The organism is Enterobacter cloacae complex sp. 397G4 (assembly GCF_050031515.1).
Taxonomy (GTDB): Bacteria; Pseudomonadota; Gammaproteobacteria; order Enterobacterales; family Enterobacteriaceae; genus Enterobacter; species Enterobacter hormaechei_C.
The window spans coordinates 3,650,545-3,879,050 of record NZ_JBLGWE010000001.1 but is presented as its reverse complement, the minus strand read 5'-3'; the positions used below and the strand labels follow the sequence as shown (position 1 = coordinate 3,879,050).

The window sequence follows — 228,506 nt, the reverse complement described above, 5'->3', positions numbered from 1 at the left end:
TGTTAAAAGGGGCCGGGGCGATGTGGTTGCTTAGCGTCAGCCAGGTGGGTCTTGCCGCCACAAGCCAGGTAGTCGCGGTGCGCGTCTGGCCGTCGTCGACCTATACGCGCGTGACGGTCGAGTCCAATCGCGTGCTGAAATACAAGCAATTTGCCCTCAGCAATCCTGAACGTGTGGTGGTTGATCTCGAAGGTGTGAACCTCAACTCCGTGCTTAAAGGCATGGCAGCTCAGATCCGTGGCGACGATCCGTTTATCAAATCGGCGCGCGTCGGGCAGTTCGATCCGCAAACCGTGCGCATGGTGTTTGAGCTGAAGCAGAACGTGAAACCTCAGCTCTTTGCCCTTGCGCCTGTAGCCGCCTTTAAGGAGCGTCTGGTGATGGATCTCTATCCGGCGAATGCGACGGATATTCAGGATCCGCTTCTGGCATTACTTGAGGATTACAACAAAGGCGATCTCGACAGCCAGGTTCCGCCAGCGCAAAGTGGCCCACAGCCGGGCAAGGCGGGGCGCGATCGCCCGATTGTGATCATGCTCGATCCTGGCCACGGCGGAGAAGATTCCGGCGCCGTCGGGAAATATCGCACCCGCGAAAAAGATGTGGTGCTGCAAATTGCCCGTCGTCTGAAGGCCTTGATCGACAAAGAGGGCAATATGCGCGCCTACATGACGCGTAACGAAGATGTCTTTATCCCGCTGAAGGTCCGCGTGGCAAAAGCGCAAAAGCAGCGCGCGGATCTGTTTGTCTCTATTCACGCGGATGCCTTCACCAGCCGCCAGCCGAGTGGATCTTCAGTGTTTGCCCTGTCAACGAAAGGGGCGACCAGTACCGCCGCGAGATACCTGGCGGACACGCAGAACGCCTCGGATTTAATTGGTGGCGTGAGCAAAAGTGGCGACCGTTACGTCGACCATACGATGTTTGATATGGTGCAGTCGCTGACCATTACCGACAGCCTGAAGTTTGGTAAAGCGGTGCTGGGCAAGCTGGGCCGGGTCAACAAGCTGCACAAAAACAGCGTCGAGCAGGCCGGATTTGCGGTACTGAAAGCGCCAGATATTCCATCCATTCTGGTCGAAACCGCGTTTATCAGTAACGTGGAAGAGGAACGTAAGCTCAAGACGGCTAAATTCCAGCAGGAAGTGGCGGAGTCGATTCTGGCGGGGATCCGGGCCTACTTCTCAGACGGGGAAACGCTGGCGCGGCGGGGGTAGGGCATTAAGCCGGGTATCACGCCCGGCATTTTCACAAACGCCAGATACAAAAAAACACCCTTCAGGGTGTTTATTGTTTTAAGAAGTGTTGGTTGCGGGGGCCGGATTTGAACCGACGACCTTCGGGTTATGAGCCCGACGAGCTACCAGGCTGCTCCACCCCGCGTCCGTCTTTCTACACTTGTAGAAACTTACTTCTTCAAATTTGATTGGTTGCGGGGGCCGGATTTGAACCGACGACCTTCGGGTTATGAGCCCGACGAGCTACCAGGCTGCTCCACCCCGCGTCCGTGGAAGCGCACTATACTCGGATAGGTTTGTGATGCAACCCCTTTTTCACATAATTCATTATTTTGTATGCAAAATGAACGGCAAAAGCCACTTTGGACTATTTTTTGTGCAGAATTTGCCAAAGGGAAGGCGATTGCATTTCATTAACACGGTGGGTTTGTTATCTTCATCTCGCGGAATTGGGCAACTAAAAGACGAGATATAATGAAAGGACGTTGGGCGAAGTATCTGATGACAGGCGCAATGGTGGCGATTCTTGCGGCCTGCTCTTCCAAACCGACCGATCGCGGTCAACAGTATAAAGACGGGAAGTTATCCCAGCCTTTCTCTTTAGTTAACCAGCCAGACGCCGTGGGCGCTCCGATCAATGCCGGAGACTTCTCCGAGCAGGTCTACCAGATCCGCACTGCTTCTCCGCGTTTATACGGTTCGCAGAACAACGTCTATAGCGCCGTGCAGGACTGGCTGCGTGCAGGCGGTGATACCCGCAATATGCGCCAGTTTGGTATCGATGCCTGGCAGATGGAGGGGGCGGATAACTACGGTAACGTCCAGTTTACCGGTTACTACACCCCGGTTGTCCAGGCGCGACACACACGCCAGGGCGAGTTCCAGTATCCCATTTACCGTATGCCGCCGAAACGCGGTCGTCTGCCGTCCCGCGCCGAGATCTACGCTGGCGCGCTGAGCGAAAATTACGTGCTGGCCTACAGCAACTCCCTGATGGACAACTTCATTATGGACGTGCAGGGCAGCGGCTATATTGATTTTGGCGACGGCTCGCCGCTGAACTTCTTTAGCTACGCCGGGAAAAATGGCCATGCCTATCGCAGCATCGGTAAGGTGCTCATCGACCGTGGCGAAGTGAAACGAGAAGATATGTCGATGCAGGCGATCCGCGAGTGGGGCGAAAAACACAGCGAAGCGGAAGTGCGTGAGCTGCTTGAGCAGAACCCATCGTTTGTCTTCTTCAAACCGCAGAACTTTGCGCCGGTGAAAGGGGCGAGCGCCGTCCCGCTGATTGGCCGCGCTTCTGTGGCATCGGATCGTTCGATTATCCCGGCAGGTACTACGCTGCTGGCGGAAGTTCCACTCCTCGACAACAACGGCAAATTCAACGGCAAGTATGAATTACGCCTGATGGTGGCGCTGGACGTGGGTGGGGCGATCAAAGGCCAGCACTTCGACATTTATCAGGGCATCGGCCCGGATGCCGGCCATCGTGCAGGCTGGTATAACCACTACGGACGCGTGTGGGTGCTGAAGGCAGCGCCGGGTACCGGAAACGTATTCAGCGGCTGATTGTGTTATTCTGAGGGCAAGACGGATTACGGTTCAGGGTGAGGAATACCTCACCCTTTTTACATCTGAGGTTTTATGTCTGTGGTAATCAGCGATGCCTGGCGCCAGCGTTTCGGCGGCACGGCACGGTTATATGGTGAAAAAGCCCTGCAACTGTTCGCGGATGCGCATGTCTGCGTGGTGGGCATTGGTGGTGTGGGTTCGTGGGCGGCAGAAGCGCTGGCGAGAACCGGCATTGGCGCAATTACGTTGATTGATATGGATGACGTCTGCGTCACTAACACTAACCGTCAGATCCACGCCCTGCGTGATAACGTCGGTCTGGCGAAGTCCGAGGTGATGGCGGAGCGTATTCGTCTCATCAACCCGGAGTGTAGGGTGACGGTGATCGACGACTTTGTGACGGCAGATAACGTCGCGGAGTACATGAGCAAAGGCTACAGCTATGTGATTGATGCCATCGACAGCGTGCGGCCAAAAGCGGCGCTGATCGCTTACTGTCGTCGTTACAAGGTGCCGCTGGTGACAACGGGCGGCGCGGGTGGACAAATTGATCCGACGCAGATCCAGGTGGCGGATCTGGCGAAGACCATTCAGGATCCGCTGGCCGCTAAGCTGCGCGAGCGCTTAAAAAGCGACTTCAACGTGGTGAAAAATAGCAAAGGCAAGCTGGGCGTGGACTGTGTGTTCTCGACAGAAGCGCTGGTTTATCCGCAGGCGGATGGTTCGGTCTGTGCAATGAAAAGCACGGCGGAAGGGCCAAAGCGGATGGATTGTGCCTCAGGGTTTGGAGCGGCCACCATGGTGACCGCCTCCTTCGGCTTTGTGGCGGTCTCTCACGCCCTGAAGAAGATGATGGCGAAGGCGGAACGTCAGGCCTGAGCCTGACGGGCGGCATCCAGTACCGCGTCGTTTAGCGCAATCAGTCCCTGACCGCGCGAGGCGCTAAGCTGCGCGCGAAGTCCCAGCTCATCAAACAGCGCCAGCGGAGAATGCGCCAGCAGCTCTGCGGCGCTTTTCCCTTCGATTGCGGTCAACAGCACCGCCAGCAGACCGCGAACAATGCGTCCCTCGCTGTCGCCGAAGAAATGCAGTTTCTCACCGGATACGCTAAACCCAAGCCAGACGCGGTTCTCGCAGCCTGCGATCTCCTTCGCCTGTAATTTCAGCTCGTCTGACAGCGTGGGCAACTGTTTACCCAGCAGGATCAGCTGACGATATTTATCTTCCCACTGCGTGAGCGGGACGAAGGTCTGTTTTAACGTCTCTTCAGTAATAACGGTGCCGAACGGGTGTCCGGCTAAAGCTGAACTTGTCATTAATCCACCAGTAATTCCAGGGCGCGGTCGACTGCGGAAACCAGCGCATCGACGTCGCTTTTTGTATTGTACGGTGCAAACGAGGCGCGCAGGGTACCGCTTACGCCAATGGCCGCCAGCAGCGGCTGGGCGCAGTGCTGTCCGGCACGCAGGGCAATGCCATATCCGGCAAGCAACGTCACCATGTCGCTATGGTGCACGCCCGCGAAATCAAAGGCGAGCAGGCTGGAGTCCTGGACGCGGAACGAGCGAAAACCCGGACGTTTTTTCAGTTCTTCTTCCGCCAGCGTCGCCAGACCCCGGCTCCAGCTTTCAGCCTGAACCACGTCCGTTTCTGCCAGCCATTCGAGCGCTGCGCTCAGACCGATAACCCCGGCCACGTTTGGGGTACCGGCTTCCAGGCGGTAGGGTACATCCTGCGTTTTAAAACCGTCGAAGGTGACTTCGGTAATCATCTTGCCGCCGCCGAGCCACGGCGTCATCCGGGCCAGCAGTTCAGCTTTGCCGTACAGCGCGCCGATACCGGTTGGCCCGTACAATTTGTGTCCTGAGAAGGCATAGAAGTCGATATCCAGCGCCTGAACGTCAGCCGGAAAATGCACCACACCCTGCGCACCGTCGACCATCACCACCACGCCGCTGGCATGAGCAATCTCAATGGCACGCGCCAGATCCGGGCAGCCGCCGGTGACGTTGGACATCTGCCCCAGCGCCAGAATACGGCTGCGCGGCGTAATCAGCTCAGGCAGACGCGCCACGTCAGGCAGGAAGTCCGCACCCAACGGGAGCTTTACAACCCGTGCCCCGGTTTGTTCGGCCACCATCAGCCAGGGTACCAGGTTGGCGTGGTGTTCCGCCTCGCTGACGATGATCTCATCCCCGGGCTGCAACAGCGGACGCGCGTAACATTGCGCCACCATGTTAATGGCCTCGGTGGTGCCCCGCGTCCAGACGATGTTCTTACCGCTGTCAGCATTGATCAGGCGCGCGACCTGATCCCGTGCGGCTTCGTATTGCGCCGTTAAGCGCTGCGCGTCGGCATACTGGCTGCGGTGCACGTTCCCGGCGCTCAGGCTGTAAAACTGGCGGGTTGCCTCAATCACCGCCTGCGGTTTAAGGGCCGTGGCGGCGCTATCAAGATAAATGCCGGCATCGGCCAGCGCAGGAAACTGTGCGCGAAACTGCGCAGGACTGAAAGCGTTCATGGAATTCCTCATATCGATTCTACGATCGTCGCGCAAATTCATCGGCAGGGCAAGGAAGTTGATATCTATCAGATTTGTCTGCTTATCCTGGCGAGTCTGAAAAAGCAGGTTATGCTAAATAGTGTTAGGCGGATGTTTTAGCCTGTTATAAATCGAGGTTTGAATAGCATTAATTGCTAAAGGAGATAATCATGAAAAAGACAGCTGCAATCATTTCTGCCTGTGCGTTGACCTTTGCCCTGAGCGCCTGTTCTGGTAATAACTACGTAATGCATACCAACGATGGTCGATCTATCGTCTCTGAAGGGAAACCGACAACCGATAATGATACCGGGATGATTTCATACAAAGATGCTAACGGGAACAAACAGCAGATCAACCGCAGTGACGTGAAAGAGATGAAGGAAATCGAGCATTAACAGTTAGATAAGCGAAAAAAAAGCACCGCAAGTTGGCGGTGCTACATTAATCACTATGGACAGACAGGGTAAATGTACAGGAAGTGAAAAATTGGTAGCGTTGCTACCGTGGTCTGAATCGCAGACCAATTGCAAACACAACAACACAACATCACAACCGTAAGCCAAAAGCCCTTCAGAACACGCATTCCAAAAAAAGCTTTTCGTTCCGGCTCAGGAAGTGCCGCCACTATAGGTATTTGCTGGTAGTTCCTCAACGGACAAATTATAATGGCTCAGATAAAAAAAACTAATAGGTTAAACGTTGTTTCCTATATGTTAAATCTCGTTAACATCTAAGCCAGATAACCATGTCCAAGCGATTGCCACCTCTAAATGCATTACGTGTTTTTGATGCAGCAGCACGCCACCTCAGCTTCACCCGCGCAGCCGATGAGCTTTTTGTGACACAGGCCGCAGTAAGTCATCAAATCAAGTCTCTGGAGGATTTTCTGGGGCTTAAGCTGTTCCGTCGACGCAACCGTTCGTTGCTGTTGACCGAAGAGGGGCAGAGCTATTTTCAGGATATTAAAGAAATTTTTTCCCAGCTGACGGAAGCCACTCGCAAGCTTCAGGCCCGGAGCGCAAAAGGCGCTCTGACTGTGAGTTTATTGCCCAGTTTTGCCATTCAGTGGCTGGTGCCGCGACTCTCAAGCTTTAACTCAACTTATCCGGGAATCGATGTCCGAATCCAGGCGGTGGACCGTCAGGAAGACAAGCTGGCAGATGATGTGGACGTGGCGATTTTTTACGGTCGCGGTAACTGGCCGGGCTTGCGTGTGGAAAAATTATACGCAGAATATCTGTTGCCGGTCTGTTCACCGCTGCTGCTGACGGGGGATAAAGCGCTCAAAACGCCCGCCGATCTGGCGCAACATACGCTTTTGCACGATGCTTCGCGTCGCGACTGGCAAACTTATACCCGCCAGTTAGGTCTTAATCATATAAACGTGCAGCAGGGGCCCATTTTTAGCCACAGCGCGATGGTGCTACAGGCTGCCATTCACGGGCAGGGCGTGGCGTTGGCAAACAACGTTATGGCGCAGTCCGAAATTGAGGCAGGCCGTCTGGTTTGCCCATTTAACGATGTACTGGTCAGCAAGAATGCATTTTATCTGGTTTGTCATGACAGTCAGGCAGAACTGGGTAAAATAGCCGCTTTCCGGCAGTGGATACTGGCGAAAGCGGCAAGCGAGCAAGAAAAATTCCGCTTCAGGTATGAACAATAACGTTTGTGTGCCGGGCACGCATCAATTCAGGACTTAAACATGACCAGCCGATTCATGCTGATTTTCGCCGCGGTGAGTGGCTTTATTTTTGTAGCTCTGGGCGCGTTTGGCGCGCATGTCTTAAGCAAATCTCTGGGCGTTGTGGAGATGGGTTGGATCCAGACCGGCCTTGAATATCAGGCGTTCCACACGCTGGCAATTTTTGGGCTGGCGGTGGCGATGCAGCGCCGCATCAGCATCTGGTTTTACTGGAGCAGCGTCTTTCTGGCGCTGGGTACCGTACTGTTCAGCGGCAGTCTTTACTGTCTGGCGCTGTCGCATTTACGCCTGTGGGCGTTTGTTACACCTGTCGGCGGCGTCAGCTTCCTGGCGGGTTGGGTGTTAATGTTTATCGGAGCTATCCGTCTGAAACGCAAGGGCGTTGTTCATGAATAAGGTTGTTTTATATTGTCGCCCGGGGTTTGAGAAAGAGTGCGCCGCGGAAATCACCGATAAAGCGGCGAAGCGTGAAGTCTTCGGATTCGCTCGCGTCAAAGAGAACGCGGGCTATGTGGTATTTGAATGCTATCAGCCTGATGATGCCGACAAGCTGGCGCGCGAACTGCCGTTCAGCTCATTGATTTTCGCCCGTCAGATGTTTGTCGCGGGCGAACTGCTGAAAGATCTTCCGCCGGAAGATCGCATCACGCCGATTATTGGCCTGTTGCAGGGTGTGGTGGAGAAGGGCGGCGATTTGCGCGTGGAAGTGGCCGACACCAACGAAAGCAAAGAGCTGATGAAGTTCTGCCGTAAGTTCACCGTGCCGCTGCGCGCGGCGCTGCGTGATGCGGGTGTGCTGACAAACTACGAAACGCCAAAGCGCCCGGTTGTGCATATCTTCTTTATTGCGCCAGGATGTTGCTACGCCGGCTACTCGTATACCACCAATAATTCGCCGTTCTTTATGGGGATCCCGCGTCTGCGCTTCCCGGCAGATGCGCCGAGCCGTTCAACCCTGAAGCTGGAAGAGGCGTTTCACGTCTTTATCCCGGCGGACGAGTGGGACGAACGTCTGGCAAACGGCATGTATGCCGTCGACCTTGGCGCGTGCCCGGGCGGCTGGACCTATCAGCTGGTGAAACGCAATATGTGGGTTTCGTCTGTGGATAACGGCCCTATGGCGCAAAGCCTGATGGATACCGGGCAGGTCACCTGGCTGCGTGAGGACGGCTTCCGCTATCGCCCGAACCGCAACAACATCTCCTGGATGGTGTGCGACATGGTAGAAAAACCGGCGAAAGTCGCGGCGCTGATGGCCTCCTGGCTGGTGAACGGCTGGTGTCGTGAGACGATTTTCAACCTCAAGCTGCCGATGAAAAAGCGCTACGAAGAGGTGTCGCAGAACCTGGCCTATATTCAGCAGCAGCTGGACGAACACGGGATTAACGCGGAAATCCAGGCGCGTCAGCTTTATCACGACCGCGAAGAAGTGACGGTGCATATCCGTCGCTGGTGGGCGGCAGTGGGTGGGCGTCGCGACGAGCGATAACGTTTGTAACGCCCGGTGGCGCTGCGCTTACCGGGCCTACAAAATCGTGTAGTTGTTTTAACGTTCTAACCTTAACTGCTGTAAATTCCCGTCCAGCTGTAAATCCGTCTGTAGCGTCGCCACCTCCCGGCAGATAAACGCCATCTCTTTATGCGCCTCCAGCTTTTTGCGCCATTTTTCCGGCACTTCATCAAGCCTGGCGTAAATTCTTTCCAGACTCTGAAACTCAGTCAGCAGCTGTGCGGCGCTTTTGGGTCCAATACCGGCGACACCCGGCACTTTAGAGCTGCTGATCCCCGCCAGCCCCCAGTAATCCGGCAGTTGCTCAGGCGATACGCCAAACTCGCTGGCAATGAATGGCGCGTCCAGCCAGCGTTTTTGAAAGTAGTCCCGGATGCGGATCGTTGGAGAGAGCAGCTGGCAGTAGCCTTTGTCGGTTGAAACGATAGTCGCCTGATGCCCGGCGCTCGCGACTTTAACCGCCAGCGTTGCGGCTAAATCGTCAGCCTCATTACCGTGGGCGCCCCAGCACGGAACGCCGCGCTGCTCAAAGGCCGCGCGGATAGCGGGCATTTCTGCGTGCAGATCGTCCGGCATCGGCGCACGTCCGGCTTTGTAGTCCGGCAGGCGCTGGTGCCGCCAGCCGGTATTGCGTGCTTCATCGTCGAATACGGCAACAGCGTGGGTGGGTTCGCTATGGCGAATGAGCTGCTCCAGCGCGTGTAAACAGGTGTCCTTGCAGGGGGTGCCCTGTACCGCATGAATACGGCGAATCAGGTTAAGTGCATCGACGATAAGCAAATGAACGGCCACAGATAATCTCCCTTCTGTCTGATAGGTGAAGGGTAACACTGAGCGCAGCATGAAACTATGAATGGTGGCGAAAACAGGAAGAAGCCTCGCAAAACGAGGCTTCCTGAGAGGCTTAATCGCAGGTGACGATCTTCATCGCCAGGCCACCGCGGGAGGTTTCGCGGTATTTGGCGTTCATATCTTTACCGGTTTCGTACATGGTTTCGATAACCTTGTCGAGGCAGACGCGCGGTTCGCTGGTACGACGCAGCGCCATACGGGCCGCGTTCACCGCTTTCACAGAGGCGATGGCGTTACGCTCGATGCATGGCACCTGGACCTGTCCGCCGACCGGATCGCAGGTCAGCCCCAGGTTATGTTCCATGCCGATTTCCGCCGCAATACAAACCTGCGCAGGACTTGCGCCCAGTAATTCGGCCAGACCCGCCGCCGCCATAGAGCAGGCGACGCCCACTTCACCCTGACAGCCCACTTCCGCGCCGGAAATCGAGGCGTTCATCTTGTACAGTGAGCCAATCGCACTGGCGACCAGCATATACCGCGCGAGTGAGTTTGCATTCACTTCACGGATAAACTTGTCGTAATACGCCAGAACCGCCGGAACAATTCCGCACGCCCCGTTGGTTGGCGCGGTGACGACGCGGCCACCCGCGGCGTTCTCTTCGTTCACCGCCAGCGCGAACATGTTGATCCAGTCGACGACGGCCATCGGGTCGGTGGTGGTTTTGTCGGTGCTGACCAGCATGCGGCGCAGCGCAGCCGCACGACGCGGAACACGCAGTTTACCCGGCAGCACGCCTTCGGTGGTGATCCCGCGCTCAATGCCGCTGCGCATCACTTCCCAGACGTTAGCGAAGTGCTGTTCCAGCTCCTCTTTGCTGTGCAGGGCCAGCTCGTTTTTCATCATCAGGCCGGAGAGAGAAAGCCCTGTCTCCTGGCAGTGACGCTGTAAGTCGGCCGCGTTTTTGTAAGGGTACGGCACATCAACGGCAGAATTGGTGCTTTGACCAAAATGGTCCTCGTCGACGATAAACCCGCCGCCGATGGAGTAATACGTCTGGCTGTAAACCGCTTTGTCGCCGGCCAGCGCGGTAATGCGCATGCCGTTTTCGTGAAGCGACAGGTTATCCGCATGGAAATTCATGCAGTGATCAACCGGGAATTCAACCTCATGCTCGCCGTTCGCCAGCAGCAAACGACCGTGGGTGTTCACGTCCTGGATAAAGCCAGGTATTGCATCAATATCAACGGTATCCGGCAGATTACCCGCCAGCCCCATGATAATGGCAATATCGGTATGGTGGCCTTTACCGGTCAGGGAAAGGGAACCATATACATCGACAACCACGCGGGTGATGTCGTGCAAAATGCCGCGTGCAATCAAGTCATCCGTGAATTGTTTACCGGCTTTCATTGGTCCGACGGTGTGAGAGCTGGAAGGACCAATACCGATTTTGAAGATATCGAATACGCTAATCATGATGCGTCCATTGCTTCAGTCAGAGGGGAGAAGTGCGCCGTCCGCAGACGGCGCAGGAGGTATTAGCTGAACAGCGAGTAGAAAATAGCGGAGATGGCAATCAGGCCCATCACAACAACGAACACGTTGCTGATATGGCCGCTGTATTTACGCATCGCAGGCACTTTCTGAATCGCGTACATCGGCATCAGGAACAGGATCATCGCGATAATCGGGCCGCCCAGGGTTTCAATCATGCCCAGAATGCTTGGGTTCAGGGTGGCTACCGCCCAGGTGGTCACCAGCATGAACAGCGCAGTGATTTTGTTCAGACGGTTGATTTCAATGGTCTTGCCTTTACCACGCAGAGATTTAATCACCATGCCGTTGAAGCCTTCACGTGCGCCCAGGTAGTGGCCCAGGAAGGATTTGGTGATGGCGATAATCGCGATGATCGGAGCCATCCACGCAATCAGCGGTGCGTTAAAGTGGTTTGCCAGGTAAGACAGAATAGAGATGTTCTGCTCTTTCGCCGCCGCCAGATCCGCCGGGGAGAGGCTCAGCACGCAGCTGAACACGAAGAACATTACGGTCAGTACCATCATGATGTGCGCGCGAGCCAGGATGCTGGAGCACTTCTTCTCTGCGCCATTGCCGTACTCTTCACGCTTCGCTACTGCGAAGGAAGAGATGATTGGCGAGTGGTTGAAGGAGAACACCATCACCGGGATCGCCAGCCACAGGGTCAGCAGCAGACCGTTGCCGGTCGTGGATGCGCTGCTCAGAGACAGGGTTTCCAGCGCAGCGCCGTTCCACTGTGGGATCAGGTACAGAGCCAGCACCATCAGAGCCGCAACAAACGGGAACACCAGCACGCTCATCGCTTTCACAATCATCTGCTCGCCGAAGCGCACGATGGTCATCATACCAACGATCAGGATCAGGGACAGAATCGCACGCGGCGGCGGGGTCATCTGAAGCTGGTGCATCATAAAGCTTTCTACGGTGTTGGTGATAGCAACGCTGTACACCAGCAGAATCGGGTAAATCGCGAAGAAGTAGAGCAGGGTAATCAGCTTACCTGCGCCGACGCCGAAGTGTTCTTCGACGACTTCAGTGATGTCTTCGCCCGGGTTTTTACCGGACAGCACGAAGCGGGTCAGGCCTCGGTGCGCAAAGAAGGTCATCGGGAAGGCGATGAGGGCCATGATGATCAGCGGGATCATACCGCCGACACCTGCGTTGATAGGAAGGAACAGTACACCAGCGCCGATTGCTGTGCCGTACAGGCCAAGCATCCACATGGTATCCGTTTTGCGCCAACCGCTTCGGGATTCAATCGAAGCAACGGTGCTGGTTTGAGTGGTTTCCATCTGTATCTCCTGGAGGAAGCAAATTGTCAGGTTTTTAGTCAAATCCGATGAAAAAGCGCCTGACGGTAATATGAAATTCGTTCAGTGACGGTTTTTTAATAATTTTTGCCCGTAACTATTGGCGGGCGGAAAGATACATTCTAGTTATGAATCTATCAGTGATCGCGATCCCAAATGCAATAATCCACTTGTGATGTGGGTATCTTTAGACCATTTATCTGTTAAAAAAACATCAAAGAGAATTTACGGGCGCGAAGGCTACCATTAACGACATGTTTTCGAAAAGGTCGACCCGCGAGATAGGTGTCTTTCGCTGTAAAGAAATGGGATTTTAGGATTTTCTGGCGGGTAATTTCGATTAAGACTGATTATTTACGGTTTCAAAAACGAGGTAATCGTTTGCGCAGGCGTCAGATTTGTTAATAACATTGAAGATCGCTATGAATTGCAACACGAATAAAAAAGCCGGATGACGATCCGGCTTGAGAGGAGAGGAATGTCGCTTTACTTGATGATTTCGTAACACGGAATATAGGCAGAGCCTGGAAGCTTCATGCGGTGCTGAGCGACAAAGCCCTGCAACATATCATCCATGCGGCGCATCATCTCCGGATCACCGTGGATCTTATACGGGCCAAACTCTTCAATTGCGCGTATCCCCACCTCTTTCACGTTCCCCGCCACGATGCCAGAGAAGGCGCGACGCAGGTCGGCAGCCAGCACTTCCACCGGCTGATCCGGATAGAGTTTGAGGTTCGCCATGTTCTCATGCGACGGCTCGAAGGGGATCTGAAGATCCGGTGCGATACGGATGGACCAGTTAAAGCTGTAGGCATCACCGGTATCACGACGATTCTCTTTCACCAGCGGCATTGCTTTTTTCATCTGACGGGCCACTTCTGCGGCATCGTCAATAATAATGCGGTAGTGACGGCGCGCGTCTTCGCCCAGCGTATGCACGATAAACTCGTCCAGCACGCGGAAGTAGTCGGCGCTCTCTTTCGGGCCGGTCAGGATCAGCGGCAGAACCTGATCTTTGTTGGCCGGGTTCATCAAGATCCCGAGCAGATAAAGCAGCTCTTCCGCCGTACCTACGCCGCCCGGGAAGATAATAATGCCGTGCGCGATACGGACAAACGCCTCAAGACGTTTTTCGATATCCGGCATAATAATCAGTTCGTTAACCAGCGGGTTAGGCGGCTCAGCGGCGATGATCGACGGCTCGGTCATGCCGATAAAACGGCCTTCTTTATAGCGTTGCTGCGCGTGACCTACTGCCGCGCCTTTCATTGGTGCTTCCATCGCGCCAGGACCGCAACCGGTACAGATATTCAGTTCGCGCAGGCCGAGCTGCGTCCCCACGCGGCGGGCATACAGGTATTCGGTTTCGTTAATAGAGTGACCACCCCAGCAGACGACCATGTTCGGCGCTTCGCCCACGTGCAGGGCGCGGGCGTTACGCAGAATGGAGAAGACCAGGTTGGTGATATGAACGGAACTTTCCAGGTCAAGATGCTGGAAACGTCCGGCGTTGCTGATCTGTCCGTTAACAAACAGAATGTCGCGCAGCACGGCAAACAGGTTGGCCTGAAGTGAGCGAATAATACGCCCGTCGACAAAAGCGTCTTCCGGCGGGTTGATCACTTCCAGCTTCACCCCGCGCTCGCGGCGCAGCACGTTGATATCAAAACTTTCGAAGCGGGACAGCAGCTCTTTACTGTTGTCGGTCAGGCTTCCGGAGTTCAGTACGGCAAGTGAACAGTTACGAAACAGTTGATAAAGGTCGCTACTGGCGGTGCGTTTAAGCATGTCCACTTCCAGCTGCGACAACATATCCATAGAGCCAAGCGGGCTAATATGTGTAATCAAGTGAGCTCCTTATGGGACGATTATCGTCTTTCCCTGTTGATTACAATAGCCCTGGCTTATGACGTTTCACAACACTTCGGGCGGAATACCGCCCGCATATTGTGAAAATATTTATCTTACTGGCGCACCAGCCGTCCGGTGGCAGGCACAAAATCGGTATTGGTGCGCCACGGATTGATATCCAGACCGCCGCGACGGGTGTAGCGGGCGTAAACGCTCAGCTTTTCGGGCTGGCAGAAACGCTGGATGTCGTTGAAGATGCGCTCCACGCACTGCTCGTGGAATTCGTTGTGATGACGGAATGATACCAGGTAACGCAACAGCTTTTCACGGTCAATCTGTGGGCCGCGGTACTGGATCTGTACCGAGCCCCAGTCCGGCTGATGGGTGATAAGGCAGTTGGATTTCAGCAGATGGCTGACCAGCGTCTCGTTGACCACTTTTCCGCCCGCCGCGTTTTCCAGGTAGTCGGTGCTAAATTCATAGCTTTCCACCTCAATGTCCTGATCGTCGATGCAGGTGCCGTGGAAATGGGCAATGGGCTGTCCTTCCAGCTCATGCAGACGGTATAACGAGACGGTTACGTTGCCCTGCGCGCACGCGCTTAAATCACGTTCAAGCGTCTGTTGTACCTCGTCCCAGCTGTTGAATTTGGTCTGGTTAAAGCTGTTGAGATAGAGCTTAAAGCTCTTGGATTCGACCAGGTTTACGCTGGCGTAATCCAGCTCGACGTGGCCCACGGCCACCTGCGGCAGACCGCGCGCATTCAGCCAGGAGAGTTCGTACAGCGTCCAGATGTCGCCGCCGACAAACGGCAGCGCGTCAGCGTGCAGCCCGAGCGGATCGCGGTTCAGACTGCGCGGCACGCCCTGCAACAGGCTTGCATCGTAGGTGTCGCGGTAATCGGTCGATTTACCCAGCGTTAAGCCCGTTAACGCCTGATGATTTTCGTAAGACATGTTTCATAGCCACTTTACAGGTACACTTATGGGCTGAGTTTATCCTGTCTTACAAGAAGAGAGAAATCGGTGGATATCGAAACTGCAAATGCCCTGACGTCCTTCACGACCCGCTATTGCGATGCCTGGCATGAAAAGCGGGGGACGTGGCCGCAAAGTACTGACTTATATGGCGTGCCGTCACCGTGCATTATCGCTTCGCAGGATGATTACGTTATCTGGCAACCGAAACCGTTCACGGGCGAGCAGAATGTAAATGCGGTTGAACGCGCGATGGACATTGTGATACAACCTGCGCTTCATGCATTTTATACCACGCAGTTTGCCGGGGATATGACTGCATGTTTTGCAGGACAGCCGTTGACGCTGCTGCAAACCTGGAGCGAAGACGATCTGCAACGCGTTCAGGAAAACCTCATTGGTCACCTGGTCACGCAAAAACGCCTTAAGCTCTCTCCGACTCTTTTTATTGCGACGCTCGACAGTGAAATGGACGTCATTTCTGTCTGCAACCTGTCTGGCGAGGTCATCAAAGAGACGCTCGGCACCCGCAATCGCGACGTTCTCGCGCCTTCACTTGCGGATTTTCTTACCCAAATTGAGCCGCTTCTGTAATCCATGATGCTACTGGACGTGTGAGAGATCTCTTACACGCTCTGTGAGACATCGCCGAAACAGTTAGCGTTGCCTTAGGAATTTCAGATTAATATTAACTTATCGTTCAACAGGTTAGTGTTTTTCTGAAAGGAAATCCCCCGTTTCGCCTGGCTTACATTGCTTACAAGGTGGGTTGTAAGACGAAGCAGAATAGCGGATTCTATCTGTGTCGACAGGATGCCGACACGAGAAACGAACATCAGGATGATGGCGTTTCTTACCAGGGACACGTCAGGATGACGCCGCAGGAAGGCTTCAGGATGAAGCAAAGTGGATCACGCAGGATGCGTAAGGGACACCTCCAGGAAGGAGAACGAGAGCCGGTCAGGATGGTCGGTGGGTCAGGATGGCCAGGACGTTTCAGGATGAAACCTACACATCAGGACGATGTGAGCAGGAAGCAAAAGGTAAATGGATGACCAGGCCTTCGGGCATCAGGAAAAGTTGTCACGGATGAGCAGGGAGCACGTATTGTAGCTGGAATGCTGCGAAACGAACCGGGAGCACTGTTTTTACAGTGCTCCCTTTTTTTATTTCTGTCTTCCGCAATGCTATGCTTCGCGCCATTCCGTTTTTCAGTTGAGGTATATATGTCGCATCATGACAACGTTCGTGCGCAGTTGCACGCCATCGAAGCCCTTATGCGCCAGCATCAGCTGTGGCAGGATAACGCGCCGCAGCCAGACGCGTTCGCCAGCACCCAACCGTTTTGTCTGGATACGCTGGCCCCGTTCGAGTGGCTCCAGTGGGTCTTAATTCCGCGTATGCACGCGCTGCTGGAAGGTGGTCACGCGTTGCCCGCGTCTTTTGCCGTCTCTCCCTATTACGAAATGGCGCTGGAAGCGACCCACCCGGCGCGTGCCATGATGCTGGTGGAGCTGGAAAAGCTCGATGCGCTTTTCGCCGGTGACGATGCATGACGCTTGAGATCCTTTATCAGGATGAGTGGTTAGTGGCGGTGAATAAACCGTCCGGCTGGCTGGTGCACCGTAGCTGGCTCGATCGCGATGAGAAAGTCGTGGTCATGCAAACCGTGCGCGATCAGATCGGTCAGCACGTCTTTACTGCTCATCGTCTGGATCGGCCAACCTCTGGCGTTCTGCTGATGGGGCTTTCCAGTGAGGCGGGTCGACTGCTTTCGCAGCAGTTTGAGCAGCACCAGATGCAAAAGCGCTACCACGCCATCGTGCGTGGCTGGCTGACGGATTCCGCCACGCTTGATTATCCGCTGGTGGAGGAACTGGATAAAATTGCCGATAAATTTGCCCGCGAAGATAAAGGCCCGCAGCCTGCGGTGACCGACTATCGCGGTATGGCGACCACAGAACTGCCGGTGGCGACCAGCAAATTTCCGACCACGCGATACAGTCTGGTTGAGCTTTTGCCCAAAACCGGGCGCAAGCACCAGCTTCGCCGCCACCTTGCACATCTGCGCCACCCGATTATCGGCGACAGCAAGCACGGCGATCTGCGCCAGAACCGCAGCGCGGCCGAGCACTTTGGCTGTAACCGGCTGATGCTGCACGCCAGCGAGCTACGCCTGACGCACCCGTTTACCGGCGAACCGCTGACTATTCGCGCAGGGCTGGACGAGGTCTGGATGCAGGCGCTGTCACAGTTTGGCTGGCTGGGACAACTCCCCGAAAATGAAAGGGTTGAGTTTGCCGCAGGCAACGTTCAGGATGAGCAGCAAGCGCAATAATTACGGGAGCAAAGCATGGCTGAAGTAGGCATTTTTGTCGGCACGATGTACGGCAACTCGCTGCTGGTGGCGGAGGAAGCGGAAGCAATCCTCGTAAACCAGGGCCATAAAGCAACGGTCTATGAAGATCCGGAGCTGGCGGACTGGGAAAAGTATAAAGATAAATACATCCTGGTGGTGACCTCCACCACCGGGCAGGGCGATCTGCCGGACAGCATCGTCCCGCTTTTCCAGGGCATTAAAGACCAGCTTGGCTATCAGCCAGATGTTCACTATGGCATCATCGCCCTCGGCGATAGCTCTTACGCTAATTTCTGCGGCGGCGGTAAGCAGTTCGACGCGCTGTTGCAGGAACAGAGCGCTCAGCGCGTCGGAGAGATGTTGCTGATTGATGCGGGTGAACACCCTGAGCCAGAAAGCGAGTCAAATCCCTGGGTTGAACACTGGGCAACGCTCCTGAACTAACCCTGTACTATACAAACGCCAGGCCGGGTCAGGCGTAGCCGCCACCCGGCATTACACCCCGCCCCAAACGCCATTTCCGTGAACCACCTTCCACTCCTCTGGGCTTATGCCCTAAACAACCTCCCTCACGCCCTTCAATACTGTGTTTTTGCACGGTGAGGTGAAGAGGCACTCCTTCATATACTTTTCCCGTCACTATAAAACGGCTTCTGGCCGTACCAAAACCAAACACAAATCTCTCATTCTGATTACCCTACAGGTGCTGTACAGAATGAACCAGGCGAAAGCTATGTTTCAGGAGTGCAACAATGAGTACATTAAGCCACGCGGCGAGCAGCGCTGAGAAGCGCACCAACGCCCGCTACTGGATAGTGGTGATGCTGTTTATCGTCACCTCTTTCAACTACGGCGACCGTGCCACGTTATCCATTGCCGGCTCTGAGATGGCAAAGGACATCGGACTTGATCCGGTAGGTATGGGTTATGTTTTCTCCGCATTTTCATGGGCCTACGTAATCGGCCAAATCCCTGGCGGCTGGCTGCTGGACCGCTTTGGTTCAAAACGGGTCTATTTCTGGTCCATTTTCATCTGGTCGATGTTTACCCTGTTACAGGGCTTCGTGGATATCTTCAGCGGCTTCGGCATTATCATTGCGCTCTTTACCCTCCGCTTCCTGGTGGGCTTAGCGGAAGCGCCATCATTCCCTGGCAACAGCCGTATTGTGGCCGCCTGGTTCCCGGCGCAGGAGAGGGGAACGGCGGTAGCCATCTTTAACTCGGCGCAATACTTTGCGACGGTTATTTTCGCGCCAATCATGGGCTGGCTGACGCACGAAGTGGGCTGGTCGCACGTCTTCTTCTTCATGGGCGGGCTGGGGATCGTCATCAGCTTCATCTGGCTGAAAGTGATCCACGAACCAAACCAGCATCCGGGCGTGAACAAGAAAGAGCTGGACTACATTGCTGAAGGTGGGGCGCTGATCAACATGGATCAGAAAACCCAGAAAGCTAAAGTTCCGTTCAGCCAGAAATGGGGGCAGATCAAACAGCTCGTCGGCTCACGAATGATGATCGGTATCTATCTCGGCCAGTACTGCATTAACGCCTTAACCTACTTCTTTATCACCTGGTTCCCGGTTTACCTGGTGCAGGCGCGCGGGATGTCGATTCTGAAGGCGGGGTTTGTCGCCTCCGTGCCGGCCATCTGTGGCTTCGTGGGCGGGGTGCTTGGCGGGGTCATCTCCGACTGGCTGATGCGTCGTACCGGTTCGCTGAATATTGCGCGTAAAACGCCAATCGTACTCGGCATGCTGCTCTCCATGACCATGGTGTTCTGTAACTACGTCAGCGCGGAGTGGATGATTATCGGCTTTATGGCGATGGCCTTCTTCGGTAAAGGCATTGGCGCACTGGGCTGGGCGGTGATGGCAGATACCGCGCCGAAAGAGATCAGCGGCCTGAGCGGCGGTCTGTTCAACATGTTTGGCAACATTTCCGGCATTGTCACCCCAATCGCTATCGGTTACATCGTCGGCACCACTGGCTCCTTCAACGGCGCGCTGATTTATGTAGGCGTCCATGCGCTGGTGGCGGTACTCAGTTATCTGGTGCTGGTGGGTGACATCAAACGAATCGAACTGAAACCTGTTGGGGAGCGCGGATGATGACAACGCAATCAAGCCCGATCGTGACGGAGATGAAGGTCATTCCGGTGGCGGGGCAGGACAGCATGCTGCTCAACATTGGTGGCGCGCATAACGCCTGGTTCACCCGCAACATTGTGGTGCTGACCGACAGCGCAGGGAATACCGGCGTCGGGGAAGCGCCTGGCGGAGAGGTGATTTACCAGACGCTGGTCGACGCCATCCCGCAGGTGGTTGGGCAGGAGGTCGCCCGCCTGAACAAGGTGGTTCAGCGGGTGCATAAGGGTAACCAGTCGGCGGATTTTGATACCTTCGGCAAAGGCGCCTGGACGTTTGAACTGCGCGTTAACGCGGTGGCGGCGCTGGAGGCGGCCCTCCTCGATTTACTGGGCAAGGCGCTGAACGTGCCGGTCTGCGAACTGCTGGGGCCAGGCAAACAGCGTAATGCGGTAACGGTGCTGGGCTATCTGTTCTACGTTGGCGACCGGACGAAAACCGATCTGCCGTATCTGGAACGCTCGCCGGGCAGCCACGAGTGGTATCACCTGCGTCATCAGGAGGCGCTCTCTGGCGAGGCGGTGGTACGCCTTGCAGAGGCGGCGCAGGATCGCTACGGCTTCAAAGACTTCAAGCTGAAAGGCGGCGTTCTGCCCGGCGAGCAGGAGATTGACAGCGTGCGCGCGTTGAAAAAACGCTTCCCGGAGGCACGCATCACCGTCGATCCGAACGGCGCCTGGCTGCTGGATGAAGCTATCACGCTGTGCAAAGGGCTGGGCGACGTGCTGACCTACGCGGAAGATCCGTGCGGCGCTGAGCAGGGATTTTCTGGCCGCGAGGTGATGGCCGAATTCCGCCGCGCTACCGGGCTGCCGGTTGCGACCAACATGATCGCCACCAACTGGCGCGAAATGGGCCATGCGGTGATGCTGAATGCGGTGGACATACCGCTGGCGGACCCGCACTTCTGGACCCTTTCCGGCGCGGTGCGCGTGGCGCAGCTGTGCGATGACTGGGGGCTCACCTGGGGCTGCCACTCCAATAACCATTTCGACATTTCGCTGGCGATGTTTACCCACGTTGGCGCGGCGGCGCCGGGCAACCCGACCGCCATCGATACGCACTGGATCTGGCAGGAAGGCGAAGCGCGCCTGACCAAAAATCCACTTGAAATCAAAAACGGCACAATTGCCGTACCGGATGCGCCGGGGCTGGGCGTGGAGCTTGACTGGGATCAGATCCACAAGGCGCATGAAGCGTATAAAAAACTGCCGGGCGGCGCGCGCAACGACGCAGGCCCGATGCAGTACCTTATCCCCGGCTGGACATTTGACCGTAAGCGCCCTGTATTTGGACGTCACTGATAAAAGGATCGAACGATGAGCACATTTTCTACCCCTGTAGTCACCTCCATGCAGATCATTCCTGTCGCGGGACATGACAGCATGCTGATGAACCTGAGCGGCGCCCATGCGCCGTTCTTCACCCGTAATATTGTGGTGATCAAGGACAACTCAGGGCATACCGGTGTCGGTGAAATCCCGGGCGGGGAGAAGATCCGTAAAACGCTGGAGGACGCCATTCCGCTGGTGGTGGGTAAAACGCTGGGCGAGTACAAAAATGTGCTGACTCGCGTGCGTACGACCTTTGCCGATCGTGATGCGGGTGGCCGTGGTCTGCAAACGTTTGATCTGCGCACCACTATCCATGTGGTCACGGGCATTGAAGCCGCGATGCTGGATCTGCTGGGCCAGCATCTTGGCGTCAATGTCGCCTCCCTGCTGGGCGACGGCCAACAGCGCAGCGAAGTGGAAATGCTCGGCTACCTGTTCTTTATCGGCAACCGCAAACTCACCCCGCTGCCGTACCAGAGCCAGCCGGACGAAAAATGCGACTGGTATCGTGTGCGTCACGATGAAGCGATGACCCCGGATGCGGTAGTGCGCCTGGCGGAAGCCGCGTATGAAAAATATGGCTTTAATGACTTCAAGCTGAAAGGCGGTGTACTGGCGGGTGAAGAAGAAGCAGAGGCGATCGCCGCGCTGGCGAAGCGCTTCCCGCAGGCGCGCGTCACGCTGGATCCGAACGGTGCCTGGTCGCTTGATGAGGCGATAAAAATCGGTAAGCAGCTTAAAGGCGTGCTGGCCTATGCGGAAGATCCGTGCGGTGCAGAGCAGGGGTTCTCCGGACGTGAAGTGATGGCGGAGTTCCGTCGCGCCACCGGGCTGCCAACCGCCACCAACATGATCGCGACCGACTGGCGTCAGATGGGGCACACGCTCTCGCTGCAATCGGTGGACATTCCGCTGGCAGACCCGCACTTCTGGACGATGCAGGGCTCGGTTCGCGTGGCGCAGATGTGCCATGAGTTCGGCCTGACCTGGGGCTCGCACTCCAACAACCACTTCGACATCTCGCTGGCGATGTTCACCCACGTGGCGGCTGCCGCGCCGGGCAACATTACCGCCATCGACACCCACTGGATCTGGCAGGAGGGCAACCAGCGCCTGACCAAACAGCCGTTTGAAATCAAAGGCGGTATGGTACAGGTTCCTGCTACGCCGGGTCTGGGCGTAGAACTGGATATGGACCAGGTCATGAAAGCGCATGAGCTGTACCAGAAACACGGCCTGGGGGCGCGTGATGACGCGCTGGCGATGCAATACCTGATCCCAGAGTGGACATTCGACAATAAACGTCCGTGCATGGTACGATAAGCGCATTGGGACCGCTCCCATGAGTGGTCCCTTACGTGGTGTATGCTTAACGTAACTAACATGCGTAAGGATGGCTTATGAAAATTGTTATCGCTCCGGACTCGTATAAGGAAAGCTTGAGCGCGCTGGAGGTGGCGACAGCGATAGAGGTCGGTTTTCGCGACATTTTCCCGTCAGCGGACTATGTCAAATTACCGGTTGCCGATGGTGGCGAAGGGACGGTGGAAGCGATGGTGGCAGCCACGCATGGGCGTCTTGTCCATGTTCCCGTTACCGGGCCTTTGGGTGAACGCGTGGAAGGGTTTTTCGGGTTATCCGGAGACGGGAAAAGCGCCTTTATCGAGATGGCGGCAGCGAGCGGTCTGGAGCTTGTTGCTCCCGCAAAGCGTAACCCGTTAATCACCACCTCCTGGGGAACCGGGGAACTGATCCGTCATGCGCTGGATGCGGGCGTAAAGCATATCATTATTGGCATTGGAGGCAGCGCGACCAATGACGGTGGCGCAGGCATGGTGCAGGCGCTGGGCGTAAAACTGCTGGATGCGAAAGCGCAGCCCGTAGGGCCGGGCGGCGGCGAACTGGCAAGCCTTGCACATATCGATCTTAGCGGGCTGGATAAGCGGCTGGCAGACTGTCGAATTGAAGTGGCCTGCGATGTAACCAACCCTCTGATCGGCGAGACAGGCGCTTCTGCGGTATTTGGTCCGCAGAAAGGGGCGACGCCGGAGATGATCAGGACGCTGGACAACGCGCTGGCGCATTACGCAAAAATTATCGCCCGGGATCTGGATATTGACGTCTTAAACCTGGCGGGCGGCGGTGCGGCTGGCGGAATGGGGGCGGCGCTGTATGCATTTTGCGGCGCACAGCTCCGTCAGGGGATTGAGATTGTCACCGATGCCCTGCATCTTGATGAACAGGTCGCGGACGCCGATCTGGTGATCACGGGCGAAGGGCGTATCGACAGCCAGACGATCCACGGCAAAGTGCCCGTTGGCGTGGCGAGAGTCGCGAAACGCTATAACAAGCCGGTTATCGGCATTGCCGGCAGCCTGACGGCGGATGTTGGCGTGGTGCATGAGCATGGACTGGATGCCGTATTCAGCGTGATCTACACCATCTGCTCGCTGGAGGATGCGCTGGAAAATGCGCAACAGAATGTACAGATGGCCGCAAGGAATATTGCAGCGGTGATAAAGATGGGGCGGGGGATGTCGCGTTAACGTTCGTGCTCCTGTAGGCCCGGTAAGCGAAGCGCCACCGGGCTTTGGTCTTAGCTCCCCAACACCTTCATTGCTTCCCGCGTCACGTTGTCCATCTCGTCCAGCAGCTCCAGGAACTCCGGTTCGAGATCGGATTCTGGCGTACCCGCGCGGAGCTGCTGTTCAAGCAACTGGCAGAGATTTTTCAACCGCGGTACGCCGCTGTAGCCGCAGCTGCCATGCAGTTTATGAATGGCTTCCAGCAGTCCTTCGGGGTTTTCACCCACCAGCTGTTCTTCAACCTTGTTACGGATCTCAGGCAGGAAGTCCACCAGCATTTGCAGCATATCGCGGGCCAGATCCGGTTTACCCGCCGCCTGGCGCAGCGCCAGTTGCCAGTCAAACGTGGCATTCTGGTTAATGCTGATCTCCGGCGATTCAGCTGTAATGGTGTATGTCCCGCCAATGTGCCCCGGCTTGTAGCGCAGCAGCAGGCTGTGCAGCTTCTCTTCGTCGATCGGTTTCGCCAGATAATCGTTCATGCCCGCACCCAGCAGTTTCTCCTTTTGCCCCGCCATCGCGTGCGCCGTCACGGCAATCACCGGCGTCTGCTGCTGGTGCGGAAGCTGGCGAATCAACTCGCAGGCGCGGATGCCATCCATGCCCGGCATCTGAATATCCATCAGGATCAGGTCGAACTGCATCTGTTTGGCTTGTTCCACGGCTTCGGCGCCGCTGGTACACAGCTCAACATGCTGAACCTGATCCTCAAGCAGCACGCCAATCAGCTTCAGGTTCGCCGGGTTGTCGTCCACGGCCATCACCGTCATCGGCAGCTTATGTTCGTCGTTTTCCAGCGGCAGGGACTGATGCGTCAGACGGCAATATTCGGTCAACGCAGGTAACAGCCGTGTGGCGGTGAGGGGTTTCAGCAGACACGCCGCCGCTCCGTCGTTTTTCAGCTCTTCGGCGTTGATTTGGGCGTGGCACGGCAGCGCCAGCAGCAGGTAGTCCGTCATTGAGGCCGCCTTCGCCAGGCGTTCCTGCTGCATGGTCAGTTCTCCGGTAAACGTCACCGGAATCCCCAACAACAGGATATCGTAATGATCGTTCGCCAGCGCGGAGAAGGTCGGGCTGTAGATGACCTCCAGCGGCGTGCTGCTTAATACATCCAGCGTACACTGCGCCGCCGCGGCGTTCGGTTCCACATAGGCCAGACGCATCCCCTTCAGGCACCCGGTGACCGGGCCGTCGGTCTGCACGTTCGGGTTAAGATCAAGGTTGATATGGAACCAGAAGGTTGAGCCCCGGTTAGGCTGGCTGTGGAAGGAGATATCGCCTCCCATCTCTTTCACCAGCTTTTGGGTGATCACCAGCCCCAGGCCCGTTCCGCCGTGACGACGGGAAATGCTCGCATCGGCCTGGCGGAAAGCCTGGAACAGACGCGTCTGATCGCGCTCCGGAATACCAATGCCGGTATCCCGGATCTGCACTTCAATCTGGACTTTGTTATTACTGAGCGCCCTTTTTTCGACCAGAATATCGATGTTGCCGCTCTCGGTGAACTTAATCGCGTTGCCCACCAGATTGGTAATGACCTGTTGCAGGCGCAGCGGGTCGCCAATGACGTTATCCGGCACATCATTTTTAATATTGAGCGTCAGTTCCAGACCCTTATCATGCGATGAGTGGGCAAGAAGCGTGACCACGTCATCCAGCGTGCTGCGCAGCGGGAAGGGAATACTCTCCAGAATCAGCTTGCCCGCTTCCAGCTTCGAGAAGTCCAGTACGTCGTTAATAATGGTCAGCAGGTTGTTGGCTGAGCGTTCAATGGTATGCAGATGGTCACGCTGGGTCGGGTTCAACTCGCTTTTGAGCGTCAGACGGGTGAAGCCAATCACCCCGTTCAGCGGCGTGCGCAGCTCGTGCGACATGTTCGCCAGGAACTCAGACTTAATTCGTGCCGCCTCCTGCGCACGTTTTTTCGCCAGATCCAGCTCCACGTTCTGGATCTCCATCTGCTCCAGCGTTTCGCGCAGGTCAGAGGTGGCCTGGTCAACGTTGTGCTGCATCTCTTCGTGATAAGCCGCCAGCGACATCGCCATTGAGTTGATGCCATTTTTCAGCATATCCAGCTCGCCGAGCATAAAGCCTTCCACGCGGCTGTCGAGCTGACCCCGGCGGATCCGGTCAACGGTATTCACCATGTTGCGGATAGGCCCCGTGACGTCGCGCATCAGTCGCCAGCCGAAGATCAGCGCGATGCCGATGCAGAACAGCATCATCACGCCGGAGATGAATATTTCTTTGTACTGCTGGAGCCGTACCGACTTAAGATCCAGCTCCAGCGCCACATATCCCAGCATATTATTGCTGGACTTCGCATCGGACTGGGCGGATTCATCGGGTGAATAGCTTTCGGAGATAATCGGCGTGCGCAGGATCATGATATCGCCGCGCCGCAACACCGTAAGGTGACGCGGGAAGGGGGTACCATCCGGGATTTTCAGCGACGTGGGATCCAGATGGAAATTCGAGGTGACGAACAGACGGTTATGCTCATCGTAAACGGAAATGGCGCGCACAATCTCTGAATGACGGCGGTGCAGCACGCTGATTAACTGACCAATGGATTCACGGTTTTGCAGGTTCATACCGTACTCGCTGGAGACGGCCAGCGGTTCGATAATGCTGGCCCCGGCATCTTCAAGCTGTCTCTGCAAATCGTTATAGCGATGCACCACAAAGAAAATGCTCAGCAGCAAACCGATGAGAACGGTAGGAGCGAGGATCAAAATCATCATGCGCGCGCGCAGGCTGTAGTTGGTCATGGAGTTCCGTTATGGGACAATCAGGCTAATTATGTTTATTTGAGAACAATCTCGGCGATGGCGCAATTCTACTCTGCAAAACGACGCGTGACGACGCGTCAGATCATAACTGTTGAAGCCACGGACCTCGATCCTTTTGGACAGGGGGTGGCGCGTCACAAGGGTAAGACACTGTTTATCACAGGTTTGCTGCCAGGAGAACGCGCAGATATTACGCTGACGGAAGAAAAACGTCAGTATGCGCGCGGTCAGGTCAAGCGCCGTCTTAATGATAGCCCGGAGCGCGTGATGCCTCGCTGCCCCCATTTTGGCGTCTGCGGTGGCTGCCAGCAACAGCATGCCAGCACAGAATTACAGCAAAAAAGTAAAAGCAGCGCGCTGGCCCGCCTGGTCGGACACGACGTGAATGACATCATTGCCGATCGGCCCTGGGGCTACCGTCGCCGCGCTCGCCTGAGCCTCAGCTACCAGTCCAAAACCGAGCGGCTGGAGATGGGTTTTCGCAAAGCCGGCTCCAGCGATATCGTCTCTGTCACGCAGTGCCCTGTTTTGGTGCCCCATCTTGAGGCGTTGCTCCCGGACGTGCACCACTGTCTTGCATCGCTGGATGGCGTGCGTTCGCTGGGCCATGTCGAACTGGTGCTGGCCAACAGTGGCCCGCTGATGGTACTGCGCCACACCGCGCCGCTGTCAAAGGCGGATCGCGAAAAACTGGAACGCTTTTCGCATTCTCATGAGCTTGCGCTTTTCCTCGCGCCGCAAAGCGAGATACTTGAGCAGGTCAGCGGAGAAGCGCCCTGGTATGCGTCAGACGGGCTACGCTTAACGTTCAGCCCGCGGGATTTTATCCAGGTCAACGACGGCGTGAACCAGCAGATGGTGGCGAACGCGCTGGCGTGGCTGGACGTACAACCCACCGATCGGGTGCTCGATCTGTTCTGCGGTATGGGGAACTTTACCCTGCCGCTGGCCCGCAAAGCAGCAAGCGTGGTCGGGGTGGAAGGCGTTGAGGCGCTGGTGGTGAAAGGCCAGGAAAACGCCCAACAGAACGGCTTGCAAAATGTGACATTCTTTCATCAAAATCTTGAGGATGATGTTACTCAGCAACCGTGGGCTAAGCAGGGCTTTGATAAGATCCTGCTCGACCCGGCGCGCGCAGGTGCGCCGGGCGTGATGCAGCATATAATTAAACTCGCGCCTGAACGCGTGGTCTATGTTTCCTGTAACCCGGCGACGCTTGCCCGTGACAGCGAAGCATTATTGAGCGGGGGTTACCAGATTCGACGTCTGGCAATGCTGGACATGTTCCCGCACACTGGTCATCTGGAATCGATGGTGTTGTTCGAGCACATCTAATGAGTTTGGCTTGTCGACTTCGACAGGCCCTTGTCCCTAAAGGAGAGGACGATGGTTGCGGTAAGAAGTGCACATTTAAATAAAGCTGGTGAGTTTGACCCTCAAAAATGGATCGCAAGTCTGGGGATTTCCAGCCAGCAGTCGTGTGAACGCTTAACCGAAACCTGGGCCTATTGTTTACGCACAACGCAGGGGCATCCGGACGCTGAACTGCTGTTGTGGCGCGGCGTGGAGATGGTTGAAATTCTCTCCATGCTGAACATGGATATCGAAACGCTACAGGCCGCACTGCTGTTCCCCCTGGCGGACGCCGACGTGGTGACGGAAGACGTCCTGCGTGAAAGCGTCGGCCAGTCCGTCGTGGCGCTTATCCACGGCGTGCGTGACATGGCAGCCATTCGTCAGCTTAAAGCCGCGCAAACGGACTCTGTCTCTTCCGAGCAGGTGGATAACGTCCGCCGCATGCTGCTGGCGATGGTAGATGATTTCCGCTGCGTGGTGATCAAGCTGGCCGAACGGGTTGCCCATCTGCGTGAAGTGAAGGATGCGCCGGAAGACGAGCGCGTCCTGGCCGCTAAAGAGTGTACGAATATCTATGCGCCGCTGGCGAACCGTCTCGGTATCGGGCAACTGAAGTGGGAGCTGGAAGATTACTGCTTCCGCTATCTGCATCCGGCGGAATACAAACGCATTGCTAAATTGCTGCACGAACGCCGCATTGACCGCGAGCACTATATCGAGGAATTTGTCAGCGGGCTGCGCCAGTCGATGAAAGAGGAGAATGTGCGCGCCGAGGTCTACGGGCGTCCGAAGCACATCTACAGCATCTGGCGCAAAATGCAGAAGAAACATCTCGCCTTTGACGAGCTGTTTGACGTGCGCGCCGTACGTATCGTGGCGGAGCGTCTCCAGGACTGCTATGCCGCGCTGGGGATAGTGCATACTCACTTCCGCCATCTGCCGGATGAGTTTGATGACTACGTCGCCAACCCCAAACCAAACGGCTATCAGTCTATTCATACCGTGGTGCTCGGCCCTGGCGGCAAAACGGTGGAAATTCAGATCCGTACCAAACAGATGCACGAAGACGCCGAGCTGGGCGTGGCGGCGCACTGGAAATACAAAGAGGGTACCTCCGGCGGCGGTCGCTCCGGTCACGAGGACCGTATCGCCTGGCTGCGTAAGCTGATTGCGTGGCAGGAAGAGATGGCCGACTCCGGCGAAATGCTCGACGAAGTGCGCAGTCAGGTCTTCGACGATCGCGTCTACGTCTTTACCCCGAAAGGGGATGTTGTTGATTTGCCGGCAGGCTCCACGCCGCTCGATTTCGCCTACCACATCCACAGCGATGTGGGGCACCGTTGCATCGGGGCGAAGATCGGCGGACGTATCGTACCGTTTACCTACCAGCTCCAGATGGGCGATCAGATTGAAATCATCACCCAGAAGCAGCCAAACCCAAGCCGCGACTGGCTGAATCCGAACCTCGGTTACGTTACCACCAGCCGTGGGCGCTCTAAAATCCACGCCTGGTTCCGCAAGCAGGATCGTGACAAGAACATCCTTGCCGGTCGTCAGATCCTGGACGACGAGCTGGAACATATCGGGATAAGCCTGAAAGAGGCGGAGAAGTTCCTGCTGCCGCGCTACAACTTCAACGAGCTCGACGAACTGTTAGCGGCGATTGGTGGCGGCGATATCCGCCTGAACCAGATGGTGAACTTCCTGCAAGCGCAGTTCAACAAGCCAAGCGCAGCGGAGCAGGATGCGGCGGCGCTGAAACAGCTCCAGCAGAAAACCTACGCTCCGCAGCAGCGCAGCAAGGACAATGGCCGCGTGGTGGTTGAAGGGGTGGGTAACCTCATGCACCATATTGCCCGCTGCTGCCAGCCGATCCCGGGAGACGATATTGTCGGCTTTATCACCCAGGGGCGTGGGATCTCGATTCACCGCTCCGACTGCGATCAGCTTGCAGAGCTGCAATCGCATGCGCCGGAACGTATCGTGGAAGCCGTCTGGGGGGAGAGCTACTCGGCGGGTTACTCGCTGGTGGTGCGCGTCACTGCCAACGACCGCAGCGGCCTGCTGCGCGACATCACCACCATTCTCGCCAACGAGAAGGTCAACGTGCTGGGCGTTGCCAGCCGCAGCGATACCCGCGAGCAGCTTGCCACCATCGATATGACTATCGAAATCTATAACCTTCAGGTGCTGGGCCGCGTACTCGGCAAACTGAATCAGGTGCCGGATGTGATTGACGCGCGTCGTCTGCACGGCGGCTAAACATCCTCTTCTGTAGGCCGGGTAAGGCAACGCCGCCACCCGGCTCAGGCATTTAATGGAATCTGTTATGACTCAAATCGACCGCCTGCTTGGCATCATGAAACGCCTGCGCGACCCGGAAAACGGCTGCCCGTGGGATAAAGAGCAGACTTTCGCCACCATTGCGCCTTACACGCTGGAAGAGACCTACGAAGTGCTGGACGCGATTTCGCGCGAAGATTTCGACGACCTGCGCGGTGAGCTGGGCGACCTGCTGTTCCAGGTTGTGTTCTACGCGCAGATGGCGCAGGAAGAGGGGCGCTTTAACTTTGACGATATCTGCGCCGCTATCAGCGACAAGCTGGAGCGTCGTCATCCGCATATTTTTGGCGATGCCTCCGCAGGCAACAGTGCGGAAGTGCTGGCGCGCTGGGAGCAGATAAAAAGCGCCGAACGCGCTGAAAAATCCCAGCACTCGGCGCTGGACGACATTCCCCTGAACCTTCCCGCGCTGATGCGCGCGCACAAAATTCAAAAGCGCTGCTCGGCGGTAGGGTTTGACTGGAACTCTCTCGGCCCGGTGCTGGAAAAAGTGCACGAAGAGATCGACGAAGTGATGCATGAAGCGCAGCAGGCCGTTGTGGATGAAGCAAAGCTGGAAGAGGAGATGGGCGATCTGCTGTTTGCGACCGTCAACCTTTCGCGCCACCTCGGTGTAAAAGCGGAAACCGCCCTGCAAAAAGCGAACATTAAATTCGAGCGACGCTTTCGCGAAGTTGAGCGGATTGTGGCCTCGCGCGGCCTGGAAATGAGCGGGATTGACCTCGACGCGATGGAAGAAGTCTGGCAGGAAGTAAAACGCCAGGAACATGATCTCTAACGAGATTTTGCGATCAAGCGCAATTTGTGTGATTTTTTAAATGACAAGCGCTTGATTTGCGTCAAAAACATTTACCCAAAAGGGGCTATTTTCTCACTCCTTATGTTTGTCATGGCCTGGAGTGGAGACGGAGAATGAAAGTTTGTGGCGCTCGTCGTGTTCGGGTATACTACTTTCCCGTCCTGGTTATTCCATCGTTTCACCCTAACTTCTCAGGTTCAGCATGACAACGAACTATATTTTTGTGACCGGCGGGGTCGTATCCTCTCTGGGTAAAGGCATTGCCGCAGCCTCCCTCGCAGCCATTCTTGAAGCCCGTGGCCTCAATGTGACCATGATGAAACTGGATCCGTACATCAACGTCGATCCTGGCACCATGAGCCCAACCCAACACGGGGAAGTGTTCGTTACTGAAGACGGCGCTGAAACCGATCTGGATCTTGGCCACTACGAGCGTTTCATCCGTACCAAAATGACCCGTCGTAACAACTTTACGACTGGCCGTATCTACTCTGACGTTCTGCGTAAAGAGCGCCGTGGTGACTACCTGGGCGCGACCGTGCAGGTCATCCCACACATCACTAACGCCATCAAAGAACGTGTCCTTGCCGGTGGCGAAGGGCATGACGTTGTGCTGGTTGAAATCGGCGGTACCGTAGGGGATATCGAATCCCTGCCGTTCCTCGAAGCGATTCGTCAGCTGGCGGTAGATATTGGTCGTGAGCACGCGCTGTTCATGCACCTGACGCTGGTGCCTTACATGGCAGCAGCAGGTGAAGTGAAAACCAAACCGACTCAGCACTCTGTTAAAGAGCTGCTCTCCATCGGTATTCAGCCTGACATCCTGGTTTGCCGTTCCGATCGCGCGATTCCGGCGAACGAACGCGCGAAAATTGCATTGTTCTGTAACGTGCCTGAAAAAGCCGTTATTTCAATGAAAGATGTCGATTCCATTTATAAAATCCCGGGCCTGTTGAAATCACAGGGTCTGGACGATTATATTTGTAAACGATTCAGCTTGAACTGTCCGGAAGCTAACCTGTCTGAATGGGAGCAGGTGATTTACGAAGAAGCCAATCCGGGCGGCGAAGTGACTATCGGTATGGTCGGCAAGTACATCGAACTGCCGGATGCCTACAAGTCAGTTATCGAAGCGCTGAAACACGGTGGTCTGAAGAACCGCGTCTCTGTGAACATCAAGCTGATTGATTCACAGGATGTGGAGACGCGCGGCGTTGAAATTCTTAAAGATCTGGATGCTATCCTCATCCCTGGCGGCTTCGGCTACCGTGGTGTTGAAGGCAAGATCGCCACTGCACGCTATGCGCGTGAAAACAATATTCCATACCTCGGTATCTGCCTGGGTATGCAGGTTGCGCTGATTGAATTTGCGCGCAACGTAGCGGGAATGGAAAACGCGAACTCTACGGAATTTGTGCCAGACTGTAAGTACCCTGTTGTGGCGCTGATTACGGAATGGCGCGACGAAGACGGTAACGTCGAAGTCCGTACCGAGAAGAGCGATCTGGGTGGCACCATGCGTCTTGGCGCACAGGCCTGCCAGCTGTCCGACGATAGCGTGGTACGCAAGCTGTACGGCGAGCCGGTCATCACCGAGCGCCATCGTCACCGCTATGAAGTCAACAACATGTTGTTGAAACAAATTGAAGCTGCGGGTCTGCGTGTTGCGGGCCGTTCCGGGGATGATCAGTTAGTCGAGATCATCGAAGTGCCTAACCATCCGTGGTTCGTGGCCTGCCAATTCCACCCGGAATTTACTTCAACGCCGCGTGACGGGCATCCGCTGTTTGCAGGCTTCGTGAAAGCCGCCAGCGAGTACCAGAAGCGTCAGGCGAAGTAAAAAAAGTTAGAACGGCAACGCGTACCTTTGGTACGCGTTGTTTGTCTGGAGTTTTAGTTTAACTTGTACTGAGGAAAATCTAATGTCCAAAATCGTTAAAGTCATCGGTCGTGAAATCATCGACTCCCGTGGTAACCCGACCGTTGAAGCTGAAGTTCATCTGGAAGGTGGTTTCGTCGGTATGGCAGCGGCTCCATCAGGTGCTTCTACAGGTTCCCGCGAAGCGCTGGAACTGCGTGATGGCGACAAATCCCGTTTCATGGGCAAAGGCGTACTGAAAGCGGTTGGCGCTGTTAACGGTCCTATTGCTCAGGCTATCGTTGGCAAAGATGCTAAAGATCAGGCTGGCATCGACAAGATCATGATCGATCTGGACGGTACTGAAAACAAATCTAACTTCGGTGCGAACGCAATCCTGGCCGTTTCCCTGGCGAACGCCAAAGCGGCAGCGGCAGCTAAAGGCATGCCACTGTTCGAGCACATCGCTGAACTGAACGGCACCCCAGGCAAATACTCCATGCCTGTACCAATGATGAACATCATCAACGGTGGTGAGCACGCAGACAACAACGTTGATATTCAGGAATTCATGATTCAGCCAGTTGGCGCGAAAACCCTGAAAGAAGCGGTACGTATGGGTTCTGAAGTGTTCCACAACCTGGCTAAAGTTCTGAAAGCTAAAGGCATGAACACGGCTGTTGGTGATGAAGGCGGCTACGCGCCAAACCTGGGTTCTAACGCAGAAGCTCTGGCTGTTATCGCTGAAGCGGTTAAAGCAGCAGGCTACGAGCTGGGCAAAGACATCACCCTGGCGATGGACTGCGCAGCATCTGAATTCTACAAAGACGGTAAATACGTTCTGGCTGGCGAAGGCAACAAAGCGTTCACCTCTGAAGAGTTCACCCACTTCCTGGAAGACCTGACCAAACAGTACCCAATCGTTTCTATCGAAGACGGTCTGGACGAGTCTGACTGGGATGGTTTCGCATACCAGACCAAAGTACTGGGCGACAAAATCCAGCTGGTTGGTGACGATCTGTTCGTAACCAACACCAAGATCCTGAAAGAAGGCATCGAGAAAGGCATCGTTAACTCCATCCTGATCAAATTCAACCAGATCGGTTCTCTGACCGAAACGCTGGCTGCGATCAAAATGGCGAAAGACGCTGGCTACACCGCGGTTATCTCTCACCGTTCTGGCGAAACTGAAGATGCTACCATCGCTGACCTGGCTGTTGGTACCGCTGCTGGCCAGATCAAAACCGGTTCTATGAGCCGTTCTGACCGTGTTGCTAAATACAACCAGCTGATTCGTATCGAAGAAGCGCTGGGCGAAAAAGCACCTTACAACGGTCGTAAAGAGATCAAAGGCCAGGCATAAGCCTGAACCTTCGTTCTTATGAAAAAACCCGCTTCGGCGGGTTTTTTGTTTTCTATAGCAGAAGCGGCAACGTGGCGCTTGCCGTTTGCTGGCTAACGTCACCGTAATGGCTGTCTACTGCAATAAGGGAAGTGGTTAGCAGTTCAACCAGCAGCATCACGCCAACCTTGGCATTGAGCGCACCCGCGCTCAGCGGTCCCTCTGGCTTGGCTGCAACCAGCTGTAAATCGCTCAGGGAGGCCAGCGGGCTGCGGGGCGTATTGCTGAGCGCCAGTACCTTAACGCCGCGCTTGCGGGCGAGTTTCACCACGTGAAGCAGATCCCGTGTAGAGCCGGAACTTGAGATGGCCACCACCAGCGTCTCTTTCGAGAGCGTCGTCGCATTCATGGCGGCGCGATGCATATCGCTAAACAGCTGTGCAGGTTTGCCGAGTCGCAGCAGCTTGTAATGCAAATACTCCCCCAGAATTGCGCTGGCCGCCACCCCGTAAATTTGCACTGACTGCGCCTGATGCAGGGCCAGTGTCGCCTGTTCAAGCTGGGCCCGGTCGAGGAGTTTTGCGGTATCTTGCAGCGCCTGGACAGACTCATCCACCACGTTATCTATTGCATCTCCTGCCTGACGCTCCGGCAAACCCTGCTGAATATCCAGCGCAAGCGCCATTTTAAATTCGTTATATCCCTTACAGCCCAGCGTGCGGCAAAGGCGTGTGACGCTGGCCTCGCTGGTGCCGCTTTCACGCGCCAGCTCGGTGATCGTCAGGTAGAGCACCCTGGCAGGATCGTTGAGGACAAACTCCCCCAGTTTTTGTTGCGTTGGGCTGTACCCGGAAGCCTCCTGGCGTAGCTTCAGCAGCAGGTTTTCATGGTCCGACATGCTAGATCCTTAATGCGTTTCTCTGCCAACTAGTGTGGCGGAAAGCGGGGGAGAGATGCCAGTCATTTCGAAAAAGTATGATCGGTGTCCTGGTTTTTGGTGGTAATTTTCACAATTAAAAATATATATGGTAAAAATTTTCATCAATAACCAGGGGGATAAAAAAATGATGCAAATGTTCAGCGGAGCGTCTTCCGGCGGATGGTTTGAAAAAGCGCAGCGCTTCGGCAAATCCTTTATGTTACCCATCGCCATACTGCCCGCAGCAGGTCTGTTGCTGGGGATCGGCGGGGCGCTATCGAATCCAAATACGCTTACTGCGTATCCATTTTTAGACGTTGGCTGGCTACAGGCCATCTTTACCATCATGAGCAGCGCAGGCTCGATTGTGTTTGCAAACCTGTCGGTACTGTTTGCTGTTGGGGTCGCCGTTGGGCTGGCGAAAAATGATAAAGGCACGGCAGGGCTGGCGGCGTTGCTCGCTTATCTGGTGATGAATGCCACTATCAATGCGCTGCTGATCCTGACCGGAAAACTGGCGCATGAGAACCCGGGCGCCGTAGGGCAGGGCATGACGCTGGGTATTCAGACGCTTGAAACGGGCGTGTTTGGTGGGGTAGTTATTGGGCTGGTGACCTGCGCACTGCATCATCGGTTTAATAAAATCGCGCTTCCGCAATTCCTGGGCTTTTTTGGCGGCTCACGCTTCGTTCCCATTATCAGCTCACTGGCGGCGATACTCGTCGGCGCGCTGATGACCGTGGTCTGGCCGCATTTTCAGAAGCTGATCTTTGGCCTCGGCGGGCTGGTGGATGCCACCGGCTATCTGGGGACTTTGCTGTACGGCTTCATCCTGCGCATGCTTGGCCCGTTTGGTTTGCACCACATCTTCTATCTTCCGTTCTGGACCACCGCGCTTGGCGGCAGTGAAATTGTTAACGGTCACCTGGTTGAGGGCACGCAGCGGATCTTCTTCGCCCAGCTCGCCGACCCGAACACGCAGCATTTCTATGAGGGCACGTCGCGCTTCATGTCCGGGCGCTTTATTACCATGATGTTTGGTCTGCTCGGCGCCTGCCTTGCGATGTACCACACGGCCAGGCCGGAGAACAAAAAGCGGGTTGCCGGGCTGCTGCTCTCTGCGGCGTTAACCTCATTCCTGACGGGAATTACCGAGCCCATAGAGTTCTCATTCCTGTTTATTGCCCCGGTGCTGTACGTCATTCATGCGCTGTTTGACGGGCTGGCGTTTATGCTCGCGCACATGCTGCACATCACCATCGGACAAACATTCTCCGGCGGGTTTATTGATTTCGTGCTGTTCGGCATTTTGCAGGGTGAAGCGAAAACTAACTGGATGTTCGTCCCGCTGGTGGGCGTACCGTGGTTCTTCCTTTACTACTGTACCTTCCGCTATCTGATCAAACGTTTTGATTTTGCCACGCCGGGCCGTGAAAAGGAGGCGTTGGCTGACGAGGCTACCCTGCCGCAAAGCGAGCGCGCCGCGGCGGTGATCGCCGGGCTGGGAGGAAAAGACAATCTGGATGAGGTTGACTGCTGCGCCACGCGCCTTCGCGTCACGGTGAAAGACGGTAGCAAAGTCAATGAATCTGCACTGAAAGCGACCGGCGCCCGCGGCGTAATCGTCCGCGGCAACGGTGTCCAGGTCATCTATGGCCCGCACGTCACCATTATCAAAAACGAAGTAGAAGAGATCTTATCGTAATGAAAACTGTACTGGATAACCTGCAAGGAAAACTGGTCGTCTCCTGCCAGGCGCTGGAAAACGAACCGCTGCACAGCCCGTTTATTATGTCGCGAATGGCGCTGGCGGCGGCCCAGGGCGGTGCCGCTGCGATCCGCGCCAATAGCGTGGTGGATATCGAGGCTATCAAAGGGCTGGTCTCACTGCCGGTAATTGGCATCATCAAACGAGACTATCCGGACAGCGAGGTGTTCATCACCGCAACGCTCAAAGAAGTGGATGAGTTGATGGCGGTCGGCCCGGAGATCGTTGCGCTGGATGCGACCGCCCGGAAACGGCCCGGTGGCGGATCGCTGGACATGCTGATCGCGCAGATCCGCACCCGTTACCCTTCGCTGCTGCTGATGGCGGATATTGCCACCGTGCAGGAGGCCGTGGCCGCGCAGGCGCTGGGGTTTGATTGCGTCGGAACCACCCTTTACGGTTATACGGCGGAGACTGCGGGCCATTCGCTACCGGAAAATGACTGCGCGTTTTTGAAAGAGGTGCTGTCTGCCGTCACGATCCCCGTGATTGCTGAAGGTAACGTGGATACGCCTGAACGCGCGGCCAGGTGTCTGGCGCTGGGGGCGCACACGGTTGTCGTCGGCGGGGCGATCACCCGACCACAGCAAATTACGGAACGGTTTATGGCGGCAATTGGCGCGCAAAGCACCGATGGAGCATGATCATCTGACGGGGATCTGCGATACTTATCGTTTATCCCCTTAACAGAGTTGACTATGCAGTACCCGATTAACGAGATGTTCCAGACCCTGCAAGGCGAGGGTTACTTTACCGGCGTTCCCGCTATCTTTATTCGTTTACAGGGATGCCCGGTTGGCTGCGCCTGGTGTGATACCAAACATACGTGGGATAAGCTCGCAGATCGGGAAGTGTCGCTGTTCAGCATTCTGGCGAAAACCAAAGAGAGCGATAAATGGGGCGCGGGCAGCGCGGAAGATCTGCTTGCCATTATTGGTCGTCAGGGCTGGACGGCGCGGCATGTGGTGATCACCGGCGGGGAACCCTGCATTCACGATCTGATGCCGCTCACCGAACTGCTCGAGAAGAACGGCTATAGCTGTCAGATCGAAACCAGCGGCACCCATGAAGTGCGCTGCTCCCATTCAACGTGGGTCACGGTTTCACCAAAAGTGAATATGCGCGGCGGGTATGACGTACTTTCGCAGGCGCTTGAGCGTGCTGATGAGATCAAACATCCGGTGGGGCGCGTGCGTGACATCGAAGCGCTGGATGAACTGCTGGCGACGCTGACGGACGAAAAGCAGCGCGTGATCGCGCTACAGCCTATCAGCCAGAAAGACGATGCGACCCGTCTGTGCATTGAAACCTGTATCGCCCGCAACTGGCGGCTGTCGATGCAGACGCACAAATATCTGAACATTGCCTGATACTTTTGTGGCCCCGCTTAACGCGGGGCTTTTGTTGTTGGCAGTAAAGCCCAGGTCACGACTGCCGACCCAAGGCAAATCGCACTGTTGAAAAGCAAGGCATACTGCGCGGCACTGGCCGTTCCCATCGGCAGCCATAGCGCGTACAGCGATGCGGTGACCGCGATACCCATTGCGCCGCCCAGGGAACTGCCCATCTTATAGATCCCAGAAGCCACCCCCACTTTGTTTTCAGGGGCATTCATTACCGCCGTGTCCGTTGAGGGCGTAGCGTAACATCCGAGCCCCAGCCCGAATAAAATATTGCTCAGAAAAACGGTAACAATGTAGACCTCTTTGCTTAAGAAGGTGCATGAAATCAGCGAAATACCTGTTGCGGTCAGCAGCGGGCCGGTCATCATCGGCAGCCTGGCGCCATAGCGCTGAAGCAGTTTTTCACCCACCCGGATCATCGCCAGTACGGTAACCAGATACCCCAGCGTCATCATGCCGGTCTGTAGCGGTGACAGATGATGGCCCTGCTGCAACCAGATGCTGGCGATCATCATGGTGCCAATGCAGCCGTTGAGCAGGAAATTTGAGAATACCGAGGCGCTATAGGCCCGGTTTTTAAACAGGGCGAAATCGATCAGCGCCGCATCGCCTTTCCGCCGCCCGGTAACGATAAAGCACATCAGTGCAATCACGGCTCCACACAATACAAGAAGCGATAAACTGCTGCTCCAGCCCCAGCTGTGTCCTTTGCTGATAAACAGATTGAACAGCACCAGCATAAGGACAAAACTCACCAGGCCGCTGATATCCAGTTTGTGTCGACACGCATCAGGGCTGCGGCTTTCCGGCGTGGCGCGGATAAGCAATAGCGCGACCAGAGCCACCACCATCGACAGAATAAAAATCCAGCGCCAGCCCAGCGTGGTGGCGATGGCGCCTCCCACAAACGAGCTCAGGCCACTCCCGCCCCATGAACCGATAACCCAGAAACTGATTGCGCGCTGGCGTGCTTTACCTTCATACCAGGTTTTAATCAGCGCCAGCGTGGCGGGCATGATGCAGGCCGCTGATAGCCCCTGTATCGCTCTTCCCAACAAAAACAGGACGGGCTCCCATGAAATGAACAGCAGACCACTCCCGATCATGCTCAGGATCAGGCCAATCATGGTCAGGCGCATGCGCCCATACTTATCGGCAAACCCACCGCAGGCGACGACAAAACAGCCGCTGAACAACGCGCTCAGGCTGACGGCCAGCGTAAGGGTTTCGAGGGCAATATCGAGGCTATTCTGCATGGCCGGAACCACGTTGATAACCGACTGGGCAAACAGCCAGAATGTCAGAACGCTCATGACGATACCCGCCAGCAGCCGATCGTTACCGGCGTAGGCGGATGCGTCTGTCAGGGAAACGGTACTCATAGTGCAGCCCTCCCGGGAAGGTGCGAATCAGCGCAGATAGTGTTCGGTCAGTGCGGCCCACAGCGCCGCGCCGGTGAGGAGAATGTTGTCGTTAAAGTCGTAGCCCGGGTTATGTACCATGCAGCGGTCAGGCTCATCCCCGGCGCCAAGCGTGAAATAGCATCCATTGGGATTTTTCTCGAGCATGAAAGCAAAGTCCTCGCTGCCCATAAACGCATTGACCTCCGCGACGGCATCCTGACCGAACAGATCGGTGGCGACGCTGCGCACCATCTCGTTGGCTTGCGGATTGTTTTTCAGCACCGGGCTGCCGTTAATGTGTCGAATGGTGGCCGTCGCATTGAAACTTTCCGCCTGTGCAACGGCGATATCATGGATACGCTGTAGCACGGTTTGCCGCACGCGTTCATCCAGCGTGCGTACGGTAAGTTTCATCAACACTTTGTCGTTGATAATGTTAGGGGCGTGCCCGGCCTGAATGCTGCCTACGGTAACGACGGCTGGCTGGAAGGGGGTAATGTTGCGCGAAACAATCGACTGCAACGCGATAGTGATATGACAGGCAACCAGGGTGGCGTCAACGGTATGTTCTGGCACCGCGCCGTGACCACCCACGCCGTTAACCTCAATATGAAGGGTGTCGGAAGAGGCCATCATGGCGCCATCGCGCAGACCAATTTTTCCGAGGGGCTGTGACGGCATATTGTGTAGACCAAAGATGTGGTCGCAGGGGAACAGGTCAAACAAACCGTCCTCTACCATAACGCGTCCGCCATACAGAAGTTCTTCCGCGGGCTGAAAAATAAGGTGCAGCGTGCCGTTAAAATTACGGGTGCGTGCCAGGTACTCCGCTGCATACAGGAGCGTTGTGGTGTGGCCGTCATGACCGCAGCCGTGGAATTTACCCTCAACGGTACTGCTCCACGCCTTGCCGTTGTTTTCCTGCATTGGCAGCGCATCCATATCGGCGCGCAGGCCCAGGCGCTTATGCCCGTTACCCACCTTCAGTGTGCCGACCACACCGGTTTTCGCCAGGCCGCGATGAACCTCATATCCCCATTCCTGAAGCAGAGCTGCAACGCGATCGCTCGTGTTGTGCTCCTCAAAACCAATTTCAGGATGCTGATGAAAATAGTGACGTAATTCAGTGAACCGGGCTTCGTTGCCACGCAGAGCTTCGATAATTGGATGTGTCATTTTTGTTATCCTTTTTCTGCCAAACGATGATAATTTCGAGTCTATGACGATCGTCCCGCCTGAAAATGCATTTTTTTGTTGTAAAGCGACGGCTTTATTTTGATTGTTTTTCATACAATTCAGTTATGACAAAAAAGATCAGGTCATTTTTTGTCTTTGGTGAGGGGTAAGATGGCGCAACGGGGAGATGAGTTTTGGATAGAGATTCAGGACATTCGCCACTGCGTGGAGGATGAAGGCGATACGCTAACGTTGCTCTGGGTGCTGGAAGGGCGGGCAGAGCTGAACACCGATGTGGGACGTGACATCCTGGAGGCCAATACCCTTGCTATCATCAACCGTCATCGGCGCTGGCAGTTCACGAGCGAAACGGCAAATGTCACCCTGCGCGTAACCCTTTCCGGGCGCTGGGTCGTCCAGCTCTGCAATGATTTTTTTGCCCATGATTATGCTGTACCGGCAGAAGCCGGAGGCGTCTGGCCCCAATGCGATGCGCTTCGCGATCTGCTGCGCCAGCTTCTTGTGGTCACCCTCATCAACGACCCGCACCGCTACCGGCTGGAGGCGTACCGCTGGCTGAGCGAGATATTGCTGTTGCTGACCAGCCGCTTTCAACAGCCCGCCCGTATGCTGTCCCGGGAACTTTCCTCAGCGCACAGCAAACGCATCGCCCGGGTGATAGAGCGGATCAATGCCAGTTATTCCCGCCGTATTACGCTTGCGGAAATCGCCGCGAGTGAATATGTCTCTGAAGCCTGGCTCTCTCGTCTCTTTCGCAAGGAGGTGGGGATCAGTTTCATGCAGTACATCACCCACCTGCGGCTGGAAAAGGCGGCCGACGCTCTCCGGCTGACGAACCGACCGCTGCACCAGATTGCGCTTGAGCAGGGTTTCGCCAGCACGCGTATGATGAGCGATCGGTTCAGGCGTGTTCACAATATGTCTCCGGGTGAGTTTCGTAAGGCCCGGCGCCAGCACCCGGAGGCGGCACGTATTCGGACGGACAGGCGTGAGCAGCGCTATCCGGTCGCCGTGGACAAGCTGTTTAGCCTGCTCAATGAACCGGTGGCGCGCGGTTGGGGAGCCTCGCCGCTCATCGTTCATCCGCAGCAGGAGCAGAGCCTGGATCTTGAGCAGCTCAATCCTCTTTCTGCCTCGCTGCGCCGTATGCGGGTGGTCATTACCCTGCGTGAGCTCGACGATTTGCTGCGTGAGGACGTCCGACAAAATCTGGAGGCGATAAATGAGGCCATTCCCATTGAGGGAATTGATATCGCCGAACCTTTTCTCAGCAGTCGTCTGTTTGCCACCGGGTGGGATGACCCCCAGATGGCGGGCTACGCCTGCTGGTACAATCTGCATCAGCTCTTCACCTGGCTGGCAAAAAAGCAGTGGACGGTGCTACTGCACACCGGCGTAACGACCCGTCGCGATCTTCTTACCCGTTTTTTACAACAGTCGGTTAATCATTTTTCGCCAGAGATCACCGCGGGCTGGCACTTCGTCATGCACTGGTCAACACAGGCAAGTGAGGAGACCCGGGAGCAGGTCTGGCTGGCCCAGCAAAAGGCAATACGAACTTATCTTCCGCAGGCAAAGTTTGGTTTATGGCACCGATTTGCCCCCGTCAGCGCGGGCGTAAGCGACGATACCCTGTTCAGTTCAGCCATCCTGATGCAGGCCGATTTTCTTGCCTGTTCTGCCGATGCCAATGAGCTTCTCGATCCCGCGCAGCTGGAGCCAGCCCATCTCTCCTCAACGGAAAATTATCCGATACTGAAGGTCCGCCAGATCCTCGCCGCCCTTCGCCTGCGTAAATGTTCGCTTCCCGTCTGGCTTCTCTCCTGGAATACCCTCACCGGCAACACGCGGGCGACAAACGGCTGGTTTTTTCGTGGGGCGCTGCTGATGCAGAACCTGCTCGGGCTTTCGGAGCAGGTCTGGCTGGCGGGATTCTGGCTTAATTCGGGCCTTCAGGGAGAAGCCCGTGCGAACAACACCATCGATACCTCAAGCCTGGCGCTACAGTATAACCATGGTCTGCCGCGTCCGGTTTATTGGGTACTCTGGCTCTGGCAACGTCTGCGGGGCGAGGTGCTGGTCAATGATAAGCGTGTCCTGCTTACGCGCCATCGCAATGGTTATCAGCTGTTGCTGCGTAATGTGGTGGTTTTTAATCCGCTCCTTTCCAGTGAAGAAGCCTTCATCCAGCGTTTTCGCCAGCAGTATCATTTACACCTGAAGGGAATGCGCGGTAAATGGCGAATTAAATGCCATCTGTTTGATCAGCACAACGGCGCGCTCTATCCGTTGCTTGAAGGGGTTGGCAGCGAAAGCGGCCCTGATGAAGAGATGTGGCGCTGGATAGCGCATAAAGCGCGTCCAACGCTTTCCGTACGCGATGAACGCCTTTATGACGGCTGGCAACTGAGTGAATCACTGGAGAGTAATGCGCTGGTGCTCTACGAGTTTACGCCGCTCGTGCCTCGTGAGACCGCAACGGAGGAGATTCACTCCCCGCGGTAGACGCAGCCTGCCGTGCAGGTCTCTTTGATCATCACCGCGCTCAGCAGCGGAACCAGCGGTTTCATCTGATCCCAAATCCATTTCGCCAGCACTTCGCTGGTCGGGTTTTCAAGGCCCGGAATATCATTCAGATAGTAGTGATCGAGACGATCGTAGGTCGGCTTAAACGCAGCCTTCAGTTCGGCAAAGTCCATGATCCAGCCCGTATGGGGATCGACTTCACCGGTGATTTCAAGACGCACCATAAACGAGTGTCCATGCAGGCGGCCACATTTGTGTCCGGCAGGAACGTGTGGAAGGTGGTGTGCGGCTTCGAAGGTGAAATCTTTAAACAGTTTGGTGGACATCATAGCTCTCAGGAATGCGGAAAAAACCGCCGCATAGTACCGGAAAGCACAATTTTTATCATTAACTAAAACGGCTCTGAACGGTCACCGCCTCGTATTCATGGTGTTTATCGGCCTTTATTGTTTTATTTCAAATAGTTATTTAATCGCTTTTATCGTTAAGAACGATAACTAAAACAGGTTAGTCCATTTGGTTATTTATTATTTCCATCCCTTCTTTAATTGTTATTATCCCCGCCGTTAACCTTATCTTCAGTTTGGATTTATTCGCTTAAAGTCCGCTTTGCTACTGGAACATAACGACGCATGACAACACAGGCCCCACCTTCAAATTTGCTTCCCCTTAACCCGGAGCAACTGGCGCGCCTCCAGGCCGCGACTTCCGATTTTTCACCCACCCAGCTCGCCTGGGTCTCCGGCTATTTCTGGGGAATGCTCAATCAGCAGCCGGGTGCTGTGGCTGGCGTCCCGCCAACGGCCGTTGAAATTCCTGCCATCACGCTTATCTCCGCTTCGCAAACGGGTAATGCCCGTCGTGTGGCCGAAGCGCTGCGTGATGACCTGCTCGCCGCGAAGCTGAACGTTAACCTGGTCAACGCCGGGGATTATAAATTCAAACAGATCGCGTCAGAAAAACTGCTGGTGGTGGTGGCGTCAACGCAGGGGGAAGGTGAGCCTGCGGAAGAAGCCGTCGCGCTGCATAAGTTCCTGTTCTCGAAAAAAGCGCCCAGGCTGGAGGGCACCGCCTTTGCCGTCTTCGGCCTCGGTGATACGTCCTATGAATTTTTCTGCCAGTCCGGTAAAGACTTCGACAGCAAGCTGGCGGAGCTGGGTGCAGAGCGCCTGCTGGATCGCGTAGACGCTGATGTCGAATACCAGGCCGCCGCCGCCGAATGGCGGACGCGCATCGTTGAGGTGCTGAAGGCCCGCGTCCCGAAAGAGACGCCAGCGCAAGCCGCCGTTACCGCAGCGGGCACCGTCAACGAAATCCACACCAGCCCTTACACGAAAGAGGCGCCGCTGACGGCGAGCCTGTCGGTAAACCAGAAAATCACGGGCCGTGATTCGGAAAAAGACGTGCGCCATATCGAAATCGATCTCGGTGACTCCGGCCTGCGTTATCAGCCTGGCGATGCGCTGGGCGTCTGGTATCAGAACGATCCGGCGCTGGTGAAAGAGCTGGTCGAGCTGCTGTGGCTGAAAGGCACGGAGCCGGTCCAGGTGGAAGGTAAAACCTTACCGCTCTCTGAGGCGCTTCAGTGGCATTTCGAGCTGACGGTGAACACCGCCAATATCGTTGAAAACTACGCCACCTTAACGCGCAGCGAGTCCCTTCTGCCGCTGGTGGGGGACAAAGTGAAGTTACAGCATTACGCCGCGACGACGCCGATTGTCGACATGGTGCGTTTCTCCCCGGCACAGCTGGATGCCGACGCGCTGATCGGCCTGCTGCGTCCGCTGACGCCGCGTCTTTACTCCATCGCCTCTTCACAGGCGGAAGTGGAAAACGAAGTCCACATCACCGTTGGCGTGGTGCGTTACGACATCGAAGGCCGCGCGCGGGCGGGCGGGGCGTCGGGCTTCCTGGCCGACCGCGTGGAAGAAGAGGGCGAGGTGCGCGTCTTTATCGAACACAACGACAACTTCCGCCTGCCGGCAAACCCGGAAACACCGGTGATCATGATTGGCCCGGGCACCGGCATCGCACCGTTCCGCGCCTTTATGCAGCAGCGTGCAGCGGACGAGGCGCCGGGTAAAAACTGGCTGTTCTTCGGCAACCCGCATTTTACTGAAGATTTCCTCTACCAGGTTGAATGGCAGCGCTACGTCAAAGAGGGCGTGCTGACCCGCATCGATCTGGCCTGGTCCCGCGATCAGAAAGAAAAAGTATACGTACAAGACAAACTGCGCGAACAGGGCGCAGAGCTGTGGCGCTGGATCAATGACGGCGCCCACATTTATGTCTGCGGCGACGCCAATCGCATGGCGAAAGACGTTGAGCAGGCACTGCTGGAAGTGATTGCCGAATTCGGCGGTATGGATGCCGAAACGGCGGATGAATTTTTAAGTGAGCTGCGCGTAGAGCGCCGTTATCAGCGAGATGTCTACTAATGAGCGAAAAACATCCTGGCCCACTGGTGGTCGAAGGCAAACTGTCTGATGCCGAGCGCATGAAGGTAGAGAGCAACTACCTGCGCGGTACCATTGCCGAAGATTTAAATGACGGCCTGACCGGCGGTTTCAAAGGCGACAACTTCCTGCTGATCCGTTTCCACGGTATGTACCAGCAGGACGACCGCGATATCCGCGCCGAACGTGCCGAACAGAAGCTGGAGCCGCGTCATGCGATGTTGCTGCGCTGCCGCCTGCCGGGTGGCATCATCACCACCAAACAGTGGCAGGCGATCGACAAGTTTGCCGGTGAAAACACGATTTACGGCAGCATCCGTCTGACTAACCGTCAGACCTTCCAGTTCCACGGCATTCTGAAGAAGAACGTCAAGCCGGTGCACCAGATGCTGCACTCCGTGGGGCTGGACGCGCTGGCGACCGCCAACGACATGAACCGTAACGTGCTTTGCACCTCGAACCCGTATGAGTCCGAGCTGCACGCCGAAGCGTACGAGTGGGCGAAGAAGATCTCCGAGCACCTGCTGCCACGCACGCGTGCCTATGCGGAGATCTGGCTCGATCAGGAGAAAGTCGCGACCACGGACGAAGAGCCGATCCTCGGTCAGACCTACCTGCCGCGCAAATTCAAGACCACGGTGGTTATCCCGCCGCAGAACGATATCGACCTGCACGCCAACGACATGAACTTCGTGGCGATTGCCGAAAATGGCAAGCTGGTCGGCTTTAACCTGCTGGTGGGCGGCGGTTTGTCCATCGAGCATGGGAACAAGAAAACCTATGCCCGCACCGCGAGCGAGTTCGGCTTCCTGCCGCTGGAGCACACGCTGGCCGTGGCTGAGGCGGTGGTTACTACCCAGCGCGACTGGGGCAACCGTACCGACCGTAAAAACGCGAAAACCAAATACACCCTGGAGCGCGTGGGCGTCGAGACGTTCAAAGAAGAAGTGGAGCGTCGCGCGGGGATCAAGTTTGAGCCGATCCGCCCTTACGAATTCACCGGTCGCGGCGATCGCATTGGCTGGGTGAAAGGTATCGATAATAAATGGCACCTGACGCTGTTTATTGAAAACGGTCGTATTCTGGATTATCCGGGCCGCCCGCTGAAAACCGGTCTGCTGGAAATTGCTAAGATCCATAAAGGCGAGTTCCGCATTACCGCCAACCAGAACCTGATTATTGCCGGCGTGCCGGAAAGCCAGAAGGCGAAGATCGAGAAGCTGGCGCGCGATCATGGGTTGATGAATGCGGTTAAACCGCAGCGTGAAAACTCGATGGCCTGCGTGTCGTTCCCGACCTGCCCGCTGGCGATGGCCGAAGCCGAGCGTTTCCTGCCGTCCTTCACTGATAAAGTGGAAGCGATTCTGGAAAAACACGGTATTCCGGACGAGCATATTGTTATGCGCGTCACCGGCTGCCCGAACGGCTGCGGTCGCGCGATGCTGGCCGAGCTGGGTCTGGTGGGCAAAGCGCCGGGTCGTTACAACGTGCACCTTGGCGGCAACCGTATGGGGACGCGCATTCCGCGTATGTACCGTGAAAATATTACGGAACCGGAAATTCTTGATTCCATCGACGAGCTTGTCGGGCGCTGGGCGAAAGAGCGTGAAGCGGGTGAAGGCTTCGGCGACTTTACGGTGCGTGCGGGCATCATTCGCCCGGTGCTCGATCCCGCCAGGGATTTCTGGGAGTAACGCATCCTTTGCCCGGTGGCGCTTCGCTTACCGGGCCTACGGGTTTTGTAGGCCGGGCAAACGCAGTGCCGCCCGGCAAAACAGCCAAACGAGGTTCTTATGTCCGTACTCGATCTAAACGCCCTAAATGACCTGCCAAAAGTCGAACGCATTCTGGCCCTGGCAGAAACCAACGCCCAGCTGGAAAAACTCGACGCCGAAGGGCGCGTGGCGTGGGCGCTGGAAAACCTGCCGGGTGACTATGTGCTGTCGTCAAGCTTTGGCATCCAGGCGGCGGTCAGCCTGCACCTGGTGAATCGGATCCGCCCGGACATTCCGGTGATCCTCACCGATACCGGCTATCTGTTCCCGGAGACCTACCAGTTTATTGACGAGCTGACGGACAAGCTCAAGCTGAACCTCAAAGTTTACCGCGCGACGGAAAGCGCGGCCTGGCAGGAGGCGCGCTACGGCAAGCTGTGGGAACAGGGCGTTGAGGGCATTGAGAAATACAATGAGATCAACAAGGTCGAGCCGATGAACCGGGCGCTGAAAGAGCTGAACGCTCAGACCTGGTTCGCGGGCCTGCGCCGCGAGCAGTCCGGGAGCCGGGCAACGCTGCCGGTGCTGGCGGTGCAGCGCGGCGTGTTCAAAGTGCTGCCGATCATCGACTGGGATAACCGCACGGTGTACCAGTATCTGCAAAAGCACGGGCTGAAGTACCATCCGCTGTGGGATCAAGGCTACCTGTCGGTAGGCGACACCCACACCACGCGTAAATGGGAACCGGGAATGGCGGAAGAAGAGACGCGATTCTTTGGGCTGAAGCGCGAGTGCGGGCTGCACGAAGGGTAATGTTTTTTCGCCCGGTGGCGCTGCGCTTACCGGGCCTACAACGGCACAAAACGTAGGCCCGGTAAGGCGTAGCCGCCACCGGGCTTAACGACATCAGGCTTTCCCCGCTTTCGCCAGCTCCTTCACCAGCGGCAGCATCACTTTCACGACATCCCGGCTGCGGTGCTCAATCCGCTGCGGCAGCGCTTTATCAATGTGCTGCTGATTATCCAGCCGCACATCATGCCAGCTGGTCCCGTCCGGAAAGGCTTTCGATTTGCTGCGCTGCTGATAGCCATCTTTTTTGCCCAGCGCCCAGTTCGTCGCCTCGACGTACAGCACCGGAATGCCCGCCTTATCAAACACTTCACCGTCATTACAGCAGCCTGTGCCTTTAGGATACTGCGGGTTACCGCCCGGATTTGTCGCGGCATAGACGCCATGCGTGCGGGCAAGCGCCAGCGCGCGGTCGCGGGTGAGTTTACGTACGCTGCTCGGCGTGCTCTGTCCGCTATTAAAATAGAGCTTATCCCCCACGATCAGATTATCGAGGTTAATCACCAGCAACGTATTTTTCTTCTCCTCAGCGCTCATGCGCTTAAGGAGATTCTCAGCGCCGAGTTTTCCTTCTTCTTCGCCGCTGGTCGCAACAAAGCGAATGCTGTATTTCGTCGGAATATTCTTCAGGCGTTCGGCCAGCTCAAGCATCACGCCCAGACCCGCCGCATTGTCATCCAGTCCCTGAAGCGTCAGCCCGCCGAGGTTATTATCGACATCGGCGTCGCTCAACGGCGTGTAGGTATCAAGGTGCGCCATAATAATAATCTGCTCAGCCGCCTTTCCTTCGTGCGCCGCAATGACCGTGCTGCCGGTTACGTTATGCCAGTTTTGCGTTTTATTGCGTGTGGTATAGATGTAGCGGCTGTGGAAAGCGCGAATGTCGCTCTCATAGCCCATATCCGCAAATTGCTGACGGATATAGTCTGCTGAGAGCATCTCGGCTGGGGTTCCGGTCATACGGCCCGGAAAGACCGTCGCAATATGCCGCGCCTGCATACTGGCTATTTCACCGTAAGATTGATTTTTTGCCTGAGCCGGAAGGATAAAGCAAACGCCGAGCGCCAGGGCAACGAATCGGTGGCGCATTGCGGAAAACATAGTGAGTCCTTAAAAACAGAGCAAAATTTTAACCCGCATAGTATGAAACTGTGATCGGGTAGACACAATTTGAATTGCTCCTAAATGCCCGAAATTTCGCGTGTTAAGCACTTTTTGATATTTGCTTTTCCACGGCGTTATTCCATTGAGTAACTACTCATTCCAATTCGTAATTTCATTCGATCTAAGCCGCCCCCTATAGTCCCTTTATTCGTGGTTGTTAGTGAGTTGTTGCCTGTGGACTACCTCCCCCTTTTTGCTGCCTTAAAAGACCGACCGGTACTGGTTGTCGGGACGGGTGAAATTGCCGATCGCAAAATCGCCTTCCTGCAACGCGCCGGGGCGCAGGTGCAGATCGTTGCAGAGGCGGATTTTGAAGAGTCTCAGATCGACAGCGTGGTGCTGGTGATTGCGGCAACCGAAGATCGGGCGCTCAACCGCCGCATCTCCGACGCAGCTCAGGCCCGTCACCGTCTGGTGAACGTGGTAGACGACCAGCCGTTATGTTCATTTATCTTCCCGTCGATTGTCGACCGCTCGCCGCTGCTGGTGGCGATCTCCTCCGGCGGCACCGCCCCGGTGCTGGCGCGCGTGCTGAGAGAAAAAATCGAAGCGCTGCTGCCGACCAGCCTCGGACGCATGGCGGAGAAGGCCAGCTACTGGCGCAACCATTTGAAAACGCGTCTGACCAGCGTGACGGAACGCCGTCGCTTCTGGGAGCGTGTGTTTCGCGGCCGCTTTGCCAGCCTGATGCAGGCCGGTAACGAGACGGCAGCGCAACAAATTCTCGAAGACGAACTGGATAACCCCGGCAGTACGGGTGGGGAGATCATTCTGGTGGGCGCCGGGCCGGGCGATGCCGGGCTGCTCACGCTGCGTGGCCTCCAGGTTCTTCAGGATGCGGATGTCGTGTTCTATGACCACCTGGTCACCGACGGTATTCGCGAGCTGATCCGCCGTGACGCGGAGCAAATTTGCGTCGGCAAACGTGCCGGCGAGCACTCCGTGCCCCAGCACGACACCAACCAAATGCTGATTGCCGCCGCGAAAGCGGGCAAGACCGTGGTGCGCCTGAAAGGGGGCGACCCGTTTATCTTCGGTCGTGGTGGCGAGGAGTTGCAGGCGGCAGCCGAAGCGGGCGTCCCGTTCCAGGTGGTTCCCGGCATTACGGCGGCGTCTGCCGTCACGGCCTACGCCGGTATTCCGCTGACCCATCGCGATTACGCCCAGAGCGTGACCTTTGTGACCGGGCACTATAAAGCCGACAGCACGCCGTTTGACTGGTCGCATCTCGCCCAGAGCCGACAAACGCTGGCGATTTATATGGGCACGATGAAAGCGGCTGACATCAGCGAACAGCTTATTCAGCACGGTCGCGATGCGACGACGCCGGTAGCGGTGATCTCCCGCGGGACACGCGTCGATCAGCATGTCGCCATCGGCACCTTACAAGACCTTGCAACCCTGGCGAAAGACGCCCCAATGCCCGCCCTGATCGTGGTGGGAGAAGTGGTGCAGCTGCACAGCACGCTCGCCTGGTTCCAACACACAACCGACACAGAAGGCTTTGGCGCTTCTGTTATAAATTTGGCTTAAGGAACGGTTATGGACCAAAAACGACTTACTCACCTGCGGCAGCTCGAAGCGGAAAGTATCCACATTATCCGCGAAGTGGCCGCCGAGTTTTCTAACCCGGTGATGATGTACTCCATCGGTAAAGATTCCAGCGTCATGCTGCACCTGGCGCGTAAAGCGTTTTATCCGGGTACGCTGCCGTTCCCGCTGTTACACGTGGATACCGGCTGGAAATTCCGCGAGATGTACGAGTTTCGTGACCGTACCGCCAAAGCCTACGGCTGCGAGCTGCTGGTGCACAAAAACCCGGAAGGGGTGGCGATGGGCATCAACCCGTTCGTGCACGGCAGCGCCAAGCATACCGACATCATGAAAACCGAAGGGCTGAAGCAGGCGCTGAATAAATACGGTTTTGATGCGGCCTTCGGCGGCGCGCGACGTGACGAAGAGAAATCCCGCGCCAAAGAGCGTATCTACTCTTTCCGCGACCGCTTCCACCGCTGGGACCCGAAAAACCAGCGTCCGGAGCTGTGGCACAACTACAACGGCCAGATCAACAAGGGCGAAAGCATTCGCGTCTTCCCGCTCTCCAACTGGACCGAGCTGGATATCTGGCAGTACATCTATCTGGAAAATATTGAGATCGTTCCGCTGTATCTGGCGGCCGAGCGCCCGGTGCTGGAGCGCGACGGCATGCTGATGATGATCGACGACGATCGCATTGATTTACAGCCGGGCGAAGTGATCAAAAAACAGATGGTCCGTTTCCGTACTCTCGGCTGCTGGCCGTTGACCGGCGCGGTGGAATCCAGTGCGCAGACGCTGCCCGAGATCATCGAGGAGATGCTGGTGTCGACCACCAGTGAGCGACAGGGCCGCGTGATTGACCGCGACCAGGCAGGCTCCATGGAGCTGAAGAAACGTCAGGGTTATTTCTAAGGAGCCGCCATGAATACGACTATTGCCCAACAAATTGCCGATGAAGGCGGCGTAGAAGCTTATCTGCACGCCCAACAGTACAAAAGCCTGCTGCGTTTCCTGACCTGCGGCAGCGTGGATGACGGGAAAAGTACCCTGATTGGTCGTCTGCTGCACGACACGCGCCAGATCTACGAAGATCAGCTCTCTTCCCTGCACAACGACAGTAAACGCCACGGCACCCAGGGCGAAAAACTCGACCTGGCGCTGCTGGTGGACGGCTTGCAGGCGGAGCGCGAGCAGGGCATTACCATTGATGTCGCCTATCGCTACTTCTCTACCGAAAAGCGCAAATTTATTATCGCCGACACCCCGGGGCACGAGCAGTACACCCGTAACATGGCGACCGGCGCGTCCACCTGTGACCTGGCGATCCTGCTGATCGACGCCCGTAAAGGTGTGCTGGATCAGACTCGTCGTCACAGCTTTATCTCTACGCTGCTGGGGATCAAGCATCTGGTGGTGGCGGTGAACAAAATGGATCTGGTGGGCTACAGCGAAGCGCGTTTCGACGAGATCCGCCAGAGCTACCTGACCTTTGCTGAACAGCTGCCGGGCAACCTCGATATTCGCTTTGTGCCGCTGTCGGCGCTGGAAGGGGATAACGTCGCCTCTCAGAGCGCGAACATGCCGTGGTACAGCGGCCCGACGCTGCTGGAAGTGCTGGAAACCGTTGAAATTCAGCGCGTGGTCGATACCCAGCCGATGCGCTTCCCGGTGCAGTACGTGAACCGTCCGAACCTCGATTTCCGCGGCTTCTCCGGTACTCTCGCTTCAGGCTCCGTGAAGGTGGGTCAGCGCGTCAAGGTGCTGCCATCCGGCGTGGAATCGACCATCGCCCGTATCGTCACCTTTGATGGCGATCTGGACGAAGCCGGGGCAGGTGAAGCGGTAACCCTGGTACTGAAAGACGAAATTGATATCAGCCGCGGCGACCTGCTGGTCGACGCGCAGGAAACGCTGGCGGCGGTGCAGGGCGCATCCGTGGATGTAGTGTGGATGGCCGAACAGCCGCTGACCGCAGGCCAGAGCTATGACATTAAAATCGCCGGCAAGAAAACCCGCGCCCGCGTGGACGGCATTCAGTTCCAGGTGGACATCAACAACCTGACCCACCGTGACGTGAGCGAGCTGCCGCTGAACGGCATCGGTCTGGTGGATATGACCTTCGACGAGCCGCTGGTGCTGGATCCGTATCAGCAGAATCCGGTGACGGGCGGGCTGATCTTCATTGACCGCCTGACCAACGTCACCGTCGGTGCCGGCATGGTCCGCGAGCCTGACGCACAGGCGAGCGTGACGTCTGAGTTCAGCGCCTTCGAGCTGGAACTGAACGCGCTGGTGCGTAAGCACTTCCCGCACTGGGGCGCACGCGATCTGCTGGGAGGCAAGTGATGGCCGCCCATGATGAGAACGTCGTCTGGCATCCTCATCCGGTCACCGTCGCCCAGCGCGAACAGCTCCACGGTCACCGTGGGGTTGTGCTGTGGTTTACCGGGCTGTCTGGCTCCGGTAAATCCACGGTGGCAGGCGCACTGGAAGAGGCGCTGCATCAGCAGGGGGTGAGCACCTACCTGCTGGACGGCGACAACGTGCGTCACGGCCTGTGCAGCGATTTAGGGTTCAGCGATGAAGACCGTAAAGAGAACATTCGTCGGGTAGGGGAAGTCGCCAGCCTGATGGCGGATGCCGGGCTGGTGGTGCTAACGGCGTTTATCTCACCGCACCGCGCCGAACGTCAGATGGTGCGTGAGCGCGTTGGGCAGAATCGCTTTATTGAAGTGTTTGTGGATACCCCGCTGGCAATCTGCGAAGCGCGCGATCCAAAAGGGCTGTACAAAAAAGCCCGCGCGGGAGAGCTGCGAAACTTCACCGGCATTGACTCGGTTTACGAAGCGCCTGAATCCCCTGAGATTCATCTGGAAGGCCAACAATTGGTAACAAATTTAGTAAGCCAATTATTAGACCTGCTCAGACGGGACGATATTATCAGATCCTGAGACGGTATCGTTCGGGAGCTGTCTTCCCGAGCGATGAGTCACGGTCACAGGATTAGCTATGCGCAACAGTGAAAACTACATGATTACCACCGGGTCGGAACCGTTAACGACCGACGACGAGACGACCTGGTCCTTCCCTGGGGCGATAGTCGGCTTCGTGTCGTGGCTACTGGCGCTGGGTATCCCGTTTTTGATCTACGGTGGTAACACCCTCTTTTTTTTCCTCTATACCTGGCCTTTCTTTCTGGCGCTGTTGCCCGTTGCGGTGGTTGTGGGCGTGGCGCTGCACTCCCTTTTCAACGGCAAGCTCCTGTATAGTACGTTCATCACTATCGCCACCGTTGTGGTCATCTTTGGCCTGCTGTTTTTATGGCTGATGGGCTAACTTACGGCATAATTAAAACCCCGCAGTAGAGTCCAGCGGAAAGTTATGGGATGATGATGCCGTTTTTTCAGGGGGCAGGATGGGTAAACTAACGCTGCTGTTGCTGGCTTTGCTGGTCTGGCTGCAATATTCGCTGTGGTTCGGCAAAAACGGACTGCACGACTACAGCCGGGTGAGCGATGACGTCGCGGCACAGCAGGCTACAAACGCCAAACTTAAAGCGCGTAACGATCAACTTTTTGCTGAAATTGATGACCTCAATGGCGGCCAGGAGGCGATTGAGGAGCGCGCACGCAATGAACTCAGTATGACTAAGCCGGGCGAAACGTTTTATCGCCTGGTTCCGGATGCGTCTAAACGCAATCAGGGCTCCGCACAAAACAATCGATAATCAGGCCCAGGATTACGACATGGCAGCAACTTTTTCGGACGTCTGTGCCGTGGTGCCGGCCGCAGGTTTTGGCCGGCGCATGCAGACAGAGTGTCCCAAGCAGTACCTCTCAATTGGTGATAAAACGATCCTCGAGCACGCCGTGGCAGCGCTGCTGGCGCATGCCCGGGTGAAACGCGTGGTTATTGCCATCAGCCCCGGCGATGCGCGTTTTGCACAGCTCCCGCTGGCACATCATCCCCAGATTACCGTTGTTGACGGCGGCGCCGAGCGGGCCGACTCTGTTCTGGCGGGCATTCAGGCTGCCGGGAACGCTCAGTGGGTGCTGGTGCACGATGCCGCGCGTCCCTGTCTGCATCACGACGATCTGTCACGTCTGCTGGCCCTGAGTGAAACCAGTAACGTGGGCGGCATTCTGGCCGCCCCGGTGCGTGACACCATGAAGCGTGCCGAACCGGGTAAACCGGCGATTGCCCACACCGTCGAGCGCGTGGATTTATGGCACGCGCTGACGCCACAATTTTTTCCCCGCCAATTACTCCACGACTGCTTAACTCGTGCGCTTAAAGAAGGTGCGACCATTACGGACGAAGCCTCGGCGCTGGAGTATTGCGGTTTCCACCCAACGCTTGTTGAAGGGCGCGCTGATAATATAAAAGTGACGCGCCCGGAAGACTTACAGCTCGCGGAATTTTATCTTACCCGTACGACCCCTCAGGAGAAGGCATAATGCGTATTGGACACGGTTTTGATGTACACGCCTTTGGCGGCGTTGGCCCAATTATCATTGGCGGCGTGCGCATTCCATACGAAAAAGGTTTGCTGGCGCATTCTGATGGCGACGTGGCGCTGCATGCGCTGACCGACGCGCTGCTGGGTGCCGCCGCGTTGGGCGACATTGGTAAACTGTTCCCGGACACCGATCCTGCTTTTAAAGGCGCAGACAGCCGCGAACTGCTGCGCGAAGCCTGGCGTCGTATTCAGGCCAAAGGCTACACCCTCGGCAACGTTGATGTGACGATCATTGCTCAGGCACCGAAGATGCTGCCGCACATCCCTCAGATGCGCGTGTTTATCGCTGAAGATCTGGGCTGCCATATGGACGACGTCAACGTCAAAGCGACCACCACGGAGAAGCTGGGCTTTACCGGTCGTGGCGAAGGCATTGCCTGTGAAGCCGTGGCGCTGCTGGTGAAGGCGGTCAAATGACGGATTTCGACAACCTGACGTATCTGCACGGTAAACCGCAGGGCAAGGGTCTGCTGAAAGCCAACCCTGAAGATTTCGTGGTAGTGGAAGATCTGGGTTTTGAGCCGGATGGCGAAGGCGAGCATATCCTGGTGCGCATTCTGAAAAACGGCTGCAACACCCGCTTCGTGGCGGACGCGCTGGCAAAATTCCTCAACATTCACGCCCGCGAGGTGAGCTTTGCCGGTCAAAAGGATAAGCATGCCGTGACCGAACAGTGGCTTTGCGCCCGCGTGCCCGGCAATGCCATGCCCGATTTAAGCAAATTTGAGCTTGAGGGCTGTAAGGTACTGGAGTATGCCCGCCACAAACGCAAATTGCGTCCGGGAGCGTTGAAAGGCAACGATTTCACGCTAGTGCTGCGTGAAGTGGCCGACCGCGATGACGTTGAAAAACGCCTGAAGGCCATTACCGAACGCGGCGTGCCAAACTATTTTGGCGCACAGCGCTTTGGCATTGGTGGCAGCAACCTGCTGGGCGCGCTGCGCTGGGCGCAAAGCAGCGCGCCGGTGCGCGACAGGAATAAACGCAGTTTTTGGTTGTCGGCAGCCCGCAGTGCGTTGTTTAATCAGATTGTGAGCGAACGGCTGAAAAAACCGGACGCGAATCAAGTTGTTGTCGGCGATGCGCTACAATTAGCGGGACGCGGAAGCTGGTTTGTGGCAACGGCCGATGAGATGGCCGATGCCCAGTCGCGCGTGGACGCTAAAGCGCTGATGATTACCGCCGCCTTGCCGGGCTCAGGCGACTGGGGAACTCAGGGCGAGGCGCTGGCCGCTGAGCAGTCAGCGGTGGCGGATGCGCCAGAATTACAATCATTGCTGGTGCGGGAAAAAGTCGAGGCGGCGCGCCGTGCGATGCTCCTCTACCCGCAACAGCTGAGCTGGAACTGGTGGGATGACGTAACCGTCGAGTTACGCTTCTGGCTGCCGGCAGGTAGCTTTGCCACCAGTGTTGTCAGGGAACTTATCAACACGTCGGGTGATTATGCGAATATTGCTGAGTAACGATGACGGGATCCATGCGCCAGGTATTCAGACGCTGGCGAAACACCTCCGCGAATTTGCGGATGTGCAGGTCGTGGCTCCCGATCGTAACCGCAGTGGCGCGTCTAACTCATTGACGCTGGAGTCTTCACTTCGCACCTTTACCTTTGAGAATGGCGATATTGCCGTCCAGATGGGGACGCCGACCGACTGCGTGTTTCTGGGCGTAAATGCGCTGATGCGCCCGCGGCCGGATGTTGTGGTCTCCGGCATCAATGCCGGGCCGAATCTTGGCGATGATGTGATTTACTCCGGCACCGTGGCCGCGGCGATGGAGGGGCGTCACCTGGGGTTCCCGGCGCTGGCGGTCTCGTTAAACGGCAACACCCACTATGACACTGCCGCCGCGGTAACCTGCTCTATTCTCCGTGCGCTTGGCCGCGAGCCGCTGCGTACCGGACGTATCCTCAATATTAACGTGCCGGATCTCCCGCTGGACGAGATCAAAGGGATCCGCGTGACGCGCTGCGGCAGTCGCCATCCGGCCGATCAGGTTATTCCCCAGCAGGATCCGCGCGGCAATACCCTGTACTGGATCGGCCCGCCGGGAGATAAATGCGATGCCGGGCCAGACACCGACTTCGCTGCGGTGGATGAGGGTTACGTTTCCGTTACGCCGTTGCACGTAGATTTAACCGCTTATAGCGCGCATGATGTGGTGTCGGACTGGTTAGATCGGGTCGGAGTGAACGCGCAATGGTAAGTAAACGTGTACAAACTCTTCTGGAACAATTACGCGCACAGGGGATCGCCAACGAGCAGGTGCTGGATGCGCTTGCCCAGGTTCCCCGTGAGAAGTTTGTAGATGAGGCGTTTGAACACAAAGCGTGGGAAAACGTGGCGCTGCCCATCGGGCAAGGCCAGACGATTTCGCAGCCTTACATGGTGGCGCGTATGACGGAGCTTCTGGAGTTAACGCCAGACTCTCGGGTGCTGGAAATTGGCACCGGTTCAGGGTATCAGACCGCGATCCTGGCCCACCTTGTGCACCATGTCTGTTCCGTGGAACGGATTAAAGGCTTGCAGTGGCAGGCGCGCCGTCGCCTGAAACAGCTTGATTTACATAATGTATCGACACGCCACGGCGATGGATGGCAGGGTTGGCAGGCTCGCGCCCCGTTTGACGCCATAATAGTCACGGCCGCGCCACCTGAAATTCCCGCTGCACTTCTCTCGCAGCTGGACGAGGGCGGCATTCTAGTTTTGCCCGTCGGCGATGAGCAGCAGCTTTTAAAGCGCGTTCGTCGACGCGGCGGCGAGTTTATTATCGATACCGTGGAAGCCGTGCGCTTTGTGCCCCTGGTTAAGGGCGAGCTGGCCTGAGACTCGGATTTTTCCAGGGTTATTGAGGCAAATTCAGCGTATGGTGTGGCGCGATAGGTTCGTGCCATCACGGTTATTTTTAAGTCACTGGTAGTTAACACATTCCTGAGGGATAAATGAGCGCGGGAAGCCCAAAATTCACCATCAGCCGTGTTGCGGCATTATCACTGGTTTCGCTCTGGCTGGCAGGCTGTACAAGTTCTGACAATGCACCTGCGCCCGTCAGTTCCGTCAATGGAACCAGCGGCTCGGGTAACACGTCCAGCGGAATGTTGATTACCCCTCCGCCTAAAATGGGCACGTCCACGGCGCAGCAAACTCCGCAGATCCAGCCGGTTCAGCGTCCAGTTACGCAGCCTTCGCAGATTCAGCCAGTAGATCAGCCTGTTCAGACCGAAAATGGCCGCATAGTGTATAACCGTAAGTATGGGAACATTCCGAAAGGTAGCTATACCGGCGGCAGCACCTATACCGTGAAGCGCGGCGATACGCTGTTCTATATTGCCTGGATCACCGGGAACGATTTCCGCGATCTGGCACAGCGAAACAACGTCCAGGCCCCGTATGGTCTGGAAGTCGGGCAAACGCTCCAGGTAGGCAATGCAACGGGTACCCCACTGACGCCTGGCAACACGGTTTCAGCGGCCGATGTGACGGCTCAAAATAACAGCGTTAAGCCTGCACAAAAATCCACCACGGTGGTTGCTTCACAACCTGTAATTACGTATTCTGAGGATTCAGGTGATCAGAGTGCTAACAAAATGTTGCCGAATAATAAAGGTACTGCGACTGTTGTCACAGCACCGACTACGGCACCTGTGGTTAGCTCTACTGTACCGACTGCAAGCAGTCAGAATGCCAGCTCGTCAATCACCACCTGGCGCTGGCCAACTGACGGCAAGATTATCGAGAACTTTGCTACCTCTGAGGGGGGCAACAAAGGGATCGATATCGCAGGCAGTAAAGGACAGGCAATCATCGCGACCGCAGACGGGCGCGTTGTCTATGCCGGTAACGCACTGCGCGGTTACGGTAATCTTATTATCATCAAACATAATGATGATTACCTGAGTGCCTACGCCCATAACGACACTATGCTGGTCCGGGAACAACAAGAAGTTAAGGCGGGGCAAAAAATCGCTACCATGGGTAGCACCGGAACCAGTTCTACACGCTTGCATTTTGAAATTCGTTACAAGGGGAAATCCGTAAACCCGCTGCAATATTTACCGCAGCGATAAATTGATGGGACATGCCAGCTAGGGTGTCTCGTCCAGGGATCACGGGTAGGAGCCACCTTATGAGTCAGAATACGCTGAAAGTTCATGATTTAAATGAAGACGCGGAATTTGATGAGAACGGAGCAGAGGCTTTTGACGAAAAAGCCTTAGTAGAAGAGGAACCCAGTGATAACGATTTGGCTGAAGAAGAGCTGTTATCGCAGGGTGCCACACAGCGTGTGCTGGACGCGACTCAGCTTTACCTTGGGGAGATTGGTTACTCCCCACTGCTAACGGCCGAAGAAGAAGTCTATTTCGCACGTCGTGCTTTGCGTGGTGATGTTGCCTCGCGTCGTCGCATGATCGAAAGTAACCTGCGACTGGTCGTGAAAATTGCCCGCCGTTACGGCAATCGTGGTCTGGCTCTGCTGGATCTGATTGAAGAGGGCAACTTAGGTCTCATCCGCGCAGTTGAGAAGTTTGACCCGGAACGCGGGTTCCGTTTCTCAACCTACGCGACCTGGTGGATTCGTCAGACCATCGAACGGGCTATTATGAACCAGACCCGTACGATTCGACTGCCGATCCACATCGTCAAAGAGTTGAATGTTTATCTGCGTACCGCGCGCGAGTTGTCCCATAAACTGGACCACGAGCCAAGTGCGGAAGAGATTGCAGAGCAACTTGACAAACCGGTTGATGACGTAAGCCGTATGCTGCGTCTCAACGAGCGCATTACCTCGGTTGACACCCCGCTGGGTGGCGACTCCGAAAAAGCGCTGCTGGACATCCTGGCCGATGAAAAAGACAACGGCCCGGAAGACACCACGCAGGACGATGACATGAAACAGAGCATCGTCAAATGGCTGTTCGAACTGAACGCCAAACAGCGTGAAGTGCTGGCACGTCGTTTCGGTTTACTGGGGTATGAAGCTGCGACACTGGAAGACGTCGGTCGTGAGATTGGCCTGACCCGTGAACGTGTTCGTCAGATTCAGGTTGAAGGACTACGTCGCCTGCGTGAAATCCTGCAAGGGCAAGGTCTGAATATCGAAGCGCTGTTCCGCGAGTAAGCAACCATTCGTCAGAAAAGGCCCGTCGTGAGACGGGCCTTTTTTATGCCTTACGGCTGCGCCGTTTCGTGCAGCAAACGCCAGGTGATGTTATCCCCTTCCTGATTAAGCACTGCGGTTGACCAGCGCACGTTGACGGGCTGGCCTGGCCGGGTTTGCGTCTCCCGGTAATGGAGCACTGCGCCGTTGTCCCATGTCTGAAGCGTTGTTAACGCATCAATGTCGATCCTGAGCCCCGGTCGGGTTCCCCGCTGCGCATATAAAAATTGGGCAAGCGCGTGATGATCTAAAGGGTTGCCACTCGGTGGAACCATCAGAAAATCCGGACGGAAACGGGCGAGCAGGGCGTCCCGATCGCCTTCGCCTGCACCTAACCAGTTTTCAAGGGCGACGTGAATGTCGAGGATCTCTTGTTCGAAATGGGTCATGGTTGCTCCTGTTGCAGTTGCGCAAGTAACTGCGTGTTGTTAAGACGGTAGACGTACAGTACGGGCAGTAGGGTGATGACTGCGGCAAAAACAAACATCCCGTGCCAGGCGGCCAGCGGCGCGACATAATCCTGCATGAAGCTCAGCGCCTGCGCCAGCAGCAGAGCGCCCGCAAAAAAGCTCAACTGACGATTCAGATTCCATAGCGCGCTGGCATCGGGCATATCTTCCGGTCGCATCGTCAAAAACGCGCTGCTCTGAGCCGTACTGCTGCAAAGGCTTCCCCCCGCGCCCATCAGCGCAAACGCAACGGCAGGTAGCAGCATTGCCGGGCCGACGTTAACTAAAAGCAGAATGCCCGTCGCCTGCAACAGGCAACCGATGACCACCAGCGGCCGGGGGCCGATACGGTTGAAATAGCGTCCTGTCGCGGTGATAGCCACAAACGAAGCCACAGACCACGGCAGCATAAGCATGCCCGTTGCGGCGGGTGTCATATTGGCCTCGCTCTGGAGGTAATACATGCCCGTTACGTTCACGCCGATAAAAATGCCGGGTACGCACACATAGATAAGCATGGATAAGCGCAACAGCGGATCCGTCAGCAAAGACAGGTTTACTGTCCTGGTGGTGTTTATCGGCGACGGTTCTGTTTTAAGCCACGCGCAGGCCAAAGCAAAGGTGACAATGGCGACGGGCAGGGTGGCAAAAAATATCCAGCGCCAGCTGAATGTCTGAACCAGCATACCGCCCACAGCCGGTGAGCACGCGGGGGCAAGCAGTGCGACCAGCATCACCGCCGAGGAGAGTCTGGCCCGCTCATGAGGCTTAAACTGTTGCCAGGTCAGCGCCTGACCAACCGGGATCAGTAAACCCCCTCCGGCGCCCTGTACGACTCGCCAGGCAATCAGACTTTCCAGCGAAGATGAGAGACCCGCCGCAACGGAGGCCGCGCTAAAGAGAAGCAGTGAGAGCAGGATAACGCGCTTCGGCCCGACGCGGCGCGTCAGGATACTGCTGAAAGGGATGACTAGCGTCAGCCCGGCAATGTATCCGTTACTTACCCAGGCAAGCGCGGAAGGTGTGGTATTGAAAGCACGAGCCATCGCCGGAAAGGCGATACTGGCAATAAACATGTTTATCAAATCAAGGAAAAAGCCGAGCAGAAAGACGACGGCGATTTTGCTGCGATACGTCATGGAAGTTCCTCCGGTGAGGTGGCGTATCGTATCGGCCCGCGCGTTACGGATAAACGCGACAAAGCACGATATACTGTCAACATTATTTTGACAGTTAACCAGGCAAGCGATGCTTAATTTACAGCGTACGGCGATGTTTATCGCCGTAGCGGACACCGGCAGTTTCACCGCCGCAGCGGAGGCGATGGGGCTGACAAAAGCGGTGGTCAGCTTTCATATTCGTCAGCTTGAAGAGGAGCTGGGCGTCACCCTGTTGCTGCGAACCACCCGACGCCTGACGCTGACCGAGGCGGGGAAGCTCTTTCATCAACGAAGCGTGATGCTGTTACGGGATGCAGAGCGATTGCAGGATGATGTTCGCGCCAACCACGCCGGGCTGACGGGAGAACTGCGGATCACCACCACGCCCGAATATGGCTCGCAGGTGGTGGTGCCTTTGCTGGCTGAATTTAGCCAGCTGCACCCGGATCTCCGCGTGCGGCATGTCTCGTCCTCTTTGCATGCCGATCTTATCGCCGAGCGCTTCGATGTCGCTATCCGGCTCGGCACGCTTGCAGATTCGCGCTACCACGCCGCGTTGATGACCTCCTTCACCATCCTTCCCGTGGCAACGCCAGGCTGGCTGGCAAACCATCCGGTTAACTCGCTGGAGCAGCTGGCGGAAGCGGACTGGATCATTCACGAGCGTTTAACCTCTCCGCTGCGCTGGCAGGTGAGAGGCGTTGATGGGCAGTCGGTTTCCTTTGAGATCAAGAGAGCGCCGCGCCTGTATGCAGACAGCGCCCAGACGCTGATGGCTTTTGCCCTCGCGGGATGTGGAGTGGCGCTGCTGCCGGAGTGGCTGGTGCGAAACGCACTGGATGCAGGGGAACTGGTCTCGCTGTTACCGGCGTACACGTTCGCTCAGCAGGGCATCTATGCCGTTTATCCTGATGCCCGGCATGTGCCCGCGAAAGTGCGAACATTTATTGATTTTATGCGCGTCAGGGTTACTTAATCCTGCATCATCTTTTTAATGAGCGCTGAAAATTGCTCTCGTTCCGCGCCGTTAAGGCGCCCTAAAAACGCCTCATCCACCTCATTTCCAATCGGTTTACTGCTCTCAAGCAGGGCCTCACCTTCGGCCGTCAGAAAGACAAACCGACGGCGCTTGTCCGCCGGATCGTGCTCGCGCCTGACCAGGCCGCGTGCTTCCATGCGGCTCAGCATTTCTGCCAGCGTCGCTTTGGTGCTCACCGCGACTTCAGTCAGGGCAACCTGCTCAATGCCAGGATTTTCAGCAATTGACCGCATCACCGCATATTGTGGCTTGGTCAGTTCCGGCAATGCGTGCTGCCACTGGGCTGTATGCTGTTGAAAAAGCTGACGTAGCAGGTGGAAAGCTTCTTGTCTTAACTCCATGGACACTCCGACGGAAAAATACTCCCTCTATGATAGCCGCTCTCGGGCTGAATTTTAACGCGAGAGTTTTTTAGCGATTAGTGTGATCGTATACGAACGATCTTGTCAGCAGCAGGATCAAGGCGTAGTTTAATTAATATGTTCGTATACGAACAAACTAATTGAGGTGCTGAATGAGATTGATTGTGGGAATGACGGGCGCAACGGGTGCGCCATTAGGCGTGGCGTTGTTGCAGGCGCTGCGGGAAATGCCGGAGGTGGAAACGCATCTGGTGATGTCGAAGTGGGCAAAAACCACGATTGAGCTGGAAACGCCCTTCACTGCGCATGACGTTGCTGCCCTGGCGGATGTCGTCCATAGCCCGGCCGATCAGGCTGCCACCATCTCCTCCGGCTCGTTTCGCACCGACGGCATGATCGTCATCCCGTGCAGCATGAAAACGCTTGCGGGTATCCGCGCGGGCTACGCCGAAGGGCTGGTAGGGCGTGCGGCAGACGTGGTGCTGAAAGAGGGACGCAAGCTGGTGCTGGTTCCCCGTGAGACGCCGCTCAGCACCATCCATCTCGAGAACATGCTTGCCCTTTCCCGCATGGGCGTGGCGATGGTGCCGCCTATGCCTGCGTACTACAACCACCCGCAAACCGCCGATGACATTACCCAGCATATCGTGACCCGCGTTCTCGACCAGTTTGGTCTGGAGCATAAAAAAGCCCGGCGCTGGGAAGGTTTGCAGGCAGCGAAACATTTTTCACAGGAGAATAAAGATGGCATTTGATGATTTGAGAAGCTTCTTGCAGGCGCTCGATGAGCAAGGGCAGCTGCTGAAAATTGAGGAAGAGGTAAACGCTGAGCCGGATTTAGCGGCGGCCGCCAACGCTACCGGGCGCATTGGCGATGGCGCGCCTGCGCTGTGGTTCGATAATATTCGCGGTTTCACCGATGCCCGTGTGGTGATGAACACTATCGGCTCGTGGCAAAACCACGCTATTTCGATGGGGCTGCCGGCGAATACCCCGGTGAAAAAACAGATCGACGAGTTTATTCGTCGCTGGGACAAATTTCCCGTCGCGCCAGAGCGTCGTGCAAACCCGGCCTGGGCGCAGAACACGGTGGACGGGGAAGACATTAACCTGTTCGACATTCTGCCGCTGTTCCGCCTGAACGACGGTGACGGGGGCTTTTATCTCGATAAAGCATGCGTTGTCTCCCGCGATCCGCTCGACCCCGATCACTTCGGCAAGCAGAACGTCGGGATCTATCGTATGGAAGTGAAGGGCAAGCGTAAGCTCGGCCTGCAACCGGTGCCGATGCACGATATTGCGTTGCATCTGCATAAGGCAGAAGAGCGCGGCGAAGACCTGCCAATTGCCATTACGCTGGGTAACGATCCGATCATCACTCTGATGGGCGCCACGCCGCTGAAATACGATCAATCCGAGTATGAGATGGCCGGTGCGCTACGTGAAAGCCCGTATCCGATTGCGACGGCTCCGCTGACCGGTTTCGATGTGCCGTGGGGGTCGGAAGTGATCCTGGAAGGGGTGATTGAAGGCCGGAAACGTGAAATTGAAGGGCCCTTCGGTGAGTTTACCGGTCACTACTCCGGCGGGCGCAACATGACGGTTGTGCGTATCGACAAAGTTTCTTACCGCACTAAACCGATTTTCGAATCTCTCTACCTGGGCATGCCGTGGACCGAGATTGATTATCTGATGGGGCCCGCCACCTGCGTACCGCTCTATCAGCAGCTGAAGGCTGAATTCCCGGAAGTGCAGGCGGTAAACGCCATGTACACCCACGGTCTGCTGGCGATTATCTCCACTAAAAAGCGTTACGGCGGTTTTGCCCGTGCGGTCGGGCTCCGCGCCATGACCACGCCACACGGTCTGGGTTACGTGAAGATGGTGATTATGGTGGATGAAGATGTCGATCCGTTTAACCTGCCGCAGGTGATGTGGGCGCTGTCATCGAAGGTCAATCCGGCAGGCGATCTGGTGCAGCTACCGAATATGTCTGTGCTCGAGCTTGACCCTGGCTCCAGCCCGGCGGGGATCACTGACAAGCTGATCATTGATGCCACCACCCCTGTTGCCCCGGACAACCGTGGTCACTACAGCCAGCCGGTACAGGATCTCCCTGAAACCAAAGCCTGGGCCGAAAAACTGACCGCGATGCTGGCGGCACGTCAATAAGGAGGAAAAAATGATTTGTCCACGTTGTGCCGATGAACATATTGAAGTGATGGCAACATCACCGGTGAAAGGTGTCTGGACGGTATACCAGTGTCAGCACTGTCTGTATACCTGGCGCGATACCGAACCGCTGCGCCGTACCAGCCGCGAGCATTACCCGGAAGCGTTCCGCATGACGCAGAAGGATATTGATGAGGCGCCGCAGGTGCCGACGATCCCGCCGCTGCTGTAAAAAAAGCCCGGTGGCGGCTGCGCTTACCGGGCGATAATATTGTGCGGTCCTTTGCCCGGTGGCGCTACGCTTACCGGGCCTACGGGTTTTGTAGGCCGGGTAAGGCGAAGCCGTCACCCGGCAAAAAAGACCGCAGAGAACTAAACCAGACTCTTCAACCGATAAATCCACTCCAGCGCCTGTCGCGGCGTCAGGGAATCCGGGTCGAGATTTTCCAGCGCTTCCACGGCCGGAGAGGTCTCTTCCGGGACCGCCAGCAGTGACATCTGCGTACCATCTATCTGCGTCGCCGCCGCATTCGGTGACAAACTTTCCAGCTCACGCAGTTTCTGACGCGCGCGCTTGATCACCTCTTTCGGCACGCCCGCCAGCGCCGCGACGGCCAGGCCATAACTCTTGCTTGCCGCGCCGTCCTGCACCGTGTGCATAAAGGCGATGGTGTCGCCGTGCTCAAGCGCATCAAGGTGGACGTTAGCCACGCCTTCCATTTTCTCTGGCAGCTGTGTCAGTTCGAAATAGTGCGTTGCGAACAGCGTCAGCGCCTTGATTTTATTTGCCAGACTTTCCGCGCACGCCCAGGCCAGGGACAGGCCGTCATAGGTGGAGGTACCGCGTCCTACTTCGTCCATCAACACCAGACTGTTCTCTGTCGCGTTATGCAGAATGTTGGCGGTTTCGGTCATCTCGACCATAAAGGTAGAGCGACCGCTCGCCAGATCGTCCGCCGCACCCACACGGGTGAAGATACGGTCGATAGGGCCAATCTCAACTTTCTGCGCCGGAACGTAGCTGCCGATGTAGGCGAGCAGCGCGATAAGGGCTGTCTGGCGCATATAGGTGCTTTTACCGCCCATGTTGGGGCCGGTAATGATCAGCATTCTTCGCTGCGGTGACAGGTTCAACGGGTTGGCAATAAACGGTTCGTTCAGCACCTGCTCAACCACCGGGTGGCGGCCTTCGGTAATGCGAATGCCGGGTTTGTCAGTAAAGGTCGGACAGGTGTAGTTCAGCGTATCGGCGCGCTCGGCCAGGTTTACCAGGACATCCAGCTCGGCCAGCGCAGCGGCGCTCAGTTGCAGGTCAGCCAGGTGCGGCATCAGGATGTCGAACAGCTCGTCATACAGCTGTTTCTCCAGCGCCAGCGCTTTACCTTTCGACGTGAGCACTTTGTCTTCGTACTCTTTCAGCTCGGGAATAATATAGCGCTCGGCATTTTTCAGCGTCTGGCGGCGAACGTAGTGAATAGGTGCCAGGTGGCTCTGCCCACGGCTGATCTGGATATAGTAACCGTGTACCGCGTTGTAGCCGACTTTCAGGGTGTCGAGCCCCAGACGTTCACGCTCGCGGATTTCCAGCTTATCCAGATAATCCGTCGCGCCATCGGCCAGCGCACGCCATTCGTCCAGCTCTTTGTTATAACCTGGAGCAATAACCCCGCCATCCCGCACCAGAACAGGCGGCGCATCAATGATGGCGCGTTCCAGCAGTTCGCGAAGCTCGGTAAATTCGCCCATGGTTTCGCGCAGCTTCTGCACTGGCGCGCTGTCGATCTCTCCCAGCTGGGCGCGCAGTTCCGGCAACTGCTGGAACGCGTGGCGCATACGGGCGAGATCGCGTGGACGCGCGGTGCGCAGTGCCAGGCGCGCCAGGATACGCTCAAGATCACCCACCTGACGCAGCACCGGCTGCAAGTCGGTGTAACGATCCTGCAATGCGGCAATGGTTTGCTGGCGACCGATCAGCGTGTCGGTATTGCGGATCGGCATATGCAGCCAGCGTTTGAGCATACGGCTGCCCATGGGGGTAACCGTGCTGTCGAGAACCGACGCCAGCGTATTTTCCATGCCGCCAGCGAGGTTCTGAGTGATCTCCAGGTTGCGGCGCGTGGCGGCATCCATGATGATGCTGTCCTGCTGACGCTCCATGGTAATGGAACGGATATGGGGCAGGGCGGTACGCTGCGTATCCTTAACGTACTGCAACAGGCAGCCTGCGGCACACAGCCCGCGCGGGGCGTTTTCTACGCCAAAGCCAATCAAATCTCGCGTGCCAAATTGCAGGTTCAGCTGCTGGCGCGCGGTATCAATTTCGAACTCCCACAGTGGACGACGACGCAGGCCGCGGCGACCTTCAATCAGCGCCGTCTCGGCGAAATCCTCTGCATAAAGCAGTTCTGCCGGATTGGTGCGCTGTAGTTCAGCCGCCATGGTTTCACGGTCAGCCGGTTCACTCAGGCGAAAACGACCGGAGCTGATATCCAGCGTGGCGTAGCCAAACCCTTTACCGTCCTGCCAGATCGCCGCCAGCAGGTTATCCTGGCGCTCCTGAAGCAGGGCCTCATCGCTGATGGTTCCCGGCGTCACGATGCGTACGACCTTGCGCTCAACGGGGCCTTTCGACGTGGCCGGGTCGCCAATTTGTTCGCAGATAGCGACAGACTCACCCTGGTTCACCAGCTTCGCCAGATAGTTTTCAACCGCGTGATGCGGGATACCTGCCATCGGGATGGGCTCGCCTGCCGACGCGCCACGTTTCGTCAGGGAAATGTCGAGCAGCTGAGACGCACGTTTCGCATCGTCATAAAAAAGCTCGTAAAAATCGCCCATACGGTAAAACAGCAAAATTTCCGGATGCTGTGCTTTCAGCTTCAGGTACTGCTGCATCATTGGCGTATGCGCGTCGAAATTGTCGATTGTGCTCATGGAGTTATGATATCCATTTCTTTGAAAATATTACGCTTTGAGCGGCTCAATGGCCGATTGTTCCTTCTATTGTCGCATGAAAAAAAGGTGCGGCGCAGAAAAAAGTCACGACTTTACGAGGCATCTTCCACCATTAATTCAATGATGATTTTCCCGTGCTCGACGCCCACCCGAACCTGCGAGTTGGTGGTAAATCCCGCTTGCTCAAGCCAGTCGCCTTTCAGGCTCAGCGCTGCGTGTACGCTGTAGCGTTTTGGAATTTTCGTTTTACGGTCTTCATGACGTTTTCTGAAGTAACCCACTTTCAAGTGACGATAGGGTTTGGCGATCGCGATCTCTTGCATAAGCTCTCCGGTGAATGCGGTCAAAGGTGGTTATTTATGCCTGTATAAAATACCAGTAAAACGCAGCGGGGGGCGGGGTAATTCTGGAAGGGCGCTTCAGAAAATGGAATGCAATGACTGAAAATGTGCGGATAAAAGGGTATTATAAATGCACTTTATTGTTGAGGACGACGTTATGTCCGGTAAACGTATTTCACGAGAAAAAAAGACGATCGCCAGAATGATCGCCCTGTACGAAAACAGGTGTCCGCACGCCATAAAAGAAGAGGGGCACTATTCAGCGCTCAAGGCTTATGCCGATAAGCGGCTGGATAAATGCGTGTTTGGTGAGGAAAAACCTGCCTGCAAACAGTGCCCTGTGCACTGTTATCAGCCCGCCCGACGGGAAGAGATGAAGCAGGTGATGCGCTGGGCAGGGCCACGTATGTTATGGCGCCATCCGATTCTGACCATCCGTCATCTGATCGACGATCGCCGTCCGGTTCCGGAATTACCCGAAAAGTATCGGCCCAAAAAATAACCGGCTCCGCGCCGCAGTGGGCGACAAATTACGCGCAGGGCGACGTCGCCGGAATGACGGGTTAATTCAGGCTCTCTTTATCGATTCCCAGACGCTTCATGCGCGAGAGCAGGGTGGTACGCTTCAGCCCCAGCCGTTGCGCCGCACCTTTCGGTCCGGCTACCACGCCGTTGGTCTCCTTCAGCACTCGCATAATGAGCTGATATTCATCTTCTCCCTCTTTCGCAAGCTCGGTTGCGGTCACGGTCGTTTCAGAGAGAGTAACCTCTGGCAGGGAGAGCTGGAGCACGTTCCCGCGGGTCAGCAGGACCGCGCGCTCAATGACGTTTTCCAGCTCGCGCACGTTCCCCGGCCACTCCATCGCCGAGAGTGTGCGTAGCGTTTCGGCAGGAATACTGTCGATATTTCGCCCCATCCGGCGGGCAATCTTCGCGGTAAAGGCTTTTACCAGCAGCGGAATATCTTCCGGGCGCTCGCGCAGCGGCGGCAGGCAGATCGGGAAGACGTTCAGGCGATAGTAAAGATCGCTGCGAAACTCGCGGTCGGCGACCATTTTTTTCAGATCGCGATTGGTGGCGGCAATCAGACGCACGTCGGTCTGGATCAGCTTGTTGCTGCCGAGGCGCTCGAACTCCTGCTCCTGCAAAACGCGCAGCAGCTTGGGCTGAAGCTCCAGCGGCATATCGCCCACTTCGTCGAGGAACAACGAGCTTTTATCCGCCAGTTCAAAACGGCCCAGCCGCTGGCTGCTGGCGCCGGTAAAGGCGCCACGCTCGTGGCCGAACAGGTCGCTTTCCAGTAAGCCCGCAGGCATCGCCGCGCAGTTCATCTTCACCATCCGGCGGCTATTGCGGTTGCTCAGGTTGTGGATCGCCCGGGCAATCAGCTCTTTCCCGGTACCGGTTTCACCGAGGATCAGCACCGTGCTGTCGCTCTGCGCCACCATTTCCACCTGCTTAAGGACGCTGTACATGGCATCGCTGCGTCCGATGATTTCGCCAAACTCGCTGTCCACGTTGTTGAGCTGCTCGGTCAGCGCCAGGTTTTCGTCCACCAGCCTCTCCTTCAGGCGGTGGATCTCCTGATAGGCGAGGGCGTTATCCAGCGCAATGGAGATACGCTCGGCGATCTGGCGCAGCAGCTTCAGGTTGGCGGTGGTAAATACGGCCTCATCGCACTGCGCCAGTTTAAGCACGCCGAGCATGGTGTTGCCGGACATCAGCGGCAGCAGGCACAGGGTCTGGATCTTGTTGCCCCAGGTGTTGAACAACATCCGCTCGTAGGGGGCTACCGGATCCTGTTCATTGAGATTGAGCAGCAGGATCTCTTTGCTTTTAAATACCCGCTCGGACAGCGTTCCCGCTTCGTCCACTTCGCTCTGCTCGTGCGCCGGGTTGGCTTCATCAAGGTAGTGGGTGGAGTAGATGTTCAGCTTGCCTTTCCGGTTGCCGCGTAGCGCAATGCTGATGGCATCGATTTTAAAATAGTGATGGATCTCTTTTGACACTTCGCTGACCAGCTCATCCATGTCCAGGCGGGAGAGCACGGCGTTGGTGATGGCAACCAGAATGCGGAAGTTATCGCGCTCGCGGCTCAGCAGGTCGTAGTCCACGTTATTGGTGACGCGGCTTTGGATCTGCTCCGCGACAACGGCCACAATCTGGGTAAAGGTGTGCAGGCGTTCGTACTCCGCCTCGCTCCAGGGCTGGTCGGTATCGCGGATAAACTCGCAGCCGCCAAAAATTTGCCCTTCCACCGCCAGCGGCAGCATGCTGTAGTGGCCGAACGGGTGGTAAAGATTGCTCTCTGCCAGCTTCGGCCAGGCCTGGCGAAACTGGTCAAAATTGCAGTGCAGCGCTTCCGGGCGGGAGAGAATACGCCGCACCGGACCGTGGGCCAGAAACGTTTCATCTTCATATTCGAAGATTTTGCCGTTATCACGCGTTGAGAAATAGCTCGCGCGGTGGGTTGCGCTATGCCAGAGCACAATGGCGGCGCTGTCCGCCAGCGCTGATTGCCTGACCAGCCGCGTCAGGGCATCGCTCAGCGCGCCGAGATCGGGCTGTTGTAAAAGTGTGCGCGTGATGTCAAACAGGCCCTGCTGTCCAAGATCGCTCATCGGTGTATACGGCATTGTTGCTTTCCAATAGAAACTGGCAAAAAGAGAAATTCAGCGCTGACCGCTTTTGGCGCGGTCTAGCAAATTCGGGGTAACGGTTCAGCGTGCGGCAGATCCAGCGTGCGCTTCACGCCGTAAAGCCCGGTCAGGCGCACCCCTTTGCGCTCAACCACGTCGCCGATGATGGCCGCGTCTTTCCCTAAAGGATGTGCGCGCAGCTGTGCAAGTACGGCTTCCGCCGCCGCGCGTTCCACGCCGATCACCAGCTTGCCCTCATTGGCAAAGTTAAGCGGGTCTAGCCCTAATAGCTCGCACAGCCCGCGCACGGCGGGCTTAACGGGCAGGCCGCGCTCGGTCAGCTCAATCCCGCAGCCGCAGCTTGCCGCGAACTCGTGCACGACGGCATTCACGCCGCCCCGCGTGGCGTCGCGCAGGGCTTTTACGCCCGACATGTCGCGCAGCGTCTGGATCAGCGGCGTGAGTACCGCGCAGTCACTGCGCAGCTCGCCATCCAGCCCCAGGCCTTCGCGCAGGTTCAGGATGGTTGCCCCGTGGCAGCCCAGCGTGCCGCTGACAATCAGCACGTCGCCTGCGCAAAGCTGCTGCGCGCTCCAGTGAATGTCGGCAGGGATCGCCCCCATCCCGGCGGTGTTGATGAAGAGCTTATCCGCCGCGCCGCGCTGTACCACCTTGGTATCCCCGGTGACGATGGCGATCCCCGCCTCGCGGGCGGTGTGCGCCATGCTGTTGACCACCGCCGTGAGCGTCTCCATCGGTAACCCTTCTTCGAGGATAAACCCGCAGGAGAGGTAGCGGGGGATCGCGCCGCTGACGGCGACGTCGTTTGCCGTGCCGCAGACGGCGAGCTTGCCGATATCGCCTCCCGGGAAGAACAGCGGGTCAATCACGTAGCTGTCGGTAGAGAACGCCAGCCTGTCACCGTGGGCGGTCAGGGCCGCGAGGTCAATACGCGCCTGATCTTCCTGCTCGGCGAGCCAGGGGTTATTAAAGGCTTCCATAAACAGCCGGTTAATCAGCTGCTGCATCGCCTGTCCACCGCTTCCGTGCGCCATTTCCACCGTGTTCATGCTTCACACTCCTGGTTGCGATAGTGATACCACGCGGCGCATGCCCCTTCGGAAGAGACCATCAGCGCGCCAAACGCGGTTTGCGGGTTACAGGCGTTGCCAAATAACGGGCAGTGATGAGGTTTGCATTTGCCGGTGAGTACGTCGCCACAGCGGGCGCGGGGATCGTCGCACACCTGCTGCGGCTGCGGGCGGAAATGCGCTTCGGCGTCGAAGGCGCGATACGTGGGCGTCAGGTGCACGCCGGATTCGGCAATCAGCCCCAGTCCGCGCCACTCGCTGTCGCCTTCGACGCTAAACACGTCGGCTATGGCCTGCTGTGCCCGTCTGTTACCTGCATCGGGCACCACGCGACGATACTGATTTTCCACCGCACTCAGGGCCGCTATTTTCTGCTCAACCAGCATGGTCACGCCTTGCAGTAGATCAAGTGGCTCGAAACCAGCCACCACTAACGGACGATTGTACTGTTCAGCGATAAAACCGTAGGCTTCTGTGCCGATCACCATGCTGACGTGGCCCGGCGCCAGAAACGCGTCGATACCGTTATCCGGCGCTTCAAGCAGGCTGCGCAGCGTGGGAATAAGCGTGATGTGCTGGCAGAAAAAGTAAAAGTTAGTGACGTTGCGGGCTTTCGCCTGCTGGAGGGTAATGGCGGTGGCGGGCATGGTGGTTTCAAAACCCAGCCCGAAAAAGACGACCTTACGCTCAGGATTAGCCATCGCCAGCGTCAGGGCATCCATCGGTGAGTAGACGATCCGCACGTCTGCGCCGCGCGCCTTCGCCTGGAGCAGCGAGCCATTTTTTCCCGGTACACGCATGGCGTCGCCAAAGGTGCAAAAAATCACACCGGGGCGGCTGGCGATGTCGATACAGCTGTCGATGCGCCCCATCGGCAGCACGCACACCGGGCAGCCGGGGCCGTGGATAAACTCGATGTTCTCCGGCAGCAGCTGGTCGAGGCCAAATTTAAAGATGGCGTGGGTGTGTCCGCCGCACACCTCCATGATCCGCAGCGGTTTTTCTTTCGTGTAGTCCAGCAGCGAGGCGCGGGTTTTCAGGCGATCGATAAGCTGCAACACCTGCTCCGGCGCGCGATATTCATCAACGTAACGCATGTGTTATCGCTCCTCGCCATACAGCAGGGCGCCCACGTCCGGCTCGACGTCAAACATATTCTGTAGCGCATCCAGCGTGTCGCGGGCTTCTTCCTCATTAATCACGCTCATGGCAAAACCCACGTGGACCAGCACCCACTGGCCGAGACGCGTTGCGCCGGTCTCATCGTGGCTGCCTACCAGCGTCAGGTCGACATCGCGCAGGATGCCGCAGACCTCCACTTTGGCCTGATTGCCGTCGAGGGAATGAATTTGTCCGGGGACGCCTATGCACATCGTTCGTTCTCCAGCCAGTTCAGCCAGGCGTCCATCCCGTCGCCGCGCGTGGCGGAAACCAGCAGGATCTCAATGTCCGGGTTCACTTCCCGGGCGTAAGCCAGGCACTTATCCACGTCGAAATTCAGGTACGGCAGCAGGTCGACCTTGTTCAGCAGCATGAGGGAGGCGGCGGCAAACATATGCGGATATTTAAGCGGCTTGTCTTCCCCTTCGGTCACCGAGAGCACCGCCACTTTATGCCGCTCGCCGAGGTCGAAGCTTGCCGGGCAGACCAGGTTGCCGACGTTTTCAATAAACAGGATACCGTTATCCGCCAGCGGCAGGCGCGGGGCGGCGTCGGCAATCATCTGCGCGTCCAGGTGGCACCCTTTCCCGGTGTTGACCTGAATCGCAGGCGTACCGGTTTCGCGGATGCGCGCCGCGTCGTTTACCGTTTGCTGGTCACCTTCGATCACGGCGCAGGAGACGCGTTTATTCAGCCGTTTGAGGGTTTCGGTCAGCAGCGTGGTTTTACCGGAGCCGGGGCTGGAGACCAGGTTCAGCACCAGCTGTTCGCGCGCGGCAAAGCGGGCGCGATTGCGGGCGGCGAGCTGGTTATTCTTGTCCAGCACGTTGATCTCCACCTCCAGCATCTGGCGCTGGCTGATGCCCGGCGCGTGCGTACCCGCTTCGCCGTGGCCGTAATGGAGGTCGCCCGCGTCGGAACGCTGCGGGGCAAAGGTGATGCCGGTCAGGGCCGCCGCGGGACGCGGGGCAGGAGAAAAGGGCGCGGAGCGAAACGCGGAGTGGGGACGGTGTTCATCCCCTTCTATATACAGGTTGCCTTCAGCGCAACCGCAGGTACTACACATACATTACTCCTTCTCGATTTCGAGGCGTTGGATCTGCATACCGTCATCCGCCACGATGCGCAGCCCGCTGCTCTGGCACTGCGGACAGCGCTGTACCTTCGATGACAGCAGCGTGACGTACTGCTGACACTGCTCGCACCAGCACTCCGCCTGCTGCTCGTCGATATGCAGCTCGCACCCTTCCGCCAGCGTGCCGCGGCACACCAGCTCAAAACAGAAGGTGAGGGCGCTGGTCTCGACGCAGGAAAACGCCCCGACCTTCAGCCAGACGCCGGTGACGCGTTTCGCGTGGTTTTGCAATGCCTGCTGTTCGATAAGTTCCAGTGCCCGCTGGCAGAGGGTGATTTCGTGCATGACGCCTCCTTAATGAATTGCCCCTTCAATGCAATAACGGTGCCAGCTTGATTTGCGTTACGGCGTGACGATGTCAACGCTGTCGAAATGACACGTCGACACCGCGGCGGTGACAGTGCGCATCTCTTTAAAAACCATTTAAATCAACAAATTAAAAACTGGCACGAAATCTGCTTAACAGCCGCTAACTCCATTAACCGGATACCTTTTATGACTATTTGGGAAATTAGCGAAAAAGCGGATTACATCGCGCAACGTCATCAGCAGCTCCAGGAGCAATGGCACCTGTACTGCAATTCACTGATCCAGGGGATCACGCTGTCGAAGGCCCATCTGCATCACGCCATGAGCTGTGCGGCGCAGGGGGATATGCGTTTTGTCCTGTTCGGCCACTTTACGATTTACGTCACCCTGGCGGAGACCTTCAACAGCCACACGATTGAGTACTACGTCGAGACGAAAGAGGGCGACAGACACTGCATCGCCCGGGCGCAGCTGATGGCGGACGGCATGGTGGACGGTCACGTCAGCAACCGCGATCGCCAGCAGGTGCTGGAGCACTATCTGGAGAAAATCGCGCCGGTTTATAACGGCCTCTACGCCGCCGTTGAGCATGACAGGCCAGTCAACCTGAAACAGCTGATCGACGGAAAATCCTCCGCGAACGTGGCCTGAAAAGCGAGTGTCGAGAAGTGTCGATAAGACAGTTTTTTTCGTCAAAAATGACCATCACCAGAGGATGACCCGGTGAACCGTTTTGTAATTGCTGACTCGACGGTCTGTATTGGCTGTCGGACCTGTGAGGCGGCGTGCTCAGAAACGCACCGCCTGCACGGGCTACAGTCCATGCCGCGCCTGCGCGTCATGCGTAATGAGAAAGAGTCTGCCCCGCAGCTCTGTCACCACTGTGAAGACGCCCCGTGCGCGGGCGTCTGTCCTGTCAATGCCATCACCCGCGTTGACGGCGCGGTACAGCTGAACGAAAGCCTGTGCGTGAGCTGCAAGCTGTGCGGCATCGCCTGTCCGTTCGGCGCTATTGAGTTTTCCGGCAGCCGTCCGCTGCATATTCCGGCGAATGCCAATACCCCAAAAGCGCCGCCTGCGCCACCAGCTCCGGCACGCGTGAGTACGCTGCTGGACTGGGTGCCGGGCATTCGCGCCGTTGCGGTGAAGTGCGATCTGTGCAGCTTCGATGAGCAGGGTCCGGCCTGCGTGCGGACCTGCCCGACCCGGGCGCTGGTCCTGGTCAACATCCGCGACATCGCTCGCACCAGCAAACGCAAGCGCGAGCTGACCATCAATACCGACGTCGGCGATCTTTCGCTGCTGCGGGCGCTTAACGAGGGGGCGAAATGAACGCGATAGTTATGATGACCAGCGGTGTGGCCTGGTTTGCCGCCGCCGCTGTCCTGGCGCTGCTCCTCTCCTTCCATAAAACGCTGAGCGGCGTGATCGCCGGTATCGGCGGGGCGGTCGGCAGCCTGATGACGCTGGCGGCGGGCGGGGTTGTCCTGATCGACGGCCAGTCCGTCGACACCCTCATCCCGCTGATTCACCACGCCGTTGAGCTTACGCCGCTGAACGCCATCTGGCTGATAACCTTTGGCCTGTGCGGACTGTTTATCAGCCTGTTTAATATCGACTGGCACCGACATCAGCACACCAAATCCAACGGCCTGCTGGTTAACCTGTTGATGGCCGCCGCGGTCTGTACCGTTATCGCCAGCAACCTCGGCGCGCTGGTGGTGATGGCAGAAATCATGGCCCTGTGCGGCGTGTTCCTGACCGGATGCAGCGCCTCCGGCAAGCTGTGGTTTGCGCTCGGACGTCTCGGTACGCTGCTGCTGGCGCTGGCCTGCTGGCTGGTGTGGCAGCGTTTCGGCACGCTGGATTTTGCCGTGCTTAACGGCCAGCCGCTGGGCAACGACGTCTGGCTGTTGGGCGTAGTCGGTTTTGGCCTGCTGGCCGGGATAATCCCGCTGCACGGCTGGGTGCCGCAGGCGCATGCCAATGCCTCAGCCCCGGCCGCTGCGCTGTTCTCCACCGTGGTGATGAAGGTCGGTCTGTTCGGCATCCTGATGATAACCCTGTCGGGCGGTCAGCCGCCGCTGTGGTGGGGCGTGGCGCTGCTGATTGCGGGGATGATCACCGCGTTCGTCGGTGGCCTCTACGCGCTGATGGAGCACAACATCCAGCGTCTGCTGGCGTACCACACCCTGGAGAACATCGGGATTATCCTGCTCGGCATGGGCGCGGGCGTCACCGGGCTGGCGCTCAACCAGCCGGCGCTGATTGCCGCCGGGTTTATTGGCGGTCTGTATCACCTTATCAACCACAGTCTGTTTAAAAGCACCCTGTTCCTCGGTGCGGGCAGCGTCTGGTTCCGCACCGGGCACCGCGATATTGAAAAGCTCGGCGGGATTGGCAAAAAAATGCCCGTCATTTCGCTGGCGATGCTGGTCGGGCTGATGGCGATGGCTGCGCTGCCGCCGCTGAACGGCTTTGCCGGCGAGTGGGTGATTTATCAGTCCTTCTTCGCCCTCGGCCAGAGCGAGGCGTTTATCGGGCGTTTACTCGGCCCGCTGCTGGCGGTGGGCCTGGCGATCACCGGCGCGCTGGCGGTGATGTGTATGGCGAAGGTTTACGGCGTCACCTTCCTGGGCGCACCGCGTACGCGTGAGGCTGAGAACGCCTGCTGCGCACCGCTACTGATGGGCGTAAGCGTGGTCGCACTGGCGCTGTGCTGCATCGCGGGCGGCGTCGCCGCGCCGTGGTTGCTGCCGCAGCTGGGCCACGCCATTCCGCTGCCGCTGGTCACGGCGCATACCGTCGTTTCCCAGCCGATGATGGCGCTGCTGCTGATTGCCGCGCCGCTCCTGCCGTTCGTGCTGATGCTGTTCTTCAGACGCGACCGTCTCGCCTCCCGCTCGCGCGGCGCGGCGTGGGCCTGCGGCTACGAACATGAGCAGTCGATGGTCATCACCGCCCACGGTTTCGCTATGCCGGTGAAGGAGAACTTCGCCGCCGTGCTGAAGCTGCGCCACTGGCTGAACCCGGTGGGCTGGGTGCCGGGCTGGCAGGGTGCCGCTGTGCCCGTGCTGTTCCGCCGCCTGGCGCTGATCGAACTGGCGGTGCTGGTGGTGATTGTCATTTCACGAGGAGCCTGACATGAGTCTGTTACTGGCAATTCTTCAGGCGCTGGTGCTGTTCGCCGCCGCGCCGCTGCTGTCGGGCATCACGCGCGTGGCGCGCGCCCGGCTGCACAACCGTCGCGGACCTGGCGTGCTCCAGGAGTACCGCGATCTCTTCAAACTGCTTTCCCGTCAGAGCGTCGCGCCGGACGCCGCAGGCTGGGTGTTCCGCCTGACGCCGTTTGTGATGGTGGGCGTGATGCTGACCATCGCCACCGCGCTGCCGGTGGTGACGGTGGGCTCGCCGCTGCCGGTGCTGGGCGATCTGATTACGCTGATCTACCTCTTCGCCATCGCGCGTTTCTTCTTTGCGATTGCGGGTCTGGATACCGGCAGCCCGTTTACGGGTATCGGCGCCAGCCGCGAAGCGATGCTCGGCGTGCTGGTTGAGCCAATTCTGCTGCTGGGGCTGTGGGTTGCCGCACAGGTTGCAGGCTCGACCCATATCAGTTTTATCACCGACACCGTTTACCACTGGCCGGTTTCACGTTCTCTCCCGCTGGTGCTGGCGCTCTGCGCCTGCGCGTTCGCCACCTTTATCGAGATGGGCAAGCTGCCGTTCGATCTCGCGGAAGCGGAGCAGGAATTACAGGAGGGGCCGCTCACCGAATACAGCGGCTACGGCTTTGCGGTGCTGAAGTGGGGCATCAGCCTCAAGCAGCTGGTGGTGTTGCAGATGTTCGTCGGCGTTTTCTTCCCGTGGGGGCAGATGACGCACTTCTCTGCGGGCGGCCTGCTGCTGGCCGTGGTGGTGGCTGCGCTCAAGCTGATTTTCGGCGTGCTGGTGATTGCCCTGTTTGAAAACAGCATGGCGCGCCTGCGTTTTGTCGAAACGTCACGCATCACCTGGGCCGGTTTTGGTTTTGCATTTTTAGCGTTCGTCTCCTTGCTGGTGGCGTGATTAAAGAGAGTGTTTATGTCTGAAGAAAAGAAAGGTCAGCAGTATCTCGCCGCGTTGCATCAGGCTTTCCCGGGCGTGGTGCTGGAGGAGTCCTGGCAAACCAAAGACCAGATCACCGTCACCATTAAGGTGAACTATCTGCCGGAAGTGGTGGAGTTTCTCTATTACCAGCAGGGCGGCTGGCTATCAGTGCTGTTCGGCAATGACGAGCGCCAGCTGTGCGGCAGTTACGCCGTGTATTACGTGATGTCAATGGAGCAGGTCGAGAAGTGCTGGATCACCGTGCGCGTAGAGGTCGATCCGGCTAAACCGGAATACCCCTCCGTCACGCCGCGCGTGCCTGCCGCCGTCTGGGGCGAGCGCGAAGTGCGCGACATGTATGGTCTGGTGCCGGTTGGCCTGCCTGACGAGCGTCGCCTGGTGCTGCCGGACGACTGGCCGGATGAACTCTATCCGCTGCGCAAGGACAGCATGGACTATCGCCAGCGCCCGGCCCCGACCACCGACAGCGAAACCTACGAGTTCATCAACGAGCTGGGCAGCAAGAAGAATAACGTGGTGCCGATTGGCCCGCTGCACGTTACCTCCGACGAACCGGGCCACTTCCGCCTGTTCGTCGACGGCGAGAACATTATCGACGCCGACTACCGCCTGTTCTACGTCCACCGCGGCATGGAGAAGCTGGCGGAGACCCGCATGGGCTACAACGAAGTCACGTTCCTCTCTGACCGCGTGTGCGGCATCTGCGGCTTTGCCCACAGCACCGCCTACACCACCTCGGTGGAAAACGGCATGGGGATCGTGGTGCCGGAACGCGCGCAGATGATCCGCGCCATTCTGCTGGAGGTGGAGCGCCTGCACTCGCACCTGCTCAACCTCGGCCTGGCCTGCCACTTCGTCGGCTTTGACTCCGGGTTTATGCAGTTCTTCCGCGTGCGCGAGGCGTCGATGAAGATGGCGGAGATCCTTACCGGGGCGCGTAAAACCTACGGCCTGAACCTGATCGGCGGGATCCGCCGCGACCTGCTGAAAGACGACATGATCCAGACCCGCCAGCTGGCGCAGCAGATGCGGCGGGACGTGCAGGAGCTGGTGGACATGCTGCTCAGCACGCCAAACATCGAGCAGCGCACCGTGGGCATCGGCCGTCTTGACCCGGAAATCGCCCGCGACTTCAGCAACGTCGGCCCGATGGTGCGCGCCAGCGGCCACGCCCGTGATACCCGCGCCGATCACCCGTTTGTCGGCTACGGCCTGCTGCCGATGACCGTGCACAGCGAGCAGGGCTGCGACGTCATCTCCCGTCTGAAGGTGCGCATCAACGAGGTATTCACCGCGCTGAACATGATCGACTACGGCCTCGATAATCTGCCGGGCGGCCCGCTGATGGTGGAAGGCTTCACCTACATTCCAAACCGCTTTGCCCTCGGCTTTGCCGAAGCGCCGCGCGGGGACGACATCCACTGGAGCATGACCGGCGACAACCAGAAGCTCTACCGCTGGCGCTGCCGCGCGGCGACCTACGCCAACTGGCCAACCCTGCGCTACATGCTGCGCGGCAATACGGTCTCTGACGCGCCGCTGATCATCGGCAGCCTCGACCCGTGCTACTCCTGCACCGACCGCATGACCGTCGTGGACGTGCGCAAGAAGAAAAGCCAGGTGGTGCCGTACAAAGAGCTTGAGCGCTACAGCATCGAGCGTAAGAACTCGCCGCTGAAATAAGGATTCGCCATGTTTACCTTCATCAAAAAAGTGATCAAAACCGGCGCGCAGACCAGCAGTTATCCGCTGGAGCCGATCCCGGTGGATAAAAACTTTCGCGGCAAGCCGGAGCACAACCCGCAGCAGTGCATCGGCTGCGCGGCCTGCGTCAACGCCTGCCCGTCGAATGCCTTAACGGTGGAAACGGATCTGAAAACCGGCGAGCTGGCCTGGCAGTTTAACCTCGGGCGCTGCATCTTCTGCGGCCGCTGCGAGGAGGTCTGCCCGACGGTGGCCATTCGCCTGTCTCAGGAGTACGAGCTGGCGGTGTGGAAAAAAGAGGACTTCCTCCAGCAGTCGCGCTTTGCGCTGTGCAACTGCCGCGTCTGCAAGCGTCCGTTCGCCGTGCAAAAAGAGATCGACTACGCCATCGCGCTGCTGAAGCACAACGGCGACGTCCGCGCGGAGCATCACCGCGAAAACTTCGAAACCTGCCCGGAGTGCAAGCGTCAGAAGTGCCTGCTGCCGTCCGACCGTATTGATATCACCCGCCATATGAGAGAGGCCAGCTGATGGAAAACTTACTCGGCCCGCGCGACGCTAACGGCATTCCGGTGCCGCTGACGGTGGAGGAGTCCATCGCCAGCATGAAGGCGTCGCTGCTGAAAAAAATCAAACGCTCGGCCTACGTCTATCGCGTGGACTGCGGCGGCTGCAACGGCTGCGAGATCGAGATCTTCGCCACGCTGTCACCGCTGTTTGACGCCGAGCGCTTCGGCATCAAAGTGGTGCCGTCTCCGCGCCATGCGGACATTCTGCTGTTTACCGGGGCCGTCACCCGCGCCATGCGATCCCCCGCGCTGCGCGCCTGGCAGTCCGCGCCGGACCCGAAAATCTGCATCTCGTACGGTGCCTGCGGCAACAGCGGCGGCATCTTCCACGACCTGTACTGCGTCTGGGGCGGCACCGACAAAATCGTGCCGGTTGATGTTTACATTCCAGGCTGTCCGCCAACGCCTGCCGCGACGCTGTACGGCTTTGCGATGGCGCTCGGCCTGCTGGAGCAAAAAATCCACGCCCGCGAGCCGGGCGAGCTGGACAACCAGCCTGCCGCCATTCTGCACCCGGACATGGTGCAGCCGCTGCGGGTGAAGATCGACCGCACGGCGCGCAGGCTGGCGGGCTACCGCTACGGACGCCAGATTGCCGACGATTATCTGCGCCTGCTGAGCCAGGGCGACCATCAGGTGGCGCGCTGGCTGGAGGCGGAAAACGATCCGCGACTCAATGAGATCGTGGCGAACCTGAACAGCATCGTGGATGAGGCGCGTATCCGATGAGTGAAACGGTGGTGTTCAGCCAGCTGAGCCGTAAGTTTATTGATGAGAACGATGCCACGCCGGCTGCGGCGCAGCAGGTGGTCTATTACAGCCTGGCGATTGGGCATCACCTAGGGGTGATCGACTGCCTGGAGGCGGCGCTGAGCTGCCCGTGGGCCGATTACCTGGCGTGGATCGCCACGCTGGAGGAGGGCAGCACGGCGCGGCGCAAGATGGAGGGCGTGCCGAAATACGGCGAGATCGTCATCGATGCCAACCACATTGCGATGCTCGCCAACGCCTTTGACGAGGCGCTGAGCAGGCAAACCCCCGAGCAGCAGGCGTGGAGCAAAACACTGCTTAGCATGCTGCACGATATTCATCAGGAGAGTGCCATCTACCTGATGGTGAGGAGATTACGTGACTGACGTTTTACTGTGTGTCGGCAACAGCATGATGGGCGACGACGGCGCGGGTCCGCTGCTGGCGGAACTGTGCGCCGCAAACCCGCCGGGCAGTTGGGTGGTGATTGACGGCGGCAGCGCGCCGGAAAACGACGTGGTGGCCATTCGCGAGCTGCGCCCGGACAGGCTGTTAATCGTTGATGCCACCGATGTGGGGCTCAACCCCGGTGAGATCCGCCTGATTGACCCGGACGACATCGCCGAAATGTTTATGATGACGACGCACAATATGCCGCTGAACTACCTGGTCGATCAGATTAAAGACGACGTGGGCGAGGTGCTGTTTTTGGGGATTCAGCCGGACATTGTCGGGTTCTATTACCCGATGACGCCGCCGGTGAAAGAGGCGGTGGACGTGGTGTATTCACGGCTAGCGGAGTGGGTTGGGGATGGAGGTTTTTCTCTGCTCTGAGCAGTGCCGGGTGGCGGCTTCGCCTTACCCGGCCTACCAAACCCATCCCCCTCTCCCTGTGGGAGAGGGCTGGGGTGAGGGCAACAGGCTACTCCAGATCCCCCCCGTTACTCGCAATCACCTTCTTATACCACCAGAATGATTTCTTGCGCTTGCGGTCCAGCGTGCCGTTGCCGGCGTCGTCCCGGTCGACGTACACAAACCCGTAGCGCTTGCTCATTTCCCCCGTTGAGGCCGATACCAGGTCAATACAGCCCCAGGTGGTGTAGCCCAGCAGCGGGACGCCGTCCTCAATCGCATCAGCCATCGCGCGAATATGCTCGCGCAGGTAGCTGATTCGGTAGTCGTCGTTGATCTCGCCGTTTTCATCAATGACGTCCTTCGCTCCAAGGCCGTTTTCCACCAGGAACAGCGGCTTCTGGTAGCGGTCGTACATCATGTTCATGGTGATGCGCAGGCCGAGCGGGTCGATGCCCCAGCCCCACTCGCTCACCTGAATGTGTGGGTTACGCAGGGACTTCACGATGTTCGCCGCGCTGGTGTTGCCCGCGTTCATGTCCGCCGACGCGCAGCGCGAGGCGTAATAGCTGAACGAGACAAAGTCGACGGTGTTTTTCAGCAGTTTATCGTCGCCGGGGTCTTTGACAATCACCACGCCTTTCTCGCGGAACACGCGGGCGGAGTAGGCCGGATAGCTGCCGCGCGCCTGCACGTCGATAAAGAACAGGTTCTCGCGGTCTTTCTCCAGCGCCATCCACACGTCTTCCGGCTTGCAGGAGTACGGGTAGAAATTGCCGCCCGCCAGCATGCAGCCAACCTGGTTTTCCGGGTTCACCTCGTGGGCGATTTTGGTCGCCAGCGCGCTCGCCACCAGCTCGTGGTGCGCGGCCTGGTATTTCACCTGGTCTTCGTTTTCACCTTCCTCAAACACCAGCCCCGCGCCGGAGAACGGACTGTGCAGCATGATGTTGATTTCGTTGAAGGTCAGCCAGTATTTCACCAGCCCGTTAAACGCTTCAAAGCAGGTGCGGGCGTAGCGGGCGAAGAAATCCACCATCTTACGGTTGCGCCAGGAGCCGTACTCCGTCACCAGGTGCATCGGCACGTCGAAGTGGCAGAGCGTCACCAGCGGCTCGATGTTGTACTTTTTACACTCCTCGAACACCGCGCGGTAGAAGGCAATGCCTTCCTGATTCGGCAGCGGTTCGTCGCCGTTCGGGTAGAGGCGGCTCCAGGCAATCGAGGTGCGGAACACCGTAAAGCCCATCTCCGCCATCAGGGCGATGTCTTCTTTGTAGCGATGGTAAAAATCAATCGCCTCGTGGCTCGGGTAGAATTCGTCGTCCCGCAACGAAAACCGTTTTTCCTTGCCGACTTTTACCGCCAGACGGTTTGCGCCGTGGGGGATCATGTCGACCGTCGTCAGTCCTTTGCCGCCTTCACGGTAAGCCCCTTCACTCTGGTTGGCGGCAAGCGCGCCGCCCCATAAAAATCCTTGTGGAAAAACAGACATTCTTACCTCGCTTTCAGTTTATGCTTCTGCTGCTTTGTTCTGTACCGGTGCGGTTTGCAGGGCGCGTGCTTTTTCGGCTTCGTCTTCTACCGGGATATCCTCAAACCCTAACAGCAGGGTTAGCACAAACGACAGCACTACCGCCAGACCCATCACGCCAAACACCCAGACGATGGTCATCGGGTTGGCTGGGTCGAAGAACTGCACGCTGGTAAACAGCCCCGGCGCCGCCATCGAATGGCTGGCAAGGCCTGCCATGCCTGCCACCGCGCCGCAGATAAAGCCGCTGATCAGGCTCGCAATCAGCGGACGCTTCAGGCGTACCGCTACGCCGTACAGGGCCGGTTCAGAGATCCCCGCCATGATGGCGGAGGCCGCCGCGGCCAGCGCCGTCTGGCGCAGCTCCGGGTTTTTGGTTTTCCACGCCACCGCCAGCGACGAGCCGCCGAGCGACAGGTTGGCGCCGATCTCCGACGGCATCACCATCCCTTCTTTGCCCGTTTCGGCAATGGTCTGGATGATGGTCGGCGTAAACACGCGGTGCATCCCGGTCATCACCAGCAGCGGCCACAGCGCGCCCATAATGGCAACGGAGAGCCAGCCCAGATAGCCGTGAATGGTGTAGACCAGCGCGGAGATGGCGCTGCCGATCCAGATCCCGAGCGGGCCAATCAGCACGATGGCGAGCGGGGCGGCAATCAGCACGATCAGCATCGGCTTGAGGAAGTTTTTGGTCACCGCCGGGGTAATGCGATCCACCCAGCGTTCGATGTATGACAGGCACCAGGTCATCACCAGGGCGGGGATCACCGTGTAGGTGTATTTCACCGCCGTCACCGGAATGAAGGCGAACTCAACGTGCTCGCCCTGCGCGGCTTTCGCCATCAGCTCGATAAAGCTCGGGTGAACCAGAACGCCCGCGATGGCGATTGCCAGCGACATGTTGGTTTTGAACTTCACCGCCGCGGACGCCGCCACCATCAGCGGCAGGAAGAAGAACGCGCCATCGCCGATAACGGTCAGGATCGTAAGCGTCGGGTCGCCTTTGCCCAGCACGCCGGTCATCTCAAGGATCATCGCCAGCAGCTTGACCATCGACCCGCCGATGATCGCCGGGATCAGCGGCGACATGGTGCCGATCAGCGCGTCGAGGATCCCGGCGCCAATCCGGCGCAGCGTGAGCTTCTGTGGACCTTCCGCTACGGCAGGTTGCAGGTTAGCGGGCAGCAGGCTCACCACTTCACGGTATGCCTGGGACACGGTGTTGCCGATGATCACCTGACACTGGTTGTCGTTGCGCACCACGCCGAGCACGCCGCTGATGCTTTTCAGGCGTGCGGCGTCGGTGAGACTTTCGTCTTTCAGGACGAAGCGCAGTCGCGTCATACAGTGGGTGACGGCGACGATGTTCTCTTTGCCGCCCAGCGCGCTAACGACGTCGGTCGCCAGCGCAGCGTAATTTTTTGCCATCGGATGTGATCCTGTTATCGTTGTGAGAAGTGTAGGAAACCGGTTTCACACAATCATCATGAGTTTCTTTTAATGAAACAAGACCACTTTTTATGCATTTTTTCGTTTCGTGATGACGATCACTCGTGGCCGTAAAAAGCGTGATAACGCCGCTGCGACAATTTTTCTGCGGTGCAGTACACTGCGCCCATCAGGTTCAGACGGAATAATAATATGACCACGATGCTGGAAGTGGCGAAGCGGGCAGGCGTATCAAAAGCGACGGTCTCCCGGGTACTGTCGGGGAACGGTTACGTCAGCCAGGAGACGAAAGACCGCGTGTTTCAGGCCATCGAAGAGAGCGGGTATCGCCCCAATCTGCTGGCGCGAAACCTGGCGACCAAACGCACCCAGACCCTGGGGCTGGTGGTGACGAACACCCTGTACCATGGGGTCTACTTTAGCGAGCTGCTGTTTAACGCCGCGCGGATGACGGAAGAGAAGGGGCGTCAGCTGATCCTGGCGGACGGCAAGCACAGCGCCGAAGAGGAGCGCGAGGCGATCCAGTACCTGCTCGACATGCGCTGCGACGCGGTAATCATCTATCCGCGTTTTCTGAGCGTGGAAGCGCTGGACGAGATCATTGAGAAATGCGAGCAGCCGATCATGGTGCTCAACCGCCGTTTGCGGAAAAACAGCAGTCACAGCGTCTGGTCCGATCATAAAGCGTCGTGTCAGGACGCGGTATCGCAGCTGATTGAGAAAGGCCACCGGGAGATTGCGTTTATCACCGGTTCGCTGGATTCCCCCACCGGGGTGGAGCGTCTTTCCGGCTACAAGGACGCGCTGGCGCAGCACGGGATTGCAGTTCGCGACGCGCTGATCGCCGAAGGGAAGTGGAACCCGGCCAGCGGCGCGGCGGCGGTCTCTCAGTTGCTCACCCGCGGCGAAACGTTTACCGCGCTGGTGGCGAGTAACGACGACATGGCGATTGGCGCCATCAGGCAGCTGCACGAGAGCAGCGTCGCCACGCCGGGCGCAGTGTCCATCATCGGCTTTGACGATGTGGCAATCGCGCCCTATATCGTGCCGTCCCTCTCCAGCGTGCGTATCCCAGTAACGGAGATGATTCAGGAGACCATCAGCCGTATGATTTTCATGCTCGACGGCGGTGAGTTTAAGCCTCAGCAAACCTTCTCCGGCGAGCTTATCCTGCGCGACTCCGTCATTGACGGCCCGCATCGCTGACGTCGACATCAGTCATCGTCACTAATGACGATGACAGATCCCTCTCTTTTAAATTTCCCTATAAAATCAATGCATTAAATATTGGCACGGTTTATGAATAGCTTCGCGCATAACAGTAATGCCGGAGAAGCAGATGAACCGTTTTATTATGGCCGATGCCAGCAAATGCATTGGTTGCCGTACCTGTGAAGTGGCGTGCGTGGTGTCCCATCAGGCAGAGCAGGATTGCGCCTCTCTCACCCCTGATACCTTCCTGCCGCGCATCCACGTCATTAAAGGCGTGAATATTTCTACCGCCGCTATCTGTCGCCAGTGCGAAGATGCGCCGTGCGCCAACGTCTGTCCGAACGGGGCGATTAAGCGCGAGAAAGGCTTCGTGCATGTGATGCAGGAGCGCTGCATCGGGTGCAAAACCTGTGTGGTGGCGTGTCCGTATGGCGCGATGGAGGTGGTGGTTCGCCCGGTGGTGCGCAACAGCGGTATCGGGCTGAGCGTACGCGCGGAGAAAGCCGAAGCCAATAAATGTGACCTCTGCTACCACCGCGACGCCGGTCCGGCGTGTATGGAAGCCTGTCCGACGCATGCGCTGGTCTGCGTCGATCGCGACAAGCTCGAACAGATGAGTGCCGAAAAACGCCGCCGCGCGGCGTTCGACACCTCGTCATCGTTGCTGTTTTAAGCTGCAATGCGCGTTAATGGCGTACAGCTTCGGGTGCGCGGCAAGGTGCAGGGGGTAGGATTTCGTCCCTTCGTCTGGCAGCTTGCGCACCAGCTGGGGCTGGCAGGCGACGTCTGCAACGACGGAGAGGGTGTCCTGGTGCGTCTCGCGGGCAGTGGGGGTGACTTTACCGCGAGACTGCGCCAGGACTGCCCACCGCTGGCGCGCATCGATCGCATTGAAACGCAGCCGTTCAGCTGGACGACGCTGCCGGACGAGTTTGTCATCCGCCACAGCGAGAGCGGGGCGATGGACACGCAAATCGTCCCGGATGCCGCCACCTGTCCCGCATGCCTGGCGGAGATGCGCGATCCCCGCGAACGTCGCTACCGCTACCCGTTTATCAACTGCACCCACTGCGGGCCGCGGTTTACCATTATCCGCGCCATGCCCTATGACCGCCCGGCCACGTCAATGGCGCCATTCCCGCTCTGTGTGCCCTGTGAAACGGAGTACCTCAACCCGGCTGACCGGCGTTTTCACGCCCAGCCGGTGGCCTGCCCGGATTGCGGACCGCAGCTGGAGTGGCGAGCCGGGGAGGCTGCTGCCACCCGCGAATCGGCGTTAAGCGCGGCGGTGGCGATGCTGGAAGGCGGCGGGATTGTGGCGGTCAAAGGGCTGGGCGGTTTTCACCTGGTCTGCGACGCGCTTAACCCGCAGGCGGTTCGGAAATTACGGGCACGCAAGCAGCGCCCGACCAGGCCGCTGGCGGTGATGATCCCGCATGCGGACGATCTGCCGGAGGCCATCCAGACGCTGTTACGTTCACCCGCTGCGCCGATTGTGCTGACGCCAAAAGCCTGCCTTCCTGCGTTTCCTGAGGAGATTGCGCCGGGGCTGGATACGGTCGGCGTGATGCTGCCTGCGAACCCGCTCCAGCATTTGCTGATGCTGGACTGCCAGCGCCCGCTGGTGATGACCTCCGGCAACCTCAGCGGCCATCCACCCGCCATAAGCAACCAGCAGGCGCTGGAAGAACTCAGTGACATCGCTGACGGCTTCCTGCTGCACAACCGCGACATCCTGCAACGGATGGATGATTCAGTGATGGACCAGGAGGGCACGATGCTGCGTCGCGCACGCGGTTTTGTGCCGGATGCCATCACATTGCCCGCCGGATTCCGCGACATCCCGCCCATGTTATGCACCGGCGCGGAGATGAAAAACACCTTCAGCCTGGTGCGTGGCAACCAGGCGGTGCTGAGCCAGCATTTTGGCGATCTGAGCGACGAGGGGGTAGAGGCGCAGTGGCGCAGTGCGCTCTCGACGATGCAGGACATCTACGCCTTTCAGCCTGAGCGCGTGGTGTGCGATGCCCATCCGGGTTATCACGCCCGACTGTGGGCCCGGGCGCAGGCGCTGCCCGTTGAGACCGTGCTGCATCATCATGCGCATGCGGCAGCGTGTCTGGCGGAGAATGGCTGGCCGCTCGACGGCGGGGATGTTATTGCCCTGACCCTGGACGGGATCGGCATGGGCGAGAACGGCGCGCTGTGGGGCGGCGAGTGCCTGCGGGTGAACTATCGCGACTGCGAACGGCTGGGCGGTCTGCCAGCCGTTGCGCTGCCGGGGGGCGATCTGGCGGCAAAACAGCCGTGGCGCAATTTGCTCGCCCACTGTCTGGCGTTCGTACCTGACTGGCAGCAGTACCCGGAAACAGAGGTGGTACAGCGTCAAAACTGGCCGCTGCTGGCAACGGCTGTGTCGCGCGGTATCAATGCGCCGCGGGCCTCCTCCTGTGGTCGTCTGTTCGACGCCGTGGCCTGTGCGCTGGGCATTGAAACGCAACGCTATGAGGGCGAAGCCGCGTGCCGGCTGGAGGCGCTGGCCGAACGCTGCGCAGGGGTTGATCATCCGGTGACGCTCCAGACGGATAACCTTGCGCTGTTCTGGCAACAGTGGCTTACCTGGCGGGCGGAACCCGGCGAGCGTGCCTGGGCTTTTCACGATGCGCTGGCAAAAGGGCTGAGCGAACTGGCGGCAACGCATGCCCGCCGACGGTCGCTCACGACGGTGTGCTTCAGCGGAGGCGTCCTTCACAACCGCCTGCTGCGCGCGCGCCTTCGTCATTACCTTTCTGATTTCACGCTTCTTTTTCCTTCGCGCCTGCCCGCAGGCGACGGAGCGATCTCCTTCGGGCAGGCGGTGGTTGCTGCCGCCCGATCATGTTCACAAGGGATTTAAAATGTTACGACTTTTACGCAATGAACCTCGTGCAGCGTGCCTGCTGCTGGCTCTCGGGATGGCTAACCTGCTGGCCTGGGGGCTGGCGTGGCACACCTTTAGCGGCAGTACGGCGCTGATGGCGGCCAGCCTGCTGGCCTGGTGTTACGGACTGCGTCATGCGGTGGATGCCGACCATATCGCCGCGATTGATACCGTGACGCGTAAAATGATGCAGCAGGGCAAGCGCCCGTCCGGCGTGGGCGCATGGTTTTCCCTCGGACACTCCACCATCGTGGTGCTGGCCTCCATTGCTATCGCCGCGACCGCCACGGCGTTTCAGAAAAACATGGCATGGTTCCACGAAACCGGCAGCCTGATTGGCACCGCCGTCTCCGCCACCTTCCTGCTGGCGATGGCGCTGGTGAATATGGTGATCCTGCGCGGCGTCTGGCGCAGTTTTCAGGCGCTGAAACACGGCAATCCCGTGCAGGGCGACATCACGCTGCCTGCACAGGGCGGCGTCATGAACTGGCTGTTCGGCAAAACCTTCCGCCTCGTCAATAAAAGCTGGCAGATGTACCTGGTCGGTTTCCTGTTCGGCCTGGGGTTCGACACCGCCACCGAAATTGGCGTGCTGGGGATCTCCGCCGCCAGCGCCTCCAGCGGGATGTCGGTGTGGTCGATCATGATCTTCCCGGCGCTCTTCGCCAGCGGCATGGCGCTGGTGGATACGCTCGATAACCTGCTGATGGTGGGTGCCTACGGCTGGGCGTTTAACAAGCCGCAGCGCAAGCTCTACTACAACATGACCATCACCGGCACTTCGGTGGTGGTGGCGCTGTTTATCGGCGGCCTGGAAGCGCTGGGTCTGCTGATGGACAAGTTCGCCCTCAGCGGCGGCGTGTGGGATCTGATTGGCGCGGTGAACGATAACCTGGGCGATGCCGGATTTGTGGTGGTCGGGCTGTTTGTCGCCTGCTGGCTGATCTCGATGGCGAACTATCGCTGGCGCGGTTATGACGCGCTGGTGGTGCGCTCCTGACGCTGAAAGTGTAGCGATAAAAAAAGCCCCGGGACATCGGGGCGGTGGACAACAAAATCCAAAGGTTAAGTAAGCGTGGCAGTACTGTAGGCCGGGTAAGCGGAGCGCCACCCGGCATGACGAGGGTTAAGCTGGTAGCGATTTCAGCAGCGCGAAGGCCTCCTTCATTCTGTCTTCGCTGACGACAAAGGCGCGTATCTGACCGTCGGTATCGGTGCCGCGCGCCACCATGCCCTGAGGCGAAAGGACAATCTCCCAGTCCAGATCCTGACGCTGCGTTTCACCTGCGAGATGCAGCGGTAGTTCCGGCGTTTTTACCTTCACCAGCATGGCGGGTAATTTCACCGGGGCGTTGCCGCCGAGCAGGTTTTTCGCCAGGAACATGGCGCTTAACTGAATCGGTTGCAGGAACGGCAGCACCTGGCCGTTAATTTCCGCGCAGTCGCCCAGGGCATAAATGTCCGGCTGGGTGGTTTGCAGGTAGCTGTCCACCTTCACGCCGCGATTGATCTCTGCGCCCGCGCGGTGCGCCAGCGCGGTTTCCGGGCGCAACCCCGTCGCCGCAATAACCACATCCACTTCAACGCTGCGGTTGCGGTCGAGCGTCGCACAAATGCCGGTTTCGGTTTTGCTCAGGCTCTGTAACTGCGATTTCAGCAGCAGATGCACGCCCATGTCGGTCAGACGATGCTGTAAGCGACTGCTTACTTCTGCTGGCATCAGCGCTGACAGAATGCTGGCCGCGTGGTCAACCAGGGTGACGGATTTTCCCGCCCGGCAGAAGTCCATCGCCAGCTCGGTGCCAATCAGCCCGCCGCCGACAATCATCACCCGCGTGGCGTCGCGTAACAGGGTCTCGCTGGCCTGATACTCCTGCTGGCTGTTGAGCGTGACCATCAGCTCGCGGCCCTCAACCGGCGGCACAAACGCCGATGCCCCCGTCGCCAGCACCAGTTTGTCGTACTGCCAGGTTTTATCTTTCGCGTTCACCACGTGGGCGTCGGCGTCGATATCGGTGACCCAGGTGTACGGAAACAGACGCAGGTTAAACTGTTCTGCGAACTCCCCCGCCGTCTGGCGGGTGAGATCGTCGGCGCGCTGATTCTGGCTAATGACGTGGCTTAACTCAGGCTTGTTGTACTCATCCATGCTGTCGGCGGCGATCACCGTCAACGGCACGTTAGCATCCTGTTTGCGGATATTTTTCACCAGCTGGCGGGCGGCAAAGCCCGAGCCGATAATGACGATGCCGTGGCTCATTTTGCCTCCGTTGCCAGTTCATCAAAGACGTCTTTCCCGAGGGAACATTCCGGGCAGAGGAAGTTGTCCGGCACCTCGCTCCACGGCGTACCCGGCGCGACATCCTGCAACGGCTCGCCCAGCTCAGGATCGTAAATCCACTGGCAGACGCTGCACTGCATGCAAGGGCCGAGGTCGGCAGCGGCAGGAGCGGCTTCTGCTACAGCTTTCGGCGTAACCGCCGCGGCGGGTGCGGTTTCCGGCAGCGGCGCAAGCGCCCACTGGCGGGCAATGTCGCGACCGTGCTGACGACAGATTTCCAGCGCGTCGAGATCCGGACGCCATTTCGCCTTCAGGCTCAGGGACATCTCAAAACCGGCATCCTGTAAACGGGTGGAGAGACGGTCTACCGCGCCGCCGCTCCAGCCGTGTGAACCAAAGGCGCTGGCGCGTTTGTTACGAAAGCGCAGGCCGGTCATCTCTTCCACCAGTCCGGCAATTTTCGGCATCATCACGTTATTCATGGTGGAGGTACCCACCAGCACGCCTTTGGAGCGGAAGACGTTGGTCAATACCTCATTCTTATCGCTGCGCGCCACATTGAAGATTTTCACCGCCACGTTCGGGTCAACTTCGTTGATGCCCTGGGCAATGGCGTCCGCCATCATGCGGGTGTTGTTGGACATGGTGTCGTAGAAGATGGTGATGCGATCTTCCTGATAGTCCGCCGCCCACTTCAGGTACAGTTCGACAATCTGGGTTGGATTTTCACGCCATACCACGCCGTGGGAGGTGGCAATCATATCCACCGGCAGGTTGAAGCCGAGGATCTCGGTGATTTTTGGCGTGACCAGACGGCTGAACGGGGTCAGGATGTTGGCGTAGTAGCGCTGGCACTGTTCGAACAGCTCGGTCTGATCCACTTCGTCGTTGAACAGACGTTCGTCACAGTAGTGCTGGCCGAAGGCGTCGTTACTGAACAGCACCGCGTCACCGGTCATGTAGGTCATCATGCTGTCCGGCCAGTGCAGCATTGGGGTTTCCACGAAGATCAGCTGTTTGCCATTGCCGATATCCAGCGTGTCGCCGGTTTTCACGGTGTGGAAGTTCCACTCCGGATGGTGGTGGTGGCCGTTGATGGAGTCAATGGCGTTGGTGGTGCAGTAGATCGGGGTATCCGGAATGTGGGACATCAGCTCGGTCAGCGCCCCGGCATGATCCTCTTCCGCGTGGTTGATGATAATGTAGTCGATCTCATTCAGATCGATTTTGCTGCGCAGGTTCTGCACGAACTCGCGGCTGAATTTGTGATCGACGGTATCGATCAGGACGTTTTTCCCTTCACGAATGAGATAGCTGTTGTAGCTGCTGCCGCGCAGCGTTTTGTATTCCGTCCCGTGAAAATCACGTACTTCCCAGTCACGTTGACCCACCCAATGAATGTTATTTTTAACCAGAATAGACATAGCAACCTCAACTTAATACGGCGTTTTCAAATAAGATGACTGTCATATATCAAGTTGCGTGCCAACTTTTTAACCTGTTGAAAATAATGTGTTTTCGTTTCGATACTCCTTAGCGGGTAGTCATTTTGACTATCTTAAAAATTGTCAATATGACACTATGTATTGTCAAAATGACAGTGAGGCAGAGATGAGCTTTTCCGTAGATGTGCTGGCGAAGATCGCCATAGAACTGCAAACCGGTATTGGTCATCAGGACCGCTTTCAGCGGCTGATCTCCACGTTGCGCCACGTGCTGGATTGCGATGCGTCGGCGCTGCTGCGTTACGAAGGGCGGCAGTTTATTCCGCTGGCTATCGACGGTCTGGCGAAGGACGTACTCGGGCGGCGCTTTACCCTGGAGGGCCACCCGCGTCTGGAAACCATCGCCCGCGCGGGTGACGTGGTGCGTTTCCCGGCAGACAGCGATCTGCCCGATCCTTACGACGGCCTGATCCCCGGACAGGAGAGCCTGAAGGTGCACGCCTGTATCGGCCTGCCGCTGTTTGCCGGGCAGAACCTGATTGGCGCGTTAACCCTCGACGGCATGTCGCCGGATCAGTTCGATACCTTCAGCGACGAAGAGCTACGGCTGATTGCCGCGCTGGCGGCCGGGGCGCTGAACAACGCCCTGCTGATAGAACAGCTGGAGAGCCAGAATATTCTTCCGGGTAGCCCGACGGCGTTTGAGCAGGTGGCGCACACCGAAATGATCGGCCTTTCGCCGGGCATGGCGCAGCTCAAAAAAGAGATTGAGATTGTCGCCGCGTCTGATTTGAACGTGCTGATCTTCGGGGAGACCGGCACCGGTAAAGAGCTGGTGGCAAAAGCGATCCACGAAGCCTCGCCCCGTGCGGTGAATCCGCTGGTCTATCTCAACTGCGCGGCGTTGCCGGAAAGCGTGGCGGAAAGCGAGCTGTTCGGACACGTCAAAGGGGCCTTTACCGGGGCGATCAGCAACCGCAGCGGCAAGTTCGAAATGGCTGATAACGGCACGCTGTTCCTCGATGAAATTGGCGAACTCTCCCTTTCGCTCCAGGCCAAACTGCTGCGGGTGTTGCAGTATGGCGATATTCAACGCGTGGGAGACGATCGCAGCTTACGCGTGGATGTGCGCGTGCTGGCGGCGACGAACCGCGATCTGCGCGAAGAGGTGCTGGCGGGGAATTTCCGCGCCGATCTGTTCCACCGTCTGAGCGTGTTCCCGCTCACGGTGCCGCCGCTGCGCGAGCGGGGCGAGGATGTGGTTCTGCTGGCGGGCTTTTTCTGCGAACAGTGTCGGCTCAAAATGGGGCTTTCCCGCGTGGTGCTAAGTCCCGGCGCGAGGACGCACCTGCTGAGCTACGGCTGGCCGGGTAACGTGCGTGAGCTGGAACATGCGATCCACCGCGCGGTGGTGCTGGCGCGGGCAACGCGTTCGGGGGATGAAGTGGTTATTCATGCGCGCCATTTCGCGCTGCATGAGGAAACGATGCCGCCCGTGAAGCCGGTGATACCTGAGAGCGTGAACGAAAACCTGCGCGAGGCGACGGATGCGTTCCAGCGTCAGATGATCGCCCGCGCGCTGGAGCAGAATAACCGCAGCTGGGCGGCGTGCGCGCGGGCGCTGGAGATGGACGTCGCCAACCTTCACAGGCTGGCGAAACGTCTGGGGCTGAAGGGTTAAATAATCCCCGCCTGGTAGAAGTCTTGCAGGTTGATCGCGCCGCACAGCCTGCCGTGCTCGTCCACCACCGGCGCGGCGGTGATTTTGCGCTTCATCAGCACCTCTTTGGCTTCAATCGCGCGGCTGTCGGCATTCAGCGTCAGCCCGCCCTGGGTCATTGCTTCGGATACCCGCGCCTCCAGCTTGCCGCCGCCCACCAGCCAGCGGCGCAGGTCGCCGTCGGTGAAGACGCCCTTCACCTGGCGGTCATTGTCGCATACCGCAACCAGCCCCAGCCCGGTGCGGCTCAGCTCCAGCATGGCGTCCATCACGCTGGTGTCGAGTTTGACCTGAGGAATGGCATCGTCCGTGCGCATCAGGTGGTGAACTTTGTTGAGCAGACGAGCCCCAAGCGCGCCCGCAGGATGGGAGCGGGCGAAATCTTCCTCATTAAAACCGCGCGCCTGCATCACCGCCATCGCCAGGGCGTCGCCCATCATCAGCGTGTTGACGGTGCTGGAGGTCGGTGCCAGGTGCATCGGACAGGCTTCGCGCTCAACGGAAATATCCAGCGTTGCTTTCGCGGCCAGCGCCAGCGGCGAACGGGATTTGCCGGTCATCGCTAACAGGGCCACCGATTTTTCTTGCAGGCGAGGGATGATGAGATCCAGCTCTTTGGCTGAACCGGAGTAGGAGATAAACAGCATCACGTCGCGGCTTTCGATCATCCCCAGATCGCCGTGCAGCGCTTCGGCAGGATGCACGAAGAACGCCGGGGTGCCGGTGCTGGCAAGCGTCGCGGCAATCTTCTTGCCGATATGACCGGATTTACCGATACCCGCCACGATCACTTTGCCCTCGCAGTGGATAATGGTGTTGGCTGCACGAACAAAATCCTCACCCAGACGTTCCGGCAGGCGGCTGGCTTCCTGTAGCTCCAGCAGCAGGGTCTGACGGCCTGCGTTTAACAGAAAATCACTCATTTTTCTCTCCGGTTACGATCACGTCGATGCCCTTCGCTTCCAGCGCTTTTTTAAATGCCGGATCGATACCTGCGTCGGTAATCAGCTTATCGACGCTTTCAAGGCTACAGACAATGTTGGGGCTTTTACGGCCAAATTTCGACGAGTCCGCCATCAAAATCACTTCCCGCGCGGCGTTGCACATCGCTTTGCTGACGCTGAACACCTCGTTGAAGGTGGTCACGCCCGCGTTGAGGTCGATGCCGTCCGTGCCCATAAACAGCTTATCGAAGCTGAAGTGGTCGAAGGCATTCTCCGCCAGCTGCCCGTGAAACGACGCGGATTTTTTACGGAAGGTGCCACCGGGCATCAGGATGGTCTGCTCGCTGTCGAACTCTGACAGGGCATTGACGATGTGCAGGCTGTTGGTCATCACGGTGATGTTATTAAAGCGGCTGAGCAGCGGGATCATCTGTAGGACGGTACTGCCTGCGTCGAGGATAATGGAATCGCCGTCCTGGATAAATTTGACGGCGGCTTCGGCAATCAGCGCTTTCTGGTGGGTATTGATCAGCGTTTTGTGGTCGATAGGCGGGTCGGTTTCGTCTTTATTGAGCACCACGCCGCCGTAGGTACGAATGACGGCGCCGGAGTTTTCGAGCAACACCAGGTCCTTGCGTATTGTCGTGCCGGTGGTGTCAAAGTAGTGGGCCAGATCCTCTACCGAGCACTTTCCCTGCTTTTGCAGATGCTCAAGTATGGCCGCCTGCCGCTGACGTGGTTTCATAGGCGCTTCGTTCCTTACGTTGCGAAATGATAATTCCGCAAGTTTATAACTTTCACAACGAAATTATCCATGTTTCAGATTGAGCGCTAATGATAGTGCATTCTGACAGAGTGAATCATGGGGGAAGATCACATCAGGTTGTAATTCATGCAGCGAAATGCCGTCGATCGCCTGGATTTTGGTCGGACGGGCAAACACCGTTACGCCGCGCATGATGAGCGAATCGCAAACCATATTGTTTTCATCCAGCGCAACAGCGACGACAACCCGCGGTTTAAAGCGGCCGCCGGAACGCCCGACGCCCACGCGGCCTTTCTGGCACAGGGCATCAAAGGCGCGGTTAAACTGATGGATTTGCCAGCCGCCAAACGCCATCTGGCAAAGCCAGGCGAGGGCGGCGACGGTGATGAGTGCGGTGACCATATCGGCTCCTTAACTGCCGGGTGGCGGCTGTGCCTTACCCGGCCTACGGGGATTGTAGCCCAGGTAAGCGCAGTGCCACCGGGGAATGAACTCAGAACATCACCTGCCCACCGGTGACGTTAATCGACTGCCCGGTGCAGTACGAGGCTTTCGGGCTGGCGTAAAACAGCAGCATGTTCAGCACGTCCTGATAATCGCACCCGCGCTTCAGCGGCACTTTGTCGATGTAGTACTGTTCGACGTCCTCTGCTTTGATGCCAAGTTTGGCGGCATACTGCGGCAGCAGGGACTGGAACATCGGGGATTTCAGCAGGTTACCCAGCATCAGCGCGTGCACGGTTATGCCGTATTCGGCCAGATCCAGCGCCAGAGACTGCGTCAGCCCGACGCCGCCAAACTTCGCCGCGCTGTAGCCGGAGTTGTGCTTGCTGCCCACTTTCCCCGATTTTGAGTTGATCTGAATGATGCGACCCTGAATACCGTCGCGGATCATCAGACGGGAAAATTCGCGGGCGCAGAGGAAATAGCCCACCAGATTCACCTGCAACGAGCGATCAAAATCCCCCAGTTCGAAATCGCTGATAAAGGCCGCTTTCGCAATCCCCGCGCTGTAGACCAGCAGATCGGTGCGACCAAAAATCTCATCCACGCCGCGGGCCAGCGCCATCACGCTCTGCTCGCTGGTGGCGTCGGCGCCAAATCCATACGCCATCCCTTCGCCAAATTCGGTGTTGATGGCGTCCGCTACGCGGGCGGCTTTCTCACTCTGAATATCCACGACCGCCACGCGGTAGCCCTCTGCGGCAAGCCCATGGCAGAGGAACTCGCCTAAGGTTTGTCCCCCACCAATGACAACGGCAACCTGACTCATGTGTCTCTCCTTTATTACGAAATAAATTTTAACGTGCAGCCTGGGGTGACAGCCTGCGGAACCGGCCCCTCAACGTGAACCGTGCCGGGATACTCCGCCCGCGGCTGGCCGTCGAAACGCAAGGTGATGTGCCCCAGCTCGCGCAGGTTTTGCTCGGCGACGTCACCGACGGCGGTTACGGCATAGCGCGCCTTGCCCAGCTCCAGCTGGCCACCGGCCTTCAGCTCGCCGTTTAACTCGCCGTGGCAGTGGATAAAGCAAAACTCTTCGATATCTGCCGGGGCGCCTTCGCGGAAGGTGATCAGCATCTGGTCGCTCAGCGCATCGGCCGCGCTCTGGCCGATGCGGGTAATGGTGGTCTGGTAAATCACGGTCATGGCAGGAACCTCTTATTGATAAATAAAGCCGGAGACAAACCAGGCAATTAGCACCGTTGGCGCGCCCGTCAGGAAGCGGCTCACCAGCACGGAGGGGACGCCCACGCGCACGGTCTCCTGGCGCGCTTCCGCCAGCGACAGCCCGACGGGGATGAAGTCGCACGCCGCCTGAGCGTTAATGGCAAACAGGGCGGGCAGGGCGAGGTGCGGGGGAATATTCCCCAGACCAATCTGCACGCCAATCAGCACGCCAATGACCTGGGCAATCACCGCGCCCGGGCCAAGAAACGGCGACAGCAGCGGGAAGGAGCAGATCAGCGCCAGCGTCACCAGGCCGAGCGGGTGGCTGGCGAGCGGGGCGAGGCCGTGGGCAATCCAGTCGCCGAGGCCGGAGGCCATGATGATGCCGATCAGCGCCGAGACGAACGCCATAAACGGCAGAATGGTTTTCAGCACCGTGTCGATGGTGTCGCGCCCGGACTGAAACAGCACCGCCACGGCGGACCCCATCCCCATCCCGACCTTCGCCAGCAGGCCGTCGCTCTGCTCGGTGATTTTTTTGCTGGTGTCGTACTCGCGCGGGGCCGCTTTTTGCGGTGCGGATGTGCCATTCACCAGCGTGATGTTGTCCTCCTTCACGCCCGAGACATAAATATCCTCAAGGATGTACTGCGCCAGCGGGCCTGATTTGCCCGTGGAGTGAATATTCACCGTCGGAATGCGGCGCTTCGGGTAGATGCCGCAGCGCAGGGTGCCGCCGCAGTCGATTACCGCCACGCCGATTTCCGCTTCCGGCGGCTCGCCCTCTTTGAAGCCGTCGACTGCTTCCCAGCCGGTCAGCTCGCGCAGCGTGTCGACGATCGCCGGGCGCGTGCCCGCGGTGATGTAGACGATCTTTTTGCCTTCGGTAGCGTCGAACTCCAGCGGGCCGCCCCAGCCGCCCGTGCCTTTCTCTATGCGGATCCGGTTCATACTGTGGCTCCCGAAAGCTGGACTTTCTCATCAAGCTGAATGCCCATTTTTTTCTCAAAAATGGCGGTAGTGAGGTCCGTTACCCAGCCGCGGAAGAAGTTGGTCACCAGGCCGACCAGCAGATAGCTCACCGCCAGCGGGCCGAGCGGCAGTCCCAGCGTAGTGAGACCGCTGGCAATCCCGAGGTAAACAAACAGCTCGCCGGGGTTAATGTGCGGGAACAGGCCGTTCATTGAATGGCAGCTGTAGGAGGCGGCGGCGTAATAACTCGGCTTGTACTTCTCTGGCATAAAGCGGCCGAGGCTTAAGGTCATCGGGTTGCAGAACACAAAGGTGCCGATGAAGGGCAGGATCAGGTAGCGGGACAGCGGATTGCCGGCACAGCGCTGGGCGAAGCGTTCAATACGCTGCTGGCCGATAAAGTTAATCAGGGCGTTCATGATCACCAGCAGGCTGATCAGCAGGGGCAGGATCCCGGTCACCATGCCGGTGAATACCTCGCCGCCTTTCTGAAACAGCCCGATGAACCACTCGGCGCCGTGGGTGATGGTTTCTATCATTCTTCTCTCCTGTAGGGCGTTTGTTTTTGTCTATCTGCGGCTAATAATAATCACTTTGAAAGGTTTTAAAGTGTTAATAAGATCTCACAATGAAAGAAAAATGTATTATTTTGAAAGTTTATTGGTGAGGTGAATAATTTTTGGTGGAAAAAAGCACGGATTTGCGTCGGGGAGGTGCGTACCGCTTCCTTGAGGAGTTGGGGATGCTTTACCATACTGGGTTCTTACCGAACTCGTTAAATGGATGCCACATGTTCAAGCGTCGTTATGCAGCGCTGTTGCCTGCGCTTATTCTCCTGTCCGCCTGTAGTAGCAAACCCAAGACCGAAGCCGCTCAGCCAACGGCGGGCGCGCCTTCCGGAGGATTCCTGCTGGAGCCGCAGCACAATATGATGCAGATGGGCGGCGACTTCGCGAATAACCCTGCGGCCGAACAGTTCATCGATAAAATGGTGAGCAAGCACGGTTTTGACCGCCAGCAGCTGCATGCCATTTTGTCTCAGGCGAAGCGTCTGGACTACGTGCTGCGCCTGATGGACAGGCAGGCGCCGACAGCCCAGGTGCCGACCGGGCCAAACGGCGCGTGGCTGCGCTATCGCAAACAGTTTATTACCCCGGACAACGTGCAGAATGGCGTGGTGTTCTGGAATCAGTATGAAGACGCCCTGAACCGTGCGTGGCAGGTCTATGGCGTGCCGCCGGAGATCATCGTCGGTATTATTGGGGTCGAGACCCGCTGGGGACGCATTATGGGTAAAACCCGCATCCTTGATGCGCTGGCGACGCTCTCCTTCAACTACCCGCGCCGCGCCGAGTATTTCTCTTCCGAGCTGGAAACCTTCCTGCTGATGGCGCGAGACGAACAGGACGATCCGCTCGATCTGAAAGGGTCGTTCGCCGGGGCAATGGGCTACGGCCAGTTTATGCCGTCCTCCTATAAGCAGTACGCGGTAGATTTTAACGGGGATGGTCACATCAACCTGTGGGATCCCGAAGACGCCATTGGCAGCGTGGCCAACTACTTCAAAGCGCATGGCTGGACGCCGGGCGGCCAGGTGGCGGTGCAGGCGAACGGCGAGGCGTTTGGTCTGGAAAACGGATTTAAAACCAAATACAGCGTGGCGCAGCTGGCAGCGGCAGGCTTAACGCCGTCGCAGCCGCTGGGCAATGTTGACCAGGTGAGCCTGCTGCGCCTGGATGTCGGAACCGGTTATCAGTACTGGTTCGGGCTGCCTAACTTCTACACCATTACCCGCTACAACCACAGCACGCACTATGCGATGGCGGTGTGGCAGCTGGGGCTGGCGGTGTCTCAGGCGCGTGTGCCGGCAGCGTCACCGTTTAGCCAGTAAGTTACCCTGACGGGTAGGCCGGATAAGGCAACGCCGCCACCCGGCATGGCTGCATGCACGGTGCGGCCTGATGCCCTCACCCTGACCCTCTCCCACGGGAGAGGGGAATTTTGCAGAAACATTTCGCCACACTCCCATTTCACTCCCACCGTTTACATCTTAATCGACTTTCATTATTGTTATGTTATAACATTATTTTTAAATTGAGATTTCCATGTCCCTGTTTTCTCTCTCATCCCCGGTTCGGCTGCTGCTGGCGCTGGTGATCATTCTGTTTCTCGGCCTGGCCGTGCGCTGGGCGGTGGCGTTGCCATGATCGTGATGAACGACCTGGTGGCGGGTTACGATCGCCAGCCCGTTACGCGCGCGCTGTCCGGCGTGATTGAACGCGGGAGCATGACCGCTATCGTCGGGGCCAACGGCTGCGGCAAATCCACGCTGCTGAAAACGCTCGCCGGCTTTATTCCGCCCGTCAGCGGTACGTTTCGCTGGCAGGGGAGACGTCCGGTGGTGAGCTGGCTGGCGCAGCGTCACGCGCTGGAGGCGCAATTTCCTCTGACCGTGCAGGACGTGGTGAGTATGGGCTGCTGGCCAGCAATCTCACTGTTTGCCGGTTTTCGTCGGGATACCCGCATGCGCATTGCCGGCGCGCTGGAGCGCGTGGGGCTGGAGTCCATGGCGTTCTCTACCATAGATGAACTTTCCGGCGGCCAGTTTCAGCGCATGCTGTTTGCCCGCGTTTTGGTGCAGCAGGCGCCGCTGGTGATGCTGGATGAGCCTTTCACCGGCGTCGATGAAGCGACCTGCAACGTGCTGATGGATCTGATGCTGGAGATGTATATGCAGGGGCAGACCCTGCTGGCGGTACTGCACGACAGCGAACGCGTCTCGCGCCACTTCCCACAAACGCTGCGGCTGGACGCTGATACGCCGCACTGGAAAACCGAGCGGGTGAGGGTGGCATGATCTGGCATCTCTTCTTCCAGCCGTTTATTGAGTACGGCTTTATGCGGCGCGCGCTGGTGGTTTGCCTGGCGCTCTCCGTCAGCACCACTGCGCTGGGCGTATTTCTTCAACTGCGTCGGATGAGCCTGATGGGGGACGCCCTTTCTCACGCCATTTTGCCGGGTGTCGCGGTGGGCTATCTGCTCAGCGGGATGTCGCTGCTGGCAATGACTGTCGGCGGGTTTATTGCCGGGATCGCCGTTGCGCTGGTGGCCGGGCTGGTCAGCCGCCGCACGCCGCTTAAAGAGGATGCCAGCTTCGCGGGGTTTTACCTGGGCTCGCTGGCGCTGGGCGTCACGCTGGTGTCGCTGCGCGGTTCAAATGTCGATCTGCTTCATCTTCTGTTTGGCTCCATTCTCGCCGTGGATAGCGCGTCAGCCCTGTTCGTGACGGGCGTTTGCATGTTCACGCTCCTCACGCTGGCGATTTTTTATCGGGGGCTGGTCAGCGAAGCGTTTGATACCGCGTGGTTGCAGGTGAACGCGCGCTGGCTGCCCGGGATGTTACACGGTCTGTTTCTGGCGCTGCTGGTGCTCAACCTGGTAGCCGGTTTTCAGGTGCTCGGCACGCTGATGGCCGTCGGGCTGATGATGTTACCCGCCGTGGCGGCACGCTGCTGGGTGCGCACATTGCCAGGGTTACTTTTGATGGCGGGTATCAGCGGTATTTTTTGCGCGTGGCTGGGCTTAAGCCTTTCCTGGGCAGTGAGTCTGCCCGCCGGGCCCTCCATTGTGCTGACCGCCAGCGCATTGTTCTTTATTTCAGTTTTATTTGGCACGCGCAGCAGGCTGGCGGATAGCCTGCGGGCGCTTTTTTAACGCAAGGGGAAACGATGAAACGTACAGGATTAGCCGTGGCGCTCGCGCTCGGCATGATGACGCACGGCGTAATGGCGAAAACGCTTAATGTGGTGACCAGCTTTTCCATCCTGGGAGACATCACGCAGCAGGTTGGCGGCGATCGTGTGAAGGTGACGACGCTGGTGGGGCCGGACGGTGATCCCCATACTTTCGAACCTTCGCCCAAAGACAGCGCGGCGCTGAGTAAAGCTGACGTGGTGGTGGTCAATGGGCTGGGGCTGGAGGGCTGGCTCGACCGTCTGGTGAAAGCCTCCGGATTCAAAGGCCAACTGGTGGTTGCTTCGGACGGCGTGAAAACGCACACGCTGGAAGAGGACGGTAAAACCGTGACCGATCCGCACGCGTGGAACAGCGCGGCGAACGGCGCGCTGTATGCGCAAAATATTCTCTCAGGGCTGGTGAAGGCCGATCCTGAAGATACGGCGGCGCTTGAAGCTACCGGTAAACCCTATATTGCGCAGCTCTCTCAACTGGACGGTTGGGCTAAAAAGCGTTTCAGCGACATCCCACAGGCGAAGCGCAAAGTGCTGACCAGCCACGACGCCTTCGGCTATTTCAGCCGCGCCTACGGCGTGACGTTTATGGCGCCGCAGGGGCTGTCGTCTGAGAGTGAAGCCAGCGCGGCGCAGGTAGCGGAGATCATCAATCAGATTAAAGCTGACGGCGTGAAAACCTGGTTTATGGAAAACCAGCTTGACCCACGCCTGGTGAAGCAGATTGCGACCGCCACGGGCGCCCAGCCGGGTGGTGAACTTTACCCGGAAGCGCTGTCCGCGAAGGGCGGCGTGGCGGACACCTACGTCAAGGCGTTTCGCCACAATGTGGACACCCTCGCTAACAGCATGAAATAAGCGTCTCTCTGGCCGATGCGTCCGCATCGGCTTTTTTCTGAAGCCCCCTCGTAAAACCCGACGCGCATCCCCATATTTGATGAGAAAGTGCTATCTTGTGCTGCATGTTTTTCTAAGGCCTGGAGCGAGAATGACTGACCATGAATTGATGCAGCTAAGCGAAGTGGTGGGGCTGGCGCTGAAACAGCGCGGCGCGACTCTCACGACCGCAGAATCCTGCACCGGCGGCTGGGTGGCGAAAGCAATTACCGATATTGCTGGCAGTTCCGCCTGGTTTGAACGCGGCTTTGTGACCTACAGTAACGAGGCGAAAGCGCAGATGATCGGCGTGCGTGAAGCCACGCTTGAGCAGCATGGCGCGGTCAGCGAGCCGGTGGTGATCGAGATGGCGATTGGCGCGCTGAAAGAGGCGCGCGCAGATTACGCTATCTCCATCAGCGGTATCGCGGGGCCGGACGGCGGCAGCGACGTGAAGCCTGTCGGCACCGTCTGGTTTGGCTTTGCCACCTCAAAAGGTGAAGGGATCACCCGCCGGGAATGCTTCAGCGGCGACCGCGAAAGCGTGCGTCGTCAGGCAACGGAATACGCGTTAAAAACGCTCTGGCAACAATTTCTACAAAATACTTGATACTGTATGACCATACAGTATAATTGCCTCAACAGAACAGAAGTCCATGGTGAAGCGCAGTTGCTTCTCCCGGCATGACAGGAGTAATAATGGCTATCGACGAAAACAAACAGAAAGCGTTGGCGGCAGCACTGGGCCAGATCGAAAAGCAATTCGGTAAAGGCTCCATCATGCGCCTGGGTGAAGACCGTTCCATGGATGTGGAAACTATCTCCACTGGTTCGCTTTCTCTTGATATCGCACTGGGCGCTGGCGGTTTGCCGATGGGCCGTATCGTAGAAATCTACGGTCCGGAATCCTCGGGTAAAACTACCCTGACGTTGCAGGTTGTTGCGGCGGCACAGCGCGAAGGTAAAACCTGTGCGTTTATCGATGCCGAGCACGCGCTGGACCCGGTCTATGCCCGTAAACTGGGCGTTGATATCGACAACCTGCTGTGCTCCCAGCCGGACACCGGCGAGCAGGCACTGGAAATTTGTGACGCGCTGGCGCGCTCAGGCGCGGTTGACGTGATCATCGTCGACTCCGTTGCGGCGCTGACGCCAAAAGCGGAAATTGAAGGTGAAATCGGTGACTCTCACATGGGCCTCGCGGCACGTATGATGAGCCAGGCGATGCGTAAGCTGGCGGGTAACCTGAAGCAGTCCAATACGCTGCTCATCTTCATCAACCAGATCCGTATGAAAATTGGTGTAATGTTCGGTAACCCGGAAACCACCACCGGCGGTAACGCTCTGAAATTCTACGCTTCTGTCCGTCTGGATATCCGCCGTATCGGTGCGGTGAAAGAAGGGGATAACGTAGTCGGTAGCGAAACCCGCGTGAAGGTTGTGAAGAACAAAATCGCAGCACCGTTCAAACAGGCTGAGTTCCAGATCCTCTACGGCGAAGGTATCAACTTCCTCGGCGAGCTGGTTGACCTGGGCGTGAAAGAGAAGCTGATTGAAAAAGCGGGCGCATGGTACAGCTACAACGGTGACAAGATTGGTCAGGGTAAAGCGAATGCTATCTCCTGGCTGAAAGAGAACCCGGCGGCGGCGAAAGAGATTGAGAAGAAGGTGCGTGAACTCCTGCTGAACAACCAGGACTCTAAACCTGATTTCGTGGTCGACGGCGCGGATGCTGAAGAAACCAACGAAGACTTTTAATCCTCTCGGATAAAAATGAAGGGCTGCTGATGCGGCCCTTTTTGCATTTCTGAATCGACAGGTTTTTTATGAGTGAACCGACATCACGCCGACCAGCCTACTCACGCTTGCTGGATCGGGCCGTGCGCATTCTTGCCGTGCGTGACCATAGCGAACAGGAGCTGCGGCGGAAACTGTCAGCGCCCGTCATGAGCAAAAACGGTCCGGAAGACATTGATGCCACCGCGGAAGATTATGACCGCGTGGTTGCCTGGTGCTACGAGCATCACTATCTGGATGACGGCCGTTTTGCCGCTCGCTTTCTTGCCAGCCGTGGTCGTAAAGGCTATGGGCCAGCGCGTATCCGCCAGGAGCTGAACCAGAAAGGGGTAGCCCGTGAATCGATTGAAAAAGCCATGCGCGAAAGTGAAATTGACTGGTGCGAACTGGCGCGTGAGCAGGCGGTACGAAAGTACGGTGAGCCGCTGCCGCGTGAATTTTCAGAAAAAGTTAAAATCCAGCGCTTTTTGCTCTACCGCGGCTTCCTGATGGAAGATATTCAGGATATCTGGCGTAATTTTACCGATTGAACGCATGCGGGATTTTACTTCCCATTAAAGAAAACTTATCTTATTCCCACTTTTTCCAGTAGCTGGTCCGTCCAACTGTTTACAGATACAGATCTGCTGCGACATTTCGTTAGCTTGATTTCAGGATAATTATGAGCAAGAGCACCGCTGAGATCCGTCAGGCGTTTCTCGATTTTTTCCATAGTAAGGGACACCAGGTTGTTGCCAGCAGCTCCCTGGTACCGAACAATGACCCGACTCTGCTGTTTACCAACGCCGGGATGAACCAGTTCAAGGATGTGTTCCTTGGTCTCGACAAGCGTAATTATTCCCGCGCCACAACCTCACAGCGTTGCGTGCGTGCGGGCGGTAAACACAACGATCTGGAAAACGTCGGTTACACCGCGCGCCACCACACCTTCTTCGAAATGCTGGGTAACTTCAGCTTCGGCGACTATTTCAAACACGACGCCATTCAATACGCGTGGGAACTGCTGACCGGTGAAAACTGGTTCAATCTGCCGAAAGAGCGTCTGTGGGTGACCGTGTATGAGACCGATGACGAAGCGTTCGACATCTGGGAAAAAGAAGTGGGTATCCCGCGCGAACGTATCATCCGTATCGGTGACAACAAAGGCGCGCCTTACGCGTCTGATAACTTCTGGCAGATGGGCGACACCGGCCCTTGCGGTCCGTGCACCGAGATCTTCTACGATCATGGCGACCACATCTGGGGTGGCCCTCCGGGAAGCGCGGAAGAAGATGGCGATCGCTACATTGAGATCTGGAACATCGTCTTCATGCAGTTCAACCGTCAGGCCGACGGCACCATGGAGCCGCTGCCAAAACCGTCCGTAGATACCGGTATGGGCCTTGAGCGTATCGCGGCCGTTCTGCAACACGTTAACTCCAACTATGAGATTGACCTGTTCAGCACCCTGATCAAAGCCGTTGCTGAGGTAACGGGCGCAACCGATCTGAGCAACAAATCACTGCGCGTTATCGCAGACCATATTCGTTCCTGTGCGTTCCTGATTGCTGACGGCGTTATCCCGTCGAATGAAAACCGTGGCTATGTGCTGCGTCGTATCATTCGTCGTGCGATCCGCCATGGCAACATGCTGGGCGCGAAGGACACCTTCTTCTATAAACTCGTTGGGCCACTGATTGGCGTGATGGGCTCTGCCGGTGACGAGCTGAAACGCCAGCAGGCGCAGGTTGAACAGGTTCTGAAAACCGAAGAAGAGCAGTTTGCCCGTACGCTGGAACGCGGTCTGGCGCTGCTGGACGACGAGCTGGCGAAACTCAAGGGCGACACGCTGGATGGCGAAACCGCTTTCCGCCTGTACGACACCTACGGCTTCCCGGTTGACCTGACCGCGGACGTTTGCCGCGAGCGCAACATCAAAGTTGACGAAGCAGGCTTTGAAGCCGCAATGGAAGAGCAGCGTCGTCGTGCGCGTGAATCCAGCGGTTTTGGCGCGGACTACAACGCGATGATCCGCGTTGATAGCGCGTCTGAATTTAAAGGCTACGAAGAGCTGGCCCTGACCAGCAACGTAACCGCGCTGTTTGTTGACGGTAAAGCCGTAGACAGCATTAGCGCGGGCCAGGAAGCGGTTGTTATCCTGGATAAAACGCCGTTCTATGCGGAATCGGGCGGCCAGGTTGGCGATAAAGGCGAACTGAAAGGCAATGGCTTCAGCTTCAGCGTAAGCGATACCCAGAAATACGGTCAGGCAATTGGTCACCAGGGCAAACTGGTTTCCGGCTCTCTGAAAGTGGGCGAGGGCGTTCAGGCCAACGTTGACGAAGCTCGCCGCGCGCGCATTCGTCTGAACCACTCGGCAACCCACCTGATGCACGCCGCCCTGCGCGAAGTGCTGGGTACGCACGTTGCACAGAAAGGTTCTCTGGTTAATGACAAAGTGCTGCGTTTCGACTTCTCGCATTTTGAAGCGATGAAGCCGTCTGAAATTCGTGCGGTGGAAGACCTGGTGAATGCCCAGATCCGCCGTAACCTGCCAATCGAAACCCACATCATGGATCTCGAGGCAGCGAAGAAGAATGGTGCGATGGCGCTGTTTGGCGAGAAATATGACGACCGCGTTCGCGTGCTGAGCATGGGCGACTTCTCTACCGAACTGTGTGGCGGTACTCACGCATCCCGCACCGGTGACATCGGCTTGTTCCGCATCGTTTCCGAATCGGGGACGGCGGCAGGCGTGCGTCGTATTGAGGCGGTGACCGGGGAAGGCGCAATTGCCAGCCTGCATGCGCAGAGCGACCAGCTGCACGAGATCGCGCAGCTGCTGAAAGGCGATAGTCAGAACCTGGGCGAAAAAGTGCGTGTCGCGCTGGATCGTACCCGTCAGCTGGAAAAAGAACTCCAGCAGCTGAAAGAACAGGCTGCGGCGCAGGAGAGCGCAAACCTCTCCAGCAAAGCGGTAGACATTAAGGGCGTCAAACTGCTGGTCAGCGATCTGGCGGGCGTTGAGCCTAAGATGCTGCGTACCATGGTCGACGATCTGAAGAACCAGCTTGGTTCGACGGTTATCGTGCTGGCAACGGTCGCAGAGGGTAAGGTTTCTCTGATTGCGGGCGTCTCTAAGGATGTGACGGATCGTGTTAAAGCAGGGGAACTGATTGGCATGGTCGCCCAGCAGGTGGGTGGCAAAGGTGGCGGTCGTCCGGACATGGCGCAAGCCGGTGGTACGGATGCGGCGGCACTTCCCGCGGCATTAGCCAGCGTTGAAAGCTGGGTAAGCGCGAAACTGTAATAACTACAAAGCACAAGCAGACGCCATAGCGGTAACGTTATGGCGTCTTGCTCACTGCGCTATCGATAACGATAAAGTCAGGTTGAGTTTGTGTATATCGGCTAAACTTACGTTTAACAGAATGTGATGCCGTGACTGCTTACACTTTACGTGTTTGTCATCGCTTACTTTTTGGCGTTATATGATGGATAATGCCGGGATACAAGAGACCCGACTCTTTTAATCTTTCAAGGAGCAAAGAATGCTGATTCTGACTCGTCGAGTTGGTGAGACCCTCATGATTGGGGATGAGGTCACCGTGACAGTTTTAGGGGTAAAGGGTAACCAGGTACGTATTGGTGTTAACGCTCCTAAAGAAGTATCTGTCCACCGTGAAGAGATCTACCAGCGTATCCAGGCTGAAAAATCCCAGCAGTCCAGTTACTGATATTGTCGCGTCTCGCTGTCGGGCGAGACGCAACCCTCCTGCTATTTTTCCTGCATAAAGTTACCGTTCTATTTCAAACGCTTCGTTTTTGACCACTCTCATAATCTTATCTCATCCAAAAGACGCGCTTCTCTCAACACAATTCTGTGAAGATGCCTGCAAAATCCGCTTATAAAACACTCTCTTTGCGGCTTTTACATGCGAATTGGGTGCGAATTGTGCAAACGAAAAAAGCATGTGGAAAATTGTTTGACTTATAAGTCCCAGAAAGTAATATATGCGCCACGCAGCGACGAGAAGCTCTTAACGAGTTGCTCGAAGCACTCGAAAGAGGCGTTGTGTGGTGAGGTGGCCGAGAGGCTGAAGGCGCTCCCCTGCTAAGGGAGTATGCGGTCAAAAGCTGCATCCGGGGTTCGAATCCCCGCCTCACCGCCATTTTGCATCCGTAGCTCAGCTGGATAGAGTACTCGGCTACGAACCGAGCGGTCGGAGGTTCGAATCCTCCCGGATGCACCATCTATTACTTCATATTGCTTTCGAAGTGATATGAATATCGAGCAGTACAGTAGTAAATCCCGATGCATCCGTAGCTCAGCTGGATAGAGTACTCGGCTACGAACCGAGCGGTCGGAGGTTCGAATCCTCCCGGATGCACCATTTACTATTTCTGAAAGCAGTTCCCTGATGCATCCGTAGCTCAGCTGGATAGAGTACTCGGCTACGAACCGAGCGGTCGGAGGTTCGAATCCTCCCGGATGCACCATTTACTGTTTCTAAAAGCATTTCCCCGATGCATCCGTAGCTCAGCTGGATAGAGTACTCGGCTACGAACCGAGCGGTCGGAGGTTCGAATCCTCCCGGATGCACCATCTCTTCTTGTGATCCCCTTCGATGTTTAGTTCTTAATCACTCTCATTGTTATCACTTCGCAATCAGCGACAAAGATCCCCTTTTACGATAAAGTAATGCTTTGTTAATCGCTTAGCGAGAGCACGATGTACGCACAGTATGACGGTTTGATCTTCGACATGGACGGCACCCTCCTGGATACCGAACCCACGCATCGTCAGGCTTGGACCGAAGTCCTGGGCCGTTACGGTATGCGTTTCGATTTACAGGCGATGATTGCCCTCAATGGATCGCCCACCTGGCGTATCGCACAGGCCGTGATTGAGCTGAATCAGGCCGATCTCGACCCGCATCAGCTCGCGCGTGAAAAAACCGACGCGGTAAAAGCCATACTGTTAGACACCGTGCAGCCTTTACCACTCATTGACGTCGTCAAGGAGTGGCATGGGCGTCGTCCTATGTCTGTCGGTACGGGCAGCGAGAGCGCGATTGCTGAAGCGCTACTCAACCACCTTGGCCTGCGCCACTATTTTTCTGCCGTCGTTGCCGCCGATCATGTTAAACATCACAAACCCGCACCGGATACCTTCCTGCTCTGTGCAGAATTAATGGGTGTTCCACCTGCAAAATGCGTGGTGTTTGAAGATGCTGATTTTGGCATTCAGGCCGCGCGTGATGCCGGAATGGCGGCGGTGGACGTTCGCTTACTGTGAGTGACGCGCTGTCACTCGCTTCATTATTCGCCAGCAGTCTTTTAAGCTCCACCCTCTTACCGGGGAATTCGGAAGTGGTGCTGGTGGCGATGCTGTTGTCCGGCGTAAGTCAGCCCTGGTTGCTGGTCTTAATAGCAACAATGGGTAATAGCCTTGGAGGGCTGACTAACGTTATTCTTGGACGTTTCTTTCCGCTACGCGAAAAATCTCGCTGGCAGGAAAAGGCAGTCGGCTGGCTAAAACGCTATGGCGCTGCCACGCTGTTATTAAGCTGGATGCCTGTAATAGGCGATTTACTGTGTCTGCTGGCGGGATGGATGCGCATTTCCTGGGGACCGGTGCTCTTTTTTTTGTGCCTTGGCAAGGCGTTACGCTATGTTTTACTGGCATGGGTAACACTACAGGGTATGACGTGGTGGCACTAATTGGTGGAATGAATTCGCGACCTTCAATCGTCAACCATTACAATTATGCTGAGTGACAATTTTTTGACAGGCGGGAGGTCAAATTGATCCCGGACGTATCACAGGCGCTGGCCTGGCTGGAAAATCACCCTCAGGCACTGAAGGGTATTCAGCGTGGGCTTGAGCGCGAAACGCTGCGCGTAAATGCGGATGGTAGCTTAGCGACTACGGGACACCCGAAGGCGTTAGGCTCGGCGCTGACACATAAATGGATCACAACCGATTTCGCCGAAGCGCTGCTGGAGTTCATCACGCCAGTAGACGGTGATATTGATCATATGCTGACGATCATGCGCGACGTGCATCGCTTCACCGCCCGCAACCTCGGCGACGAGCGTATGTGGCCGCTCAGCATGCCGTGCTATATCGAGCAGGGGCAGGATATCGAGCTGGCGCAGTACGGCACCTCGAATATTGGTCGGCTGAAAACGCTGTATCGCGAAGGACTGAAAAATCGCTACGGCGCACTGATGCAGACGATCTCTGGCGTGCACTACAACTTTTCTCTGCCGATGGCGTTCTGGCAGGCGAAGTGCGGTGAAACGGATAAAGAAGCGATCTCCGCGGGCTATTTCCGCCTGATCCGCAACTACTACCGCTTTGGCTGGGTTATTCCGTATCTGTTCGGAGCGTCACCGGCCGTCTGTTCTTCGTTCCTGCAAGGGAAACCGACCACGCTGCCGTTCGAGAAGACCGAATGTGGCATGTATTACCTGCCGTACGCGACCTCCCTGCGCCTGAGCGACCTTGGCTATACCAATAAATCGCAAAGTAATCTCGGAATTACGTTTAACGATCTGCACGAATATGTGGCAGGCTTGAAGCGGGCGATAAAAACCCCGTCGGAAGAGTACGAAAAAATCGGCCTCGAAAAAGACGGTAAGCGCCTGCAAATTAACACTAACGTGTTGCAGATTGAAAATGAACTGTATGCGCCGATTCGTCCGAAGCGCGTGACGCGCAGCGGTGAAACGCCGTCGGATGCGCTACAGCGCGGCGGGATCGAATACATTGAAGTGCGCTCGCTGGATATCAACCCGTTCTCACCGATTGGCGTTGACGAACAGCAGGTTCGCTTCCTTGACCTGTTTATGGTCTGGTGCGTACTGGCGGATGCGCCGGAAATGAGTTCCGACGAACTGCTGTGTACCCGTGCCAACTGGAATCGCGTGATTCTGGAAGGGCGCAAGCCGGGTCTGACGTTAGGTATTGGCTGTGAAACGGCTCAGTTCCCACTGTCTAAGGTAGGGAAGGATCTGTTCCATGACCTGAAGCGCGTAGCCCAGACGCTGGACAGCGTGTACGGCGGCGAAGCTTACCAGAAGGTCTGCGACGAACTGGTTGAAAGCTTTGATAACCCGGAACTGACATTCTCAGCACGTATTCTGCGTTCTATGATTGAGCAGGGAATTGGTGGCACAGGGCGTTCACTCTCAACGGAGTACCGTGAGATGCTGATGCAGGAGCCGTTAGAGATCCTGAGCGAAGCGGATTTTGTGACAGAGCGTGATGCGTCCGTTGTGCGTCAGAAAGAGGTCGAAGCGGCGGATACGGAGTCGTTTGAGGCGTTTCTGGCGAAGCAGGCCTGAACCAAAAAGAAAAAGGCCACATCGCTGTGGCCAAAATATACATCTCTGAATTCAGGGATGATGATAACAAATGCGCGTCTTTCATATACTCAGACGCGCATTCTGTAGAAGAGTTCAGTTTATTTTAAAAAAATCACTATCGGAGGTGACGTATGCCGTTATTAGATAGCTTTACTGTCGACCATACCCGTATGGAAGCACCAGCAGTCCGCGTGGCGAAGACCATGAACACGCCGCACGGCGACACGATCACCGTTTTCGACCTGCGCTTCTGCGTGCCCAATAAAGAAGTGATGCCAGAGAAAGGCATTCACACGCTGGAACACCTGTTCGCCGGATTCATGCGCGACCACCTGAACGGCAACGGCGTGGAGATCATCGATATCTCTCCGATGGGCTGCCGCACAGGTTTCTACATGAGCCTGATTGGTCAGCCTGATGAGAAACGCGTCGCGGATGCGTGGAAAGCGGCGATGGAAGACGTGCTGAAGGTGAAAGAGCAGAACCAGATCCCTGAGCTGAACGTTTACCAGTGCGGCACTTACCAGATGCACTCTCTGGAAGAAGCTCAGGAGATTGCCCGTCATATCATCGAACGTGATGTTCGTGTAAACAGCAATGACGAGCTGGCCCTGCCAAAAGAAAAACTTCAGGAACTGCACATTTAGTATCGTGCCTGTGGATGCCCGGTGGCGCTTCGCTGACCGGGCCTACAATCCTGATGACGACAACCACCACCTTCTCCTTTACCCATCGCCCGCTTGTGCCGTTTTCGCATGATTATGCTCATGGCGACAGCGAACCGTGGCATCAGCACGACTGCGCGCAGCTCCTGCACAGCCTCACCGGCGTCGTGCGGGTCGATACCGCATCCGGCTGCTGGGTGGTGCCGCCCGGTCGCGGCGTCTGGCTACCTGCGGGTACGCAGCACGCCTTGCGCATCACCGGCAACGTTGCTGCCCGCACGCTGTTTATCGACCCGCTGGCGCGCGCCGATCTTCCGGCGACCTGCCAGATCGTGCAGATCTCGCCCCTGCTGCGCGAGCTGATCCTGACCTCCCTTACGCTTCCTGAATCTTACGCACCCGGAAGCCGCGATGAACGTGTTTATGAGCTGATCCTCGATGAAATTCGCCTCATGCCGGTACTGCCGTTTCACCTGCCCGAGCCGGAAAGCGAAGCGCTGCGCCAACTCTGCCAGCAGATTCGAATGGCCCCGGGAGAAAGCTGGAGCAGCGCCCAGGCCGCAGGTATTGTGGGGATGAGCGAACGCACGCTGAACCGCCATTTTCAGCAGCAGACAGGCCTGAGCTACGGCGAGTGGGTGAGAAGGGCGCGACTGCTGGAAGCCTTAGTGCGGCTGGCGCAGGGCCAGCCGGTATTACGCGTGGCGCTGGATTTGGGGTATGGCAGCCACAGCGCCTTTACGGCAATGTTTCGCCGGGTAATGGGTCTCTCACCCAGCGGTTACTTCAGGAACGACTGACTGCGTTAAAAAGCGCCTGAATCGACGCGCGTGCCACGTCGCTGTCGATGCCCACGCCCCAGCGGCTGGTCCCATCCTGGAACAGGCAGCGGATATAGGCCACCGAGCGGCTGTCGCTGCGTTCGCCTAACGTATGTTCGTGATAATCCTTGATCACAAACGGTGCGTTGATCCAGCGGCTTAAGCCGTGAGCGGCGGCGGAGAGCAAACCGTTTCCCTGGCCTTCCAGCTGGCGGGTGCCCCCTTGCGTGGCGACGCTTGCCGTCAGCCGCAGCTGGCCGTCCTGCTGGCTGTCGCTGCGGTACGATTGCAGCGCTAATGGCGGGCTCGCCACCAGGCCGTAGCGGGCGCGGAACAGCTGCCAGAGCGCATTCTGCGTCATCTCTTTTCCATGGTTATCCGTTTCCTGCTGCACGTGCTGGCTAAAATCCTGTTGCAGGGCGCGAGGCAATTTCAGGCCGTGGTTTTGCTCAATAAGCCAGGCGCTTCCGCTTTTTCCTGACTGGCTGTTCACGCGGATCACCGCTTCATAGGTACAGCCAATATCCTGCGGGTCGACGGGCAGATAGGGCATCTCCCAGCGTTCGCCAGGCTTACGGGCATCGAAACCTTTCTTGATGGCATCCTGGTGCGAGCCGGAGAAGGCGGTGTAAGCCAGACGACCCGCCCACGGATGGCGCGGATGGACGGGCAGCTGGTTGCAGGTTTCTACCGTTTCAACCACCCGATTCATATCACTGAAATCCAGATTCGGGCTAATGCCCTGGCTGTAGAGGTTCATCGCCAGCGTCACCAGGCAGACGTTGCCCGTGCGCTCACCGTTACCAAACAGGCAGCCCTCCACGCGGTCAGCCCCGGCCATGACGGCCAGCTCTGCGCTGGCGACGCCGGTACCGCGATCGTTATGCGGGTGCACGCTGATACAGACGTCACTGCGGCGGCTGAAGTGGCGGCAGAAATACTCGATCTGGTCGGCATAGACGTTCGGCGTGCTCACCTCGACGGTAGCGGGCAGGTTGACGATCATCGGACGCGCCGCGCACGGCTGCCAGATCTCCGCCACGGCTTCACAAATCTCCAGCGCAAACTCCGGTTCGGTAAAGCAGAAGGTTTCCGGGGAGTACTCGTACTGCCAGCAGGTGTCAGGGTTCTCTTCACACAGCTGACGAATCAGGCGCGTCGCGCGCGTCGCCAGCTCGACGATTTGCGCTTTCTCCATGCCGAATACCAGACGGCGGAACAGCGGGGCGGTGGCGTTATACAGGTGAACGGTGGCCTGCTTCGCGCCGCGCAGGGAGTCGAAAGTGCGACGGATAAGATCGTCCCGCGCCTGCGTTAACACCTGAATGGTGACGTCATCCGGGATGCGGTTCTCCTCAATCAACTGACGCACAAAATTGAAGTCCGTCTGCGAGGCGGACGGGAAGGCGACTTCGATTTCTTTAAACCCGCAGCTCAGCAGCAGATCCCAGAATTGCAGCTTGCGCGCGCTGTCCATCGGCTCGGCCAGCGCCTGGTTACCGTCGCGTAAGTCGGTCGAGAGCCAGCGCGGGGCGCGGGTAATAATCTGCTCCGGCCAGCGGCGGTCGGGCAACGAAAGGGTGGGGTAAGGCTGGTATTTGTCGGCGGGTGTGTTCAGCATGGTGCGCTCCTGTTGTCTTTTCACTATCGTGAATCGATTTCAGGCGCGCTGCTTTATCGGAACTGACAATCGCTGTCGCGTTTTGGACAAGGGGGGCGATTGTTGCCCGGTGGCGCTGCGCTTACCGGGCCTACGATCGTAGGCCGGGTAAGGCGTAGCCGCCACCCGGCAACCCGTGCACAGGGCTAGTGCGCCCCACCGCCCCCGCTACCGGCCCCAAACGGTGGTTTGGCAAACCACACCAGCCCCAGCAGGACGATGAAGATCCCCGCCGATATCCAGAAAATCTCGTTTGCCGAGATAATCAGCCCCTGGTTGGTGATCTGCTGGGCAAGCCAGCCGGACGCCTGCTGCTCCGTCATCCCCATCCCCTCAAGCTGGCTATACATCTGCTGAGCGTTAGGGTTGAACGGGTTCACCGCTTCGGTGAGTTGAGCATGGTGCATCGATTCCCGGTTGGTCCACAGCGTGGTGGTGATCGAAGTCCCGATGGAGCCCGCCAGCGTACGGGTGAAGTTCGACAGGCTCGATGCCGCCGCCATCCGCTCAGGCGGTAAGCCGGAAAGCGTAATGGTGGTCAGCGGCATAAAGAAGCACGCTACGGCGAAGCCCTGAATAAACTGCGGCCACGCGGAGGCGCCAAAGTCCATTCCCGGTTCAAACGTATACGCGCGCCAGTAGAAGCACACGGCGTACATGATGAAGCTGAACGTCACCAGCCTGCGCATGTCGAGCTTATGGGCGAAACGGCCAATAATCGGCGACAGCAGAACCGGAATTAACCCCACCGGCGCGGAGGCCAGCCCCGCCCAGGTTGCGGTATAGCCGTACACCTCCTGCAACAGCTGCGGCAGCAGAACAATCGCGCCGAAGTAGAGCATATAGGCGAGGCTGATACAGAGGCAGCCGATGGTGAAGTTTCGCGATTTAAACAGCGAGAGGTCGACTATCGGATTATCGTCCGTCAGCTCCCAGACAATCAGGAAGCTGATGGCCACCACGGCGACCACCGTCAGCACAATGATTTCCGTAGAGGCAAACCAGTCCAGCTCTTTGCCGCGGTCGAGCATGATTTGCAGGCTGCCGATGCCGACAACCAGCAGTGCCAGCCCGATGCCGTCGATCCGCCGCTGTTCGGTCCGCGTTTCGCGACCACGCAGAGACTGTAGCGTCATCAGCACCACCAGCGCACCGATGGGCACGTTGATGAAGAAGATCCAGCCCCAGTGATAGTTATCGCTGATATAGCCGCCGAGGATTGGCCCGCAAATTGGGGCGACGATCACCGTCATCGACCACAGCGCGAGCGCGATGGAGCGCTTGGCGGGCGGATAGTTGTTCAGCAGCAAACTCTGCGACAGCGGAATCAACGGCCCGGCGACAATCCCCTGGATGACGCGGAAGAAAATCAGCATCGTCAGGCTGCTGGACATGCCGCAGGCCCAGGAGGCCAGCACGAACAGGATCGTCGACCAGAGGAACAGCTTCACTTCACCGACGCGCTTCGCCAGCCAGCCGGTGATGGGAATGGAGATGGCGTTCGCCACCCCGAACGAGGTAATGACCCAGGTCCCCTGGCTCAGCGATGAGCCAAGGTTCCCGGCGATCGTAGGGATCGCCACGTTTGCGATGGTGGAGTCCAGCACCTGCATGAATGTCGCCAGCGACAGCGCAATGGTCATAATGACCAGCTGCGCCCCCTCCAGCGGTTTTTGCGGCTTTTGCTGTTGCATAACGCTCACCTTCGGCTTAACCGGCGTTTGCCTTCACGATGTCATCGATCAGCTTATTGACCGGATCGAGGCTAATTTCACGGGCGTTACTTTCATAAGCTGGCGTACTGCGCACCTGGCTTGCGAGGATCTGACCGTCGCGGTTGGCGGTATCGACCGTCACCAGCGTGGAAAGGCCAATTCGCAGCGGATGGTCTGCCAGCTGCTTAGGATCCAGCTCGATACGCACAGGCAAGCGCTGTACCACCTTGATCCAGTTGCCGGTGGCGTTCTGTGCAGGCAGCAGGCTGAACGCGCTGCCGGTCCCCATGTCCAGACCGACCACTTTCCCGGTGTACTTGACGTCATCGCCGTAAATATCGCTGACCACGGTCGCGGTCTGGCCGATACGCATATGCGCCAGCTGGGTCTCTTTGAAGTTCGCATCGACCCACAGATTGTTCGCCGGAACGACCGCCATTAGCGGCGTGGTGGTGCCAATCTGCGCCCCTGGCTGTACGGAACGACGGGAAACGTAGCCGGTCATCGGGCTGACGATTTTGGTACGTTGCAGGGCAAGCCATGCGTTACGCACTTCGGTCGCTGCCTGTTTCACCGCTGGCTGGTTTTCCAGAGAGGTGCCCAACACCATCGCCTGGTTGGCGTTGTACTGTTGGATCGCCACGTCCAGCTGCGCCTGTGCGCTGGCCACCGCGTCGCGGGCGTGCTGCAACTCTTCACGGCCAATCAGGTTGGCGGTGCCGAGAGGAACACGACGATTGAGGTCGCTCTGCGCCTGAGCCAGGGCCGTTTTCTGCACGTCGATATTGGCCTGAAGCTGCTTGCTGTTGATCATCAGCTGGCGGGTCTGGCGAACGCTGGAGGCCAGCGCCGTTTGTGCTTTTTCAAACGCCTGTTGGGCGTCGGTCGGGTCGAGCGTGACCAGCACATCGCCTTTTTTCACAAAGTCGGTGTTATCAGCCCAGACTTTCGTCACGCTGCCTGACACCTGCGCCATGATTTGAACCTGATTCCCTGCCACGTATGCATCGTCTGTCTCTTCAACATGACGCAAGACTAAAAACCAATAGATCCCATATGCCACGGCAATAATAATAAAGAGCAAGGTCAGCAGAATAAGGGCGCTCTTACGTTTGCCCTTTTTGTTGGCCGGTTGCTGCGGGAGGGTGTTCTCCGCATTTGCGCTCATTGTTGTTCTCCACGATCTTTTTATTTTCACATCGGCTGAGCCGACCTGTTGTCAGAAAGGCCAGCAGTTTCACGTGCTGGCCTGTCAGTTTTTCTTTTTAGCAATCTGGAATGTTGAGCGGATCGTCGCGTTAGCGCAGCGCCTCAAGGATGACGCCATCTTCATCCATCTGGTCCAGACGGGTGAGCAGCTTGCGAGTGATGTGCTCAAGCTGGTCGCGCTCGGCGGTGCTGAGGGCAGACCAGAGCTGGTGCAGGCAGTTGTGCTGCGGTGGCAGCACTTCGCGCAAGAATTCGTGACCTTTTTCAGTCAGTTGCAGATGCAGGCAGCGGCGATCGTTATCGCTTTCACGGCGTTCAATCCAGCCGCGCTTTTCCAGTTCATCCGCGATACGGGTCGCATTGGTACGGGATGACCCCAGCGCACAGCTCAGTTCCGACGGCTGAATGCTGTGATTTTCCTGAGACTCCAGCGTAATCAACGCCATAAACAACGTCTCGTTAATCCCCTGCGCTTTCAGCATCTTGTTACGATTTTCCAGCAGCTTACCCTGCATGTGCATGCACAGGCGGGTCAGCAGAATTTCCTGATACGGGAAGTCCTCATGACGACTGGCGCGGAACTTAAGCATTTGTTCAATGGGCGTAAACGAACTATCCATTTTGGGCATAACCTCATTAATTACAGCCGATATAGTAACGACAGTGACAAATAATGTAAATGAATTATTTGTGCGGTTATATCCGCCAAACGTATGTCACCATCAGAAAGCGCCGGGTAAATCCGTGACCCGGTGAGCACAGAGAGCGTGGGGTGTGTACCCGCGAAAGAGGGGATGTGAGGACAGGGGTCTGAACTATTCATGCCGGTAGTAAATATGTCACCCACAGTAAAATTTCTGGGATAAATGATTACCGTTACCTTAACAGATGCAGGCCCCCTTTACACCCCAGGGGGCCCAAAGCAATGTAAAACTTAGTGAATTGCTTCCTGACGGTGATAGCCGCGCCACCATACCAGCAGATTTATCGCCGCGACGATGGCGCCGATGGCGCACACGCCCGTCCAGCCCGCATGCTGCCAGGCGGAGGCTGAGATGAGCGAGCCCGCCGCGCCGCCGATAAAGTAGCTGGTCATGTACCCGGCCGTCAGACGGTTACGGGCATCCGGCTTCACGCGGTAAATCACGGTCTGGTTGGTGATATGTACACCCTGCACGGTGAGGTCGAGCACCAGAATACCGACAATCAGCGCCAGCACAGAGACGTGTCCGTACCAGATGGCCGCCCAGGAGAGCAGGAGTAAAACCAGCCCTGCGGAGGTGGTCATATGAGATTTGCCTTTGTCGGCCAGCCCACCCGCCGGGCGCGCGCCCAGTGCGCCAGCCGCGCCTGCCAGCCCGAACAGGCCAATCACGCCTTCTGAGTAGTTAAACGGCGGTGCGGCGAGCAGAAACGCCATCGACGTCCATAAGATGCTGAAGTTAGCGAAGGTGAGACACCCCAGAATGGCGCGCGTGCGCAGGAGTTTATCCCGGGTAAAGAGGCTGAAAACGGAGGCGAGGAGCTGCGGATAGTTCAGGTGATTTTCCTGCTTCACCCTTGGCAGGCCGCGCCACAGGGCCAGCGCCATGATAACCATCAGCACGCTCGCCACCCAGTAAACGGTGCGCCAGCCGCCGAGGCTCGCCAGCAGCCCGGCAACGGTTCGCGCCAGCAGGATGCCCAGCAGCAGGCCGCTCATGATAGTGCCGACCACTTTGCCGCGTTTTTCCGGGGAAGCCAGCGTCGCGGCGAGGGGAACCAGAATTTGCGCCACCACCGAGAACAGCCCCGTCAGCGCGGTGCCGATAATCATCATCGTTAACGACTGGCTGCTGGCGGTGATCAACATCCCGCCCGCCGCCAGCAGCGTCATGGAGACGATAAGCATCCGGCGCTCAAACATATCGCCTAATGGCACCAGGAACAGCAGCCCGGCCGCATAGCCGAGCTGTGCGGCGGTGACAATAAACCCGGCGGAGCTGGCTGAAAGATCGAAGGCGCGTGCGATGGTGTCGAGCAGTGGTTGTGCGTAATAGTTGCTGGCGACGGCCAGACCCGTTGCCACGGACATTAAAAGGATGAGTGCGGGGCTAAGCCCTTGAGTTGTTTTTGTCATTAGTTTCAGGAATCGTGAGTTAAGTGATTATTTTTCCGGAAACATAATAACCAATGATGGTGAATGTTGGGGAATTGTTACGTGGTGGATTGTGCGGTTAAGGTTGGGGGCGGTTTGATCCCCTCACCCCGACCCTCTCCCAGGGGGAGAGGGTGGTCATCGTTCCCTCTTCCCCTGGGAGAGGGTCGGGGTGAGGGAAAATGTTTTACTTCTGCGCCTCAAGCGCCTCTTTCACCCAGCCATCGAACTGCTGCTGGTGGGCTTTGATCCAGCCATCCACGTGGCCTTTGATATCAGCTTCGGATGATTTACCCGCGTGCATCATCGCGTTCTGGGCGTTAATGTCTGCCAGCGGCAGTTTCATCACCGAGAACAGCTTCGCCGCCGCCGGGTTTTTCTCGGCCCAGGCTTTGTTCGCCACGATATGCATGGTGTTCACCGGGAAGCCATAGTTCATGCCGTTTGGCAGTTTGGTGTCGATATCTTTCTGCTCGCCCGGCAGGGAGGAGAAGGGCACCTGCAACCACACCACGTCTTTGCCCGGCTTCAGCACGTCGCTCACCCAGTACGGCGTCCAGGTGTAGTAGATCACCGGCTTGCCTTCTTTAAAGCGGGCGATGGTGTCGGCCATCATCGCAGAGTAATTGCCGTGGCTCACGTCGACGGTCTTCGCCAGATCGAAGGCTTTGTTCTGGTGGTTAATCACCGCTTCACAGCCCCAGCCCGGCGAACAGCCCATCATGTCGGCTTTACCGTCACCGTTGGTATCAAACAGTTTTGCAATCTTCGGATCTTTCAGCTGTTCAATATTGGTGATGTGATACTTATCGGCGGTTTTCTTGTCGATCAGATATCCCTGCGCAGCGCCGGTCACAAAGGTGCCTTCGCGGTAGAATTTCTTGTCACCGCCTGCGGCGGCATACATGTCGTCGTGCAGCGGCTGCCAGTTCACGGCGGTAAAGGTGGCGTCACCGGAGGCAATGGAGGTATAGCCCACGTTGTAATCCACTTCGCTGGCGGTATTCACCGTATAGCCCAGTTTCTCCAGCGCACGGCTGACAATCTGGGTCTGGAAGGACTCTTCCGAAATGGTGCTCTGCACCGGCTGCACGGTAATGCCTTTGCCCGGCAGGTCAGCGGCAACTGCGCTGGTGGAGACAAGGGTCGCAAACGCTGTGGCAAAAAGTACGTTATGTCGCATCGTTGTTCCTTATTTTGTAAATGGGCGGGTGAGTAACCCGACAGGGCCGGTGGTGTACCAGCGACGGTTGCCGCGACTACGTGAATCACGACCGACAGCCTGGGTCAGGCGGTCAAGAATGATGGCGAGGATCACAATCCCGACGCCGCCGACGGTCGCCAGCCCCATATCGAGACGGCCAATGCCGCGCAGTACCATCTGACCTAACCCGCCAACGGCAATCATCGAGGCGATCACCACCATCGACAGCGCCAGCATCAGCGTCTGGTTAACACCTGCCATAATGGTCGGCATCGCCAGCGGAAGCTGAACCTTAAACAGCATCTGACGCGGGCTGGCGCCGAACGAGCGCGATGCCTCTATCAGATCCGCAGGCACCTGGTTAATGCCCAGAATGGTCAGGCGAATAATCGGTGGCAGGGCGAAGATAATGGTCACGACCACCCCCGGTACGTTACCGATGCCGAACAGCATCACGATAGGCACCAGGTAAACGAACGCTGGCGTGGTCTGCATCGCATCCAGCAGCGGGCGGATAATCTTCGCGGCCCGGGGGCTGCGCGCCAGCCAGATCCCCATCGGCAGGCCGATCACCACGCAGAACAGCAGGGCGGTCAGCACCAGCGCCAGGGTGATCATCGCCTGAGACCACGCGCCAATCGCGCCGATGGCAATCAGGGAGATCAGCGTGGCGATCCCCATACCCGCGCTGCCGAACTGCCATGCGATCAGCGAGAACAGGATAATCGCCACCGGCGCGGGCATGCCCAGCATCAGCTGCTGGAAGCCGTTCAGGATGTAATCCACCGGGATGCGGATCCCCTGGAACACCGGACGGAAGTGGGTAACGACCCAGTCGATCCCCTCCGTTACCCAGCTATCCAGCGGGATCAGCGTCTTGTGGAACGGATCCATAATATTGAAATGCTCTGGGGCAGGCGCTGGTGCGCTGTTGAGCCAGTCTGCCGCGCCGCCGCCATCGGCAGGCGCAGGCGTCGACCCCCACGCATCGGCAGATTGCGCCGCGCTGTCCGCTGCTTCAGTGGTGCCCCATGGGTTTGATTGATCAGCCATTGTTTGTCCCCTCGCGATCTAAAGCCTGTAGCAGCATCCGTTTTGAGATGATGCCAACGTACTGTTGTTCTTCACCGACGACCGGCACGGCGCACGGCGCCTGACCCACGTGAGAGAGCAACTCGCTGAGCGGCGTTTCGGCGTCCACGGCAAGCGGAGCGTCAATCAACGCCGCATCGATTCCCTGGTTTTCGCTCAGGGCGGTTTTCAGAGAGTCGATGGAGACCACGCCGACAAATTTATTGCCGCGTTCAACCAGATAACCGTATTCACGGTCTTCGTCCTGCAACAGCTTCAGCGCGGAGCGCGGGCCAAAACCTGGCGTTTTACGAATAATGCCGTTTGGTGTTCGACGGGCAATATCTTTCGCACTGAATACGTGGCTAATATCCACGCCGCGGAAGAAGGTGCGCACATAATCATTCGCCGGATTATTGAGAATTTCATCCGGTGTGCCGACCTGCACCACTTCACCATTTTGCATAATGGCGATACGGTCGCCAATACGCATGGCTTCATCCAGATCGTGAGAAATAAAAACAATGGTGCGCTGATGTTTGGCCTGTAATTTTACCAGCTCATCCTGCATCTCGGTGCGAATTAAGGGATCGAGCGCCGAGAAGGCTTCGTCCATTAATAAAATGTCCGGATTAATCGCTAATGCACGCGCTAATCCCACACGCTGACGCATACCGCCGGAGAGTTCATCCGGATACGCATGAGCATAATTTTCCAGCCCGACCTGACGCAGTGCATCAAGGGCTTTTTCCTGACGTTCCTGAGCGGGCGTGCCGGCTAACTCCATGCCAAAGGCGGTATTATCGAGTACCGTCATGTGCGGCATCAGTGCAAATGACTGAAACACCATCGCAATTTTCTTTCTGCGCACCTCACGGAGATCTGCGTCTGATATTCTGGCGATATCCACGCCGTCTATCAGCACCTGTCCGCGGGTGGGTTCAATCAGGCGATTGAGAAGGCGAACCATAGTGGATTTACCCGAACCGGATAATCCCATGATGACAAAAATCTCGCCTTCTTCAATGGCCAGACTGGCGTCTTTAACGCCAAGCGATAGCCCGGTTTTTTCCAGAATTTGCTCTTTCGTAAGGCCTTTCTCAATATATTTGAATGCGCGCTGCGGGTGCTCGCCAAATACTTTATAAAGATTTTTCACTTCTAATTTAATTGCCATGCAATAGAGAGTGTCCTGTTATTTGTTTATGTCGATATGATTACCATGGTAAATAGTTAACTGGCATTACCCTAACATACTCAGAATCTGAGACAACCCTGGACCGGCCTGAGGGCGGAATTTTGCCGCAAGCGAAACGGCTGAATTTCCCATGAATAAAGGGCTGAGGGCGGTTTGAATTTTTCTCAATTTTTTGCTGCTGCATGGGAGAATTTCGCCTGAATTGGTGTGATTCAGGCGAATATGACGGGGAAATTACAGTGTAGTACGTAGTGGAATATTCGGCTGGAAATAATGAAATGCAGAGTTAATTAATGAACGTTAATTCATTCATTAAAAATCCCAGTCCTCGTCTTGCGTCTCCACCGCTTTACCCATCACGTACGACGAGCCGGACCCGGAAAAGAAGTCGTGGTTTTCATCGGCGTTGGGCGACAGCGCTGCGAGGATCGCCGGGTTCACCTCCGCCATTTCTGGTGGGAATAACGCTTCGTAGCCCAGGTTCATCAGCGCCTTGTTGGCGTTATAGCAGAGGAAGGCTTTTACGTCCTCTTCCCAGCCCGTTCCGGCGTACAGCTCTTCGGTATAGCTCAGCTCGTTGTCATACAGATCCATCAGTAAATCGAGGGCAAAACCTTTGAGTTCCTCGCGTTTTTCCGCGCTGACTTTCTCCAGCCCTTTCTGATACTTATAGCCGATGTAATACCCGTGTACCGCTTCATCGCGGATGATGAGGCGAATCAAATCGGCGGTGTTGGTGAGCTTGCCCCGGCTCGACCAGTACATAGGCAGCCAGAAGCCGGAATAGAAGAGGAAAGATTCCAGGAACACGCTGGCGATCTTCTTCTTCAGCGGCTCGTCGGCCCGGTAATATTCCAGCACCAGATCTGCCTTGCGCTGCAATGACGCGCTCTCTTCACTCCAGGCGTAGGCCGCGTCCACGTCTCTGGTCTGGCACAGGGTGGAGAAAATCGAGCTGTAGGAGCGGGCATGGACCGCCTCCATAAAGCTGATGTTCGACATTACCGCCTCTTCGTGCGGGGTCAGCGCGTCGCTCATCAGCGCGGGCGCACCCACGGTATTCTGAATGGTGTCCAGCAGCGTCAGGCCGGTAAAGACGCGGATTGTCAGCTGCTGCTCGGCATGGCTCAGGGTTTGCCAGGCCGGAATATCGTTGGAGAGCGGGACCTTTTCCGGCAGCCAGAAGTTGCTGGTCAGGCGGTTCCAGACCTCCAGGTCTTTATCATCCTGAATTTTGTTCCAGTTAACGGCACTTACGCGTGACAGTTTCATCCTTTCTCCTTACAGCGCGCAGGACACGCAGCCTTCAATTTCGGTGCCTTCCAGCGCGAGCTGGCGCAGGCGAATGTAGTACAGCGTTTTGATGCCTTTCTTCCACGCGTAGATCTGCGCTTTGTTGATATCCCGCGTGGTGGCGGTGTCCGGGAAGAAGAGCGTCAGCGACAGCCCCTGATCCACATGTTTAGTCGCCTCGGCGTAGGTATCAATGATCTTTTCCGGGCCAATCTCATAGGCGTCCTGGTACAGCGCCAGATTCTCGTTGGTCATAAACGGGGCAGGGTAGTAGACACGCCCGGTTTTGCCTTCCTTACGGATTTCAATCTTCGACACGATGGGATGGATGCTCGACGTGGCGTGATTGATATAGGAAATGGAGCCGGTTGGCGGCACCGCCTGAAGGTTCTGGTTATAAATGCCGTAGCGCATCACCTCTTCACGCAGCTGTTGCCACATCTCACGCGTCGGCAGGGTGATGCCAGCGCGGGCAAACAGCGCGCGTACTTTTTCGGTTTTCGGCTGCCAGTCGCCTTCCAGATACTGGCTGAAATACTCTCCGCTGGCGTAGCGGGACTGCTCAAAGCCTGCGAACCGCTGGTGGCGTTCGCGCGCCAGCATCATCGAGGTATGCAGCACATGCCAGGTGATGGTGTAGAAATAAAGGTTGGTGAAATCCAGCCCTTCCGGGCTGCCGTAGGCGATGCCCTCCCGCGCCAGATATCCGTGCAGGTTCATCTGCCCAAGGCCGATGGCATGCGACGCGGCGTTGCCCGCCTCAATGGACGGTACGCTGCGGATGTGGCTCATGTCCGATACCGCCGTCAGCCCGCGAATGGCGGTCTCTACCGTGCGGCCAAAATCGGGTGAATCCATGGTATGGGCAATATTTAGCGACCCGAGGTTACAGGAGATATCCTTGCCCACGTCCGCGTAGTCGAGGTTCTCGTCGTAGCTGGACGCGCTGTTGACCTGCAAAATCTCCGAGCACAGATTGCTCATGTTGATGCGCCCGGCAATCGGGTTAGCGCGGTTCACCGTGTCCTCGTACATGATGTACGGATAGCCGGACTCAAACTGAATTTCAGCCAGCGTCTGGAAGAAATCGCGGGCGTTGATGGTTTTTTTGCGAATGCGATCGTCGGCCACCAGCTCGTCGTACAGCTCGCTTATCGCCACGTCGCCAAAGGCTTTGCCGTAAATCCGCTCAACGTCATACGGTGAGAAGAGCGCCATGTCGGCATTCTCTTTAGCCAGCTTAAACGTGATATCCGGGATCACCACGCCAAGCGACAGGGTTTTGATGCGGATCTTTTCGTCGGCGTTTTCACGTTTGGTATCCAGAAAACGCAGAATGTCCGGGTGGTGCGCGTGCAGATAAACCGCACCCGCGCCCTGACGTGCGCCAAGCTGGTTGGCGTATGAGAAGGCATCTTCCAGCATCTTCATCACCGGGATGACGCCGGAAGACTGGTTTTCGATGCGCTTAATCGGCGCGCCCGCTTCCCGCAGGTTCGAAAGCAGAAACGCCACGCCGCCGCCGCGTTTCGAAAGCTGTAGCGCCGAATTCACCGCACGGCCAATCGACTCCATATTGTCTTCAATACGCAGCAGGAAGCAGGAGACCAGTTCGCCGCGCTGGGCTTTCCCACAGTTAAGGAACGTTGGCGTGGCGGGCTGGAAGCGACCGGAGAGGATCTCCTCCGTGAGTCTTTCGGCCAGCGCTTCATCGCCCTGCGCCAGCGTCAGCGCCACCATCACCACCCGATCTTCAAAGCTTTCTAAATAGCGTTTGCCGTCAAAGGTTTTCAGGGTGTAGCTGGTGTAATACTTCCACGCGCCGAGAAACGTCTGGAAGCGAAAACCGCTGGCGTGCGCCCGTTCAAACAATGCCACCACGAAGGCGCGGTCGTAGCGGGTGAGGACACGCTCTTCGTAATAACCCTCTTTTACCAGCCAGTCGAGACGTTCCTGCTGGCTGCCAAAGACGACGCTGTTCGGGCGTACGTGAGCGGCAAAAAAGGCGTCCACCGCCTCATGATCTTTGCCAAACTGAATGCGCCCCTCGCGGTCATAGAGGTTTAGCATGGCGTTTAATGCGTGGTAATCCGGCGTCGCCTGAATCACGCGTTCTGCGGTTGTCGTTGCCAAAATTCGTTCACTCCTTTACGCACGTTCTCTACGTCCTGCTGTGTCCCCATCAGTTCAAAACGATAGAGATACGGCACGCCGCATTTTTGAGAGATGACATCCCCGGCGCGGGCAAAGGCCTCGCCGAAGTTGCGATTGCCTGCGGCGATCACGCCGCGAATCAGCTGCCGGTTATGGGGATCGTTCAGAAAGCGGATCACCTGACGAGGCACAGCCCCTGCGGTGCCGCCACCGCCATAGCTGGGCACCACCAGAATGTAGGGTTCGTCTACCTGAATACGCTCCCGCTCGTTCAGCGGAATGCGTATCGCGGGCAGCCCGAGACGCTCCATAAACCGAAGCGTGTTTTCCGAGCTGCTGGAAAAGTAGACCAGCGTGCTCATGCACTGACGCCCTGAGCGGCAAGGCGGTTGATCATGTCCGGACGGAAGCCAGACCAGCTGGTGTCGCCGGCAACGACAACCGGAAGCTGACGGAAACCCTGCGCCCGCAGGGTGTCTGCCGCGTCGGGCACCTGATCAATATTGACCATCTCAAATGCCACGCCGCGGCTCTCCATCGCCCGTTTCGTGGCGTGGCACTGAACACAATCGTTACGAGTGTAAATAATAATGCTCATGATTCGTATTTCCATTTAGAATGAGAGAACGGCGCGAGTAAACGCGTCATGTTGTGTGTGTCTTTCTAAAGGGAATACTAGATGTAGTTGCGATAAGTTTCAACCACGCAAGATATGGGAAATACAGATTAATAAGGCCCCAACGATGAGCCTGGCGGGGCAGGGCGGGCTGTGCGGGTTTTTCAGGCTGTCAGGCAAAGAAAAGCCCCGGCGCCTGAGGCGACCGGGGCTGAGAACGCGCGCTTACTTACGCAAGCTAAGCAGGGCGCCGACAAAAATCCCGACCGCCGCGACCGTTCCCAGCGTACAAAGTGGTTTTTCACGTACGAAGGTGGTGGCGCAGCTGGCCATGTCGCAGGCCGCCTGAGTGGTACGTGAGCGGCCATTCATCCTTGCCCGCGTTTCACGCAGCAGAGACTGAGCCTTACGTTTCGCGGCATCTGCTTCGTCCTTCGCGTCAGAGCCCCAGGATTTCAATACGGCTTCCAGCGTGTCCGCTAATTGGCTGACATCGTTACGAATATCCTGTGTGTCGTCATTAATATCGTTTCGGTTCGGTCTGTTAAACATACGATCCTCCATAATTTGTGTTCCCGTTTAGTTTAGTCCAGAAATGTAATATCTGAAGCGAGTCACGGCTTATCGGGCAGTTTATGGAATATTCTGAAAGCCCTGCTAATGCTGAATACTGTAAGGTTGCCGGGCAGGAATGATAATGAGGAAAAGATATGTATTTACGACCCGATGAGGTGGCGCGCGTTCTTGAAAAAGAAGGGTTCACCATGGATGAGGTAACATCAAAAGCGTACGGATATCGCCGTGGTGAGAATTATGTTTACGTCAACCGTGAAGCAAGAATGGGGCGTACTGCTCTCATTATTCACCCGACACTCAAAGACAGAAGCCTGTCATTTGCTGAGCCCGCCTCGGATATTAAAACCTGCGATCATTATCAGCAATTTCCGCTCTATTTAGGCGGCGAGACGCATGAACATTATGGTATTCCGCACGGTTTCAGCTCGCGTATGGCGCTGGAGCGGTTCCTGAAAGGGCTGTTTGGCGACGTACAATAACTCTGCGACTGGCCTGAGCCAGTCGCCTTACCTTACGCTTTTGCCTGGCTATAAGGGCTGACTTTAAACAGGCGGCGGCAGTAGTCAAGAAAGTAACCGTACACCGCACCCATCAGCATGGATACCACGATATTTGAACTTACCGCAGCGGCGATTTGATGCCAGTCTGCGCCCACCGTCAGCAAAATAACCACATACACCGGGGACTGGAACGTTACGTAAGCCAGCACGTCCGCCAGGTTTTTTACCCAACCCGCCGGGCTAATACGCCGGGCTAAACGCATCACTGCATCGCGATACAGGCCGTACGGCCAGGCAATCATGATATTCACCGGAATGGCCACCAGGCGCGACGAGAGGGATTGCTCAAAGGACATTCCCGACAGGAAAATTTCAATCAGCATATTCACGACGGAACAGTAAACGACCATCGCGAACGTATCCGCTACCGCATGGCGCAGGCGAGACTGCGGTGAGAACATGTCTGAACCCCTCTAACAGGACAAAAAAGTGGCGTTTTACCTGCGGCCTTTAGTGCTTTAGGTTGGTTTGCTATGAGTGTATAGCGTATCTCTCTGGCTTTTAACTAACAAGTAGTGATTAATTTTTATTTGAAGGCGCTTTAGCCATAAAATTCTCTAAAGTTGTGCGTTTTTTGCGCGCTTCGTTATTTTCTCTCCCTGTCCATCTTTTGTTAAAATAAATCAATGGATTAGTTTATCAGTGCGCGTGTAAAACCTCTGTTGTGTGGGAGAGTGGAGGCGGTTTTTTGAACTGTTTTAAACAGGAGTTTTTGGCCTGGGGAAGGGCGGTATATTACGCATTAAAACAGACATATATTTCGGGGTTATATTAACGGGATATTCTAAAACATTTACAATAATGTCAAAACGTCAGGGTGGGTAGATATCAGAACAAAAATCAATTATTCTGTTGCCTGATTTATGTTATACACACGAAGAAAGGTTTTTCATTATTATGGCTTTAACGTTACAGAATCTTAATAATATTCGTACCCTCCGGGCGCTGGCACGTGAATTATCCATGGATGTTCTGGAAGAAGTGCTGGAAAAATTCCGGATTGTCACTGAAGAAAAACGCAGCGAGCAGGCTGAATTAGAGCGTCAACGCGCTGAACAGCAGGATAAAATTAATGCTCTGCTGGAACTGATGAAAGCTGACGGTATTTCTCCGAGCGATCTGTTAGGCAGTGATCTGGCGCAGGCGGGTCAGCCGACGAAAAAACGTAAAGCGCGTGCGGCGAAATATCGTTTTATTGACGCGAACGGTGAAGAAAAAACCTGGACCGGCCAGGGGCGTACGCCAAAGCCAATTGCAACCGCACTGGCAAATGGTAAATCGCTGGAAGATTTCCTGATCTGATGATTATTCGGGCGGTGTATTCCGCCCGATTATTGACTTAGCAGACGCCAAAGTCACCGTCTTCGGAGTACAGAACCACGTCCGCCGCTTTCAGGTGATATTTCTCGCCCTGCTCATTGCTGGCCTGCACAGCCACAATGTTTTCACCATTCACTTCGAGCACTTTCAGTTTCGGACCGCCCTGACGCGGTTGGACATAATCACCGACAGAAAACATAGCACCTCCTCATCATTGTCATGATCTTCACCATAGCCCACGTCCGGGGGCGGGGTACAGCCTAATCTTTCAGATACTCCTTATCAGGTACGTCGGTTCCACGGCATCACTTTCAGCAATCAGCGCGTTTGCCTGCTGCGGCGAAATAAGAGGAAGAGACATTGCGTTTCCTTACGGTCAATTTCAGAACAGTAGAGCATTTAAGGCGGGGGTTTAAGCCAGTGTAAAGAGGGTAAAGGCAGGTAAAAGCGCGAGAGACGCATGGCAGTTAACCGTAAACTGGCTACGCTTAGAGAAGTGTCTTTTATAATTTTCAATTGGTTAGCTTGCACGGAGTTTTTTATGGGTTTTTGGCGCGTTGTTTTTACGATTATTCTCCCGCCGCTGGGCGTGCTGCTTGGCAAGGGGCTGGGCTGGGCGTTTATTCTGAATATCCTTCTGACCATCCTGGGCTACTTCCCCGGTCTTATCCACGCGTTTTGGGTTCAGACGAAGAGCTAGGTGCGCCACAGTAAGTCACTGTAGATCCGGGTCAGCACGCCTTCGGGGCCAAACTGCTGTTTGATCCAGCGCGTGACCTGACCGGTCGCCGCATGCTGCGTGGCGAGCAGCATGCGCGAATCCTGACGTGGATTATTGATCCGCCGCGTTACCAGCAGCCCGTCCTCCACCGCCTCACGCGTCATATATTCCGGTAAAAAGCCAATACCTTCCCCCAGGATCTGACACTGGCATTTCGTGTTGAAGTCCGGCACCAGAATCGCCTCCTGACCGTGAAGCAGCCAGCCCACCTTCTTGTTGATGGTATGCGCGGTGTCCTCGACCATGATATTGGGATACAGACGCAGCTGACTTTCGGAAATGGGCTCCGGGGCGAACGCCAGCGGATGCGTGGGCGCGATGGCAAATACCCAGCGGATCGCCCCTATCTCGGTGTAATCAATGCCGCCGCCGTCCAGCAGCGTATCCGGCGCGCCAATGGCGATGTTGGCCTGATTATTAATGATGGAATCCCAGACGCCGTTATACACCTCGGTCGTCACCGTGATCTGGCAGGTGGGAAACTGTTTTTTCAGCACCTGGAGCAAACGCGCGGTATGGCGTGGCGTATACAAAAGCTGGTTTATGCAGATGCGCACCCGCGTCTCAATGCCCTGAGAAATGGTATCAATCCCGCGCTTGATGGCATGAAAGTCATTCAGCAGGTCGGTCGCTTTACGATAAAAATAAAAACCGGATTCGGTCAGCTCAATGCTGCGCGTGTTGCGTACAAACAGCACCACGTCCAGTCCGGTCTCCATGCGTTTGATGGTGTAACTGATGGCGGAGGTGGTCACGCCCAGCTCGGCAGCCGCTTTGCTAAAACTGCCAAAACGTGCCGCGGTGGTGAAGGCCAGCAAATTCTCTTCGGTAAAGATGGAATTCATATTATGGCTCCTGGTGACCATCAGTTTTGAACATATTTTAACGGCGGCGTTACATCATAGTTGATGTCGATCACAGTTCTGGATTTTTACGTAGGACCGCGCTGTGTAAGGCTTTTTCAGCCATAAGGATAATGCAGCCTGAAGCGCGTAAAAGCGGTAAAACATAAGAAAAAGGTTGCACAGACGCACATTTCTCCCGGACTGTTGAATTTAACTCAACAATGAATTGCGTGTCGATGAATCATTTTTAAGCGGATTCTTTTATGACCAGGCTGTTGCTATTCTCAGGTCATCAGAAGTGAAACATAGGGAGTCTGAATATGTCTGCAACTGCACTGGTTACAGAATTTCTGCTGGCGGCAGAAGAGGGCAATATCGATGCGCTAAAAGCCTGCCTGGAGAAAGGCGTGGATATTAACGCGACCAACCGCCAGAAAAGAACCGCCATTATTATTGCCAGTCTGAAAAGGCATTACGCCTGTGTGGAGTTTTTAATTGCCGCCGGGGCGGATATTGATAAACAGGACCAGACCTGTTTTAACCCCTTCCTGATCGGCTGCCTGACCAATGATTTAACCCTGCTGCGCATTGTTCTTCCGGCAAATCCGGATCTCGATCGTCTGACGCGCTTTGGCGGCGTGGGCATTACCCCTGCCAGTGAAAAAGGGCACGTTGAAATCGTGCGTGAGCTGCTGGAAAAAACCGACATCAACGTCAACCACACCAATTTTGTCGGCTGGACGCCGCTGCTGGAGGCCATCGTATTAAACGACGGCGGCGCAAAGCAGCAGGAAATTGTGAAGCTGTTGCTCGATCACGGCGCGAACCCGCACATGACCGATAAATACGGCAAAACCCCGCTCGAGCTGGCGCGGGAAAAAGGCTTCAACGCGATCGCAGACCTGCTGCTGGCGGCAGGCGCATAGTGCATTCGGTCAGCCTTCCCCTGGCTGGCCGTTAATCAATAAACGCATTGTTACCGACGTGCATTTAGCACGACGGCGGCCCCCTTTTATCTTAAACAGGTGAAAATAATGCCAACCAAAATCGTCATAAAAAAGAATACGTATTTCGATTCGGTTTCCTTAATGTCGGTTTCCACCAAAGCCAATAAATTGCCGGGCGTCGAGCAGGCGTTTGTGGCGATGGCGACGGAAATGAACAAAGGGGTATTAAAAAACCTCGGGCTATTAACGCCGGAATTAGCGGACGCGAAAAACGGCGACCTGATGATCGTTATTAAAGGCGACGCGGCGAATGAGGAAACCCTGGCCGCCATTGAAGCGCTGTTCACGCGTAAAGAGCGCACTGGCTCCCATGATGCACGCTACGCGACGATTGCCAGCGCCAAAACCCATCGTCCGGACAGCAACCTTGCGGTGATTTCCGTCAACGGCACCTTCGCCGCACGGGAAGCGCGCCAGGCGCTGGAAAACGATCTTAACGTGATGCTGTTCTCCGATAACGTATCGCTCGACGACGAGCTGGCGCTGAAGCAGCTGGCGCATGAAAAGGGTCTGCTGATGATGGGGCCAGACTGCGGCACCGCCATTATCAACGGCGCGGGGCTGTGCTTCGCCAACGCGGTGCGTCGCGGGCAGATTGGCATCGTTGGCGCCTCCGGCACCGGCAGCCAGGAGCTGAGCGTGCGCATTCACGAGTTCGGCGGCGGCGTGTCGCAGCTGATTGGCACCGGCGGACGCGATCTCAGCGAGAAGATCGGCGGCCTGATGATGCTCGATGCTATCGACATGCTGGAGGCGGACGACGCGACCCGGGTGATAGCGCTCATCTCCAAACCGCCTGCACCCGCGGTGGCTGAGAAAGTACTGGCCCGGGCACGCGCCTGCCGCAAGCCTGTGGTTGTGTGCTTCCTGGGCCGCAACGAACCGCCAGCCGATGAAGACGGTTTGCAGTTTGCTCGTGGCACCAAAGAGGCGGCCCTGAAAGCGGTGCTGCTTACCGGCATTAAAAAAGACGACCTGGATTTACATCCGCTCAACTGGCCGCTGATCGAAGAGGTACGCGCCCGCCTGACGCCGCAGCAGAAGTACATTCGCGGCCTGTTCTGCGGCGGCACCCTGTGCGACGAAGCGATGTTTGCCGTGCTGGAGAAATTTGACAATGTTTACAGCAACATCCAGCCGGATCCGGCCAGGCGTCTGAAAGACATCAGCGTCAGCCAGGCCCACACCTTCCTTGATTTCGGTGACGACGACTTCACCAACGGCAAGCCACACCCGATGATCGACCCGACCAACCGCATCAGCCGCCTGCTACAGGAGGCGCGCGATCCGCAGGTGGGGGTGATCGTGATGGATTTCGTGCTTGGCTTTGGCGCGCATGACGATCCGGTTGGGGTGATGATCGAGGCGATCAAAGAGGCACAGGCGATCGCGAAAGCCGACAACCGTCCGCTGGAAATTCTCGGCTACGTGCTCGGCACCGATCAGGATCCGCAGTCGTTGGCGCAGCAGTGCCAGCTGCTGACTGATGCAGGCGTCATCTGGGCCAGCAGCAGCACCAATACCGGATTACTGGCACGCGAATTTGTCTGCAAAGGGGAGAGAGCATAATGACGATCTTATTCAACCAGCCGCTGAACGTGATTAACGTCGGGATTGCGATGTTCAGCGACGACCTCAAAAAACAGCACGTTCCCGTGACCCAGCTCGACTGGACGCCGCCGGGGCAGGGCAATATGCAGGTGGTGGACGCGCTGGATCGGCTGGCGGAAAAACCGCTGGCGGAGAAAATTGCCGCCGCGAACAAAATTGCCCTTGAGCGGATTATTCAGTCCCATCCGGTGCTGGTGGGCTATGACCAGGCCATCAACGTGGTGCCGGGCATGACCCGCACGACCATTCTGCACGCCGGTCCGCCTGTTACCTGGGAGAACATGTGCGGGGCAATGAAGGGTGCGGTCACCGGGGCGCTGGTGTTTGAAGGGCTGGCGAAAGATCTGGACGATGCGGCAAGGATCGCCGCCTCCGGAGATATTACGTTCTCGCCTTGCCACGAGCATGACTGCGTGGGCTCGATGGCGGGCGTCACCTCCGCGTCGATGTTTATGCACATCGTTGAGAACAAAACCTACGGCAACCGCGCCTTCACCAACCTCAGCGAGCAGATGGCGAAGATCCTGCGCATGGGGGCTAACGACCAGAGCGTGATCGAGCGCCTGAACTGGATGCGCGACGTGCTCGGCCCGATGCTGCGCGACGCGATGAAGATTATCGGCGAAATCGACCTGCGCCTGATGCTGGCCCAGGCGCTGCACATGGGCGACGAGTGCCACAACCGCAACAACGCGGGCACCACGCTGCTTATTCAGGCGCTGACGCCGGGGCTGATCCAGGCGGGCTATCCGGTGGCGCAGCAGCGTGAAGTGTTCGAGTTTGTCGCCAGCAGCGACTACTTCTCCGGTCCGACGTGGATCGCGATGTGTAAGGCCGCGCTGGATGCCGCCCACGGCATTGAGTACAGCACCGTCGTCACCACCATGGCGCGCAACGGCTACGAGTTCGGCCTGCGCGTTTCCGGCCTGCCGGGGCAGTGGTTCACCGGCCCGGCGCAGCAGGTGATCGGCCCGATGTTCGCGGGCTATAAGCCGGAAGACTCCGGGCTGGATATCGGCGACAGCGCGATTACCGAAACCTACGGCATCGGCGGCTTTGCAATGGCGACGGCCCCGGCCATCGTTGCGCTGGTGGGCGGCACGGTGGAGGAAGCCATCGATTTTTCTCGCCAGATGCGCGAAATCACCCTCGGCGAAAACCCGAACGTCACCATTCCGCTGCTGTCTTTTATGGGCATCCCGACCGCCATCGACATCACGAAGGTCGCGGGCAGCGGCATTCTGCCGGTCATTAATACCGCCATTGCCCACAAGGACGCCGGGATCGGCATGATTGGGGCGGGCATCGTTCACCCGCCGTTTAGCTGTTTTGAAAAGGCGCTGTTAACCTTCCGCGATCGCTACGTTCTATAAGGTATGCATCCATGAAAAACATGAAACTGGAGTGGAAAAGAGGTGACTGGGCAGCTTATTTCGGGTTGATGACCAACAACCTGACCAATTTGCTGACCATGATGGGGCTGCTCATTTTTGTCGTCGGCATCCCGAAGGAGATTGTTTATGGACGCATCGCGCCAGCCTTCGGGCTGGCGGTGCTGGTGGCGAGTCTTTGCTATACGTGGTTTGGCCTGCAAATGGCGCGCGCCACCGGACGAACGGACGTCACCGCGCTGCCGTCCGGCCCAAGCGCGCCGTCGATTTTTACCGTGACCTTCCTGGTCTTAATGCCGGTTTACCAGCAAACCGGCGATGCGGATTTCGCGATTCAGATTGGCCTGGTGTGGTGCTTTGTGGAAGCGATGATCCTCGCGGGCGGTTCCTTCCTGGGGGAAACCATCCGCAAGATGATCCCGCGTACCGTGCTGCTGTCGTGCCTGTCCGGTCTTGGCCTGCTGCTGCTGGCGATGAACCCGATGTTGCAGGCGTTCGAAGCGCCGACCGTGTCGTTTATCGTCCTGCTGCTGATCTTCATTAACTGGTTCGGTAAAAAGCCGATTTTTGCCAAAATCCCGACCGGCCTGCTGCTGTTAATTGCCGGTACTCTGCTTGCGTGGATCTCCGGCCTGCAAAGCCCGGATGCCATTAAAGCGTCCATGTCATCATTCGGCTTTAACCCGCCAGAAGTGCACGTGGACAGCTTCATGCAAGGACTGCCGCACGCGCTGCCGTATCTGGCGTCCGCCGTACCGCTGGGGCTGGCGAACTACATCTTTGACCTGGAGAACATCGAAAGCGCCCACGCGGCGGGGGATGAATACCCGACCCGCAAGGTAATGCTGGCGAACGGTCTGGCCTCGATGCTCGGCTGCCTGATGGGCAATCCGTTCCCGGTCACGGTCTACGTCGGCCATCCTGGCTGGAAAGCGATGGGCGCCAGCATCGGCTACACCCTGGCGTCCGGCGTGACCATGTTCATCGTGCCGCTGTTCGGGCTGGGGGCCTTTATGCTCGCCATCATACCGATGACCGCCATCGTGCCGATTCTGGTGTTTATCGGCGTCGTCACCGCCAACCAGGTGGTGAGGGAAACCCCGAAAGTGGAGGTACCCGTCATCTTCATCTGCCTGTTCCCGTGGATCGCCAACTGGGCGCTGACCATGATGAACAGCGTGATGAGCGCGGCGGGGACCAGCGCGGCGAAAATCGGCACCGACGTGCTGCACAGCAAGGGGATCTACTACGAAGGCCTGATGCATCTCGGCAACGGCGCGCCGCTCGCCAGCATGCTCTGGGGCTGTATCGCCATCTTCGCCATCCTCAACAAACCGCTGCGTGGAGCCGTCGCGGCGGCCGGTGGAGCGCTGCTGGCGCTGTTTGGGGTGATCCACGCGCCGGTGGTGGGCTTTGCCGAGGGCAGTTCCCTGATGTTCGTCACGGCCTACCTGATGATGGGCGGGATGTTTGTGGTGAAGCATGTGCTGGATACCTCTGTTAATCCCCCTCTCCCTGTGGGAGAGGGCCGGGATGAGGGCACCAGAACGCACCTTCTAAAGGAAACAAAATGAAAGAGCTTATGGTCGTCGCCATCGGCGGCAACAGCATTATCAAAGACAACGCCAGCCAGTCGATTGAGCATCAGGCGCAGGCGGTCAAAGCGGTGGCTGAGTCGGTGCTCGAAATGCTGGCTTCGGACTATGACATCGTGCTCACCCACGGCAATGGCCCGCAGGTGGGGCTGGATCTGCGCCGCGCCGAAATCGCCCACGAGCGGGAAGGACTGCCGCTGACCCCGCTGGCAAACTGCGTGGCGGATACCCAGGGCGGGATCGGCTACCTGATCCAGCAGGCGCTCAACAACCGCCTGGCGGCGCGCGGGGAACAAAAAGCGGTCACGGTCGTCACCCAGGTGGAGGTGGATAAAAACGATCCTGGTTTTACGCACCCGACGAAACCCATCGGCGCGTTTTTCAGCGAGGCGCAGCGCGACGAACTGCAACTTGCGCACCCGGACTGGCATTTTGTTGAGGATTCAGGCCGGGGCTATCGCCGCGTGGTGGCTTCACCGCAGCCGCGGCGCATCGTTGAGTCGGATGCCATCAAGGCGCTGACGCAGAAAGGATTTGTGGTGATCGGCGCGGGGGGCGGAGGCATTCCTGTGGTGCGCAGTGAACAGGGCGATTACCAGAGCGTGGACGCGGTGATAGATAAAGATCTCTCCACCGCGCTGCTGGCGCGCGAGATCCGCGCCGACGTGCTGGTGATCACCACCGGCGTGGAGAAAGTGTGCATCCACTTCGGCAAGCCGAATCAACAGGCGCTGAGCACTGTGAACGTGGCGCAGATGACGCGCTACATGGAAGAAGGGCATTTTCCGGCGGGCAGCATGTTGCCGAAAATCGTCGCCTCGCTGGAATTTTTACGCCATGGCGGCAGGCGGGTGATCATTACCTCGCCGGACTGCCTGCCCGCGGCGCTGCGCGGTGAAACGGGTACCCACATTGTTAATGAAGGAAGATAAGATGAGTGAGAATAAAAGCCGCCGCGAGTTTATCAGCCAGAGCGGCAAAATGGTTACCGCCTGCGCGCTGTTTGGCGCCACGGGTTCCGTCGCGTATGCTGCCGATTCAGCAAAGGCAACCTGCGAGACGGGTAAACCGATGAACATCACCGCAAAACATTACTATCTCGACAACGTGCTGCTGGAAGCCGGGTTTAACTTCGACGGCAGCGTGGCGACAAGTACCCGCACCGAGCTGAAAACGCTGGAAATCAAAGACGGGAAAATCGTCGCCCTGCGCGACAACAACAGCCACGCGGACGCGACCCTGCCGCACTTCGACGCGGGCAAAAAGCTGATGCTCCCGGCGATGCGCGACATGCACATCCATCTGGATAAAACCTTCTACGGCGGCCCGTGGCGCTCCCTGAACCGTCCGGCGGGCACCACCATTCAGGACATGATCCGCCTGGAGCAGAAGCTGCTGCCGGAGTTACAGCCCTACACGCAAGAACGCGCCGAAAAGCTGATCGACCTGCTCCAGTCCAAAGGGTCAACCATCGCCCGCAGCCACTGCAACATAGAGCCGGTTTCCGGCCTGAAAAACCTGGAAAATTTGCAGGCGGTACTGGCGCGCCGAAGCCCTGGTTTTGACTGCGAAATCGTTGCCTTCCCGCAGCACGGCCTGCTGCTGTCTCATTCTGAAAAGCTAATGCGCGAGGCGATGCAGGCGGGGGCGCATTACGTGGGCGGGCTGGACCCGACCAACGTCGACGGCGCGATGGAGAAATCCCTCGACACCATGTTCCAGATTGCGCTGGATTATGACAAAGGGGTGGATATCCATCTGCATGAAACCAGCCCGGCGGGCGTGGCGGCGGTGAACTACATGGTACAAACCGTAGAGAAAACGCCGGCGCTGAAGGGGAAGCTGACCATCAGCCACGCCTTCGCCCTGGCGACGCTTAACGAGCAAGAGGTGGATGAGATCGCCACCCGCATGGCGGCACAACAGGTGACCATCGCCTCCACCGTGCCGATTGGCACTCTGCACATGCCGCTGAAGCAGCTGCGTGATAAAGGCGTGTTTGTCATGACCGGTACCGACAGCGTGATCGACCACTGGTCGCCGTACGGTCTGGGGGACATGCTGGAGAAAGCCAACCTCTATGCGCAGCTCTATATTCGCCCGAATGAGCAGACGCTTTCGCGCGCGCTGGGCATCGCCACCGGCGACGTGCTGCCGCTAAACGATAAAGGTGAGCGCGTGTGGCCGAAAGCGCAGGATGACGCCAGCTTTGTGCTGGTGGATGCCTCCTGTTCCGCCGAGGCCGTGGCACGCATCTCTCCGCGTACCGCGACGTTCCATAAGGGGAGTCTGGTCTGGGGCTCTGTGGGTTAATGTGGTGCCGGGCGGCGCTGCGCTTACCCGGCCTACGGTTCGGAGATTTTGTAGGTCGGGTAAGGCGAAACCGCCACCCGACAATGCAGTATACTGCTATGCACATTCTTAAAGAGGGATCAGCCATGGCACAAAACATCTACGACAATCCGGCGTTTTTCGAAGGCTACGCTCAGCTTCCGCGCTCGGTGCAGGGGCTGGACGGCGCGCCGGAGTGGCCTGCGCTCAGGGCGATGCTGCCGGATTTAACCGGCAAATCGGTTATCGATCTCGGCTGCGGCTATGGTTGGTTCTGCCGCGCGGCGCGTGAGCTGGGCGCGTCTGACGTCACGGGCGTGGATATCTCCGAAAAGATGCTCGCCCGCGCAGTGGAGCTCACCGCCGATCCACAGATTCACTATCAGCGTAGCGATCTGGAGTCTCTCAAGCTCAACGAGAACAGCCTCGATCTGGTCTACAGCTCGCTGGCGCTGCACTATCTGCCGGAACTGAACACATTATTTGCCCACGTTCAGCGCGCGCTTAAACCCGGCGGTTGCCTGGTCTTCTCTATGGAGCACCCGATTTACACCTGCGCCTCCCGTCAGGGCTGGCTGACGGACAACAGCGGCGAGCGGTTCTGGGGCGTGAACCATTATCAGGACGAAAGCCAGCGCGTCAGCAACTGGCTGGCAGACGGGGTGATTAAATACCACCGTACGCTGGGCACCACGCTCAACGCGCTGATCAAGGCCGGATTAACAATAAGCGAAGTCAATGAGTGGGGACCAACGCAGGCGCAAATTGACGCCTGGCCCGCGCTGGCAGAAGAGGCAGAGCGCCCGATGCTGGTGCTGATCGCCGCCCGTAAGGCTTAATAACCGACTTTATACACCCGCCCGCTCTGCACCCCTTCGACGCTGCGGCGGTAAGCCTGCGCAACGGTCGCGGCGGGAACGCTTTCAAAGCCCGGGAAGAAGCCGTCGTACGCTTCGGCGGATTCGGTCAGCACCGTCGGGCTGATCAGATTAATGCGAATACCGCGCGGCAGTTCACAGGCCGCGGCGCGCACAAACCCTTCCAGCGCGGCGTTAACCGTGGTGGCATTCACGCCCTGGGCAATCGGCTCGTGCGCCACAATCCCGCTTATCAGCGTAATCGAGCCACCTTCGTTCAGGAAGTGCTGGCCGGTCAGCGCCAGACGAACCTGCCCCAGCAGCTTATCCTGCAAACCCTGGTTGAACTCGCCGTCGGTCATGGTTGAGAGCGGGCCGAAGTGCAACCCTCCGCTGGCGGAGACAATCGCATCCACCGGACCGATCTTTTTGAACAGCGCCTGCACGCTCGCCTGCGAGGTGATATCCACCTGATGATCGCCCTGCGTGCGACCCACGCGGATCACCTCGTGGCGACGGCTTAGCTCTTCTGTCACAGCATGACCGACCGTACCGCTGGCACCAATAATGACGATTTTCATAGCAGACTCCTTATGTTGTGAGCCTTCATTCTTAAATAAATAAAAATTCAGATAAACTGGGCTGATATTAGAAGATTACTAACCAGAGGTTCGTAATATGGATAAGCTTCGCGGCATGGAGACGTTCATCGCGGTGGTGGAAAGCGGCAGCTTTACCGGCGCGGCGGCCCGGCTGGAGATGTCGGCGGTAATGGTCGGGAAGTATATTGCGCAGCTGGAATCGCAGCTCGGTACGCGGCTGCTGGAGCGCAACACCCGTCGCCAGAGCCTGACGGATGCCGGACGCGTTTATTTCGAAGAGGCCAGGCGCGTGCTGGAGCAGGTCTCGATTGCTGAAAACGCGGTTGAGCGTCTGCGAGCCACGCCCGCCGGCACCCTGCGCGTGACGGCGCCTACCTCGTTTGGCGGCTGCGTTATCGCGCCTCTGACGGCCACGTTTTTGCAGCGTTACCCGGAAGTGCGCATCGAACTGGATCTCACCAACCGAATGGTGGATCTGGTAGAGGAAGGGGTCGATCTGGCCATTCGTATCGGTGAGATCCGTAATGAGGATCTGGTGGCGAAATACCTGTGTCCCTACAACATGGTGATCTGCGCCGCGCCGGATTATCTGGCGCGTCACGGTACGCCGCAAACGCCAGCCGATCTGGTGGATCACCTGTGCCTGTCGCACACGGTCTGGACGGCGCGTAACGAGTGGCGGCTGCCGGGAGTGGAAGGCGAAGTGCGCTGGAAGCGTGATGCCGTCTTACGATGCAATGACGGCTACGGCTTACGCATGGCGGCGCGAGCCGGGGCGGGACTCCTGCTGCAACCGGAAGTGCTGGTGGCGGAAGAGCTGGCGAGCGGCAGGCTGGTTCGGGTTCTGGAAGCGTTTACGCCCGCGCCGAGGCCGGTGCATTTACTGTGGCGTCAGGATTTGCGGCCGCTGCCTAAGCTAACGGAATTTATTGCCCATATTCTGCTAAGATTGGGCACAATATAAAAAAAGAAGGTAAGTAAAGAATGTCTGCAAACAAACTCGCCAGCAGCGCGCAGGGCCTGCAATCCTCTGCCATCCGTGAATTATTAAAACATAGCAAAATGGCAGGCGTGATTTCGCTGGGTGGCGGTATTCCAAATCCGGACCTGTTCGATCATGAAGGTTTAAAAATCGCCGCTGATGCCGTGCTGTCTCAGCATTTTGGCGAAGCGTTCCAGTATGGCCTGACGGAAGGCGTCCCGGGGCTGCGCGAAGAGATCCAACGCATCTGTGAAGGTCGCGGCATCGCCTGTAAAGCCGATGACGTGGTCATTACTTCCGGCTCGCAACAATCGCTTGACGTGCTGGCGCGGGCGTTAATTAACCCGGGCGATACGGTCGTCGTGGAGCGGCCTACCTACCTCGCCGCGTTGCAGGTCTTTGGCCTGGCGCAGGCGAATTTTGAATCCGTCGGCACCGACGGTGACGGCATGAAAGTGGATGAACTTGAAGCGCTGGTAGCCACCAAAACCATCAAAGCGGTTTATATCGTGCCAACCTTTGGTAACCCGGGCGGCGTGACGCTCTCCGAAGCGCGTCGTAAACAGCTGGTGGAATTATCGAAGCGCTATGACTTCGTGATTATCGAAGACGACCCGTACAGCGAGATCAACTACACCGACGAAGCGTTCCGCCCGCTGATTGCTCATGCCGAAGATATCGGCAATGAGGATAACGTGGTGTACACCTCCACCTTCTCTAAAATCCTCGCGCCGGGCACCCGCGTGGGCTGGGTGCTGGTGCCGGAGTGGCTGAAGCGCGCGGTGGTGAACCTCAAGCAAACCACCGATCTGCACACCAGCACGCTGTCGCAGCTGATGACGTACGAGTATCTGAAAACCGGTCGTCTGGCGAATCAGATTAAAATGATCCGCGAAGCCTATCGCCAGAAATACCAGACCTTTGCAACGGAACTGGAAGCGGAGCTGGGCGATGTGATGTCGTTCCACAAGCCAAAGGGCGGCATGTTCCTGTGGGCGAAAATGAACAACGGCATCAATACGACGAAATGGCTGGAAAAAACGTTGAGCAACGGCGTCGTGTTTGTGCCGGGTGAGTTCTTCTACTGCAACGAGCCGGACCATACCACGCTGCGCATGTCTTTCGTTACCCCAACGGATGAGCAGCTTAAAGAAGCGGTTCGACGCCTCAAAATTTCCCTGTAACAGGATGCGCATAATGGCAGATGCCGTTATGCGCTGTTCCCGTGCAGGGTAACGTCTGGCTTGCCGGATTTTCGCTTCGCCATGACTTCCGCCACGGTTTTTATCCGGCTTAACTCCTCCTGCGTGCGGGAGTTAGATTGCGCTTCCCAGATATCAACGTTTAGCTGTAAGTTCAGCCAAAATTCAATAGTGGTATTAAAGGCTTTTGCCAGTTTGATCGCCATATCGGCAGTAAGTTTGCGATTGTTATTGACCAATGCGCTTACGGTATTGCGGTGTACATTTAGCATCTCTGCCAGATCGTTGATTTTCAGATTGAGCGGTTCAAGATACTCATACTGCAACACCTCGCCCGGCGTGGTGGGTTTGCGGAGTGCCTGTTGAAGTGTCATAGGTGATGCCTCACTTGTGTTGCGTGTACTTGTGTGGAGAGAGATAGAGATCGTCTGCTTTTCCCTCTGACCAGCGAAATACAAGCCTGTATTGTCTGTTTACCCGGATAGAGGAATATCCCTTCAACGGAGGACTCAATGCTTCATACATATTGCCCGGTGGCGATCGTAAATCCAGGTGCGACATGGCCGCATTGATGATGTCGAGCTTTCTTGCAAGCGCTGTTTCCAGATTCAAAGGGATAACATTGCTCGATCTCCCGTAGAGAAAAAAATCCTCAAGCCATTGATCCCGAAAATGATTAATCATAATGCTGGTAAGCTCCAGTCCTTGAAGCTGAGTGGATAGTAATGCACTCCTGCACTGTGCGCAAGTGCGTTTTGTCTGCGAGTAATATTACCCTGGTCATGGCTGAAGGGAAGTGTGATGCATGACTAAAGGTTAATTCTTCGAGGCGGATTCCACGTCTTGCGTGCGGATTAATGCCCGGCGGCGCTGCGCTTGCGCGGGCCTGCGAGAATGTAGGCCGGGTAAGGCGCAGCCGCCACCCGGCGTTTGACTACCGCTCCCTCAGCGCCTCCTTCGCCCGGTTAAACGGTTTGATCATATAATCCAGCACCGTTTTCTCACCGGTCTTGATATCCACCGTCGCTATCATCCCTGGCACGATCGAGAAGTGTCTGCCCGCCTTATTCACCAGATAATCCTGGCTGGTACGGATAAACACCCGGTAATAGAACACCTCCGGCTTCGCTTCGTCCTGAATAGTGTCCGGCGAAATGGTCTCCACCACCCCGTGTAGCCCACCGTAAATCGCGTAATCGTAGGCGGTGATTTTCACCAGCGCCTCCTGATTAGGGTGGATAAAGGCGATATCCCGCGGCGAGAGGCGGGTTTCAATCAGCAGATGATCGTCCACCGGCACAATTTCCATCAGCTCACCGTTGGGCGGGATCACACCGCCAATCGTTGTCACTTTGATGTTTTTCACGATCCCGCGCACCGGAGACTTCACCGTCAGACGGGTAACGGAATCCTCGCGGCCTTTCAGGATCGCTGACACCATATCCACCTCGGCGTTGGCCTTTGACAGCGCTTCACGGGCCTGCACGTAATACTGGGAACGCACGTCGGTGAGCTTCAGCTCCAGGTCGCTTTTCTGCCGTTGCAGGCGCAGCACTTCCACGTGGCTGGCGGCCCCGGTTTTCACCAGCCGCTGGGTGATCGCCAGCTCTTTGTTCGCGAGATCTAACGCGGCGCGCAACTCCCGCTGGGTATCCTCAAGCTGGGCGCGGCGCGAGTTGTAGAGCCGCGTTTCAGCGGCGGTCAGGTCGGTCCATTTCGCCAGGGACGGCGGGAATTTGAGCGGCAGATCGTTCACCTCGGCATACAGACGCGCGCTGGAGGCCAGCGATGCCCGGTAACGCGCCGCGCTTTCGCCGACGTTGGATTCCGAGCGGGTAGGATCCAGCCGCGCCAGCACCTGTCCGGCCTGCACCTGATCCCCTTCGTGCACGTTCAGCTCGGTGAGGATGCCCCCATCCAGCGACTGCAATACCTGCTCGCGTGAGCTGGGGATCACTTTCCCGGTGCCGGTTGAGACTTCGTCCAGCACCCCGAACCACGCCCAGACGCCAAGCACCACAAACATCAGCAGGGAGAAGAAAACAATGCGCCGGGCACCGGTATAACCGCTTTCTGAGTCGAGCGCGTTATCCAGATCTTCTACTGCGGCAACGTCACGCTGACTGATTTTCATTTTTCCACTCCCGTCCGGTTGCCTGCTGCTGTTGCTGCATACGGCTGTTGTTCAGCGCCTGGGCTTTTGGCGCGTCCATCACCAGCATGCCATCTTTGAGTACCACCACGCGCTCCACCAGCTCCAGCACCGGCACGCGGTGGGTCGCGACAATCAGCGTGCGGTTGCCAAGCCACGCCCCGAGGCGCTGAATAAATTCCCGCTCGGTATGCTCATCAAGGGAAGCGGTCGGTTCGTCCATCAGCACGATATTCGGATCGCGCAGTAGCATCCGTGCCAGCAGGATGGACTGCCGCTGCCCGCCGGACAGCCCGACGCCGTTCTCCATAATCGGGTAATCCAGCCCCTTCGGCAGCTTCTGCACAAAGCTGGCCGCGCCGCACATCTCCAGCACCTCGAAGATCTCTTTATCGGTGGCGCGCGGCATGCCGAGCGTGATGTTCTCGCGCAGGGTGCCGTAAAACAGCCGGGCGTTCTGGGTCATAAAGCCGACGTTTCGCCGCACGTCAGCCACGTCCAGATGCGGCAGGCTGAGGTTGTCGAGCCGCAGTTCACCGCCCGCCAGATCCATCCCGCCCGCCATCGCCTGCAACAGGGTTGATTTGCCCGCGCCGTTGCGCCCGAGGATCGCCACTTTCTCGCCCGCTTTGATCTCCAGACGGTTAATGCGCAGCGCCATGCGCGGATCTTCCGGGTGATAGCGGAACTGCGCCTGCTCGAACAGGTAATGTCCGCGCAGCACGTCCTGACGGATCGGCGTCTCTTCGCGCTGATTCTCGGTCGGCAGCTGCATAATGCTGTCCAGCCCCTCTTTGGCCGCCTTCACCTGCTGCCAGCGGGCCAGCACGCCGCACAGCGTCGCCATCGGGGCGATCATCCGTGAGGCGAGCATTGAGGCAGCCACCACTGAACCGGTGGTTAAGGTGCCGTCGATCACCATCGGCGCGCCCACCACGATCACCCCGGCATACACCAGGCTCTGAATGGTCATCCCCCAGCTGATCAGGTTCTGCGTCAGCTCGCGGGTGCGCAGGCCGGATTCGGCGGTGATCTGGATATAGCTGTTCCACTGCTGCAAAAAGCGGTTCTCCGCCTGCATCAGCTTGATGTCCTCCAGCCCCTGCACGCTCTCCACCAGCACCGCGTTGCGCAGGGTCGATTCATGCGCCGACTGCTTCGCCAGCTCCGCCAGCTTCTTTTGCAGCAGCAGGCCGGGCAGGACCATGATCACCGCCGCCACCGGGGCGATCCACGCCAGCTGCGGGGCGATGATCGCCAGCACAATCACAAACAGGATAAAAAACGGCAGATCGACGATGGTGGAGATGGTGGAGGAGGTGACCATCTCGCGGATCTGCTCCAGCTCGCGCAGCTGGGAGATAAAGCTGCCGGTGGATCGCGGAATGGCGCTGTGGCGCAGCCGCAGCGCGTGGCCGAACACCCGATCCGAGACGCGCAGATCCGAGCGTTTACCCAGCAGATCCATAATGTGTCCGCGCGCCACGCGCAGCACAAAGCCAAACAGCGTGGCGATCAGCACCCCGATGGTCAGCACATAGAGCGTCGGATAGGACTGGGCGGGGATCACCCGGTCATACACCTGCATGGAAAAGACGATGCCCGAGAGGGAGAGCACGTTAATGAACAGTGCCGCCAGCATTACCCAGCTGTAAGGGCGAAGGTCGCGCATCACCAGCCGGTAGAGCCAGTCCGGGCGGTATTTTGAGATATAGGCATCCACGCGGCTGTCCTTCAGCGCCGCCAGCGGACGCAGGGCGATGACGTGGCGGATGGCAGGCAGCATCGCGCTCATTGACAGGCGGTTGGTGTGCGTGTTGTCGTCGAAAAAGCTGACCTCAAGCGTATCCTCGCCGTCGAAATTGTCGATCACGCCGATTTTACCGTCGTTCAGCTCCACCACCACCGGCAGACGCCAGCTGTTGATGGCGTGCTGATCGGCCGTCAGCAGCTGGAATGTCAGCCCGGCTTCACGGGCGAGCTGCGTCAGCGCGGGCACCATCGGTTTGCCTTTCAGCCACGGCGCGCCGGCGATCAGCGAGCCTGGCGAGCAGGCAACGCGATAGCGCGTCGCCACATAGCCAAACGCCTGCGCCCACTGCTCCAGCGCCTCATCCGTCATATTTTCACCCTGCGGAATATCGCGTTGCTTCATGGCTGGATCTCCACGGTCTGGATGGTGCGGTTTTCAAGATCGAACGCGTGACGCAGGCGCCCGGTGTTGTACAGACAGTTGAGCTGAAGCTGATGCAGCTGTCCGGCGGTTTGCTGTTGGGTAAAGCGCGCCTGATACACCTCCTGCTCGGCGTTGAGCACGTCGAGCAGCGGGCGGGAACCGAGATCGAGATACTGCTGCTGATACAGCTCGCGGGTGCGGGCGCTGAGCGCTTCCTGACGGCCCTGGATCTGAAGCGTGCTCATCAGGCTCATCACCTGGCTGCGCGCTTCCAGCAGTTTTTGCCGCACCTCAAGACGGGTGCGCTGGATGGTGGACTGGGCGGATTCCACCGCGTGTCCGGCGGCGTTACGCCGGGCGGTGAGGCCGCCGCCCTGATAGAGCGGCATCTGCACTTTTACCCACGCGGAGTACTGGGTGCGGTCCCGCGTTTCGTTGCCGGCGTAGCGGTCGTTCAGGTAGTGACGAACTTCCGGCTCCAGCGAAACGGTAGGGGTCATTTGCGCGTTGGCATAGTCGAGATTAGCCTGCGCGACGTTGGCCTGCGCCCAGGCCGCTAATACCGAGGGCACCAGACGATCGTCCGGCTCGGCGATGTCGCAGCTGCGGGCCAGGCTCTGCGGAAAGTCATTGCTGACCGCGTTCAGGCTGTCCCAGCCCAGCAGGCTCATCAGCGTGGCGCGCGAGCTGTCGAGGCTGGCCTGATACTGCATCAGCTGCGCACGCGCCCCTTCGATGCGGGCGTCGGTCTGCACCACGTCAGAGAGTGACGTTGCGCCTTCATCATTACGTTGTTTCGTCAGGGTGCCGATGGAGGACAGGGCATCCAGCTGTTCTTTGGCGGTCTCGACCATCTGCTGCCAGGTCTGCACCTGCACCATGGCGATGGCGGTATCGTGGGCGATGGTGTCGATGCTCACCAGCACGTTGGCCTGCTGCTGGGCGACGCCCGCGTTTTCCGCGCGTACCTGGCTTGCGACTTTGCCGAAGTCGTAAAGCATTTGCGAAAGAGAAAGCACCAGCGAAGGGGTAAAGCCATTATCGTCACCGTCGTGGCTATAGCCGTTATCCATGCCGGCGTTAATTTGCGGATAATATTTCGATTTGGCGACGTCCACATTTTCGCTCTGCTGATAAAGTTTGCCGACGGCTTCACTGATGGCCGGATGCCAGGTCACGGCGCGGTTAACCGCTTCATTCAGCTGTAGCGTGCCGGGGGCGGCTTTGCTGGCTACGGGCGCCACGCGACCATTTAAAGAGGGGAGTTCCTGCGTTTCGCTTAATTGTCCGGTATTAATCATCGCCGCAGGGTTTGCCGCGATAGCGGGCACAGATATCAGGCAGCACGAGAGCCACCAGTAAGGCATCTTCTTTCCCATGTCTTGTCCCTAATAAAAAAGTACTGCTTTTTTGTTTATGCCCGGGCGCTGTGCGCGCCCGGGTCATTTCTTGCAGGTGCTATCAGGTAATGATGTGTTGCTGGTTTACAAGCTCGTCGTAGGTGGTCTGAACGTTGTCCAGCGTAACGAGCGCAGATTTAGTGTAGGCGGCTCCCGTGCCGTCACGGTCGATGGAGATCACAGTATTGTTACCGCTTTGTGAAACAGACACATAGTTCCCCAGCGTCGACGCACTACCGTTCCAGCCCACCAGAAGATCGCCAATGTCGATCTTGTCTCCCTGCGTGAGGGAGAAGTTCGTCCAGTGGTCGCCCGTGCTGTTACCTGCGGTAGCGTTACCCGCCGTATTGTTCAACACCTGATAAATCAGCGTGTCGCCGTAGGCCGTGCCGTTAATCACATCGTTATGCTCCGAACTGACAAATTTCGGCGCCATGTCAATGGTCAGCGACGCGGTATCCGTGGCGCCGCTGGCGTCGGTCAGGGTGTAGTTAAAGACCTCCTTGCTGGTAATGGTAGAGAGCGAGATCCCCGGGTTAAGGGTATAGGTGTAACTGCCGTCAGCGGCAATCGCCAGCGTCCCGTAGTGGCCCGTGATGTTTGACATCGTGCTGCCGGTGTACGGATCCAGCGTGGTGGTAACGCCGTCGTAGCCGGTAATGCTCACGCGGGTATCAACCGAGTGCAGCTGGTCCATCGCCCCTGCGGAGCCGGTGCCGTCGAAGATATTGCCGTCAACGGTGTGGGTGCCCGTCGCGTCGAATTGCGACAGGGAGTAGGTCGTGCCGTTTACGCTTGGGGTAATGGTGATGTTCCCCACGCTCAGCCCCGGTACGCTGCCGGTAAAGTTCAGCGTATAGGTCCCGGCGTTGAGATCCAGACCGGTCAGCGGAACGTCGATGCTGCCGCCCAGCAGTGAGCCTCCGCTGAAGGAGCCGCTGCGAATCACATTCGTCCCGTCAGTGATTGACCAGTTCACCGTCAGCCCGCCCAGTGCCAGCAGCGAGGCCACGTTAAAGTGCAGCGAGGCGTTATGCAGCGCGGTGTTTGCATCCACCACGAAGGTCCCGCTTCCGCTGCCCTGCGTTGACCCCAACACGGCGGTGGTCCAGCTGGCGGTGCCGACGGAGGTATCCGTATAGGTTGACGTATGGTGAACCGACGTGACGTCCATCGCGGTGCTGACATCGTTTACCGCATCCATTGGGCGCGCGGTTGGGGTGATGTTCAGCGATGCCGTGTCTTTCGAGCCGTCAGGCGCGGTGATGGTGTAGACGAAGGTATCCGGCGTGCTGATATGGTCCGCCCCGACCCCGCTGTTCAGGGTGTAGGTGTACTCTCCGGCCGCGTTGATCCGCAGCGTACCGTACTCGCCGGTGATCTCCGTCAGACCGCTGCTGTTCACCGCCACGCCGTTAACGTCGGAGACTACGGTACCCGCTGGCGCAATATCATCCGCCAGCACATCCCCGGTCGTGCTCTCGCTCACGCTTGCCACGCTGTAGACATGATCCTGCAAGACGTTCAGCGTGTAGGCCGTCAGCGCGGTGATCCCCGCCGCCGTATTGAGCAGGAACAGGTACTCGCCGGCGGGCAGATTCAGCGTCAGCTGCGAGGAGGTGCCGCCCAGCAGCGGCGCGCGCAGCCAGCCGGGTTCAACGCGCATCTGCTCGAAGGTCTGCGTCGCATTGTTGAACTTATAGATGTAGAGGTCGAACACCGAGGCCAGCGCCACGCCGCCCACGGACGCCTGAACGGTCATGGTGCGGGTGGTGCCTTCTTCTACGGAGTAGATGATCGGGTTGGCCAGATCGTCCAGCAGGTTCAGCCCCAGCGTATTGCCAAGGTTGATCCCCACCAGGGTAAAGCCGCCCTGCGACGAGGTGCCGTTGTTGATCGCCTCCACGGTGGTATCGAAGGTCAGCGAGGCGGTATCGTCCACGGCCACGATACCGCTGCTGCTGGTGCCTTCGCCCAGCGACAGCACCAGATTTGCCGAGGCGCTGGTGCCGTTGTGGGTGATGGTGTAGGTAAAGTTCTCCGTGCGCCCAATGACGGCGGCGCTGGTGTTGGTCAGGTTATAGGTATAGCTGCCGTCCAGGTTGATGGTCAGCGTGCCGTACTGCCCCTGAATCACCGTGCCGTCAGCCGTGACGCTGGTGGTGGTGCCCTGGGCGTTGGTGACCGCGGTGACGGTGGTGCCCGCCGGGGCGTTGTCGCTGCCTGCGGTTGGATCCACGTCGGTGATGACGTTCCCGACAACGCTGGTCTCGCCGGACACGGTGCCTGCGCTGGTCTCTTTCACCGCCACATCGAGGCTGGTGTAAGAGCCGGTTGCCAGCAGGTTAGTGTTGTAGCTCAGGACGCGATACTGACCATCCGCCAGGCCGGTCAGGTTCAGCGACACCCCCGTCGCGCCGAGGGTCAGCAGGTCAGCGAACTGCGGCTGTCCGGTGTCGACCACGGTGGTCCAGGTGTTGTTGGCGGCGTCAAAGCGCTGTACCACCAGCTCAAGGGTATTGAGCAGGGAGAGTACGGCCCCCGTGGCGTTGGCGTTCACGGCAATATCCGCACTGCCGCCGCTGCCGACGGTGAAACCTACCTGCGCGGTGTCGTTGCCGAGCAGCGTCAGCACGTTACCTACGGCGCCCACCAGCAGGAAACCATAGTCGCTGTACTGCGAGTTGGTCACCGTTGCGGTGGTTGTCAGCGCCAGCTCTTCAACGTTGGTGCTGGCTGAGAGCGGCACCACCGGCGCAAGGGCTGAGCCGGGCAGCGAGACGTTGCCTGCCGCGTCGGTGGCGGTGATTTGCAGCGTCTGGCCTTCCGTCTGTTTATTGAGGAAGGTGTAGCTCCAGGAGCCGTTGCTGTCTGCCGTGGCGGTGACCGTTGAGTTATCCGCCAGACGGATGGTGACGGTACTGCCCGCTTCGGCGCTACCGGTCAGTACGCTGCCGTCTGCGTTGAAGGTCCCGGTCGGGGCCGTTGGCGCAGTGAGATCGACAATGACGGTGGTCGAGGTGGAAATCGGGCTGGTGCCCGAGCCGTTGCTCGCCGTGGCGGTGAAGGCATGCGGCCCTTCGCTCAGCACCGGCGTGGTGAAGCTCCAGTTGCCGCTGGCATTTGCGGTGACCGTGCCCATCAGCACCCCGTTGTTATAGAGGGTGATAGTCGCGTTTGGCTGCGCCGTGCCGCTCAGGGTTGGCGTGGTGTCATCGGTGGTTTTCCCGTTGGTCAGGTTGCCCGTCACCGTGCCGACGTTATCGTCGATGTTAGCGATAACCGGCGCGTTCGGGATCGTGGTGATCGGAGCAATCACGGAGGTGGTGATACCCGCGTTACCGGCCTTATCGGTAGCAAAGACAATCAGTGACTCCCCGCCGGTCTGTGGAGGGGTGAGGGTGGCGCTGAAGTTTCCGCTGCCGTCCGCGACGGCGGTACCAAGCACGGTTCCGGTGCTGCTGGTGATGGTGACGGTACTTCCCGCTTCCGCCGTACCGGTAACCTGCGTCCCGTTGGTGATCACCGCCAGCCCGGTTGGGGCTGGTGGCGGCGTCAGGTCAACGTTGATCGTGATAATCGGCGATGGCGCGCTGGTATTGCCCGCGGCATCGGTGGCGGTGGCGGTGAAGTTATGCGCGCCTTCGGTCAGCGTGGTGCTGGTTTGCGGCAGCGTCCAGTTGCCGTTGGCATCGGCAGTGACGGTTCCCACCAGCGTCGTGCCGTCGTAAATACGTACGGTGGCATTGGCTTCAGCCGTACCGTTTAAGGTCGGACGGGTGTCGTTGGTTGGGTTGGTGCCGGTGACAGGGCCGGTGACGGTTCCCACATCATCCACAATCGAGGTGATTGCCGGTGCGACAGGGGCGGTGGCATCCACATTGATGGTGTAACCCCCGGTCTGCGCGCTGGCGTTGCCCACGGCGTCGGTGGCGGAGAAGGTCAGATTATGCGGCCCGTCAGCCAGCGGGGTGGACGGCGTAAAGCTCCACGCGCCGCCGGTGGCGACCGCAGTGCCAATCTGTACCCCATTGTCATAGATGGTTACCGTCGCGCCAGCTTCTGCCGTACCGGTGAGCGTTGGACGTGCATCGTTGGTTAACCCGCCGTTGGCGACAGGCGTCGCAGCATTACCGACGTCGTCGGTGATGCTGGTCAGTACCGGTAGCGCTGGCGGCGTGGTGTCAATGGTCAGGCTGAAATCGGCGGACGGCGCGCCGGTGTTCCCCGCCTGATCCGTTGCTTCTGCGGTAAAGGTGTGTGACCCGGTGCCCAGCGGCACGGTGATATCCACGGTCCAGTTGCCGTTAGCATCGGCAGTACCGGTGCCCACCAGCGTAGTGCCTTCGTAGATATTCACGGTGGCCAGCGGCTCGCTGGTCCCCACCAGGCGCGGGAGAGGATCGTTCGTGGTCTGGCCGGAGCCAATCGCCCCGGTGATGGTGCCAACATCGTCAATCGCCTGGGTGATAACCGGCGCGGCAGGCGCAGTCGTATCCACCACCAGCGTAAAGCCTGGTGAGGCAGGACTGACGTTGCCCGCGGCATCGGTTGCCGTGGCTGTCCAGGTGTGGCTGCCGTTTGCCAGCGTGCCGGTGGTGAAGCTCCATACGCCGTTGGCATCAGCCACGGCGGTGCCCACCTGCTGACCATTCTCATAGATGGTGATGGTCGCGTTGGCTGCCGCGGTGCCGTTCAGCGTTGGCGTGGTGTCGTCTGTGCTTTGTCCCGAGGCGACCGGGCCCAGCACGGGACCGGCATTGTCGGTGGCAGGGGTAAAGACCGGTGCGTCGGGCACCGACGTATCCACCGTCAGGTTGAACGGTGGTGAGGTGACCCCGGTATTGCCTGCGGCATCGGTGGCGTTGAAGGTAATGGTATGCGGCCCTTCACCCAGCGCGGTGGTCGGCGTGAAGGTCCAGTTACCCTGGGCGTTGACGACCGCCGTGCCGATTTCCACATCATCGACAATAACGTGCACCGTTGCGCCCACTTCCCCCGTACCGTTGAAGGTTGGACGGGTGTCGTTGGTGGAACCGTTGCTGGCGATGATTCCCGTTCCCGGGCTGACATCGTCTATCACCGTGGATACCACCGGGGCCGCAGGGCCGGTGGTATCCACCGTAAAGGCGAACACTGGCGAGTTGGCGGAGACGTTTCCGACATCATCGCTGGCGTTGACGCGCAGGTTATACGTCCCGTCCGTCAGAACCGGGTCCGGCGTAAAGGTCCAGTTACCGTTGCCGTCGACCGTAGTGGTACCAATCTCTACGCCGTTATTCAGAACGTGAATGGTGGTACCCGCCTGGCCGGTGCCGCTCAGGGTTGGCGTGGTGTCATTGGTGACCTGCCCGGCGGTAAGCGGGCCGGTTACGCCACCCGGAGCGTTGTCGCTGACCGTATCGATCGTCGGCACCTGTGGCGCCGTCAGATCGATATTGATGCTCCAGACGCCGGACGGCTGGCTGACGTTGCCCTGCGGATCCGTCGCTCTGACCGTAAAGTCATGCGTTCCTTCCCCGAGGGCGGTTTCAGGGGTAAATGTCCAGGCGCCGGTACCGTCTGCCGCCACCGTACCAATCTGCGTGGCGCCATCAAAAATGGCGACGACGCTGTTCGGCTCGGCGGTACCGGTCAGGGTTGGCGTGGTGTCGTTGGTTGGATCGCCGCTTGGGACAGGCGTTGCCGCATTGCCTGCGTTATCCGTCACGCTGGTAATCACCGGCGTGGTGGAGACGGTGTCGATCACAATGGTGATCCCGGCCGACGGGGTGCTCTTATTGCCCGCCGGGTCGGTGGCGGTCACGGTCAGGGTGTGGCTGCCGTCGTCCAGCGCAGGCGGCGTGTAGCTCCAGGTGCCGGTCGGACCGACAACAACGGTGCCCAGCGGGTCGCCGTTATTGTACACGGTAATGGTGTCCCCGGCCGTGCCTGTCCCGGTCAGGGTAGGACGGTTGTCGTTGGTGCTCTGCCCGTCGGCGATTGGGCCGGTGATCGGACCTACGTCATCAGTCACCGCACCGATGGCTGGCGATGTCGGGGCGGTAAGGTCGACGGTGACGGTCGCAATCGGCGACTGTCCGCTGGTCTCGCCGGTGGTGATGTTTGTGGCGGTCACGGCAAAGGTGTGTGGCCCTTCCGTCAGCGGCAACAGCGGCGTGTAGCTCCAGTTGCCGTTATCATCCGCAACAACGTTCGTCAGCGGAACCAGCGCCCCATCCTGATAAATGGCGATCACGCTGCCCGGATCGGCGGTGCCGGTAAGGGTAGGCGTGACGTCATTGGTGGTTTTATCTTTCACATCACCAGTGACGGGATCGACGTCATCGTTGATCGCCGTAATCACCGGCACCGCAGGCAGCTCGAGCGGAGAGTCCGGCACGTCAAAGGTGGTTGACGGGCTGGCATTGCCTGCGGGGTCCGTGGCGGTGAGCGTCAGCGTCGCGGCATCCAACTGGGCCGGGGAGAGGGCAATGGAGAAGGTGCCTCCCGTCGCGACCCCGGTCCCGATGACATTGCCGTTGGCGTCACGAACCGTCACCGTGGTTCCGTCATCTGCCGTCCCGGTCAGCGGGGTGCCCTCCGCGGCAATGGTGATATTAGTTGGCGTTGCAGGCGGCAGGGTATCCACCGTCACGCTGAGATCCCCGGAGCTGGCGGAGGTATTCCCCGCCGCGTCACTCGCGGCCACTGAGAAGGTATGCGGCCCCTCGGTAAGCGCAGGGTCGGCGGTCCAGGACCATGTCCCGTTCGGCTGAACCTCCACGACCACCGGCGAGGCGACACCATCAACAGAAACGGTTACGCTCGAACCCGGCTCGCCAATCCCGGTGAGGGTTGGCGTACCGTCGCGGGTGTAAAGCACGCTGTTGGTCAGCTGGCTGTCAGAGACGGCGTCAATTTGCGGCACGGTTGGCGCCTGCGTATCAACCTCCACCGTAAAGACCGGGCTTACCGGGCTAACGTTACTGGCATCGTCCACCGCGGCGACGGTGATATTCAGCGGGCCGTCGGTCTGCGTCGGCAGGGTATAGGACCATCCGCCATTGACGACTTCAACGCGATCCACTTCCACGCCGTTGTTGTAGATGATCACCGTCTCGCCGGTGGTGCCGGTTCCGCTCAGGGTCGGTGTGGTGTCGTTAGTGGACCCGCCGTTCTGCGCGCCGGCGATGTCGCTGATGGTCGGGGTATCCGGGGCGAGGGTATCGACCGTTATCGTGATACCGGCTGATGGCACAGATTCGTTCCCGGCTTCATCGGTGGCGGTCGCCGTGTATTCGTGCGTCCCTTCGCCAATGTTGCTCTCAGGACGCCAGCTCCAGTTACCGTTACCGTCCACCGTAACGCTGCCCACGGCCTGCGGCTCGCCTGTACCCACCTGGTCATAGATGGTGATAACGTCATTCGGCGTACCGGTGCCGCTCAGGACCGGACGCGGATCGTTGGTGGATTCGCCATCCAGCACGGGGCCGGTGATCTGGCTTACGCTGTCTGTCACCGTTGGGGTTCCCGGCTGGTCAGGCGCGTCGGTATCAATGGTAATGGTCACCGGCGTGGACGGCGCGCTTTCGTTCCCGGCGCTGTCCTGGTTAGTGACCGTCAGGGAGAGATCGTAGGTGCCGTCAGGCAGCGGAGTGGTGGGCGTCCAGCTCCAGTTACCGTCGCCATCGATCTCGGCCTCACCAATTTTGGTGGCGCCATCGTAAATGTTCACGGTATCCCCCGGCGTGCCCGAGCCGCTCAGGGTTGGCGTGGTATCCCGGGTGGTCTCCCCAGGATTCAGGGCCGTCCCCGGCGTGCCGCCGTCCGGGTTGACGGTGATCTCAGGAATATCCGGCGTTGCAGGCGCGGTCGTGTCGATCGCCAGTTCAAACGGCGGCGAAATGGTGGTGTTACCCGCCTCATCCGTTGCGTGGACCGTCAGCGAGTGCGGGCCGTCCGTCAGCGGCGTGGTTGGCGTGAAGCTCCAGCCACCGCTGCCGTCGAGCACGGCCGTGCCGAGCAGGGTGGTTCCGTCATAGATCGTGATGGTGGTGCCGTCCGGTGCGGTTCCCTGCAACTGCGGCAGCGTGTCGTCGGTGGTGTCCCCGCTGTTAAGCGGAAGCTGCACGGGCCCCACGTTATCGGAAACGGTGTCAATGGTGGCCGCCGGTGGCGGAGTCGTATCGACGGTAAAGGTAAAGCTGGCTGATGGTGCGCTGGCGTTGCCCGCCGCATCGCTCGCGACGACGGTGAACGTATGCTGCCCGTTCACTAATGGGGTAGTAGGTGTGAAGGTCCATGCGCCACCGCTGTTGACAACGGCAGTACCAATATCCTGTCCGTCCAGACGGATCGTCACGGTGGAGCCCGGCTCGCCGGTACCGTTCAGCGTCGGGAGCGTGTCGTTGGTGGTTTCATTGGTGTCGAGCGCACCCGTGCGGCCCGGTACGTCATCAATGACCTGCGTAATGGCCGGCGCGCCCGGGGCGGCGGTATCCACCGTGATGCTCCAGGTGTTCGATGTCCCGCTGAGGTTATTGTTGGCGTCAACCGCCGTCGCCGTCAGTACGTGCCCGCCGTCCGGTAGCGCGGTTTCCAGCGTGATGGACCACTGACCGTTCGCCGACACGACTGCGGTGCCAATTTCGGTAGTACCGCTGTAGAGGGTGATGGTGGTGCCAGGCTCGCCCGTTCCGTTGATGGTAGGCGTGCTGTCGTTGGTGAGACCGTTCTGGCTGACAGGACCGGTGACGCCGGGGGCATCGTCCACCACGCCAGTGATGACCGGGGTTTGTGCCGCGGTGATGTCCGGCGCGTCAAACGGCGCGGTCGGACCGGTGTTTCCGGCGGTATCAGTGGCATCGGCAGTCAGGGCTTCGCCGTTGGCTTTCGGCGGGATCAGATCTACGCTGAAATTCCCCTGATCGTCGGCGACCGCTTCCCCGACCTTCACGCCATTTTCACGAATGGTGACGGTACTGCCCGGCTCGGCTGTACCGGTTACGGTGGTGCCGTCGGCAGAGATCACCACGTTTTCCGGCGCCAGCGGTGGCGTAAGATCGACGGTAAAGTTGATCGGCTGAGACAGACCGCTCTGGTTGCCTGCCGCATCAGTTTCCCGTAGGGTAATCGAGTGTGTGCCTTCTGCCAGTGGACTCGTCGGCGTGATGCTCCAGGTACCGTTCGGCAGAACGGTGGTGGTGCCGATAACAACGCCGTTATCGTAAACCGTGATCGTGCTGCCCGGTTCGCCTCTGCCCGTCAGGCGCGGCTCTGAGGCATCGGTAAATTGCCCGGCACCGATCGCCCCTTTCAGTACGCCCGTGTCGTCGTTAATGATAAATCCGGAAGGCGTTTGCGGCGCGGTGACATCTACCGTGACGGTAAAGACCGGCGAGGCCGGGCCAGTGTTACCGGCGACGTCGGTGGCGCGCACGGTAAGCTGGTGGCTGCCTTCGCTCAGATTCACCGACGGCGTAAAACTCCAGCTTCCGTTACTGCCCACAACCGCTGTGCCAATGGCAATGCCGTTATCATAGATGGTGACCGTCGAGCCCGCTTCCGCCGTGCCGGTGAGCTGTGGCCGCGGGTCGTTGGTGCTGCTTCCACTCCCGAGCGTGCCGGTGCCAGGCGCAACATCATCGGTGATGCTGACGATCGCTGGCGCGCCAGGCGCGACGGTATCGACCACGAAGGTTACCGCCGTGGACGCCGGGCTGGTATTGCCTGTGGCATCGGTCGCGGTGGTGGTAATGGCGTGGTTGCCTTCAGACAGGTTGGTCGACGGGGTAAAGCTCCATTTCCCGGTGGCATCGGCTGTGGCGGTGCCAATCGGTTTCCCGTTGTCATAGAAGGTAATGACGGTGCCGGCTTCACTGATGCCGCTGAACGTCGGACGCGCATCGTCCGTGCGTTGTCCGTTGCTCAGCGGGCCTGTTTCGGCGCCCACGTTATCATTGACGGTGACAATCTCGGGTGCATCCGGCGCGGTTAAATCCGGTGCCGTGACCTGAACGCCCGGGCTGGTATTGCCGGACGGATCGGTGGCGGTAGCGGTGATCTGTTCTCCGTTGGTAAGCGGCGTACCGAGATCAATCGTAAATTTCCCGTCGCTACCCGCTTTGCCCGTTCCGATGGTGTTGCCATCGGCATCTTTCAGGGTAACGGTGCTGCCCGGCTCAGCGGTACCGGTGACGGTTTTGCCGTCAGGGGAGACCTCCAGATTGGCCGGGGCATCCGGCGCGGTGAGATCCGGTGCCGTAACCTGACCGCCCTGGCTGGTATTGCCGGACGGATCGGTGGCGGTGGCGGTGATCTGTTCCCCGTTGGTGAGTGGCGTACCGAGATCAATCGTAAATTTCCCGTCGCTGCCCGCTTTGCCCGTTCCGATGGTGTTGCCATCGGCATCTTTCAGGGTAATCGTGCTGCCCGGCTCAGCGGTACCGGTAACGGTTTTGCCGTCAGGTGAGACCTGTAGATTGGTGGGGGCATCCGGAGGCGTGGTATCTGGCTCGGAAGGATTTCCCGGATTGCCGGGATTCGGGCTGTTGTTATCGTCATCCCCGCCACCTCCACCGCCGGTTCCCGCCGCAATGGCAATCCCACCTGCGACGGCCAGGCCACCCAGCACCCAGGGCCACGCTGCGGCGCCGCCGGTATCACTCCCTGACGCCGCCAGTAGGGCGTCCGTGGAGGCGATGGATTCATAGGTGGCGGCACCGGTTGGATCTTCAATCCACCACAGCGCACCGTCGCTCTCCTCAAGCACCAGCTGGCTCACGCCCTGCGCGTCGGTGACGTAGAAATTCTTGAGGGTAATCACTTCGCCCGAGTGGAGGGTAATCACCAGATCGTTTCCGCTGCGGGAGTAACCTGAGATATCGGCGCGATCCACGTTAAGTTTAACAATAGACGAATGGCCGAGTGTTACCTGTGTTCCCTCCGTGGTCGTTTCCACGCCAGTTAGTTTCGATATAACAGATATTTGGCTCATACAGTTATTACTCCAGCAGAGTTATTGTTTACGGCGTGTCAGACGTGGCCATATTTTCTGGAGGGATGAGGGCGCTCCCGGCGAATATACTGTGAATAAAACAGTATTTACCGTTGCTTTCTTTAGAGCGACCGAGACCCGCCAGCAATCAACGTGGCAACATCAGGGCGAAGCTAATTATTTACATGAGTAACTGTTATTTATTTATATTTTCGTAATTTATAACCTTATTATTTGTGCAGGTATTATTTGTTTTGCTGTAAAAATGATATAGCTATAAATATCTGAATGTGCAAATTAAGTGTCTGTAAACCCTGCACTGTGATTGCAGAGAAAATTAATTGATAGCGCGAATATATTTTGTTGGCTATGCGGGCCGCGCCACAGAGGCGTTGGCGTACAGGCTGTCGGGATTAGGTAGTGGAAGAAATGAGAGGGGGATAATACTGAATACATAGGCTTTATTTATAATTACAGCGAATATTAATGACTGCTTAATAATGATTTAAGTTAGGGTGAATCATCTGCTGTATGATATATTTCGAAGAATTGCATTAATGAAATATATTTTCGGTTTGGGTTTGGATTCTGCTACGCATAAAAATAAACTGTCGACTTCACATATTTCATAAATAAAAAGGCCGCAAATGTGGCCTTTCTGAGGGGGGAGGTTTAGCCGAAAGAGATAATCCCCATTTCAATCAGTGCGGCGAGCGTCAGAAGAATAAAGAGGATAACGACTATGGGTCTGTACATTTGATTTTCCATCCATGTTTATCATGCAATCCGTTTTATGTGCATCATTATTGATGATGGTGCAGGCGATCCCTGCCCCCTATTTTGCGCCACTTTGCCGTAAAAATCAGTTAGCTGCTGGCACTTTTTCTACTTTTTCTCCGGCCCGACGGGCCGTGGCTGGCAGGATGTCGGCATCCGCCACGTAGCCATCAGGATCGAGACAGCGATTGTGTTCTCTCGCCTGGTGCAGGATCGCTTCGTCCCAGTACAGGCGCTTACGCTGATCGCCCTGGGTCGTCAGAATAAACTCCACATTGCCATCAACCGCGCGGTAGCGGCGCCAGCTGTTTGCCGGAATGGAGATCACCGAACGTTCCGGGGCGATAATGCTGACTTCCTTACCCGCCTCGTTCCAGGTCACCTCCAGCTGGCCTTTAAAGACCATGATCACCTGAATATCCGGGCAGAGATGGCGACCGACAATGTGGTCGTCAGCAAGACGCAGCCATTCGACGGAAAAACCGTGCGGGCTCACAATAGCGGGAGCGGAATTCCGATCCTGTGAAATGCCGAAACCGATAACCGGCGCAATTTCGCCGCCGTGTCCCGGCAGCACCGAGTCCAGCAGTCCCTGCGCTGACCAGCAGCGATCATCGCCGGTTACCGCACGCTGGCGCATCTCCTCAACGCTGTAGTCACGCAGACCGGCAATATATTGCTCTGACAGCGGCGTCAGCAGCGTGGCGGGATCGGGCGTTGGTTCACCTGCCTCCTGCGCAATCAGCATATTATCCTTGCTGAGATACATACCGTACTCGCTGGCGGCCGCCAGCACTGACGGGTGCCAGATGATGCCGCCCGTGTTGTCCCCGCCGAGCACGGTAAATACCATGCCGCAGGTATCTTCTTTACTGACGTTGGTGAAACCGCGGAAGATCCAGGTCGGTATTGAGAGGATGGTGGGCGCGCTAAATTCCGCTTCATGCTCGCCGTTGGCGCCCCAGCGAAAACGCCATGTCCCTTCATGGATCAGGAACACTTCTGCGGTGAAATGCAGATGCAGGTTATTGGTTACCCCTTTCGGCATAGCCGCCGCGCCAATGTTAAAGCCGTGCGGCTCGGGGATATTAACAATCTGCTCGCTGGACTGAGTTACACCCGGGCCGATGAAGGAATAGTTTTGTTTGAGATGCGAACCGGGCAGCTTGCAATCAATAAAAGCAAGATTGCAGGAAACCATATCGTCGGGGGCGATTAACCGTGTTCGTGCCTGGCTCTGGCTAAGATGGATAGTTTTCATCATTTCTCCTTTTAATACCCGGATGCACCGGTGGTAGGGATGGCGTTGCCGCGGGCGAGGGCAATTGCTTCACGTGAGGCGCGACCCAGCTGCATAACGTCGTTTGCAGGGGTAACAAACTGGAAACCCTGCGCAATTCGCGCTGCGGCGGCCGCGCCGGAAGTGCAGAAAATACCGGCAATCTTCTGCTGCTGGCGGCAGCAGTGAATCACCCGCTCAATAGCAGCAAGCATTTCGGGATGTTGGGATTCGGCGCTGGCGCTGCCGGTCAGCGTCAGCGAGAGATCGTTGGGGCCAATAAACACACCGTCTAGTCCTTCGGTATCAAGGATGGCGTCAAGATCCGCCAGCCCTTCGCGGGTTTCGATCATTGCCAGCGTCAGGATCTCGTCGTTAGCGTGCTGTGGATAATCACTGCCGCCGTAGAGTAGACCTCTGGCCGGACCAAAGGAGCGAACACCCAGCGGTGGATAGCGACAGGCAGCGACAAAACGGCGAGCCTGTTCCGCGCTGGAGATCATCGGACAGATTACGCCATACGCGCCGGCGTCTAATACGCGCATGATTTGCGCCGGATCGTTATCTGCCACCCTCACCAGCGGCACGGCAGGCGTGCTCGATAGCGCCTGTAGCATCGACAACGCGCTGGCAAAATCAATCATGCCGTGCTGCAAATCGACGGTGACGGCGTCGTAACCCTGATGGCCCATAATTTCCGCGCTATACCCGGACGGGATCGCCAGCCAGCCGTTAACGATCGGGGTATTTTCCAGAAATGTGGTCTTTAAACTGTTTTTGCGCATTGTATGCACTCCGTTATCCACTGACGCAGCAGCGGCGCGATCTCATCCGGGGTTTCCAGCGGAATAAAATGCCCGCCAGCCTCCACCGTATGCCTGGTCACGTTCGCGTTGCCTGCTGTCAGTAGCTGATGATGATGGGGCGTGCAGATAACGTCCTGCGCGCCGTTTAGAAGTAATGTGGGGCAGGAGAGGGCGTTAAACGCAGCCCGGTTGTCCTGCCGGTGAATGGCCATTTCCGTTTGCTCCGCAAAGGTCTCAATGCCGCACTCTTGCGCCATTCGGCAAATAGTCTCTTGCAGGATCCGATCGGACAGACGTGACGGGGCGACATAGCTCTGCCACAGCGACGAGACCAGCCAGTCGGCCAGGCCCCGCGCCTGTGCGGTGTGTACCGCTTCCCGGCGTGAAGCAAGGGTGTCTGGCGCAACGGGCAACGGATTAACGGAAATCAGCGTCAGCCCGTTCACTCTTTCTGGCGCGTCGGCGGCCATTTGCAGCGCGACAATCGCGCCGAGCGAAAAGCCCGCCAGCAGAAAGCGCGGTGGCAGAACCTTTAACAACCGCCGTGACGCCTGCGGCGCGGACTCTGCGCCCGTCAGCGTGATGCACAGCACCGCTGAGACGTTCAGCCGTTCAATGACGGGCTGCCAGAGCCGGGCGTTACACAGCGTGCCGCCAAGCAGAACCAGCGGCAGATCGGTATTGTCCAGAAGCGGATATTCCATTGCATCCCTTACGTAGCCGTCCAGCCGCCGTCAACCATCAGGGCGCTGCCGGTGATCAGCCCGGCGGCCTCAGAGGCGAGGAACACTACCGGCCCCATAATGTCCTCCAGCCTGCCTGGCCGGCGCAGTTTGATGTTGTCCAGCACATAGCGGCGAAATGCCGGGTCGGCGAGCGACGAACGCGTCAGGTCGGTTTCAATGAAGGTCGGGCACAGCGTATTGACACGGATCCCCGCATCGCCCAGCTCCAGCGCCATCGTTCGGGTTAACCCTTCAAGCGCGAATTTGGAGGCACAGTACACGCTACGCTCGGGGCCACCAACGTGTCCCATTTGCGATGAGATGTGAATAATCGATCCCCCCTTACCGTCCACCCGCATTCTGCGCGCCACATGCTGGCTGATAAAAAAGGTGGCGCGCAGGTTAAGCGCCATCACCGCATCGAAATTTTCCTCGTTCACCTTAAGAAACGGCTGGTGGCGGGCCAGCCCGGCACTGTTCACCAGAATGTCGGGCGTGGGCAACGTCGCCAGCACACGCGCCACCTCCTGAGTGTCGGTAATATCCAGTTCCAGCGGGTGAAATGCGAGACTGTGTTCCGCTGCCAGACCTGTGGCATGCGCCAGCGCCTCGCGGCCCCGGGCGGCGATCCATACCTCTGCTCCCGCCTGTGCGAGGGCGACGGCGGCTGCGAAGCCAATCCCTCTTGACCCGCCGGTCACCAGCGCGCGTTTGCCGTGCAGGGTGAAAGAGGGCGTTTGCAAAAGCGTCATGGCTTACACCTTTTCCCTGACCGGGGCCGGTGTGGCGTAGGGAACTTCCGTCTGGCCATAACGGCGCACGCGAATATTGGCCTGCTCGGCATGTCCGGCGAACCCTTCCAGCAGCGACAGACGGGAACAATAGCTGCCGATTTCGGCAGTGGCTTCGTCGCTGAGGACTTTCTGGAAGGTGCAGGTTTTCATGAACTTGCCCACCCACAGGCCGCCGGTATAACGTGCGGCTTTCTGCGTGGGCAGGGTGTGGTTGGTGCCGATCACCTTATCGCCGTAGGCTACGTTAGTACGCGGTCCAAGGAACAGCGCGCCGTAATTGGTCAGGTTAGCCAGGAACCAGTCGTCCCGGTCGGTCATCACCTGAACATGTTCGGAAGCGATACGATCTGCCTCCAGCAGCATCTCTTCGTGGCTGTCGCAGACGATGATTTCCCCGTAGTCCTGCCACGACTGGCGGGCAATGTCGGCGGTAGGGAGCTTTTCCAGCAGCCGTTCCACTTCGCTGAGCGTCTCTTTGGCAAGTTGAAGCGAGTTCGTCAGCAGGATGGCAGGGGTGGTGACGCCGTGTTCGGCCTGGCCCAGCAGGTCCGTGGCGCACATTTCCGCGTCAACAGTGTCATCGGCAATCACCAGCGTTTCCGTCGGACCGGCAAACAGATCGATACCTACCCGGCCGAACAGCTGGCGTTTGGCCTCCGCGACGAAGGCGTTACCGGGCCCGACCAGCATGTCGACCGGTGCCAGCGAGTCCGTGCCCAGCGCCATGGCGCCTATCGCCTGAATGCCGCCAAGGGCATAGATTCCGTTGCGCCAGCCATTTTTTGCGCCGCGACAATCGCCGGGGCGGGCTGACCGTTAAACGGTGGGGCACAGCTGATGATTCTTGAACACCCCGCCACGCTGGCAGTGATGATCGACATGTGCGCGGAGGCGAGCAGGGGATATTTTCCGCCAGGCACGTAACATCCTACGGCGTTAATCGGAATATTTTTATGTCCGAGGATCACCCCGGGACGCGTTTCAATTTCCAGGTCCCGCAGACATTCTTTCTGCGCGCGGGCAAAATTCGCCACCTGCTGTTGGGCAAATTCAATATCCTGAATATCCTGGCGGCTTAACTGTTTTATGCAGCGGTCAATCTCCGCGGACGTCAGACGATAATCCTGACGGTCATAACGATCGAATTTAATGGATAATTCGCGAATGGCTTTATTTCCGCGTTTTTCAATATCCGCAAGTATTTGTTCAACCGTTTCCCTTATTTGCTGGTTGGCTTGCTGGCGCTCTTCGGTAGATTTACCGGTTTTTAATTTCCAGGACACTCGCTTCTCCTTACCTTTTTCAGATGTCAGTTGTCCTCCCGGCGAGCCGGGAAAGGGGGTTTACTTCAGAAAGAGTTATTGATCCGGCGCGGCAGCGTACGCACCGTTTTTTAATAATTGGGCTGAGGTTTGCGTTTTACGGGCATATACCCATCGAGCGGACAGCGGCGTGGCAATAGCGGCCACAACGGAAAGGGCGGCAATCAATATATAACCGGACGACAGGTTAATATGTTGCATCATTACTCCCATCATTACCGGCCCGACAAACATGCCGCAGGAATAAATGGTCTGGAATAGTCCCATTCGCGTGGATTGTTCATCAGACGAGGTATTCACTACGCTGAGCGACATGAATGCGGCAAAGGCCATACCGAACGAGAACCCCGCCAGCGCCTGCCACAGGTAAATCACATAGATATTGCTGGTAAAGGGAATGCCGAAAGTGGAAATCACCTGTAAAACGATGCCGAGCACGGCGGTTTTTACCAGCCCAAGGCGCTGATAAAACACCGAGCTGCACAGGGCGATGGCCAGCCCGTAAAAAAGAAGGTGAATGTTACCCAGCAGCGCGAGGATCCCCGCCCGGGCGCCAAGCTGCTCGGCATAGACCGGCGTCAGCGTGTCGCGGGTGGCGAAGGGCACCAGAATGACGACGGTCGCCAGGATGCCAATCAGCCAGACGGAACGGTCGGCCAGCTGCTGGCGCGCGCCGGTAATGCAGGCTTTAAGCGTGGGGGCCTGAACCGGGTCGTGCACGTCCTGAATGCGGGTCGTCAGGAATAACGCCACCAGGGCGGAGATGCAGGAGACAAAAAAGGCGATGTTATTGGCGAAATAGTGAATCAGCACCGCGCCAATACAGTTACCGAGAAACACGCCGATGGGCCCTGCCAGCGCCAGCAGCGCGACGGCGGCAGGCGCTTCGTTGCGACCGAAGTAACGCATGAACAGGATGTTGTACAGCACCCAGGTCGCCGCCGTGACACCGTCTGCCGCTTTCGCCAGATACAGCGTAATGGCGTTGGGTTCAAGCCAGGCAATCGGCCAGGCGATAATTGGCAGCAGCAGGCCAATCTGGATGAAGATCCTGCGGCTTTTAACCACGTCGGAAATAATGCCTAACGGGAAGCGTATCAGAAGGGTTGCCAGACCGGACGCGCCCATGATGATGCCCATGATCTGTGGCTCAATGCCCTGGTTGATCATCATGGGGGCCAGGAATGCATCAATGCTATGAATGCAGATAAAGAACAGGATGCTGATGATGAAAAAGAGCCGGGCTTCCCGACGGCGTAACAGTGCTTGAAACATGGTTTTGAACCTCTTAAGAATTAATGGGTTATAACCAGTCAGGGACGACGTTTACCGGTTCAATCCTTTGGGCGACTCCTGTTCTCTCCGGTACCATTGACGGTATGAAAACTCTTTGCATACGTATTCAAGATTTGAAGTTACGAAAAGGTTTCACATTTGTAAAGTGATCTCGATCTTGTTGTGAGAATTTTAATTTTTTGTGTTGCATACGCATGCAAAGGTGGTGTAAGTATAAAAAACACCCACTTGCTGAGGCGTTTGAAGCACGCGCAAATGGGCAGGACGTTGATAAGGAATCAGGGGTAATGAAACGTAAGACTTTTGCAGCAGTCACATCCCAACAGGTCGCTCAGCTGGCGGGGGTATCGCAATCTGCGGTGTCGCGAACGTTCACGCCGGGGGCCAGCATTTCACCGGCAACGCGTGAAAAAGTGCTGAAGGCAGCGCGCGAGCTGGGCTATCGCCCGAATGCGATCGCCCGTTCGCTCAACACGGCTCGTTCGCGCATTATCGGTGTCGTCATTTCTTACTTTGATAACCCCTTTTACTCGCAGGTGCTGGAGGCGCTGGCGCAAAAGCTGGATACGCTGAACTATCACCTGCTGCTGTTCGTTGGCGATCGGGAAGGTAACGTAGACCGTATTTTTGACCAGATTATGCAGTACCGGGTGGATGGCATTGTGCTGGCCTCGGTGACGCTGTCGCTGGAGTTATCCGAGGAGTGCCTTGCCGCCGGGATCCCGGTAGTGCTGTTTAACCGCAGCGAAGAGAGTGGCATGGCCTCCAGCGTCAACAGTAATAACGAAGCGGCCGCGCGGCAGATTGCCGAGTTTCTGCTGGCGGGGGAGCACAAGCGTTTTGCCTACGTGGGCGGCGTGGCCGATTCCCCGGTCAATATCGCCCGCCAGCGCGGGTTCATTTCCACGCTGGAAGAACATGGCATCACCGATGTCCGGGTGGTGCACGGGAATTACGACGCTCAGCAAACCACCCGGGCAGCCTATACCCTGTTTTCGACGTCGCCAGCGCCGGATGCGGTCTTTGTCGCCAACGATCATATGGCCGTCACGGTAATGGATGTGGCGCGCTATGAGTTTGGTTTGCGCATTCCGGAGGAGGTCTCCGTTGTCGGCTATGACGACATCGGCCCTTCCGGCTGGCCCTCTTATGCGTTGACCTCGGCGTCGCAGCCGGTCGGCGCGATGGTGGATGCCACGGTGGAACTGTTAATGAAGCAAATTGACAGCGGAACCATAGAGCCTGAACAGATTACGGTGCCCGGTACGCTGGTGATACGCCACTCGGCGCGTCGCCCACGCAGCGGCGTTATCGAAACCAATGGTTTAACGCTATTCCAGTCTAAGGAGCGCACATGACCAGATTACGGGGCTTCAGCCCTCAATTCGACTCTATCCAGCAGTTCATTTTGACGCTGACGCACGTGGTGTGGGAGCAGAAAGATATCGGCCAGCTGGCGGATTTTTACGCCACGCCGGTGGTTTTCACTACCCCCGAAAAACAGCTGCATGAGCTTTCCCAGTTTATGCGCCTGACGCTTGAGGCGATGCACAGCTTCCCGCAGCGAGCGGTGCTGACGGAGGATATTCTGTGCAGCCAGAACCCGGGGGACGAGTACTATGCGGCGCAGCGTACCGTAGCCCGCATTCAGCACCAGGGGGAGGGATTTTTTGGCCCGCCGACCGGGAAAAATGTCTGGGTCCGCACCTGGGCCGATCGCATCTGTGTTGATGGTGCCGTACGCCAGGAGTGGCTGCTTCAGGATCGTGCCGCGATTGTGGCGCAACTGGGGCTGGATGTCCGCGACTTTGCTTTTAACCTGGCGACCATGCGCCAGCAGCTTGGGCTGGAATCTGTGTCTGCTGAGACGCTTGACGCCCGCTGGGCGGGTGGGCCTGAGGGCGACGACGTTGAAGGGGCGCTGGCCGGGGTCGTTGAGCGCTACTTAACGATGTGGGCGGGCGGTAACAGCGGCGTGGTGCCCGGTCTCTATCACCCGGCGGCGACGCTGTACGCGCCGGGGCACTGCCTCTGCACCGGCGAACAGGAAATTGGCGCACAGCTTTCCGGTTATCGCGCTTCATTTGCCGACAGCGAAACGCAGCTTCATCACCTGATTGTGCGTAAAGATCCTAATGAGCCGATTCGACTTTCATTGCGCTGGTCGTTGTTAACCTGGCATGACGGTTACGGCAAATTTGGTGCGCCGACCCGTAAACCCATATCAATTACCGGTATCAGCCAGCTTGAATTACGTGATGGTTTAATTTTCCGTGAATATCTGGGGATCGATGAATTAGCGATTTGGTCGCAAATATTTAATTAATGGGGCGGCAGCCCCCTTATTCCGGCTGCAAAAAATAACCGTGTTTAATTCACCCTCACTTACGGGTGCGGGTTCTTATTGTCTGAAAACAGAGCAGGAGTTTATATGTCTTCCACCGAAGCAACAAATAAAGCACCAGCCGTACCCGAAAAAAGCAGCGTGAAATCGCTGAAAGAGGAACCTGTATTACAGGTGGAGCGTCGTGATTTTGTCGATCTGGTACCGGAAAAAAGACCGCGCGTGCAATCATTACGCGGCTTTGATGACTGCTATACCGATATTGTCGATTATATCGTTCGCTGCACCCATAAAATATGGGACGAGCGCGATGTCGGCTTAATTTATTCTCACTATACCCATAACTGCGTGCTGTATAACGCGCTGGGGACACTCTATAACCGCGAACAGGTGGTGCAGGATACGCTGCAACGCTTAATTGCCTTCCCGGAACGGCGCGGAATGGCAACTCAGGTTATCTGGAACGGAAATGATGTTGACGGTTTTTATACCTCTCACCTGGTGACGGGAAGCGGGCGGCATACCCAGTACAGCCATTTAGGCAAACCGACGAACCGTACGTTTGTGACGCGTACCGTGGCGGATTGCATGATCCACGAGAATAAAATTTATCGGGAGTGGGTGGTCAGCGACAATATGTCACTGATGAAACAGCTTGGCCTGAATACCGATCAAATCGCATTTAATATGGCAAAGGAGCAGTTCGATAAAGGCTTCCGCGTGATGGACATCGGCGAAAACGGCCGCATGCTGGGGCAATATCCGCCGGAGATGGAGTGCGATGTTTCCATTGCGCACACCGATACGGAGGAGCAGTGCCTGCGCTGGCTGCATGAGATCTACAACCGCCGGATGTTTGGCAAGATCAAAGAAGTGTATGCGCCTAACGTACAGTGGCACGGTCCGCTGATGAAAGAGCTGTACGGCACCGCGGCGGTAACCCATCAGACGCTGGCGCTGGTGGGGATGATCCCTGACGGCGCGTGGCTGCCGCAGCATATTTGTTCCAACCCGTGCGATGAAGGCGGCGTCAAAGTGGCCGTACGCTGGATTATCGAAGGACATCACCTGGGTTACGGCGAACTCGGCAAGCCGTCCGGAGAACGACTGTTCGTGATGGGCATGTCGCACTACCACATCGTCAACGGAAAAATTGTTGATGAGTGGGTGGTTTATGACCATCTGGCGCTGCTGGCGCAGATCAAACTCGGCCAGATGGAGGACGCGTAAATGTTAAATCAGGTGAGCTGGATTAAGCGTCCGCAGGGGCAGGATGCGCAGGCCGATCGTTCCCTGACGGAGAAGGTCAGCGCCATTATCGAGCGCGTGAAAGCCGAGGGCGATACGGCGCTAAGAGCCTTTTCGCAGCAGTTTGATCATGTCGTACCAGCGCAGTTTGAGGTGAGCGAGCAGGAGATTGCCGAAGCACTGGAGGGGATGGATGCCCAGACGCGCCGCGACAGTGAGTTTGCCATTAATCAGGTGCGTCGTTTTGCGCAGGCGCAGCTGGCGACCATGCTGCCGCTGGAGGTAGAGACGCTGCCTGGCGTGCATCTCGGTCACCGGATCATCCCGGTGCAGACGGTGGGCTGCTACGTGCCGGGCGGACGGTATCCGATTCTCTCCGCACCCGTGATGTCGATTGTTCCTGCGACGGTGGCGGGCTGTGAACAGATTATCGCCTGTCTGCCCCCGGGCGCCCATCCGGCGATGATTGCCGTTTGCCATCTGGCGGGCGCGCACCGCATTTTCAAAGTTGGCGGCGCGCAGGCCATTGCGGCTATGGCCTGGGGAACGGAGAGCATCCCGTCGGTGGACAAAATCGTTGGGCCAGGCAACGCCTTCGTTAACGAAGCGAAACGCCAGGTGTTTGGTCGAGTCGGCATTGATGCCCTCGCCGGGCCGAGCGAGATTTTCACTATCGCCGACGACAGCGCCGATCCGCGCATTCTGGCCGCCGATATGCTGGCGCAGGCAGAGCACGATATTCATACCCGCATCGGGCTGGCGACAACCAGCCGGGATATCGCTGAGCGTACCCTGGCTGAGGTTGAGCGTCAGCTTGCGACTCTGCCAACGGCCGCCACGGCGGGCGAGGCGTGGCGTCGGCAGGGTGAGATTGTGCTCTGCGAAGATGAAGCGCAGCTGATTGCGTTTGCTGACCATATGGCGACGGAGCATTTGCAGGTGCATACCCGCGATCCGCACGCGACGGCAGCGAAGATCCGCAACTATGGCTCGCTGTTTATTGGTCAGAACGCCAGCGTGGTGTTCTCCGATAAATGCTGCGGCACCAACCATACGTTACCGACGATGGCGGCGGCACGCTATACCGGCGGTCTGTGGGTAGGGGCATACGTCAAAATCTGTACCCATCAGTGGATTGACGAGCAGGGTATCCCGGCAATCGCAGAACCGGCGATCCGCCAGAGCCGTACCGAGGGGATGCAGGGGCACCGACGGGCGGCGGAAATTCGTCTGCGTCCGCAGGACATTGATGCCATTACTACCGGCATGCGGGACTAAAACGTATCCCGGGCAGCCTTCTGCCCGGTTTTCAGCACGGGGAGCCTGAGACTATGAAGCGCCTGATACCGCCAGACGACTGTCCGGAGGAAATTGCCCGCCGTCTCGACGTCATACAGCAGCACCGGGCGCTCAACGCGATCCTCGGGGTTAACCCTGACGCCATGTCTCAGGCGGAACAGCATCAGCAGCAGCGTCGGCGTGGAGAGCCGATCGGCCCCCTGCACGGCGTGCCGCTGATCGTCAAAGATAATATTGCCTGCGCGCCGATGCCGATCACCCTTGGCTGCCGTGCGCTGGCCTCACTTAACGCGACAGCGGATGCTCGGGTCGTGCAGCGATTGCGCAGAGCGGGGGCGATTATTCTTGCCAGGGCCAATATGTCCGAGTTCGCGTTCGATGTGCGCTCGCGTAGCTCGCTGGGGGGTGATGTGGCGAATCCACTTTGCCCGACACTCACCGCCGGAGGTTCCAGCGGAGGATGCGCCGCGGCGGTGGCGGCTGGAATGGCGGATGGCGCATTGGGTACCGATACCGGCGGCTCTATCCGCATTCCCTGTAGCTATACCGGGCTGGTGGGGCTACGGCCTGCCTTTCGCCGTTCACAGCTGGACGGCGTGGCGCCGCTCTCGCCCAGCAAAGATACCGTTGGGCCAATGGTACATAGCGTTGAGGATGCCGCCTTGCTGCATGCGGTGATCCATGGCCTGCCGCCGGTTGCGCTTCCTGTGCGTTCGCTGAAAGGCGTTCGCTTTGGCGTGGTGACCGCGTTACAGGGAGAGGATGAGGTACAGCTGGAGGTCTGGCAGTCGGCGCTGCACACGTTGCGCCGTGCCGGAGCGACGCTGGTGGAGGTTTCACTCCCCTTCCTTGAAGAGGTGAGGCAGGCCACCTGCCTCAGTCTGTATGAATTTCGCGTGGCGATTGACGACTGGCTTAGCAAACAGCCTGGCGCTCCCTCCGGACTGACAAGCATTGTGGACTCCGGCGCTTTCCTGCCAGAGTTTGCGCCGTTTCTACGTCAGATGCTGGCGAGTAACACGCTGAAAACCCCGCTCTGGCTGGCGGGGCGTCGCTTTCAGCGCCTGTTGCGGCAGAACCTTTGCCAGGTGGCGGAGGTGCAGCGCATCGACGGATTTGTGTATCCCACCGTACAACGATTACCAGAAAGTATGGCGAAGATGCCGCCAGGCTGCGCGCCGGAACTGGCCGCCATCAGCGGCCTGCCTGCCATTACGTTGCCCTGTGGCGTAAGCCGTATCGGGCTGCCGGTAGGGATGGAGATGTTATCGGCGCAGGAGGATGAGACGATGCTGATGACGCTGGCGCTGGCATGTGAGGGGGCGCTGGGCGGGATAAATGAGGTGCTGAGGTTTAAGGCAGGATATCGCCAGAGCGGTACCGTTTGTCAGAACCTCTCTTAAGGCGCCGATGGCCCCTTGCCGCGATACCTTATTGTGATTTCATTTTTCAGTATTGTCAGCGGCGGCGTCATTTCGCCGCGCGCTACCGACTGATACTCAAAGCGAAAGGGGCCCGCGGCCGGGAAACCCGCTGGCAACGGGATTTCGCCCGCCAGTTCCCTGAGCATCAGACAGCGCAGGCTGCTACAGACGCGAATGCGAAAGCCCGGCGGCGTGGGGCCGTCCGGTGTAATCTTCCACAGCAGATGCGTCGGCGTAACCCCTTTCGGAAGGGGGGCGGCGGGCTGAACTGGACGACTTTTCAGTACCTGCTTGCCGCGCGACAGCGTGCCGCCAAAACTATGGCTGCTCCATGAACCGTCCGCAGCAAACGCCGGTGGCGCAAGCAGCAGAACAAGCAAGGCGGCTCTTATCACGATTTACCTCCAATGAGATACGTCATTCTCACGTTGCGCTGAGTGTTTATCTCCTGGCTGGAGAGCACTGCAAGCTGAGGGAAGATGCGACGAAGATAGCGGGACAGCATCAAACGCAGCGCCGGGTTCACCAGCAGAACCGGCGGCGCACCCAGCGCTTCCTGATGCTGCAACGCCTGCTCGGTCTGTTTCATTAAATTCTCGGCAATTCCCGGCTCGATAGCGCTTCCGCTCTGGGTTGCCTGTACCAGCAACTGCTCAAGTGACATATCAAGGCCGATTATTTGGATATCGTCGTCGCCAGGGAACCACTGCTGCGTAATCGCCCGGGAGAGGCGAGCGCGCACGCGGGCCGTCAACTCGTCAGCGTCAGACTGAGGAGTGGCATACTCAGCCAGCGTGTCGATGATGGTCCGCATATCGCGGATCGGCACGCGCTCGGAGAGCAGATTTTGCAGTACTTTGTGCAGCGTGGTCAGGCTGATTACCCCGGGGATCAAATCCTCTATCAGCTTCGGCGACTGTTTGGTGAGCTGGTCAAGCAGCTGCTGCGCCTCCTGGCGACCGAAAAGTTCGTCCGTGTGGGTGCTGATAAGGTGGTTCAGGTGCGTAGCGACGACGGAACATGGATCGACTACGGTATAGCCCAGCGTCTGCGCCAGCTCGCGATGGACTTCATCGATCCATAGAGCGGGAAGTCCAAAGGTTGGTTCTTTACAGGGCGTACCGGGCACTTCTCCCTCAGCACAGCCTGGATCGATCGCCATCCAGCGATCGGGCTGGACCTCGCCTTTACCAATCGTCACCCCTTTTAGCAGAATACGATAGTGAGTCGGCGGCAGGTCGAGATTATCGCGAATATGAACTGCTGGCGGCAGAAAGCCCATCTGCTGCGCGAACTTCTTACGAATACCCCGTACGCGGGTTAACAGCTGGCCCTGCTGTTCATGATCGACCATAGGGATCAGTCGATAGCCAACCTCCAGCCCCAGTACATCTTCCATCTGTACGTCAGACCATGTCGCTTCATTAACCTGCGCCACGTCAGCTTCAGCTCGGGTAGGGGCGGAGGGGGCGGCGCCCGTTTTTTTCGCCTTACCTTCCTGGCCCCGCAGCCACCATGCAATGCCTAAAAGTGAGGAGGTAAAGAGTAAAAAGACCAGATTGGGCATGCCTGGGATTAGCCCCAGCAAACCAATTACGGCCGCAGAGAGGGCAAGCACGCGAGGCGAGGTAAACAGCTGGCCGACCATCTGCTCGCCTACGTCCTGCTCGTTGACCACACGCGTTACAACGACACCTGCCGCGGTGGAGATCACAAGACCAGGGATCTGCGCAACCAGGCCGTCACCGATGGTCAACAGCGTGTAGGCTTCTCCCGCTGCGCTGAGGCTCATATCATGCTGCATTACGCCGATAATCAGGCCACCGATAATGTTTATTGCCATGATCAGCAGGCCTGCGATGGCATCGCCACGCACAAATTTGCTCGCACCGTCCATGGAGCCGTAAAAATCTGCCTCCTGAGTCACCTCTTTTCGACGGCGTTTGGCCTCCTCCTCGCCGATCAGACCGGCGTTCAGGTCGGCATCGATTGCCATTTGTTTACCGGGCATACCGTCAAGGGTAAAGCGAGCGCCCACTTCTGCAATACGCCCGGCCCCCTTGGTGATGACCATAAAGTTTATAATTATCAATATGATAAAAACGACAATGCCGATGGCAAAGTTGCCGCCTACCAGGAAGTGGCCGAACGCTTCGATGACCTGGCCCGCGGCGTCAGCGCCGTTATGGCCGTGCATCAGGATAACGCGCGTTGAGGCGACGTTTAGCGCCAGGCGAAGCAGCGTTGAGAAGAGCAGTACCGTCGGGAAGGCGGAAAACTCCAGCGTATTCTGGGTAAACATGGCGACCAGAAGGATCATGATCGCCAGTACAATATTAAAGGTAAACAGCAAGTCCAACACGAAGGTTGGCAGCGGCAGGATCATCATCGCAAGGATCGTCATGATCAGGACTGGACCGGCCAGTACCTGCCACTGGGTCTCCTTGATGCCGGGCAAACGTAATTTGGTGGCGATATTAGCCATTACTCTTTACTCTCTTGTGCAAAATCGAGCGCCGGGGGAACCGGCAAATCTTTAGGTTCTGTTGGGCGCAAGCCAAAGCCTTTACGCCACCGGCGCAGGCTATATACCCAGGCCAGGACTTCGGCAACAGCGTTATATAATTCACCGGGCACCGGCTGACCCGGCTCGCAGTGCCGGTAAAGCGCACGCGCCAGCGGTGGCGCTTCCAGCATCGGAACCCGATTTTCTTCAGCCATCTCGCGGATGCGCAGGGCAATAAGTCCACTGCCGCTTGCGACGACGATCGGTGCGCCCATGGTGCCTTCCTGGTACTTCAGCGCCACGGAATAGTGGGTCGGGTTGTTGACGACCACATCGGCGGTGGGCACCTCGGCCATCATGCGGCTTTGTGCCATCTGGCGCTGAATCTGCCTGACGCGACCCTTAATGTGCGGGTCACCTTCCTGGTTTTTAAATTCATCCTTTATCTCCTGGCGGCTCATTCTCAGCTTCTTAAAGTTGCTCCAGAGCTGATAAATCACGTCGAAGGCCACCATGGGGATCAGTGACAAAATCACGTACAGCATGCAGCCAATCAGCAGGTTGCTGATGTCGTTTAGCGCGCCGCCCAACGGTTCATACATTAGATTGATGAACCTGCTTTTATTGAGCAGTAAAAACAGTCCTCCCCCCGTGGCGGCCAACAGCACCTTGAGGATGCTTTTGATCATCTCTGATACCATTTGGGCAGAGAAAAGACGCTTGATACCGGTGACGGGATTAAGTTTTTTAAGATTAACCTTTAGCGCCTTACTGCTTGCGTTCAGGCCGCCGATAATCGACGGTGCCGTTATTGCGGTCACGTACAGCCCGCCGGCGAAGGGCAGAATGGCGAGAAAAGCCATGCTCAACAGCGAGGCTGCACGATGTAACATATTCTGCGGGTCGTGGATCAGCAGTCGATCAAAGGTCAGCCCGTTGTGCAGAATAGATTCAAGCTGCGTCGCCAGATGGCTACCTGCGCCGACGATAAGCCCCCAGCCCACCAGAAGCATGGCAAGGGTGGTCAGCTCGCGTGAACGCGGAACCTGACCTTCCTCCCGCGCTTTCTGTTTTCGGTGGGGTGTGGGGTCTTCTGTTTTGTCGCTCTCGCTCTCTTCAGACATAGTGTTGGCCTGGGGTCATCAAAAGCCCAGCGACTCCAGCAGGTCATCCACCTGTTCCTGAGAGGCGACAATCCCGGCGACGCTGGTATCAATCTGCGGGCCGTTCTTGAGATGGGCGTCACCGCTCTGTTCGATACCCGCGTCACGTTCGCGCATGTTTTCAACCAGCACGCTGATCAGCTCGGTTTCGACGGTCTGAATCACCTGCATCAGGCTTTGCAGCACCTGGCCGGTGAGATCCTGGAAGTCTTGCGCCATCATTATTTCGGTGAGCTGCTGGTTGGTTTGCTGAGCGGTGGCCGGCACGTCCAGCAGAAAGGTACGTGTCTCTTTCACCAGTTCTCGCGCCTCGTCAAGCGGCTGTGGCTCTTCAAACCAGGCGTCCCACCGTTCAGTAAGCTTACCGGCATTTTCACCTAATCTTTCCTGGAGCGGTCGTGCCACCTCGACGGCCGTCAGCGCGCGATCGGCGGCCTGAGACGTTTTGCCAACAACGTAGTTGAGACGGTCACGCGTGTTGGGGAACGCGTCCGCGACTTCTTTAATGGCCTGCTCCAGGCCAAGATTTGCCATACTGTCGCGCAGCAGCCGGGTTAATTGACCGATACGCAAAAAGAGATCCTTTGGCGGTTCCGCGATCTCGCCAGGCTGAGTGGTCATAGTATTCACCCGAGTTTTTCAAAAATTTTGCCAAGCTTTTCTTCCAGCGTGGCGGCAGTAAACGGTTTAACGATGTAACCGTTGGCACCCGCCTGCGCGGCGGCGATAATGTTTTCGCGCTTTGCTTCCGCAGTAACCATCAGTACCGGCAGCTTTGACATCGCCGGGTCGAGGCGAATGGTTTTCAGCAGCTCAAGGCCATCAAGGTTGGGCATATTCCAGTCGCTCACAACGAAATCAAACTCACCGGCGCGCAGCTTGTTCAGCGCGTCCTGGCCATCTTCCGCCTCTTCAATATTTGAATAGCCCAGATCCTGAAGCAGGTTACGTACGATACGTCTCATGGTGGCAAAATCGTCCACCACCAAAAAACGCAGGTTTTTATCCGACATGTGTGTTCTCTCCTGAACGTCGTGGTTTATGGCTGAAACTTTCCAGCAGACGCTGGCTAATTTTATTGAGATCGACGATTTCTCGGGCAGCGCCAAGGGCAATCGCTTCGCGAGGCATACCGAACACCACGCAGCTCGCTTCGCTCTGAGCGAGGGTAAACGCGCCCGACTCCCGCAACGCCAGCAACCCACGTGCGCCGTCGGCTCCCATTCCGGTAAGGATGGCGGCGCTGGCATGTGCGCCCACCAGTTGTGCAACGGAGTTAAAGAGAACGTCTACAGACGGGCGATGACGGTTGACGGGGGGCGCGTCGGTCAGCCTGACGGCGTACCCTTTTCCGTGACGGACGATCTCCATATGCTTGTCGCCGGGGGCGATCAATGCCGTACCCGGAAGTACCGGATCGCCGTCATCCGCTTCATGCACCTTTATCTGGCAAAGTGAATCAAGACGCTGGGCGAAGGAGCGGGTAAATCCAGCAGGCATATGCTGGGCGATGACGATGCCGGGGACGCTGGCTGGCAGCGGCGTTAATACCTGGCGCAGCGCCTCCGTCCCGCCGGTCGAGGAGCCAATCGCCACAATGCTTTGCGGATCCACGGTAATGCCCCGCAGTATCGGCCAGGCCACTTCAGCCTGACGTCCCAGTTTTGCCTTCGCGGCAATGCGGATCTTCTCTGCGACCTGCACACCCCACAGTTCCAGATTTCCGGCGATACGCTGATCGGGTTTGGCCAAAAAATCGACGGCGCCGTGTTCCAGCGCGGCCATTGTCGCCTTCGAGCCTCGGGTGGTCATCGAGGAGATCATCACCACCGGCATTGGACGAAGGCGCATCAAACGGGAGAGAAACTCCAGCCCATCCATTTTCGGCATGTCGATATCCAGCGTCAGCACGTCGGGGTTCAACTGCTTAATCATCTCGCGTGCGATCAGCGGGTCTGGCGCGGTGCCGACCATCTCCATATCTGGCTGTTGATTGATCACTGCGCTCAGGATGTTGCGCATGAGCGCAGAATCATCAACTGTCAGCACCCGTATCCGTTTCACCGTAAGGCCTCCGTAAGTTCATACACCGACTGGCCGCGAAGCCTGAGTGGAATGTGCGGATGATTAAAATGTTCAGAGTGACCAACAAACAGCAGGCCGTCTGGCTTCAGCATGCGGGCAAAGCGCTCAAGCAGACGCTTCTGCGTCGGCGCATCGAAATAGATCATCACGTTGCGGCAAAAGATGGCGTCAAACGGTCCGGGCAGCGGCCAGCTGTTGTCCAGCAAATTGAGCCGCTGATAGTGAATAGCGGCCAGCAGTTCTGGCTTTACCTTCACCCGATCGCTGTTCTCACCCGAGCCGCGCAAAAAATAGTGGCGTTTTTGCACCAGGGTCAGCGAGTGTAGGTCGGACATGCGGTATACCCCTGCCTCCGCTTTGGCCAGCACCTCGGTATCGATGTCAGAGGCCCAGACGCGTGGCCCTCCCGTCGCGCTCCCCAGAGTCTCGTCCAGCGTCATGGCGATGGAGCAAGGTTCTTCCCCGGTGGAAGCGGCGGTACACCAGACGCGGTAGCCGTTGGGCCGCTGACGGGCGTGTTCTGCGAGCACCGGGAAGTGGTAGGTTTCGCGAAAGAAAGAGGTCAGATTGGTTGTCAGCGCGTTGACAAAGTTCTGCCATTCCGGATGCTCGCTGTGGGATTCCAGAATGCTGATGTACTCAAGAAATGTGTCAATCCCCAGCGCCCGTAGCCGCCGTGATAAACGATTAAAAATCATCTCTCGTTTTTGTGCGTTGACTACAATCCCGGCGCGGCGATAGATCAGTTGCCCAATACGCTGTAATTCAGAATCGGATAACGTAAGCTTATTTGGCGATAAGCGCACGGGAATGTCTTTAAATTCACTCATAGACAGGGCGAGGCCTTATACCGGGGTATTCATGATTTCCTGGTAGGCACTGAGCATTTTATTGCGCGCTTGCACACCGAAGCTAAAAGAAATTGAGGACTTCTGCATTGCCAGCATTACGTCATTTAATCCAATATCGCTACTGCCAGACATCCACTGCTGCGTCATTTCTTTCGCGTTAACCTGAGTTTCATTAATTTCATTGATACTGTTGAATAAAATGTCAGAGAACGACGGCGTGTTTTTCAGCGCGGCAGGCTGGTTTCGGCTCATGCCGGCTATTTGCTGTGACTGAGTGTTAATTTGATCGAGTACGCCACGCATTAAAGTTGCTGACATTGTTGACTTCCTGAATTAATAAGGGAAAAGCACACATTTATTACATATCTTTTAAACGTTGATAGTTTAACACGTAGGCAAAATGGCCATAAAATCCAATAAGCGAACATTACTTTAAGCTTATTTATCCTTAAAAAATCGGCCTTTCAGACGATAATGCCCGCCTGAAAATTTCTCTTAATTTGAAATCGTCGTTATCAGCCCTGCGATATCACAGGCGCTGACGCGCATTATTGTGCGTGCTATTTCTTACAGGATCACGGCATGAGTGCCACATTAAATGATTTAACGAATAATCCGGCTGACCGAATTAAATCGGCTCTGTCATGGCTTCGCGCCAGCCCGAAGCTATCGCTGGTCATTTGCGCCGCGGCTGCCGTATCGGTATTAATTGCGCTTATGTTCTGGGCAAAAGAGCCAGGCTATCGCGTGTTGTTTAGCAATATCAGTGATGAAGACGGTGGGGCCATTGTTGCCCAGCTGTCGCAGATGAATGTCCCTTACCGCATCGACGCGCCGGGTGGCGCTATTCTGGTTCCTGAAGGGCAGGTCCATGAAGTGCGTATGAAGCTGGCCCAACAGGGGTTGCCAAAAGGCGGCTCCGTAGGGTTTGAACTGCTGGATAAGGAAAAGTTTGGTATTAGCCAGTTTAGCGAACAGGTTAATTATCAGCGGGCGCTTGAGGGAGAGCTGGCGCGTACTATTGAAAACCTGGGGCCGATCAGATCGGCGCGCGTTCATCTTGCCACACCCAAGCAGACGATGTTTGTGCGTGAGCAAAAACAGCCAACGGCTTCCGTTACCGTCAACCTGATTCAGGGGCGTACCCTGGATGAAGGACAGGTCATTGCCATTACCCATCTGATTTCCAGCGCCGTGACGGGGCTGACGGCAGAAAATGTCACTATCGTCGATCAGCGGGGTGAGCTGCTCACCCAAAGTGGTTTGCGCGGCCTGCAAACGTCACAGCTGAAGTACACCAGTGAGATCGAAAGTGATTACCAGCAGCGCATCCAGCGAATCCTGGCGCCGCTGGTGGGCAGCAAAAATATTCGCGCCCAGGTCACGGCGCAGATTGATTTTACCCAGCAGGAGCAGACGCAGGAGCAGTATCAGCCCAACGCCGATCCGCAAAAAATGGTGATTCGAAGCCGCCAGACGAGCCAGTCCGAGCAGGGTAATGGACGCGGCAATGGCGGCGTACCGGGCGCGCTGACGAATCAGCCGCCAGCGCCTGCCACTGCGCCACTTACGCAGCCGCTTAACAAGCCTGCCGCTCAAACCAGTACCGCTGGTACCGGAAATGACCGTTCACAGCCCTACAACAATCACAACGATGAGACCACCAATTTTGAGGTCGATCGCACGCTAACCCACATTAAAAATGCCATGGGGCGCATCGATCGTCTTTCAGTCGCGGTGGTGATAAACCATCTGCCGCAAGGCGCTGAGGGCAAGCCGGGTCCGCTGAGTGAGGCTGAACTGAACCGTATTAATGCTCTGGTTAAGGAGGCTGTCGGCTATACGGCCTCACGCGGCGATAGCGTCAATATTTTGAACTCGCCGTTTAACGGGGTTGAGGAAGAGGAACTCCCGCCATTCTGGAAACAGGATAAGTTTTATCAGTTGATGATGGCGATTGCGCGTTATCTGGTTATTGCGATTATCGCCTGGGTTATGTGGCGTAAGCTTGTTCATCCGGCCTGGATCCGCCATCAGGAAACCAGCCTGCGCCGCATGGAAATGGAAAAAGAGGCGCGTCAGGAAGAGCTGGCCGCCCGCAAGAAAGCGTCCGAAAAGGATGCGCGTGACCGCGCTCAGCAGCGTGTGGATACGGAACTTAACAGTCAGCAGCTGCGCGAACTGGCGGAACAAGAGCCGCGGGTTATTGCGCTGGTTATTCGTCAGTGGATGAATCAGGAGCTCAAATCATGAATGCCGCAGAGAAAAGCGCCATCGTTATGTTGACGCTGGGCGACGTCCTGGCCGCCGAAGTCTTTAAGCACCTAAACGCGCATGAGGTGAAGACCATCAGCAGTTCTATGGTCAACATGGCGGGGTTTACCCACGATCAAATGGCCTCCGTGCTGCGCGACTTTAAAAATGACTCAAGCGAGTATGCCGCGCTGAGCCTTAACACGAACGAGTATCTGCGCAGCGTGCTGGTCAAGGCGCTGGGTGAAGAGCGTGCGTCAACGCTGCTTGAGGATTTGCTGGATACCCACCAGGGTGGAAACGGGATCGAAACGCTCAACTTTATGGATCCGCTGGCGGTATTCGATCTGATTCGTGAAGAACACCCGCAAATTATCGCCACGATCCTGGTCCACTTAAAGCGTAACCAGGCGGCGGACGTCCTGAGCAAATTCGACGATCGTGAACGTAACGACATTATGCTGCGTATCGCCACCTTCGGCGGGGTTCAGCCCGCCGCGTTGCAGGAACTGACGGAGGTACTCAACGGCCTGCTCCACGGTCAGAATCTTAAGCGCAGCAAAATGGGTGGGGTGCGCCCGGCTGCGGAGATTTTAAACCTGATGAAATCCCAGCAGGAAGAGGCCGCCATTGAGGCGGTTCGCGATTTCGACAGTGAGCTGGCACAGAAAATTATCGACGAAATGTTCTTGTTCGAAAACCTGGTGGATGTCGAGGATCGCAGCATTCAGCGTCTGTTGCAGGAGGTGGAAAGTGAAACCCTTATCATCGCCCTCAAAGGAGCAGACGAAGCGCTGCGGGCCAAGTTCTTCCGTAACATGTCGCGCCGTCAGTCGGATCTGATGACCGAAGATCTGGCATCGCGCGGCCCGGTTCGTTTGTCACAGGTGGAAGCCGAGCAGAAGACTATTCTGAACATCGTTCGTCGCCTTGCGGAGACAGGGGAAATCATCATTGGAGGCAGCGACGATGCCTACGTTTGATGCCAATAGCGCCGCTCAGTGGCGCAGCTGGCAGCCTGAGGATCTGTTAAACGAAACGGTTGAAGTACCGTTGCAGACGCAGGATACCGGCCATTCTGACGCGCAGTTTAAGGCCGAGCTGGCACGCCTGCGTAAGCAGGCTGAGCAGCAGGGTATTGCTCAGGGATTGGCGCAAGGCAAAGAGGAAGGCCGTCGCGAAGGCTATGAGGCCGGGCTGAAGGAGGGGCGTGAGGCGGGTCTGGCGCAGGGGCTGGAACAGGCTCGTGACGAACGGCAGGCTTTACTGCTCCAGGCTGGAGAATGGGTGACGCAGTGCAAGCTTGCGCTTTCGAATCTCGATAGCCTTATTCCCGGACGTCTGGTTCAGCTGGCGCTGACGGCGGTACAGCAGCTGTACGGCACCCTGAGCGTGGCGGATAACCATGCTCTGCTTGCGCAGATCCGCCAGTTAATGAAGCAGGATACCCTGCTCAACGGCCCGACAGAACTGCATGTGAACCCGCAGGATCTGCCCATGGTCTCCCAGGCGATCGGTGAGACGCTCTCCTCAATGGGGTGGTCCTTACAAAGCGATCCCCAATTGGCCGCAGGGGGATGTCGTGTGGTCACGCCGGACGTGGAGTATGACGCCACCATGGAAACGCGCTGGCAGTCTCTCTGTCAGCTCGCCCGAGAGGAATTGTCCCAATGAGCCAGCAGTTAAAAAACTGGCTCTCGGTCATGGATCGGGTGGAAGAGAAGCTCGGAGAGCTCCCGCGCTTTCGTCAGTACGGCAAGCTGACGCGTGCTACCGGGCTGGTGATGGAGGCCGTTGGCCTGAAGCTGCCGATAGGCGCGTTGTGCATTGTTGAACGTCAGACCGGGCAGGCTATTTTACCGGTCGAGTGTGAGGTGGTCGGGTTTAACGGTCAGACGCTCTATCTTATGCCGCTTGAACATGTTGACGGTATTCTTCCCGGCGCGCGCGTGTACGCGCCAGAGGCCGATAAGGGAGCGGGTAAACAGCTGCCGGTGGGGTTACACCTGCTGGGGCGCGTGCTTGACGCTCAGGGCCGCCCCCTGGATGGTCGTCCACCGGCGGGAAAACCCGTAGCCGGCCTGTTTACCCCCTCGTTTAACCCGCTTCACCGCGATCCCATCAAGTCCGTGCTCGATGTGGGCGTGAGGGCAATAAATGGCCTGCTGACGGTTGGCAGGGGACAGCGTATGGGCCTTTTTGCCGGCTCGGGCGTCGGTAAGTCGGTGCTGCTCGGCATGATGGCCCGTTTCACCACCGCCGACGTCATCGTCGTCGGGCTGATTGGCGAGCGCGGACGTGAAGTAAAAGATTTTATCGAGAACATTCTTGGCGAAGAGGGGCTCTCACGCGCGGTCGTGATCGCCGCACCTGCTGACGTCTCACCGATCCTGCGTATGCAGGGTGCGGTTTACGCCACCCGAATTGCTGAGGATTACCGCGATCGTGGGATGAATGTCCTGCTGATAATGGACTCTCTTACGCGCTATGCCATGGCGCAGCGTGAAGTGGCGCTGGCTATCGGTGAACCGCCGGCAACGAAAGGTTATCCACCGTCCGTCTTCGCGCGTCTGCCCGCACTGGTAGAGCGTGCGGGTAACGGTATGCGCGGCGGCGGATCGATAACCGCCTTTTATACGGTTCTGACCGAAGGGGACGATCAGCAGGATCCGATCGCCGATTCGGCGCGCGCGATCCTCGATGGCCATATCGTGCTTTCTCGTCGCCTGGCTGAGGCGGGCCATTATCCTGCTATTGATATTGAAGCCTCTATTAGCCGCGCGATGACGGAGCTAATTCCGCATGTCCAGTACCGCAAGGTTCAGCGTTTTAAGCAGCTGTTGTCGACCTATCAGCGTAACCGGGATCTGGTCAGCGTAGGCGCTTACGTGAAGGGCAGCGATCCGCTGCTCGACAGAGCGATAGACCAGTATCCTGCGCTGGAAGCCTTTCTGCATCAGGCAATACACGAGCGGAGCGGTTACGACGAGGCTATTGCCGCACTGAGCCAACTTTTCCCAGACATCGTTGAACAGGCGGGATAAAACGTGAAAGTGAATAATCCAATGGTCATGCTGCGTGACATGGCTCAGGAAAAGCTTACGGAGACCACTCGCGCCCTCGGCAGCGTCCGGCAGACGCTTATGGCAGCTGTGGCCCAGCATGAACAGCTTCAGCACTATGAGCGCGAGTACCAGCAATCTTTGCGTCAGGGCCTGCTGGGCAGCGGTATGTCGATGGCGGATCTGGTTAATCAACAGTCTTTCATTTTGTCACTTAACCAGGTGGTGAAGCAGCACGAATCACATGTTTCCACCTGCGAACAAGCCGTGGATCGGGTCAAAGAGAAGTGGCTACAGAAAAAGCAGCGCCTTAATGCGTTTGAGACGCTCATCGATCGCCGCGAAGCGGCACTGGCTATGGCACAGAGCCGCCAGGAGCAAAAAATGATGGACGAATTCGCCCAGCGTGCCGGACAGAAAAGAGAAAGGCTATGAATATTGATATTACGGCTCTGCTGTCCGGCGGAGCGCCGACGAGAGCAGGCAAAGGAAAACTCATCGGCGAGGATTTTGCTCTCACGCTCGACGACAGGTTGGCGCAGATGGGACTGTTGTTACCTGGGCTGGACGTTCCGGCGCAGCTGTTGAGTCATGAAGGATACCCTCTTCCGCAGCCGGTTTTGCCGCCGGTAGCTGAGCCGGGGGAGAGTGACGACACGCTGGCGGAGGTCAGAATCAGCGCCTCTCCCGGTGATGAAAGCCCGCAGTGGCAGCTTCAGCAAATAGTCACCCGCCAGGCGAGGGGCGCTACAGAGGCTTCGACCCTTGCTGATGCGACTCTGCCACGTGAAGAGGTAGCTGGCGAAAAGGCGCCTTTAACGATCCCTGTTGACGATATTAAGCTGAAGCCCGCCCGACGCGAAGATACCCCTCTCCAGATGCAGGCACAGGCGTTAGGGGGGAAAGCCCCGGACGCCAGCGCCGTGATGCCAGGCTTAACGGCTCATCAGGGAGACGCATCGCAGCACGCTACGTGCGATCCCACGGTTCAGAGCGTCGTGATGGAGCCATCAACGGCGCGACTGGTCAGTCAGCCTGTCTCACAGCAGGTGGTCAACGTCCGTTATCCGCTGGAGTCGCCCGAATGGAAACAGTCGGTGAGCCAACATATTGCCCTGTTCAGCCGCGACAATTTGCACAATGCGGAGATCCGCCTGCATCCTCAGGAGCTGGGCTCATTGCATATCTCTTTGCGCGTGCAGCAGGACCAGGCGCAGATCCATATCGTCAGCGAACATGCCCAGGTGCGGCAGATGATGGAGACTGCTCTACCGCACCTGCGGGCGGCTTTAGCGGAAACCGGGCTTCAGTTGGGCCAGGCGAGCGTGAGCCCCGATCGACCACATACTGGCGGTGGCGAGCAGGGACGTCATCCTTCCGGAGAGCAGCATACCGCTCAAGGCGCAGATAACGTGTTCGTGGATGAAGACACTGTGGCGGAATTATTAACATCGACGCAAGGAAATATATACGGCATTAACACTTTTGCCTGAATTGCTGAATTGCCGACAGGAATGAAATTTTATCTCCTGATTATTCTGCTGATTAAATGGACTACAATGTCCGCCGTATTTATCGAGGGGCAGGTTGCTGCCTCTCTTATTTTATTGGGTTTACGTAATGGGTAACAAAAATAAAAATGCTGCGGCTCGCGGAGGGTCGCGCTCGCTTCTGTTAATACTAATGTTTCTGATTGCCCTCGCAGCCTGCGGTTTTTCAGGCTATCTGTTCTGGTCGATGAAATATGCACACGTGCAGACGGACAACAATTCGAGAAGTGAGCACGAAGCCCCGGCGGTACAGCAAGTTGAACCGTTATACGTGTCGATGAATACCTTTACCGTTAGCCTGACCCCGACACAGCACGAGTCGGATCGCGTGCTCTACATTGGTCTGTCCGTACGACTTGGCGATACGTCGTCCGTACAGGTGCTTGAGAAATTCCTGCCGGAATATCGCAGCCGATTGTTTATGCTGCTTTCTCAGCAAACGTATGAAACGCTCTCAACGGATGAAGGTAAACGCCAGCTGATTAGCAACATCAATAATGAGCTTAAAAAACCGCTGGCGTTCAACAAAAAGATTAACGTCACTGACGTTTTGATTAATGAATTTATTCTGCGGTAAACACAATGGCTGATAGTTTTTTATCACAGGATGAGATCGATCGCCTGCTCAATGCTGATACGGAGAGTCCCGATGACCTCCATGGAAGCATGGGAGATGCGGGGATAAAACCTTACGATCCAAATACTCAGCGACGCGTGATTCGCGAGCGGCTTCATTCTCTGGAAATTATTAACGAACGCTTTGCCCGTCAGTTCAGGATGGGGCTATTTAACCTGCTGCGCCGCAGTTCAGATATTACGGCGGGAAATATCAAGATCCAGCCGTATCATGAGTTTGCCCGCAATTTACCGGTGCCAACTAACCTGAACCTGCTGCACCTTAATCCCCTGCGAGGGACCGCGCTGATGGCATTCTCCTCCGGTCTGGTATTTATGGCCGTGGATAACCTGTTCGGCGGAGACGGGCGTTTCCCGACGAAGGCAGACGGGCGGGAATTTACCCCGACCGAGCAGCGGGTGATCCACCGTATGCTGACAATGGCACGCGAGGCGTATGAGTTTGCCTGGGGCTCTATTTATAAAATTAAGACGGAATACATCCGTTCAGAGATACAGGTGAAATTTACCAATATTACCTCTTCACCAAACGATGTTGTTGTCACCACGCCTTTCTCCGTGGAAATCGGCTCGCATCGCGGGGAGTTCAATATTTGTATTCCCTTCAGCACGATAGAGCCTCTGCGTGAACTGTTAAGCAATCCGCCAATGGATAATTCGCGCCATGAGGATTCTGAGTGGCGCAGCATGCTGGCAAGCCAGATGCGTGAAACCGAGCTGGAGCTGGTGGCGCAATTTGCCGACATCAACACGCGGTTGTCAAACGTCATGAAGATGAAAAAAGGCGACATTATCCCACTGGATAAGCAGGAGTTTATAGAAGCGAACGTCGGCAGCGTGCCGGTATTTACCGCGAAATATGGCTCTGTAAATAATCAATATGCTCTGAAGGTCGATCGGATGAATCAGCCAGCATTAAAATCTTTCAATAAGGAGTGATTTCCCCATGAGCGACATGAATAACTCGTCGGGATCTGAAGATAAGTCTATGGACAATCTTTGGGGTGAGGCGCTGAACGAGCAGAACGCTGCGGGAAGTACAGAGCAAACGGCGGTTCCTCAGTTTTCTGAAGAGATGAACCTGATTCTGGATATCCCTGTCAAAATGACCGTTGAGCTGGGCCGCACAAAAATGACTATCAAGGAGCTGCTGCGCTTAAGCCAGGGCTCGGTGGTTTCGCTTGACGGTCTGGCGGGTGAGCCGCTTGATATTCTGATCAATGGTTACCTTATTGCCCAGGGCGAAGTGGTGGTTGTGTCCGATAAATTCGGGATTCGTATTACCGATATCATTACCCCATCCGAGCGAATGCATCGCCTGAGCCGCTAATGAACGCAGTACAACCTCCTTTTGCCGCAGGGAGCACGAACGTGCTCTCTGGCGGGGCAATCGCGCTATCGGTTATCGGTACGCTCATGCTCATTATTATGCTGATGGTACTGCTGGCGTGGATCGCTCGCCGCAGCGGGTTGGCGCGTTGCACCCGCGAAAGCCAGGCTGCGGTATCGCTGGTGGCAAGTAAACCTCTCGGCTCGCGCGAACGGCTGGTGGTGGTTGACGTGGGCGAACAGCGTCTGGTGCTGGGTGTTACCCCAACCCACATTAGCTGTCTTACCGTACAGGTTAGGCCAGAGGTGCCTGAGCAGGCGACTCCTTCAGCGGCTTTCCCCGCCATGCTGGATAACTTTCTTCATAAATACCGTTCGGGTGGTGAGCAAAAATGAACCGTCTGTTGATTGCCCGTGCTGCGACGGGCGTTGGTCTGCTGCTGCCCGTCGCCTCTGCGCTCGCCGCTAACGGCGACATTACGCTGGCCAGTTCGCCGGGGAGCGCTGGCTGGACGCTACCCATCCAGACGCTATTGTTGCTCAGTGGATTCACGTTCATCCCTGCGGTACTGCTGATGATGACTGGCTTTACGCGTATCGTTATCGTGCTGGGATTGATGCGCAACGCGCTTGGTACGCCGACCGCACCGCCAAATCAGGTATTAGTGGGACTGGCCCTGTTTTTGACCTTTTTTGTGATGTCGCCAGTGCTCAACCAGATCTATGAACAGGCATGGCAGCCGTTGCAGGCCAATAAAATCACCATGGAAACGGCCCTGAAGGAAGGCGTAAAACCGCTGCGGGCCTTTATGCTTGAGCAGACGCGTGAAGCCGATCTGGCGATGTTTGCCCGCATTGCTAAAACGCCGACCCTTACCGGCCCGGAGGACGTGCCGTTGAGTATTCTGGTGCCTTCCTTCGTCACCAGCGAGCTGAAAACCGCCTTCCAGATTGGTTTTACCATCTTTATTCCGTTTTTGATTATTGATTTGGTGGTGGCCAGCATTCTGATGGCGCTGGGGATGATGATGGTTCCGCCAGCGACAATTGCGCTGCCTTTTAAGCTGATGCTGTTCGTACTCGTGGATGGCTGGCAGCTGCTGGTCGGTTCGCTTGCACAAAGCTTTTACTCATAGGAGCCTGATATGACCCCCGAAAGCGTCATGGTATTGGGCATGGAAGCTATCAAGGTTGGGCTAATGATTGCGGGGCCGCTTTTGCTGGTCGCGCTGGCAACCGGTCTGATTATCAGTATTCTTCAGGCCGCGACGCAGGTGAACGAAATGACCATGACCTTTATCCCTAAAATCCTGATGATCGTGGGTGTCGGCGTACTGCTCGGTCCGTGGATGATGAAAATCTTTATTGAATACACGCGCATGTTGTTCGCCAGCATTCCTTACGCCATCGGCTAATGATTTTTAATCTTCCCCTTGAGCAGCTTTACGCCCTGATAAGCCATTACTTTTTGGTCATGGTGCGTATCTCGGCGCTTCTGCATGTTGCGCCAGTATTTAGCGAAAAAGCGATAAGCGCCCGCCTGCGTGCGGCATTGGCCTTAACCCTCGCGCTGCTGCTGGGCGGGCTGGTTTCTGAAGCGGATATAGGACTTTACTCCTGGGCGGGCGTCTGGACGATGGCTAAGCAGGTGCTCATCGGCGCCGCGATGGGGCTGACGATGCAACTGCTGTTTGCCGCCGTTCGCCTGGCGGGCGAGATCATTGGAATGCAGATGGGACTCTCGTTTGCCACCTTCTTCGACCCGGGCAGCGGTAACAGCCCGGTGATCGCTCGCCTGCTAAACATGCTGGCGATGCTGCTCTTTCTGGTGTGTAACGGCCATCTGTGGTTGCTTTCGCTGCTTGCAGAGACATTCGAGGCTCTCCCCATTAACTCAGAACCGCTGCATGCTGGCGGGATGTTTTACCTCGTTAATCATGCCGGACTCATCTTCAGTCAGGGACTGATCCTGGGCCTCCCGGTGATAGCCCTGCTGCTGAGCATAAACATGGTGCTTGCGCTGCTAAACCGACTTACCCCGCAGCTCTCGATCTTTGTAGTAGGGTTCCCGCTCACGCTGACCTTTGGCATGCTGGCACTGTTGCTCATCGACGAAACGCTGGCTCCATTTTTTGAACGTCTTATGAGCCACGGCTTCGAGATCCTGAGCGGGTTACTACAAGCGCTGGTTTGAGGGCTTAATTCGTGCAGGCTATCCGTACTACCGTCTCCGTTCCCGATGCCAGGATGCTGTTTTCCAGCAAATAGAGGGAACTGGTGGAGGTTTCGCCGCTCTTAAGCTGCGGAAAAATATAATCCGTCACCTCTTTTTCGTTGCTTTGATCGCCGAGCCGACGGGCGTGGCTAAGCATCGTCAGATGAAGCAGGTTGCCGGAGAAGGACATGGTATAATTCACGCTGCGCTGTACGGGTGAAGCTTGCCCTACGCGTTTTCCGTCCTGAAAATGGCGGATGTTACCGATATAGGTCGTGTGTCCCTCATGAAGTCCATCGCGGTATGAGCGATAAATTCCTCGCGCCAGCGTCACGTTGTTTTCGTCCTTGATAGTGTAAAACGAGGCTGGGGCAAAGCACGTCTGTTTCAGCGGCGACGTGGCGATCGTGTACCCGATTGTTAACGCTAAACCTGTCATCAGGCCGCCAGCAAAGAGGATCTGCGGGCGTTTAATAAAGATGAAAATAGAACGATTCACAGTCATTCTTTTGCTCCTGAATGGGTTTTTGACAGGCAATAACTGCCTGATATTTATCTATCTTTCCCGTACCGGTAGTGATGTATAAAATTTTACCCGGTCTGTAATGGACGCGTCTTTCCAGCACATATTCGCTATAGGTGTGCAGCGTTGCCTGGATAAGTTCTGTTTGGCTTATTCGGTTTTTTTGCACCATCACGATATGGCCGGGGGGGATCCCTTCTCCCTGCCAGAGGATAAACTCGATGCTCTGCGGGCTGGGGACAAACGCATTTTTGACGGACAAGGCAATAAGAATACCGATCAGCATGCCGCAGACCGCGAACGCAGCGCTTCGCAAAAGCCTTTTTCGACGCGGTGCTGGCGTAGCGGAGGGGGGAGAAGGCGTAACCTCCACCGGCATTTCAGGCGGCGGTGGTGGGGGGAGGATCTCAACGCTTTCAGCCGAGGGTTCCGGCGGGCTCTCTTCACGAATAATCAGGCGATAGCCGCTTCGCGTTACGGCAACCAGCGCAATAGCATCCTGCATCTCTAGCGAGGCCAGCGCTCGTCGAAGCTTGTTCACCATAACGCGCACGCTATTATCCGTGACCTCAACGCCAGCGCTACGCCAGCCGATATCCATTAACTGTTCCTGAGACAAAATTTGTCCCTGCGCTTCCACCAGGGCGGCAAGGCAGAGGCAGGCGCTGGCAGGCAGCGTCACGCACTCGCCGTCGCGCGTTCGTGTTAGTAACCTCGTGTGTAAATCCAGCGTCACTAACGATCCAATCGCAATGTAATTGACCATAATATCTTGATACTTCGTAATGAAAGATAAGGTGAATTGAATGGGTATTTATGTTAATTGGGTAAAGTCTTTTCGTTAACAATGCGCAACAATTTCGGGCTACCTAAGGCTTATATCGCAACTATTCGCGGATCGCTAAAGGTAAATTTCAACGATATTAATGTTATTAATGCCGATGTTAAAAATGGCCAGGCCTCGGTTGGCGTATTTGTGTGATAAATAAAGTAAATGCCCTCCCATTTTGATGCGCATGCGGTGATTCCTCTCGCTGAACCTGGCGGCACGATAGCAGTGGGGTGACGCTTATATTCCTATTTTTCTGAGGCTTAGTACGTGAAGGGCAATGACTGACGGGCATTTGCTGACTGCTCAAGTTAGATAAGCTAAACGCTTAAAAATGTATAAGTAACAGGAGGGAATTTCTCCTTTTGCACGCTGTGCAGCGAAAACGATTTTAACATTAAATATCGGCAGTCGCTATAAATGAGTTGGTTAATTTTATCTCACTGGTCATATCATTTAAACAATGTTGAGATGAGCTGTTTAGCGGAAGGTTGCGTTCATAATAAATAAACGAGATGCGTTCGTTCTTTCATTTCGTATTCAATGGCACTTTACGCATGCTATTTATGGTCGATTACCGATTGTCTCCAAATAGGGTAAACGCGTTTTTATATTGTTTTGCGAGACCTTTTTAACCATATTATTTGTAATGTTTTTGGTTGGTTGTGACTTGCCTGACAGAAGGTCAGGGCAGGGGAGAAGGATTGAGGACGATTAGCGAGGTTCAAAACGAAAAAAGCCCTCCGACAGGGAGGGCTAACGCGCAATAAATACGCGTAAAATGTTGAGGCTTTTCGGGATTAGCGCAGCAGGCTCAGAACGTTCTGAGGTACCTGGTTAGCCTGGCTCAGAACGGATACGCCGGCCTGTTGCAGGATGTTAGAACGGCTCATTGCGGACACTTCCACGGAGAAGTCAGCATCCTGGATACGGGAGCGGGCTTCGGTGGTGTTGATAACAGTGGTGTTCAGGTTCGCGATGATAGAGCTGAAACGGTTCTGAATCGCACCCAGGTCAGCCTGGAAGTTAGTCACTTCGGTCAGGGCTGCATCCAGGTTACCCAGCAGGTCGTCGGCTGCGGCAGCGTTAGCGGCGGTGTTGATGAACGCTGAGTTCGCTGCGCCTGCATCCGCGACGGTAGGGGCAGTTGCGTTATCTGCGAAGGTCAGCTCTTTCACTACAGTGTTACCGCTTGCGTCGGTGCTCTGCGCGAAGTATTTGGTGTTTGCACCGTCTTTCACGGAGAACAGCTGCATGTTGCTGTCAGCAGCGTCAGCGCCAAAGGCCGCGTTGGAGATCTCGTCCAGTTTAGCCTGATCCAGCGTCACTTCAGAACCATCCTGAGCTTTGAAGGTCGCGCCTTCTTTCAGCTTAGTGGCATCGCTCAGCGTAGATGGACCGTTCAACAGGATATCGGCATCCAGCGCGTTGACTTCCGTTACGGCGCCAGCAGGTACAGCACCGTCAATGATCGCATTGCCAGCACCATCATCCTTGAAGGTGATGGCAGAGGTGTCCAGTTTAAACATTTTGTCGGCAGTTTTATCGTAAGCGAAAGCTTCACCATCAGCTACGTACAGCTCGACGTCGCCTGCTGCTGCGCCCACTGCCGTTTCAATTGCGGTGATGTCAGCTGCGGCAACTTTCCAGTTACCGGCAGCAGTGCTGATACCCGTATCGTCGCCCACTGCTTTCGCAGTGGCTGCCTTGGTGTACTGACTGGTGGCGCCAGCAGAGCCGGCAATTTTATCGAATGCAGCAGTGAAGCCGTCCAGACCCAGAGAGTCGATGTCCAGTTTCTTCAGATCGATGTCGATGGTCTGGCCATCTTTGTCGCCAATCTGGATGGTCAGTTTATCTTTGGAGCCATCGAGAACGTTAACGCCGTTGAAGTTGGTGGTTTCAGAAATACGTTTGATTTCGTCCAGACGTGCAGAGATCTCTTTTTTAATGGAGTCACGGTCGTCAGAGGAGTTAGTACCGTTTTTTGCCTGAACGGTCAGTTCACGGATACGCTGTAAGTTCTCGGTTACTTCTTCCAGCGCGCCCTCGGTGGTCTGCGCCAGGGAGATACCATCGTTGGCGTTACGTGCTGCCTGGGTCAGGCCGCGGATAGAAGAGGTGAAGCGGTTAGAGATCGCCATACCTGCTGCATCGTCTTTCGCACTGTTGATACGCAGACCGGAAGAGAGACGCTGAATTGCAGTACCCAGAGAAGTCTGAGATTTGTTCAGGTTGTTCTGAGCCATCAAGCTCAATGCGTTAGTATTAATGACCTGGGCCATATCAATATCCTTTTAAATAAAGTAACGACGGCATTCGCCAGTTAAATATGCGATGTCTGTTGCGCATACTGAATTAATCGGATGAAAAAGAAATGACTAAATTATTTTTTCATAATTTTTTATATTCCAGGAAAAGCATTCACAAGTGATGGCAATTCTCCCGATTACCTCAGTCAATAGCCTGATAAGCGTGTAAGAGTGTATTAATGTGGTGGTTTCGTTGTCGCCTGAACTGTAAAAAATTAAACTTTATGGCCGAAACCCCGATGATATCGCTATATCTATCTTCACTGTAACAGGAATACAAATCATGGCTTCGTTCTCTATGTCAGGCCTCGGCGGCTCCGGGTTAGATATTGAAAGTATGATTTCGCAGCTCCAGGTAGCTGAGAATAAAAAATTAAACCCCTATTTGCAGAAGCAGAGCAATTATGAAGGACAAACTTCCTCCTGGGGTAAAATCTCCAGCAGTCTGGATGCGGTGAAAACGGCGCTGAAAAAACTGGAGGATGAAGGGTTCAATGGGGTCAGCATTGGCACCAACAAGGCATTTAACGCAACGGCAGGTAAGGGAGCGATCCCGAATAGTTACTCGGTCCAGGTTGAGCAGTTAGCAAAAGCCAATAAAGTGGGGACGGCACCGCAAAATGCGAACGACACCCAGCTGGGTGACGGCGCCGGTCCGCGTACGGTGACCATCACCGCAGGCAAAGGCAAGCCGATGGAGGTGGAGCTGAAAGATGATGAAACCTCTCTGGTACAGATTGCTAAAAAAATTAATGCTAAAAATGGCGATGTTACCGCGACGGTAATGCCTGCCGAAGATGGCAAATATCAGCTGGTCGTGACGTCGAAAAAGACCGGCGAAGATGGCGAAATTAGCATCAGCGTAAGCGGCGACAGTAAGCTGGCAAAAGTGCTGGATTACGACCCGGCAGTCACGCCGGGGGCAGATAATGCCCGGGAGATTACGCCGGCGCAGAATGCCATTGTCTACGTTGATGGTACGAAGATTGAACGCAGCTCCAATACCATTTCTGACGCCATTGACGGGATCACCCTCGATCTGCGCGAGGTCTCAGAAAAAGATCCTGACGACGCATCAAAACTGAAATCAGAAACACTGTCGATCACCGCCGATACCTCTAAGGTTAAAAGCCTGATTGAAGAGTTTGTGAATGTCTATAACGCCTATCTTAGCGCGGCATCCAGCGCCAGTGCATACAACGAACCGGAAAAGACGACCGGCGATGAACTGCCGCAGGCCAATGCGTCAAACGGCGCGCTTTTCGGTGACGGTACCCTACGCCGTTTGACCAGCCAGATGAAATCCGCTGTCGCCGGGAGCTATGGCGATGCCGACGATCTGTACAAATCTCTGGGTGCGCTCGGTATCGAGGTGAAGTTCAACGAAACCAAACCCGGCGAGGAGCGTACCGGGACCCTGGGCATACTCACCATCGACAATAAAAAGCTCGACGAAGCGCTGAAGAAAAATCCAAAGGAAGTGGAAGCTCTGTTTTTAGGCACCGGCTCAACGGGCGGGATCAAGGATCGCATGGAGGAGGTGTTCACCACCTATCTGGGCGATAACGATTCGATCCCGAAGGTTGAAGGGGCGATCTCTACCGCTCTCAAGGGGGTAAAGGAACAAAATACCCGCGTTGAAAAACAGATTGCCCGCATGCAGGAACGCATTCAGGACAGCCTTGACCGCAGCCGTAATGAATTCCAGCGTCTCGACCAGGCCCTGACGCAAATGAACAGTACGAGCCAGCAGCTTCAGTCCGCGCTGCTTGGGATCATGGGTTAAACTTAACGCATCCGGGCAGGCCAACTGCCCGGCAGGAACCGAAGATGTACACCAAAACGGGCAACAGCGCCTATTCCTCCGTCTCTCTGGACAGCCAGATTGCTGGCGCCACCCCGCACCAGCTCATCGTTTTGCTCTACGACGGAGCAATCAATGCCATGCGTCGCGCCGAGATCTACTTCCAGTCTGGAAACATCGCTCGCCGGGGTGAGATGATCTCCCGTGCAATCAACATTATTGATAATGGCCTGCGCGCCGGGCTTAACCATGAGGTTGGGGGACAGATTGCCGCCGATCTGGAGCGACTGTACGAGTATATTTCGCGCTCTCTGCTGGAAGCGAACCTTAATAAGTCCGGGGAAATGCTCCCGCATCTTATCTCACTGATGGTGGATATGGCCGAGACGTGGAAAGCCATCGACCCACAGGCGCGTCAGGTGAAGCATGGCTGATAAACTCACGCGGCAAATCGCCCTGATGTTGCAGAGTAACGAACGTCTACAGCAGTTAGCAGACGAGGAGGCGTGGGAGTACTTTAACGAAGAGGTTGCAGCCTACGCCCGGGGTATGCAGGCGCTCTGTGAGTTCAATCTCTCGCCGCTTGCTGAAGACGCCCGCGCACAACTTGCGCAGCTTCTTGCCCAGGACGAACGTCTGCGCCAGCGGATGTCTGTCCGGCTAGGTCATCTCAGCAATAACATTTCTGCTCTACTTAAATCAAACGCGTCTGCCCAGGCATACCACACTGTCTGACGCTCCCGCCCCTGAAGGCGGGAGCATGTCCCGCCTCAATCCCTCTGCAAGATGACGTTAGCGCGTAAAAAAAGCCCGCCATGGGCGAGCTCGGTTACGGGTAAGCAAGAGGCGAATCAGATGCTGATATTGTATTTACGACCCGCAGGTGCCTGGCTGGATTCCCCGGCGGGGCCGTAGAGCGTGTTGGCGTGACCCACGCGGTCTACCACCTTCTGCATATATTGATTCTTCTTCATATGGTTTTGCAGAAGCGTTTCGACCTGCGCGTTCAGCGTTTTGGTGCTTTGCACCCGTTCTCTGATCAGCTTCCAGCTGGTGAACAGCCTGCTGTGATGGTGATAGGGCGCCTGAAGGGCGGAAAGCTGTTCCTGCTGGAGACGCATTTCATCATAGTACTGAATCGACGAAAGCAATTGGCTTTTATTATCCGATAATACCTGTAGCGAAACGGGATTTATTTGTACGCGGCTGAGCTGATTGACCTCTTCAATCATGATGGCTTCCAGCTCGTCCAGGGACGTTTTCATTTGCGTCAGTATCGGGTACAGCTTATCCATAATGTTAAAAAATCCTGCCGTTATTAATACTCAAAAATATGTCGCACCAGCGCCTGAGCAATTTTCTCTGGCTCGATAGTGAGTTCCCCGGAGGCCATTGCGGCACGGATTTTATCCACCCGTGCATAATCCACGTCACGGCTGTCATCGGTCTGAATTTTTTTTGTCAGCGCGCTCAGGGTCACTTCGGTTTTGTTTCCGCGCGCTTCGCCCGTCGCGACACTATTTTCCTGAGTAGTGCCGCGTGTACGCAGTTCCTGTCCGCCAGCCAGATTGCCAATCGGTGCGGTGGGTTGGGTGCTTTCGATGCTCATGTTTATCCTCGCCAGTAATCGTTACTGCTCTTGCCTATACACTAGTCTTCGGAAATACACGAAAAAACTAAAATTATTGTTCTAAAAAAATTGTCACGGCTCCGTCACGACCCACTTTTCCCGTAACGTTACGTCCACCCGTGGTTTTCACGCGCAGCGTATCGTCAACCGCAGCGTTGTTTAGCGCTTTGCCCTGGCTGCGGATAAAGAAACCCGGTCCCGACATGACCAGTTCTACCGTCTGCCCGGCGCGAAGACGCCACTGCTGGCGCAGCTGGTTTTGCAGCACCGGTTTGCCCGCGGAAAGGGGGCGCAAAAGGCGTTGGCCGACAATGTCCCTCGCCTCAAACATTAGCCCAACGGGCAAATCGTCTATGCTGCCGGTCATGGGAGTAATATCGCCCTGCTGCACAATTTCCCCGCCCTTCAGACTATGACTGGCGACCCAGAAGGTTCCCTGGGCGCTAATGCTAAACGGCAGATAGAACTTACGCATGCCGCAGCGCGCCACTGCGGTGCGTTTGCCGGTGAGGCGGTCATCATGCCCGGCCAGGCTCAGGTCAGGATTTTCGCACACCGCTGATAGCTGTCCGGGCGAGGCCAGCAGCGTAACGGTACGAACGATATTGCCTGGATTTTCCGTGAGCTTAACCAGCGCCTCCAGTTTCTGCACTAATCGAAGTTTCGCCGTTGTCGCGGATGGCACGCTGGCATACAGCGGGCTCGCGAAAAGGAGCGTTACCAGCGTTACGCGTAATAATGGAAGCTTCATCTTGTTGCCTTATTGTAAAACCAGTAAAGTAAACGGGTATGCTTATTCTGACTAAATTATATACGTGATAGAAACGCTTTTATTGCGTTAAATAATGACACTTCTGCTGCCGTTTTCATGAATCAGTGCCGCATGTTTTAAATATCTATCTTAATTTCGCTAATAGCGCCTATTTCTGTCAGGTCTTTGCAGTGTGATATTTCATCAGCGCTGTCTACACTATCGCGGTTTATATAAAGCAAGGCAGAGGCCAGAGTGCATGATGAATAAACTTGACGATGCGTTTCGCTTCCAACAGCAAGCGTTAGGTCTGCTCTCGCGTCGGCAGGAAGTCCTGGCATCGAATATTGCGAATGCCGATACGCCAGGCTATCAGGCGCGAGATATTGATTTTTCTCAGCAACTTAAAAATGCGTTAGGGAATAAACCTGCATCAGGGCCTGTCACAATGGCTTTAACGTCCAGCAAGCATATGCAGGGTAAAAAAATGCCTTTTGATGATGCTCAGTTGCTATATCGCGTACCGGATCAACCAAGTGCTGATGGTAACACCGTGGATATGGATCGCGAGCGAGTTAATTTCGCGGATAACGCCATGAAATATCAATCGAGCCTGACATTCCTCGGTGCAGATATTAAGAAAATGATGACGGTAGTCAGTCAGGGGTAAATAAATGTCGTTATTTAGCGTATTTGATATTTCAGGCTCGGCGATGGCCGCGCAGTCAAAACGTCTCAACGTGAGTGCCAGCAATATGGCGAACGCAGACAGCGTTGCCGGACCGGACGGACAGCCTTACCGCGCCCGTCAGGTCATGTTTGAAGCGGACACCTCTGCCGGCCAGGGCATCGGCGGCGTCAGAGTCAGCGACGTAGTGGAAAGTACAGCGCCCGATCGCCTGGTCTATGAGCCCGGTAATCCGCTGGCGGACGAACAGGGATATGTACGCATGCCTAACGTCAACGTGGTCAATGAGATGGTCAATACCATTTCCGCCTCACGCAGTTATCAGGCAAATGTGGAGGTGATGAACTCCGCCAGGGCCCTGATGCAGAAAACCTTAACCCTCGGTCAGTAAGGCAGGATATGACAGTTTCAACGGTAAACGACACCAGCGGCAATACCAGCACCTACGGCACGGGCAGCAGTGCAGCCGACCTCTCCGAGCAGTTTATGAAGCTGCTGGTTGCACAGATGCAAAACCAGGACCCGACTAACCCGATGGATAACAACCAGCTGACCTCCCAGCTGGCACAGTTCAATACCGCCGCGGGAGTGGAAAAACTCAACGCATCTGTCGGCAACGTTCAGGCGCTTATGGCGCAGTTGGGCAGTATGAGCGCCGCCTCCTGGGTTGGCCGTGGGGTACTGATCGAGGGCGATCCGAAAGTCGCCTTTGGTGACGCCACGCAGCCACTGGACGGGGAGGAGAAGCCATCAGACAGCTTTAGTTTCCTGTTATCGGGCGATGCAGAAACGGTCACCGTCACGCTGACGGATGATGAAGGCAATGCCTATACGGCGCAGCTGAAGGACGTGAAATCCGGTGTGAAGACTTACACCCTCGACGATCTGGAAAACTTCCAGCCGGAGCCGGGGCCGCCTCAGGACAGGGAATACACGCTCTCCTTTGAGGCGAAAAATCCGGAAGGCGATAACCCGGAAATATCCGGCCTGATTCAGGAGCAGGTGTCTGGCGTCACGATGACGGCCAACGGCGCGGTACTGCACCTGCTCAATCATGACCCCATCACCATGGGCGACGTGGTTGTTATCCAAAAATAGCGAATAATTTACTCTCTGGAACTTCAATATGAGCTTTTCACAAGGTCTTAGCGGCCTCAATGCAGCCGCCAAAGCGCTGGACGTGGTAGGAAACAATATCGCCAACTCCCAGACAGCAGGTTTTAAAGCAGGCTCCGTGGCCTTCGCCGACATCTTCGCCGGAACGACGGGTCTCGGGGTTCAGGTTGCGGGCGTGACCCAGAACTTCGGCGACGGTGGCCTCACGGCGGGCAATAGCTCGCTGGATATGGGCTTACAGGGAAAAGGATTTTTCCGCATGGTAAGCGAAGGTGGCGCCGTCTATTACGGACGTAACGGCCAGTTTAAGCAGGATCAGAACGGCAATATCATCAACAGCACCAATGGATTGTACCTGACCGGCTACCAGGCGACCGGTACGCCGCCGACAATCGCCCCTGGCGCACCGGTAGGACCCATTCGTATACCGACGGAAGACATGCCCCCCGCGGCGTCCACCGCCGGATCCCTTACGGGTAACCTGAAGTCAGATGACACCACCATCATCACCGACTCGTTCGATTATAGCGATCCGAAAACCTACAACTACCAGAGCCAGATTGAGGCGACCGACACGCTGGGCAATAAACACACCGTAAAGGTCTACTTCGTGCAGACCGCGGCAGGCGAGTGGAAAGCTTACGCGCGCGATGAAACCGCGCCCGGCACGCCTGATGTGACCTCCCTGGATTTAAAGTTCGATAGCAACGGCAATATGGACACGGCGGCGATGGCCAGTACCAAAATGACCATTAACGGGGCCGCGTTTAATGGCTCCGCGCCGCTGAGTATCGACATGGATCTTTCCAGCTTGACCCGCCGGGCCACCGATAGCCTCGTGAAAGTTGACACCATCGACGGTCAGGCCCCGGGTAAATATCAGAGCTTTGTTATTGGCGACAGCGGAGAAGTGGTCGCGACCTACAGTAACGGTCAGCGCCAGACCGTGGCACAAATCGTACTGGCTGATTTCGCCAACAGCGGTGGGCTGGCGGCTGAAGGTAATAACGTCTGGAGCGAAACGCCGCAGTCTGGCCAGCCTTTCCTTGGTACTTCCGGCTCCGGCAGCTTCGGTACGATTAACGGGAATATGCTTGAGCAGTCTAACGTCGATCTGGGTCAGGAGATGGTCAATATGATTGTCTACCAGCGTAACTACCAGTCGAATTCGCAAACCATCAAAACCCAGTCTGAGCTACTCCAGACGCTGGTTAACCTGCGATAAGGGCGGCGGATGGATCGCGCAATATATACCGCATTGAGTGCTGCCAACGCGGCGCTCAACCGCCAGGCCGTGACGTCGAACAATATGGCTAACAGCGCCACGGCGGGCTTTCGTGCTCAACTGGCCGCGTTTCGCGCTGTGCCGGTTGAGGGGCAGACCCTGAAAACTCGCGCGCTGGTAGCGGAATCGACGCCGTATAACGACGACACCATGGGACCGATTACCCACACCGGACGCAGTCTCGATGTTGCACTTCCGCAGAACGGCTGGCTGGCGGTAGCCTTGCCAGACGGTAGTGAAGGGTACACCCGTAACGGCGGCATTGAGATCGATCGGGATGGCGCATTGCAGGTTGGCGGGAAGCCGCTGATGGGCGATGGCGCACCGCTGGTGGTTCCTCCCCATTCGCAGATCACCATTGCGGAGGACGGTACCGTCTCTGCACTTGGCGCGGGTGATGAGCCAACGGCCGTCGTGCCGGTCGGAAGACTGAAAATGGTTAATGCTCCCATGAGCACCCTGCTCCACGGCGACGATGGGCTGTTTCGCCCGGCGGCGGGCAATGCGTTACCCCAGGATGACGCCATGCGTCTGAGTCCTGAATCCCTTGAGGGAAGTAACGTGAGCCCGGTGAAGGCCATGACGGAGATGATCGCCACCGCACGCAGCTTCGAGATGAACATGAAGGTGATCCGCACCGCGGATGAAAACGCGCAAAAGGCCAACCAGCTATTAAGCGTGGGCTAACCCGCGCAAGGAGTACAGATGATTCGGTCATTATGGATCGCAAAAACCGGTCTGGAAGCACAGCAGACCAATATGGACGTGATTTCAAACAACCTGGCGAACGTCAATACCAACGGCTTTAAGCGCCAGCGAGCGGTGTTCCAGGATTTGCTTTATCAAACCATGCGCCAGCCCGGTGCACAGGCTTCCGAACAGACAACGCTGCCAAGCGGCCTCCAGCTGGGTACCGGCGTGCGTCCGGTCTCTACCCAGCGCGTGCATACTCAGGGCGGCCTGAACATGACCGGCAACGATACCGATGTCGCTATCGAAGGCAAAGGCTTCTTCCAGGTGCAGTTGCCTGACGGCAGCACCGCGTACACCCGTGACGGACATTTCGATAAAAATGAAAACGGTCAGTTGGTAAACGCAGAAGGCCATCCCATTCTGCCGGGCGTCGTAGTACCGCAGGACGCCAAAGAGATGCAGATAAGCCCTGATGGTATCGTCAGCGTGACGCTCCCGGGTCAGGCTCAGCCGCAGCAGGTGGGGCAGTTGACCCTGGCGACCTTTGTCAACGATGCCGGTCTCGAAAGCATTGGCGGCAACCTCTATCGTGAAACGCAATCCTCCGGCGCACCGAATGAACTGAATCCGGGCCTTGAAGATGCGGGTACGCTCAAGCAGAAGTACATTGAGACGTCTAACGTCAACGTGGCTGAGGAGCTGGTCAATATGATCCAGGTCCAGCGCGCCTACGAGATCAACAGTAAGGCCGTTTCTGCATCCGAACAGATGTTGCAGAGGCTTACCCAGCTTTAATTTCCTCTCTCTTACCGCTCCGGGCGCAGGCTCGGGCGGATAGATGGTTTATCGACACGTAAATGAAAACACTTTTTACATACAGTCCAACAGGGCTATCGCGTCCTGCACTGCTGGCGGGCGTGCTGCTGCTAAGCGGCTGCGCGCATATTTTGCAAAAACCGCTCGTGGACGGACCAACGTCGGCAGAACCATTACCGATGGCACCGGTCACAACCGGCGGCTCGCTGTTCCAGGCAGGACAGGCCATGAACTATGGCTATCAGCCGATGTTTGAAGACCGCAGGCCGCGCAGCGTGGGCGACACGTTGACGATCCTGCTTCAGGAAAACGTTAGCGCCAGCAAGAGCTCCTCCGCCAGTGCCAACCGTAATGAATCGGCTGGAATGGGATTACTGGCCATGCCGGGCAGCTCGAACAGCTGGCTGGGTAACGGCAAAGCTGACTTTAACGCGGAGGGAAAAAGCGACTTCTCCGGCAAGGGCGGGGCGGCAGCGCGCAACACCTTTACCGGCACCATCACGGTGACGGTAAATAAACTCCTGCCGAACGGCAATTTACAGGTGGTCGGTGAGAAGCAGATAGCCATAAACCAGGGGACCGAGTTTATACGCTTCTCGGGTGTGGTGAACCCTCGCACCATCAGCGGGGCCAACACCGTGCCCTCAACTCAGGTGGCGGATGCGCGCATTGAGTATGTCGGCAACGGCTACATCAACGAAGCGCAGACGATGGGCTGGCTGCAACGCCTGTTCCTGAACCTTTCTCCTTTTTGATACGACGATGAATACAAAATCCATTCTGTTATTTCTCGGCCTGCTGCTCAGCATTCCGATGCTGTACACGCCGGCGCAGGCCGAGCGAATTCGCGATCTGGCCACGGTGCAGGGGGTGCGCTCCAACTCGCTAATGGGCTACGGGCTGGTGGTGGGGCTTGATGGCACGGGCGACCAGACGATGCAGGCGCCGTTTACGGGCCAGAGCCTCAATAATATGTTGTCCCAGCTTGGGATCACCGTACCGGCGGGCACCAACATGCAGCTGAAAAATATTGCCGCGGTGATGGTGACGGCCGAACTGCCGCCGTTCGCCCGCTCAGGGGATAAGATCGACATCGTGGTCTCTTCTCTGGGGAATGCGAAGAGCCTGCGTGGCGGTACGCTGCTGATGACGCCACTTAAAGGGGCGGACAACCAGATCTACGCGATGGCGCAGGGCAATGTGCTGATCTCCGGGGCTGGCGCGCAGGCTGGCGGCAGTCGCGTGCAGGTTAACCAGCTTAACGGCGGTCGCATTAGCGGTGGGGCGACGGTTGAACGCGAAGTCCCGAATGACTTCGCCACGCAAAACACGCTGCGCCTACAGCTTAACGAGTCAGATTTCTCGCTGGCGCAGCAGATCAGCGACGAGATTAATCGTCGCTATAGCGGTGGGGCGGCAATCCCTGAAGATGCCCGTACTGTACGTTTGTTTGCACCGCCGGATGGTCCTTCCCGGGTGCGTTTCCTCGCCAATATCCAGGATATTCCGCTGCGGGTGGGGATACAGGATGCGAAGGTCATTGTTAACTCTCGTACCGGCGCCGTGGTGATGAACCGCCATGTTTCCCTCGATGCCTGTGCCGTAGCTTATGGATCGCTGACGGTAGAGGTTACACAGAATAATGTTGTGAGCCAGCCGGATACTCCCCTCGGGGGAGGGCAGACCGTCGTGGTGCCACAAACCGATATCTCAGTACGCGACCGCGGCGGCTCGCTGCAAAGCGTGCGCAGCAGCACGGATCTGAACGCGGTGATCAGGGCACTCAATACGCTTGGCGCGACGCCAAATGAGCTGATGTCCATTTTGCAGTCAATGAAAAATGCAGGCTGCCTGCGTGCGAAGCTGGAGGTGGAGTGATGAATGCTTTCGATCGTCTGGATAAGCCAGCCTTTGACGTTCGCTCTCTCGACGCGCTAAAGCGCGATGCACGCCGCGCTGAACCCGGGGCGCTCAGGGCGGCGGCGCAGCAGATGGAGGGGATCTTCGTGCAGATGATGATGAAGAGCATGCGCGATGCCACCATCAAAGATGACCTCATGCACAGCCAGTCCACCGATATGTTTACCGCGATGCACGACCAGCAGGTGGCGCAAAATATTGCCGGGAGCGGACAGCTTGGGTTTGCGGATATGATTGTGCGCCAGTCAGGCGGGGAGATCGATAGCCCATCGGTGTCGACGCCCGGCAGCGGTCCGCTTAATTTGCCGGGACTTTCCTCCTCCGTCAGATCCGCCACCGGTCCGCTGGCGCCGTCTGCGTCGGTCTCCTTCAGCAAAGTAGCGCAGGGGGCTCAATCCTTTATTTCTCGTCTGCTGCGTCCAGCACAGATCGCCGCCAGGCAGAGCGGGGTTCATCCGCAACTGATCCTCGCGCAGGCGGCGCTGGAGTCAGGATGGGGGCAGCGTGAAATCCCCACCGCTGACGGCCGCCCCAGCCATAACCTGTTCGGTATTAAGGCCGGAGGTGACTGGCAAGGCAAAACCACAGAGGTGATGACCACCGAATACATCAACGGCGTGAAGCAAAAGATAAAGGCCTCGTTTCGCGTTTACGATTCCTATGAACATGCGCTCGCCGATTATACGAAGCTACTCACTAAGAACCCGCGCTATGCGGGCGTTGCGCATTCCCGTTCGCCGGAGCAGGCGGCCAAAGCGCTTCAGGCGGGGGGATACGCAACCGATCCTGCCTATGCGAAAAAACTGATCGCCATTATTCAGAAAGTAAAAGGTGATATTAAGCAGGGTGTAGAAGCCTATAAAAACGACCTCGCGAAAATATTTTAAAAAAGTTTTTAGATAAATTCGCAATCACCGATGAATAAAGCAGAGCAATAATTTTGACCCTGCCCGAATATCGGGCTGGAAATAACGGAATATCCAGGTGCCTTATGAACAACCTCTTTAGTCTCGCGAAAAGTGGCCTTAGCGTAGCGCAATCCGCTCTTAGTGTGGTAGGCAGCAACCTGACCAATGGCATGAGCGATACCTATAGCCGCCGCAGCCTTGTGATTGGTGAGCTCGGTGGCATGACCACGGGAAACGGATTTTATGGCTACGGTGCGACGGTAACTGGCGTCGATCGCGCTTACGATGCTTTTGCCAACAAGCAGCTACGCGGCTCCGTCTCAAACTGGGCCTCGCTTAACGGCCGCATGGAGCAATTGAGCGACATTGATAATATGTTGGGCGATGAATCCGACAACGTCTCTGTCTCTATCAATAACCTGTTCAAGTCGATGGCGACGCTGAGCGCAACCCCAGATGACGGCCCGGCCCGTTCCGCAGTATTCAGCTCACTCGGCGTATTGACCCAGCGCTTCAATGACAGCGGCAAGCGCCTCACCGCGCTGGAAAAGAGCACCAACACCAATATCGAAACCAGCGTTAAAGAAATTAATAGCATCAGCGACCAGCTGGCAGAAGTGAATAAACAGCTGGAACGCGTACAGGCGCAGAACGGTACGCCGCCTGCGGACCTGCTGGATCAACGTGATGCATTACTGGAAAAACTGAGTGAGCAGATCGGTATAGATGTAACCGAGAATAGCGTATCTGGCCGCGTCGACGTAACGCTTCAGGATGGTCGCCCCCTTGTCTTTGGCGAAAACGCCAGCAAGCTACAGGCCACAGCGTCTGAAAGCGATCCTGACAGAATCGTTGTCTCTTACGTTGATAGCAACGGCACTACCACGCCAGTTAACGAAGCGAGCATTACCAAAGGCCGCCTGGCCGGGTTGTTTAAGTTCCGCAGCGAAGATCTTGAGATCGCTAAAAACGAGCTAAACCAGATCGCCTTTATGATGGCGAGCCGCATGAACGAGCAGCACCGTTTGGGTGAGACGCCAGCGGGTGTGCCGGGGGGCGATCTTTTCTCTCTGCCACCTATGAAGGCGGTGGCAAATGCAGGCAATGCCGGTGGGGGAACGCTCGACGCTATCAGCGTGACGGACTACACCAACGTAAAATCTGAAAATTACAGCATCGACTTTGATGGAACAAACTGGAACGTAATGGGGGAGGACGGACGCCTGGTGAAGCAGGTGCCGGCCGGTTCCGCCACGCTAGAGTTTGACGGCATTGAGATTGATCTCTCCGGTGTGACCGCAAGCGCCGGGGACAGTTTTTCCTTTAATCCTATGGCTGGGGCTGCGGAGGGTATTGGCCGCGCGATCAACAGCGCACAGGATTTTGCCGCAGCGGATGCCTCCGGGGGCGGGGTGGGAAATAATCTTAATCTGGAAGAGATGCTTAAGATCCAGAATGAGAAACTGATTGGCGGCAGCACGCTGACGGAGGCTTATTCAAGCCTGGTGGGCACCATTGGTTCTAACGCGCGGGCGGTAAAATCGGGCATTTCCTCGGCTGAGATCGACCTGCAAACTAAATATGATGCGAAGCAGGCGCTTTCAGGTGTGGATATGAACGAAGAAACCGTCAATATGCAGATGTTTATTCAATATTACCAGGCCAATGCGCAAATTCTACAGACCGCAACCACCATGTTTGATTCGCTGCTTTCGATTAAATAAGGAGCTATCCGATGCGATTAAGTACGCTGTATATGTTTAAACAGAGCGCCGAGAGCATGTCAAAGCGCGTGAGTGATAATAATAATATTTATCTTCAACTCTCTGCTGGAAAATCGTTGCTGCGAGCCTCGGATGATCCAAAGTCCGCTACCGATGCGGTAAATTATCAGGACGCACTGGCGAAGCTTGAGCTTTACAGCAACGTACGTTCAACGGTGCGGAGTTCACTTGAGCATGAAGATAATATCCTGAACGGTGTGGGCAATTTGCTGACCACCACCCTCACCGAAAAAATCGTAGCGGCGAAAACGGAAAGCTACTCTGATGAAGATCGTCGGGCGCTGGGTGCAGAGATTAAAGGTATTCGCGGCAATCTGATGGATCTCGCGAATAATCGCGACGGGAGCGGGCGCTATATTTTTGGCGGATTTAAAAGCGATACGGCGCCGTTTGACGATGCGGGTAACTATGTCGGCGGTGATACCGCTCGTCGACAAACCGTTGCCGATGGTACGGATATGCAGACGGGCCACCTGGGCAGCGATGTTTTCGGGGATATATTCTCTGTTCTTGATAAAGCGGTAGAAGAACTTTCTCGCGATCCCATCGACCGTGATGCGCTGAATGCTGCGTTGAGCGCCGCCAGCGAAGCGGTTTCCGGCGGCATCGATCGTCTGGGTAAGGCGCAGGCGGAACTGGGGACCAACCTTCAGCAACTGGACGCGCTTGATATGAGTGGCGACGTCATGATCAACGACACCATAACCAAGGTTCAGACGGCCATTGGCGCTGACTATAGCACGATGACCTCGCTCATTATGGATTCTAAAATGTCAGAATTTGCGCTGAACGCATCCATGATGGTATTTCAGTCAATGCAAAAAATGAATTTATTTAATAAATAACATTATCTTTCCATCTTATTTATGAAAGTTTTAGCCGTATATTTATGTGCGGCTTATGAGGACCTATGTTAAATAAACTAAAAATCTATACCGTAATCAGCCTGATTATCGGCATGATCTCTTGCATGCTGTTTGGCGTTACGGCTTTTTCCGTTTATAACTCGGTGACGATTAATAAAAATTTTAAACGCGTTGTGGACGTTAATGACAGCAACGCCTATATGACTAACGCCGCATATAACATTAACTCGGTGGTGGCGAATACGAACGGGATGATGCTTCAGACGTCGCTGCATAAACCGCTGTCGCCAGAGATGATCAAACATACCCACAACCTGCTGAAAGAGGCGCGCAAGGAGATGGATGCTTTCGCGCAGGTGAAATTCAACAGCCTGGCAGAGACAAGGGCTGCTGAGGAGCTTCGCGCCAAATTTGACCTGGTTTATAACACCGTCCAAACCAAGCTCGGCTATCTTGAGCGACCGGAAGGATACCCGGGCTCGATGAACGGTGATATGGAACTGCGTACCGAGCTGCGTCAAAAAATTGAGAAGTATTCAGAAATCTCATCTGACCGGGGGTACGAATATGTATCAGTAGCTGAAAGCAGCTACAAGATGATGATTTGGGTAAGCGTGGTGATGATGGCCATCGCGATTTGCGTATTGTTAGCCGTTCGCTACTGGTTGCGTATTGCGCTGGTGCGCCGGATGGAAACTACCGTTGAGATGCTTCAGCGCGTAGCGGCAGGCGATCTGAGTCATGCCATAGAGACTGGCGCTGATAACGAAATTGGCAAAATGCTCAGGGAGCTTGAGAAGATGCGTGTCTCCCTGACCAACACCATTACCGGTATCCGTGAAGGGGTAGTGAATATCCATTCTAACGCCCAGGAGATTGCTCAGGGCAACAGCGACCTTTCCTCCCGTACCGAAGAACAGGCTGCGGCCCTTCAGGAGACGGCTGCCAGCATGGAGCAAATTAAAACCACCGTACGCCAGAATGCGGATAACGCACATGCGGCGCGCAGTCTGGCAGAAGGGGCAAGCATGAATGCCCAAAATGGCGGTGAGGTGATGGTAAACCTGGAAGCTATCATGGCGCAGATTACCGAAAGCTCCCGTCAGATTGCTGATATTAACGGCGTCATCGACAGTATCGCCAATCAGACCAACATTCTGGCCTTGAACGCAGCGGTTGAAGCCGCTCGAGCGGGAGAGCAGGGGCGTGGCTTTGCGGTAGTTGCGGAAGAAGTGCGTAACCTCGCCAAGCGCAGCGCCGATGCAGCGAAAGAGATTAATCAGCTGATTAATACCAGCGTTAACAATATTGATACAGGTTCGCGCCAGGTAAGCCAGGCGAGCGGCGTCATGCAGGACATCGTGACTTCGGTTGCTGAGGTGACGCAGATTATGGGCGAAATCAGTTCGGCCTCTGACGAGCAAAGTGCGGGTATCAATCAGATTTCGCAGGCCGTGAACGAGATGGATCTGGTGACTCAGCAGAACGCGGCGATGGTGGAAGAAGCGGCCATGGCGGCAGGCAAACTGGAATCTCAGTCGGACGAGCTTGAGCAACTTGTTGCCCAGTTTACCCTGCGAGATGAAAAAGTTGAAAAACGCCATACGCCCGCGCCGGAAAAAATGACGTTGCGTCACGTTGAAAATGATAATGCGCAGTGGGAAACGTTCTGACATCTGCGGAAAGAGAATAATTGGCGTCAATAGTGCCGCCAATTATTCCTGTCAGGCAGCGCGATGATTAAATTAACAGAATGCGCATTTTTATAAAAGCTTATCGCACTTTTTGATTATGTGGTTTCAACTGATAATTGAGAATGTGAAGATTAGGTGGAAGAAATGCGTGGACGGTATATACACAGCTGAAGGGCTGGAGAATAAAACGGCATTGTGGTCAAAATACCATTTTATCGTCAGGCAAGAAGCGCTGCGTTTGCATAAGAGACTGCCTGCCAATGTCGAATTAGACGATCTCATTCAGGCGGGCTCCATGGGTTTTTTGAGTGCCATTGATAGCTTTGACCCTAAAAAAGGGGTGGCCCTTAATGCCTGGATCTCACAGCGTGTGAAATGGGCATTAATGGATGAGCTTCGGGAAAGTGATTGGGTTCCACGGCGCGTGCGATCGCATTCGCGGGAAATTGTGTCACTTATTCAGCAGATCGAACAGGAAAAGGGGGGGGAAGCGACCGAAGCTGATATTGCTGAACGGATGGGCGTTTCGCTAAAGGAATTTCAGCAAATGCTGGCTGATAATAATAGCAGCCAGATGTACTCTATTGATGAACTTCAGGAAAACTATTCAGACAGTTGGGAGAGTAATGACGGCGAAAATGCACAGCTTAATCCGTTAAATGAGGCCATTCAGGAAAACTTGATAGCCAACATTGCTGAGCATATCCGAATGATCCCCAAGCGTGAACAGCAGATATTGCAGTTTTATTATCAGCAGGATCTGAACATGAAAGAGATTGGATTAATTTTGGGCGTTACCGAAACGCGCGTTAGCCAGTTGCACAGTTTAGCGATAAAACGCTTACGAAGCAGAATGGATCGGTTAAGGAAAGAATAACATAGCGATAACATTAACAAGATTAACAATATTTCCTAAGTAAAGTTAATTACGTTGCGTGATAATTAAGAATGTTTAACAATGTGTATTTTTATAGGTAAATCATTTGGTTATGATAGTTTTCTGGTGCGCGTTGTTTTCTTAAAGCTTGCTAGGAAAATTCTTAATGAATATGATTTCGTCAGATTTGTGATGTAGCCATCCTTTGGCATTGAAAAGTTTTTCGATAATTTATTGAATCAGCTTGACTGAATTCAGCGATTATCAATGCCAAAAGACTCTCTGCATCGACCGGGTAAACATTTTGCCTTAACTATTTAGCCTTGTTTGTGGTTGAAAAACAGTGGGAGCTTTTTGTGTCCAATTTTGACGAGTATCTGCAAAACATTCACGATATTAATCTTTCTTATTTATTACTGGCGCAGCAGCTGATCAGACAGGACAAGTTTGCTGCCAGTTTTCGTCTCGGCTTATCCGAAGGCACGATTGATAATTTAAAAGAGTTGTCTTTACCACAGTTGATGAAACTGGCTGCGACCAATCAGTTGATTTGTCGTTTACGCGTCGATGACGAAGTGGTCATCGAAAATTTGACGAAAGATTCGCGTATTGAAGCTCTTCAGCAAATTCATACCGGCATCATTTTATCGACAAACTTACTTAATTCATTAAGCGAGTCCGATGCTGCTGTGACGGGAGAAGCATAAAATGTGCGAGAAAAGTTTATTGCAAGAAATTGAAGAGGTAAATATTGCCATGGGGTTAATTAACCTTGGGGCAAGAATGCAGGTTCTGGAATCTGAAACTTCTTTAAGTCGTCGGCGCTTACTGCGCTTGTATAAAGAGTTACGCGGCTGTCCGCCTCCAAAAGGGATGCTCCCTTTTTCTGAAGACTGGTTCATGTCATGGGAGCAGAATATTCACTCTTCCATGTTCTATAATATTTACCTTTATCTTCAGAAAACTGGGGGCGGGCGTCCTATTGAAATATTGATGAAAACCTACCGTCTTTATCTGGAGCAGTGTGGTTCTTGCTGCGACGATAAACCTGTCCTGGGGCTAACGCGTGCCTGGACATTATTACGCTTTATCGACTGCGGTATTATTTCCCGTAAGGCCTGTAGCGTTTGTTCCGGTGGTTTTGTGGTCACGACGGAATTCATCAAAAACCCGTTCACCTGTAGTTTGTGTAGCCCTCCTTCGCGGGCATTTAAGAAATCGCAGGTCAACCTCAGCGGAATCGCAGGCAATTATGCCACGCCGGAAATTATGACAGCCTGACGGATGTTCGATGGCAATGCACAGGATGGCGTTTTATTCGATGCCACGGCACTCGACATCGGTCAGCGAGTAAAAAGGAGAGAGTGTGTTAGTTATCTTTGGCTATCTTGTTGTTATTGCTACCGTATTTGGTGGGTTCGTACTGTCTGGTGGTAATCTGCTCGCGCTGTTCCAGCCTTTGGAATTGTTAATTATCGGCGGTGCCGGGGTCGGCGCTTTTATTGTTGGTAATAACATGAAATCCCTTAAGGCGACGGGTAAAGCTATCGTGAAGCTGTTCGTGGGGAAACGCTACAACAAAACGGTTTATATGGACCTGATGGCGCTTATGTTTTTGCTGCTGTCAAAAAGTCGTGTTCAGGGACTCATGTCACTTGAGAAAGACATTGAAGATCCGGCGGGCAGCGAAATTTTCAGCGCTTATCCTCGTCTGATGAGCGATCCGATGTTAAGCAACTTTATCCTCGATTACTTCCGCCTGATGATTGGCGGAAGTATGAACTCGCATGAAATCGAAGCGTTAATGGATGAGGAAATTGAAACCTGCGAAGAGGAGCTTGAGGTTCCGGCCCACAGTCTGAATACCGTCGGCGATGCCTTTCCGGCCTTTGGTATTGTGGCTGCCGTCATGGGGGTAGTGAACGCGCTCGGTGCCGCGGACCGACCCGCAGCCGAGCTCGGAATGCTGATTGGCCACGCGCTGGTGGGCACGTTCCTCGGAATTTTGATTGCCTACGGGTTTGTATTACCGCTCGCAACCCTGCTGCGTCAGATGAGTTCCGATCAGGTCAAAATCCTTCAGTGTATAAAAGTCACGCTGCTCTCCAGTCTAAACGGCTATGCGCCACAAATTGCCGTGGAGTTTGGCCGAAAAACCATTTTTACCAGCGAACGGCCTTCCTTTGAGGAGCTTGAAGAGCATGTGCGGGAAGTGAAATCCAGCGCCAGCCTTAAGTCTAAGTCTGCGGATGCCACGGCATGAAAAACGATTCCCCGATAATCATTTCGCGCAAGCGAAAGAAGAAAAAGCATGCTCATCACGGTGGTACGTGGAAAATCGCCTACGCCGATTTTATGACCGCGATGATGGCGTTCTTCCTGGTAATGTGGCTGATTTCTCAGTCCAGCACGGTGCAGCGGGAGATGATCGCCGATTACTTCCGCATGCCGCTTAAGCCATCTATGGCCAATGGCGACAAAACCAGCCTGAGCGACAGCATCATCCCCGGCGGCGGTGACGATCTGATGAAGCAGGACGGAGAAGTGGCGAATCATAAGCGGGTACAGAGCGAGCGGCAGCGCTGGATGGAGAGCCTGAAACAGGCCAGAGATAAATTGCAGCAGATGATCGAAACCGATCCCCGGCTCAATAACTTTAAATCCAACATTATGCTGCGTCTTACCAACGACGGCCTGCTCATTCAGATCACCGACAGCCAGGATCGCCCGATGTTTAGAGTAGGCAGCGAGCTGCCGGAATCCTATATGAACGGCATTTTGCAGGCGCTTGTGCCGCTGTTGCAGGAGTTGCCCAATAAAATCAGTCTCACCGGCCATACCGACTCGCTTCCCTATGCGGGCGGCACCTCCGGATACAGTAACTGGGAACTTTCTTCCGGACGCGCCAACGCCGCGCGCCGCGTGCTGGTTAAAGCAGGTCTTGACGATGAGCGTTTTCTTCGCGTGATCGGCACGGGAAGCCGTATGCCTTTAGAAAACAGTGATCCCTCAAGTCCGGCGAATCGCCGTATTAGCATTTTGGTATTAAGTAAAACCAAAGAACAGGATATCCGTCTGGAAGACACGCGCATGCATCGCCCAGAAAACGTCCTGAACAACACTACGCAGCAGGAGGTAAGGGGGTATAGCGATGGACATGAATGATTTCACCGAGATCTTTTTTACCGAAGCGGAAGAGCTGCTGGCCGAGATGGAGAAGCATTTGCTGGAGATTGATGCCGCATCGCCGAATCCTGAACAGGTAAATGCCATTTTTCGCGCAGCGCATTCTTTGAAAGGCGGGGCAGGGACTTTTGGCTTTAATGCCCTGCAAGAGACCACGCATCTACTTGAGAACCTGTTTGACCAGGTGCGAGCCGGAGAACGCTCGCTTAACCGAACGACCGTTAATCTATTTCTGGAATGTAAAGACATTATGCAAGCGCAACTGGAAGCCTATCAGTCTTCTCAGGAACCTGATGAAGCGAGTTATCGCTATATTTGTGAAGCCCTGCGCAAGATTGCTCTGGAAGACAAACATGCCCAGACGGCAGTCGAGTTGCAAGACAAAGCCGTGACGCAGCAGGGGGCAGCTGATGGTGAGCTTTTACTCTGCGTGACGTTGAAGAAAATTCCTGAAAGCGAGCGGGCAATGCTTCAGGAAGAGTTATCCCACATGGGAGAGATTGTCGCTACGCAGAAGGCTGATGATGGCATGGTGGTTCAGCTGCGCACGAGCGCCTCTGCCGACGATATCTCCGCGGTGCTGTGTTTTGTGCTTGAAGAGTCGCAAATACTTATCGAGCATGTCGTTCAACCAGCGTCGGTTGAAGTGACTTCTCCTGTTACGGACAAAGCTTCTGTAGTCGCGGACCATTCAGAACCGCCTTCACGACCTGCCGCGCCGGTGCCAGCCCGTAGTAATAGTCAGGAATCGGGCAGCATCCGTGTGGCGGTCAGTAAAGTCGATCAGATCATTAACCAGGTGGGTGAGCTCATCATCACCCAGGCGATGCTATCTCAGCTTTCCAAAAAACTTGATCCAGCAAGCTACGATATGCTCTCCAGCTGCGTGGCGCAAATGGAGCGTAATACACGCGAGCTTCAATCATCAGTCATGTCAATTCGAATGATGCCAATGGATTATGTTTTTAGCCGCTTCCCGCGGCTGGTGCACGATCTGGGTTCACGCCTGAACAAAGAGGTAGAGCTAACTCTTCGTGGCGGCTCGGCCGAGCTGGATAAGAGCCTGATCGAACGCATTATCGACCCACTGACTCATCTGGTGCGTAACAGTCTCGATCACGGCATTGAGCAGAAAGAAGAACGTGCCCGTAAGGGGAAGTCGGTAGTGGGCAATCTTATCCTCTCGGCGGAACATCATGGCGGCAATATCATCATTGAGGTGACTGATGATGGTGCCGGACTGAACCGGGAGAAAATCCTCGCGAAAGCCCGCTCCCAGGGAATGAATATCAGCGACACCCTCAGCGATGAGGACGTATGGATGCTGATTTTCGCCGCGGGATTTTCCACCGCAGAAAGCGTGACGGATGTTTCCGGGCGCGGCGTGGGTATGGACGTGGTCCGTCGTAACATTATGGCCATGGGCGGCCATGTCGAAGTCCTTTCAAAGCCGGGAGAAGGCACGACGATACGCATTATTCTGCCGCTGACGCTGGCAATCCTTGATGGCATGCTGGTGAAAGTTGGACAGGAGATCTATGTTCTGCCGCTCGGCGCGGTAATGGAATCGCTGAGGCCCGGCGAGGATATGCTCTGCCGCTTCGTCGGGGAGGAACGTCTGCTGCAAATTCGTGGCGAATATCTTCCGCTGGTGATGCTGCGTCAGCGCCTATCGGTGCCCGGCGAGACCGCACCTGAAGATGGCATTGTGGTGATCGTCCAAAGCGCTGGATGCCGCTACGCCCTGTGGGTCGATCAGCTCATTGGTCAGCAACAGGTTGTGGTAAAAAACCTCGAACAGAACTATCGCAAAGTACCGGGCGTTTCAGCCGCGACCATTCTCGGTGATGGCAGCGTTGCGCTAATCCTCGACGTGGTTGAACTGTCGACGATGAACGGACAAAAGGAAAACCATGTCAGGCCGACGTTCGGCAAGCAAGGAGTAACAGCATGACCCAAACAACGACAAAGCCTGCGGGCGCGGACGCCATTGCGCAGGAGTATCTGGTTTTTCGTCTCGGTAACGAAGAATATGGGATCGACATTCTGAAGGTACAAGAGATACGTGGATGCGATAGCGTTACTCGTATCCCGAACGCGCCAGGTTTTATCACCGGCGTGACCAACCTGCGCGGTGTGATAGTGCCAATAGTTGACCTTCGCGTGCGCTTCAGTCTTCCTGACGTTCAGCAGTATGACAGTACGGTAGTGATCATCCTTAACCTCAATAATCGCGTTGTAGGAATCGTGGTAGACGGTGTGGTTGACGTGCTGTCGATGGACATGGATCAGATTAAACCGACGCCGGACTTCGCGTCCATGCTATCAAGCCGCTATCTTCTTGGGCTTGGCGTGATGGAAAACAGAATGATCATCCTGGTCAATATCGAAATGCTGCTCAGCCGTGAAGAGATGGATATGGTGGATTCGATGCTGGAAACTAGCCTGGCCTAGCCTGATATATACCCACCGCCATTATGAAATCCCCCTGCGATTGCAGGAGGGATTGATTAAGCATTCTATGACCGCAGGCGCTTACCGGTCTGGGCATCAAACAAGAACATTTTTTCCGCGTCTACGGTGAGGAAGACCTTCTGACCCACGTTGATATCCAGCTTTTCATGGGACACCACGATCAGCTCCTGATCGTTGATACGCACCCGGATCTCCTGTCCTTCCCCGGTCATCTCTATCAGCACGATTTCCGCTGGCATCCCTGACTCGCCGATCCGGATATAGTGCGGTCGGGTGGCGCAGATGATCTCCATCCCTTCAATATGTGAGCGGAGGGGGCAGGGGAAGCGGTAGCCGTTGTTGAGCACAATCTCGCCGTGCTGAATCACGCCTTTAAGGGTGTTAATTTCCGGCGTGCCGATAAAGCCCGCGACAAACAGGTTATCCGGGTTACGGTACAGCTCTTCCGGGGTGCCGACCTGCTCAATATGTCCGGCATTCAGCACCACAATCCTGTCCGCCATGGTCATCGCTTCCGTCTGATCGTGCGTCACGTAGATGGTGGTGCGACCCATCCGCTGGTGGATCTTACGAATTTCTCCGCGCATTTTATGGCGCAGTTTGGCGTCCAGGTTGGAGAGCGGTTCATCAAACAAAAAGGCCTTCGGGTCACGCACCAGCGCGCGTCCCATCGCCACGCGCTGACGCTGGCCGCCGGAAAGATCCCGCGGGAGGCGATCGAGCAGATGCGTCAGGCCGAGGATTTCCGCTGCCTCTTCCACGCGCGCCATCCGTTCCGCTTTTGAGACGCTGGCAAGCTTCAGGGCAAAACTCATGTTGTCCCGCACCTTCATGTGTGGATAGAGCGCATAGCTCTGGAACACCATGGCGATATCGCGTTTTTTGGCGGGCAGAGTGTTGACCACCTCGCCGTGCATCAGCAGTTCACCGGAGGTGATGTCTTCCAGACCCGCAATCATGCGCAGCAGGGTGGATTTCCCACACCCGGACGGGCCGACCAGCACAATAAATTCGCCTTCGTGAATGCTCAGCGAGATTCCTTTAATGATGCTGACGTTGCCGTAGGATTTACCGAGATTATTTAAAACGATTTGGCTCATGTTACTCTCCTCGCCCGGCGTTGTGGCCTGGCTGCAATAATGGCATGACGTGCTGGCGGTAAAGCGCCGCCGCAGCGAGATCCTGCTGGATAATGCTTTGTGCTGATTCGCTGAAGCGCAGCGCGGCCGTACGCAGATCCAGGCGGTTGGCGCTATCAATACCCGCCAGCACCTCAGGTTCGACAATGGCTTCCCCGTGCAGCGCGCCTAAAATCGCGCCGCTCATCACCCCGATAGAGTCGGTATCACGGCCTGAATTGATGGCGTCTTCCACCGCCCCGCGAAACTCGCCTTCGCGCAGCAGGCAGAAGGCCAGCGCCATTGGCAGTTCCTCAATCGACATCAGGCGCGAGGGCTGGTAGGCCATGGTGGGGACGCCCGCTTTTTCCGGGCCGTGCATCAGGTCATCTCCCATCGGTGAGAAGGGCAAAAGCGCATCGTGCAGGGCGTCAACGACCTGTTGATAATCCCATGCGGTTCCACGGTAGCGATGCGCGACCTCAAGCGTTGCCGCGATGGCCTGGCGGGTGCCGTCTTTAGCCAGTTTCAATGCGATGTTGGTGATAGCCTCAATGGTGATGCCAGGAATAAATGCCGCTGCAACGCAGGCGGCGAAGACCCCGGCGGCCTCCAGCCCATAGCTCTGCTGATGCCCCTGGGTGAAATTAATGGCTTCCTGGTAAGCTGACTCAGGGTTGCAGGCATTAATAGCTCCGATGGGGGCGGCATACATGGCTGCGCCGCAGTTCACCATATTGCCCACGCCGCCCTGGCGCGGATCGCAGGCGGCCAGTTGCAGACGATGGAAGATCCATTTTTCCGGATAAAACAGGCGCTCAATAACCAGCGCTTCCCGATCCAGTTCCGGCACCCAGCGCGGTTCCCAGGCAATCTTCCGCACAAAAGACTCCCCCATATCCCACGCATCAACGTGACGGCCCAGCTCGCTGTAAACCTCCATCAGGCAGAGCGTCATCAGCGTATCGTCGGTGATGATACCGTTGCCGCGTACGCGGTTGTTGCGCCGTGCGGACGGCTCGTCCATCCGGTGCCAGCGCTGGTGGATGGAGGTGACGCGGCCATATTTCTCCGCGATTTGCCGGGCGGAGAGTTTCTCAACCGGTCCGCCTAAGGCATCACCGAACGCCACGCCATACAGCATGCCCAGAATGCGGGACGTGAACGATAAATCAGCGGCTTGAGTAACGGTCATTTTAATTTTTCCTCTGCATATTCGGTCATGGCGTTTCCACCTGCGGCTTTCCAGGCGCTGACATACTGATCCCACTGATCAAATGACGCTTTGCCAGAGACAAACTGGTACGCCCACTGGTTATAAATACTGCTGGTTGAGTCGATGGCGGCGGCAAACGACGCCGGGAAGATAAAGGCGTTATCCGCCGTAAAATAACGTTGTGAATTGTCGATATAGCGCAGCATCGCAGGCGTCCGCCACTCCACCGGCGGCTTCCAGTTGGCGGCCTGGATAAACCGCGGATACCAGGCATTAATTTTTGGCGTCACGTTTAACGTGTTGCCCTTACGAACATAGTGCGTGTTCTCGAAGCCCATCTGCTCCATCATTTGCCCTTCCGGGCTTGCCAGAAAATCGAGCAGGATCATCACTTCCTTTTTATGTTTCGAGAGCGAGGACATGGCAAAGCCGCGCGTTTCCATGGAAACATCTGTCGCCGCCAGCCCTTTACCTGCCGGGCCTTCGGGTGGGTCGAGCAGGGTGAGGGTGGCGTCAGGATGGATCTGGCGCATCTTTTCCTGGTACACGCCGACGTTGCCCGGCGATGAGACGGATACCACGCCAACCTTGCCGGTATAAAACTCATCCTCTTTTAGCTCCCAGTTGGTGGTGATGTACTGGGAGGAGAGCAATCCTTTCTGATACAGCGAATGGTAGAACTCCAGCTTGCTCCGCTCCTGCGGGCTTATCTGGGCGTTGATCAGCTTGCCCTGATCGTCCTTGAGCCAGGTGGCGTGAATGCCAAACGCCGGGTTCATAAAACCGTCGAGATCGCGCAGGTCTTTCTCGGAGGTGATCCCCCAGCTATCCGTCTTACCGTCGCCGTTGTAGTCACCGGCGTGGATCGCATTGAACAGCGTGACGTACTCCGCCAGCGTTTTGGGTGATGCGCTGAATCCGCTCTTCTGTAACCAGTCCTCACGGATCACCGGCTGGCGCGCGCGCAGGGGAAAGACATACAGCAGGGTCGGATGGTTTTGCAGGCGAAGCCGGTTGTGCGGCCACAGCGCCTCTTTCAGATAGCGGGTTTGCGTAATCCACGGACGCCAGTCTTCAAGAATGCCCTGTTCGACCATCTTCTGGTCGCTGCCGTTGAAATAGATCAGATCAGGGATGGTGCCGGAGAGCAGCATCACGTTCAGCACGTCGGAGTAGCCGGAAGACGACAGGTTGACGATCTCAATGTGGATATCGTGTCCCTGGCGTGCCAGCGCCTGCTCGATTCGCTGAATATGCGCGACATCTTCGCGGTTGGTGGTCAGCAGATCTTTTTCCACAATCCGGATAGTGACCGGCTCGGCCCAGGCGGCCTGGCATAACAGCAGGCCGCAGGCGATTGCTGTGAATAATTTCATCGTCATCGCTCCTGTTAACCCTTCACCGCGCCGGACATGGTCCCTTTGGTGAAGAAGCGCAAAATAATCGGGTAGATGGCAATCAGCGGGGCGATGGTTAAGGTGATCATCCCGGCTTTCAGCGCCTTGATGCTGATCTGGCTGGCATCGGTGTAGTTCGACATGCTTTCGACGCCTACCATCGCCAGCTTATCGCCCTCGACGACAAACTGACGCAGCACCACCTGCAACGGCCATTTGTCCGGGTCGTTGAGGTACACCATGGCGCGGAAAAACTCGTTCCAGTGCAGCACCATGTAAAATAACGTGATCATGGCAATGGACGATTTGGCGACCGGCATAATGACGTACCACAGCGTCTGGAACGGGTTCGCGCCATCGAGTTCGGCGGCTTCCAGCAGCTCCTCCGGGATCTCTTCGAACAGGCGAACCAGAATAATTAGGTACCAGGCGAAGACGGCGCGATACAGGATGACGGACCAGTAGCTGTTCAGTAGCCCCAGCTTTTTCATCACCAGAAAATCGGGGATGATGCCCGGCTCAAAGACGATGGTGAACAGGACAAACATAAACAGCCAGCGGCGTCCCGGCAGGCGTTTTTGCGCCAGCGCCCAGGCCAGCAGCACGGTGAAAACTACGTTGATGATGGTGCCCACCACGGTAATCAGCATTGCATTGCCAAACCCGCGCAGCACGGCTTCGTTGGTCAGCAGCAGCTTCCAGACGTCCAGCGAAAAGCCCTGCGGAATAATTTCCAGGCCGCTCATGCCGGGCACGTTTGCCGGGCTGGAGAAGGATATCGCCACCAGGTTGAGGATCGGTTGTAGCGTCACGACAACCAGCAGCATCAGTACCGAGAGAATGAGCACATATTCGATGCGCTCAAAAGGGGTGCTTCGTGATGAGATGCGCATTACCAGACTCCTTTACCCGTCAGGCGTTTTGAAACGTTATGTGCCAGCACGATAAGGATCATGCCGATCACGCCTTTGAATAACCCTGCGGCGGTCGCCAGCGAGAACTCCCCGGTGCGCAGGCCCATGCGGTAGACGTAGGTGTCGATGATGTCTATCTGACCGTTCACCACGTCGTTGGTCATGTTGAAGACCTGATCAAAACCCTGGCTCAGGAACAGCCCGACGTTGAGGATAAACAGCGTGGCGATGGTCGGTGTGATAGCGGGCAGGGTGATGTGCCAGATTTTGCGCCAGCGCCCGGCACCATCCATTTCCGCCGCTTCATACAGCTGTGGATCGATGGCGAGGATCGCCGCGATGTAAAGTAATGAATCCCAGCCCGCGCTGCGCCACATTTCAGTGAACACCAGTACCCAGCGGATAGAGCCGCTGTCGGTCATAAAGGGGATCGGATCGTAGCCCATCGATTTAATGATGTCGTTAACCGCGCCATCAACCGGCGAGAGCGTGGCAATCGCGATACTGGCGATCACCACCCAGGAAAGATAATGCGGCAGATAAATCACCGACTGGACAAATTTACGGTAACCGGATGAGCGCACTTCATTGAGCAAGAGCGCCACGATAATGGGAACCGGAAAAATAAAAATCAGCTTCATTGCGCCGATAATCACGGTGTTCTGTATCACCTGCCAGAAAACAGGGGATGACATCAGCGTGGCAAAATACTGCATCCCGACCCAGATATTCGGCGGGATAATACGGTACTGCTCAAACGCAATTTTGGTTTCCCAAATGGGTAAATAGTGCCAGATAAAAAAATAGATAACTCCAGGCAGGGCCATCACGTAGAACGGCCACCACCGGCGTAACGTCTGGCGGCAACGTGCCATGCGGGATAGTGTTTGCTGGTGAGGCATGTTATTTACCTGCGGTATCGCGCCGCCGGGTTTAGATTCTGTCAGGGCTTTCATCGGACATACTCCCATTACTGAAATGGTTGTCGTGAATATAATCTGTGTATGCAGAAATATGCGTGCGTTAAATTTTCTCGGTGAGAATGTTTTTATCGTTATATTGCGCGAGGCGGGTCAGGACATCTTTATATTCAGGCATATTTGATGCGCCTTCTTTTTCGACGGCCAACGAGGCGAAAGCACAGGCAAATTTTGCTGCCTGAATAATGGATTCCCCTTTCGCCATCGCGGCGGCGAATGCGCCGTTGAAGGCATCGCCAGCACCGGTGGTATCCACACATACGGCTTTCAGCGCCGGGATATGAATGAATTGCTCACCGTCATAAATAAACGCGCCTTTCGCTCCCATGGTGATGATGACGTGACCTACCCCTTTCGCTTTAATGGCTCTGGCGGCTTCCTTCGCGCTGGCAAGATCCACAATATGAATGCCGGACAGCAATGAGGCCTCAGTCTCGTTTGGGGTCAGAAAGTCCACGTTCTTCAGGCAGCTAACCACATCAGATGACCAGGGGGCAGGGTTCAAAACCACCTTAATCCCGTTACGGCGGGCAATTTCAATGGCCCGAAAGGTAGCGGGTAGATTATTTTCCAGCTGGGTTAAAAAAATATCTGCGTTTTTCACTTCAGGGGTAATCGCTTCAACTTCATCGGCTGTAATGGACCGATTGGCCCCAGGGCTGATGGCAATCATATTTTCACCATCACTTTGACAAACATAAATAAGCGCGGTGCCGGTTTTCTGATCTTTATCCTGATAAAGCGTGAAGCTGTCGATAGCAGAAGATGAAAGATGTTCAAAGGCCATCTGACTAAACTGATCGTTACCCACCTTACCGACAAAATGGGTTTTAACATTGCATTTGCTTACGGCCAGCGCCTGATTGGCGCCTTTGCCGCCGGGTCCAATAATGGTATTTTCGGAGAAAATAGATTCTCCGCTTTGCGGGAAACGATCGACATTAGCAATAATATCAACGTTGAATGAACCCAGAATACAGACTTTACCTTTCATCTTTCGCCCTTTATGTCGGGATTTGATCGTTTTTCTTGACTGCGCGGAGTCAAAAAAATGAATGATATTGCTATCTAAATTATTGACTGATTGGGTATGAAAAATACGGCGTTTGATAATTGCCCCACCGTGGCATCGCTCAATGCCGCCTTCCTGCGCTAATAAGTTCAGGTCGCTGCGAATCGTTTCCCTGGTGACGTTAAATACTTTCGCAAGCTGATTCACCGTCGCCCGTTCGTACCTGTTAAGCCAGGTCAAAATTGCATAATGCCGTTCTTTATTGAGCATAAGGTCACCTCTGTAGTTATATTATTGTTTCCTTGTTGTTAATGTTTTGGTGTTGTTCACAGATCGTTCGATAAAACAAAAGGAAACGGAAATATATGAGGTGATAACTATTTAATATCAATTGGTTATGTTGATTGCGTTAAGGGGGGTTGGGCTTTGATTTGCAGTGCGGGGATTTCAACGATGGCATGGGCCATGACGCAACGTTAGATTTTTCTCGGGCGCTTTAGCACGCAGAACATTGGTGTAGGTCTGGGGGGCTGTGGCTGATCCGGCATGAACCGGAATACCTGAACGTATAGCGATAATCGCCGGACTAAGTCGAATGGCTCGGAGAACGACAGACACAAAAAAGCCCGCAGGGCTTGCGCCGTGCGGGCTTTCAGGACTTCATCGGATGACTCTGGTAATCACCGATGAAGAATTTTGGTGGGCTGGCGGGAGTTGAACCCGCGTCCGAAATTTCTACATACCATTTTTACTGTAATAAAAACAGCTATTTACGTTTAAAAACAGAGTGTTAGTGTTATTTGGTGTTTGTCCATTTTATGCCTTTTTAACGCTCTGTCGCCAAAATGCCGCCATTACTTTCTGTCTCTAATCGAACTGTACTTCAGCAGATTATGAATACTTTTCTCAAGTTTGTAGAAGTCAGTTAGTGGATAAAGATGAATGATGCTGTCATCAAAGTTATTTATCCCTGCAAGACGTTCTGCGCGACCCAAATATCTTGAGGCTGAGTTAATTCTATCTCTTTCATCTGGTTTACATGTGTATTCCAGTGTTTTTAGAACTTGCCATGAAACTGGAGGAGTTAGTTTAAACATTTTAACTAACTTTGGGCAAAAATCCTTTGAGATTGTCTGTTGGTATGAAACTTTTGGAGGTAAAACAACATTTATTGATCTATCTCCATTATTTGTGCGCACCATCTTTGTTGATCTATAAGCAATACCTACAATATTTGATTTGCCTCTGCGGCTTATCCATTGCATCAAAAGATTAGGGATGATGTATTCTTGGGTGAACAATGTGCTGCCATTGACTTTTTTAAAGTTGCAAGCGTAAAACAATGGCATCAAACTAATATATGCCATTTTAGTTGCATAAGGGATTTTATCATCATCAATTATCCCATAGAATGATGAATAAAGAATCTCTGAAGTAAAGTCTAAAATTTTAGATTCCTCTTCTTCAGAGGTGTAAGAGGATATGTATAGCTTGTCAAAGTCGGGTTTGTCCATTTCCAGCCAACAAACATACAAGGATGACCCCAAATACAAACAAGGCAATCCTGCAACAGAATATCTTTGGGCATTTACTAAATGCCTTTTAGAGAAAGGAATGTGAAACATCTCTCCTCTATCAGTTATCGGAGTAATGGACTTTCTGACCCGGAAGAGAGGCATGGATTTATTACAAATTTTATTTAGTGGCGTGGATATGTGATGAATATAGCGTGCTGTGACGGGATCGGAAAAAGTCTTATCAAAACTATCATATGCAGATTTGATGTCGCCAGAGAGGAAGTGAGATAGCGAGTCAACTATTCCAAAATAAATTGCAGTGATTTTGTCTAATCGTCTATTAATTCTCCTGGATAACTCTGAGTCATTATCTTCTGCATAGTCTTTTAAAATATTGAAGTATACCTGACATTTATCTTTGAAATCATTGATGATGTCTGACTTTACTGTGAAAGGTAAAGTCAAATCATCGTCATCAATAATTATTTTAAATAGGGTATTTAAGTCTTCCGAAACATTTTCCCTTTGCATGAACTATCCCCGCGAGTAGTTTAATGAATGTAGCGGATTTTTTGTAACAGCATCTTCAAGATGGTCTGGTGCAAAATGAGCGTATACCATCGTCATTTTAATATCGGCATGGCCCAGAATATCGCGCAGTACCAGTATGTTTCCGCCGTTCATCATAAAGTGGCTGGCGAATGTATGGCGCAGCACATGCGTGCACTGGCCTTCAGGCAAGTCGATACCCGCTCTTTTTACAGCACGCTCAAAGGCTTTTCTGCAGGGTGTGAATAGCTTACCTCTGTTTTTGGGCAGCTCGTCATACAGATCCTGAGATATCGGTACGGTTCGGTTTTTCTTGCCTTTGGTTTTGGTATAGGTGATCCGGTATTTAGATAACTGATGGCCCTGCAGGTTTTCGGCCTCACTCCACCGCGCGCCGGTGGCCAGGCATACCTTTGCGATCATTAACAGGCTGGGGCTTTGAGAATCAGCGCAGGCATCAAGCAGGCGTTTAATTTCGTCTTGGGCAAGGAACGCCAGTTCCCCCTCTGCGATT

Annotated in this window: 211 protein-coding genes, 7 tRNA genes and 1 pseudogene (2 of these 219 only partly in view); 130 read left to right on the top strand and 89 right to left on the bottom strand. The window is 56.6% G+C overall.

Annotated elements, in window-relative coordinates; all coding sequences use genetic code 11:
• A protein-coding gene (gene amiC, locus ACQG1Y_RS18685; protein WP_017382840.1) for an N-acetylmuramoyl-L-alanine amidase AmiC crosses the window boundary here: on the top strand, positions 1-1,217 show its 3' portion. Its footprint begins 37 nt before the window's first position; 1,217 of the gene's 1,254 nt are visible here — the last part of the coding sequence; its start codon lies off the left edge, out of view; it ends in the stop codon at positions 1,215-1,217.
• An 89-nt stretch (positions 1,218-1,306) separates the two neighbouring features.
• Here amiC and ACQG1Y_RS18680 read toward each other — a convergent pair.
• A tRNA-Met gene (locus ACQG1Y_RS18680) sits at positions 1,307-1,383 on the bottom strand.
• Positions 1,384-1,427: 44 nt separating this feature from the next.
• Positions 1,428-1,504 (bottom strand) — tRNA-Met (locus ACQG1Y_RS18675).
• A gap of 208 nt (positions 1,505-1,712) precedes the next feature.
• Here ACQG1Y_RS18675 and mltA point away from each other — a divergent pair.
• Positions 1,713-2,810 carry a murein transglycosylase A gene (mltA, locus tag ACQG1Y_RS18670; RefSeq protein ID WP_015571742.1) on the top strand — a complete coding sequence of 366 codons (1,098 nt, stop codon included), beginning with the start codon at positions 1,713-1,715 and terminating at the stop codon, positions 2,808-2,810.
• Positions 2,811-2,885: 75 nt separating this feature from the next.
• Positions 2,886-3,692 carry a tRNA cyclic N6-threonylcarbamoyladenosine(37) synthase TcdA gene (tcdA, locus tag ACQG1Y_RS18665; RefSeq protein ID WP_006811804.1) on the top strand — a complete coding sequence of 269 codons (807 nt, stop codon included), beginning with the start codon at positions 2,886-2,888 and terminating at the stop codon, positions 3,690-3,692.
• Here tcdA and csdE read toward each other — a convergent pair.
• The gene (csdE, locus tag ACQG1Y_RS18660) at positions 3,683-4,129 is read right to left on the bottom strand and encodes a cysteine desulfurase sulfur acceptor subunit CsdE (RefSeq protein WP_047062375.1); all 447 of its coding nucleotides are present in this window, start codon (positions 4,127-4,129) and stop codon (positions 3,683-3,685) included. The two genes, tcdA and csdE, sit on opposite strands and share 10 nt — an antisense overlap.
• A complete protein-coding gene (gene csdA / locus ACQG1Y_RS18655) occupies positions 4,129-5,334 on the bottom strand; it encodes a cysteine desulfurase CsdA (protein ID WP_023295350.1) in 1,206 nt (401 codons plus the stop codon). Before csdA ends, csdE begins: the two co-directional genes overlap by 1 nt.
• A gap of 191 nt (positions 5,335-5,525) precedes the next feature.
• On the opposite strand from csdA, the gene ACQG1Y_RS18650 reads away from it, so the two are divergent.
• From ACQG1Y_RS18650 to rlmM, 4 genes are all read left to right on the top strand, one after another.
• Positions 5,526-5,753 (top strand): YgdI/YgdR family lipoprotein, encoded by a 228-nt coding sequence (locus ACQG1Y_RS18650; protein ID WP_015571738.1) that lies wholly within the window; start codon positions 5,526-5,528, stop codon positions 5,751-5,753.
• A 350-nt stretch (positions 5,754-6,103) separates the two neighbouring features.
• The gene (gene gcvA, locus ACQG1Y_RS18645; RefSeq protein WP_003862758.1) at positions 6,104-7,021 is read left to right on the top strand and encodes a glycine cleavage system transcriptional regulator GcvA; all 918 of its coding nucleotides are present in this window, start codon (positions 6,104-6,106) and stop codon (positions 7,019-7,021) included.
• Positions 7,022-7,060: 39 nt separating this feature from the next.
• Positions 7,061-7,456, top strand: a complete 396-nt coding sequence (locus tag ACQG1Y_RS18640; protein WP_003862756.1) for a DUF423 domain-containing protein — start codon at positions 7,061-7,063, stop codon at positions 7,454-7,456.
• A complete protein-coding gene (gene rlmM / locus ACQG1Y_RS18635) occupies positions 7,449-8,549 on the top strand; it encodes a 23S rRNA (cytidine(2498)-2'-O)-methyltransferase RlmM (RefSeq protein ID WP_111962452.1) in 1,101 nt (366 codons plus the stop codon). Before ACQG1Y_RS18640 ends, rlmM begins: the two co-directional genes overlap by 8 nt.
• A gap of 57 nt (positions 8,550-8,606) precedes the next feature.
• Here rlmM and xni read toward each other — a convergent pair whose 3' ends face one another.
• From xni to queF, 5 genes are all read right to left on the bottom strand, one after another.
• Complete coding sequence (gene xni / locus ACQG1Y_RS18630; RefSeq protein WP_350366899.1) at positions 8,607-9,362, bottom strand: flap endonuclease Xni; 756 nt, start codon at positions 9,360-9,362, stop codon at positions 8,607-8,609.
• Positions 9,363-9,474: 112 nt separating this feature from the next.
• Positions 9,475-10,842 (bottom strand): L-serine ammonia-lyase, encoded by a 1,368-nt coding sequence (locus ACQG1Y_RS18625; protein ID WP_015571736.1) that lies wholly within the window; start codon positions 10,840-10,842, stop codon positions 9,475-9,477.
• 62 nt (positions 10,843-10,904) lie between these two features.
• Positions 10,905-12,194: an HAAAP family serine/threonine permease gene (locus ACQG1Y_RS18620; RefSeq protein WP_003862749.1), complete on the bottom strand. Its 1,290-nt coding sequence runs from the start codon at positions 12,192-12,194 to the stop codon at positions 10,905-10,907.
• 504 nt (positions 12,195-12,698) lie between these two features.
• Positions 12,699-14,063, bottom strand: a complete 1,365-nt coding sequence (gene ppnN, locus ACQG1Y_RS18615; RefSeq protein ID WP_003862748.1) for a nucleotide 5'-monophosphate nucleosidase PpnN — start codon at positions 14,061-14,063, stop codon at positions 12,699-12,701.
• Positions 14,064-14,179: 116 nt separating this feature from the next.
• A complete protein-coding gene (gene queF / locus ACQG1Y_RS18610; protein WP_045347789.1) occupies positions 14,180-15,022 on the bottom strand; it encodes an NADPH-dependent 7-cyano-7-deazaguanine reductase QueF in 843 nt (280 codons plus the stop codon).
• 69 nt (positions 15,023-15,091) lie between these two features.
• On the opposite strand from queF, the gene syd reads away from it, so the two are divergent.
• From syd to ACQG1Y_RS18570, 8 genes are all read left to right on the top strand, one after another.
• Positions 15,092-15,637 (top strand): SecY-interacting protein, encoded by a 546-nt coding sequence (gene syd / locus ACQG1Y_RS18605; RefSeq protein ID WP_254309361.1) that lies wholly within the window; start codon positions 15,092-15,094, stop codon positions 15,635-15,637.
• A 632-nt stretch (positions 15,638-16,269) separates the two neighbouring features.
• Entirely contained in the window at positions 16,270-16,599 is a 330-nt protein-coding gene (locus tag ACQG1Y_RS18600; protein ID WP_017382834.1) for a YqcC family protein, read from the top strand.
• Complete coding sequence (truC, locus tag ACQG1Y_RS18595) at positions 16,596-17,381, top strand: tRNA pseudouridine(65) synthase TruC (protein ID WP_015571733.1); 786 nt, start codon at positions 16,596-16,598, stop codon at positions 17,379-17,381. Before ACQG1Y_RS18600 ends, truC begins: the two co-directional genes overlap by 4 nt.
• 15 nt (positions 17,382-17,396) lie before the next feature.
• Positions 17,397-17,846 carry a flavodoxin gene (locus ACQG1Y_RS18590; protein ID WP_023295346.1) on the top strand — a complete coding sequence of 150 codons (450 nt, stop codon included), beginning with the start codon at positions 17,397-17,399 and terminating at the stop codon, positions 17,844-17,846.
• Between the two features lie 308 nt (positions 17,847-18,154).
• On the top strand, positions 18,155-19,510 hold the full coding sequence (gene gudP, locus ACQG1Y_RS18585) for a galactarate/glucarate/glycerate transporter GudP (RefSeq protein ID WP_003862734.1): 1,356 nt from the start codon (positions 18,155-18,157) through the stop codon (positions 19,508-19,510).
• Positions 19,510-20,850 carry an enolase C-terminal domain-like protein gene (locus ACQG1Y_RS18580; protein WP_026080574.1) on the top strand — a complete coding sequence of 447 codons (1,341 nt, stop codon included), beginning with the start codon at positions 19,510-19,512 and terminating at the stop codon, positions 20,848-20,850. Before gudP ends, ACQG1Y_RS18580 begins: the two co-directional genes overlap by 1 nt.
• Positions 20,851-20,865: 15 nt before the next feature.
• The gene (gene gudD, locus ACQG1Y_RS18575; protein ID WP_032619132.1) at positions 20,866-22,203 is read left to right on the top strand and encodes a glucarate dehydratase; all 1,338 of its coding nucleotides are present in this window, start codon (positions 20,866-20,868) and stop codon (positions 22,201-22,203) included.
• A 77-nt stretch (positions 22,204-22,280) separates the two neighbouring features.
• Positions 22,281-23,426 carry a glycerate kinase gene (locus ACQG1Y_RS18570; protein ID WP_032102905.1) on the top strand — a complete coding sequence of 382 codons (1,146 nt, stop codon included), beginning with the start codon at positions 22,281-22,283 and terminating at the stop codon, positions 23,424-23,426.
• Between the two features lie 50 nt (positions 23,427-23,476).
• Here ACQG1Y_RS18570 and barA read toward each other — a convergent pair whose 3' ends face one another.
• Positions 23,477-26,236: a two-component sensor histidine kinase BarA gene (gene barA, locus ACQG1Y_RS18565; RefSeq protein ID WP_133983167.1), complete on the bottom strand. Its 2,760-nt coding sequence runs from the start codon at positions 26,234-26,236 to the stop codon at positions 23,477-23,479.
• A 57-nt stretch (positions 26,237-26,293) separates the two neighbouring features.
• Between barA and rlmD the strand changes: the two genes are divergently transcribed.
• The 5 genes from rlmD (at position 26,294) to eno (ending at position 33,976) form a co-directional block, all read left to right on the top strand.
• Positions 26,294-27,592: a 23S rRNA (uracil(1939)-C(5))-methyltransferase RlmD gene (gene rlmD, locus ACQG1Y_RS18560; RefSeq protein WP_023295343.1), complete on the top strand. Its 1,299-nt coding sequence runs from the start codon at positions 26,294-26,296 to the stop codon at positions 27,590-27,592.
• A gap of 51 nt (positions 27,593-27,643) precedes the next feature.
• On the top strand, positions 27,644-29,875 hold the full coding sequence (gene relA / locus ACQG1Y_RS18555) for a GTP diphosphokinase (protein WP_003862722.1): 2,232 nt from the start codon (positions 27,644-27,646) through the stop codon (positions 29,873-29,875).
• Positions 29,876-29,942: 67 nt separating this feature from the next.
• On the top strand, positions 29,943-30,734 hold the full coding sequence (mazG, locus tag ACQG1Y_RS18550; protein WP_017382826.1) for a nucleoside triphosphate pyrophosphohydrolase: 792 nt from the start codon (positions 29,943-29,945) through the stop codon (positions 30,732-30,734).
• Positions 30,735-30,957: 223 nt separating this feature from the next.
• Positions 30,958-32,595 (top strand): glutamine hydrolyzing CTP synthase, encoded by a 1,638-nt coding sequence (gene pyrG / locus ACQG1Y_RS18545; RefSeq protein ID WP_003862718.1) that lies wholly within the window; start codon positions 30,958-30,960, stop codon positions 32,593-32,595.
• Between the two features lie 82 nt (positions 32,596-32,677).
• Positions 32,678-33,976 (top strand): phosphopyruvate hydratase, encoded by a 1,299-nt coding sequence (gene eno, locus ACQG1Y_RS18540; protein WP_006811784.1) that lies wholly within the window; start codon positions 32,678-32,680, stop codon positions 33,974-33,976.
• Positions 33,977-34,028: 52 nt separating this feature from the next.
• On the opposite strand, the gene ACQG1Y_RS18535 is transcribed toward eno, so the two are convergent.
• Positions 34,029-34,853 (bottom strand): MurR/RpiR family transcriptional regulator, encoded by an 825-nt coding sequence (locus ACQG1Y_RS18535; protein WP_015571725.1) that lies wholly within the window; start codon positions 34,851-34,853, stop codon positions 34,029-34,031.
• 166 nt (positions 34,854-35,019) lie between these two features.
• Here ACQG1Y_RS18535 and ACQG1Y_RS18530 point away from each other — a divergent pair, with 166 nt between their 5' ends.
• Genes ACQG1Y_RS18530 through queE form a run of 3 tightly spaced genes read left to right on the top strand, consistent with a single transcriptional unit; the run spans position 35,020 to position 38,012 of the window.
• Positions 35,020-36,579, top strand: coding sequence for a maltose/glucose-specific PTS transporter subunit IIC (locus tag ACQG1Y_RS18530; RefSeq protein ID WP_426736940.1), 1,560 nt, complete (start codon positions 35,020-35,022; stop codon positions 36,577-36,579).
• Positions 36,579-37,286: an N-acetylmannosamine-6-phosphate 2-epimerase gene (locus ACQG1Y_RS18525; protein WP_219378454.1), complete on the top strand. Its 708-nt coding sequence runs from the start codon at positions 36,579-36,581 to the stop codon at positions 37,284-37,286. The genes ACQG1Y_RS18530 and ACQG1Y_RS18525 overlap by 1 nt, the downstream gene beginning before the upstream one ends.
• A 54-nt stretch (positions 37,287-37,340) precedes the next feature.
• Entirely contained in the window at positions 37,341-38,012 is a 672-nt protein-coding gene (gene queE / locus ACQG1Y_RS18520) for a 7-carboxy-7-deazaguanine synthase QueE (RefSeq protein ID WP_006811780.1), read from the top strand.
• A 17-nt stretch (positions 38,013-38,029) separates the two neighbouring features.
• Here queE and ACQG1Y_RS18515 read toward each other — a convergent pair whose 3' ends face one another.
• Both ACQG1Y_RS18515 and ACQG1Y_RS18510 read right to left on the bottom strand, forming a co-directional pair.
• Positions 38,030-39,427, bottom strand: coding sequence for an MFS transporter (locus ACQG1Y_RS18515; RefSeq protein ID WP_033487592.1), 1,398 nt, complete (start codon positions 39,425-39,427; stop codon positions 38,030-38,032).
• A gap of 27 nt (positions 39,428-39,454) precedes the next feature.
• Positions 39,455-40,624: a M20 aminoacylase family protein gene (locus ACQG1Y_RS18510; RefSeq protein WP_015571720.1), complete on the bottom strand. Its 1,170-nt coding sequence runs from the start codon at positions 40,622-40,624 to the stop codon at positions 39,455-39,457.
• 171 nt (positions 40,625-40,795) lie between these two features.
• Here ACQG1Y_RS18510 and ACQG1Y_RS18505 point away from each other — a divergent pair, with 171 nt between their 5' ends.
• Positions 40,796-43,150, top strand: a complete 2,355-nt coding sequence (locus ACQG1Y_RS18505) for a helix-turn-helix domain-containing protein (RefSeq protein WP_133983163.1) — start codon at positions 40,796-40,798, stop codon at positions 43,148-43,150.
• Here the strand turns inward: ACQG1Y_RS18505 and queD are convergent.
• Positions 43,135-43,500 carry a 6-carboxytetrahydropterin synthase QueD gene (queD, locus tag ACQG1Y_RS18500; protein WP_163334815.1) on the bottom strand — a complete coding sequence of 122 codons (366 nt, stop codon included), beginning with the start codon at positions 43,498-43,500 and terminating at the stop codon, positions 43,135-43,137. The two genes, ACQG1Y_RS18505 and queD, sit on opposite strands and share 16 nt — an antisense overlap.
• A gap of 303 nt (positions 43,501-43,803) precedes the next feature.
• On the opposite strand from queD, the gene cysJ reads away from it, so the two are divergent.
• The 3 genes from cysJ (at position 43,804) to cysH (ending at position 48,155) form a co-directional block, all read left to right on the top strand.
• Positions 43,804-45,609, top strand: coding sequence for an NADPH-dependent assimilatory sulfite reductase flavoprotein subunit (gene cysJ / locus ACQG1Y_RS18495; RefSeq protein WP_032619140.1), 1,806 nt, complete (start codon positions 43,804-43,806; stop codon positions 45,607-45,609).
• A complete protein-coding gene (cysI, locus tag ACQG1Y_RS18490; protein ID WP_015571717.1) occupies positions 45,609-47,321 on the top strand; it encodes an assimilatory sulfite reductase (NADPH) hemoprotein subunit in 1,713 nt (570 codons plus the stop codon). Before cysJ ends, cysI begins: the two co-directional genes overlap by 1 nt.
• A 99-nt stretch (positions 47,322-47,420) precedes the next feature.
• Complete coding sequence (gene cysH / locus ACQG1Y_RS18485; RefSeq protein WP_017382820.1) at positions 47,421-48,155, top strand: phosphoadenosine phosphosulfate reductase; 735 nt, start codon at positions 47,421-47,423, stop codon at positions 48,153-48,155.
• Positions 48,156-48,248: 93 nt separating this feature from the next.
• On the opposite strand, the gene ACQG1Y_RS18480 is transcribed toward cysH, so the two are convergent.
• Entirely contained in the window at positions 48,249-49,292 is a 1,044-nt protein-coding gene (locus ACQG1Y_RS18480) for an aminopeptidase (protein WP_015571715.1), read from the bottom strand.
• A 237-nt stretch (positions 49,293-49,529) separates the two neighbouring features.
• Between ACQG1Y_RS18480 and cysG the strand changes: the two genes are divergently transcribed.
• From cysG to ACQG1Y_RS18425, 11 genes are all read left to right on the top strand, one after another.
• Positions 49,530-50,888, top strand: coding sequence for a siroheme synthase CysG (gene cysG, locus ACQG1Y_RS18475; RefSeq protein WP_023304331.1), 1,359 nt, complete (start codon positions 49,530-49,532; stop codon positions 50,886-50,888).
• Between the two features lie 9 nt (positions 50,889-50,897).
• Positions 50,898-51,806 (top strand): sulfate adenylyltransferase subunit CysD, encoded by a 909-nt coding sequence (cysD, locus tag ACQG1Y_RS18470; RefSeq protein WP_006811770.1) that lies wholly within the window; start codon positions 50,898-50,900, stop codon positions 51,804-51,806.
• A gap of 9 nt (positions 51,807-51,815) precedes the next feature.
• Positions 51,816-53,240, top strand: a complete 1,425-nt coding sequence (gene cysN / locus ACQG1Y_RS18465) for a sulfate adenylyltransferase subunit CysN (RefSeq protein ID WP_058689535.1) — start codon at positions 51,816-51,818, stop codon at positions 53,238-53,240.
• Positions 53,240-53,845, top strand: a complete 606-nt coding sequence (gene cysC / locus ACQG1Y_RS18460; protein ID WP_015571713.1) for an adenylyl-sulfate kinase — start codon at positions 53,240-53,242, stop codon at positions 53,843-53,845. Before cysN ends, cysC begins: the two co-directional genes overlap by 1 nt.
• A gap of 58 nt (positions 53,846-53,903) precedes the next feature.
• Positions 53,904-54,230: a DUF3561 family protein gene (locus ACQG1Y_RS18455; protein ID WP_033487591.1), complete on the top strand. Its 327-nt coding sequence runs from the start codon at positions 53,904-53,906 to the stop codon at positions 54,228-54,230.
• 79 nt (positions 54,231-54,309) lie between these two features.
• Complete coding sequence (gene ftsB, locus ACQG1Y_RS18450; protein ID WP_003862095.1) at positions 54,310-54,621, top strand: cell division protein FtsB; 312 nt, start codon at positions 54,310-54,312, stop codon at positions 54,619-54,621.
• 19 nt (positions 54,622-54,640) lie between these two features.
• Positions 54,641-55,351 carry a 2-C-methyl-D-erythritol 4-phosphate cytidylyltransferase gene (ispD, locus tag ACQG1Y_RS18445; protein ID WP_017382818.1) on the top strand — a complete coding sequence of 237 codons (711 nt, stop codon included), beginning with the start codon at positions 54,641-54,643 and terminating at the stop codon, positions 55,349-55,351.
• Positions 55,351-55,830 carry a 2-C-methyl-D-erythritol 2,4-cyclodiphosphate synthase gene (gene ispF / locus ACQG1Y_RS18440; RefSeq protein ID WP_015571711.1) on the top strand — a complete coding sequence of 160 codons (480 nt, stop codon included), beginning with the start codon at positions 55,351-55,353 and terminating at the stop codon, positions 55,828-55,830. The genes ispD and ispF overlap by 1 nt, the downstream gene beginning before the upstream one ends.
• Positions 55,827-56,876, top strand: a complete 1,050-nt coding sequence (gene truD, locus ACQG1Y_RS18435; RefSeq protein WP_045344497.1) for a tRNA pseudouridine(13) synthase TruD — start codon at positions 55,827-55,829, stop codon at positions 56,874-56,876. Before ispF ends, truD begins: the two co-directional genes overlap by 4 nt.
• Positions 56,857-57,618: a 5'/3'-nucleotidase SurE gene (gene surE / locus ACQG1Y_RS18430; protein WP_368740789.1), complete on the top strand. Its 762-nt coding sequence runs from the start codon at positions 56,857-56,859 to the stop codon at positions 57,616-57,618. Before truD ends, surE begins: the two co-directional genes overlap by 20 nt.
• Complete coding sequence (locus tag ACQG1Y_RS18425; protein ID WP_015571709.1) at positions 57,612-58,238, top strand: protein-L-isoaspartate(D-aspartate) O-methyltransferase; 627 nt, start codon at positions 57,612-57,614, stop codon at positions 58,236-58,238. The genes surE and ACQG1Y_RS18425 overlap by 7 nt, the downstream gene beginning before the upstream one ends.
• 94 nt (positions 58,239-58,332) lie before the next feature.
• Here ACQG1Y_RS18425 and ACQG1Y_RS18420 read toward each other — a convergent pair whose 3' ends face one another.
• On the bottom strand, positions 58,333-58,473 hold the full coding sequence (locus ACQG1Y_RS18420; protein WP_426736934.1) for a peptidase: 141 nt from the start codon (positions 58,471-58,473) through the stop codon (positions 58,333-58,335).
• On the opposite strand from ACQG1Y_RS18420, the gene nlpD reads away from it, so the two are divergent.
• Together nlpD and rpoS are read left to right on the top strand one after the other, a co-directional pair.
• Positions 58,406-59,479, top strand: a complete 1,074-nt coding sequence (gene nlpD, locus ACQG1Y_RS18415; protein WP_223230139.1) for a murein hydrolase activator NlpD — start codon at positions 58,406-58,408, stop codon at positions 59,477-59,479. The genes ACQG1Y_RS18420 and nlpD overlap by 68 nt on opposite strands.
• Before the next feature lie 59 nt (positions 59,480-59,538).
• The gene (gene rpoS, locus ACQG1Y_RS18410) at positions 59,539-60,531 is read left to right on the top strand and encodes an RNA polymerase sigma factor RpoS (protein WP_013098493.1); all 993 of its coding nucleotides are present in this window, start codon (positions 59,539-59,541) and stop codon (positions 60,529-60,531) included.
• Between the two features lie 50 nt (positions 60,532-60,581).
• Here rpoS and ACQG1Y_RS18405 read toward each other — a convergent pair whose 3' ends face one another.
• Both ACQG1Y_RS18405 and ACQG1Y_RS18400 read right to left on the bottom strand, forming a co-directional pair.
• Entirely contained in the window at positions 60,582-60,959 is a 378-nt protein-coding gene (locus ACQG1Y_RS18405; protein ID WP_015571707.1) for a DUF4440 domain-containing protein, read from the bottom strand.
• A complete protein-coding gene (locus tag ACQG1Y_RS18400; RefSeq protein WP_032671931.1) occupies positions 60,956-62,158 on the bottom strand; it encodes an MFS transporter in 1,203 nt (400 codons plus the stop codon). The genes ACQG1Y_RS18405 and ACQG1Y_RS18400 overlap by 4 nt, the downstream gene beginning before the upstream one ends.
• A gap of 109 nt (positions 62,159-62,267) precedes the next feature.
• Here ACQG1Y_RS18400 and ACQG1Y_RS18395 point away from each other — a divergent pair, with 109 nt between their 5' ends.
• Positions 62,268-63,155, top strand: coding sequence for a LysR family transcriptional regulator (locus ACQG1Y_RS18395; protein ID WP_048973208.1), 888 nt, complete (start codon positions 62,268-62,270; stop codon positions 63,153-63,155).
• On the opposite strand, the gene ACQG1Y_RS18390 is transcribed toward ACQG1Y_RS18395, so the two are convergent.
• Positions 63,152-63,559, bottom strand: coding sequence for a MarR family winged helix-turn-helix transcriptional regulator (locus ACQG1Y_RS18390; protein ID WP_015571704.1), 408 nt, complete (start codon positions 63,557-63,559; stop codon positions 63,152-63,154). The genes ACQG1Y_RS18395 and ACQG1Y_RS18390 overlap by 4 nt on opposite strands.
• Positions 63,560-63,732: 173 nt before the next feature.
• Between ACQG1Y_RS18390 and ACQG1Y_RS18385 the strand changes: the two genes are divergently transcribed.
• Genes ACQG1Y_RS18385 through ACQG1Y_RS18375 form a run of 3 tightly spaced genes read left to right on the top strand, consistent with a single transcriptional unit; the run spans position 63,733 to position 65,984 of the window.
• Entirely contained in the window at positions 63,733-64,335 is a 603-nt protein-coding gene (locus tag ACQG1Y_RS18385; RefSeq protein ID WP_003862111.1) for a non-oxidative hydroxyarylic acid decarboxylases subunit B, read from the top strand.
• Positions 64,325-65,752 carry a non-oxidative hydroxyarylic acid decarboxylases subunit C gene (locus ACQG1Y_RS18380; protein WP_015571702.1) on the top strand — a complete coding sequence of 476 codons (1,428 nt, stop codon included), beginning with the start codon at positions 64,325-64,327 and terminating at the stop codon, positions 65,750-65,752. The genes ACQG1Y_RS18385 and ACQG1Y_RS18380 overlap by 11 nt, the downstream gene beginning before the upstream one ends.
• A gap of 10 nt (positions 65,753-65,762) precedes the next feature.
• Positions 65,763-65,984 (top strand): non-oxidative hydroxyarylic acid decarboxylases subunit D, encoded by a 222-nt coding sequence (locus ACQG1Y_RS18375; protein WP_003862116.1) that lies wholly within the window; start codon positions 65,763-65,765, stop codon positions 65,982-65,984.
• A gap of 140 nt (positions 65,985-66,124) precedes the next feature.
• Here the strand turns inward: ACQG1Y_RS18375 and mutS are convergent, their stop codons facing one another.
• Both mutS and ACQG1Y_RS18365 read right to left on the bottom strand, forming a co-directional pair.
• Positions 66,125-68,686: a DNA mismatch repair protein MutS gene (gene mutS / locus ACQG1Y_RS18370; RefSeq protein ID WP_045349494.1), complete on the bottom strand. Its 2,562-nt coding sequence runs from the start codon at positions 68,684-68,686 to the stop codon at positions 66,125-66,127.
• Between the two features lie 113 nt (positions 68,687-68,799).
• On the bottom strand, positions 68,800-69,030 hold the full coding sequence (locus tag ACQG1Y_RS18365; protein ID WP_017692767.1) for a SymE family type I addiction module toxin: 231 nt from the start codon (positions 69,028-69,030) through the stop codon (positions 68,800-68,802).
• Between the two features lie 175 nt (positions 69,031-69,205).
• On the opposite strand from ACQG1Y_RS18365, the gene ACQG1Y_RS18360 reads away from it, so the two are divergent.
• Positions 69,206-69,550 carry a nitrous oxide-stimulated promoter family protein gene (locus ACQG1Y_RS18360; protein WP_022649174.1) on the top strand — a complete coding sequence of 115 codons (345 nt, stop codon included), beginning with the start codon at positions 69,206-69,208 and terminating at the stop codon, positions 69,548-69,550.
• Positions 69,551-69,611: 61 nt separating this feature from the next.
• Here ACQG1Y_RS18360 and flhA (ACQG1Y_RS18355) read toward each other — a convergent pair whose 3' ends face one another.
• The 6 genes from flhA (ACQG1Y_RS18355) to hypA all read right to left on the bottom strand — a co-directional run bounded on the left by flhA (ACQG1Y_RS18355) (position 69,612) and on the right by hypA (position 75,359).
• Positions 69,612-71,684 (bottom strand): formate hydrogenlyase transcriptional activator FlhA, encoded by a 2,073-nt coding sequence (gene flhA / locus ACQG1Y_RS18355; protein ID WP_032669319.1) that lies wholly within the window; start codon positions 71,682-71,684, stop codon positions 69,612-69,614.
• A 62-nt stretch (positions 71,685-71,746) separates the two neighbouring features.
• Positions 71,747-72,757, bottom strand: a complete 1,011-nt coding sequence (gene hypE, locus ACQG1Y_RS18350) for a hydrogenase expression/formation protein HypE (protein ID WP_033487584.1) — start codon at positions 72,755-72,757, stop codon at positions 71,747-71,749.
• Positions 72,754-73,875, bottom strand: coding sequence for a hydrogenase formation protein HypD (hypD, locus tag ACQG1Y_RS18345; RefSeq protein ID WP_032671927.1), 1,122 nt, complete (start codon positions 73,873-73,875; stop codon positions 72,754-72,756). Before hypD ends, hypE begins: the two co-directional genes overlap by 4 nt.
• 3 nt (positions 73,876-73,878) lie before the next feature.
• Positions 73,879-74,151: a HypC/HybG/HupF family hydrogenase formation chaperone gene (locus ACQG1Y_RS18340; protein ID WP_015571696.1), complete on the bottom strand. Its 273-nt coding sequence runs from the start codon at positions 74,149-74,151 to the stop codon at positions 73,879-73,881.
• Entirely contained in the window at positions 74,142-75,005 is an 864-nt protein-coding gene (hypB, locus tag ACQG1Y_RS18335) for a hydrogenase nickel incorporation protein HypB (protein WP_015571695.1), read from the bottom strand. The genes ACQG1Y_RS18340 and hypB overlap by 10 nt, the downstream gene beginning before the upstream one ends.
• A gap of 3 nt (positions 75,006-75,008) precedes the next feature.
• Complete coding sequence (gene hypA / locus ACQG1Y_RS18330) at positions 75,009-75,359, bottom strand: hydrogenase maturation nickel metallochaperone HypA (protein ID WP_033487583.1); 351 nt, start codon at positions 75,357-75,359, stop codon at positions 75,009-75,011.
• Positions 75,360-75,569: 210 nt separating this feature from the next.
• On the opposite strand from hypA, the gene hycA reads away from it, so the two are divergent.
• The 9 genes from hycA to hycI all read left to right on the top strand — a co-directional run bounded on the left by hycA (position 75,570) and on the right by hycI (position 83,350).
• Positions 75,570-76,034 (top strand): formate hydrogenlyase regulator HycA, encoded by a 465-nt coding sequence (hycA, locus tag ACQG1Y_RS18325; protein ID WP_017382804.1) that lies wholly within the window; start codon positions 75,570-75,572, stop codon positions 76,032-76,034.
• Between the two features lie 72 nt (positions 76,035-76,106).
• Entirely contained in the window at positions 76,107-76,715 is a 609-nt protein-coding gene (locus ACQG1Y_RS18320) for a 4Fe-4S dicluster domain-containing protein (RefSeq protein WP_017692772.1), read from the top strand.
• The gene (gene hycC, locus ACQG1Y_RS18315; RefSeq protein ID WP_368740788.1) at positions 76,712-78,526 is read left to right on the top strand and encodes a formate hydrogenlyase subunit 3; all 1,815 of its coding nucleotides are present in this window, start codon (positions 76,712-76,714) and stop codon (positions 78,524-78,526) included. The genes ACQG1Y_RS18320 and hycC overlap by 4 nt, the downstream gene beginning before the upstream one ends.
• A gap of 1 nt (position 78,527) precedes the next feature.
• Positions 78,528-79,451: a respiratory chain complex I subunit 1 family protein gene (locus ACQG1Y_RS18310; protein WP_015571691.1), complete on the top strand. Its 924-nt coding sequence runs from the start codon at positions 78,528-78,530 to the stop codon at positions 79,449-79,451.
• A 15-nt stretch (positions 79,452-79,466) separates the two neighbouring features.
• A complete protein-coding gene (hycE, locus tag ACQG1Y_RS18305) occupies positions 79,467-81,176 on the top strand; it encodes a formate hydrogenlyase subunit HycE (protein WP_234095335.1) in 1,710 nt (569 codons plus the stop codon).
• A 9-nt stretch (positions 81,177-81,185) separates the two neighbouring features.
• Positions 81,186-81,728, top strand: coding sequence for a formate hydrogenlyase complex iron-sulfur subunit (locus tag ACQG1Y_RS18300; protein WP_017692775.1), 543 nt, complete (start codon positions 81,186-81,188; stop codon positions 81,726-81,728).
• Positions 81,728-82,495, top strand: a complete 768-nt coding sequence (locus ACQG1Y_RS18295; RefSeq protein ID WP_032654793.1) for an NADH-quinone oxidoreductase subunit B family protein — start codon at positions 81,728-81,730, stop codon at positions 82,493-82,495. Before ACQG1Y_RS18300 ends, ACQG1Y_RS18295 begins: the two co-directional genes overlap by 1 nt.
• Positions 82,492-82,902, top strand: a complete 411-nt coding sequence (locus ACQG1Y_RS18290; protein WP_017382798.1) for a formate hydrogenlyase maturation HycH family protein — start codon at positions 82,492-82,494, stop codon at positions 82,900-82,902. Before ACQG1Y_RS18295 ends, ACQG1Y_RS18290 begins: the two co-directional genes overlap by 4 nt.
• Positions 82,895-83,350, top strand: coding sequence for a hydrogenase maturation peptidase HycI (hycI, locus tag ACQG1Y_RS18285; protein WP_368740787.1), 456 nt, complete (start codon positions 82,895-82,897; stop codon positions 83,348-83,350). The genes ACQG1Y_RS18290 and hycI overlap by 8 nt, the downstream gene beginning before the upstream one ends.
• Before the next feature lie 88 nt (positions 83,351-83,438).
• Here hycI and ACQG1Y_RS18280 read toward each other — a convergent pair whose 3' ends face one another.
• Both ACQG1Y_RS18280 and ascF read right to left on the bottom strand, forming a co-directional pair.
• Positions 83,439-84,863, bottom strand: a complete 1,425-nt coding sequence (locus tag ACQG1Y_RS18280) for a 6-phospho-beta-glucosidase (protein WP_414234737.1) — start codon at positions 84,861-84,863, stop codon at positions 83,439-83,441.
• 18 nt (positions 84,864-84,881) lie between these two features.
• Complete coding sequence (gene ascF / locus ACQG1Y_RS18275) at positions 84,882-86,333, bottom strand: PTS cellobiose/arbutin/salicin transporter subunit IIBC (protein WP_017382795.1); 1,452 nt, start codon at positions 86,331-86,333, stop codon at positions 84,882-84,884.
• A gap of 189 nt (positions 86,334-86,522) precedes the next feature.
• Between ascF and ACQG1Y_RS18270 the strand changes: the two genes are divergently transcribed.
• From ACQG1Y_RS18270 to ACQG1Y_RS18255, 4 genes are all read left to right on the top strand, one after another.
• Positions 86,523-87,560, top strand: coding sequence for a LacI family DNA-binding transcriptional regulator (locus ACQG1Y_RS18270; RefSeq protein ID WP_368740790.1), 1,038 nt, complete (start codon positions 86,523-86,525; stop codon positions 87,558-87,560).
• A 133-nt stretch (positions 87,561-87,693) separates the two neighbouring features.
• Positions 87,694-88,239, top strand: a complete 546-nt coding sequence (hydN, locus tag ACQG1Y_RS18265; protein ID WP_017382793.1) for an electron transport protein HydN — start codon at positions 87,694-87,696, stop codon at positions 88,237-88,239.
• A gap of 6 nt (positions 88,240-88,245) precedes the next feature.
• Positions 88,246-90,462 carry a carbamoyltransferase HypF gene (gene hypF / locus ACQG1Y_RS18260; RefSeq protein WP_271138980.1) on the top strand — a complete coding sequence of 739 codons (2,217 nt, stop codon included), beginning with the start codon at positions 88,246-88,248 and terminating at the stop codon, positions 90,460-90,462.
• 1 nt (position 90,463) lies between these two features.
• On the top strand, positions 90,464-91,486 hold the full coding sequence (locus ACQG1Y_RS18255) for a HoxN/HupN/NixA family nickel/cobalt transporter (protein WP_033487574.1): 1,023 nt from the start codon (positions 90,464-90,466) through the stop codon (positions 91,484-91,486).
• 126 nt (positions 91,487-91,612) lie between these two features.
• On the opposite strand, the gene norW is transcribed toward ACQG1Y_RS18255, so the two are convergent.
• Positions 91,613-92,746 carry an NADH:flavorubredoxin reductase NorW gene (norW, locus tag ACQG1Y_RS18250; protein WP_165468515.1) on the bottom strand — a complete coding sequence of 378 codons (1,134 nt, stop codon included), beginning with the start codon at positions 92,744-92,746 and terminating at the stop codon, positions 91,613-91,615.
• Positions 92,743-94,191, bottom strand: a complete 1,449-nt coding sequence (gene norV / locus ACQG1Y_RS18245; protein ID WP_141414500.1) for an anaerobic nitric oxide reductase flavorubredoxin — start codon at positions 94,189-94,191, stop codon at positions 92,743-92,745. The genes norW and norV overlap by 4 nt, the downstream gene beginning before the upstream one ends.
• Positions 94,192-94,378: 187 nt before the next feature.
• On the opposite strand from norV, the gene norR reads away from it, so the two are divergent.
• The gene (norR, locus tag ACQG1Y_RS18240) at positions 94,379-95,893 is read left to right on the top strand and encodes a nitric oxide reductase transcriptional regulator NorR (RefSeq protein WP_017382788.1); all 1,515 of its coding nucleotides are present in this window, start codon (positions 94,379-94,381) and stop codon (positions 95,891-95,893) included.
• Here norR and gutQ read toward each other — a convergent pair.
• The 7 genes from gutQ to srlA all read right to left on the bottom strand — a co-directional run bounded on the left by gutQ (position 95,890) and on the right by srlA (position 100,824).
• Complete coding sequence (gutQ, locus tag ACQG1Y_RS18235) at positions 95,890-96,855, bottom strand: arabinose-5-phosphate isomerase GutQ (protein WP_015571677.1); 966 nt, start codon at positions 96,853-96,855, stop codon at positions 95,890-95,892. The two genes, norR and gutQ, sit on opposite strands and share 4 nt — an antisense overlap.
• Positions 96,848-97,621: a glucitol operon DNA-binding transcriptional repressor SrlR gene (gene srlR, locus ACQG1Y_RS18230; protein WP_045907400.1), complete on the bottom strand. Its 774-nt coding sequence runs from the start codon at positions 97,619-97,621 to the stop codon at positions 96,848-96,850. Before srlR ends, gutQ begins: the two co-directional genes overlap by 8 nt.
• Positions 97,622-97,684: 63 nt before the next feature.
• Positions 97,685-98,044 carry a transcriptional regulator GutM gene (gene gutM, locus ACQG1Y_RS18225; protein WP_017692785.1) on the bottom strand — a complete coding sequence of 120 codons (360 nt, stop codon included), beginning with the start codon at positions 98,042-98,044 and terminating at the stop codon, positions 97,685-97,687.
• Between the two features lie 91 nt (positions 98,045-98,135).
• On the bottom strand, positions 98,136-98,915 hold the full coding sequence (gene srlD / locus ACQG1Y_RS18220; protein WP_017382786.1) for a sorbitol-6-phosphate dehydrogenase: 780 nt from the start codon (positions 98,913-98,915) through the stop codon (positions 98,136-98,138).
• 14 nt (positions 98,916-98,929) lie between these two features.
• Positions 98,930-99,292, bottom strand: a complete 363-nt coding sequence (gene srlB / locus ACQG1Y_RS18215; RefSeq protein ID WP_017692786.1) for a PTS glucitol/sorbitol transporter subunit IIA — start codon at positions 99,290-99,292, stop codon at positions 98,930-98,932.
• Positions 99,293-99,304: 12 nt separating this feature from the next.
• Positions 99,305-100,264 carry a PTS glucitol/sorbitol transporter subunit IIB gene (gene srlE, locus ACQG1Y_RS18210; RefSeq protein ID WP_015571674.1) on the bottom strand — a complete coding sequence of 320 codons (960 nt, stop codon included), beginning with the start codon at positions 100,262-100,264 and terminating at the stop codon, positions 99,305-99,307.
• A complete protein-coding gene (gene srlA, locus ACQG1Y_RS18205) occupies positions 100,261-100,824 on the bottom strand; it encodes a PTS glucitol/sorbitol transporter subunit IIC (RefSeq protein WP_015571673.1) in 564 nt (187 codons plus the stop codon). Before srlA ends, srlE begins: the two co-directional genes overlap by 4 nt.
• Before the next feature lie 251 nt (positions 100,825-101,075).
• On the opposite strand from srlA, the gene mltB reads away from it, so the two are divergent.
• From mltB to ACQG1Y_RS18110, 19 genes are all read left to right on the top strand, one after another.
• On the top strand, positions 101,076-102,176 hold the full coding sequence (gene mltB / locus ACQG1Y_RS18200) for a lytic murein transglycosylase B (protein ID WP_015571672.1): 1,101 nt from the start codon (positions 101,076-101,078) through the stop codon (positions 102,174-102,176).
• A 312-nt stretch (positions 102,177-102,488) separates the two neighbouring features.
• On the top strand, positions 102,489-103,142 hold the full coding sequence (locus tag ACQG1Y_RS18195; RefSeq protein ID WP_368740785.1) for a metal ABC transporter ATP-binding protein: 654 nt from the start codon (positions 102,489-102,491) through the stop codon (positions 103,140-103,142).
• Positions 103,139-103,999 carry a metal ABC transporter permease gene (locus ACQG1Y_RS18190; protein WP_015571669.1) on the top strand — a complete coding sequence of 287 codons (861 nt, stop codon included), beginning with the start codon at positions 103,139-103,141 and terminating at the stop codon, positions 103,997-103,999. The genes ACQG1Y_RS18195 and ACQG1Y_RS18190 overlap by 4 nt, the downstream gene beginning before the upstream one ends.
• A 14-nt stretch (positions 104,000-104,013) precedes the next feature.
• Positions 104,014-104,892 (top strand): metal ABC transporter substrate-binding protein, encoded by an 879-nt coding sequence (locus tag ACQG1Y_RS18185; RefSeq protein ID WP_022649141.1) that lies wholly within the window; start codon positions 104,014-104,016, stop codon positions 104,890-104,892.
• 130 nt (positions 104,893-105,022) lie between these two features.
• The gene (pncC, locus tag ACQG1Y_RS18180; RefSeq protein WP_003862172.1) at positions 105,023-105,520 is read left to right on the top strand and encodes a nicotinamide-nucleotide amidase; all 498 of its coding nucleotides are present in this window, start codon (positions 105,023-105,025) and stop codon (positions 105,518-105,520) included.
• Between the two features lie 89 nt (positions 105,521-105,609).
• A complete protein-coding gene (gene recA / locus ACQG1Y_RS18175) occupies positions 105,610-106,668 on the top strand; it encodes a recombinase RecA (RefSeq protein ID WP_015571667.1) in 1,059 nt (352 codons plus the stop codon).
• Positions 106,669-106,736: 68 nt separating this feature from the next.
• Entirely contained in the window at positions 106,737-107,237 is a 501-nt protein-coding gene (gene recX, locus ACQG1Y_RS18170; RefSeq protein ID WP_017382782.1) for a recombination regulator RecX, read from the top strand.
• A gap of 131 nt (positions 107,238-107,368) precedes the next feature.
• Positions 107,369-109,996, top strand: coding sequence for an alanine--tRNA ligase (gene alaS, locus ACQG1Y_RS18165; RefSeq protein ID WP_058686083.1), 2,628 nt, complete (start codon positions 107,369-107,371; stop codon positions 109,994-109,996).
• Positions 109,997-110,237: 241 nt separating this feature from the next.
• Complete coding sequence (csrA, locus tag ACQG1Y_RS18160; RefSeq protein WP_000906486.1) at positions 110,238-110,423, top strand: carbon storage regulator CsrA; 186 nt, start codon at positions 110,238-110,240, stop codon at positions 110,421-110,423.
• Between the two features lie 342 nt (positions 110,424-110,765).
• A tRNA-Ser gene (locus ACQG1Y_RS18155) sits at positions 110,766-110,858 on the top strand.
• A 4-nt stretch (positions 110,859-110,862) separates the two neighbouring features.
• Positions 110,863-110,939: transfer RNA gene (locus ACQG1Y_RS18150), tRNA-Arg, on the top strand.
• A gap of 64 nt (positions 110,940-111,003) precedes the next feature.
• Positions 111,004-111,080, top strand: a tRNA-Arg gene (locus ACQG1Y_RS18145).
• A gap of 29 nt (positions 111,081-111,109) precedes the next feature.
• A tRNA-Arg gene (locus ACQG1Y_RS18140) sits at positions 111,110-111,186 on the top strand.
• Positions 111,187-111,215: 29 nt separating this feature from the next.
• Positions 111,216-111,292 (top strand) — tRNA-Arg (locus ACQG1Y_RS18135).
• A gap of 126 nt (positions 111,293-111,418) precedes the next feature.
• On the top strand, positions 111,419-111,985 hold the full coding sequence (gene yqaB / locus ACQG1Y_RS18130) for a fructose-1-phosphate/6-phosphogluconate phosphatase (protein WP_015571665.1): 567 nt from the start codon (positions 111,419-111,421) through the stop codon (positions 111,983-111,985).
• A complete protein-coding gene (locus ACQG1Y_RS18125) occupies positions 111,982-112,410 on the top strand; it encodes a YqaA family protein (protein WP_017382780.1) in 429 nt (142 codons plus the stop codon). Before yqaB ends, ACQG1Y_RS18125 begins: the two co-directional genes overlap by 4 nt.
• An 83-nt stretch (positions 112,411-112,493) precedes the next feature.
• Positions 112,494-114,038, top strand: coding sequence for a glutamate--cysteine ligase (gene gshA / locus ACQG1Y_RS18120; protein ID WP_368740753.1), 1,545 nt, complete (start codon positions 112,494-112,496; stop codon positions 114,036-114,038).
• 152 nt (positions 114,039-114,190) lie between these two features.
• Positions 114,191-114,706, top strand: coding sequence for an S-ribosylhomocysteine lyase (gene luxS / locus ACQG1Y_RS18115; protein ID WP_017382778.1), 516 nt, complete (start codon positions 114,191-114,193; stop codon positions 114,704-114,706).
• Positions 114,707-114,759: 53 nt separating this feature from the next.
• Positions 114,760-115,524: a helix-turn-helix transcriptional regulator gene (locus tag ACQG1Y_RS18110; protein ID WP_368740752.1), complete on the top strand. Its 765-nt coding sequence runs from the start codon at positions 114,760-114,762 to the stop codon at positions 115,522-115,524.
• Here ACQG1Y_RS18110 and leuA read toward each other — a convergent pair.
• The 13 genes from leuA to ACQG1Y_RS18045 form a co-directional block, all read right to left on the bottom strand.
• Entirely contained in the window at positions 115,511-117,166 is a 1,656-nt protein-coding gene (gene leuA / locus ACQG1Y_RS18105) for a 2-isopropylmalate synthase (RefSeq protein ID WP_032654746.1), read from the bottom strand. The genes ACQG1Y_RS18110 and leuA overlap by 14 nt on opposite strands.
• Positions 117,167-117,351: 185 nt before the next feature.
• Positions 117,352-118,899 carry a multidrug efflux MFS transporter permease subunit EmrB gene (gene emrB / locus ACQG1Y_RS18100; RefSeq protein WP_006811709.1) on the bottom strand — a complete coding sequence of 516 codons (1,548 nt, stop codon included), beginning with the start codon at positions 118,897-118,899 and terminating at the stop codon, positions 117,352-117,354.
• Between the two features lie 16 nt (positions 118,900-118,915).
• The gene (gene emrA / locus ACQG1Y_RS18095; RefSeq protein ID WP_032654743.1) at positions 118,916-120,088 is read right to left on the bottom strand and encodes a multidrug efflux MFS transporter periplasmic adaptor subunit EmrA; all 1,173 of its coding nucleotides are present in this window, start codon (positions 120,086-120,088) and stop codon (positions 118,916-118,918) included.
• Between the two features lie 130 nt (positions 120,089-120,218).
• Entirely contained in the window at positions 120,219-120,749 is a 531-nt protein-coding gene (gene emrR / locus ACQG1Y_RS18090) for a multidrug efflux transporter EmrAB transcriptional repressor EmrR (RefSeq protein WP_017694792.1), read from the bottom strand.
• Positions 120,750-121,063: 314 nt separating this feature from the next.
• Positions 121,064-122,248, bottom strand: a complete 1,185-nt coding sequence (locus ACQG1Y_RS18085; protein WP_023304299.1) for an MFS transporter — start codon at positions 122,246-122,248, stop codon at positions 121,064-121,066.
• A 205-nt stretch (positions 122,249-122,453) separates the two neighbouring features.
• Positions 122,454-123,449 carry a glycine betaine/L-proline ABC transporter substrate-binding protein ProX gene (gene proX / locus ACQG1Y_RS18080; protein ID WP_017382774.1) on the bottom strand — a complete coding sequence of 332 codons (996 nt, stop codon included), beginning with the start codon at positions 123,447-123,449 and terminating at the stop codon, positions 122,454-122,456.
• A gap of 9 nt (positions 123,450-123,458) precedes the next feature.
• Positions 123,459-124,523, bottom strand: a complete 1,065-nt coding sequence (gene proW, locus ACQG1Y_RS18075; RefSeq protein ID WP_015571659.1) for a glycine betaine/L-proline ABC transporter permease ProW — start codon at positions 124,521-124,523, stop codon at positions 123,459-123,461.
• Positions 124,516-125,718: a glycine betaine/L-proline ABC transporter ATP-binding protein ProV gene (proV, locus tag ACQG1Y_RS18070; RefSeq protein ID WP_015571658.1), complete on the bottom strand. Its 1,203-nt coding sequence runs from the start codon at positions 125,716-125,718 to the stop codon at positions 124,516-124,518. The genes proW and proV overlap by 8 nt, the downstream gene beginning before the upstream one ends.
• Before the next feature lie 333 nt (positions 125,719-126,051).
• On the bottom strand, positions 126,052-127,011 hold the full coding sequence (nrdF, locus tag ACQG1Y_RS18065; protein ID WP_017382773.1) for a class 1b ribonucleoside-diphosphate reductase subunit beta: 960 nt from the start codon (positions 127,009-127,011) through the stop codon (positions 126,052-126,054).
• Positions 127,012-127,020: 9 nt separating this feature from the next.
• A complete protein-coding gene (gene nrdE / locus ACQG1Y_RS18060) occupies positions 127,021-129,165 on the bottom strand; it encodes a class 1b ribonucleoside-diphosphate reductase subunit alpha (RefSeq protein WP_086524007.1) in 2,145 nt (714 codons plus the stop codon).
• A complete protein-coding gene (gene nrdI, locus ACQG1Y_RS18055; RefSeq protein WP_015571656.1) occupies positions 129,138-129,548 on the bottom strand; it encodes a class Ib ribonucleoside-diphosphate reductase assembly flavoprotein NrdI in 411 nt (136 codons plus the stop codon). Before nrdI ends, nrdE begins: the two co-directional genes overlap by 28 nt.
• Entirely contained in the window at positions 129,545-129,784 is a 240-nt protein-coding gene (gene nrdH / locus ACQG1Y_RS18050; protein ID WP_017382770.1) for a glutaredoxin-like protein NrdH, read from the bottom strand. The genes nrdI and nrdH overlap by 4 nt, the downstream gene beginning before the upstream one ends.
• A gap of 243 nt (positions 129,785-130,027) precedes the next feature.
• Positions 130,028-130,354, bottom strand: coding sequence for a DUF883 domain-containing protein (locus ACQG1Y_RS18045; RefSeq protein WP_017382769.1), 327 nt, complete (start codon positions 130,352-130,354; stop codon positions 130,028-130,030).
• A 158-nt stretch (positions 130,355-130,512) separates the two neighbouring features.
• On the opposite strand from ACQG1Y_RS18045, the gene ACQG1Y_RS18040 reads away from it, so the two are divergent.
• Positions 130,513-130,857 (top strand): DUF2002 family protein, encoded by a 345-nt coding sequence (locus tag ACQG1Y_RS18040; protein ID WP_006811693.1) that lies wholly within the window; start codon positions 130,513-130,515, stop codon positions 130,855-130,857.
• A 32-nt stretch (positions 130,858-130,889) separates the two neighbouring features.
• Here the strand turns inward: ACQG1Y_RS18040 and alaE are convergent, their stop codons facing one another.
• Positions 130,890-131,339, bottom strand: a complete 450-nt coding sequence (gene alaE / locus ACQG1Y_RS18035; RefSeq protein ID WP_015571653.1) for an L-alanine exporter AlaE — start codon at positions 131,337-131,339, stop codon at positions 130,890-130,892.
• A 496-nt stretch (positions 131,340-131,835) separates the two neighbouring features.
• Between alaE and stpA the strand changes: the two genes are divergently transcribed.
• Positions 131,836-132,240, top strand: coding sequence for a DNA-binding protein StpA (gene stpA / locus ACQG1Y_RS18030; RefSeq protein ID WP_017382768.1), 405 nt, complete (start codon positions 131,836-131,838; stop codon positions 132,238-132,240).
• Between the two features lie 37 nt (positions 132,241-132,277).
• Here stpA and ACQG1Y_RS18025 read toward each other — a convergent pair whose 3' ends face one another.
• Complete coding sequence (locus ACQG1Y_RS18025; protein ID WP_015571651.1) at positions 132,278-132,457, bottom strand: hypothetical protein; 180 nt, start codon at positions 132,455-132,457, stop codon at positions 132,278-132,280.
• Positions 132,458-132,799: 342 nt separating this feature from the next.
• Here ACQG1Y_RS18025 and ACQG1Y_RS18020 point away from each other — a divergent pair, with 342 nt between their 5' ends.
• Entirely contained in the window at positions 132,800-132,958 is a 159-nt protein-coding gene (locus ACQG1Y_RS18020) for a YqaE/Pmp3 family membrane protein (RefSeq protein ID WP_003862203.1), read from the top strand.
• Here ACQG1Y_RS18020 and ACQG1Y_RS18015 read toward each other — a convergent pair.
• The gene (locus ACQG1Y_RS18015) at positions 132,955-133,884 is read right to left on the bottom strand and encodes a LysR substrate-binding domain-containing protein (RefSeq protein ID WP_015571650.1); all 930 of its coding nucleotides are present in this window, start codon (positions 133,882-133,884) and stop codon (positions 132,955-132,957) included. The genes ACQG1Y_RS18020 and ACQG1Y_RS18015 overlap by 4 nt on opposite strands.
• 320 nt (positions 133,885-134,204) lie before the next feature.
• On the opposite strand from ACQG1Y_RS18015, the gene ACQG1Y_RS18010 reads away from it, so the two are divergent.
• From ACQG1Y_RS18010 to ACQG1Y_RS17980, 7 genes are all read left to right on the top strand, one after another.
• Positions 134,205-134,810, top strand: coding sequence for an ankyrin repeat domain-containing protein (locus tag ACQG1Y_RS18010; RefSeq protein WP_017382766.1), 606 nt, complete (start codon positions 134,205-134,207; stop codon positions 134,808-134,810).
• Between the two features lie 108 nt (positions 134,811-134,918).
• Complete coding sequence (fdrA, locus tag ACQG1Y_RS18005) at positions 134,919-136,460, top strand: acyl-CoA synthetase FdrA (RefSeq protein ID WP_192972212.1); 1,542 nt, start codon at positions 134,919-134,921, stop codon at positions 136,458-136,460.
• Entirely contained in the window at positions 136,460-137,875 is a 1,416-nt protein-coding gene (locus ACQG1Y_RS18000; RefSeq protein ID WP_426736918.1) for a DUF1116 domain-containing protein, read from the top strand. Before fdrA ends, ACQG1Y_RS18000 begins: the two co-directional genes overlap by 1 nt.
• 11 nt (positions 137,876-137,886) lie before the next feature.
• Positions 137,887-139,467, top strand: coding sequence for a hypothetical protein (locus ACQG1Y_RS17995; protein WP_015571646.1), 1,581 nt, complete (start codon positions 137,887-137,889; stop codon positions 139,465-139,467).
• Positions 139,464-140,420 carry a carbamate kinase family protein gene (locus tag ACQG1Y_RS17990; protein WP_017692798.1) on the top strand — a complete coding sequence of 319 codons (957 nt, stop codon included), beginning with the start codon at positions 139,464-139,466 and terminating at the stop codon, positions 140,418-140,420. Before ACQG1Y_RS17995 ends, ACQG1Y_RS17990 begins: the two co-directional genes overlap by 4 nt.
• A 1-nt stretch (position 140,421) precedes the next feature.
• The gene (locus ACQG1Y_RS17985) at positions 140,422-141,801 is read left to right on the top strand and encodes an amidohydrolase family protein (RefSeq protein WP_049134213.1); all 1,380 of its coding nucleotides are present in this window, start codon (positions 140,422-140,424) and stop codon (positions 141,799-141,801) included.
• Positions 141,802-141,926: 125 nt separating this feature from the next.
• Entirely contained in the window at positions 141,927-142,658 is a 732-nt protein-coding gene (locus ACQG1Y_RS17980) for a class I SAM-dependent methyltransferase (RefSeq protein WP_017382760.1), read from the top strand.
• Here ACQG1Y_RS17980 and ACQG1Y_RS17975 read toward each other — a convergent pair.
• Entirely contained in the window at positions 142,655-143,257 is a 603-nt protein-coding gene (locus tag ACQG1Y_RS17975; RefSeq protein WP_033487546.1) for a short chain dehydrogenase, read from the bottom strand. The genes ACQG1Y_RS17980 and ACQG1Y_RS17975 overlap by 4 nt on opposite strands.
• Positions 143,258-143,354: 97 nt before the next feature.
• Here ACQG1Y_RS17975 and ACQG1Y_RS17970 point away from each other — a divergent pair, with 97 nt between their 5' ends.
• Together ACQG1Y_RS17970 and ACQG1Y_RS17965 are read left to right on the top strand one after the other, a co-directional pair.
• Complete coding sequence (locus ACQG1Y_RS17970) at positions 143,355-144,242, top strand: LysR family transcriptional regulator (protein WP_015571641.1); 888 nt, start codon at positions 143,355-143,357, stop codon at positions 144,240-144,242.
• Between the two features lie 20 nt (positions 144,243-144,262).
• Complete coding sequence (locus ACQG1Y_RS17965) at positions 144,263-145,444, top strand: PLP-dependent aminotransferase family protein (protein ID WP_063401700.1); 1,182 nt, start codon at positions 144,263-144,265, stop codon at positions 145,442-145,444.
• Positions 145,445-145,470: 26 nt separating this feature from the next.
• Here the strand turns inward: ACQG1Y_RS17965 and ACQG1Y_RS17960 are convergent, their stop codons facing one another.
• The 12 genes and pseudogenes from ACQG1Y_RS17960 to ACQG1Y_RS17905 form a co-directional block, all read right to left on the bottom strand.
• Positions 145,471-145,836 carry a HigA family addiction module antitoxin gene (locus ACQG1Y_RS17960; protein WP_015571639.1) on the bottom strand — a complete coding sequence of 122 codons (366 nt, stop codon included), beginning with the start codon at positions 145,834-145,836 and terminating at the stop codon, positions 145,471-145,473.
• 10 nt (positions 145,837-145,846) lie between these two features.
• Positions 145,847-146,146, bottom strand: coding sequence for a type II toxin-antitoxin system RelE/ParE family toxin (locus ACQG1Y_RS17955; RefSeq protein ID WP_015571638.1), 300 nt, complete (start codon positions 146,144-146,146; stop codon positions 145,847-145,849).
• A gap of 250 nt (positions 146,147-146,396) precedes the next feature.
• Positions 146,397-147,596, bottom strand: coding sequence for an HlyD family efflux transporter periplasmic adaptor subunit (locus ACQG1Y_RS17950; protein WP_017382757.1), 1,200 nt, complete (start codon positions 147,594-147,596; stop codon positions 146,397-146,399).
• Positions 147,577-149,769, bottom strand: coding sequence for a type I secretion system permease/ATPase (locus ACQG1Y_RS17945; RefSeq protein ID WP_047716689.1), 2,193 nt, complete (start codon positions 149,767-149,769; stop codon positions 147,577-147,579). Before ACQG1Y_RS17945 ends, ACQG1Y_RS17950 begins: the two co-directional genes overlap by 20 nt.
• The gene (locus ACQG1Y_RS17940; protein WP_023295304.1) at positions 149,766-151,169 is read right to left on the bottom strand and encodes a TolC family outer membrane protein; all 1,404 of its coding nucleotides are present in this window, start codon (positions 151,167-151,169) and stop codon (positions 149,766-149,768) included. The genes ACQG1Y_RS17945 and ACQG1Y_RS17940 overlap by 4 nt, the downstream gene beginning before the upstream one ends.
• An 82-nt stretch (positions 151,170-151,251) precedes the next feature.
• Entirely contained in the window at positions 151,252-162,168 is a 10,917-nt protein-coding gene (locus ACQG1Y_RS17935; RefSeq protein WP_426736913.1) for a BapA/Bap/LapF family large adhesin, read from the bottom strand.
• 862 nt (positions 162,169-163,030) lie between these two features.
• Complete coding sequence (locus tag ACQG1Y_RS17930; RefSeq protein WP_032669350.1) at positions 163,031-164,206, bottom strand: hypothetical protein; 1,176 nt, start codon at positions 164,204-164,206, stop codon at positions 163,031-163,033.
• 11 nt (positions 164,207-164,217) lie between these two features.
• Entirely contained in the window at positions 164,218-165,009 is a 792-nt protein-coding gene (locus tag ACQG1Y_RS17925; RefSeq protein ID WP_033487541.1) for an HpcH/HpaI aldolase family protein, read from the bottom strand.
• Positions 164,991-165,734: an alpha/beta fold hydrolase gene (locus ACQG1Y_RS17920; RefSeq protein WP_033487540.1), complete on the bottom strand. Its 744-nt coding sequence runs from the start codon at positions 165,732-165,734 to the stop codon at positions 164,991-164,993. The genes ACQG1Y_RS17925 and ACQG1Y_RS17920 overlap by 19 nt, the downstream gene beginning before the upstream one ends.
• 8 nt (positions 165,735-165,742) lie before the next feature.
• Complete coding sequence (locus ACQG1Y_RS17915) at positions 165,743-166,507, bottom strand: SDR family NAD(P)-dependent oxidoreductase (protein ID WP_033487539.1); 765 nt, start codon at positions 166,505-166,507, stop codon at positions 165,743-165,745.
• Positions 166,508-166,510: 3 nt separating this feature from the next.
• A pseudogene (gene hisD / locus ACQG1Y_RS17910) lies at positions 166,511-167,832 on the bottom strand (histidinol dehydrogenase).
• Positions 167,833-167,907: 75 nt separating this feature from the next.
• Positions 167,908-169,146, bottom strand: a complete 1,239-nt coding sequence (locus tag ACQG1Y_RS17905) for an MFS transporter (protein WP_023295299.1) — start codon at positions 169,144-169,146, stop codon at positions 167,908-167,910.
• 308 nt (positions 169,147-169,454) lie between these two features.
• On the opposite strand from ACQG1Y_RS17905, the gene ACQG1Y_RS17900 reads away from it, so the two are divergent.
• The 5 genes from ACQG1Y_RS17900 to ACQG1Y_RS17880 all read left to right on the top strand — a co-directional run bounded on the left by ACQG1Y_RS17900 (position 169,455) and on the right by ACQG1Y_RS17880 (position 175,461).
• Positions 169,455-170,525 carry a LacI family DNA-binding transcriptional regulator gene (locus tag ACQG1Y_RS17900; protein ID WP_003862277.1) on the top strand — a complete coding sequence of 357 codons (1,071 nt, stop codon included), beginning with the start codon at positions 169,455-169,457 and terminating at the stop codon, positions 170,523-170,525.
• Positions 170,522-171,493, top strand: coding sequence for a nuclear transport factor 2 family protein (locus ACQG1Y_RS17895; RefSeq protein WP_015571630.1), 972 nt, complete (start codon positions 170,522-170,524; stop codon positions 171,491-171,493). Before ACQG1Y_RS17900 ends, ACQG1Y_RS17895 begins: the two co-directional genes overlap by 4 nt.
• A 105-nt stretch (positions 171,494-171,598) precedes the next feature.
• The gene (locus tag ACQG1Y_RS17890; RefSeq protein ID WP_063134903.1) at positions 171,599-172,741 is read left to right on the top strand and encodes an ester cyclase; all 1,143 of its coding nucleotides are present in this window, start codon (positions 171,599-171,601) and stop codon (positions 172,739-172,741) included.
• Entirely contained in the window at positions 172,742-174,037 is a 1,296-nt protein-coding gene (gene hisD, locus ACQG1Y_RS17885; RefSeq protein ID WP_368740750.1) for a histidinol dehydrogenase, read from the top strand.
• Between the two features lie 53 nt (positions 174,038-174,090).
• Positions 174,091-175,461: an amidase gene (locus ACQG1Y_RS17880; protein WP_015571627.1), complete on the top strand. Its 1,371-nt coding sequence runs from the start codon at positions 174,091-174,093 to the stop codon at positions 175,459-175,461.
• Here ACQG1Y_RS17880 and ACQG1Y_RS17875 read toward each other — a convergent pair.
• From ACQG1Y_RS17875 to fliE, 8 genes are read right to left on the bottom strand one after another with little or no spacing between them, the layout of a single operon-like run.
• Positions 175,458-175,877 (bottom strand): flagellar protein FlhE, encoded by a 420-nt coding sequence (locus ACQG1Y_RS17875; RefSeq protein ID WP_370533558.1) that lies wholly within the window; start codon positions 175,875-175,877, stop codon positions 175,458-175,460. The genes ACQG1Y_RS17880 and ACQG1Y_RS17875 overlap by 4 nt on opposite strands.
• A complete protein-coding gene (gene flhA, locus ACQG1Y_RS17870) occupies positions 175,874-177,967 on the bottom strand; it encodes a flagellar biosynthesis protein FlhA (RefSeq protein ID WP_032654696.1) in 2,094 nt (697 codons plus the stop codon). The genes ACQG1Y_RS17875 and flhA (ACQG1Y_RS17870) overlap by 4 nt, the downstream gene beginning before the upstream one ends.
• Positions 177,967-179,112 carry a flagellar biosynthesis protein FlhB gene (flhB, locus tag ACQG1Y_RS17865; RefSeq protein WP_063134906.1) on the bottom strand — a complete coding sequence of 382 codons (1,146 nt, stop codon included), beginning with the start codon at positions 179,110-179,112 and terminating at the stop codon, positions 177,967-177,969. Before flhB ends, flhA (ACQG1Y_RS17870) begins: the two co-directional genes overlap by 1 nt.
• An 18-nt stretch (positions 179,113-179,130) precedes the next feature.
• On the bottom strand, positions 179,131-179,772 hold the full coding sequence (gene cheZ / locus ACQG1Y_RS17860; protein ID WP_015571624.1) for a protein phosphatase CheZ: 642 nt from the start codon (positions 179,770-179,772) through the stop codon (positions 179,131-179,133).
• 5 nt (positions 179,773-179,777) lie between these two features.
• Positions 179,778-180,164, bottom strand: a complete 387-nt coding sequence (gene cheY / locus ACQG1Y_RS17855; protein ID WP_015571623.1) for a chemotaxis response regulator CheY — start codon at positions 180,162-180,164, stop codon at positions 179,778-179,780.
• Positions 180,154-181,215 carry a chemotaxis response regulator protein-glutamate methylesterase gene (locus ACQG1Y_RS17850; protein ID WP_368740749.1) on the bottom strand — a complete coding sequence of 354 codons (1,062 nt, stop codon included), beginning with the start codon at positions 181,213-181,215 and terminating at the stop codon, positions 180,154-180,156. Before ACQG1Y_RS17850 ends, cheY begins: the two co-directional genes overlap by 11 nt.
• Positions 181,212-182,066: a CheR family methyltransferase gene (locus tag ACQG1Y_RS17845; protein ID WP_015571622.1), complete on the bottom strand. Its 855-nt coding sequence runs from the start codon at positions 182,064-182,066 to the stop codon at positions 181,212-181,214. The genes ACQG1Y_RS17850 and ACQG1Y_RS17845 overlap by 4 nt, the downstream gene beginning before the upstream one ends.
• Positions 182,067-182,081: 15 nt before the next feature.
• Positions 182,082-182,405 (bottom strand): flagellar hook-basal body complex protein FliE, encoded by a 324-nt coding sequence (gene fliE / locus ACQG1Y_RS17840; RefSeq protein ID WP_020480519.1) that lies wholly within the window; start codon positions 182,403-182,405, stop codon positions 182,082-182,084.
• Between the two features lie 264 nt (positions 182,406-182,669).
• Between fliE and fliF the strand changes: the two genes are divergently transcribed.
• The 13 genes from fliF to fliR all read left to right on the top strand — a co-directional run bounded on the left by fliF (position 182,670) and on the right by fliR (position 193,111).
• Complete coding sequence (gene fliF / locus ACQG1Y_RS17835) at positions 182,670-184,340, top strand: flagellar basal-body MS-ring/collar protein FliF (protein ID WP_032669355.1); 1,671 nt, start codon at positions 182,670-182,672, stop codon at positions 184,338-184,340.
• Entirely contained in the window at positions 184,337-185,323 is a 987-nt protein-coding gene (gene fliG / locus ACQG1Y_RS17830; RefSeq protein ID WP_015571619.1) for a flagellar motor switch protein FliG, read from the top strand. Before fliF ends, fliG begins: the two co-directional genes overlap by 4 nt.
• The gene (locus ACQG1Y_RS17825) at positions 185,310-186,014 is read left to right on the top strand and encodes a flagellar assembly protein FliH (RefSeq protein WP_017692817.1); all 705 of its coding nucleotides are present in this window, start codon (positions 185,310-185,312) and stop codon (positions 186,012-186,014) included. The genes fliG and ACQG1Y_RS17825 overlap by 14 nt, the downstream gene beginning before the upstream one ends.
• Positions 186,011-187,384: a flagellar protein export ATPase FliI gene (gene fliI / locus ACQG1Y_RS17820; protein WP_017692818.1), complete on the top strand. Its 1,374-nt coding sequence runs from the start codon at positions 186,011-186,013 to the stop codon at positions 187,382-187,384. The genes ACQG1Y_RS17825 and fliI overlap by 4 nt, the downstream gene beginning before the upstream one ends.
• Before the next feature lie 21 nt (positions 187,385-187,405).
• The gene (gene fliJ / locus ACQG1Y_RS17815; protein WP_144428054.1) at positions 187,406-187,837 is read left to right on the top strand and encodes a flagellar export protein FliJ; all 432 of its coding nucleotides are present in this window, start codon (positions 187,406-187,408) and stop codon (positions 187,835-187,837) included.
• Complete coding sequence (locus tag ACQG1Y_RS17810) at positions 187,834-188,895, top strand: flagellar hook-length control protein FliK (protein WP_032649231.1); 1,062 nt, start codon at positions 187,834-187,836, stop codon at positions 188,893-188,895. Before fliJ ends, ACQG1Y_RS17810 begins: the two co-directional genes overlap by 4 nt.
• A gap of 127 nt (positions 188,896-189,022) precedes the next feature.
• On the top strand, positions 189,023-189,529 hold the full coding sequence (gene fliL, locus ACQG1Y_RS17805) for a flagellar basal body-associated protein FliL (RefSeq protein WP_032669358.1): 507 nt from the start codon (positions 189,023-189,025) through the stop codon (positions 189,527-189,529).
• A gap of 5 nt (positions 189,530-189,534) precedes the next feature.
• The gene (gene fliM, locus ACQG1Y_RS17800; protein ID WP_015571613.1) at positions 189,535-190,527 is read left to right on the top strand and encodes a flagellar motor switch protein FliM; all 993 of its coding nucleotides are present in this window, start codon (positions 189,535-189,537) and stop codon (positions 190,525-190,527) included.
• 7 nt (positions 190,528-190,534) lie between these two features.
• On the top strand, positions 190,535-190,918 hold the full coding sequence (gene fliN / locus ACQG1Y_RS17795; protein WP_015571612.1) for a flagellar motor switch protein FliN: 384 nt from the start codon (positions 190,535-190,537) through the stop codon (positions 190,916-190,918).
• A complete protein-coding gene (gene fliO / locus ACQG1Y_RS17790; RefSeq protein ID WP_015571611.1) occupies positions 190,918-191,313 on the top strand; it encodes a flagellar biosynthetic protein FliO in 396 nt (131 codons plus the stop codon). Before fliN ends, fliO begins: the two co-directional genes overlap by 1 nt.
• Complete coding sequence (gene fliP / locus ACQG1Y_RS17785; RefSeq protein ID WP_015571610.1) at positions 191,310-192,053, top strand: flagellar type III secretion system pore protein FliP; 744 nt, start codon at positions 191,310-191,312, stop codon at positions 192,051-192,053. Before fliO ends, fliP begins: the two co-directional genes overlap by 4 nt.
• Positions 192,054-192,062: 9 nt before the next feature.
• A complete protein-coding gene (gene fliQ / locus ACQG1Y_RS17780) occupies positions 192,063-192,332 on the top strand; it encodes a flagellar biosynthesis protein FliQ (protein ID WP_017692822.1) in 270 nt (89 codons plus the stop codon).
• Positions 192,332-193,111 carry a flagellar biosynthetic protein FliR gene (gene fliR / locus ACQG1Y_RS17775; protein ID WP_368740748.1) on the top strand — a complete coding sequence of 260 codons (780 nt, stop codon included), beginning with the start codon at positions 192,332-192,334 and terminating at the stop codon, positions 193,109-193,111. Before fliQ ends, fliR begins: the two co-directional genes overlap by 1 nt.
• A gap of 4 nt (positions 193,112-193,115) precedes the next feature.
• On the opposite strand, the gene ACQG1Y_RS17770 is transcribed toward fliR, so the two are convergent.
• The 3 genes from ACQG1Y_RS17770 to ACQG1Y_RS17760 form a co-directional block, all read right to left on the bottom strand.
• Entirely contained in the window at positions 193,116-193,637 is a 522-nt protein-coding gene (locus ACQG1Y_RS17770) for a hypothetical protein (protein WP_048974273.1), read from the bottom strand.
• Positions 193,603-194,421, bottom strand: a complete 819-nt coding sequence (locus ACQG1Y_RS17765) for a transcriptional regulator (RefSeq protein ID WP_063659118.1) — start codon at positions 194,419-194,421, stop codon at positions 193,603-193,605. The genes ACQG1Y_RS17770 and ACQG1Y_RS17765 overlap by 35 nt, the downstream gene beginning before the upstream one ends.
• Positions 194,422-195,284: 863 nt before the next feature.
• Positions 195,285-196,769 carry a flagellin gene (locus ACQG1Y_RS17760; RefSeq protein ID WP_063659116.1) on the bottom strand — a complete coding sequence of 495 codons (1,485 nt, stop codon included), beginning with the start codon at positions 196,767-196,769 and terminating at the stop codon, positions 195,285-195,287.
• A 310-nt stretch (positions 196,770-197,079) separates the two neighbouring features.
• Between ACQG1Y_RS17760 and fliD the strand changes: the two genes are divergently transcribed.
• From fliD to fliT, 3 genes are read left to right on the top strand one after another with little or no spacing between them, the layout of a single operon-like run.
• Positions 197,080-198,582: a flagellar filament capping protein FliD gene (fliD, locus tag ACQG1Y_RS17755; protein WP_368740747.1), complete on the top strand. Its 1,503-nt coding sequence runs from the start codon at positions 197,080-197,082 to the stop codon at positions 198,580-198,582.
• A 44-nt stretch (positions 198,583-198,626) separates the two neighbouring features.
• Entirely contained in the window at positions 198,627-199,034 is a 408-nt protein-coding gene (gene fliS, locus ACQG1Y_RS17750) for a flagellar export chaperone FliS (protein WP_017692827.1), read from the top strand.
• On the top strand, positions 199,027-199,335 hold the full coding sequence (gene fliT / locus ACQG1Y_RS17745; RefSeq protein ID WP_015571604.1) for a flagellar protein FliT: 309 nt from the start codon (positions 199,027-199,029) through the stop codon (positions 199,333-199,335). Before fliS ends, fliT begins: the two co-directional genes overlap by 8 nt.
• A gap of 116 nt (positions 199,336-199,451) precedes the next feature.
• On the opposite strand, the gene ACQG1Y_RS17740 is transcribed toward fliT, so the two are convergent.
• From ACQG1Y_RS17740 to flgA, 3 genes are all read right to left on the bottom strand, one after another.
• On the bottom strand, positions 199,452-199,895 hold the full coding sequence (locus ACQG1Y_RS17740; protein WP_015571603.1) for a flagella synthesis protein FlgN: 444 nt from the start codon (positions 199,893-199,895) through the stop codon (positions 199,452-199,454).
• Positions 199,896-199,918: 23 nt separating this feature from the next.
• On the bottom strand, positions 199,919-200,209 hold the full coding sequence (gene flgM / locus ACQG1Y_RS17735; protein ID WP_017692828.1) for a flagellar biosynthesis anti-sigma factor FlgM: 291 nt from the start codon (positions 200,207-200,209) through the stop codon (positions 199,919-199,921).
• 73 nt (positions 200,210-200,282) lie between these two features.
• On the bottom strand, positions 200,283-200,981 hold the full coding sequence (flgA, locus tag ACQG1Y_RS17730) for a flagellar basal body P-ring formation chaperone FlgA (RefSeq protein WP_015571601.1): 699 nt from the start codon (positions 200,979-200,981) through the stop codon (positions 200,283-200,285).
• A 259-nt stretch (positions 200,982-201,240) separates the two neighbouring features.
• Here flgA and flgB point away from each other — a divergent pair, with 259 nt between their 5' ends.
• The 19 genes from flgB (at position 201,241) to ACQG1Y_RS17635 (ending at position 219,268) form a co-directional block, all read left to right on the top strand.
• Positions 201,241-201,651, top strand: coding sequence for a flagellar basal body rod protein FlgB (gene flgB / locus ACQG1Y_RS17725; protein ID WP_015571600.1), 411 nt, complete (start codon positions 201,241-201,243; stop codon positions 201,649-201,651).
• A 4-nt stretch (positions 201,652-201,655) separates the two neighbouring features.
• Positions 201,656-202,060 carry a flagellar basal body rod protein FlgC gene (flgC, locus tag ACQG1Y_RS17720; RefSeq protein WP_015571599.1) on the top strand — a complete coding sequence of 135 codons (405 nt, stop codon included), beginning with the start codon at positions 201,656-201,658 and terminating at the stop codon, positions 202,058-202,060.
• Positions 202,061-202,068: 8 nt separating this feature from the next.
• A complete protein-coding gene (locus tag ACQG1Y_RS17715) occupies positions 202,069-202,767 on the top strand; it encodes a flagellar hook assembly protein FlgD (protein WP_015571598.1) in 699 nt (232 codons plus the stop codon).
• A gap of 28 nt (positions 202,768-202,795) precedes the next feature.
• Positions 202,796-204,010 (top strand): flagellar hook protein FlgE, encoded by a 1,215-nt coding sequence (flgE, locus tag ACQG1Y_RS17710; protein ID WP_015571597.1) that lies wholly within the window; start codon positions 202,796-202,798, stop codon positions 204,008-204,010.
• Positions 204,011-204,019: 9 nt separating this feature from the next.
• The gene (locus tag ACQG1Y_RS17705; protein WP_017692829.1) at positions 204,020-204,757 is read left to right on the top strand and encodes a flagellar basal body rod protein FlgF; all 738 of its coding nucleotides are present in this window, start codon (positions 204,020-204,022) and stop codon (positions 204,755-204,757) included.
• A gap of 18 nt (positions 204,758-204,775) precedes the next feature.
• Complete coding sequence (gene flgG, locus ACQG1Y_RS17700; RefSeq protein ID WP_426736901.1) at positions 204,776-205,558, top strand: flagellar basal-body rod protein FlgG; 783 nt, start codon at positions 204,776-204,778, stop codon at positions 205,556-205,558.
• A gap of 62 nt (positions 205,559-205,620) precedes the next feature.
• Positions 205,621-206,334: a flagellar basal body L-ring protein FlgH gene (locus ACQG1Y_RS17695; protein ID WP_426736900.1), complete on the top strand. Its 714-nt coding sequence runs from the start codon at positions 205,621-205,623 to the stop codon at positions 206,332-206,334.
• A gap of 58 nt (positions 206,335-206,392) precedes the next feature.
• Positions 206,393-207,457 (top strand): flagellar basal body P-ring protein FlgI, encoded by a 1,065-nt coding sequence (locus ACQG1Y_RS17690; protein WP_045324746.1) that lies wholly within the window; start codon positions 206,393-206,395, stop codon positions 207,455-207,457.
• Complete coding sequence (gene flgJ / locus ACQG1Y_RS17685; protein ID WP_017692831.1) at positions 207,457-208,386, top strand: flagellar assembly peptidoglycan hydrolase FlgJ; 930 nt, start codon at positions 207,457-207,459, stop codon at positions 208,384-208,386. The genes ACQG1Y_RS17690 and flgJ overlap by 1 nt, the downstream gene beginning before the upstream one ends.
• A 104-nt stretch (positions 208,387-208,490) precedes the next feature.
• Positions 208,491-210,131: a flagellar hook-associated protein FlgK gene (gene flgK, locus ACQG1Y_RS17680; RefSeq protein WP_017692832.1), complete on the top strand. Its 1,641-nt coding sequence runs from the start codon at positions 208,491-208,493 to the stop codon at positions 210,129-210,131.
• A gap of 11 nt (positions 210,132-210,142) precedes the next feature.
• Positions 210,143-211,036, top strand: coding sequence for a flagellar hook-associated protein FlgL (gene flgL, locus ACQG1Y_RS17675; protein WP_017692833.1), 894 nt, complete (start codon positions 210,143-210,145; stop codon positions 211,034-211,036).
• Between the two features lie 65 nt (positions 211,037-211,101).
• Positions 211,102-212,730 (top strand): methyl-accepting chemotaxis protein, encoded by a 1,629-nt coding sequence (locus ACQG1Y_RS17670; protein WP_032649212.1) that lies wholly within the window; start codon positions 211,102-211,104, stop codon positions 212,728-212,730.
• Between the two features lie 169 nt (positions 212,731-212,899).
• Positions 212,900-213,628 (top strand): RNA polymerase sigma factor FliA, encoded by a 729-nt coding sequence (gene fliA, locus ACQG1Y_RS17665; protein ID WP_026094273.1) that lies wholly within the window; start codon positions 212,900-212,902, stop codon positions 213,626-213,628.
• A 356-nt stretch (positions 213,629-213,984) separates the two neighbouring features.
• Positions 213,985-214,335, top strand: a complete 351-nt coding sequence (gene flhD / locus ACQG1Y_RS17660) for a flagellar transcriptional regulator FlhD (RefSeq protein WP_023295279.1) — start codon at positions 213,985-213,987, stop codon at positions 214,333-214,335.
• A gap of 1 nt (position 214,336) precedes the next feature.
• Positions 214,337-214,909 carry a flagellar transcriptional regulator FlhC gene (gene flhC, locus ACQG1Y_RS17655; RefSeq protein ID WP_015571589.1) on the top strand — a complete coding sequence of 191 codons (573 nt, stop codon included), beginning with the start codon at positions 214,337-214,339 and terminating at the stop codon, positions 214,907-214,909.
• 85 nt (positions 214,910-214,994) lie between these two features.
• Entirely contained in the window at positions 214,995-215,891 is an 897-nt protein-coding gene (gene motA, locus ACQG1Y_RS17650; protein WP_017692837.1) for a flagellar motor stator protein MotA, read from the top strand.
• Positions 215,888-216,793: a flagellar motor protein MotB gene (motB, locus tag ACQG1Y_RS17645; RefSeq protein ID WP_017692838.1), complete on the top strand. Its 906-nt coding sequence runs from the start codon at positions 215,888-215,890 to the stop codon at positions 216,791-216,793. The genes motA and motB overlap by 4 nt, the downstream gene beginning before the upstream one ends.
• Positions 216,780-218,768: a chemotaxis protein CheA gene (gene cheA / locus ACQG1Y_RS17640; RefSeq protein WP_252065026.1), complete on the top strand. Its 1,989-nt coding sequence runs from the start codon at positions 216,780-216,782 to the stop codon at positions 218,766-218,768. Before motB ends, cheA begins: the two co-directional genes overlap by 14 nt.
• Complete coding sequence (locus tag ACQG1Y_RS17635) at positions 218,765-219,268, top strand: chemotaxis protein CheW (protein WP_058689509.1); 504 nt, start codon at positions 218,765-218,767, stop codon at positions 219,266-219,268. The genes cheA and ACQG1Y_RS17635 overlap by 4 nt, the downstream gene beginning before the upstream one ends.
• Before the next feature lie 65 nt (positions 219,269-219,333).
• Here ACQG1Y_RS17635 and ACQG1Y_RS17630 read toward each other — a convergent pair whose 3' ends face one another.
• From ACQG1Y_RS17630 to ACQG1Y_RS17595, 8 genes are all read right to left on the bottom strand, one after another.
• Positions 219,334-220,389 carry an ABC transporter ATP-binding protein gene (locus tag ACQG1Y_RS17630; protein WP_045349524.1) on the bottom strand — a complete coding sequence of 352 codons (1,056 nt, stop codon included), beginning with the start codon at positions 220,387-220,389 and terminating at the stop codon, positions 219,334-219,336.
• 1 nt (position 220,390) lies between these two features.
• Positions 220,391-221,602 (bottom strand): ADP-ribosylglycohydrolase family protein, encoded by a 1,212-nt coding sequence (locus ACQG1Y_RS17625; protein ID WP_058689508.1) that lies wholly within the window; start codon positions 221,600-221,602, stop codon positions 220,391-220,393.
• On the bottom strand, positions 221,599-222,999 hold the full coding sequence (locus ACQG1Y_RS17620; RefSeq protein WP_058689507.1) for an extracellular solute-binding protein: 1,401 nt from the start codon (positions 222,997-222,999) through the stop codon (positions 221,599-221,601). Before ACQG1Y_RS17620 ends, ACQG1Y_RS17625 begins: the two co-directional genes overlap by 4 nt.
• A gap of 14 nt (positions 223,000-223,013) precedes the next feature.
• Positions 223,014-223,913, bottom strand: a complete 900-nt coding sequence (locus ACQG1Y_RS17615; RefSeq protein WP_017692842.1) for a carbohydrate ABC transporter permease — start codon at positions 223,911-223,913, stop codon at positions 223,014-223,016.
• Positions 223,913-224,836, bottom strand: a complete 924-nt coding sequence (locus ACQG1Y_RS17610; protein ID WP_223825259.1) for an ABC transporter permease — start codon at positions 224,834-224,836, stop codon at positions 223,913-223,915. The genes ACQG1Y_RS17615 and ACQG1Y_RS17610 overlap by 1 nt, the downstream gene beginning before the upstream one ends.
• Positions 224,837-224,957: 121 nt before the next feature.
• The gene (gene rbsK / locus ACQG1Y_RS17605) at positions 224,958-226,196 is read right to left on the bottom strand and encodes a ribokinase (protein WP_426736895.1); all 1,239 of its coding nucleotides are present in this window, start codon (positions 226,194-226,196) and stop codon (positions 224,958-224,960) included.
• A 584-nt stretch (positions 226,197-226,780) separates the two neighbouring features.
• A complete protein-coding gene (locus tag ACQG1Y_RS17600; protein WP_063923529.1) occupies positions 226,781-227,974 on the bottom strand; it encodes a hypothetical protein in 1,194 nt (397 codons plus the stop codon).
• A 3-nt stretch (positions 227,975-227,977) separates the two neighbouring features.
• Positions 227,978-228,506, bottom strand: partial view of a site-specific integrase gene (locus ACQG1Y_RS17595; RefSeq protein ID WP_063923528.1) — the 3' portion only. Its footprint extends 500 nt past the window's final position; only the last 529 of its 1,029 coding nucleotides appear in the window; its start codon lies off the right edge, out of view; the stop codon is at positions 227,978-227,980.

Bases quoted from the DNA above. Each gene is read 5' to 3' on its own strand.
- mltA (WP_015571742.1), top strand. From the start codon at position 1,713: ATGAAAGGACGTTGGGCGAAGTATCTGATGACAGGCGCAATGGTGGCG.
- tcdA (WP_006811804.1), top strand. From the start codon at position 2,886: ATGTCTGTGGTAATCAGCGATGCCTGGCGCCAGCGTTTCGGCGGCACG.
- csdE (WP_047062375.1), bottom strand. From the start codon at position 4,129: ATGACAAGTTCAGCTTTAGCCGGACACCCGTTCGGCACCGTTATTACT.
- csdA (WP_023295350.1), bottom strand. From the start codon at position 5,334: ATGAACGCTTTCAGTCCTGCGCAGTTTCGCGCACAGTTTCCTGCGCTG.
- ACQG1Y_RS18650 (WP_015571738.1), top strand. From the start codon at position 5,526: ATGAAAAAGACAGCTGCAATCATTTCTGCCTGTGCGTTGACCTTTGCC.
- gcvA (WP_003862758.1), top strand. From the start codon at position 6,104: ATGTCCAAGCGATTGCCACCTCTAAATGCATTACGTGTTTTTGATGCA.
- ACQG1Y_RS18640 (WP_003862756.1), top strand. From the start codon at position 7,061: ATGACCAGCCGATTCATGCTGATTTTCGCCGCGGTGAGTGGCTTTATT.
- rlmM (WP_111962452.1), top strand. From the start codon at position 7,449: ATGAATAAGGTTGTTTTATATTGTCGCCCGGGGTTTGAGAAAGAGTGC.
- ACQG1Y_RS18625 (WP_015571736.1), bottom strand. From the start codon at position 10,842: ATGATTAGCGTATTCGATATCTTCAAAATCGGTATTGGTCCTTCCAGC.
- ACQG1Y_RS18620 (WP_003862749.1), bottom strand. From the start codon at position 12,194: ATGGAAACCACTCAAACCAGCACCGTTGCTTCGATTGAATCCCGAAGC.
- queF (WP_045347789.1), bottom strand. From the start codon at position 15,022: ATGTCTTACGAAAATCATCAGGCGTTAACGGGCTTAACGCTGGGTAAA.
- ACQG1Y_RS18600 (WP_017382834.1), top strand. From the start codon at position 16,270: ATGTCGCATCATGACAACGTTCGTGCGCAGTTGCACGCCATCGAAGCC.
- truC (WP_015571733.1), top strand. From the start codon at position 16,596: ATGACGCTTGAGATCCTTTATCAGGATGAGTGGTTAGTGGCGGTGAAT.
- ACQG1Y_RS18590 (WP_023295346.1), top strand. From the start codon at position 17,397: ATGGCTGAAGTAGGCATTTTTGTCGGCACGATGTACGGCAACTCGCTG.
- gudP (WP_003862734.1), top strand. From the start codon at position 18,155: ATGAGTACATTAAGCCACGCGGCGAGCAGCGCTGAGAAGCGCACCAAC.
- ACQG1Y_RS18580 (WP_026080574.1), top strand. From the start codon at position 19,510: ATGACAACGCAATCAAGCCCGATCGTGACGGAGATGAAGGTCATTCCG.
- gudD (WP_032619132.1), top strand. From the start codon at position 20,866: ATGAGCACATTTTCTACCCCTGTAGTCACCTCCATGCAGATCATTCCT.
- ACQG1Y_RS18570 (WP_032102905.1), top strand. From the start codon at position 22,281: ATGAAAATTGTTATCGCTCCGGACTCGTATAAGGAAAGCTTGAGCGCG.
- barA (WP_133983167.1), bottom strand. From the start codon at position 26,236: ATGACCAACTACAGCCTGCGCGCGCGCATGATGATTTTGATCCTCGCT.
- rlmD (WP_023295343.1), top strand. From the start codon at position 26,294: ATGGCGCAATTCTACTCTGCAAAACGACGCGTGACGACGCGTCAGATC.
- relA (WP_003862722.1), top strand. From the start codon at position 27,644: ATGGTTGCGGTAAGAAGTGCACATTTAAATAAAGCTGGTGAGTTTGAC.
- mazG (WP_017382826.1), top strand. From the start codon at position 29,943: ATGACTCAAATCGACCGCCTGCTTGGCATCATGAAACGCCTGCGCGAC.
- pyrG (WP_003862718.1), top strand. From the start codon at position 30,958: ATGACAACGAACTATATTTTTGTGACCGGCGGGGTCGTATCCTCTCTG.
- eno (WP_006811784.1), top strand. From the start codon at position 32,678: ATGTCCAAAATCGTTAAAGTCATCGGTCGTGAAATCATCGACTCCCGT.
- ACQG1Y_RS18535 (WP_015571725.1), bottom strand. From the start codon at position 34,853: ATGTCGGACCATGAAAACCTGCTGCTGAAGCTACGCCAGGAGGCTTCC.
- ACQG1Y_RS18530 (WP_426736940.1), top strand. From the start codon at position 35,020: ATGATGCAAATGTTCAGCGGAGCGTCTTCCGGCGGATGGTTTGAAAAA.
- ACQG1Y_RS18525 (WP_219378454.1), top strand. From the start codon at position 36,579: ATGAAAACTGTACTGGATAACCTGCAAGGAAAACTGGTCGTCTCCTGC.
- queE (WP_006811780.1), top strand. From the start codon at position 37,341: ATGCAGTACCCGATTAACGAGATGTTCCAGACCCTGCAAGGCGAGGGT.
- ACQG1Y_RS18515 (WP_033487592.1), bottom strand. From the start codon at position 39,427: ATGAGTACCGTTTCCCTGACAGACGCATCCGCCTACGCCGGTAACGAT.
- ACQG1Y_RS18510 (WP_015571720.1), bottom strand. From the start codon at position 40,624: ATGACACATCCAATTATCGAAGCTCTGCGTGGCAACGAAGCCCGGTTC.
- ACQG1Y_RS18505 (WP_133983163.1), top strand. From the start codon at position 40,796: ATGGCGCAACGGGGAGATGAGTTTTGGATAGAGATTCAGGACATTCGC.
- queD (WP_163334815.1), bottom strand. From the start codon at position 43,500: ATGATGTCCACCAAACTGTTTAAAGATTTCACCTTCGAAGCCGCACAC.
- cysJ (WP_032619140.1), top strand. From the start codon at position 43,804: ATGACAACACAGGCCCCACCTTCAAATTTGCTTCCCCTTAACCCGGAG.
- cysI (WP_015571717.1), top strand. From the start codon at position 45,609: ATGAGCGAAAAACATCCTGGCCCACTGGTGGTCGAAGGCAAACTGTCT.
- cysH (WP_017382820.1), top strand. From the start codon at position 47,421: ATGTCCGTACTCGATCTAAACGCCCTAAATGACCTGCCAAAAGTCGAA.
- ACQG1Y_RS18480 (WP_015571715.1), bottom strand. From the start codon at position 49,292: ATGTTTTCCGCAATGCGCCACCGATTCGTTGCCCTGGCGCTCGGCGTT.
- cysD (WP_006811770.1), top strand. From the start codon at position 50,898: ATGGACCAAAAACGACTTACTCACCTGCGGCAGCTCGAAGCGGAAAGT.
- cysN (WP_058689535.1), top strand. From the start codon at position 51,816: ATGAATACGACTATTGCCCAACAAATTGCCGATGAAGGCGGCGTAGAA.
- cysC (WP_015571713.1), top strand. From the start codon at position 53,240: ATGGCCGCCCATGATGAGAACGTCGTCTGGCATCCTCATCCGGTCACC.
- ACQG1Y_RS18455 (WP_033487591.1), top strand. From the start codon at position 53,904: ATGCGCAACAGTGAAAACTACATGATTACCACCGGGTCGGAACCGTTA.
- ftsB (WP_003862095.1), top strand. From the start codon at position 54,310: ATGGGTAAACTAACGCTGCTGTTGCTGGCTTTGCTGGTCTGGCTGCAA.
- ispD (WP_017382818.1), top strand. From the start codon at position 54,641: ATGGCAGCAACTTTTTCGGACGTCTGTGCCGTGGTGCCGGCCGCAGGT.
- ispF (WP_015571711.1), top strand. From the start codon at position 55,351: ATGCGTATTGGACACGGTTTTGATGTACACGCCTTTGGCGGCGTTGGC.
- truD (WP_045344497.1), top strand. From the start codon at position 55,827: ATGACGGATTTCGACAACCTGACGTATCTGCACGGTAAACCGCAGGGC.
- surE (WP_368740789.1), top strand. From the start codon at position 56,857: ATGCGAATATTGCTGAGTAACGATGACGGGATCCATGCGCCAGGTATT.
- ACQG1Y_RS18425 (WP_015571709.1), top strand. From the start codon at position 57,612: ATGGTAAGTAAACGTGTACAAACTCTTCTGGAACAATTACGCGCACAG.
- rpoS (WP_013098493.1), top strand. From the start codon at position 59,539: ATGAGTCAGAATACGCTGAAAGTTCATGATTTAAATGAAGACGCGGAA.
- ACQG1Y_RS18405 (WP_015571707.1), bottom strand. From the start codon at position 60,959: ATGACCCATTTCGAACAAGAGATCCTCGACATTCACGTCGCCCTTGAA.
- ACQG1Y_RS18400 (WP_032671931.1), bottom strand. From the start codon at position 62,158: ATGACGTATCGCAGCAAAATCGCCGTCGTCTTTCTGCTCGGCTTTTTC.
- ACQG1Y_RS18395 (WP_048973208.1), top strand. From the start codon at position 62,268: ATGCTTAATTTACAGCGTACGGCGATGTTTATCGCCGTAGCGGACACC.
- ACQG1Y_RS18390 (WP_015571704.1), bottom strand. From the start codon at position 63,559: ATGGAGTTAAGACAAGAAGCTTTCCACCTGCTACGTCAGCTTTTTCAA.
- ACQG1Y_RS18385 (WP_003862111.1), top strand. From the start codon at position 63,733: ATGAGATTGATTGTGGGAATGACGGGCGCAACGGGTGCGCCATTAGGC.
- ACQG1Y_RS18380 (WP_015571702.1), top strand. From the start codon at position 64,325: ATGGCATTTGATGATTTGAGAAGCTTCTTGCAGGCGCTCGATGAGCAA.
- ACQG1Y_RS18375 (WP_003862116.1), top strand. From the start codon at position 65,763: ATGATTTGTCCACGTTGTGCCGATGAACATATTGAAGTGATGGCAACA.
- mutS (WP_045349494.1), bottom strand. From the start codon at position 68,686: ATGAGCACAATCGACAATTTCGACGCGCATACGCCAATGATGCAGCAG.
- ACQG1Y_RS18365 (WP_017692767.1), bottom strand. From the start codon at position 69,030: ATGCAAGAGATCGCGATCGCCAAACCCTATCGTCACTTGAAAGTGGGT.
- ACQG1Y_RS18360 (WP_022649174.1), top strand. From the start codon at position 69,206: ATGTCCGGTAAACGTATTTCACGAGAAAAAAAGACGATCGCCAGAATG.
- flhA (WP_032669319.1), bottom strand. From the start codon at position 71,684: ATGCCGTATACACCGATGAGCGATCTTGGACAGCAGGGCCTGTTTGAC.
- hypE (WP_033487584.1), bottom strand. From the start codon at position 72,757: ATGAACACGGTGGAAATGGCGCACGGAAGCGGTGGACAGGCGATGCAG.
- hypD (WP_032671927.1), bottom strand. From the start codon at position 73,875: ATGCGTTACGTTGATGAATATCGCGCGCCGGAGCAGGTGTTGCAGCTT.
- ACQG1Y_RS18340 (WP_015571696.1), bottom strand. From the start codon at position 74,151: ATGTGCATAGGCGTCCCCGGACAAATTCATTCCCTCGACGGCAATCAG.
- hypB (WP_015571695.1), bottom strand. From the start codon at position 75,005: ATGTGTAGTACCTGCGGTTGCGCTGAAGGCAACCTGTATATAGAAGGG.
- hypA (WP_033487583.1), bottom strand. From the start codon at position 75,359: ATGCACGAAATCACCCTCTGCCAGCGGGCACTGGAACTTATCGAACAG.
- hycA (WP_017382804.1), top strand. From the start codon at position 75,570: ATGACTATTTGGGAAATTAGCGAAAAAGCGGATTACATCGCGCAACGT.
- hycC (WP_368740788.1), top strand. From the start codon at position 76,712: ATGAACGCGATAGTTATGATGACCAGCGGTGTGGCCTGGTTTGCCGCC.
- ACQG1Y_RS18310 (WP_015571691.1), top strand. From the start codon at position 78,528: ATGAGTCTGTTACTGGCAATTCTTCAGGCGCTGGTGCTGTTCGCCGCC.
- hycE (WP_234095335.1), top strand. From the start codon at position 79,467: ATGTCTGAAGAAAAGAAAGGTCAGCAGTATCTCGCCGCGTTGCATCAG.
- ACQG1Y_RS18300 (WP_017692775.1), top strand. From the start codon at position 81,186: ATGTTTACCTTCATCAAAAAAGTGATCAAAACCGGCGCGCAGACCAGC.
- ACQG1Y_RS18295 (WP_032654793.1), top strand. From the start codon at position 81,728: ATGGAAAACTTACTCGGCCCGCGCGACGCTAACGGCATTCCGGTGCCG.
- ACQG1Y_RS18290 (WP_017382798.1), top strand. From the start codon at position 82,492: ATGAGTGAAACGGTGGTGTTCAGCCAGCTGAGCCGTAAGTTTATTGAT.
- ACQG1Y_RS18280 (WP_414234737.1), bottom strand. From the start codon at position 84,863: ATGTCTGTTTTTCCACAAGGATTTTTATGGGGCGGCGCGCTTGCCGCC.
- ascF (WP_017382795.1), bottom strand. From the start codon at position 86,333: ATGGCAAAAAATTACGCTGCGCTGGCGACCGACGTCGTTAGCGCGCTG.
- hydN (WP_017382793.1), top strand. From the start codon at position 87,694: ATGAACCGTTTTATTATGGCCGATGCCAGCAAATGCATTGGTTGCCGT.
- hypF (WP_271138980.1), top strand. From the start codon at position 88,246: ATGCGCGTTAATGGCGTACAGCTTCGGGTGCGCGGCAAGGTGCAGGGG.
- ACQG1Y_RS18255 (WP_033487574.1), top strand. From the start codon at position 90,464: ATGTTACGACTTTTACGCAATGAACCTCGTGCAGCGTGCCTGCTGCTG.
- norW (WP_165468515.1), bottom strand. From the start codon at position 92,746: ATGAGCCACGGCATCGTCATTATCGGCTCGGGCTTTGCCGCCCGCCAG.
- norV (WP_141414500.1), bottom strand. From the start codon at position 94,191: ATGTCTATTCTGGTTAAAAATAACATTCATTGGGTGGGTCAACGTGAC.
- norR (WP_017382788.1), top strand. From the start codon at position 94,379: ATGAGCTTTTCCGTAGATGTGCTGGCGAAGATCGCCATAGAACTGCAA.
- gutQ (WP_015571677.1), bottom strand. From the start codon at position 96,855: ATGAGTGATTTTCTGTTAAACGCAGGCCGTCAGACCCTGCTGCTGGAG.
- srlR (WP_045907400.1), bottom strand. From the start codon at position 97,621: ATGAAACCACGTCAGCGGCAGGCGGCCATACTTGAGCATCTGCAAAAG.
- gutM (WP_017692785.1), bottom strand. From the start codon at position 98,044: ATGGTCACCGCACTCATCACCGTCGCCGCCCTCGCCTGGCTTTGCCAG.
- srlD (WP_017382786.1), bottom strand. From the start codon at position 98,915: ATGAGTCAGGTTGCCGTTGTCATTGGTGGGGGACAAACCTTAGGCGAG.
- srlB (WP_017692786.1), bottom strand. From the start codon at position 99,292: ATGACCGTGATTTACCAGACCACCATTACCCGCATCGGCCAGAGCGCG.
- srlE (WP_015571674.1), bottom strand. From the start codon at position 100,264: ATGAACCGGATCCGCATAGAGAAAGGCACGGGCGGCTGGGGCGGCCCG.
- srlA (WP_015571673.1), bottom strand. From the start codon at position 100,824: ATGATAGAAACCATCACCCACGGCGCCGAGTGGTTCATCGGGCTGTTT.
- mltB (WP_015571672.1), top strand. From the start codon at position 101,076: ATGTTCAAGCGTCGTTATGCAGCGCTGTTGCCTGCGCTTATTCTCCTG.
- ACQG1Y_RS18195 (WP_368740785.1), top strand. From the start codon at position 102,489: ATGATCGTGATGAACGACCTGGTGGCGGGTTACGATCGCCAGCCCGTT.
- ACQG1Y_RS18190 (WP_015571669.1), top strand. From the start codon at position 103,139: ATGATCTGGCATCTCTTCTTCCAGCCGTTTATTGAGTACGGCTTTATG.
- ACQG1Y_RS18185 (WP_022649141.1), top strand. From the start codon at position 104,014: ATGAAACGTACAGGATTAGCCGTGGCGCTCGCGCTCGGCATGATGACG.
- pncC (WP_003862172.1), top strand. From the start codon at position 105,023: ATGACTGACCATGAATTGATGCAGCTAAGCGAAGTGGTGGGGCTGGCG.
- recA (WP_015571667.1), top strand. From the start codon at position 105,610: ATGGCTATCGACGAAAACAAACAGAAAGCGTTGGCGGCAGCACTGGGC.
- recX (WP_017382782.1), top strand. From the start codon at position 106,737: ATGAGTGAACCGACATCACGCCGACCAGCCTACTCACGCTTGCTGGAT.
- alaS (WP_058686083.1), top strand. From the start codon at position 107,369: ATGAGCAAGAGCACCGCTGAGATCCGTCAGGCGTTTCTCGATTTTTTC.
- csrA (WP_000906486.1), top strand. From the start codon at position 110,238: ATGCTGATTCTGACTCGTCGAGTTGGTGAGACCCTCATGATTGGGGAT.
- yqaB (WP_015571665.1), top strand. From the start codon at position 111,419: ATGTACGCACAGTATGACGGTTTGATCTTCGACATGGACGGCACCCTC.
- luxS (WP_017382778.1), top strand. From the start codon at position 114,191: ATGCCGTTATTAGATAGCTTTACTGTCGACCATACCCGTATGGAAGCA.
- ACQG1Y_RS18110 (WP_368740752.1), top strand. From the start codon at position 114,760: ATGACGACAACCACCACCTTCTCCTTTACCCATCGCCCGCTTGTGCCG.
- leuA (WP_032654746.1), bottom strand. From the start codon at position 117,166: ATGCTGAACACACCCGCCGACAAATACCAGCCTTACCCCACCCTTTCG.
- emrB (WP_006811709.1), bottom strand. From the start codon at position 118,899: ATGCAACAGCAAAAGCCGCAAAAACCGCTGGAGGGGGCGCAGCTGGTC.
- emrA (WP_032654743.1), bottom strand. From the start codon at position 120,088: ATGAGCGCAAATGCGGAGAACACCCTCCCGCAGCAACCGGCCAACAAA.
- emrR (WP_017694792.1), bottom strand. From the start codon at position 120,749: ATGGATAGTTCGTTTACGCCCATTGAACAAATGCTTAAGTTCCGCGCC.
- ACQG1Y_RS18085 (WP_023304299.1), bottom strand. From the start codon at position 122,248: ATGACAAAAACAACTCAAGGGCTTAGCCCCGCACTCATCCTTTTAATG.
- proX (WP_017382774.1), bottom strand. From the start codon at position 123,449: ATGCGACATAACGTACTTTTTGCCACAGCGTTTGCGACCCTTGTCTCC.
- proW (WP_015571659.1), bottom strand. From the start codon at position 124,523: ATGGCTGATCAATCAAACCCATGGGGCACCACTGAAGCAGCGGACAGC.
- proV (WP_015571658.1), bottom strand. From the start codon at position 125,718: ATGGCAATTAAATTAGAAGTGAAAAATCTTTATAAAGTATTTGGCGAG.
- nrdF (WP_017382773.1), bottom strand. From the start codon at position 127,011: ATGAAACTGTCACGCGTAAGTGCCGTTAACTGGAACAAAATTCAGGAT.
- nrdI (WP_015571656.1), bottom strand. From the start codon at position 129,548: ATGAGCACGCTGGTCTACTTTTCCAGCAGCTCGGAAAACACGCTTCGG.
- nrdH (WP_017382770.1), bottom strand. From the start codon at position 129,784: ATGAGCATTATTATTTACACTCGTAACGATTGTGTTCAGTGCCACGCC.
- ACQG1Y_RS18045 (WP_017382769.1), bottom strand. From the start codon at position 130,354: ATGTTTAACAGACCGAACCGAAACGATATTAATGACGACACACAGGAT.
- ACQG1Y_RS18040 (WP_006811693.1), top strand. From the start codon at position 130,513: ATGTATTTACGACCCGATGAGGTGGCGCGCGTTCTTGAAAAAGAAGGG.
- alaE (WP_015571653.1), bottom strand. From the start codon at position 131,339: ATGTTCTCACCGCAGTCTCGCCTGCGCCATGCGGTAGCGGATACGTTC.
- stpA (WP_017382768.1), top strand. From the start codon at position 131,836: ATGGCTTTAACGTTACAGAATCTTAATAATATTCGTACCCTCCGGGCG.
- ACQG1Y_RS18025 (WP_015571651.1), bottom strand. From the start codon at position 132,457: ATGTTTTCTGTCGGTGATTATGTCCAACCGCGTCAGGGCGGTCCGAAA.
- ACQG1Y_RS18020 (WP_003862203.1), top strand. From the start codon at position 132,800: ATGGGTTTTTGGCGCGTTGTTTTTACGATTATTCTCCCGCCGCTGGGC.
- ACQG1Y_RS18015 (WP_015571650.1), bottom strand. From the start codon at position 133,884: ATGAATTCCATCTTTACCGAAGAGAATTTGCTGGCCTTCACCACCGCG.
- ACQG1Y_RS18010 (WP_017382766.1), top strand. From the start codon at position 134,205: ATGTCTGCAACTGCACTGGTTACAGAATTTCTGCTGGCGGCAGAAGAG.
- fdrA (WP_192972212.1), top strand. From the start codon at position 134,919: ATGCCAACCAAAATCGTCATAAAAAAGAATACGTATTTCGATTCGGTT.
- ACQG1Y_RS18000 (WP_426736918.1), top strand. From the start codon at position 136,460: ATGACGATCTTATTCAACCAGCCGCTGAACGTGATTAACGTCGGGATT.
- ACQG1Y_RS17995 (WP_015571646.1), top strand. From the start codon at position 137,887: ATGAAAAACATGAAACTGGAGTGGAAAAGAGGTGACTGGGCAGCTTAT.
- ACQG1Y_RS17990 (WP_017692798.1), top strand. From the start codon at position 139,464: ATGAAAGAGCTTATGGTCGTCGCCATCGGCGGCAACAGCATTATCAAA.
- ACQG1Y_RS17985 (WP_049134213.1), top strand. From the start codon at position 140,422: ATGAGTGAGAATAAAAGCCGCCGCGAGTTTATCAGCCAGAGCGGCAAA.
- ACQG1Y_RS17980 (WP_017382760.1), top strand. From the start codon at position 141,927: ATGGCACAAAACATCTACGACAATCCGGCGTTTTTCGAAGGCTACGCT.
- ACQG1Y_RS17975 (WP_033487546.1), bottom strand. From the start codon at position 143,257: ATGAAAATCGTCATTATTGGTGCCAGCGGTACGGTCGGTCATGCTGTG.
- ACQG1Y_RS17970 (WP_015571641.1), top strand. From the start codon at position 143,355: ATGGATAAGCTTCGCGGCATGGAGACGTTCATCGCGGTGGTGGAAAGC.
- ACQG1Y_RS17965 (WP_063401700.1), top strand. From the start codon at position 144,263: ATGTCTGCAAACAAACTCGCCAGCAGCGCGCAGGGCCTGCAATCCTCT.
- ACQG1Y_RS17960 (WP_015571639.1), bottom strand. From the start codon at position 145,836: ATGACACTTCAACAGGCACTCCGCAAACCCACCACGCCGGGCGAGGTG.
- ACQG1Y_RS17955 (WP_015571638.1), bottom strand. From the start codon at position 146,146: ATGATTAATCATTTTCGGGATCAATGGCTTGAGGATTTTTTTCTCTAC.
- ACQG1Y_RS17950 (WP_017382757.1), bottom strand. From the start codon at position 147,596: ATGAAAATCAGTCAGCGTGACGTTGCCGCAGTAGAAGATCTGGATAAC.
- ACQG1Y_RS17945 (WP_047716689.1), bottom strand. From the start codon at position 149,769: ATGAAGCAACGCGATATTCCGCAGGGTGAAAATATGACGGATGAGGCG.
- ACQG1Y_RS17940 (WP_023295304.1), bottom strand. From the start codon at position 151,169: ATGGGAAAGAAGATGCCTTACTGGTGGCTCTCGTGCTGCCTGATATCT.
- ACQG1Y_RS17935 (WP_426736913.1), bottom strand. From the start codon at position 162,168: ATGAGCCAAATATCTGTTATATCGAAACTAACTGGCGTGGAAACGACC.
- ACQG1Y_RS17930 (WP_032669350.1), bottom strand. From the start codon at position 164,206: ATGAAAACTATCCATCTTAGCCAGAGCCAGGCACGAACACGGTTAATC.
- ACQG1Y_RS17925 (WP_033487541.1), bottom strand. From the start codon at position 165,009: ATGCGCAAAAACAGTTTAAAGACCACATTTCTGGAAAATACCCCGATC.
- ACQG1Y_RS17920 (WP_033487540.1), bottom strand. From the start codon at position 165,734: ATGGAATATCCGCTTCTGGACAATACCGATCTGCCGCTGGTTCTGCTT.
- ACQG1Y_RS17915 (WP_033487539.1), bottom strand. From the start codon at position 166,507: ATGACGCTTTTGCAAACGCCCTCTTTCACCCTGCACGGCAAACGCGCG.
- ACQG1Y_RS17905 (WP_023295299.1), bottom strand. From the start codon at position 169,146: ATGTTTCAAGCACTGTTACGCCGTCGGGAAGCCCGGCTCTTTTTCATC.
- ACQG1Y_RS17900 (WP_003862277.1), top strand. From the start codon at position 169,455: ATGAAACGTAAGACTTTTGCAGCAGTCACATCCCAACAGGTCGCTCAG.
- ACQG1Y_RS17895 (WP_015571630.1), top strand. From the start codon at position 170,522: ATGACCAGATTACGGGGCTTCAGCCCTCAATTCGACTCTATCCAGCAG.
- ACQG1Y_RS17890 (WP_063134903.1), top strand. From the start codon at position 171,599: ATGTCTTCCACCGAAGCAACAAATAAAGCACCAGCCGTACCCGAAAAA.
- hisD (WP_368740750.1), top strand. From the start codon at position 172,742: ATGTTAAATCAGGTGAGCTGGATTAAGCGTCCGCAGGGGCAGGATGCG.
- ACQG1Y_RS17880 (WP_015571627.1), top strand. From the start codon at position 174,091: ATGAAGCGCCTGATACCGCCAGACGACTGTCCGGAGGAAATTGCCCGC.
- flhA (WP_032654696.1), bottom strand. From the start codon at position 177,967: ATGGCTAATATCGCCACCAAATTACGTTTGCCCGGCATCAAGGAGACC.
- flhB (WP_063134906.1), bottom strand. From the start codon at position 179,112: ATGTCTGAAGAGAGCGAGAGCGACAAAACAGAAGACCCCACACCCCAC.
- cheZ (WP_015571624.1), bottom strand. From the start codon at position 179,772: ATGACCACTCAGCCTGGCGAGATCGCGGAACCGCCAAAGGATCTCTTT.
- cheY (WP_015571623.1), bottom strand. From the start codon at position 180,164: ATGTCGGATAAAAACCTGCGTTTTTTGGTGGTGGACGATTTTGCCACC.
- ACQG1Y_RS17845 (WP_015571622.1), bottom strand. From the start codon at position 182,066: ATGAGTGAATTTAAAGACATTCCCGTGCGCTTATCGCCAAATAAGCTT.
- fliE (WP_020480519.1), bottom strand. From the start codon at position 182,405: ATGTCAGCAACTTTAATGCGTGGCGTACTCGATCAAATTAACACTCAG.
- fliF (WP_032669355.1), top strand. From the start codon at position 182,670: ATGAGTGCCACATTAAATGATTTAACGAATAATCCGGCTGACCGAATT.
- fliG (WP_015571619.1), top strand. From the start codon at position 184,337: ATGAATGCCGCAGAGAAAAGCGCCATCGTTATGTTGACGCTGGGCGAC.
- ACQG1Y_RS17825 (WP_017692817.1), top strand. From the start codon at position 185,310: ATGCCTACGTTTGATGCCAATAGCGCCGCTCAGTGGCGCAGCTGGCAG.
- fliI (WP_017692818.1), top strand. From the start codon at position 186,011: ATGAGCCAGCAGTTAAAAAACTGGCTCTCGGTCATGGATCGGGTGGAA.
- fliJ (WP_144428054.1), top strand. From the start codon at position 187,406: ATGGTCATGCTGCGTGACATGGCTCAGGAAAAGCTTACGGAGACCACT.
- ACQG1Y_RS17810 (WP_032649231.1), top strand. From the start codon at position 187,834: ATGAATATTGATATTACGGCTCTGCTGTCCGGCGGAGCGCCGACGAGA.
- fliL (WP_032669358.1), top strand. From the start codon at position 189,023: ATGGGTAACAAAAATAAAAATGCTGCGGCTCGCGGAGGGTCGCGCTCG.
- fliM (WP_015571613.1), top strand. From the start codon at position 189,535: ATGGCTGATAGTTTTTTATCACAGGATGAGATCGATCGCCTGCTCAAT.
- fliN (WP_015571612.1), top strand. From the start codon at position 190,535: ATGAGCGACATGAATAACTCGTCGGGATCTGAAGATAAGTCTATGGAC.
- fliO (WP_015571611.1), top strand. From the start codon at position 190,918: ATGAACGCAGTACAACCTCCTTTTGCCGCAGGGAGCACGAACGTGCTC.
- fliP (WP_015571610.1), top strand. From the start codon at position 191,310: ATGAACCGTCTGTTGATTGCCCGTGCTGCGACGGGCGTTGGTCTGCTG.
- fliQ (WP_017692822.1), top strand. From the start codon at position 192,063: ATGACCCCCGAAAGCGTCATGGTATTGGGCATGGAAGCTATCAAGGTT.
- fliR (WP_368740748.1), top strand. From the start codon at position 192,332: ATGATTTTTAATCTTCCCCTTGAGCAGCTTTACGCCCTGATAAGCCAT.
- ACQG1Y_RS17770 (WP_048974273.1), bottom strand. From the start codon at position 193,637: ATGACTGTGAATCGTTCTATTTTCATCTTTATTAAACGCCCGCAGATC.
- ACQG1Y_RS17765 (WP_063659118.1), bottom strand. From the start codon at position 194,421: ATGGTCAATTACATTGCGATTGGATCGTTAGTGACGCTGGATTTACAC.
- ACQG1Y_RS17760 (WP_063659116.1), bottom strand. From the start codon at position 196,769: ATGGCCCAGGTCATTAATACTAACGCATTGAGCTTGATGGCTCAGAAC.
- fliD (WP_368740747.1), top strand. From the start codon at position 197,080: ATGGCTTCGTTCTCTATGTCAGGCCTCGGCGGCTCCGGGTTAGATATT.
- fliS (WP_017692827.1), top strand. From the start codon at position 198,627: ATGTACACCAAAACGGGCAACAGCGCCTATTCCTCCGTCTCTCTGGAC.
- fliT (WP_015571604.1), top strand. From the start codon at position 199,027: ATGGCTGATAAACTCACGCGGCAAATCGCCCTGATGTTGCAGAGTAAC.
- ACQG1Y_RS17740 (WP_015571603.1), bottom strand. From the start codon at position 199,895: ATGGATAAGCTGTACCCGATACTGACGCAAATGAAAACGTCCCTGGAC.
- flgM (WP_017692828.1), bottom strand. From the start codon at position 200,209: ATGAGCATCGAAAGCACCCAACCCACCGCACCGATTGGCAATCTGGCT.
- flgA (WP_015571601.1), bottom strand. From the start codon at position 200,981: ATGAAGCTTCCATTATTACGCGTAACGCTGGTAACGCTCCTTTTCGCG.
- flgB (WP_015571600.1), top strand. From the start codon at position 201,241: ATGATGAATAAACTTGACGATGCGTTTCGCTTCCAACAGCAAGCGTTA.
- flgC (WP_015571599.1), top strand. From the start codon at position 201,656: ATGTCGTTATTTAGCGTATTTGATATTTCAGGCTCGGCGATGGCCGCG.
- ACQG1Y_RS17715 (WP_015571598.1), top strand. From the start codon at position 202,069: ATGACAGTTTCAACGGTAAACGACACCAGCGGCAATACCAGCACCTAC.
- flgE (WP_015571597.1), top strand. From the start codon at position 202,796: ATGAGCTTTTCACAAGGTCTTAGCGGCCTCAATGCAGCCGCCAAAGCG.
- ACQG1Y_RS17705 (WP_017692829.1), top strand. From the start codon at position 204,020: ATGGATCGCGCAATATATACCGCATTGAGTGCTGCCAACGCGGCGCTC.
- flgG (WP_426736901.1), top strand. From the start codon at position 204,776: ATGATTCGGTCATTATGGATCGCAAAAACCGGTCTGGAAGCACAGCAG.
- ACQG1Y_RS17695 (WP_426736900.1), top strand. From the start codon at position 205,621: ATGAAAACACTTTTTACATACAGTCCAACAGGGCTATCGCGTCCTGCA.
- ACQG1Y_RS17690 (WP_045324746.1), top strand. From the start codon at position 206,393: ATGCTGTACACGCCGGCGCAGGCCGAGCGAATTCGCGATCTGGCCACG.
- flgJ (WP_017692831.1), top strand. From the start codon at position 207,457: ATGAATGCTTTCGATCGTCTGGATAAGCCAGCCTTTGACGTTCGCTCT.
- flgK (WP_017692832.1), top strand. From the start codon at position 208,491: ATGAACAACCTCTTTAGTCTCGCGAAAAGTGGCCTTAGCGTAGCGCAA.
- flgL (WP_017692833.1), top strand. From the start codon at position 210,143: ATGCGATTAAGTACGCTGTATATGTTTAAACAGAGCGCCGAGAGCATG.
- ACQG1Y_RS17670 (WP_032649212.1), top strand. From the start codon at position 211,102: ATGTTAAATAAACTAAAAATCTATACCGTAATCAGCCTGATTATCGGC.
- flhC (WP_015571589.1), top strand. From the start codon at position 214,337: ATGTGCGAGAAAAGTTTATTGCAAGAAATTGAAGAGGTAAATATTGCC.
- motB (WP_017692838.1), top strand. From the start codon at position 215,888: ATGAAAAACGATTCCCCGATAATCATTTCGCGCAAGCGAAAGAAGAAA.
- cheA (WP_252065026.1), top strand. From the start codon at position 216,780: ATGGACATGAATGATTTCACCGAGATCTTTTTTACCGAAGCGGAAGAG.
- ACQG1Y_RS17635 (WP_058689509.1), top strand. From the start codon at position 218,765: ATGACCCAAACAACGACAAAGCCTGCGGGCGCGGACGCCATTGCGCAG.
- ACQG1Y_RS17630 (WP_045349524.1), bottom strand. From the start codon at position 220,389: ATGAGCCAAATCGTTTTAAATAATCTCGGTAAATCCTACGGCAACGTC.
- ACQG1Y_RS17625 (WP_058689508.1), bottom strand. From the start codon at position 221,602: ATGACCGTTACTCAAGCCGCTGATTTATCGTTCACGTCCCGCATTCTG.
- ACQG1Y_RS17620 (WP_058689507.1), bottom strand. From the start codon at position 222,999: ATGAAATTATTCACAGCAATCGCCTGCGGCCTGCTGTTATGCCAGGCC.
- ACQG1Y_RS17615 (WP_017692842.1), bottom strand. From the start codon at position 223,913: ATGCGCATCTCATCACGAAGCACCCCTTTTGAGCGCATCGAATATGTG.
- ACQG1Y_RS17610 (WP_223825259.1), bottom strand. From the start codon at position 224,836: ATGCCTCACCAGCAAACACTATCCCGCATGGCACGTTGCCGCCAGACG.
- rbsK (WP_426736895.1), bottom strand. From the start codon at position 226,196: ATGCTCAATAAAGAACGGCATTATGCAATTTTGACCTGGCTTAACAGG.
- ACQG1Y_RS17600 (WP_063923529.1), bottom strand. From the start codon at position 227,974: ATGCAAAGGGAAAATGTTTCGGAAGACTTAAATACCCTATTTAAAATA.